The organism is Sulfitobacter sp. M39, from assembly GCF_021735935.1.
Lineage (GTDB): Bacteria > Pseudomonadota > Alphaproteobacteria > Rhodobacterales > Rhodobacteraceae > Sulfitobacter.
Window position 1 is genome coordinate 114,172 of the sequence record NZ_WMDZ01000001.1, and the last position, 229,635, is coordinate 343,806.

A 229,635-nucleotide genomic window follows, 5' to 3' on the forward strand; every position below is an offset into this window, starting at 1 on the left:
ATACCGCCCATCCGGCCCCCGCGTACAATCGCATGGATGATTGAATGGCCGCCCCAAGCCGGGATGCGCGCCGCAGTCCATGCGCCCGACCTCTTGCAGGGCCTCGTCAAACAGCACGACTTTGTGCCCGTCCATATCGGTCGCGATCCGGTCAGTGCCGATCGTCCGTATACCGTGACCGCAGACAAACTGCGGCAGCTCTGCGCTTGCGTCCAGTATGGTGCCGTCAAGCCCCAGCATGACCAGCTCGGGCGCTTGCCGCCGAAGCACGATGATCCTGTCGCCCGAAACTGTTACGTCGGAAATGCCCGACAGCATCGGCCCCGCAATATGGGTCACACGGTAGCGTTGCGGTCCCAAGGCCACATAGACGTCGGGGCGCTTGCCTTGGACGCTCACAAGGTGCCCTGCATCGCTTCTGCCATGCTCAACAGCATCCCGTCACCGCCCGCAGGCGCAGTCAGCATCAAACCGGCGCCTGGGTGGCTGCGGATCGGTACGCTGACTGAACAACCGTCGATCACATTGGCAAAGCTGGTGTTTCGCAGGGCCAACAGGTTCACACGATCATAGGTCGCGTCATCGTCTAGATCGTCGAGCTTTGGCGGCATGATCGCAACGCTTGGCAACGCGACAGGCGTGTCACCGAACAATTGCGCCGCGCGGGCGATCAGCATCTCGCGGGCGGCCAATGTGCTGGCGAAATCGATGCCCGTGACACCATCAGCGCGCGCCATACGCGACGCGACGCGCGGATCAAGCGCCTCGCGCGCGGTGTCATAGTGCGCCCCATGATGGGCGCGGGATTCCACCGCAGAGAATTGCCACACGGGCAAGGCGCGATAGGCGTCAAAGATATCCAGCGTCAGCCGTCGCACGCTGACACCGGCGGCCGCCATCGCCGACAATGCGGTCTCGAATGCGTCGGCCACTTGCGGGTCCAAATCGTCCATACCGAAATTTTCAGGGACAATAACCGTTTGCGGCACAGCGGATGCGGTCAGCGGACGGTCGCGCAATACGTTCAAGGTGGGACGCAGCAGTCCAATATCTCGGGTTAGCACCCCCACGCTGTCAAGCGAATGGGACAAGGCAACAGCCCCCTCGCGCAAAATCGTCTTGGCCGTCGGTTTAAACCCCGCCAGCCCGCAGAAAGCGGCAGGGATCCGTGCTGAACCGCCCGTGTCGGTGCCAAGCGCGATATCAGCCACGCCGCGCGCCACAGCCGATGCCCCGCCAGACGTGGAGCCCCCGGCGATGCATCCTTCGTGCAACGGCGTTAGCGGCGTGCCGTAATGCGGGTTCAGACCAAGCCCGGAATAGGCGAACTCGGTCATATTTGCGTGGCCGATCAACCCTGCCCCCGCATCACGCAGCCGTGCGACGGCGACTGAATCCTGTGTTGCGGGTGCGGTGTCCTTGCGCACCACCGACCCTGCGCGGGTAACCTGCCCCCGCACGTCAAACAGGTCTTTCACCGCTACGTTCAGCCCCGATAGCGGACCCTCTCCCGCGACCGGATCGTCAAAGACCTGCGTGAAATCAGGGGCATCGGCACGCGCACGTGCAGCGTCAAGAAGGGATTGAGGCGTTTGTGTCATAGGCTCTGCTTTCAAAGGGTTTGCTGTACAAGCCACGTGGCGATACCCGGAAATGCCGTTAGCAAGATCACGGCCAGCACCAGAATCATAAAGTAAGGCACAATCATGCGGGTAATTTCAAAGATGGATTTGCCGGTAAGGTTCTGGATAACGAACAAGTTGAACCCCAGCGGCGGCGTGATCTGCGCCATTTCGACGACGATGATCAGGTAGATGCCGAACCACACCGGATCGATCCCCACCGCGGCCACCGCAGGCATAACAACCGACGTGGTCAACACAACGATAGAAATACCGTCAAGGAAGCACCCCAACAGAACAAAGAACACAGTCAGTACCGCGATCAGCCCAGGCGCACCCAACCCGCTGGCCGAGATGATCTCAGCAAGCTGTCTCGGCAATCCGGAAAAGCTCATCGCCGAGGTCAGAAAAGCCGCCCCCAGCAAAATCAGACCAATCATAGCAGAGGTGCGCGTGGCCCCCAGCAGCGACGCGATAAAGGTTTTGGCATTCAGCGAACGGCTTAGCGCGGCAATAATCAACGCCCCTGCAACCCCGATCGCAGCCGCTTCGGTCGCGGTGGCAACACCAGCGTAGATTGATCCGATCACCCCGATGATCAGCCCGACCACTGGCAGTAGCATACGCAGACGACGCAGACGTTCAGCGATCGGCATGCGGGGTTCGGGTGCGGGAACGCCGTCTGGGTTCATCTTGGACCAGATCGCGATATAGCCTGAAAACAGTGCCATCAGCATCAAGCCCGGCACTACACCCGCAATAAACAGACGGTTGACCGACACTTGGGCCGCGACGCCGTAAACAATCATCACGATCGACGGCGGGATCAACAAACCCAGCGTGCCCGACCCAGCAAGAGACCCGATAGCAAGGCGGTCGGCATAGCCACGCGATTTCAGTTCGGGCAGGGAAATACGGCCAACAGTGGCGGTCGTCGCGGCGGATGACCCTGATACAGCCGCAAAGATCCCGCACCCTACGACGTTCACATGCGCCAAGCCGCCGGGCAGCCGCCCGACCCAAGGGGCAAGACCCGAAAACAGGTCTTCGGCCAAACGCGTGCGATAAAGAATTTCACCCATCCAGATAAACAAAGGCAGCGCCGTCAGTGTCCAGCTAGCGGAATGCGCCCACATGGTCGTCCCAAGGATGGCATCGACCGGCGTCGAGGTGAACATCATGAAGATAACAACCCCAGAGGCCAGCAGTGCGACCCCGACCCAAACACCAAGCCCCAAAAGCACAAGCAACGTAACGACCAGAACGGCCGATTGCATTAAAATTTCCATGGTTATTCGCCCCGACCCTGTTCGTTTGTATCATCGCTTTCGACCGGCAGGCCGAGGATCAGACGCAATGTGCGCTCGGCAAAGGCAAGCGCGAACAGCACCGCCCCCAATACCATCGCAGATTGCGGTAGCCAGAGCGGAACAGCCACGACCCCTTGGCTGACTTCATTGTAGGTCCAGCTTTCGTGGACATATCCAAAGATCGCCCACGCAACCCACCCCATCATGGCAGTTGCAAAGGCGGCTGCCAGAATATCAGCCACATGGCCCAGCCCCTCGGGCATCAGCTGGCGCAGCGATGTGACACGAATATGGTCGCCCCGTATCAGCGTCGCAGGCAAAGCAAGAAAGATCGAAGCGCTAAGCCCCCATGCCGCGAAATCATCAGCAGACGGAATTTGGCTTCCCATCAGACGAAGTCCGATTTGCGACAGGATCAGCACCGCAATCCCCAATAGGGACAGCGCGGCCAAAGCTCCGCAAAAGTTAAATAGATGGCGTGTCAGCAACATAGCGGCAGGCTCCGGATCAGTTAGGCAGGCGGGGGCGAAATTCCCTGCCTCTTTGCACAAAGGTCCGGGCGTTTGACAGCCCGGACCTGCATTGATCAATGATCAGTTCAACGCGTCGACGATCTTTTGACCATCTTCGCCGGCCTCCTCCAGCCATTCAGCGCGCATGGTGGCGGCGATGGCTTCAAAGTCAGTCGCCAGCCCATCAGGGGTCGGCAGAACGTTCATGCCATTCTCGGCCATCGTGTCCGTTGCTTCGCCAGTGGCGACTTCGGCCATCTCAAAGCCGCGCGTTTCAGCCAGCTCGGCGGCCTCTTGCAGTGCGGCCTGAACGTCTTCGGACAGGGCGTCATAGGCACGCTTGTTCACGATCACCATGTTCTTGGGCAGGAAGGCCTGCACATCATAGTAGTGCGACACAAAATCCCATGCCTGGCTGTCTACGCCGGTCGAAGGCGACGTGATCATGCCGTTGATGACACCCGTCGAAAACGCCTGACTGATTTCCGAGGTTGCGATGGTGGCGGGAACAGCGCCCAAAAGCTCTGCCAGACGCGCGGTCGAAGGGTTATAGGCGCGGAATTTGACACCATCGAAGGACGCGGCATCGGTCACTTCCTTGTTCATATAAACACCTTGGGGCGGCCAAGGCGCGGCGAACAACAGAACCAGCCCATCTTCTTCAAGCTTTTCCTCATAGATGGGGCGCGACGCCTCCCACAGGGCGCGGGCCTCGTCGAATGTTGTTGCCATCAACGGCACAGCGTCTGCCGAATACACAGCGTTTTCGTTGCCAAGCGCCGAGATCAGCACTTCGCCAATCGGAACGATCCCGCGCTGAACACCGCGCTTCAATTCGGGGCGCTTAAGCAGAACCGAATTCGACACAACGTCGATTTCCAATGCACCGTCCGACAGACGGGCTACATCATCAGCAAAAGAGCGGATGTTCTGCGTCAGATAGTTTCCGTCCGGCGCGTCAGCCGACATTTTCCAAGTTTCCGCATGGGCAAAGCTGGCTGTCAGCGCTGCAATGGCTGTTCCGATGAGAAGGTTTTTCATGTTTCGTATCTCCTTGTTGGGTCGTTTATTATCCCGTTTCGCAATGGCCGCGAAACGGGTTCGTTATCAGTCTTGCACGGCGGGCAGATCGTGTTCATCCAAGGCCCACATCAGACGGAAGGTTTCAGCCTCGCGCACTGCGCCTCCCAGCTTTTCGGTCAGCTGGCGCAAGGTGGCTTCGGCGATCGGCTCTGACGACACATCCACTGCGATGCAAGGGGCCAGAACGCGGCCTTCGGTATTTTCAGACGGCAGCGGCGTCGAAAGAGCGATATCCGGGATCATGTGATGCACGCGCAATACGCCGTCCTTGGCCATTACTTCGGCCAGCACATCAGCAACGGCACCGTCATCTATGGCGTCAGGCACCAGTTCGATCAGGACCAAAGCGCCGCCCCAGCCAAAGCCACCTTCCTGCGCAACATTCATCACGCGGCGCCGTGTGTTCGACATCCTGCCAAAGTTGGTGACCGACCATTGGGTCTGCTTTGTGAATGCTTTGCGATACGCATCCGACGTAAAATCGGACAGGCTGCTAGCACGGTAAAGTGCAAGATAGCGGCGCGCTGATCCTGATACCGCACGATAGCGCCGCGCACCGGTAAAACCTGGAATGCGAACACGCTCTTCCATGTGTTCGCGGTCGTACCACTGATTGAAGTCTGCCTCGTGATCCGGATCGATATCGCTCCAGACGAAAAGCTGTGCCTGATCGGTTGTACGGATAGTGTTCATTCTGCATCCTGGTCCTTAGACAAAGCTTTCCCGGTGCGTGACGGGGCATGGCCCACCTCGGTTAAAGTCCGGTCAAACTTTATCGATTGCTGTTAAGGCACATTTGCCGAAACCGGCCAAACCGACAAACGGGATTATTCAGGGGGGGGTGATCGGGTTTTCCGATCAGGCCTGTTTTACAGGGGTTTGACGCGGTTGCTGATGGCGCTCTGCACACGCACGCGCCAGATCCGCAATGGCTTTATAGGTCGCTACATCAGAGCTACGTCGCCAAATGCAGTACAACGGAAGCGGCGGCAATTGCGCATCCACGTCCAGCTCGCAAATGCCCGGCCCTGCCAGATCGCACGCCAACGGCATCGTCGCGATGCCCAAACCCCGTTCCGTCAGGCGCGCAATCGCAGCCATCGAGGTGATGCAATGCACAATCGACGGCCGCAGACCACGATCGCTAAACAGCGCCAGAACGTTGGCATGGGGGCGCGAGTTGCGCGTAAAGGTGATCAGCGGGCTCGTGACCACATCCGCAAGCGACAGCTTCTCATCGCGCATCCCCTCGGGCCCGAACCACCCCATCGCCAAGGGAGGCAAATCTGCGCATACACAGGTTTCATCGTGCCGATCATCAGTCGTCAGCAACATATCCAACGCGCCCCGTTCAAACGCCGCGGCAATGTTGGGAGTAGGTTCGACCGTCAGTTCAAGCTCTAGCCTCGGATAGCAGCGGGCCACTTCCTCGATCAGATCGCACAACCAAGTGTGTACCACCGACGAGACTAGCCCCAAGCGCACACGGCCCGCCGCGGTGCTGGGGTCGGACAACGTCATACGCAACTTGCGCTCGGTCGCCAGCATATCTTGCGCTTTGTCCAGGATCATGGCTCCAGCCACGGTGATCCGCGTGGCGTGGAATTCACGGTCAAATAAATCGACCTGCAGATCCGTTTCCAGCGACGAGATCCGGCTGGATACCGTCGCTTGGCTTACATTAAGATGCTCGGCCGCCGCACGGAAGCTCCCCAGATTTGCGACCGTGACAAAGGTTTCCAAAAAACGCGTGTTCACCCAGGCTCTCAATTTTATGACTTCGGTCGAGAGTAGAGAGGTTAGATCAGAAGCACCCGAAAGTCACCTATGCGCGCGCACTTGCTGCCACAAATTGCGTTTCAATCCGGCACGACGGGTACAGGGGTGCTGGTTTTCGCGGGCAGATTGCTGGAACTGTTGAGCTTTGCGGACAGCAAAAAAGCCGCGAGTTTTTCGACTGCGGCTTATTCGCTGAAGTTGGTTGCGGGAGTAGGATTTGAACCTACGACCTTCAGGTTATGAGCCTGACGAGCTACCGGGCTGCTCCATCCCGCGCCGGGGGCCAATGATTGTGTATTGGCTTTAGTTTTTATTGTCATCGTTGAGAGATACGTAGAGGTTTTGCTAGGTTTGGCGGTGACCTACTCTCCCACGTCTTAAGACGCAGTACCATTGGCGCAGTAGCACTTAACTGCCGAGTTCGGGATGGGATCGGGTGTTTTGCTTACGCTATGACCACCAAACCGAGTAAAACCTCTATGTCCAAGTCAGTACGACTGATTGTATGTGTATGCTTTTGTCCTAGTAAGAAGTCTTTCTTCTACTGGATCAAATCAAGCCTATCGAGCAATTAGTACCAGTCAACTGAACGTATTACTACGCTTACATCTCTGGCCTATCGACGAGATGGTCTATCTCGGCTCTCAGGGATACCTTGTTTTGAGGGGGCTTCCCGCTTAGATGCCTTCAGCGGTTATCCTGTCCGATCATAGCTACCCAGCACTGCTATTGGCATAACAACTGGTCCACCAGTGGATCGTTCACCCCGGTCCTCTCGTACTAGGGGCAACTCCTCTCAAGTATCCTACACCCACGGAAGATAGGGACCGAACTGTCTCACGACGTTCTAAACCCAGCTCACGTACCTCTTTAAACGGCGAACAGCCGTACCCTTGGGACCTGCTCCAGCCCCAGGATGAGATGAGCCGACATCGAGGTGCCAAACACTGCCGTCGATATGGACTCTTGGGCAGTATCAGCCTGTTATCCCCGGCGTACCTTTTATCCGTTGAGCGATGGCCCTCCCACTTGGGACCACCGGATCACTATGGCCGTCTTTCGACTCTGCTCGACTTGTCAGTCTCGCAGTCAGGCTGGCTTCTGCCATTGCACTCAACGAGCGATTTCCGACCGCTCTGAGCCAACCTTCGCGCGCCTCCGTTACGATTTAGGAGGCGACCGCCCCAGTCAAACTACCCACCACACAGGGTCCCGGATCCGGATAACGGACCGCGGTTAGACATCAAGCAGAACAAGGGTGGTATCTCAAGGGAGGCTCCACGTAAACTGGCGTTCACGCTTCAAAGCCCACCACCTATCCTGCACATGTTCGGCCTAATGCCAGTGTGAAGTTGTAGTAAAGGTGCACGGGGTCTTTCCGTCTAACCGCGGGTAACCGGCATCTTGACCGGTAATTCAATTTCGCTGAGTCTATGTTGGAGACAGCGGGGAAGTCGTTACGCCATTCGTGCAGGTCGGAACTTACCCGACAAGGAATTTCGCTACCTTAGGACCGTTATAGTTACGGCCGCCGTTTACCTGGGCTTCAATTCAGAGCTCTCACTCCTCCTTTTAACCTTCAGGCACCGGGCAGGCGTCAGACCCTATACGTCGTCTTACGACTTCGCAGAGCCCTGTGTTTTTAATAAACAGTCGCCACCCCCTGGTTTGTGCCCCCAGCCTCTAGTTGCCTAGAAACCGGGCCTCCTTCTCGCGAACTTACGGAGGTATTTTGCCGAGTTCCTTCAACATAGTTCTCTCAAGCGCCTTGGTATTCTCTACCTATCCACCTGTGTCGGTTTAGGGTACGATCTAGCGATGGAGCTATTTCCAGGGACCTCTAAGCAGCCCATTCAATCCGATAAGGATGAACTACCCTCGAGATCCGTCACTTCCATCTGGCCCAGGAATATTAACCTGGTTCCCATCGACTACGCCTTTCGGCCTCGCCTTAGGGGTCGGCTTACCCTGCTCAGATTAGCTTTAAGCAGGAACCCTTGGATTTTCGGCGAGAGTGTCTCTCACACTCTTTGTCGCTACTCATGTCATCATTCTCACTAGTGATCTCTCCACCGGATCGCTCACGCGCCGGCTTCACAGAAAGCTCCGCGTCTCCAATACCCCGAAGGGCTAAGGAGACATGGAACTATGTCACACTACGCTCTGCTACCATGCAATTAATGCATCCTAAGCTTCGGCTCATGGCTTGAGCCCCGTTACATCTTCGCCGCAAGACAACTTATTTAGACCAGTGAGCTGTTACGCTATCTTTAAAGGATGGCTGCTTCTAAGCCAACCTCCTGGTTGTTTTGGTCGTCTCACCTGCTTTCCCACTTAGCCATGAATTAGGGGCCTTAGCTGTAGGTCAGGGTTGTTTCCCTCTTCACAACGGACGTTAGCATCCGCTGTGTGTCTGCCATCTAGTACTCCTCGGTATTCGGAGTTTGGTTAGGATCAGTAAGCCTGTGGGGCCCCATTACCCATCCAGTGCTCTACCCCCGAGGGTATTCGGATGACGCTCTACCTAAATAGATTTCGCAGAGAACCAGCTATCTCCGAGTTTGATTGGCCTTTCACCCCTAGGCACAGCTCATCCCGATCCTTTTCAACGGATGTGGGTTCGGTCCTCCAATAAGTGTTACCTTATCTTCAACCTGGCCATGCCTAGATCACTCGGTTTCGGGTCTGATCCCACAAACTCAACGCCCTATTAAGACTCGCTTTCGCTACGCCTACACCTAACGGCTTAAGCTTGCTTGTGAGACCAAGTCGATGACCCATTATACAAAAGGTACGCTGTCAGGACGTAAAGTCCCTCCAACTGATTGTAGGCGTTCGGTTTCAGGTACTGTTTCACTCCCCTCGTCGGGGTGCTTTTCACCTTTCCCTCACGGTACTGGTTCACTATCGGTCAGTAAGGAGTACTTAGCCTTCGAAGGTGGTCCTCCGATCTTCAGACAGAATTTCACGTGTTCCGCCCTACTTAATACGTCCAATCATGCTTCTTATACGGGACTATCACCCACTTTGGTTGCGCATTCCAACGCATTCTAACCACACTCATGGCTCGGCTGGTCCCCGTTCGCTCGCCGCTACTAGGGGAGTATCAATTGATTTCCTTTCCTCCGGGTACTTAGATGTTTCAGTTCCCCGGGTTTGCTTTTATAAACCTATGTATTCAGTCTATAAATACCTGGTTTACCTCATTATTAGCTGCTCCGAAGAGCAGTAATAACAAAGTATCAGGTGGGTTGCCCCATTCAGAAATCCATGGATCAAAGCTTATTCTCAGCTCCCCATGGCTTATCGCAGAGTATCACGTCTTTCATCGCCTCTTACTGCCAAGGCATTCACCAAACGCCCTTTTCGCGCTTGATTTGATCCAGAAAAAGAAAGACCGATTTAATGTCCTACCGCCTATTCGGCTACTTGAGGACAATTTAGACCCTCAAACGGCCGGTAGAGTGCAGGACGTCAGTCCAACGCGGGAGACAGAAGCTGGTAAGAAACTGTCTTCCCTTATTCCAGATCAAAAGCATACTTTTACCCGCCCACTCTCTAAGAGTGGACAGCGAGCAGTGCATCTAGCCTACCTTCCGTGCAGGAAGCAGGCGTCACTACTCTGGTTAGTGTACTTGACTTGGACAACACGTCACTTTCGATCGCGATACGTTCAAAAGACCGAGGAAACAGTCAAGTAAACGCCGGCCCCATAAGGAGCAGCAACCGAGATCACCACCTAACGCGGTGCGATCAGATCGTGTTGTTTGTTACTTCAAGATTACTCTTAAAGTAACTGTATCTCTCTTTACGATGTCAATGTGCTGAACTTCCGAAGAAGCATCAGCGCGTCTGTAGAACAGACGTTCAAACATTCAATGAATGCTTGAAGATGTGTTCTGCATACTGCGTGTGATGGTGGAGCCTAGGAGGATCGAACTCCTGACCTCCTGAATGCAAATCAGGCGCTCTCCCAGCTGAGCTAAGGCCCCATCAAACCCTTGCGGGATACTGGTGGGTCGAGGAGGACTTGAACCTCCGACCTCACGCTTATCAGGCGTGCGCTCTAACCACCTGAGCTACCGACCCAGCGTAGTTCGCTTTGCGAACTGCGCGTCGCCCTGGCAGGCTCTTTTGACTTCAAAAGATGCCGAGAAGGGCCAGCGTCAGGCGTGTTACTTTGGGCGCTTTAGGCAACCCTACCCCTCTCGGGACACCGCTGCGCGGTACCCTGTCGGGGCGACGCTCATCCGCTGCGCGGATAAGCTTGCTGAAGAGATATGAGGACGGCTCGGTCCGAAAGGTCATCTTGCGATGCCTTGAATATGGTCAGTTTTGTTTACTGACCTGCTAAGTGTTTCACGAGATTAGCAAGCTAATCTGACTAGAAACATCCTTAGAAAGGAGGTGATCCAGCCGCAGGTTCCCCCTACGGCTACCTTGTTACGACTTCACCCCAGTCGCTGATCCTACCGTGGCCGCCTGCCCCCCGAAGGTTAGCGCAGCGTCGTCGGGTAGAACCAACTCCCATGGTGTGACGGGCGGTGTGTACAAGGCCCGGGAACGTATTCACCGCGTCATGCTGTTACGCGATTACTAGCGATTCCGACTTCATGGGGTCGAGTTGCAGACCCCAATCCGAACTGAGACAGCTTTTTGGGATTAACCCATTGTCACTGCCATTGTAGCACGTGTGTAGCCCAACCCGTAAGGGCCATGAGGACTTGACGTCATCCACACCTTCCTCCCGCTTATCACGGGCAGTTTCCTTAGAGTGCCCAGCCGAACTGCTGGCAACTAAGGATGTGGGTTGCGCTCGTTGCCGGACTTAACCGAACATCTCACGACACGAGCTGACGACAGCCATGCAGCACCTGTCACTGCGTCACCGAAGTGAACGCTCGATCTCTCGAGTTAGCACAGGATGTCAAGGGTTGGTAAGGTTCTGCGCGTTGCTTCGAATTAAACCACATGCTCCACCGCTTGTGCGGGCCCCCGTCAATTCCTTTGAGTTTTAATCTTGCGACCGTACTCCCCAGGCGGAATGCTTAATCCGTTAGGTGTGTCACCGAACAGTATACTGCCCGACGACTGGCATTCATCGTTTACGGTGTGGACTACCAGGGTATCTAATCCTGTTTGCTCCCCACACTTTCGTACCTCAGCGTCAGTATCGAGCCAGTGAGCCGCCTTCGCCACTGGTGTTCCTCCAAATATCTACGAATTTCACCTCTACACTTGGAATTCCACTCACCTCTCTCGAACTCTAGACTGATAGTTTTGGAGGCAGTTCCAGGGTTGAGCCCTGGGATTTCACCCCCAACTTTCCAATCCGCCTACGTACGCTTTACGCCCAGTAATTCCGAACAACGCTAACCCCCTCCGTATTACCGCGGCTGCTGGCACGGAGTTAGCCGGGGTTTCTTTACCAGGTACTGTCATTATCATCCCTGGCGAAAGTGCTTTACGATCCTAAGACCTTCATCACACACGCGGCATGGCTAGATCAGGCTTGCGCCCATTGTCTAAGATTCCCCACTGCTGCCTCCCGTAGGAGTCTGGGCCGTGTCTCAGTCCCAGTGTTGCTGATCATCCTCTAAAACCAGCTATAGATCGTAGACTTGGTAGGCCATTACCCCACCAACTATCTAATCTAACGCGGGCCAATCCTTTCCCGATAAATCTTTCCCCCCGAAGGGCTTATACGGTATTACTCTCAGTTTCCCGAGGCTATTCCGTAGAAAAGGGTATGTTCCCACGCGTTACTAACCCGTCCGCCGCTCACCCGAAGGTGCGCTCGACTTGCATGTGTTAGGCCTGCCGCCAGCGTTCGTTCTGAGCCAGGATCAAACTCTCAAGTTGAAACGCATTACTGCGTATCCTTGACGTCGAACCTCTGCACATCAAACCTGCATCACTTACTGAATGATACAGGCGTTTTCTCCGTTTGAAGTGCTTAAAGTTACCAAAGTAACGACAAGCCGTCCAAACAGTGAAGCTGACACCGAATAATCGCTAAGCACCTAAGTGCGTCGCTATCGGCGCGATATACAGACGTTGATCCATCGAATGAACCAAACCGCCCACATATCTCTTCAGATATCTATCAATTTCAAAGAGCGTCGAGACAAAAGAAACCAAGATGCGCCGTAAACCTTTCAGCGCGCCCCGCCTCAATTACCTCAGAATTTCTCCGCTACGTAAGACCCGAACCGTAACCCGTCATCCCCGTCTAGCGCCCCGTGTCTGCATGTCTGCGTCTCCGGTAAGGGGCGTTCTAAGGTTTGTTCCAAATACCCGCAACCCCTTTTTTCGGATTATGACAGTTTTTCGCTACTTTCCGAATTTTCCTATAAAAACAACGGTTTGATTTTTGAAAATTCCGCGGAAGCCGTATTTCGCGCAGCTTTATTTCGCACGCTAACATGTCATTGGCCCGCATCACTTACGCCCGCGCAGGTTATCCACAGACTCGCAGCGCGAATGTGGATTGTTTCCCCCTCCCCCGCTCCGAATCCGACAGAATCCCCGGCCCGAGCCACCGCCCGGATTCGGAATCAGCGCCGTTTAGGGAGGCGGAGCACCAGCAACGCCAGAATCGCCGCCATATAGAGGAGAGGTTCGATCTGAAAACCTTTGACCAGCCAGATGAAGTGCACCCCAGCCAGAATTGCAGCCAGATATGTTAACCGGTGCAGTTTGCGCCACGTGGCCCCCAGCTTGCGGATCGAGAAGTTGTTCGATGTTGCCGCCAGGGGGACAAGGCAGGCAAAACCAGCCATGCCGATCGTGATATATGGGCGCTTCAGAATGTCGGCCCAGATCTGCGACAGGATCCCGACGTCCAGCACCAGCCATACCAACAGGTGCAGCGAGACATATATAAAGGCGAGCAATCCCAGGGCGCGGCGAAACTTGATGAGGTTCAGCCGAAGGTAGCGCCGCGCGGGCGTGACCGCCAACCCGGCGATCAACAGTTGCAAGGCCAGCAACCCCAGCTCTTTCTCCAACGCTTTGATCGGCTCCGCCCCCAGCCCGCCGGTCTGCGCCTGAAACAGCAGCCACGGGATTGGCAGAAGCCCTACTATATATACGACCCATGTGGGAACACGTCGCGCGATGGTATTCAGGCGGTCGATCATACCGCCCTGTTCACTTCTATAGAGGACACGGGTTTAGATATCCTTGCTCAGGTCCATACCGGCATAGAGATCGGCGACCTCGGCCTCGTACCCGTTGAACATCAGCGTGGGTATCCGTTTGGAGAAAAGCCCGCCGCCGATGACCCTTTCGCTGGCCTGCGACCAACGGGGATGATCGACCTCGGGGTTCACATTACTATAGAAGCCGTATTCCCCTGCATTCGCCTTATTCCAACTGGTTGGGGGCTGGGTGTCCGTGAGGGTGATCCGCACCACGGACTTGATCGACTTGTAGCCATATTTCCACGGCACGACCAACCGCAGCGGTGCGCCGTTCTGTTTCGGGATGTCCTTGCCATAGATGCCGGTCGCCATAATCGTCAGCGGGTGCATCGCCTCGTCCAGACGCAACCCTTCGACGTAGGGCCAGTCGAGCACGTTATAGGCGACGCCGGGCATTTCATCAGGACGCAGCGCAGTCTCGAAGGAGACGTATTTCGCGCCGGACTGCACACCGGCCATATTCAGCAGGTCCGCCAGCTCGAACCCGTTCCACGGGACCACCATTGACCACGCCTCGACGCAGCGGAAACGATAGATACGCTCTTCGATGGTCATCTGTTGCATGATGTCGTCGAACCCATAGGCACCGGGCTTGTCGACCAGCCCGTCAATCTGCACTGTCCAGGGTTCAATCGTCAGACGGTCCGCGTATCTTGCGGGGTCGTCCTTGCCGGTGCCGAATTCATAGTAGTTATTGTAGCTGGTGATATCTTCATAGCTGTTCGGCTCTAGCCCCTCGGGCGCGGCCGAGGCACGCCCCGCGATACCGGCCAACCCGATCCCCGCCAAAGCGCCCCCCATGATCTGACGCCGGTTCATAAATGCAGCATGCGGGGTGACGTCTTTATCCGTGAGTGTGTTGATCCAGCGATAGGCCATAACAGGCGCTCCTTACCAATATACATGGGTAGCCTACTGCGGGTTGTCGCGCCCACCAAATGCAATCCGCTACATTTCAGGAGACACACCGGAATGTCAGGGCAACACATGCGAACAGGGCCGAGGTTTCCCCCGGCCCTGCCCGATTACATCACCACACTATATACTATGTATCTAGTGGACGGTCGCTTCGTCCGGTTTGGCGCGGTTGCTGGCAGCCACGCGGTCGCCGATGATCAACCCTTCGGCACCCGCCTGCACGGGGATAAGATCCCCATCCAGCACGTCACCGGCTAGGATCATCTCGGCCAGCGGGTCCTGCAATGCACGCTGGATCACCCGCTTCAGCGGGCGCGCCCCGAACACCGGATCATAGCCTTCGTCGGCGAGCCACTTGCGCGCGCCTTCGTCCAGCTCCAGCCCGATCTTGCGACCGGCGAGACGTTTCAGCAGACGGTTCACCTGAATGTCGACGATCCCGGCCATGTCGGCACGTGCCAAGCGGTCAAAGATCACCGTTTCATCCAGTCGGTTCAGGAACTCGGGGCGGAAGTGAGCCCGCACCGCATCCATCACATCCCGTTTCGCCTGCGCCATGTCGCCCCCTTCGGGCAGCTGGCTTAGCGCTTGCGCCCCAAGGTTGCTGGTCAGCACGATCAGCGTCTGCTTGAAGTCGACCTTACGGCCCTGACCATCCGTCAGCACACCATCATCCAAGACCTGCAGCAACACGTTGAACACGTCGGGGTGCGCCTTCTCGACCTCGTCGAACAGCACGACCTGATAGGGTCTGCGCCGCACGGCTTCGGTCAATACGCCACCTTCGTCATAACCAACATACCCGGGAGGCGCGCCGATCAGACGGGCCACGGCATGTTTCTCCATGAACTCCGACATGTCGATCCGCACCATCGCGTTCTCGTCGTCGAACAGGAACTCGGCGACGGCCTTTGTCAGCTCGGTCTTACCGACACCAGTCGGCCCGAGGAACAGGAAGCTGCCCAAGGGGCGGGCCTCGTCGTTCAGGCCAGCACGCGCACGGCGCACCGCGTTCGACACAGCTTTGACGGCGAGGTTCTGACCAATGACACGGTTGTGCAACTGGTCCTCCATGCGCAGCAACTTGTCCCGCTCGCCTTCCAGCATACGACCCGCGGGGATACCCGTCCAACGTTCGACGACGCTGGCGATCTGGTCCGGGCGCACGGCCTCTTCGACCATGACGTCGGCTTCGTTCTCTTCGGCCTCGCCCAGTTTGCGTTCAAGCTGCGGGATCACGCCATAGGAAAGCTCCCCCGCTTTGGCGAGATTGCCTTCGCGCTTGGCGATCTCAAGCTCGGCGCGGGCACGGTCCAGCTGCTCTTTCAGCTCGCGCGCACCCTCAAGCCGATCGCGCTCGCCCTGCCACTGCGCAGTCATGGCGTCGGCCTTCTCCTGCAGATCTCCCAGCTCTTTCTCCAACTTGTCCAAGCGGTCCTTGCTGGCAGCGTCGTCCTCTTTCTTCAACGCCTCGGCTTCGATCTGAAGCTGCATGATCTGACGATCCAGCGCATCCAGCTCTTCTGGCTTGCTGTCGACTTCCATCCGCAGACGGCTCGCGGCCTCGTCCACAAGGTCGATTGCCTTGTCGGGCAGGAAACGATCCGTGATATAGCGATGCGACAGGGTCGCCGCCGCCACAAGGGCAGAGTCGCTGATCCGCACGCCGTGGTGCAGCTCGTACTTCTCTTTGATCCCCCGCAGGATCGACACCGTATCCTCGACCGTAGGTTCGCTGACCATCACAGGCTGGAACCGACGGGCAAGCGCCGCGTCTTTTTCGACATATTTACGGTATTCGTCCAAGGTCGTCGCACCAACGCAGTGCAATTCACCCCGCGCTAACGCCGGTTTGATCAGGTTTGCCGCGTCCATCGCGCCGTCCGCCTTACCGGCACCAACCAGCGTGTGCATCTCGTCAATGAACAGGATCACCTCGCCCGCGGCTTCGGTGACTTCGGTCAGGACGGCTTTCAACCGCTCTTCGAACTCGCCACGATACTTCGCACCGGCAATCAGTGCGCCCATGTCCAGCGCCAGCAAGCGTTTGTTGCGCAGGGATTCGGGCACATCGCCATCCACGATCCGCAGGGCGAGGCCCTCGGCAATCGCGGTTTTACCCACGCCGGGCTCACCAATCAGCACCGGGTTGTTCTTGGTGCGGCGGCTCAACACCTGCATGGCGCGACGAATTTCCTCGTCCCGACCGATGATCGGGTCGATTTTGCCTTCGCGGGCACGTTCCGTCAGATCAAGGCTGTACTTCTTGAGCGCCTCATACCCGTCTTCCGCACTGGCCGTATCAGCCGTGCGCCCTTTCCGGATATCATTGATAGCGGCGTTCAACCCCTGTGCGGTAACCTTGCCCGCATCCAACGCGGTTTTCGCACCGGATTTCACCATCGCAAGCGCCATCAGCACGCGTTCGACCGGCACAAAGCTGTCGCCCGCCTTTTTGGCCAGCGTCTCTGCTTCGGCCAGCACTTTGGCGGTGGCATTATCAAGGTACACCTGCGCGGCATCGCCCGACACCTTGGGCAGCTTGCCCAAAGACAGCGTCAGGGTTTCAGTCACACGTGCAGGATCGCCACCGGCAGCAGCAATCAGATTGCTCGCCAGCCCTTGGTCGTCATCCAGCAGCGCTTTCAATAAATGCTCCGGCGTCAGCCGTTGGTGGCTTTCACGCGTCGCGATTGTTTGCGCAGCCTGAATAAAGCCGCGCGACCGTTCTGTGAACTTGCTCAAGTCCATGAGCTTCTCCTTTTCTTAAAGCGACCACAGAGAAGATGCCCGCTTTGCAGCACATCATGGCGTGATCCTCGGGATAGAATTTGGGGACAGAGGGGAGGGATTCAAGAGAGTTACCTCACAAATACGTCAACAAAAAATATACACGTCTTGAGATTATTTATAAGACTGGTGGGATTTCGCCACATTGCGAACACATTGGAATCCCTCAAGAAAAATGCAGTTTCGCAATTTTTCGCTCATGGCAATACTAAATTACATAAATGTTAATTGACTGATTTTAGGCGAAAATTTATATTTATCCACATGACGGATGCACCCCAGTGGAACCATTTAGTCACACATACGTTGTACTGGCAGATGAACGAAAAACAAATCGAGCCGACTTTAACCAGTACAACAAATTCTTGAGGTACGAACATGCAGACGCGCCAGATCCAGATGAACGACGTTATCTACAACGCGGCAGAGCAATGCTTTGAAGCTTTGGTCACCGTCCACGATGGCGATCGGTCCCGCAAGTATGCCTGCGCTATCAACGCGCCGATGACGATGTCCTTTGATCAAGCCGCCAAAGGTCTGACCAAACAGGCCGAGCGTCGCCATACGAGCCGCGGCGGCATGTATTCCGAAATCCGTAGCCAGAAACCTGCACAGCGCAGCGGCCGTCCTCGGTTCGACCCAAAAGCTTGGTTGCGCCATGTCGCCAACCTTCCCGGCCTCCGCGCCGCCTGATTTAAAGTTTCGGCGGAACTGCCTGCGCGCCCGTCCCGGCGCGTGTCCCGCCCAATCCAGAGACAACTGCCTGCCTGCACGTCTCTGATACTCGCCCGGACAGCGACTGCGCTGCCCGGGCCTTTTTCTTTGCGCGATCCCTGTTTTCATAGACATGTCAGGTCGAACACCGTAAGCCTCCGGCGTTTGCCAAATCTCATCACACCGGAGCCCGCCCCATGTCAGATGACCGCCTGATCGTTGCCCTTGATGTCCCCCACGCTGTTGCCGGCCTTGAACTGACCCAAAAGCTGGGCGACGCGGTGAGTTTTTACAAGATTGGTCTGGGCATGTTGACGGGCGGCGGCCTAGCGCTTGCGAACGAGCTGATCCAGGAACACGGCAAACGCATCTTTCTGGACATGAAGCTGTTCGATATCAGCGCGACTGTCGAAGCAGCGGTGCGCGGGCTTGCGCAGTTCGACCTCGATTTTCTGACCGTGCACGGTGACCCCCATGTTGTCCGCGCCGCGATGGAAGGGGCCGCAGGATCACGCACCAAGATTTTGGCGGTGACCATCCTGACTTCCCTGGACCGTAACGATCTGGACGCGGCGATGATCCAGTCGGGCGATATCCCCGATCTGGTCCGGACCCGCGCCGGGCGCGCGCTGGAGGCTGGCGCTGACGGCGTCATCGCCTCCCCGCAAGAGGCGGCCCTGATCCGCGCCCTACCCGAGGCAAACGGCAAGCTGATCGTCACCCCCGGCGTGCGACCAAGCGGGGCGGCTCTTGGCGACCAGAAACGCGTGGCAACTCCGGGTCAGGCGATCTCGGACGGGGCGGATCACATCGTCGTTGGCCGCCCGATCTGGCAGGCCGAAGACCCCGCCGCCGCGGCCCGCGCGGTGCTGGCAGAGCTGCCCTGAACGCCGCCGAAATGCGCGAAACCCAACAAATAGCGCGTTTTCGCCTATGTGATAAATCGGTAACAAACATGAACTGGCTGCCCGCAACTGGAAGTTCCGTGTATGTTTTATGACATTCATATGGCAACCTTACTTTGGTGATACTCCCCGACGGGCTGGTTCTTCCTGAAGCCCGTCACCTCCCCCCGCTTCAGGCGGGGGTCTTTCTTTGCCCCCTTCCGATTTTCACCCTTCAACCCGACGCCGCACGTATGTGCATGGCGAAGCCGCGCGTGATCGGGTAGACTTGCGTTTACCAGCCCTTAACCCTACCTGACCGCCATGCCCGCACTCTGCCGAGACTGCCTGTCCGAAATCGCGCCCGCGCGCCGGTGCTCTGCCTGCGGCAGCCCGCGCATCTCGTCGCATCCCGAATTATTCGATCTGTCCATCGCCCATATGGATTGCGACGCCTTCTACGCATCCGTAGAGAAACGCGACAACCCGGCGCTGAATGGCAAGCCCGTTATTATCGGGGGCGGACGTCGTGGGGTCGTGTCGACCGCCTGCTATATCGCGCGGATCAAAGGGGTCCGATCCGCCATGCCGATGTTCCAGGCGCTGAAACTCTGCCCTGAAGCGATCATCATCAAGCCACGCATGGATGCATATGTCGAAGCCTCCCGCGCGATCCGCGCCATGATGGAAGAGCTCACCCCCGCCCTGCAGCCGCTGTCGCTGGACGAGGCGTTTCTGGACATGACCGGCACGACCAAGCTTCACGGGGCCCCTCCTGCCGTGATGCTTGCGCGACTGGTGCGTCGCATGAAGGTCGAACTGGGGCTGACCGGCTCTATCGGGCTGTCACACAACAAGTTTCTGGCCAAAGTCGCCTCTGACCTTGATAAGCCGCACGGGTTTTCAGTGATCGGCAAAGAGGAAACACAGAGGTTTCTGAACGACAAACCGGTGAGCATGATCTGGGGCGTGGGCGCGGCAACGCTCGGGTCCCTGAACAAGGCCGGCATCCAGACCTTCGCGGACCTGCTGCGATGGGAGAGGACCGACCTGACCGCGCGTTTCGGCAGTATGGGCGACCGCCTATGGCATCTGGCACGCGGCCAAGACAACCGCCGTGTTTCCGCGCATGAACCGATGAAATCCATCAGCAACGAAACCACCTTCAACGAAGACACCTCCGACCCTGACCTGCTGGACGGGCATCTGTGGCGCATGGCGCAAAAGGTGGCGGACCGCGCCAAGGCCAAAGACCTTGCCGGCCGCGTTGTCGTGCTCAAGCTCAAACGGGCCGATTTTTCGCTGATCACGCGGCGGGTGTCGCTGTATGACCCGACGCAACTGGCCGACCGCATCTACCGCACAGCGCGCGGGCTGTTTGACCAGCTTGGTGAACCGGGGCCTTTCCGGCTGCTCGGGTGTGGCATTTCGGACCTGAGCGCGGCTGACGGTGCCGATACCGCGGGCGACCTGCTGGACCCGGATGCCGCCCGCCGGGGTCAGGCAGAGCGGGCAACAGATGCCATCCGCAACCGGTTCGGGGACAAGGCGATCGTCAAGGGGCGCGCGCTGCGCTGATCACTCCGCCGCGAGGGCGAGGTTTTCGGGACGGATCCGCGCAATCTCTGCCACAACGCCGCGAAGCGCTTTTTGCACATCCTCGAAATCACCGTTGGGGCGCACCAAAGATTCGTTCATATACATCGACCGGTCCAATTCGACCTGCACGGCATGCTGCCCCCGTGCCGGACGACCGTAAGCTTGGGTGATATAGGCCCCCGCAAACGGGGTGTTGCGGGTGACAGTGAACCCTGCCTTGACGAAAGCGCCCTCTATCTGGTCCACAACATCGCCGCTGGCTGCCGCGCCGAACCGGTCCCCCAAGACCACTTCAGGCCGTTTCAGCCCCATACGCGCGACGCCGTCCATCGCCTCATGCGGCATCGAATGGCAATCCACGAGAATCGCCTGCCCGTGATCCGCCCGCGCGTCGTTCAGCAGGCTTTGCAGCATATCGTGGTACGGCACCCAATAGGTCGCGATTCGCGCCCGTGCTTCATCCAGTGTTAATTTGCCCTGATAAATCGACCGCCCGTTCGCCACGACACGCGGAATAACACCCAACCCAGAGGCAACGCGCGGGTTATGCGCCTGCCGCCGCACACCTTCGATCAGGGCCGGGTCAAGCTCGTCTCGGGACCGGTTCAGATCAAGGAACGCACGGGGGGCCCCCGCCATCAAAAACGGAGCCCCGAAATGGGGGGCAGAATTAAACAAAAGGTCAACAAACGCGTCCTCTGACGAGCGTATGCTATGCCCGTCCAACACCGTGGACCGCAGGAAGGAAAAGCTGTAATTCCGCCCTGAATGAGGGGATGCAAACACCGCGCAGGAACGGGCTTGATCGGGGCGAATGACTTCATAGGCGATGTGTGGCATTGTTGCACCTTTCAAAAATGAACATAGCGCATGTTTTTACAAAGCCAAAACCCCTTGATCATGCCTCCGACTCTATTTATAGACCCCGCTACCGGCGCGAATATCTCGCGCCCCGATTTGGTTTGGGGTGCAAATTTCGTGCTACATAGGGGGTGATTAGCTCAGCGGTAGAGCACTTCGTTGACATCGAAGGGGTCACTGGTTCGATCCCAGTATCGCCCACCACCTAATTCATGGTTCAGCATTCGCTGAACTGCCCGCAACCCGGCGCTGGCCCGCGCCACGACACAGGAGAACGACCATGAAGGTTCGCAATTCGCTCCGCTCGCTCAAGAACCGGCACCGTGACTGCCGCGTTGTGCGTCGCAAAGGCCGCGTTTACGTAATCAACAAAACGCAGCGCCGTTTCAAAGCCCGTCAGGGTTAAGCTTCGCGCGCATTTGATTAAAGGCCGCTCCTTCGGGGGCGGCTTTTTTCGTTTGGGCCGCCGTCAGCCGCGCCTCCCCCGGCCCCAGCCAATCTGTACTGACCTCTTGCGATCCCCCCAATACCGCTTAGGTTCTCTTCAGACTTCATCAGACGAACTGAAAGGGATCTCATGACCGATCTGCCCGACTACACCCCGCCCGCCGTATGGGAGTGGGAACCCGGCAATGGCGGCAAATTCGCCAATATCAACCGCCCCATCGCAGGCCCCACCGCAGACAAAGAGCTGCCGGTCGGCAAACATCCCTATCAGCTTTATTCCCTCGCGACGCCCAATGGCGTCAAAGTCACCGTGCTGCTGGAAGAACTGCTGGCCGCCGGGCACAAGGGTGCCGAGTATGATGCGTGGCTGATCAACATCGGCGAAGGGGATCAATTCGGATCGGGCTTTGTCGACATCAACCCGAACTCCAAAATTCCTGCGATGATGGACCGCTCCGGCGACGCGCCGCAGCGTCTGTTTGAATCCGGGTCGATCATGCTGCATCTGGCTGAGAAATTCGGCGAATTCATCCCCAAAGATCCAAGCCAGCGCACCGAATGCATGTCGTGGCTGTTCTGGCAAATGGGCAGCGCGCCCTATCTTGGCGGCGGCTTTGGCCATTTCTACGCCTATGCGCCGGTCAAAATTAAGTACTGCATCGACCGTTTCGCGATGGAGACCAAGCGCCAGCTTGACGTGCTTGATCGTCACCTTGCCGATAACGAATATATGGCGGGCGAATATTCGATCGCGGATATGGCGATCTGGGCATGGTACGGGCAACTGGTTCTGGGCCGTCTCTATGACGCAGCAGAGTTCCTGAATGTCGACTCCTACGAAAACCTGATGAAATGGGCCAAGAAGATCGACGCGCGCCCTGCCGTTACACGTGGTCGCATGGTCAACCGCCCCTTCGGTGAACCCGAAATGCAGCTGCACGAACGGCACGACGCCAGCGACTTTGAAACCAAGACCCAGGACAAAATCGGCGACTGATCCCGCGCGTCTTGCCGCCTCCGCGCGGCAAGACGCTTGTCCTATTATTTCAGTCAACTATTCCTTGATATCAGCCCGCAAATCTGTTTCTTACTCTTTTGATAGGTTTTACACAGATGGAGGTCACCTGATGACTCTGACGAAATCCGCTTTCACGGCCGCCTTGATGGCCACAGTTGCGATGCCAGCATTGGCCGAAGGGCAGCTGAACCTCTACTCCTCGCGTCACTACGACACAGACGAGCGTCTGTATTCCGACTTTACCGAGCAGACCGGCATCACCATCAACCGCATCGAAGGCAAAGCAGACGAGCTGCTGGCGCGTATGGAAGCCGAGGGTGCGAACTCCCCCGCGGACGTTCTGATCACCGTCGACACCAGCCGCCTGAGCCGCGCCAAGGAAATGGGCCTGCTGCAATCCGTTGACAGCGACATCCTCGAAGAGCGTATCCCCAGCAACCTGCAAGACGCCGACAACGACTGGTTCGGCTTTTCGCAGCGCGCGCGGATCATCTTTTACAGCAAAGACGCCGTAGACAACCCGCCGCAAAACTATCTGGACCTTGCTGACCCTACCTATGAAGGTCAGGTCTGCATCCGTTCCTCCACCAACTCCTACAACCAGACCCTGCTGGCGGCGTTGGTCACGCACCACGGCGAAGAGAAAGCCACCGAATGGGCACAGGGCGTTGTGAATAACATGGCACGTGCACCACAGGGCGGTGACACCGACCAGCTGCGTGGTCTGGTATCGGGCGAATGCGAAATCTCCGTCTCGAACTCCTACTACTTTGCCCGTGCCATCCGCACCGAAGTAGACGGGCTGAGCGCCGATCTGGATAAAATCGGTCTGGTATTCCCCGACCAGGAAGGCAACGGCGCGCACATGAACCTGTCGGGTGCTGGTGTTGCAGCCAATGCGCCAAACCGTGACAACGCGGTCAAGTTCCTCGAATATCTGTCCTCCGACAGCGCGCAATCCTACTTCTCTGCGGGCAATGACGAATTCCCCGCCGTGGAAGGTGTAGAGCTTGCGGAATCGGTCGAGAAGCTGGGCGAATTCAAAGCAGACGAGGTGAACCTGTCCGAAGTGGCCAAGAACATCCCCACAGCACAGAAAATCTTTAACGCGGTAGGTTGGGAATAATCCCAGCCTGCCAAGGTAGAGACACGAGATCGAACCGCATCGGCCCTTGGCCGGTGCGGTTTTTTCATGCGCAAATGGAAGTGTTTATTTCTGCCGTCCGACCTGACGGCAGATCAGGATCACGGGGAGCAATCCCATTGCCACGATCACAAGGCTCGGCACCGCCGCGCCGTCCAGCCGTTCGTCGCTTGCCAGCCGGTAGGCCTGTACCGCCAGCGTGTCGTAGTTGAACGGCCGCATGATCAGCGTTGCAGGCAGCTCTTTCATCACATCGACGAAAACGATCAGCAACGCGGTCAGCAGGCTTGGCGACAGGATCGGTAGATGCACACGGCGCAGCGTACCCACGGGGGTTTCCCCCAGCGACCGTGCGGCAGAGTCCATATTGGCATGCACCATCGCCTGCCCGCCCTCATACGCCCCCAGAGCCGCCGCAAGGAAGCGGACCATATAGGCGGCGACGAGCAGCCAGATCGAGCCCGTCACCAGCAGGCCAGTCGATATGTCGAAGGTGCTACGCATCCAAGCATCAAGCTGGTTGTCAAAGGTCGCAAAGGGCACCATCAGCCCCACGGCAATCACCCCGCCCGGCACCGCATAGCCCAAGCGCGCGATATAGCCCGCACCGAACGACAGCTTGCCCGGCCGCAACCGCTGGAAGAACCCCACGCAGACCGCAGCGGCCACGGTAAGCACCGCCGCCACCCCCGCCAGCGTGGCAGAGTTGCGGATGAAGCCCAGATAGCGCGGGCTCAGCAGGTCTTGCTCTGATCCGATGCCCATCCAGATCAGCACGATCACCGGCAGAATCGCCCCAAAGATAACGGGAATACCGCAGGCCAGCATCGCGGCGGCGGCCTGCCACCCTTTGAGCTGCGCGGGCGGCATCGCCACGGCACGACGCGCCGGATCGTGGTATTGCGCCTTGCCGCGCTGGATACGCTCTAGCATCGCAAGCAGCAGCGCAAAGCTGAGCAAGCACAGTGCAAGCTGCGCCGCACCGGCACGGTCGAACAGGGAAAACCAGCTGGTGTAGATCCCTGTCGCAAAGGTCTGCACACTGAAATAGGCGACGGTGCCGAAATCGGCGATCGTCTCCATGACGGTCAGCAGAACACCTGCGGCAATCGCCGGTCGGGCCAGCGGCAGGCTCACCTTGAAGAAGGCGGCCCAGGCACTGCTACCCAAGGCACGTGCTGCCAGAAACGTCGTGGCGGATTGCTGCAAGAACGCGGCGCGCGCCAAGAGGTAGACGTAGGGATAAAGCACCAGCACCAGCATCAAGGCCGCGCCCCCAAGGGACCGGATTTCCGGGAACCAGTAGTCACGCGGGCCCCAGCCCGTAATGTCACGCAGTACCGTTTGCACGATGCCGGGGTGGTCAAGGATATGCGTGTAGGCATAGGCCAGCACATAGGCGGGAAAGGCCAGCGGCAGCACCAGCGCGATTTCAAGCATGCGGGCACCGGGGAAGCGGGTCATGGTCACCAGCCACGCGGTCCCCACGCCCAATGCAAAGGTTCCCGTGGCCACCATTGCGACCAACAGAATGGTTGTGCCCGCGTACCCCAGCAGCACCGTATCGATCAGGTGGCGCACGGTATCGGTGCCCCCGACCAGCGCGGCCAGCAAAACGGCAACCATCGGCAAGGCACAGGTCGCCGCAATCGCGACCGCAACCCCCGCCAGCAAACGCACGCCGTCCCGCGATCTTTTCACGGCGGCGGGGCTTGTATTGATATCCTGTGTCGTCATGCGATCGGTTTCGACTAATTCAGTCGGAAATACCAGCGGGACGACTGAAATTTGTAGCGCTGCGCGCAGGTGCAAAGGCGTGATCCTGCCTTTGCAGCAGAATCTCCGGTGTCAGGATGCGTGCCTTCAGCACCGGTCAGTCATAGCTGCGCTGGTCTTCGATCACCAATCCGTCGTTGGGCAGGCTGCCCGGCGCGGCCAGCACGACCTTGCCCTTCAGCTTGAGAAGCGCGGCGACAGAAGCACCGTAGCTGTCCGCGTCATCACCCGTCGTCTCAAGATGCACGGTCATGACGTCCTGTTCATTCGCACGGCTTGCCACCACGCGGGCCTTCGTGACCTCAGGGTGATGCGCGACAAGCGCCGCGACCTGTTCGGGGCGTACGAACATGCCCTTGATCTTGGTGGTCTGATCCGCACGGCCCATCCAGCCCTTGATGCGCATATTGGTCCGCCCGCAAGGAGACTCCCCCGGCAGTACGGCGCTCAGGTCGCCGGTGGCGAAACGGATCAGCGGATAGTCGGGGTTCAAGGTGGTTACGACGACCTCGCCCACCTCGCCCGGAGCGACGGGGGTGCCGGTGCCGGGGGTCACGATCTCGACGATCACCTGCTCGTCCACGATCATGCCTTCGGCCGCGGGGCTTTCATAGGCGATGTTGCCCAGATCCGCCGTTGCATAGCTTTGCAAACAGGTGATCCCCCGCTCTGCGTAATAGTCACGCAAGGACGGGAACAGCGCCCCCCCGCCCACGGCCGCTTTGGTGATGCCAAGGGTCACCCCCATCTCATCCGCCTTTTCGAGAATGATCTTGAGGTAATCCGGCGTGCCAGCATAGGCGGTCGTGCCGATATCGCGCGCGGCGATGACCTGCAGTTCGGTCTGCCCCGTGCCCGCCGGCAGCACCGCCGCCCCCACAGCCCGCGCACCGGATTCAAAGATCATGCCCGCAGGTGTCAGGTGATAGCCAAAACAGTTCTGGATGATGTCGCCCTCGCCGATCCCCACCGCATGCAGGAACCGCCCCATACGCCACCAGTCCGGCGCGTCGGACGAGGGTTCGTAGATCGGGCCGGGAGACTGGAAGATATGGGTAAACGCATGGGCGGGTTTGGTGGTGAAACCGCCAAAGGGGGCCGACTGCGCCTGCTGCTTCCCGATCTCGGATTTGCGCAGAACCGGCAGCGCGGCCAGCGCCTCGACATTGGTGATCGTGTCTGGCGCGACCCCGTCCAACGAACCGGCATAGCCCGGCAACGCCTGCGCCCGTGCGATCTGCGCGGGCAAGGACCGGGCAAGATCAGCCGCCCGTGTCTCGGGGCTGCGGGTCTCTAGGCTGTCAAAATAGGACGTCTGTGCCATGTCGCTTACTCGCAATTCATCTGGGTTGTCGGGAAATGGAAAACTTGTGGGCCGTGCGCTGGATCAGCTGAGCCAGCGTTTGCGGCGTCTGTAGCTGCGGACATCGCGGAAGGATTTGCGCCCCTCGTCCGACATGCCGAGGTAGAATTCCTTAACGTCCTGGTTCTCGCGCAGGTCGGCGGCAGGGCCATCCATCACGACGCGACCGGATTCCAGAATATAGCCGTAATGCGCAAAGCGCAGGGCGACGTTGGTGTTCTGTTCGGCCAGCAAGAAGGTCACGCCTTCGTTTTCATTCACCGATTTAACGATCTCGAAAATCTGCTCAACCAACTGCGGCGCAAGACCCATCGATGGCTCGTCCAGCAGGATCGTTTCAGGGCGCGACATCAGGGCGCGACCAATGGCGCACATCTGCTGTTCCCCGCCCGAGGTATAGCCCGCCTGTGATTTTCGCCGTTCGCGCAGCCGTGGGAAATAGTCGTACACCATTTCCAGATCACGGGCGATCGACGCCTTGCCGTCGCTGCGGGTATAGGCACCGGTCAAAAGGTTCTCTTCAATGGTCAGGTGTTCAAAGCAATGCCGTCCCTCCATCACCTGCACGACACCACGTTTCACCATCTCTGCGGGGTCGAGCTTGTGCACCGGATCATTGCGGTATTTGATCGACCCTTTGGTGACCTCGCCCCGTTCGGAATGCAGCAGGTTGGAAATCGCCTTGAGCGTCGTGGTCTTGCCCGCGCCATTGCCGCCCAACAGGGCCGTGATACCGCCCTTGGGCACCTTCAGGCTCACGCCCTTCAGCACCAGAATGACCGAGTTATAGATCACCTCGATATTATTGACCTCAAGAAGGGTCTCGACCTGCGCGTCGGGCGTTGGGGTGGCATCCAGCATGGGTGTCTCTTTCACTAGGTGGCGTGGGGGTCGGGCGCGGCAACGATGCCGCCGCGCCCCTGTTCAAGGGCTGCGCTTAGCAGCTGGGTTCGATACCGGATTCCGCGGCAAAGGCCTGCGCATCTTCGGTCACCAGCGGGGCCAGCACGTCTTGGTCCGACTGGATGTAGTCAGTGATCAGGCTCCAGCTGTCGGCAGCAGCATCCCACTGCGCCACGGCACCAAAGCCGTTCCCACCGTGGTTTTCACAAGACACCGTGAACTCTGGACCAAAGTTCGGCAGACCCAGATCCGCCATTTTGGCTTCGGTGATTTCCAGTGCTTCCATGCCGTCACGCATCTGCGCCGGTGTCAGCGCCTTGGTGTCGTGGATGCCCTGCGCCGTTTTGGCAGCTTCGGCAGCCAGCATCGCCGCATAAAGACCGCGGTTATACAAAGCGGTCCCAATCTGGTCGCCCGCACCTGCGGCCTTGCCAGTATCAACAACATGCTTCTGGATGTCGTCGAACACGGGGAAGTCATCGCCCACGTTGTGGAATGTCAGCGCCTTGTAGCCATTGGCTTTGTCACCCGCTGGACGAACGTCGTTTTCGGAACCGGACCACCAGATGCCGATGAACTGATCCATCGGATAGCGGATGTTCGCGGCTTCCTGCACGGCGACCTGGTTCATCACACCCCAACCGTACATGATCACATTGTCCGGCTTTTCACGACGGATCTGCAACCACTGGGATTTCTGTTCCTGACCGGGGTGGTCAACAGGCAGCAAGGACAGTTCGAACCCGTGTTTTTTGCCCAGTTCTTCCAGGGTGCGGATCGGCTCTTTGCCGTAGGCAGAGTTGTGATAGACCAGCGCGATCTTCTTGCCTTCAAGGCTGCCACCGTTCAGATCCAGCAGGTGCTTGATCGCGACCGAAGCGCCGTCCCAGTAGTTGGTGGGGTAGTTGAAGATATTCTTGAACACCGACCCGTCTTTCGCCGATGTCCGGCCATACCCCATAGAGTGGACAGGGATGCCATCTGCCGTCGCTTTGGGGATCAGCTGATAGGTGATGCCGGTTGACAGCGGTTGATAGACCAGCGCGCCTTCGCCCTTGGTGCTTTCATAGCATTCCACACCCTTTTCGGTGTTATAGCCGGTTTCACATTCGATCATCCGGATCGGTTCGCCACCGATACCGCCATCACGTTCGTTCAGCAGCGTAAAGTAATCCGCATAGCCGTCGGCAAAGGGAATCCCGTTTGCCGCATAAGGGCCCGTGCGATAGCTGAGCGACGGGAATACAAGCTCTGCCATTGCGGGGCCCGCAGCCAGAGCAGCGCCAAGCGCCAACGTAGTCATCTTCAGTTTCATCGGTGTTTCCTCCCTTGGATGTATCCGATCTTGCCGGGTTGTCCCGGTCGTCTCTTCTTCGGCCTTGGGTCTCCTCCCCCCGGCCATGCGTCCTTCCCTAGTGCGGGAAGGGCCACAATCTCAGTTTTTCCTTGGCGACGCGCCACAACTGGGCCAACCCATGCGGTTCCGCGATCAGGAAGATGATGATCAACCCGCCCACGATCACAAGCTGCAAATGCGCCACGATATCCGTCGGCCAGCCTAACCAGTCGACGCCCACAATTTTCAACGCGACCGGCAAGAGCACAAGGAACGCGGCCCCGGCAAAGCTGCCAAAGATCGATCCCAGCCCGCCGATGATGATCATAAAGAGCACAAGGAACGATTTCTGGATGCCAAAGGCCTCGCCCACTTCGACCGCCCCCAGATAGACAGCAAAGAACAGCGCCCCCGAGATGCCGATGAAGAAAGAGCTGACCGCAAAGGCCGTCAGTTTCGCGCGCAGCGGGTTCACCCCGATGATCTCGGCGGCGATGTCCATATCCCGGATCGCCATCCATTTGCGCCCCACCGACCCACGGGTCAGGTTGCGTGCCACATAGGCGCTGAAGATCACGAACATCAGGCAGAACAGATAGGTCGCCCAGGCCTGCGTATTCGGTCCGGTGATCTCGATCCCGAAGAATGTCCGCTCCGGCGCGCTGATCTGGCCTGAGGCAGAGTAGTTGTAGAACCACGGCACACGGTTGAACAGCCAGACCAGAAAGAACTGCGCCGCCAGCGTTGCCACGGCCAGATAGAACCCTTTGATCCGCAGCGATGGCAGGCCGAACAACACGCCGACACCGGCGGTCACCAGCCCCGATAGCAACACATGCACCAGCATGCTCACTTCGGGAAAGGCGGTCATGAACTTGTAGCAGGCATAGGCCCCCACGGCCATAAAGCCACCGGTCCCCAAGCTCACCTGCCCGCAATAGCCCACCAGAATGTTCAGCCCGATCGCCGCGATGGCGTAGATCAGGAACGGCAGGAACAGCGAGTTCACCCAATAGTCATTGATCACAAACGGGATCACGGCAATGGCGATGAACAACACCAGATAATAGCGATACCGGTCGAACTTGATCGGAAACGTCTGGCTGTCTTCTTCGTATGAGGCGCTGAAATCCCCGGCTTCACGATAGAACATCAGATGCTCCCCCCGTTCCAAATGGTTTTAAATCCTGGGTTCCGGGGCAAAGCCCCGGTCAGGGAGTTGCCAAAACTACACACGTTCAATGATCTTCTCCCCGAACAAGCCCTGCGGACGGAACACCAGAAAGATCAGCGCCAGCATGTAGGCGAACCAGTTCTCTGTCGCACCGCCAAGGAAAGGCGCACCGATCAGGAATTCGAACAGCTTCTCCCCCACACCGATGATCAAGCCGCCCACGATGGCACCGGGGATAGAGGTGAACCCCCCCAGCATCAGCACCGGCAACGCCTTCAGCGCGATCAGCGAGAGCGAGAATTGAACGCCCGATTTCGTGCCCCACATGATGCCCGCGACAAGCGCGACAAAGCCCGCCAACGACCATACGAGGATCCAGATAAAGTTCAGCGACACGCCGACAGACAAAGCCGCTTGGTGGTCATCCGCCACAGCCCGCATGGCGCGGCCCTGTTTGGTATACTGCGCGAACATCACCAAACCGATCACCAGCAACGCGGCAATGATGCTGGCCACGATATCCAGATTGTCGATAAAGAACCCGTAGCCAAAGGCGTTAAAGGTGGTGTCGTCGATCCAGGTGTTCAGCCCCTGCGGCAGCCCCACATCCATAGACTTGATGTCGGACCCCCACATCAGATCGCCCACCCCTTCCAGGAAATAGGCCAGACCGATAGTCGCCATGAAGAGGATGATCGGCTCTTGCCCGACCAGATGGCGGAAGACCAACCGCTGCACCGCATAGGCCAGCCCGATCATCACCACCATCGTCAGCAAAATCGCGAGAAACGCCGGAACATGCCAGCCGAAATGGTGAATATCCGTGCCCAGGATCGCGTTGATCAGATGGCTAAACGGCACCTGCCCATCAATGATCCCTGCCAGGGTTAGGGCCGCAAACAGCGCCATAACCCCTTGGGCATAGTTAAAAATACCCGAGGCTTTGTAGATCAGAACAAACCCCAAGGCGACCAGTGCATACAGCACCCCCGCCATAAGCCCGTTCAGGAACACCTCGATTGTAAAGGCCAGTTGCTCAGGCATATCAGACCCTCCCCATCGCAAAACCAGTGGCAAAATCAGTCATGGGCAACCCCCAGATATGCGTCGATCACGTCTTGGTTGTTGCGCACCTCGCTCGGGGTGCCGTCGCCGATCTTCTTGCCGTAATCCATCACAACCACACGGTCGCTCAGGTCCATCACAACGCCCATATCGTGTTCGATCAGGGCAATTGTCGTGCCGAATTCATCGTTCACATCCAGAATAAAGCGGCTCATGTCCTCTTTTTCCTCGACGTTCATGCCCGCCATCGGTTCATCCAGCAGCAGGATCGACGGCTCGGCGGCCAGCGCGCGGGCCAGTTCGACCCGTTTCTTCAAGCCGTAGGGCAGACGCGACACGGGCGTCTTGCGGATCGCCTGAATCTCAAGGAAATCGATGATCTTTTCGGCGACTTCGCGGTTCGCGGTCTCTTCGCGCTCCGCTTTGCCCTTCCAGATCGACTGCCAGAACATGCCGGTCTTCATATTGGTCAAACGTCCCGTCATGACGTTGTCCAGCACCGACATCCCTTCGAACAGGGCGATGTTCTGGAAGGTGCGTGCGATCCCCTGCTGCGCCACCTCGTAAGGTTTCATCGACGGACGTGGGGCCCCCTTGTACCAAACCTCGCCTTCCTGCGGCACATAGAACCCGCTGATCACGTTCAGCATGGATGATTTGCCCGCGCCGTTCGGCCCGATGATCGCGCGGATCTCGCCCTGACGGATATCGAAGGAGATGTCCTTGATCGCCTCCACCCCACCGAACCGCAGGGTGATGTTTTTCATTTCCATCACAACGGGGCCAATCTGGCGCCCATCCGCTGTGACATAGCCGTCGGTCATATCTTTCACGCCGCAGCCCCCTTCCAAATGGTCTTAAAATCCACTGCGCAACCGCAGCGCCCGCATGCTCCGCCTGATGTCATGCTCATTGCGCGGCCATCTTGCGGGTGTCTGCGAACACCTTGGCGTCGCGCACCTCCAGCGTGGCCGAGATCGACCCCTTGCGCCCGTCTTCATAGGTCACTTCGGTGACCGTGCTGACAGAGGGCGACCCGTCGTAGAGCGCGGTGATGATATCATCGAACTTGTCGCCGATGACCTTGCGACGGACTTTGCGCGTGCGCGTCAGCTCTCCGTCATCGGCATCAAGTTCCTTGTGCAGCACGACAAAGCGATGCACCTGACAGCCCGACAGCATTTCATCTTCGGCGATAGAGGCGTTGACCTCTTCCACATGGCTCTGGATTGTGTCCATCACCTGCGGATGCCGCGCCAGTTCCTGATAGGACGCATAGCCGATGTTGTTACGCTCGGCCCAGTTTCCGACTGCGGTCAGGTCGATATTGATGAAGGCGGTGCATTCGTCGCGCCCGTTCCCGAAGACCACAGCTTCAAGGATGTTGGGAAAGAACTTCAGCTTGTTTTCCACGTATTTCGGCGCGAACAGGCTGCCATCGGCCATTTTACCAACGTCTTTGGCGCGGTCGATGATGCGCAGGTGGCCCGAGCTTTCCTCGATAAAGCCAGCGTCACCGGTCGCGACCCAACCTTCGGCATCCTTGGTATCTGCGGTGCTCTCGGGGTTTTTGTAATACTCGACGAAAACGCCGGGGCTGCGGTAGTAGACTTCGCCATTCTCAGCGATCTTGAGCTCTACGCCGGGGCAGGTCACACCGACCGTGTCACTACGCACTTCGCCGTCCGGCTGCGCGGTGATAAACACCGTCGCCTCTGTTTGTCCGTAAAGCTGTTTCAAGTTGATCCCGAGCGAGCGATAGAAGTCGAAGATCTCCGGCCCGATCGCCTCGCCCGCGGTATAACCGACGCGCACGCGGCTGAGGCCAAGCGTGTTTTTCAGCGGGCCATAGATCATCAGCTCGCCCAGGGCATATTTCGCGCGGTCCATCGCACCGACGGATTTACCGTCCAGAATGGCGGGGCCCACCTTGCGCGCATGGGCCATGAATTTGTCGAACAGCCACTTTTTGAAACGGCTCGCGTCCTCCATCCGGATCATCACCGATGTCAGCTGGGTTTCGAACACGCGTGGTGGGGCGAAATAATAGGTCGGGCCGATCTCGCGCAGGTCCACGTGCATCGTGTCCGCGCTTTCAGGGCAGTTCGTGCAGAACCCCGTCCATAGTGCCTGTCCGACGGAAAAGATGAAATCCCCCACCCAGGCCATCGGCAGATAGGCCAGAATATCATCGGTCTGACGCAGCTTGTCGAAGTCAGAGGACGATTTGGCTGTCTCGATAATGTTGCGGTTGCTCAGCACCACCCCCTTGGGCTTACCCGTGGTGCCAGAGGTATAAAGCATGACGCCCGTGCTGTCGTAATCCAGCTTGGCCTGACGCGCCTCAAGCTCCTGCATATGCTTGCCGCGCGCCTTGCGGCCCATGTCCTGGACGGCGCTATACTGGTCCAGCGCGGCGTGGTCGTATTTGCGCAAACCGCGTGGATCAAGATAGATCATGCGTTCGAACTGAGTCAGCTGATCCTGAACATCCAGCACCTTGTCGACCTGTTCCTGATCGCCCACGATGGCAAAACGCGCACCGCAATGATCCAGCACATAGGCCATCTCTTCGGCGTTGGCGTCCTGATAAAGCGGCACAGGCACGGCACCGACCATCTCTGCGGCCATCATGGCCCAATAGAGATAGGGACGGTTGCGACCGATGATGGCGATAAAGTCACCCTCGTTCGCGCCAAGCTCCAGCAGGCCAAGCGCAAGCGCCTCGACCTCGTCGCGGGTCTGTGCCCACGTCCAGCTTTGCCAGATGCCATATTCCTTTTCGCGATACGCAGGCGCGTTCGCAAATTGCTTTGCATTACGATGCAGCAGCGCCGGAACCGATTGCGGTCCGTCGGCGCTCACGAGCGTGTGAGCCAAATGTCTTCCTCCCAAACCCTGCTCTTTTTCGGCAGGTCGATCGCTGGTGCGATTCTGATGTCACACCATGATGTTGACCCGATGCTCTGCGTCAACTTTTACCTAATGATTTCTCAATTCTAACGAATTGTAACAGGCGTGATTTCCCAAGGTTGCGCTTGGCGGCGCTGTGGGGATGGTGCAGTCTGCCGCGGGGGGAGGCTGCATGCAGATCGACGATCATCAGACAAAACTCATGACGGCTGCGGGGCTGAACCTGATCGCGCAAGCGCTGACGATCTATGACGCGGATTTGCGGCTGGTGCTGTGTAATGCACCGTTCCAGCAGATGTTTGACCTCCCCAAAGCGCTGGTCACCCCCGGTGCGAGCTTTCAGGAAACGATCACCCTACTGGCACAGTTGGGTGAATACGGTGACGTGGACGACGTGGCGCATTTTGTGGCCGAAAGGGTGGAACAGGCCCGCGCGTTTGAGGCGCATTATATGGAACGTACCCGCGCCAATGGCCGCACCATCTCGGTCGAAGGGTCGCCCCTGCCCCAAGGCGGCTGGGTCACCGTCTACACCGACATCACCCGCACCAAACAGCAAGAGGCACTGCTGCGCGCCCGGTCTGATGCGCTGTCGGGGCAGGTGCTGGCCCACGCCGAAGAACTGTCAGCCACCAACCGCGAACTTGCCGCGATGAACACCGCGCTGGAAGAGGCAAAACGCCAGCTCACCCTGTCCGAAGCCCGCACGCGGCTGACCACAGAAATGATGCCGGCCCATATCGCCCATGTGGATGCAAACGCCTGTTACACCTATTCAAACCGGCGGTTGGCCTCTGTCATGCCGGGGCGGCGCGCGGACCTGATTGGCCGCCATATTACCGAGGTTCTGGGCAAGCAGGCCTACGACTCTATTGCCCCCTCGCTCACCCAGGCCTTTGCCGGAAAGCCGTCGGTGATCGAATTCACAGACGAGATGAGCGCCCGGCGCATCCGCGGAGCCTTTACCCCCGATACAAACGGCGGGGTCTATATCCTGTCGATGGATGTGACCGAGGAAACCCAGAACCGTGTCGCGCTGCAGCAGACCCGCCGGCGCGAGATCGCGGCGCAGGTGATCTCGGGGCTGGCGCATGATTTTTCCAACTTACTGACGATCATCCTTGGCCTGCAATCCCGGCTGGGGCGGCTGGACGGCCAACCGGCAGAGGCCGCCCCCCTCATCGAAGGCACCCTTGCCGCGGCGCGCCGGGGCGGCACGTTGCTGAGCTCTATTGCCGATATGACAGGCGCGCGCACGCTGCGTCCGACCGCGACCCATATCCCGCGGCTGCTTGAAGATCTGACCCTGATCGCGCGCCCCACCCTCCCCAAGGGCATGACGCTAAGCATCGACAACCAGATGGGTGACACCCCCGTACTGCTGGACAGCGGTCTGGTGCAGGACGGGCTGTTGAACCTGATCCTGAACGCCCGCGATGCCTGTGGCGCTGCGGGGGCGATCTCGCTTGAAGTACGACAGGTCCATGACACATGGATCGAATGGGTCTTGCGCGATACCGGCCCCGGATTTTCGCCCTCGGCGCTGGAACACGGGTTTGATCCGTTTTTTACGACCAAAGGGGCCGAAGGATCGGGGCTGGGGTTGCCGATGGTCTATGACATGGTGAAATCGGCGGGGGGCGATCTGCGCCTTGGCAATACGGCTCATGGCGCGCAGGTGACCATGCGGCTGCCCTACCGCCCCGCCGTGGCTGCCACCACCGGACTGGTTCTGCTGGTCGAAGACGCCGATGACCTGCGCGCGCTGGTGCGAGACATGTTGATGGGGGTGGGCCATTCCGTGATCGAAGCAGCCAGCGCGGATGAAGCCACCGCCCTGCTCGCCGATCTGCCCGACATCACGCTGATCCTGTCCGACATCCAGCTTGTGGGCGAGGCGACGGGGCTGGATCTTGCCAAACGCCTACCCGCCGATGCGCCGCCGCTGGTATTGATGACCTCGCTCCCGCCCGATGATGCCCAGTTTCTCGAGGCGCAAACCCTTGCCCCCGTGCTGCGCAAACCCTTCGAGATTGCGGATCTGACCGCGCTGATTGCCCCGAAAGAGAGTGCCGCCCAATGACCCGCCCCCTCGTCACCATTCTGGACGATGAACCCGAAATCCGCACGCTTCTCGCCGACGCTTTAGAGGAAGCGGGCTTTGACACGCTGTCCTTCAGCCGCGCCCGCGCGTTCGAGGCTGCCTTGGCGACCCACACCCCCGATGTCTGCCTGGTGGACCTGTCGCTGCCGGATTCAGACGGGCTGACGCTGGTGCATCGACTGGCGCTGGAACAAGGGGCCATCGTGATCATCATCTCGGGCCGCGCACAGGTGCAGGACCGCGTCACGGGGCTGGAACTTGGCGCGGATGACTACATCATCAAGCCCTTTGATCCGGCAGAGGTCGTCGCACGTATTCGCGCCCGTCTACGCAGCGCCAAACCGACGCCGCAAGCCGGCACCGTCGCCGCGTTCAGCGGATGGAAGGCGCATTTCGACCGCTACGCGCTTGAGGATGAAAGCGGCGTCGAAACCCCCTTTTCCCACGCGGAAGGCGAGGTGCTGCGCCTGTTTCTGGACGCGCCCAAACGTCTGCTCAGCCGCGCGCAGATGCAGTCGAGCCTTGGCGGTGTCGCCTCTGAAAGCTTTGACAGGGCGATGGACGTGCGGATTTCGCGGCTGCGGACCAAACTACGCGAAGACCCCAAAAACCCGCAGTTGATCAAGACCATCTATGGCGCGGGCTACATCTTTCTGGGCGACGTCACATGGAGCTGACCCCCCGTCGCATCAGCGGTGGCAGCCCCCATCTGGGCGACGTGCTGCATCTGATGCGCGACTGCTTTGCCTATATGGAGGGGCGCATTGACCCGCCAAGCTCGCTTGGCCAAGTCACTTTGCCATCGCTGCAAGCCACGGCGGATAAGGATGAAATATGGGTGATCGGCGCGCCGCCCGTGGCGTGTGTGGTGCTGAGTGTGAAACCGGCGGTTCTTTATCTGGGCAAACTCTGCGTCGCCCCCAGCCATCAGCGACTGGGGCTGGCACGCCATCTGATCACCCACGCCGAGAGCCGCGCCCGTGCCCTGCACCTTGGCCAGCTGGAACTGCAAACGCGGGTGGAGCTGTTGGACAACCACGCCACCTTTCGCGCGCTCGGCTTTCACGAATATGCCTGCACAGCGCACGCGGGGTTTGACCGCCCCACCAGCATCACCCTGCGCAAAACCGTCGGCTGAGCCACGCGGTGCCTCCTGCCGCCACAGATGGCATCGCTGTCTTTTCTGCCTCAGGCGCTGCCGTTTTGTATTGCGCGACTGCCCCTTGGCCCGCTAGATTCCACCCATGATCGAATGTTTGCTGTACAGGACCAACCCCGCCCAAAGACTGCTGTTCTATCGCGTCGAAATCGCGATGAACCTGTTCAGCGAAGTCTCTGTCCTGCGCGAATGGGGCGTGGCAGGTGGCCAGCCCAAAGCGGTGGTCCAGTGTTTCGGCAACCTGCGCGAGGCGTCAAAAATGGCGGACCGCTATCGCACACGGGCCGAGCGTCGCGGCTATCTACGTCACTGACCCCAGCCGCGTCACAGCGCGGGCAAGCACCTGAACACCGGCCACCAGATCGGCCTCGCTCGTGTCTTCCTCGAAGGTATGGGACAGCCCTCCGATCGACGGCACAAACAGCATCGCCACCGGCATCCTGCGCGACACATTGGTCGCGTCATGCAGCGCCCCTGACGGCATCTTGCGCCAGTTGCCCGACGCGACTTCTGCCGCGCCAGCTTCCAACGCGGTGCGCAGGGTCTGGTCCATCGCGACGGGTTCCAGCCCCAGCATTGTGCCAAAGCTGACCGTCAGCCCCTGCTGCGCTGCGATCTCGGTGGCGGTGTCGCGGATGATCTGTTCCATCCGGCCCAGACGGTCTGCGTCCGCGTCGCGCCACTGCATCGAAAACACCGCACGCCCCGGCACGATAGAGGATGCATTTGGGTGCAGCGCAACATGGCCGATCGTCCAGACGGTCTGCGGTGTGACGACATTGCGCAGCCGGTCATTCAACGCGGCATTGAAGGCAGAAACCGCCTGAAACGCATCCCGCCGCAGGTGCATCGGTGTGGTGCCCGCATGGTTCTGCTGGCCGTCAAAGGTGATCTTCATGTCGCGGATGCCGACGATATCGGTGACCACGCCAATCTGTTCGCCGCTGGTATCCAGCGTCGGCCCCTGTTCGATATGCAACTCGACAAAGCCGGTGAACAGATCGGGCGACACCTCGCCCGTGACCAGATGCGCCACGGTCTGACGCGCGTCGCCAAGGGTCACACCCGCATGATCGGTCAGCGCATCGGCGGCGGCCTGATCCAGATGCCCGCCCCAAACGGCGCTGCCCGTGGTGACGCCAAACCGCCCCTCTTCATCCTGAAACGACACGACAGAGATCGCGGGGCCGCCGGCCTCGGCTGCGGCGCGGGCGACCTCGAGCGCGGCAATCACGCCAAGCGCGCCGTCGAGCCATCCGCCTTCGGGCTGGCTATCGGAATGCGACCCCATCAACAGCGACGGTCCATCTGCCAAGCCAAAAAGATTGCCCATCTGGTCCATTTCGACCCGCAGTCCGGCATCGCGCATCTGATCGGCCAGCCAATCCCGCGCAGCGACATCGGCGTCGCTATAGGCCGGGCGGATCACCCCTTTGCCCACCCCCGCTGCGCCGAAAGACCGCAGTTTGTAAAGGTCGGCGAGAAAGCGGTCGGGGTTGATCTGCATGGTTACTCCGCGGGTTGGGGGGCTGTTGCGGCCTCTACTTTCACGGCCGAGAATTTAAACTCGGGGATTTTGCCATAAGGGTCAACCGCTGGATTTGTCAGGATATTTGCCGCCGCTTCGACATAGGCAAAGGGCAGGAACACCATATCGGGCGACACGGCGCGGTCTTCGCGGGCCATCAGTTCGATCGACCCGCGCTTGGTCGTGAGCCGGATATAGGCCCCCGGCTCTACCCCCAGCTTGCGTAAGGTAGACGGGTGGAGCGAACAGTTCGCCTCTGGTTCCAACCCATCAAGCACATAGGACCGTCGCGTCATCGACCCCGTGTGCCAGTGTTCAAGCTGCCTGCCCGTGGTCAGGATCATCGGATAGTCTTCATCCGGCGCGTCGTCAGGCGCGATGATGCTGGCGGGGGTAAACCGTGCGCGTCCGTCTTGGCGTGGAAAGCCATCGGCAAAAACAATCGCCTGCCCCGGATCGGTGGGGCTGGTGGACGGGTAGGTCACTGCCCCTTCGCTCTCCAACCGGTTCCAAGTGATGTTATTGAGCGACGACATATTCAGCTTCATCTCGGCGAAGACCTCGCTCGGGTCGGTATAGGTCCAGCCCAGCCCCAGACGTTTGGCCAGTTCGACCTCGATCCACCAATCCTCCTTCGCATCACCGGGCGGCGGCACGGCGGGGCGGCCCATCTGCACCTGTCGGTTGGTATTGGTCACCGTGCCGGATTTCTCGGCAAAGGCGCTGGCGGGCAGGATCACATCGGCGAAATTTGCCGTTTCCGTCAGGAAGATATCCTGCACCACCAGATGATCCAGCTTGGCCAGCGCAGCGCGGGCGTGTTCCACATCGGGGTCAGACATCGCCGGGTTTTCACCCAGCACATAGAGGCTGCGGATATCCCCGTCATGCACCGCATCCATAATCTCGGTCACGGTGAGGCCCTTCTGGTTACTAAAATCACTGCTTTGCCACACCTCGGTAAAGGCAGAGCGGACGCCATCATCAGACACCGGCTGGTAATCGGGCAGGAACATCGGGATCAGCCCCGCGTCGGATGCGCCTTGCACATTGTTCTGCCCCCGCAACGGGTGCAGCCCCGCGCCGGGCCGCCCGATCTGCCCCGTCATCAGCGCAAGCGAGATCAGGCAGCGCGAATTATCGGTGCCGTGGATGTGCTGCGAAATGCCCATGCCCCAGAAAATCATCGCCGCATTGGCCCCCGCAAAGGTCCGCGCCACATCGCGCAACACATCCGCGTCGATGCCGCAGATCTTGGACATCTTTTCAGGAGTGAAGGTTTTCAGATGGGCTTTCTCGATCTCCCAGTTTTCGGTGTAGGCTTCGATATACTGCTGATCGTAAAGCTTTTCCTCGACGATCACATGCATGATCGCGTTCAGCATCGACACATCGGTCCCGGGGCGGAATTGCAGCATGTGCGACGCGTGCCGTTTCAGCGCCTGACCGCGCGGGTCCATTACAATCAGCTTGCCGCCGCGTTTGGCGAACTGCTTGAAGAAGGTCGCCGCGACGGGGTGGTTTTCGGTCGGGTTGGCACCGATCACAATCGCAACATCGGCGTTTTCGATCTGGTTAAAGGTCGCGGTCACGGCACCCGAGCCGACATTCTCCATCAGCGCGGCCACTGACGAGGCATGACACAGCCGCGTGCAGTGATCGACGTTGTTGTGACCAAAGCCCTGCCGGATGATCTTTTGAAACAGGTAGGCTTCCTCGTTCGTGCACTTAGCCGAGCCAAAGCCCGCCACACCCGCGCCGCCGATCTTTTTCATGCCGCCCGCAGCAAAATCCAGCGCTTCGTCCCAAGTGGCTTCGCGGAAGTGGGTTTGCCAGTTGCCCGGGTCCACGTTCAGCCCCTTGGGCGGGGCGTCCTTGCGACGGATCAGCGGTTTGGTCAGACGATGGAGATGGTGGATATAGTCAAAACCAAAGCGCCCCTTGACGCACAGCCGCCCTTCGTTCGCGGGACCGTTGATGCCCTCGACGTATTTGATTTCGCCGTCCTTGACCTTCAGCGACACCTGACAGCCCACACCGCAGAAGGGGCAGATGCTGTCGACTTCACTATCAAAGTCAGCGCTGTCCCCGACCTGCGCGCCATCGACCACCGTGGCGGGCATCAGCGCCCCCGTCGGGCAGGCCTGCACACATTCACCGCACGCCACACAAGAGGACGCGCCCATCGGGTCGGCCATGTCGAACACCGGATAGCTGTCATGCCCGCGACCGGCCATCCCGATCACATCATTGACCTGCACCTCGCGGCAGGCGCGCACACACAGGTTGCACTGGATACAGGCATCAAGGTTCACACGCATCGCCACATGGCTGTCGTCGAGCAACGGGATGCGCCCCTCTTCCAGCTTGGGGAAGCGGCTTTCCGAGATACCCTCCATTGCGGCCATGTCCCACAGGTGGCTGGATTTATCGTGGGCGATCTCGGGGGCAGGCTGATCGGTGACCAGCAGTTCCATCACCATCTTGCGGGCATTTTCGGCGCGCGCGTTGTTGGTGGTGACGACCATGCCATCGCTGGGTTCGCGCAGGCACGAAGCGGCCAGCACGCGTTCGCCTTCGATCTCGACCATACAGGCACGGCAGTTGCCATCTGGGCGATACCCCGGTTCCGGCGTGAAACACAGGTGCGGGATTTTCAGACCGCGCCCATTGGCGATTTCCCAGATGGTCAGCCCGGTATCGGCCTCGACCTGTTCGCCGTCGAGCGTGAATTTTACCTTATCCGCCATGGGAAACCCTCCTGTACCGCCCCGCAGTATAGGCAGCGCACGAATGCGACGGCAGTCATATTCCCGACACCCTGCCCCGTTTTTGCGCCACCGGCGTTTCCGATACGCGACGCGGGGGGCCGCTTGCAAAAAATCGACATGCGAGGGGCGGGCAGGCTTTCCACCCGCGCATGGCTTGCCTATCAATGGCGCAACAGAAAAAGGCGCGCTATGTCCCATATTACCCTCATCCGTCACGGTCAGGCAAATTCCCAGGCCAAGGACGAAATCAGCTATGACAAGCTAAGCCCGCTTGGCCACGAACAGGCCGCGTGGCTGGGCGACCACCTGCGCCAGTCCGAAACCCACCACACGCGGCTGTATACCGGCACGCTGCGCCGCCATATCGAGACGGCAGAGGGGATGAACACCGGGCTTGAACCGATACGCGACGCGCGGCTGAACGAGCTTGAGTATTTCACCCTCGCCACCATGATGGAGCAGCAGCACGGCATCCCTTTCCCCACGGAACAGGGCGGGTTCACCAACCACCTGCCGCTGGTGTTCGAGACGTGGAAAAGCGACAGGCTCGAAAACCCGCCCGAGAGCTACGCCAATTTCGAAGGGCGCATCAAATCCGTGCTATCAGAGATATCGGACGGGGACGGGCCGGCGCTGGTCGTGACATCTGGGGGGCTGATCTCGATGGTGATGGCGCAGGCGATGGGGCTGGGCATTCCGGCCATGTCTCGCATCGCGCTGGCGATCATGCACACATCGATGCACCGGCTGTTCCCCATTGGCGGCCACTGGTCGCCGGTGCTGTTCAACGCGGTGCCCCATCTTGATACCCCCGCACGCCGTGTCGCGCAGACCCATATCTGAAAGGCAAAACGATGCTTACGCTATATTTTACGCCCGGAACCATCTCTATCGCGGTGGCGATTGCCATCGAAGAAGCCGCCCTGCCCTATCAGCCGGTGCGCGTCGATTTCGCCACGGCAGAGCAGACGAAACCCGAATATCTGGCGATCAACCCCAAGGGACGCGTGCCTGCGCTGCGACTTGAGGATGATACGATCCTGACCGAAACCGGCGCGCTGCTGGACTATGTCGCCGCCATTGCGCCCAAGGCCGGGCTGGTCCCCACGGACCCGACCGCCGCGGCACAGATGCGCAGCGCGATGTACTACCTCGCCTCGACCATGCATGTCGCCCATGCCCATAAGATGCGCGGATCGCGGTGGGCCAGACAACAATCCAGCTTCGACGATATGACGGCTCAGGTGCCCGAAACCATGGCCGCCTGTGCCGATTTTGTCGAAAGCGATATCCTGCGCGGGCCCTATGTGTTGGGTGACGATTTCAGCCTTGCCGATCCCTATCTGTTCGTCGTGTGCAACTGGCTTGAGGGCGACGGCGTGGATACGGCGGCCTATCCCAAGATCACGACATTCATGCAGCAGATGACCGCCCGCGCCAGCGTGGCAGCGGTGAAAGACAAGGGGATGCTATGACCGCGCCACATCTATGGGTTCGCGCCGAACAGCGCGACAATGAAACCCGCGTCGGCATCACGCCAGAAGGGGTTACCGCGTTGATGGCGCAGGGGTTTCGCGTCACCGTTGAAGCCTCGGACAGCCGCGTGATCGCGACCGATGCCTATGCGGCTACGGGCTGCACCATCGCACCACAGAACAGCTGGCCCGACGCGCCTGCCGATGCGATCATCTTTGGGCTGAAGGAACTGCCCGAGGACGGCACACCGCTGGTGCATCGGCACATCATGTTCGGTCACGCCTACAAGGGCCAATCAGCGGGGCGCGTCCTGCTGCAACGATTCAAAGCGGGCGGCGGCACCTTGCTGGACCTTGAGTATCTAACGGACGAGACCGGCCGACGCGTCGCCGCCTTTGGCTATTGGGCGGGGTTCGCGGGGGCGGCGGTGGCCGTCAAATGCTGGGCCGCCCAGACCCGTGAGCAGCCGGTCGCCCCCATCACCCCCTACCCCAATGCCGATGCGCTGACCCGCGACCTCGCGGCAGAGATCGACGGGCTTGGCACGCCCGACGCGCTGGTCATCGGCGCACTTGGTCGAGTGGGCAGCGGTGCCGCCGATCTTTGCGACCGTCTGGGGATCAAGGTCACCGGATGGGATATGAAGGAAACCGCCCACGGCGGCCCCTTCCCCGAGATCTTGCAGCATGTGCTGTTTTTCAACTGCATTCTGGCGGGACCGCAAACACCGGTTTTCGTGCCCAAAAGCGCGCTGGACAGGGATCGCGCGCTGCGGGTGATCGGCGATATCGCCTGCGATCCCGACAGCGATTTCAACCCCGTGCCGGTCTATGACCGCGCGACCGCATGGGAAGAGCCCGCCTTGCGCGTGCATGACACCCCACCTCTGGATGTCACCGCGATTGACAACCTGCCGTCGATGCTGCCGCTGGAAAGCTCTGAAGACTACGCCGCGCAGCTGCTGCCGACGCTCTCGGCACTGGCGGAAGGTGCCTCGCCCGTCTGGGCGCGGGCTCGTGCGCTGTTCGAAGAACACAGCGCTGCCGTGTGACGCGATCAGATCGGGCGGATCACTCGCCCGATCAGGTCACCCGAATAGACGGTAGTAGATCCCGTCGGGCAGGAACTGCGCCAGCCGGAAGAAAAGTGAGAACCCGAAGGGGAAACTTTTCTTAAAGCTGCTGCCGCTCATATGTTCGACCACTTGCTGCGCGGCGGCCTCGGGCTCCATCAAAAAGGGCATCTTGAAGTCGTTCTTGTCGGTCAGCTGCGTGCGGATGAAACCGGGGTTGATCACCTGCACCTTCACGCCGGTCTTGCGCAGGTCGGCGTGCATACATTCCGCCAAGGACAAGGTGCCCGCCTTGGACGCCGTATAGCCGATAGACTTTGGCAGCCCGCGATAGGCCGTCAGGCTAGAGGTGATCACGATGTGGCCCGCGTCGCGCTTGACCATATCCGGCACCACTTCGCCCATCACGCGCACCAGCCCGGTGAGGTTCACATCGATCATTGTGGTCGCATGCTCCGGCTCCCACTCCTTAGCCCCAAAGGGCCAATATGCCCCCGCCAGATAGACAACCCCGTCCACCGGCCCGACGGCTTTGACCGCGGCGCGGATGCTGTCGATATCCTGCACGTCGATGGTCTGGTAGCTTGCCGAAACGGGCAGTTCATCGACCAGCGCCGCCAACTTGTCTTCGGACCGGGCAGAGACGATGACCTCGGCTCCCAGTCGGCCCAGCTTATGTGCCAGCGCTTCGCCCAGTCCGGCGCTCGCCCCGATCAGCCAATAGCGTTTTCCTGTCCATTCGGTCATGCTGCGTCCTTTCTGCGGATGGTGGCGACCAATTCGGCCACCTTCACCCCGAATTTCCGGAACTGACTGCGGTTGATGATCGTGCCATCGCCGGTCAGATACATCCAGTCCACGGTATTCAGCAGGTGCCCGCCCACGTCATCGGGCAGCCTGATGGTGTATTTCGACTGCACCGTCGCACCGACGTTGCGGCCCTTGGCCGTGCCTTTGACGTCCGGGGCGGTAGCGGTGAAATGCCCCGTCTCGCCCAATGTGATCGTCCATGTGCGGTCTTGGGTCGTGTTGTCGTCATAGACGAAATGTTCGTCGATACGTGCGGTGTCGCCGTCCCATGTCACGTTGAAATCTGCCACGAAGCTGCTGGTGACCCGCCCCGCGGGGCCAAAGATTACGCCTTCGCAAACCATCGCCCCGTCCAGATGTTTCTTCATGTCAAATACGGTGTAGTCATCCGCATAATCCGACGGCTTTTGCGCAGGGAAATCGGTGATCCGCCGCCGCGCCAGCCAGATTGCGGCCACCACTGCGGCCCCCAGAACAAACTGCAACATGTCCATCATTCTTCATCATCCTTTTGCATCGGCGTGGCGGCCAGAAAACCGATGGCCAACAGCTTGAGCCCGCAAGGCACGCCCGCATAGAGCCATATGAGCGTCGAGATTGCCACCGGTCCATTGCCCGTCGTACCGCTGTCAAAGCCGGACGCCTGCAGGGTGGGAAGTAGCGTTATCGCCGCGAAGGCAAGGGCGAATTTCGACACCAGCGACCACAGCCCGAACCCCTCGGCGGCCTGCGGGGCGACCACCGCCATCCGCGCGGAGAACATCGCGGGCAGCAGTGTCAGGTCGGCCCCCAGCACCGCGCCAGAGGCGATGCAGACCAGCACGAACCACGCCACATCCCCTGCCCCCAGCAGCAAAGTCCCTGCAAACACAAGGATCGCCAAGCCCATTGCGGACAGCAGGACGGGTTTGGGGCTGAAACGCTCTGCCAGCTTGCCCCATAGCGGGGCGGCAACGGCAGCCGAAAGAAAGAAGAGCAACAGCAGCGCCCCCTCCCACCCCGGGGCACGCAGCACGCTTTCGACGTAGAACAGAAATAACGTAGATGTGACCGCGACAGGGGCCGCATTGAACAGCGCGATCAGCAGCAACCGACGGGCAATCGGATCGCGCAACACCACGGCGATCCCCGTCGGACCCGCGATATCCGCGCCGCGCCATTCGCCCCGCATGGCAAAAACGCTGCCCAGACCAAGCGCGGCAAAACCGATGGCAAACCCTGTAAACGGGGGCCCCATCACCAGCCCCAGCATCACAGGCAGTACCGAGGCCGCGCAGACACCCAACAACGCCCCCGTCTCGCGCCAGCGCGCCAGCACCAGATGCCCGCGCCCGGGCAGATGGGCAGCCTTGGCGACCCCTTGCGCGTAAAAGCAGATCGTCAGAAAGCTGAACGCCGAGAACACTCCTGTCAGTGTCAGCGCGAACCACATCAGCGGCGGCAGCAAGGGCGGCACTGCAAACAGGGCAAACATCGATACAGCCATCAGGGCGACACCGACGGCGACCGCCATGCCGCGCCTGTGACGCAAGGCTTGCGATAGCCGCCCCAGCAGCGGGTCCTGCACCACATCCAACAGGCGCAGCGCAAAAAGCACCGTGCCCAAAGCTCCCAAAGACACCCCGTATTCATCAACAAAGAACTTGGGCGCGTGAATATAAATCGGCAGCCCCGCCGCCGCCAGAAGCGACGCAAACAGCGCGTAGGCAGGCAGTTGATGCGCCGAACGGGTCACGTGCCCGACACGTCTTTCACCGGCGGTTCAGGACGCGGGCGATAGCCGCCACCCTTCCACCACAGCTTTAGCGCCTGCCAGTGGATCAAGGCCAACACCCGCCGCGCCCCGAAGGGACGCCGCAGCAGCGACCACAGGATTGCCCTGTTCGTCAGCGGCCGACGCTTGCCCGTCAGGGTGGCGATCAAGCCCCCTTCGGACTGGGTATAATCGATCCAGACACCAATACGGTCGGCGCGGATATCAAAGCGAAAACTGTATCCCCCTTCGACCGGCTGAAACGGTGAGACGTGAAAAATCTTGGTCGCGTGCAGATGATCTGCTGCCATGATCGGGCGCAGGTCATCGTGGTGACATAGATAGCTATGCCGATCACCGAAGGTGTTCGACACCTCTGATATCACCGCGATCAGCGCCTCGTCCGCGCGGTGGCACAGCCAAAAGCTGACAGGGTTGAACACATGCCCCAGCACGCGCGGTTGTGCCATCAGATCTATCCGCGCGACGCCCGTGACCTCGTGCTGCGCCAGAACCTCGCGCACCCACGCGGCCCCGCGACCCGCGCCTTTGGCGCCGCCGTGGTCTTCGTCCCACAGCGATGTCACGGCCCCGCGGTTGCGCCCGAACAACGCGGGGGTTTTCAACGATGCCTCTGCATCCAGAACCACGTAATCGACCGAATAGCGAAAGCTGTTTTCGACCGCCCCCTTGCGCCCATGATAGGTCACACCACGGATATGATCGACGCCGGCGCTCATTCTGCGGCCAATGCGACCTTTGCCTTGGCCCGCAGCCCCTGCACCACGTCAACAGCACTAGAGAGCCCGTCCTCGTGGAAGCCATGCTTCATCCAAGCGCCGCAGAACCAGGTGTTCTGCGTGCCGTTGAAGGCGCGCACCTGCTCTTGTGCGGCCAACGCAGCCAGATCATAGACCGGATGGCGCAGGGTGACCTGATCATAGATCAGCTCTTCGCGGATCGGGCGCTTGGTATTGAGCGTCACGAAATGCGGGTCGTCCATCGGGATCGGTTGCAGCGAGTTCATCCAGTAGGTCAGGTCGATCCGGTCAGACCTCTGCCCCTTATCCTCGGCATAGATCCACGAGGCCCAGGTCTTGCGCAGCTTGGGCATAACAGAGGCATCGGCATGTAGCACCACGTCGTTGGGCTGGTATTTCACCGCGCCCAAGGCCGCACGCTCTGCCGCGCTTGGGTCGGCCAGAAGGGCAAGCGTATCATCGGAATGGCTCGCAAAGACGACATCGTCAAACGCTTCCCATTCCGTGCCGTGGGTTTTCACCTCTGCGCCCAAGGGCGTGCGGCGGACGGATTGCACCGGCGTGCCAAGGCGAATGTCGACGCCCTTAGCTGTCAGCGATGCCCCCAGACGGTTCACATATTCCTGCGACCCGCCCTCAACCGTATACCACTGGTGCTGGCCTGTGTGGCTCAGCAAGGCGTGGTTCTCGAAGAAGTCGATCATGGAATAGGCGGGGAAATCCATGATCTTGTCTACCGGCGTCGACCAGATCGCGCCCGACAGCGGCGTCAGGTAGTATTTGCGAAAATATTCACCCGCGCCCAGCTTGTCCAGGAACCCGGCGATGGTCAGCGTACGGTCCTGCGCCAGCTTGGTCGCCGTGCTGTTGAACCGCACGATATCGGTCAACATACGCAGGAATTTCGGATTCAGCGCATTGCGCCGCTGCGCGAAGATCGAATCCAGCGTCATCAGCCCGTATTCCAACCGCCCCCCATCGATGGAGGCCCCGAAGCTCATGTTGGATTTGACCACCGGCACGTCGAGCTCTTTGAACAGCGCGGCGAGGTTGGGATAATTGGCGTAGTTGAACACGATAAAGCCCGTATCTACAGGCTGGTCGCCGTTCTTGCCCGCCATCTTCGTGCGCGCGTGGCCACCCAGACGGGGGCAGCTTTCGAACAAGGTCACCTGATGCTCGTCGCCCAGCATATGCGCCGCCCCCATGCCGGAAATACCCGCGCCGATGACGGCAATCTTTCGGTGGCCTGCCAAAGAGTGGTTCTGTGGCGGGTCGATGGCTTCAAATGGCATAAGGCGAGAATTTCCAGTCTGTCAGGTTTGTATCGGCAGTTTCGGGGATACACGGGCTGGACGGTACAGGAGTTGCAGTTAATCAGACACTAACTACGACTTTTTGTGACACCCTTGTCGTGGCTCCTCGCTTAGATAGCCCGTCAGGGCCGTTTGTCAGGGCGCGAAAGCGGTACAACGCGTTTATCCTGCTCTGACAGTTCTTCGAAATCGAAATTATCCAGTTTGGCCGCACGTTTACCCGCGCGTTCAGCAGCCGTGCCCAAGCCTTCAAGATCAGCGCGGGCCTGCCCGAAATGGGTGTTCAGCTTGCCAACACGTTCGACCACGATCTCGACATCGCGGTGCAGCATCTTAAGCGTTTTGCGGATAGCCCCTGCCTGTTCCCGCATCCGCGCATCCTTGAGGATCGCGCGCATCGTATTCAGCGTTGCCATGCAAGTGGTCGGCGATACGATCCAGACCCGCGCATCAAAGCCTTCGCGGACGAGTTCAGGGAAATTCGCATGCAGCTCAGCGTAGACAGCTTCCGAGGGCAGGAACATCAGCGCGCCATCTGCGGTCTCGCCCTCGATGATGTATTTCGTGGTGATCGCCTGAATATGCGACTTGACCGCAACCCGCATAGCGCGGGCGGCATCCTTGACCTCGTAGTCCGTCTTGGCACGGCGCAGGGCTTCGTAGGCTTCAAGCGGGAATTTACTGTCGATCACGATCGGGCCGGGCGGGTTCGGCAGGTGGATCAGACAATCCGCGCGCCTGCCGTTGGAAAGCGTCGCCTGCATCGTATAGCTGTCACTTGGCAGTGCCTTAGAGACGATATCATGCAGCTGGATTTCACCGAATGCGCCACGGGTCTGTTTGTTGCTCAGGATATCTTGCAGCGACAACACGTCGCCTGACAGTTTGGTGATATTGTCCTGCGCCTTGTCAATCGCGGCCAGCCGTTCCTGTAGCTGGGTCAGGCTGGTCGTCGTCTGCTTGCTGGAACCGTGAAGCGTCGCGCTCATGCGTTCCTGCATCTCTGCCAAGGACCGGGCAGAGCGGGCCGCGTTCTCTGCCAGCCGGTCCTGCATTTGTTGCTGCACATGGGCCATGCGGGCCTCGATGCTTTGCACCATCTGGGCTTGTGCATTGGCTTGGGTATCCGACACGGTTTGCAAACCACCGCGCAGTTGTTCCTGTCCCATGCCAAGCTGTTGCACATGGCCCCCCAAGATTTGCATCTGTCGCGCCAACGGCGCGGCAACACGCGCCGACCGGCCCGCGGCCCGCACGGCCATCACCAGCAAGATTAGCACCAGCAAGACCACGCAACCGCCACCGATCAGCAGCAGCATGGCAGGGTCTGTCAGCGCGTAGGTTTCACCGCCAAGCTGGATCATGTGCGCCCGAACAGACGTTCGATATCGCTCAACTTCAGCTCGACATAGGTGGGGCGGCCGTGGTTGCATTGGCCGGAATGGGGCGTCGCCTCCATCTCCCGCAGCAGCGCGTTCATTTCCTCGCCCCGCATCCAGCGTCCCGAGCGGATGGAACCGTGACAGGCCACACGGCTGAGGATCGCTTCGATCCGGGCCTGTAACGTGTTGCTTTCGTTCTGATCCGCGAGCTCATCAAGGATATCCACCACCATCGCCTTGGCGTCCACTGTGCCAAGGATCGCGGGCGTTTCGCGCACGGCAATCGCACTGCCGCCAAAGGGTTCGATCCCCAGTCCAAAGCGCGCCAGTTCATCCGCGACCTCAAGCAGCCGCGCACAGTCAGAGGCCGACAGATCCACGATTTCGGGGATCAACAAGGCCTGCGCTGCGACACCGTTTTCGGCCATCTGGCGTTTCAGCTTTTCATAGACCAATCGTTCATGCGCAGCGTGCTGGTCCACGATGACCATGCCCGTCGCCGTCTGTGCGATGATGTAATTCTCGTGCACCTGTCCCCGCGCGGTCCCTAGGGGGAAGTCCGGCGCGGGTTCGGCGGCGGGAGTGTGTGCATCATGTGCATCGTGGTTCTGAGTGTCGTGGGGCTGGATGTCAGAGCCGCCAGCCTCGTACTGGGGGGGCGTTTCAACACGGCCCCACATGCCGGCGGTTTCGGCAAAGCCGGGTTCGGGCGCTTGCGCCTGATAAGCCGCACTACGCGCCCCGAGCGAGGGGCGGTCCATCTGATACACCCGCGCACCGGGCTGTTCGGGGCGCATCGCCCCCAAAGTCGCATTCGCCACGGTGGTCGAGGCACGGTGCCCCGCATCCGCCAGCGCATGGCGCAGCGCCGATACGATCAACCCGCGCGCCAGTCCGGGATCGCGAAAGCGCACTTCGGATTTGGCGGGGTGGACGTTCACATCCACAAGCTTGGGGTCGCAATCGACAAACAGCGCGGCGGCGGGATGGCGGTCACGGCTCAGCAGGTCGAAATAAGCTCCGCGCAACGCCCCCACCAGCAGCTTGTCACGGACGGGACGCCCGTTCACAAACAGGTATTGCGTCACGGCAGAGCCGCGCGAATAGGTCGGCAGGGCTGCGTAGCCCGTCAGGTGCAGCCCTTCGCGTTCGGCATCAATGGCAAGCGCGTTTTCTGCAAACTCGCGCCCCAGCACTTGCGCCAAACGCCCGTGCAGCGCAGCGAACATATCGCCCTGTTCGGCCTCGGCGCGAAACACCTCGCGCCCCGGACCATCGCCGGACACATCGCGCAGGGTGAAACGCACGAAGGGTTCCGCCATCGCCAGCCGCTTGATGATGTCAGAGATCGCCTGCGCCTCGGCGCGATCGGTGCGCAGGAACTTCAACCGTGCGGGCGTGGCAAAGAACAGGTCGCGCAGCGTGACCACCGTGCCACCATTCAGCGCAGCAGGGCGCACAGGGCCGGTCACGCCGCCGTTGACCGAAATCTCGGCCCCGTCCTGTCCGGCAACACGGCTGCAAATGGTCAGCCGCCCGACCGCCCCAAGCGAGGGCAGCGCTTCGCCGCGAAAACCGAAGGTGTGGATGTTCAGCAGGTCCGTCCCGTCGATCTTTGATGTCGCGTGCCGGGACAGCGCCAGTGTCAGATCGTCCGCGGCGATGCCGCAGCCGTCATCCGTCACGCGGATCAGCGTCTTGCCGCCATCGGCATATTCCACCGTGATTTGCCGCGCGCCCGCATCGATTGCGTTCTCGACCAGTTCCTTGACCGCAGAGGCAGGGCGTTCAACGACCTCTCCGGCGGCGATACGGTTAATCGCCGAGTCGTCGAGCTGCCGGATCACCGGGCGATTTTCGCTTATATTGGGGTTTGGATGCGCCATGCGGCTAAACCTAGCATAGAGGCGCGCGATTCTGAAAGCCGCGAATACGGTTGGTTAACGCGCGTCGGCGAGGTTAATCCTGTGTGGCCGCATTGAACCAAGCGACGATCTCGGCCCGTTCGCTGGCCTGCATATGGCTCAGGTTTGCAGGGGGCATCGCATCGGTCACACCCGCTTGCAAATAGATCTGTTTCGCGGCGCTGGCGATCTGATGTTCGGTCTCGAGCCGGACAGATTTCGGCGGCCAGAGCAGCCCGTCCCACGCGGGTTCTGCGGCGTGGCACATGCTGCACCGGCCACGCACGATGTCATGCACCCGGTCAAACCCTTCGGCCTGGGCAAAGCGCAGCGCGGGGCCGGTGGCCTCTTCCGGCTCGACGCTGCGGAACATCGGCGCGGTCGACAGCCACATGATCGTGACGAACAACAGCGCGGTGACCGCCCATGTCCATGTCGGATTGCCCTGACGCGCGTGCAGGCTGTTGAAGTAATGGCGGATCGTGACCCCCATCAGAAACACCAGTGCCGCAATCAGCCAGTTCATTTCCGACGCGAAGGCCAGCGGGTAGTGGTTGCTGAGCATCAGGAAAATGACCGGCAAGGTCAGATAGTTATTATGCGTGCTGCGCTGTTTGGCGATCTTGCCGTATTTCGCATCCGGCACCCGCCCCGCCTTGAGGTCGGCCACCACGATCCGCTGGTTCGGCATGATGATGAAGAACACGTTCGCCGACATGATCGTCGCGGTGAACGCGCCCAGATGCAGCAATGCCGCGCGCCCCGAAAAGACCGAGGTATAGAAATAGGCCATCCCCACAAGGATCACATAGAGGCCGATCATCAGCCGTGTGTTGTTATCGCCGAATTTGCTTTTGCAGATCTGGTCGTAAACCAGCCAACCAAAGCCAAGCGACAGAAGGGAAATCCCCACGGCCTGCCAGTTCGCCAGTTCTGCGACAGTGGGATCGACAAGATAGAATTCCGCCCCGAGATAGTAGACCAGGATCAGCAAGGCAAAGCCGGAAAGCCACGTCGAATAGCTTTCCCATTTGAACCAGATCAGATCGTCGGGCATCTGCGCAGGGGCCACCAGATATTTCTGCACATGATAGAACCCGCCGCCGTGGACCTGCCATTCTTCCCCGTCCGCGCCGGTTTTGAGGTTGCGGTCACGGTGAAGGCCCAGATCCAGCGCGATGAAATAGAACGACGACCCGATCCACGCGATGGCCGTGATGACATGCACCCAGCGAACGGCAAACTCGATCCAAGCGCCAATGGCGGCCATATCGTACATGGGGTGGCTCCTTAGTGTAGCGTCTTGGGTGTATGCGGCAGTTTACCCTTAGAGCTGCCCGACAACCCGCCCGAGACTTCCTCGGTTGATTCCTCTGCCAGTTCTTCGGGCAGAAGCAGGTTCAGTACAATAGCAATCAGGGCAGCGGGAAGCAGACCGCTGGTCAGCAGGATCTTGGCCGTGTCGGGCAGGTGTTGCACCGCGCCGGGTTCCAGCTGAAGCCCCAGACCGATCGAGATCGAGATAGCAAAGATCACCATATTGCGGCGGTTCCAGTCCACGTCGGACAACATCGACATGCCGGCGGCCACGACCATGCCGAACATCACGATAACCCCGCCGCCCAAAACCTCGATCGGGATGGTGCGGATCACGCCGCCGACCTTTGGGACCAGCCCGCAGAGGATCAGGAACAGCGCACCGACGGTGACGACGTGGCGGCTCATCACGCCTGTCATGGCGATCAGGCCGACGTTCTGGCTGAAGGATGTGTTGGGCAGGCCACCAAAGATGCCCGCAACAGCTGACCCGATCCCGTCGGCATAGGTCGCGCCCTGAATTTCGCTATCCGTCGCTTCGCGGCCCGCGCCGCCTTTGGTGATCCCTGCGACGTCGCCCACGGTTTCAATTGCCGAAATAAACGCCATCAGGCAAAAGCCGATTATCGCGGCTGCCGAAAACTCGAACCCGTATTTCAGCGGGTTGGGCAGTGCAAAGGCGGCGGAGCGTGACCATGATCCGCTGATATCGCCAAAGCTGAGCATACCGACGGCCAACGCATAGATATAGCCCACGATCAACCCGATCAGCACCGCGGAAATGGACAGCATCCCGCGGGTGAAAAACTTGACCCCCAGCGTGACAAAGATCACCACCAGCGCGGCTGACCAGTTCAGCAGGCTGCCATAGGCCGGCGTGCCAATGGCCGGCACCCCACCTGCGGCGTATTGAATGCCCACCTTGACCAAAGCCAGACCGATCATCGTGACCACCAGCCCGGTGACAAGCGGCGGCAATGCAAAGCGGATCTTGCCAATAAACAGCCCCAGAAACGCGTGGAACAAGCCCCCGATCACCACACCGCCAAACAAGGCAGCCAGTCCGTCGACACCTTTGCCCGCCACCAGCGGGATCATGATGGGGATGAACGCAAAGGATGTGCCCTGCACAATCGGCAGCCCTGCCCCGACCGGCCCGAGCGTCAATGTTTGCAACAGCGTCGCGACACCGGCAAACAGCATCGACATCTGGATCAGGTACAGCAGTTCGGGAAAGTCGGGCGAATTCGACCCGAACCCAAAGCCCGCCGCGCCCGCGATGATGATGGCGGGAGTGACATTTGACACGAACATCGCCAGCACATGCTGAACACCCAAAGGAATGGCGCGATGCAGCGGCGGCATGTAATTGGGGTCGCGCAGTTGTTCCGGCGTGCCGATGGCGTGGCGTGTCATATCAAATGTCCCTTGTTGATCACTGGCCGCTATTGGTGCGGTCCGATTATCTGCGGGGTTTACCCCTTGATCACATAAGGCGGGTCAAGCGGGTATTCGTCAAGGTTGGGGCTGGTCCCGATGCGGTCCACCACGGCGAAAAGCCCGGGCTCTGCCAAAGGGGTAAGCACGCCGTGCCATGTGCCGCGGTGAAAGTTCACGCCCTGATGCGGCGCGGTCATGAAAGCCAGCGGTGCGCCGGGGGTATCGCCCTCGTCAGGTGCTACGATCACGAGAAACGGCTCGCCCGTCAGCGGGAGGAAGGCTTGCGACCCTTCGGGGTGCCGTTCAAGCAGGTCCAACTGGTACGGCAGGCTACGGGCCTGCGCGTTAAAGATGCTGATGCCCGCGCGACCGTCGGGCCCGAAATCGAGCTTTGCCAGATCATGGTGCCGCCCACAAAGCCCCGCGTTGATGATCCGGTCCGGCGCACCCGACGCGTCCAGCACTTCACCGAAAGGGGCGAAGGCGACAGCGGTCAGCGGCTGAACGGTGATCTCGCGCAGGCTCACAGCGACAGCGGCATGTGGCGGTTCACATCCTTATACAACAGATAGCGGAAGGGTTCTTGCCCCGTTGCGATACAGGCCTGCGGACAAAAAGCGCGTAGCCACATGAAATCGCCCGCCTCTACCGGCACCCAGTCGCGGTTCAGCAAATAATCTGCCGTGCCCTGAATGACGTAGAGCCCGTGTTCCATCACATGGGTCTCTGCGAAAGGGATGCGCCCGCCGGGCTGGAAGGTCACGATATTGACGTGCATATCGTGGCGCAGATCGCCTGGGTCCGCGAAACGCTGGGTCGCCCAAGCGCCATCAGTATCGGGCATGGCAATCGGCGCGACTTCGTCGTCGTGGGTTACGAATGCCTCAGGCGCATCCATGCCGTCCACGGGCACATAGCGCTTGCGCACCCAGTGCAAGCCGCAAGGCGTATCGCCGGTGTTCCACAGCGTCCATTTGGCCGCAGGGGGAATATAGGCGTAAGACCCTGCCACCAGATCATACCTCTGCCCGTCAAGCGTCAACCGCGCGCGGCCTGTGGCCACAAACAAGACCGCTTGCGCCTGCGTGTCCGGCTCGGGTGTGTCGCTGCCACCCTCGGGGGCAAGCTCTACCGCGTATTGCGCGAAGGTTTCGGCAAATCCGGTCAGCGGCCGCGCCAGCACCCACGCGCGTGTGTTCACCCATTCGGGCAGCAAGCTGGTTACGATGTCCCGCTGCACCGAGGCAGGGATCACCGCGTAGGCGTCCGTGAACACAGCCGTGCTTTCAGGAGAGACCGTCTGGTCCGGCAGACCGCCGGGGGGGAAGGCATAGGTCATAGCATATCCTCCAACCGCAGCCGCGCGATCCGTTCGACCTGCGCGCATGCGCTGGTAAATTCATCTTCGGTTGCGTTGGCGATGCGGGTCTCGAACTGGCGCAGGATGCCGTCCTTGTCGTGATCCTTCACCGCGATGATAAAGGGAAACCCGTGTTTCGCGACATATTGGCTGTTCAACGTCTCAAAGCGCGTACGCTCGGCATCGGTCAAGGCGTCCAGCCCGGCGCTGGCTTGTTCTTGCGTGCTTTCAGCCGTCAGCCGTTTGGCCGCCGCTAGCTTGCCCGCCAGATCGGGGTGCGCGGTTAGCACGCCCAAGCGTTCCGCCCGCGTCGCCGACCGGAACATCCGTGCCAAAGCATTATGTATCCCCGCGACAGAGTTATGCGCGGGGCCTAGTTCAAGCTCGTAGGCGCGTTCGGCGATCCACGGTGAATGTTCGAACACCCCGCCGAATTTCGCGACAAAACTGGCGCGGTCCATCTGGTCCAGACGCAGGCGCGGCTGAGGCGGATGGGTTGCGCGCCAATGGTCGGCAATATCGATGCGGCGCGGCGTCCAGACGCCCTCGAACCCTTTGATATAGTCGATAAAGCGTTTCAGCGCCTGTATCCGTCCGGGCCGCCCGATCAGACGGCAATGCAACCCGACCGACATCATTTTGGCCTGCCCGGCGCTGCCTTCGGCATAAAGCGCATCGAAGGTATCGCGCAGATAGGCATAGAATTGATCGCCCGAGTTAAAACCCTGTGGCGTGGCAAAGCGCATGTCGTTGCAATCAAGCGTATAGGGGATAATCAGCTGGTCGCGCCCTGCCACCTGCATCCAATAGGGCAGATCATCGTCGTATGTATCCGAGATATAGTCGAAGGCCCCCGTCTCTGCCGCCAGCGCAACCGTGTTCACAGAGCTGCGCCCCGTGTACCAGCCACGCGGTGCTGTACCGACCACCTCGCGGTGCAGTCGGATCGCCTCGTCCATATCGGCGCTTTCGACCTCGGCGGTGTGATCCTTGTAGTCGATCCACTTAAGCCCGTGGCTTGCGATCTCCCAGTCGGCTTGGGTCATCGCCTCTACCTGCTGCGGGGACCGCGCCAAGGCGGTGGCGACGCCATAAACGGTAACAGGGATATCCGCACCCGTGAACAGACGGTGCAACCGCCAAAAGCCCGCCCGCGCGCCGTAGTCATAGATGGATTCCATGTTCCAGTGACGTTGCCCCGGCCAAGGGGCGGCCCCGACGATTTCGGACAAGAAGGCCTCTGACGCGGCATCCCCGTGAAGCAGACAGTTCTCGCCGCCTTCTTCATAGTTCAGCACGAATTGCACCGCGATCCGCGCGCCGCCCGGCCATTGTGCATCAGGCGGTGTGGGGCCGTAGCCGTGAAAATCACGAGGGTAGCGTGTCATGGGATCGTCCTTTGGTCAGCGCCTGCGCACGCGGGGAAACCGCGCGCTGCGGGCCGTTGTTTTCGTCAACCAACGGTTTTCTGGCACTGATTTTTCGCAATGTACAGCCAGCCAACCCTTCCCGAAAGGTCGGCTGGCTGCCAGATCGGCTCGAGTGGCCCTGCTCTCTTATAGCGAAAGTTCTAAGGCGCTGGCCGGCCTGAAACTTAAACACATGCGGGGGGCATATCGGGCGGGAAGTGAGTGGAAGGGGCCGCTCTTGATGCGCTATGCAACACGAGTCCTGTCGGCCCCTGCCCAATGATCGTCGCACCACGTGCGACTTGCCCGATCATAAGAATTCTGTCCCCCAGAATACATACTCGGATTGTATGGGTCGCTGGCAGGCAACACCTCCGATTGAATGTTGTGTACCATATAGGCGCAGGATGATTCGCGGCTCAAGCAAAAACGATTCGGTAGGCGCATTATTTTTCGCCAGCGCCCGAATCACCGCCCGTTTCTGCGCTGGCGCGCCAAGAAAGCCGCCCGCCGATCCGCCATTGACCTAGCCCGACACCCGCCTATCGTAAGGGTCCAACGGATCAGGAAAGACACCACTCATGGCAAACGGCTATTTGACGACGCATGTTCTGGACACCGCACGCGGCCGCCCCGCAGGCGGGCTGGAAATCACGCTTTACCGGATCGAAGGGGCCAACCGCATGAAGCTGGTGCAGATGACCACCAATGCTGACGGTCGCACCGACACGCCGATCTTGCCCAAGGGCCAGTTTGCGGCTGGCACGTATGAGCTGGTGTTCGAAGCCGGTGCCTATCTTGATGCCATCGGAGCGGAGCCCGAAGCACCGCGTTTCCTTGACCAGATCCCCCTGCGCTTTGGCATTTCGGATGCGGATGCGCATTATCACGTGCCCCTTTTGCTATCGCCGTTCGGCTATTCAACCTATCGCGGCAGCTGAACGCCGCTGGCGGATGTGACGTGAGGGCGCGATGCTTGCATTGCGCCGTTGCCCCGTGGCACATTGCCTGTCTGATCAGACAGGAAAGCGCCCATGTCCACGCATGTATATGACCCGACCGAACTGGCCCAAAGCCACCTGCCACAGGTGACGGAACCCCGCAATCCGGGGATGCCGCTGGATATGGATTGGGTGCGCGCCGTGCAGGTGAACTCCTCTGCGGTGGAGCGCCGCGCCGCGGGTTTGCCCGCGCGCCGTTCCGTGAAGAAAGATTATCAGGCCGCGTGGCTGCTGCGCGCCGTCAGCTGTATCGACCTGACCACGCTGTCGGGGGATGATACCGCCCGCCGTGTCGAGCGGCTTTGTGCGAAGGCACGTCAACCGATTGCGCCCGCGCTGCTGGACGCGCTTGGCATGTCACAGATCACCGTGGGCGCGGTCTGTGTCTACCACGAGATGATCGCCCCCGCCAAAGCAGCACTGCAGGGCACGGGCATCCCGATTGCCGCCGTTTCTACAGGTTTTCCCGCCGGTCTCTCCCCGTTCGAGCTGCGCCTGCGCGAGATCGAGATGAGCGTCGCCGCCGGTGCCGCCGAGATCGACATCGTTATTTCGCGCCGCCATGTGCTGTCAGGCGACTGGCAGGCGCTTTATGATGAGATGCGTGCCTTCCGAGCCGCTTGTGGCGATGCGCATGTCAAAGCGATCCTCGCGACCGGAGAGTTGGGCAGCCTGCGCAACGTCGCGCGTGCCTCGCTGATCTGCATGATGGCGGGTGCTGACTTCATCAAGACCTCCACCGGTAAGGAAAGCGTGAATGCGACCCTGCCCGTGACCCTCGTGATGATCCGCGCGATTCGCGACTATTTCGACCGCACCGGCTTTCGCGTTGGCTACAAGCCCGCGGGCGGGATATCGAAGGCAAAGGACGCGTTGGTCTATCTGGCCATGATGAAAGAGGAATTGGGCGACCGCTGGTTGCAGCCCGACCTCTTCCGGTTCGGGGCCTCGTCGCTGTTGGGCGACATCGAACGTCAGCTCGACCACCATGTGTCGGGCAGCTATTCCGCAAGCCATCGTCACGCCATCAGCTGAGCCGCGTGAAACCAATGTCGGATTTGAGTATTTTGAAAAGGGTGAACCCATGAGCGTGTCCGAAATCTATGAAACAATGGACTATGGGACGGCACCGGAAAATGCCGCTGACGCACTGGCGTGGCTGGTCGATCAGGGCAGCCGTTTCGGGCATTTCATCGACGGCGCGTTCACCGAGGCGCGGGATGATTTCGAAAGCCGCAACCCTGCCAATGGCAATGTGCTGGCAACGTTGACGCAGGCCAACCAGGCAGAGGTCGACACCGCGGTTGCCGCGGCGCGCAAGGCGCAGCCCAAATGGGCCAAGCTGGGCGGGCACGGGCGGGCGCGGTTCCTTTATGCGTTGGCGCGGTTGCTGCAAAAACACAGCCGGTTGTTCGCCGTGCTGGAAACGCTGGACAACGGCAAACCCATCCGTGAGGCGCGCGATGTGGATGTGCCCCTAGCGCAGCGGCATTTCTATTACCACGCGGGCATGGCCCAGTTGATGGAGTCCGAGCTGCCCGACGCAGAAGCGCTTGGCGTATGTGGGCAGATCATCCCGTGGAACTTCCCGCTGCTGATGCTGGCGTGGAAAGTGGCCCCTGCTTTGGCGATGGGGAATACGGTGGTATTGAAACCGGCGGAGTATACGTCGCTGACCGCGCTGCTGTTTGCGGATATCTGTGTGCAGGCGGGCCTGCCCAAGGGTGTCGTCAATATTGTCACCGGTGACGGTGCCGTGGGCGAGATGATCGTGCAGGCTGAGGTCGACAAGATCGCCTTTACCGGATCGACCCCTGTCGGGCGGCGCATCCGCGAGGCGACTGCTGGAAGCGGCAAGGCGCTGACGCTCGAGCTGGGGGGCAAGTCGCCCTATATCGTGTTTGACGATGCGGATCTGGATTCCGCTGTCGAGGGGCTGGTCGATGCGATCTGGTTCAATCAGGGGCAGGTCTGCTGTGCAGGCTCGCGCCTGCTGGTGCATGAGCCTGTTGCGGATCGGTTCTATGCCAAGCTGCGGGCGCGGATGGCGAAGCTGCGGGTCGGTGATCCGCTGGATAAATCCGTCGATGTGGGCGCGCTGGTGGACCCCGTTCAGGTGCAGCGCGTGACCGAAATGGTCGCCGCCAACACCAGTGGCGAGGTGTTTACCGCAGGTGATATCCCCGCGACCGGATGCTATTATCCACCCACATTGATCACCGGCATGAACCCTGCTGACCCCTTGATGCAGGACGAGATCTTTGGCCCCGTGCTGGTATCTACCACCTTCCGCACCCCTGCCGAGGCGGTCGAGCTGGCCAATAACACCCGCTACGGGCTGGCGGCGACGGTCTGGTCCGAGAATATCAACCTCGCGCTGGATATCGCGCCCAAGCTGGTATCGGGCATCGTCTGGGTGAACGGCACCAATATGATGGATGCGGCCGCGGGCTTTGGTGGTGTGCGCGAAAGCGGCTTTGGTCGCGAAGGTGGCTGGGAAGGGCTGGCGGCCTATACCCGTCCGAAAACCACTCAAAAACCGTTGAAAGAGGTTACGGCCTTTACCGGGAGCGGCACGCCAGCTGACCCGATTGACCGGACGGCCAAGCTGTATATCGGCGGCAAGCAAAGCCGCCCCGACAGCGGCTATTCCGCACCGGTCTGGGGCAAGTCCGGCGATCTGCTGGGCCATGTCTCGCTCGCTTCGCGCAAGGATGTGCGCAATGCCGTGGAAGCGGCTCATGCCGCGAAGGGGTGGAGCAAGACCACCGGCCATCTGCGCGCGCAGATCCTCTATTACATCGCTGAAAATCTGGCGGCACGCGGGGATGTATTCGCGCGGCGTCTGGATGCGATGCAGGGCACTAAATCCGGCAAAACCGAGGTCGATCTTGCGGTCAAACGTCTGTTCACCTACGCGGCCTGGGCCGACAAGTATGATGGGCAGGTGCATGGCGTGCCGATCCGCGGCGTGGCGCTTGCTATGAAGGAACCTGTGGGCGTGATCGGCGCGCTTTGCCCGGCGGAGGCACCCTTGCTGGGGCTGATCTCTTGCATGGCACCGGCGATTGCGATGGGGAACCGGATCGTTTTGTCCGCCAGTGGCCCCTTCCCGCTTGCTGCGACGGATTTTGTGCAGGTGCTTGAAACCTCTGACGTGCCGGCGGGTGTGGTGAATATTCTGACCGGCCCGCAGAAGGACACCGCCGAAACACTGGCGCGGCATATGGATGTGGATGCGGTCTGGAGCTTTGGCGACAAGGCGCAAAGCGAAACCGTGGAGCGGGCCAGCGCGCAGAACCTGAAGCGCACATGGGTCAACAACGGCATGGCCCGCGACTGGGACGGCGCAGAGGGCGAAGGCAAAGCGTTCTTGCACGCCGCGACCGAGGTCAAGAATATCTGGATCCCCTACGGCGAATAACCCGCCGATATCCTGAAACGAAAACGGGCGCTGAGAAGCGCCCGTTTTTTGTGATTGATCTTGTGGCGAAAGCAGAAGTCAGTCGCTTTCCTGCGCCGTGGCCTCGATCCCTTCGGGTTGGCCGACGACAACAAAAGCCAACCCGTCAGGGTCCAGCAGGTCGTCGGCAACACGTTTCACATCGTCCAGCGTCACCGCCTCGACCTTGTCGTTGCGCGTGGCGATATAGTCGATGGGCAGATCGATCATCTGCATCCCCACAAGGATGCTCGCGATGGTCTGGTTGCCATCAAAACGCAGCGGGTAGGAGCCTGTGATATAGGTCTTGGCATCGTCCAACTCTTGCTGGGTGACGCCCTCGGCCGCGGCTTTGGACCATTCGCCCTTGATCACATCCATCGCCTGCCCGATCCGGTCGTTCGCCGAACTGACCGATCCTTGCCAGGTTTCAGCCAGATCCATCGGCACCAGATAGGAATAGACGCCATAGGTCAGCCCGCGTTTCTCGCGCACCTCGGTCATCAAACGGCTTTCAAACGATCCACCGCCAAGCACTTGGTTCAGCACGGTCGCGGTAAAGAAATCATCGTCCTTCTGGGAAATGCCCTTTTGCGCAAAAATAGCGACGGATTGGGGCGTGGGGAAATCGACGACCGTGGTGCCCGACGGGATAGAGACTTCGGCCTGCGGGGGCAGCGGTGCACCGGTTTCGGGCAGATCGCCCAACAGGTCGTCAAGCATCAGGCCCAGCTCTTCGGGCGTGATGTCCCCCACCGCACCGATGAAGATACGGTCGCGCGCCAGCACAGCCTTATGGGCCGCGATAAGGTCATCGCGCGTCAGGGCGGTCACTGTTTCTTCGGTCCCGCTCAGCGGCGCGCCGTAGGGGTGATCGCCATACAGCAGCTCGTCCATCTTCTTGCGCGCGATATCGTTCGGGTCTTTCGCGCTGGAGCGGATACCCGAAAGCACCTGCCCGCGCACCCGTTCAATCGCATCCGGGTCAAACCGAGGCGTCTGCAACGCCTGTTTCAACAGCGCGATCGACGCGTCCTGATTTTCGGTGAGAAACCGCGAGGATACGGAAAGCGCGTCGTCATCCACACTGAACCGGAAACTGCTCGCCAGCCCTTCGGCGGCACGGGCGAAATCGCGCGCGTCCATGTCACCGGCCCCCTCTTCCAGCAGGCCGGTCATCAGGTTGGTTGCGCCGCGTTTTTCAGGCGCATCCAGCGACGCACCGCCGCGAAAGCGCACATCAAGTGCGACGAAGGGGATCGAATGTTCCTCTACCAGCCACGCGGTGATGCCACCGGGGGAGGTGACCTCTTGGATGTCCACCTCGGCCCGGGCGGGCAGAGCGGCTAGAACCGTCAGGACGATTGCGTAAAACAGTCTCATTCCGTCACCTCTTCGCGCATCAGCCACCCTGTGACAGAAGCCTCGCGGTTAAACACATCCTTGGCGGCCTGCATGATGTCTTCGGCCGTCACGGCCTCGAGCACATCCGGCCAATCTTGTACGTCTTGCACGGTCAACTCGATGGCAAGGGCGCTGCCATAGCGGTTGGCGACGCTGTCGGCGTTATCGCGGGCATAGATTTGTTCAGCACGGACCTGTTGCTTGATCCGTTCAAGCTGTTTGGCATCCACACCGTCTTTCATGAAGCCGGCAACAGCCGCGTCCATCGCATCTTCGGCGTCCTGTAGGGACACGCCGGGTTGCGGCACGACGACAAGGTTAAAGGTCGTATCATCCAGCGATTGACCGCTGTAGAACGCTGCAGAATAGGTCGCGACAGGCGTGTCAAACTGCAGTTTTTCGGCGAAATAGGATGTGGTGCCACCGCCCAGGAGTTCGGCCAACATGGTCAGGGCCGCTGCGGTTTTCTGGTCGCCGGGATCCCGTTCCTGCGCCAGATAGGACCGGCTGACGTATTCCTGAGCAACGCGGTCATCGCGAAAAGTCAGACGGCGTTCAGCGGTTTGGGGCGGTTCTTGGGTGCGCAAACGTTCAGGCAGTTCGGGATTGGCGGGGATTTCACCGTAATACTGCTCCGCCAACTGTCGCACATTGTCAGGCTCTACATCGCCCGACACGACGAGGATCGCGTTGTTGGGGGAATAATACAGTTTGTAGAAATCCAGTGCATCCTGCAGGTCCAGCTCGCGCATCTCGTGCATCCAGCCGATGATCGGCGTGCCGTAGCGGTGGTTGAGGTATTGCGCGGCGTTCAGCTGTTCACGGAACAGTGCGCTCGGGTCATTCTCGGTGCGCTGGTTGCGTTCTTCGATGATCACATCCCGTTCGGTCGCGATGTTTTCCGGTGTCAGGCGGATGTTTTTCATCCGGTCGGATTCCATCTGCATCATCAGCTCAAGCCGGTCTGCGGCAACCCGTTGGAAATAGGCGGTATAATCATAGCTGGTGAAGGCGTTATCGCGCCCGCCATTCTTGGCAACCGTGGCTGAAAACTCGCCCGACTCCATCTTGTCGGTGGCTTTGAAAAGCAGGTGTTCAAGAAAATGCGCCACGCCCGACGACCCTTTGGGTTCGTCCGCCGAGCCAGCGCGGTACCACACCATTTGCTGCACAGCGGGGGCGCGGTGGTCTTCGACGACCACGACCTCCATCCCGTTGTCCAAGGTGAAATGCGTGACGTCTTCGTTGTCACGCGCAAGCGCGGCTGTGGTGGGCAGCGCAAGCGCCAATAAGGCCCCGAGGGCCGGTAATCTGATCATGGTCGGTCCTTTAAGCAGGGTCCTGAGACCTCTTACTTACGCCACCTTACGGGGCGATCAAGGGACCTAACAGAATTGTAATTCAGCCAGCGTCACTCTGCCGGAGGGGCGGAGGGCGTGCGTGCACCGGCCCGACGCCAGCGCGCGGCCTCGCGGGGGGCATCCAAGATCTGGCGTTTGTAAGCTTGGTCGTAGCGATCTGTCGGCACGATCTTGATCTGCGTGAACCGCGCCTTGCGCTTGCGGAACGCAGCATCGGTTTCGGCGAGTTCCTGACGGATGTTCGCCGTCACGCCCATGCGGCTGGCCTGCTGCACCAGCGCGGCGTCCGAAGCGGGGATGCCTGCCGCGTTGCTTTGCGGTGTGCCGCCAAATGCCAGAACCCCTTCGGCAATCGCGTTGCGGTCCGTCAGGTTCGCCTGCCCCGGCGTTGGCACGGGCAGCGCGTTATAGCTGTCAGGCTGCTGCAAGGGTTTGGAGGGCTGGACCATGAATTCATCAGGCCCTTTTGCAGTGCTGCGAATGTCCCGCAGGCCAGTGTTGCCGCAGGCCCCAAGGGCAAGCGGTAGCAAGACAAGAGCGGCGACAAAGCGCATGACGGATCTCCTTAAGGACTTGTTAAGGTCTTTGTACCAATATCGCAGTCACGCGGTAATTGTCACTGGCCTTTTTTCGGGGCCTTTTTCGGTGTGGCTTTCACTGGTTTTTTGGTGTCGCCGGTAAAGTAAATCAGCCCCAAAGCGCCCGCAAAAATGAAAACATCGGCGATGTTGAACACGAAAGGATTATTGATCCCGCAGCAAGACATGTTCAAGAAATCAAGCACATAGCCGTAGATCAGGCGGTCAACCACATTGGCCAACGCCCCCCCGATCAGCAGACCTGCGCTGATATTGGCCCAAAGGCTCATGGTTTGGCGGCTTGCCCAGATCAGCACGCCCACACAGATTGCACAGGCCAGCCCGATGAGGATCCAACGACTTGCGTCGGACCCATCACCGAAAAGGCCAAAGTTGATCCCGCGGTTCTCGCCGTAGCGAAAGTTGATCAGCGGCGGCAATACGTCGATGGACCGGATGCGGCTAAGCTCCATCGTGTGCACGACAAGATACTTGCTAAGCTGATCCGCAAGAAACGCCGCAAAACCGGCCCAAAAAATAGTACGCATATCGACCGCTTTCCGTGATTAGTGGCGGAAGTGGCGCATGCCGGTAAAGACCATGGCAAGCCCGGCCTCGTCCGCTGCTGCGATCACTTCGTGGTCCCGCATCGACCCGCCGGGCTGGATAAGCGCTGTCGCCCCTGCTTCTGCGGCAGTGATCAACCCGTCAGCAAAGGGGAAGAACGCATCGGAAGCGACGACAGAGCCCTGCGTCAGCGGTGCGGGCAAGCCCATGGCTTCGGCCATATCCTGCGCTTTGCGTGCGGCGATACGCGTGCTGTCGACACGGCTCATCTGGCCGGCACCAACGCCCACGGTCGCGCCGTCCTTGACGTAGATGATTGCGTTGGATTTTACGTGTTTCGCAACGGTCCAGGCGAACATCAGGTCCGACAGCTCTTGATCGGACGGCTGACGCTTTGTCACGACCTTCAGGTCATCCATCGTGATGCGCCCAACGTCTTTGTCCTGCACCAGATAGCCCCCCGACACCTGACGGAACGACAACGCCGCCTGTGCCGGATCGGCCAGACCGTTGGTGGTCAGCAAGCGCAGGTTCTTCTTCTTGCCAAAAATCTCCATCGCTTCGGGTGTCGCGTTCGGGGCGATCACGACCTCGGTAAAGATCGCGCTGATCGCCTCGGCTGTTTCGGCGTCAAGCGTCTGGTTCAGCGCGATAATCCCGCCAAAGGCGCTGGTGCGGTCGCAGTCGAACGCGCGGGTATAGGCATCCACCATCGACGTGCCTTGCGCCACGCCGCATGGGTTGGCGTGCTTGATGATCGCACAGGCAGGCCCTTTGGCCGGATCAAATTCGCTGACCAGCTCAAAGGCCGCATCGGTGTCGTTGATGTTGTTATACGACAGTTCTTTACCCTGATGCTGGGTCGCCGTGGCAACACCCGGACGGGCCGAGCCATCGGTGTAGAAGGCCGCTTGCTGATGGGGGTTCTCGCCGTAGCGCAGGGTCTGTGCCAGCGTGCCGCCCACGGTACGACGACGCGGGGTGTCCCCGACCTGCGCGGCCATCCATGTGCTGACAGCCGTGTCATAGGCCGCCGTGCGGGCATAGGCCGTCTGCGCCAAACGCTGGCGCAGCGCATAGGTGGTCTGCCCGTTATTCTCGGAAAGTTCGTTGATCACTGTCGCGTAGTCTTCGACATCGACGATCACATTTACAAAACCGTGGTTCTTCGCGGCAGAGCGGATCATCGCAGGGCCACCGATATCGATATTCTCGATCACCTCGGCATATTCCGCCCCTTTGGCGACGGTTTCTTCAAAGGGATACAGGTTCACCACAACCAGATCGATCGCGCCAATGTCATGCTTGTCCATCGCCGCGACGTGTTCGTCATTGTCACGCAGCGCTAGCAACCCACCGTGCACGACGGGGTGCAGCGTCTTGACCCGCCCGTCCATCATCTCGGGGAAGCCGGTGACCTCGGACACATCTTTCACCGTCAGACCTGCGTCGCGCAGCGCCTTGGCGGTGCCGCCGGTGCTCAGCAATTCGACCCCATGCGCCGCGAGCGCCTGCCCCAGCTCGACCAGACCGGTCTTGTCAGATACGGAAAGAAGCGCGCGGGAGACGGGGTGAAGATCAGGCATCGGGGAGGTTCCTTTGGTCAGTCTTGGTCATCATATGGATCGTCGAGCGATAAATCTCGCACGCCAATCGCAGTTTCCTGCGCTTTGGACAAGGACCACCTGACCCTGCTGGCATAGTCGACGACCCGCCCGCTAAGCAGAATTTGCAGCGACGCGCGGGGTTTCAGTCGGTTGCGCTCAAGGTAAACGCTTGGTTCCAAAGACAGTTTATGCGTCCCATCATGACGGAACACCCAGATTTCGCCGCTTTTCTGGGCCATGGAAATTGCCGCCCCGCCCAGATCGACGGTGGCATCCACATCCGGGTGCAGGTGGAAACGAATCTCGAACGGGATACCAGCAAGCTTCACCGCATCCATTTCCCGATCAAAGACACGCTTTTCAGCGGGCTCTATCGCGAGCAGCATGTCCTCCCCCGCGAGGCCGCGACCGTCGTGGGTCAGTTCCAGACTGCGGGCATGGGTCAGGCCAAAGCCCGCGACATAGCCATTATGCGCACCCTGAAACTGGGTGCCATCCCCGACGGAGCCGATTTCGACGGGCACGTAGGTCGGGCATTCGATCAAAGCCTCGGCGCCCGTGTGCCGGTCGGGCTCTGCCAGTCGCGCGCTGGAATAGCCGCCAAGTGACAGACCGGAATGCGACGGTGTCGCACGCCCCGCCCGCCGCCAATCAGCGCCAAATGAATCGCCCGGCCCGCAGTTCACGACCAAAGGGCGCCGCCCGCTGGTCAGTTCGAACGCAAGCGTAGAGGCATGGGCATTGAACGATGCGGCCCCGCCGGGGGGCGGGCTGGCGTCGACGATCACACTGGTGCGCCCTGCGGACAGGCGCGCATAGCCCATCGACAGCCCGTCCGGCTGACGCGTCTTGATCTTCGCCGTGGCCAGCGCGTGATCCAGCCAGCCTTCGGCCCCGCGCCCGCCGCCATGGAACCGCGCCAGCCCGCCGTCGGAATGCCGCAGGGTGCGCAGGGTGGGCGCGATGCGTTCGATCGCCTCCATATGCGCAGTTGGCGTGCCGCGTCCCGCATCGCTTAGCGCGGCGGCGGCCCATGTCAGAAGGGTAAATGCGTGCAGCAGCTCTTCGGGGTTGCGGGTGGGCAGGCCGCCCTGCGCATCGATCTGCGCCTCGCATTCGCGGGCCAGTGCCTTGATCGCCGGATCGGCGCGCGCCTCTTGCCCCTCAAGCGAAAGACCGGCGTATATCAACCCGGTCAGCGCCTCGAACCGCGGCAAACCAGGGGCTGCAGCATGCCAACGGCGCGACAGGAAATCCGTTTGTTCGACCAGCGAGCGATAGAAAACATCGCTTTCGTCTTGCGAGGTGCCGCGCAGCACAAACAGCGCGTGGTTGATCCAACGGATCAGCCGCCGGCCGGTCAGATCAGGGGTCCAGCCGATGCCTCGGCCCTTGCCGTAATGGTCGATCCAGCCCCAAAGCCAACGCTGCGCCGTGCCGCGGGCGCGCACGTCGCCAACCGCAGCCAGATCATCCATCCAGGCGAAACCGTGCAGATCACGCGCAAAATCCTGATCTGGTGTGGCGACCTCCCACAAGCTTGACGCGTCCGGCGCTTCGATCAGACTGCCAGAAAACAGGAGGTTGCCCGCGATCAGCTGCCGCCCCCGCGCAAAAGACCCGATGGTGCGCGGTTCGGGCGAGGAAACGAATCCCCTCGCTTGGGTACGCGTTTTGGTCGCGGCACGGGCGTGCCACCGGTTTAGAAAACGCGTTTTTCGCGCATTGAAGCTGGTACTTGTCATGCGGCTGCCCTTGTACGCTCTGCTGGCGTTTTGCGGATGTTAGCCGCTGTTGCCACCTGAGTCACCGCATTTTGACATAGCTGATCGCGGGCGACGCAAATCCGCCCGCGTCAGGTCAGGCCTTTAGGCGTCCTTGCGCAGGCAGGCGATGTAAAACCCGTCCATGCCCCCCAGTTCAGGCCAGTAATCGGGGCGCAAACGCAGGCCACCCTCTTGGGTTGCCCACGCAGGATCAACACCGGGCACGGCCAAAGCGTCGCGGTCCACGCGCATATCCGCATGACGTTCCAATGCCTCGTCGACTTGCACTTCACCTTCGTCAGGCAACAGGGAGCAGGTGCAGAAAATGAGACGCCCCCCGGGGTTGAGAAGGGACCACGCATGGTCGATCATTTCCGACTGCAGCTCGATCAGATCACCGAATTCAGACCCATCCTTGGCGTGGGGCAGATCGGGGTGACGACGGATCGTGCCCGTGGCAGAGCAAGGCGCATCCAGCAGAATCGCGTCAAACGTCCCTTCGAACCGGCGCGCATCGACGACAACGACTTTGGCCGGCAGATGCACCCGTGCAAGGTTTTCCCGAACCCGTTGCATCCGCTGCTTGGAGTTATCGACCGCCGTCACCTGCGCACCTGCGGCGGCAAGCTGCATGGTTTTGCCCCCGGGCGCGGCACAAAGGTCCAGCACGGCCTCGCCTTTTTGTGGCGCAAGGATTTTGACGGGCAGCGCGGCGGCGGCGTCCTGCACCCACCAATCGCCTTCGGCAAAACCAGGCATGGTGGTGACCTGCCCCGCATCGGCGACGCGCACCGAACCGGTCGGCAAGACGGTGCCGCCCACGGCCGCGGCCAAACCTTCAGGATCTCGTTTTGCGGTCAAATCCAGTGGCGCGCCTGCGAAATGCGCGGCTTCGATCCCTGTCATCGCCTCAGGCCCCCAGGCTTCGGTCAGCGGACCTCGCAGCCATTTTGGCAATCGCGGCGCGCGCAAGGCCGCCCATGCCTCTGGCCCTTCGGCGGCGATTTTGCGCAAAACGGCATTGGTAAGCCCCTTGAGGTGTCCCAGTTTTTTATGCGTTGCGACCAGTTCGACCATCGCATTCACAACGCCGTGGGCCGCGCCGCCCTGACACAGTTCGACCGTGCCGACGCGCAGCGCGTTGCGCACGGTCAGCGGCGGGTATTTCGACAGGTGTTTTTGCAACAGACGGTCGGCGCGTTCCATCCCGCGCAGGGTATCCATTGCCAGACGCTGCGCCCGTGCGCGGTCATCGGGGGGCAGCTTGTCCAACGCCCCCGCCGACGAGAGCTCTGACATCAGTCGTTCTTCCCCCAGGATCATATCCAAAAGGTACACCGCACTTCTGCGGGCCTGAACGCCGGTGTCTGACATGCGATACGCTTTCTTCTTTGGGGTGCCCGGGTTGTCTGGGCTTGGTTCCGGCGTATATCAAGGGGACAGTGGCCTCAAGAGGATGAGAGTATGACCGAAGCCGGCAAACGCCCCATGCCAAGCCCACCCCATGATCCGACACCCATGCCAGAGCCCGGGCCGGATATCCCGCCAGAACCCACGCCCGATCCGATGCCGATGGTACAAGAGCTTCCCGCCGCCGCGCAGCGCGCGCTGGCGGAGGCCGCCGAACGCCGCAAGGCCGAGCAGGCGCTGGACCTGCCGACAGAGTTAGGTGGTCGCGACGGCCCCGAGCCCGTCCGCTACGGCGATTGGGAGAAAAAGGGCATCGCTGTCGATTTTTAAGGCACGTGTCCCCCATGCGCTGACGATGCGTCGCGCAGATCACGATTACGGCCAAGCGCCCTGTGGCGCTTGCACATAGGCGAGGCTACTTCAACGAGAAGACCGCCGACTGCCCTGCCCCCTTATCCGAGGTAAAGCGGATTTTCCCACCGTTTACAGCGACTTCCTGACAATTGTAGCCAAGGTCGTCATCGCCCCAGATCAGGCTGCGGCAGAAATATCCGCCCTTCCAGACCCATTGGCCCGACACGTCCCACACGGCACCGGTACCCGATATGCCGCCGCTTTCCGTGACGCGCAATTCGACCAGCGGGCGGGTCAGTGTTTTACCCTCCACCACCGAAACGAAATCGCGCTGGCTGTCCAGTTTCTGGAATTCTGCCCAAGCGGTCCCGGTCAGCGCAAAGAACGCCGCGCAGGTCAGTAACGTCAGTTTTTTCATCACACCCTCCAACCAGATTGTTCCCATGAACATACGGGCCAGAGGTTAAGATAGTTTCACCACGGTTAAGCGACAGGGCGGCGGGTGGCGTCAGTCGTTCAGGCCCAAAACGTCCAGCATATCATAGGCTCCGGCAGGTTTGCCCTGCCCCCAGATGGCAGCTTTGATGGCACCGCGGGCAAAAACCGCACGATCCGACGCGATATGGCGCAGTATGATTCGCTCGCCCGTGGCAGCGAACATCACGTCGTGTTCGCCCACAATGTCGCCCCCGCGGATCGCTGTGAACCCGATGTCACCCCGCTTGCGCGCGCCGGTGATCCCGTCACGCCCGCGGTCAGAGACATCCGCCAGCGCGACCCCGCGCCCTTCGGCGGCGGCCTCGCCCAGCATCAGCGCAGTGCCCGACGGCGCGTCAACCTTCTGGTTGTGATGCGCCTCTATCACCTCGATATCGAAGTCTTCATCCAGCGCGGCGGCGACACGTTTGGTCAACTGGGTCAAAAGGTTAACGCCCAGGCTCATGTTGCCCGCCCGCACGATCACCGTCTGCTTTGAAGGTCCGTCCAGCTCGCCGATCTGCGCGTCGGTCATACCGGTGGTGCCGATAACATGAACCACCCCCGCATCGGCCGCGATCTTGGCGAAGGCGAGTGTCGCTTCCGGAGCGGTGAAATCGATGACCGCCTGCGCGCCTTGCATCGCCTCTGCCGCGTTATCGGTCACGATCACGCCAACGGCAGCGCCGCCCATAGCAACACCGATATCCTGACCGACCCACGCATGCCCCGCACGTTCAACCGCACCCGCCAGATGCACCCTGTCGCTGGCAGAAACCTGCCCAATCAACATCTGGCCCATGCGGCCCGAAGCCCCTGTAATCACTATGCCGGGTGTATCGCTCATGTTATGCTCCTTATTCGGCTTTGGTTTAGCGCGTGGTGATCTGCTTGGCAAAACCTCAACGAACCCTTAGATGAAGCGCATGGCAAAGAACAAGTTTCATGAGGGCTCAGGCCCGTCGCAACGGCAGCTTCGCGTAGGCGAAACCATTCGTCGCGCCTTATCGGATGTTTTGGCGCGTGGCGATGTCCACGACCCTGAACTGAACCGTATGTCGATCACCGTGGGCGAAGTGCGCGCCTCCCCCGACCTGAAGATCGCGACGGCCTATGTGCTGCCTTTGGGCGGAGACGGTCAGGAAGACGTGCTTAAGCTGCTGGCGCGCAACAAGGGCGAGCTCCGCCGGTTGATGGCAAAGAAGCTGGTCCTGAAATACGCACCGGACCTGCGGTTCCAACTGGACGAGACCTTCGACCGTATGGACGAAACGCGCCGGATGCTGGCGCAGGACGTGGTGCGGCGCGATGCTGACGCCCCCGACCGCGGATCGGAAGACGTGTGAAACGGTTCTGGGCCGCGCTTGGCTTCATGGGCTGGGCCGCCGCGCCCGTCCAAGCCGAAACCTGCGAAACCCTGACCTATAACGCCACCGGCTATACCCTGTGCCACGTCGACCTGACGCAGGACCGCCTTGAGCTGTTCCTCTACGATGCGGACGGCAAACCGCATGGGTATTTCAACACGTTGAATACGGCGTTGAAAAAGCGCGGCGCACAGCTGGGCTTTGCGATGAACGCGGGCATGTATCATGACAACCGCGCGCCCGTGGGCTACTACCTTGAGAACGGCAAAGAATATCAGCAGGTGATCAGCAGCGACGGCCCCGGTAACTTTGGCCTGCTGCCCAATGGCGTGCTTTGCCTGCGCGACGGGCGTGCCGATGTGATCGAAACCAAAGCCTTTCTGCGCGACGCCCCCGACTGCCGCAGCGCCACGCAATCGGGACCGATGTTGGTCATCGATGGTAAAGTGCACCCGCGCTTTCTGAAAGATGGCACCTCGCGCTATATTCGCAACGGCGTCGGCACCAGCGCCGATGGCAAACGCGCGGTTTTTGCCATCTCGAACGAGACGGTGAATTTCTATGATTTCGCACTGCTGTTCCGGGATCACCTAAAACTGCCAAATGCGCTTTATTTTGATGGCAATATCTCGAGGATGCGCGCACCCGATCTGGGCCGCAATGACTTGGGCTTTAGCGCGCTTGGCCCTATCATTGGCGTCGTGAAGCCCGACGCGCCGTAGCGCAACAAGAGTTTTCTTGCCTTCGGCGAGGATTTTTCACCATTTGGAAGCCAGAGTCTCTGGGCAATCTTGCCGGACCTTTGATAGGAGGCGGGCAAATCAATTAAGGGCATTTGATATGGGACGCAGGCGCAAGGGACGTGATATTTCGGGGTGGTTGGTGGTGGACAAGCCCGCTGGCCCGACCTCTACGACCGTGGTGAACAAGGTCCGTTGGGCGCTGAACGCGAATAAGGCGGGCCATGCGGGCACCCTTGACCCCGAGGCCACCGGTGTTCTGGCGATCGCGCTTGGCGAGGCGACCAAGACGGTTCCCTTTATCACGGACGCGATGAAAGCCTATGAGTTTACCGTCCGCCTTGGGATCGCGACAAATACCGATGATGCCGAGGGCGAGGTCATCGCAACCTCGGAGCTGCGGCCCGATGACGACGCGATCAAGGATGCTTTGGGCAAGTTTATCGGTGACATCCAACAGGTGCCCCCGCAGTTTTCCGCCGTGAAAATCGACGGCCAGCGCGCCTATAAACTGGCGCGCGACGGTGAAACGATGGAATTGGCAGCCCGCCCGCTTTTTGTCGAACAACTGCTGCTGGTGGACCGCCCCGATGCCGACCACGTGACGCTGGAGATGGTGTGCGGCAAGGGTGGCTATGTCCGGTCGATTGCGCGCGATCTGGGGCAAGCCTTGGGATGTCTGGGCCATGTGCGCGAATTGCGCCGCATCTGGTCTGGCCCGTTCGAGGCCTCTGAAGGGCTGACGCTGGCGCAGATCGAAGAGATGGCCCGCACAGACGCTTTGGACGCGCATTTACTGCCGTTAGAGCAAGGGTTGCAGGACCTGCCAGAGGTGAAAGCCACGCCGGAGGGGGCCACCCGTCTGCGCAACGGCAACCCCGGCATGGTGATCGCCCATGACGTTGAATATGGCGACGAGGTCTGGGCGTCGTTTGAGGGCCGCGCCGTTGCTGTTGGACGTTTCAAAGCGGGCGAATTGCATCCGTCGCGTGTGTTCAACCAGCCCGGCTCTGCGTGATTACGCGCAGCCACACCAAGGGCGATGCGCCGTCGACGGCTGTCTATTCGGACTGCGAAAACTACCGCTATAGTCTGACCCGCGTCTGGAACCCCGAGGCGGAGCGGGTGCTGTTCGTCATGCTAAATCCGTCAAAAGCGACGGAAATTGAAAACGACCCAACGGTCGAGCGGTGCGAGCGCCGTGCGCGTGCCTTGGGCTTCGGGGGTTTTCAGGTCACCAATATCTTTGCCTGGCGCGAAACCAGCCCCAAGCTGATGCGCCAAGCCAAAGACCCCGTCGGCCCTGATAACGATATGATTTTGAACGAAGGTATCTTGTGGGCCGATCAGGTGATCGCGGCTTGGGGCACCCATGGCGCACATCTTGGACGGGGTGCGCAGGTGCAAGAGCTGCTGTCGCGCAGCCAAACGCCCGTGTACCATTTGGGCCTGTCTAAGGACGGGCATCCCAAGCATCCTTTGTATATCCGATATACTCAGGAACCGATTTTCTGGGGCCTTTAGGGCAAGCTTAACTTTCGTGATTCTATTGTGCTGATGCGGCCTTGGGTTTTGGGGCTGTTTTATCTGTATCCCCGCGTGATGCGGGCAATAGGGTCGGGTTTGCACATGCTGTTTCTTGCCGGGTTAATGGGGTTGATCACCGTCGGGGCCGCCGCCTTTATCGACATCGGGGTCGAGGAGGAGGAATCTGCCACCGATGAAGATTCACCAGCCGGCGATGTGATCTCCGGTACCCCCCGGGATGACCTGATTATCGGCTCGGGCGGCAGCGATCAGATCGCGGGATATGGCGGTGATGACCTTGTCGAGGCGCGGAATGGCGATGACACCGTTTTTGGTGACGACGGCGATGATACGTTGACGGGCGGTGCGGGGAACGATGACCTGCATGGCAATGATGGCGATGACCTATTGACGGGGGCCGAGGATGCGGATGGGCTTACCGGCCATAATGACGATGACACCCTACAGGGCGGCGCGGGTCACGATACGCTAAACGGCTCTGCCGGGGGTGATACGCTATTTGGGGATAGCGGGGATGACGCCGTGATGGGCGGTTTGGGCGATGACCTGCTGATTGGGGGGCGCGGGCAAGACGCGCTCTTTGGCGGATGGGGGAACGATACGCTTGACGGCACCGTCGATCCGGACCGTCAGGATGCGCGCGTCACCGATGTCGACGAAGGGGATTACCTGAATGGCGGCGGCGGCGATGATATGATCCTTGCGGGATCAAACGATACGGTGACCCCGGGTGACGGGCGCGATGACGTGATCCTCGGTGATTGGGTCAGCCCCGATGGCATCGTCGATATCCGCAGCTTCGACAGAGAAGATGACAGCCTGCTGCTGGTCTGGGACGACAGCGATGCAGCCGCGACAGCGCCGAGTGTGGCGGTCGAACCGGACCCGGAGGATCTGCACTCTCATCTGATTTCAATGGACGGGGCGATTGTGGCGATGGTGCAGTCGGACCAGTTGCTGATGCCGGGCGACCTATCGCTTATCCCCCTCAGCTCGGCCTTGGCTGCGGGGCTAACGCGCGGCTGAACCGAGGGTGCTCTCTCACTTGCCAAAGAAGCCAACGCGCCTGCGACGCATTAATCCTTTGCCAAGGGGGCGAAACTTTCCTATACGCCCCCATCGCCCGATGATTCCTGTCAGCGGGTGATACTCCATGGGCCTGTGCTGGACGACATCCCGGCCTGTGCCATCACTTTAACCTTTCGAAAAGGAGACCCCGATGTCGATTACGCAAGAAGAAAAAGCACGCGTCATGAAAGAATTCGGCACCACAGAAGGCGACACCGGTTCGCCCGAAGTACAGGTTGCCATTCTGTCCTCGCGCATCGCAACGCTGACCGAGCACTTCAAAACCCACAAAAAAGACAACCACGGTCGCCGTGGCCTTTTGAAAATGGTTGCGACACGCCGGAAGCTTCTGGACTATGTCAAAGGTAAAGATGACGCGCGTTATCAGGACCTGATCAAGCGTTTGGGCCTGCGCCGCTAACCAGCGCTGCACCGCCACAACGATGAAAACCGCGCCCTGGCAACAGGGGGCGGTTTTTTTCGTTTCCCCCTGTGCTTTAGTGATGTTCCCCAAAAGGAAAGCCCATGCCAATCAACCTGCGCGACCTCACCCCGCAAGATACCGAGGCAGCCGCGTTGCTTTACTTTGCTGCGGTGCATCAGGGCACGGCGGATGTGTATTCGGCCGAACAACGCATCGCTTGGGCCGGAAAAGCGCCCGCACCCGCCACATGGCGAGGGCGGTTTGATAACGTCTCGGGTATCGTGGCCGAGATAGACCACCGTATGGCGGGCTTCATGACCCTTGACCGCGAAGGGCTGATCGATCTGGCCTTTGTCCATCCCGATCATATGGGCACGGGCGTGGGGCGCACTGTGTATTTTGCCATCGAAGAACGTGCCCGCACATTCGGCGTGCGACGTCTTCGGACCTTTGCCAGCGAAAAGGCAAAACCGTTTTTCACGCGCATAGGCTGGACCGTCGAGGCACCCAATATCGTCACCAAAGGCGGGGTCACCTTGCAAAACTACAAGATGTTCAAGACCTTGCTAGGCTGACACCCTTGCCGCTCTGCTGCGGCTTGCAAACTGTGGCGTGCAGGGTCACTCGCAGGGGTCAACGCTTCCCTTCCCATCGCAGGCAAACTGCTGTATGGCCGCACAATCTGAAAGCCGGCGCCCGGACTCCAGCGCCCGACAAAGAAGATACCGGAGTCAGGGGGAATATGCCCTCTACGCAAATGGCCCGATACGGGCCGAAACAGGAAACGTAGATGTTTAATGTAACGAAAAAATCCATGCAGTGGGGCGAAGAGACGCTGACACTGGAAACTGGCAAAGTGGCCCGTCAGGCAGACGGTTCGGTGATTGCGACACTGGGCGAAACCAGCGTCATGGCGAACGTCACCTTTGCACGCCAGCAAAAACCCGGTCAGGACTTCTTTCCGCTGACCGTCCACTACCAAGAGAAATACTATGCCGCCGGTAAAGTACCGGGTGGCTTCTTCAAGCGTGAGGCCCGCCCCACCGAGAAGGAAACCCTGACAGCCCGTCTGATCGACCGTCCGATCCGTCCGCTGTTCGTTCCCGGCTTCAAAAACGAAGTTCTGGTGATGTGTACCGTTCTCAGCCACGATCTGGTCAATGACCCCGATATGGTTGCCATGATCGCGGCATCCGCAGCGCTGACCATTTCCGGCGCGCCGTTCCGTGGCCCGATCGGTGCCTGCCGCGTTGGTTTCGAGGATGGCGATTACGTTCTGAACCCGACCGTCGACGACATGCAGGACCTACGCCTAAACCCTGATCAACGTCTTGATCTGGTGGTTGCCGGTACCAAAGAAGCCGTGATGATGGTTGAATCCGAAGCCTATGAGCTGTCGGAAGAAGAAATGCTGGGTGCGGTGAAATTCGCACACGAGCAGATCCAGCCTGTTATCGACCTGATCATCGATCTGGCCGAAGACGCCGCGAAAGAGCCGTTTGACTTCCAGCCGGTTGACTATTCGGACCTGTCCGCTGCTGTCAAAGCCGCGGGCGAAGACGCCATGCGCGCCGCCTTTGCAATCGCCGACAAGCAAGAGCGCACCGCCGCTGTTGCCGCTGCCCGCGAAACAATCAAAGCCGCGCTGACCGAAGAGCAACTCGAAGACGCGAACCTCGGGTCCGCTCTGAAAGGCCTCGAAGCGTCCATCCTGCGTGGTGACGTGGTTAAAACCGGTAAGCGTATCGACGGCCGTAAGACCGACGAAATCCGCGACATCGTGGCCGAAACCGGCATCCTGCCCCGTACCCACGGGTCGTCGCTGTTCACACGTGGCGAAACACAGGGTCTGGTTGTGACCACTTTGGGCACCGGCGACGACGAACAGTTCATCGATGCGCTGCACGGCAACTTCAAATCCAACTTCATGCTGCACTATAACTTCCCGCCCTATTCGGTTGGTGAAGTTGGCCGTGTCGGTGGCCCCGGCCGTCGCGAAATCGGTCACGGCAAGTTGGCTTGGCGTGCGTTGCAGGCGGTTCTGCCTGCCTCCACCGACTTCCCCTACACCATCCGCGTTGTGTCCGAGATCACTGAATCGAACGGCTCCAGCTCGATGGCGTCGGTTTGCGGTGGCTCCTTGTCCATGATGGACGCAGGCGTTCCATTGAAAGCGCCCGTCGCGGGTGTTGCCATGGGTCTGATCCTCGAAGATGACGGCTCCTACGCGATCCTGTCCGACATCTTGGGTGACGAAGACCACCTGGGCGACATGGACTTTAAAGTGGCAGGTACCGAAGCAGGTATCACGTCGCTGCAGATGGACATCAAGATCGCCGGCATCACGCCAGAGATCATGGAGAAAGCTCTGGCACAAGCCAAAGCGGGCCGTGTGCACATTCTGGGCGAGATGAACAAAGCCATCTCCGGCGCGGGTGAATTCTCTGTCCACGCACCACGCATCGAAACGATGCAGATCCCAACCGACAAGATCCGTGAAGTCATCGGGTCCGGCGGTAAAGTGATCCGCGAGATCGTTGAAGTGTCCGGCGCGAAAGTCGACATCAACGACGAAGGCATCATCAAGATCGCATCGCCAAACGGCGACTCGATCAAGAAAGCCTATGACATGATCTGGTCCATCGTGGCCGAGCCTGAAGAAGGTGCGGTTTACACCGGTACCGTCGTCAAGATCGTTGATTTCGGTGCGTTCGTGAACTTCTTTGGCAAGCGCGACGGTCTGGTACACGTATCCCAGATCGAAAACCGCCGCCTGAACCACCCTTCGGATGTTCTGAAGGAAGGTCAGGAAGTGAAAGTGAAGCTGCTTGGCTTTGACGATCGCGGCAAGGTGCGCCTGTCGATGAAGGTTGTCGATCAGGAAACCGGCGAAGAGATCAAGAAAGAAGAAGGCGAAGCGTAAGCTTCGTTCTTTCAGAAACACGAAAGCTTTGGCGGTATCGCCAAGGCATTCGGTTCTTTCAGATCTCAAATCGCTGACTTCGCAGTAAACGAAGATGCTAAAAATATGGCCGCCTCCTTTTCGGACGCGGCCATATTTGTGTCGAAAACCGGCGGCTTTGCGCTGCCCGCAGCAAGCCTAGGACACCGCGGCGATACCCAGCTCAGCCCGCGATATGATAGCGCCTTTATGCGCAATCACACGACCCGCGCACCGTTGGGCAGCGCCTATCGCGTCATCTGTTGGCATCCCGCGCAGAAGGCACGCAATATAGGCCCCGTTAAAGGAATCTCCCGCAGCGGTGGTGTCGAGGATATTCCCGACAGGTGCGACGGGGAAAGCCGTCATCTGTCCACCCTCTAGGTGGATCGTATCTGCAGGCCCGTTCTTGACCACCACATGCCCGGCCCCCAGATCGGCATAGCGTTTCGCGCTGTCCTGCGGGGTCCGGTCGCCAAAGGCCGTGGTTTCATCATCGAAACTGGGCAGTACAAGATCGCTCAGCCCCGCGGCCCGCGATATGACATCAAGCATCCGGTCTTTATCCGCCCAGAGGTGAGGCCGGATATTCGGATCAAACGCCAAAAACCCGCCTTGCTTTTTATGCTGCACCAAACCGGCCAGCAGTGTCTCTAGGTCGTCAGGCGGCAGGATGGCCAGAGTAATGCCCGAGAGATAGACCACATCCGCCCCTGCCACATCGCGCCAAAGCGAGCCGGGGTGGCGCACCATCATCTGCGCCGCCGATGTGTCGCGCCAATAGGTAAAGCTGCGCTCGGCCCCGTTCAGCTGGATCGTATACAGACCGGGGCGCCGGTCGGCGATGCGTGGCGTCTCCGCGCAGCGGATCCCGCCCGACCGGATAAAGGCCAGCATCTGGTCCGACATAGGGTCCGTGCCAACAGCGGTGTGAAAGGCGACATCCGCATCATCGGCGGAATGCGCCCGCGCGTACCACAGCGCATTGAACACATCGCCGGAAAACCGCTGCCGCCACAGATCATCGCCCGCCGACGACAGTTCGATCATACATTCGCCGATGCCAAGAAGTGATGCCATTATGTCTATCCCGCCTGTTCCGTTGCAACTCTTGTATAGGACAGCGCGGCTAGTGCACCCCTAAGCTCTGCCAGACCTTTAAGGCGACCCAGATAGGAATAGCCCGGATTACTCTTTTGGGACTGTTCGAATGCCAGCAGGTGACCGTGATCGGGACGCATGGGAATGACGCGCGCGGGCGTTGCTGTCTCGGCATCTTGTAACGCGTGCAAAACCGCGACCATATCTGTACTACCCCCAAGCGCTGCCGCCTCATAAAAGCTGCCATCTTCTTCGCGCTGCACATTGCGCAGATGGGCAAAGTGGATATGCGCGCCAAAGCGACGGGCCATTTGCGGCAGATTATTATCGGCGCGGGCACCCAACGACCCCGTGCAAAACGTCAGCCCGTTTGCAGGGCTCGGCACCGCATGGAGGATAAAAGCCAGATCCTGCGCGGTTGATACACATCGCGGCAAACCGAAAAGCGAAAAGGGCGGATCATCTGGATGGATCGCAAGGCGGACCCCCAAGGCATCTGCCTCTGGCACGACGACCTCAAGGAACGCGGCCAGATTGGCCTGAAGGTCGCGGTGCGTCAGGGTTGCAAAACTTTCGATGCCCGCCAGCAGATCCGCGCGCGTAAACCCTTTGGCGCTACCGGGGAGCCCTGCGATGATATTCGCCTGTAACGCGGCAATCTCGGGCTTTGTCATATGCCCCCACCGCATCTGGGCCGCTGCTAGCAGATCGGAGGCGTGGTCGGCCTGGGCGTTCGGGCGCGCAAGGATATGCACGTCGAACACCACGAAATCCACCATGTCAAAACGCAAGGCCTGCCCCTGCCCTTCGATCTCGAAACTCAGATCGGTGCGGGTCCAGTCCAGCAGCGGCATGAAGTTGTAGCAGATCGTCTTGACGCCTGCGCGCGCCAGATTACGCATCGTCTCGACCCATGCCGCGATCTCTGCCGTGGCACCGACTCCCTTCAGCTTGATCGCATCCGGCATCCAGATCGACTCGCACACATCCCAGCTTAGGCCGGCGTCTTCAATCAGCGCCTGAAGGGCCTTGATATCCCTCAGCGGCCAGACCTCGCCGGGGGCGTAGTCGTGCAAGGCGGTCACAATGCCGGTCGCCCCAGCCTGCTTGATATGGGGAAGCGTGACCGGATCAGACGGGCCAAACCAGCGCCATGTTTCTTTCATGGGGTATCCTTTTCAGTCAGAAGCCTGTGCCGTCAGGGTCATTGGAACGACATCGGCATCAGCGTGCGTGGCAACCACAAAGCGATCTGCGGGAAAAGAATGACCAGCAACAAGATCACCAGCATCGGGGCCAGAATGATGCAGACATCCCGCAGCACCTTGACCACATTCATCCCCCCGATCGACGCAGAGATCAGCAGACACAAGCCATAAGGCGGCGTGACCAGACCAAAGGCCAGCGAGATGATCCCGATGATCGCAAAGGCCACCGGATCAATCCCCGCCGCCCGCGCCACGGGCAAAAGCACCGTACCCAGAATGATAATGGTCGGGATGGCATCGATGAACAGACCGAAAAACAAGAACAGCGCCGCGATGATCAGCGATGTGCCGATGACGCCAAGCTCTTGCGCGGTCAGCACGTCTACGATCAAACGCGGCACGTTGTAGAACGCCAGCATCCAGCCAAAGGCCGACGCCGTCCCGATCGCGAAAAGCGAGATCGACGCAAAACGGCCCGTGTCATAAAAGATGCCGCCAAGATCGCGTACCGACACGGTGCGATAGACGAAAACCCCCAGGATCAGCGCATAGCCCGCCGCGATGATCGCGCTTTCGGTGGGGGTCACAATGCCGCCCACGATGCCGCCGATCACCAGAACCGGGGTCAGCATCGCCAGCGCCGCGCCTTTGAACGCAGACCAGAACTGCGCGAATGTGGGCCGCAGGGTGACGGGGTAGTCGTATTTCTTGGCATAACCATAGACCGTCGCCATCAGGGCAAAGCCGATCAGCAAGCCGGGAATGGCCCCCGCCAAAAACAGCGCGCCGACTGAAATCTGCATGACCCCGCCCCACACCACCATGAGGATACTGGGCGGAATGATCACCCCCATCACGGACGAACAGGCCGTGATCGCAATGGCAAAACGGGTGTCATAGCCTTCTTTGACCATCGCGGGGATCAGGATCTTGCCGCAGCCCGCCGCATCCGCTGTGGACGACCCCGAGATGCCGGCAAACAGCATCGACACGGCGACATTCACATGCCCCAACCCACCGGGCATCCAGCCGGTCAGCACGCGGGCAAAATCAATCAGCTTTTGGGTGATCAACCCCGAATTCATCAGGTTTGCCGCCAACAAAAAGAACGGCACGGCAAGCAGGATGAAGGAATTATACGACTGGAACATACGGTCGATGACGATGAAGGGCGTCAGCCGGATATCCAGCATCACAATCGGGATAGTCGCGATCCCCAAGGCAAAGGCGACCGGCACCCGCAACGCCACCAGCAGGATGAAACCGCCCACAAGAATAAGACAGGCAAGACCCGTTGAAACGATCATGATACGGCCCGCCCCTCTGTGCGGTAGACCGCAAATGCTTCGTACAAACGGTAAAGGGCAAAGACCGCCCAAAGCACACCGGCGATCGGGACAGAGATATGCGTGAACATCAGATTTGCACGCATCATGACCGACGTCTGGTTGCCCCCGAATTTGGCGTAATCAATGCCGTACCATGCGAACAACAGCGCAAACCCCGCGACCAACCCAAGCACTAGTGCTTGCTGCAAGAACGCCAGCAGCGGATGCTTGGCACCGGGGATGACCTGAACGTCGAAATGCGTCCCCTCCCACACCGCCAGGGCAGACCCGAGCATCACAACCCATACAAAGATGAACGTGGCCAGTTCTTCGGTCCATAGATAGACGGGGATCACCCCGGTGTAGCGCGCAATGACCTGCAGGCCGACGGGGATCGCCAGTGAAAACATCAGCACCCCCACGACGAAGCGGAGCAAGGATGCGAGCAGTTCCAGACCACGCAGGATCATGTGCTTACCGATCAACTTGAGTGAAAATAAAATCCCCCTCGGGTCGCAAGAACCCAAGGGGGCATCCGCAGGGATTACTTGGCGCGGACCGCTTCAAGCAGGTCCGATGCGCCGATCTCGGCGGCATAGGCATCCTGCACGGGCTCGACCATTTCCAGCATCTTGTCGCGGTTTTCGAATTCGGACACGGTCAGCTGACCGGCATCGACCATCTCTTGCAGCTTTACGCCGTCCTCGCGCGATTCCAGCTCGCGGCCATAGGCCCCTGCCTCTTCGCCCGCTTCAAGTACGACGGCCTGTAGGTCTGCGGGCAGGCTGTTGAAGGTCTTGCCGCTCATCACGATGGGGCGCACGGTGATCGAATGGCGCGTCAGCGTCAGGTTCGGGGCAACCTCGTAGAACTTGAGGTTCTGAATGCTCGCGGCCTCGTTTTCAAACCCTGCGATGACGCCGGTCTGGATGGCGTTGTAAACCTCGTTATAGGCAATCGCCGAAGGGGCCGCCGTCAACGCCGAGAAGATCTGCGCCTGGATCGGCGCGCCCATGACCCGCATCTTGTGGCCCTTCAGATCATCAAAGGTTACGACAGGCTTCTTGGACAGCAGATTGCGCGTGCCCCCGCCGGTGTAGCCCACGATCTTGATATCGGCTTTCTCCAGCAGCTCGTCCTCCAGCGGCGCAAGCACATCGCTGGACAAGACCGCATTCCAGTGGTCCAGATCGCGGAACAGGAACGGCATGTCCATCAGCGGGATGGACGGGGCGAACTTGGCCATGTTGGACGGCGCAAGAATGGTATAATCGATCGCCACACCCTGGTTCAGGAAGGTGACGTAATCGCTTTCAACGCCAAGCTCGCCGTTCAGACGCAAGTCAAACGTCACATCGCCGTCGTATTTCTCGCCGACCAGTTCCTCGAATTTGCGCAAGGTTTTGGTAAAGGCATGTTCCTCATCGAACATGCTCGCGCCCCGCAGAACCGTCTCGGCCTGCGCGGTAGCGGTAAAGAGCGTCGCAGCAACGGCGGCACCCGAAACAAGCTGTGCTGTCTTGGTAAAAAATGACATGGTAGTCCTCCCTGATTGTTGCCTGACCAGATGCGTGCCCGATCAGATTCTCCCTGACGTGAAATATGGTGTTAGTATTTGTAATGCGTCAAGTTTATTTGTAATTATTTGTATACTCCAAGGTTATCAGCGGCTTATCCCCCACGCGCCGCTGCCCCTTGCCGGGTCAAACGACCGGCAGCAGCTCTGCCGGCAGGTCTTGGTAGCAGACGGGGCGCAGGAAACGGCGGATCGCCAGCGTCCCGACCGACGTCGCGCCAAAGTTGGTCGACGCGGGATAGGGCCCGCCGTGGACCATCGCGCCGCTGACCTCCACGCCCGTGGGAAAGCCGTTGGCCAATATCCGCCCCGCCTTGCGCTCTAACACCGGCATCAAGGCCTTGGCGGCAGCGGTATCGCCCGTGTCCATTTGCAACGTGCAGGTCAGCTGCCCGTCCAGCCCTTTGGCAACCGCGGCCATCTCATCCTCATCGGCCACACGCACGACAATACCAAGTGGTCCAAACACCTCATGCGCCAGCGCGTCGCTGTTCAGCCAATCGGTGCCAGAGACCTCGAAGACAGCAGGGGTGACACGACGCGCCTCGCCCCGATCCGAGGAAACGAGGGCGCGTGTACACCCCGCGCGCGCGATACGATCACGCCCGTCAAAATAGGCGTCGGCGATCCCCGCCGTCAGCGTTGTTTGGACAGGGCTGTCGTGCAAGGCGGCGACCGCGGCATCGCGGAAGGCATCGGCACCGGGGCCGTCAGTGACCACCACCACACCCGGGTTCGTGCAGAACTGCCCTGCCCCCATCGTCAACGACGCGGCCCACCCCGCCCCGATCTCTGCGCCACGGGCGGAGGCTGCGGCGGGCAGTACAAAGACCGGGTTAATCGACCCCAGCTCGCCGAAAAACGGAATGGGTTCGGGCCGCTGTGCACATAGATCAAACAGCGCGCGTCCGCCGCGCAGCGATCCGGTAAAACCGACGGCCTTGATCAGCGGATGCTGCACCAGGGCCTGCCCGACCTCTAGCCCGCCTCCCTGGATCAACGAGAATACACCCGCGGGCATGTCGCAAGCTGTAATGGCGGCGGCAATCGCTGCGGCCACGACCTCTGCCGTGCCGGGGTGCGCGTGGTGTCCCCTGACAACCACCGGACAGCCCGCCGCCAAGGCCGCCGCCGTATCCCCGCCCGCCGTCGAAAACGCGAGCGGGAAGTTCGACGCCCCAAAGACCGCAACAGGGCCAATCGGGCGCTGGATCATCCGCAAATCGGATCGTGGCAAAGGCGCGCGATCTGGCAGGGCCGCATCATGGCGCGCGTCCAGAAAGCTGCCTTCAAGGATATGCGTCGCGAACATGCGCAGCTGACCGGATGTGCGCCCCGTTTCACCGCGCAAACGCGCGTCGGGCAGTCCGGTTTCTTGGGTGCCGATCAGGGCCAATGTGTCGATACGGGCGTCAACCTCGTCCGCGATCGCATTCAGGAAGGCCGCGCGATCCTGCGCTGTGGTGGCGCTGTAGGCGTCAAACGCATCCTCGGCAGCCTGCGCGGCGCGGTCTACCAGATCAACGGTGCCGGCGGCGAAAATCCGTGGCTCCCCGTCGGCGGGGTCGGATGAAAATTGCTCTGCCGCGCCGGTCCATTCGCCTGCGATCAGGTGTTTGCCCATCAGTTCCATGCTGCGCTTCCTTTAGGTTTTGTCAAAAAAGCCGGCGGCCGCGTGTATCCGCAGCCGCCGGTCGTGTCGTTGCTAGGAAAACAGCATGCCGCCGTTGATATCGACGTTGGCACCGGTGATGAACGCCGCATCATCCGAGGCAAGGAACACCGCCAGCTTTGCCACATCTTCCGAAGTCCCCTCGCGTTTCACGGGCGAGACATTGGCCACATGGGTCCGCACTTCGGGTTTGGTAAAGATGTTGTGGAAATCGGTATCAATCATCCCCGGACAAAGCGAATTCACACGGATTTTCGGACCCAGTTCTTTCGCCAGACCCCGCGTCAGGGTCATCAGCGCCCCCTTGGATGCGCCGTAGGCCGAGGCACCGGGCCCGCCGCCATCGCGACCGGCCTGCGACGCGAGCCCGACAATCGACGACCCTTCGGTCATGTGGGGCAGACATTCACGCACCATCAGCACAAAGGATGTCAGGTTCACGTCCATGACCGACTGCCAGTGATCCAGCGTCATGTCCGCCATGGTGACCCGCGCGATCAGCCCGCCAGTGACGTGGACCAGCGTATCGACCTGCCCGAATTCCTTGACGGTCTTGTCTACCAGCGCGGCAACATCGGCCTCTTTGGTCATATCGCCCTGCAGCGCGAAGGCATTGCCGCCCGCCGCCTTGATCTCTGCGACGGCGCTGTCGGCCCCTTCAGAGCTTGCCATATAGTTAATCGCCACATTCGCGCCCCGCGCCGCGAGCTCAAGCACGCAGGCGCGGCCGATATCGCGGCCACCGCCGGTTACAATTGCGGTTTTCCCTTTGAGGTCCATGATCGTCTCCTGAATATAAAATTCTGCGGAGGAACCTGACCGAGCAGTGCTCTCCGCGTCTCCCTTCGATGCACAATGGGGTTCAAGGGCGGCGATGCACGCCCAACAACTGCATTATCCGTCCCCTTGCTTAGGGCAAACCTCGGGGCACGACAATACAAATTATTACAACTATGGAGATTGGTAATTCGAGAAGGTCTTTGGCCTCGGCGGAAAAGACCTACAAAACAGTCGATTATGGTCGCAATTAGGCATAAAACCCGACGAAAGTCGCTACAGCCTACGGCACGCCTCTCACCCAAATCTGTTGACAACATCCAAAAATAGTTACAAATTATTACATCTGATTAAAGCCGGGGGGAGGCATACCAATGGACACCACAGAAGACGCATCACAGGGTTGGATGACCTCGGGCCCCGGCGCGCAGCGGCGCATCTTGTGTCAGGACAAAGCGCTGATGATGGTAGAGTTCATGTTCGAAAAGGACGGCGTCGGCGTGCCCCATTCGCATCCCCATGTCCAGACGACCTTCGTGTCCTCTGGCCAGTTCGAATTCACCGTTGGGGGCGACACGCAGATCCTGAACCCCGGCGATGCGTTGATCATCCCGTCGAACGTCGAACACTCCTGCCTGTGCTTGCAGGCGGGGAAACTGCTCGACAGTTTTGCACCGCGGCGGGATGATTTCATGGCGGCCCACGGGCTACCGCTAGAGTAAGCGGTTAGCCTTCGAACACACGGTTCTTTGCATTCTCGACATGGGCGCGCATGGCGGCGCGGGCTTCGGCCTGATCCCGTGCGATGATCGCGGCGAGGATGCGGCGGTGTTCTTGCTGGACAAGCTCCATCCGCTCGCGCGGTTTGCTGAGCGACAGGTTCCGCGTCAGGTTAAGGCCGGTGAGAATGTTCGACTTCATAGAGGTGCGCGCAGTTGCGAAATACTGGTTGCCCGATGCCTCGCAGATCGCCTGATGAAAGGCCTCGTCCGCTTCGACGCCCAACTCCCCTTCGCGAATACAGCGGTCCAGCTCCTTGAAATGGGCGCGCAGCTTGGCCAGATCCGCGTCTGTATGGCGGACGGCGGCAAGGAACGCCGCCTCCCCTTCAATCGCGGCGCGGAATTCGAAGGTGCGCTGGATATCGGCGATGGACCCCACGGGCGCAAAGGTCAGCACCGCCGTATCGGGGCGGCGCTGCACAAAAGACCCGGACCCCTGCCGCGACACGACCACCCCGTCTTCGCGCAGCTGCTTGAGCGCCTGACGCAGCACCGGCCGAGACACCTCCAGCATCTCGCTCATGGCGTGTTCCGTCGGCAGCTTATCCCCGACCGCGGTCTCCCCGCTGGAGATCATCGCGAGGATTTTCTCGTAGGCGTGATCCGCGAGCGTGCGTTCCTTGGCGGGCTTGCCCATGGCGGAACGGCTCGCGTCTGCGCCTGCTACCGGTTGTTTTGTTCCCGCCATGCTTTGAATTCGTCCTTCGTTGCCGGATCTGTCGGTGGGTAAAGCCCAAAAATCGAAGCACCATTTTGCACCATTTCCAGAACGAAGTCTTCGAAAACGGTCATCTCTTCGGTTTCTGACGCTATTTCTGCCACCAGATGCTTGGGGATGCAAACGACGCCTTCATTGTCGCCCACGATAATATCTCCCGGAAAGACGGAAACACCGCCACATGCGATAGGATCATTGATCGCGACGGCGTGGTGTTTGGTCAGGTTTGTCGGCGCACTGGGACGGGTGTGATAGGCGGGCATCTCGAGCGCCGAAATCTCGGGCGTGTCGCGGAAACCCCCGTCGGTGACGATCCCCTTACAGCCGCGCTTCATCAATCGGGTGGCCAGAATACAGCCCGCCGACGCCGCCGTTGAATCGCGCCGCGAGTCGATCATAAAAACGGACCCGGGCGGGCATTCCTCTACGCCCTTGCGCTGCGGGTTGGCCCGATCCGCGAAAGACTCTAGCCCGTCCAGATCCTCGCGCGCGGGAATATAGCGCAGGGTGTAGGCCGGCCCGACCATATTCGGCCCGGGGTTCATACGGTAAGGCCCCTGAATAAAGACGTTACGAAAGCCGCGCTTGAACAATGCGGTGGTCAGCGTTGCCGTGCTGACATGCATAAGCTTTTCAAGGAGTTCTGGCGTCGGTTCAGTCATGGTGAATACTTTCTACTATGGTATTTCGGGCGTTTGGAAAGGCGTGGAAAAGCTCGGCTCATTCAAGCAATGAGGGTAGGAACAGCGACACCGCAGGGACATATGTGACCAGCAAGAGCGCCATCAGAATGGCCAGGTAGAAGGGCCATATGGTCCTGAGCGTTTCCTCGATCTTGACCCTGCCAACGGCGCAGCCGACGAACAGGCAGGTGCCAACGGGGGGCGTGCACAGACCAAGACCAAGGTTGACCAGCAGCATGATCCCGAACTGGGTGGGGTCCATGCCAAGATCGCGCACAATGGGCAGGAAGATCGGGGTGCAGATCAGGATCAGCGCGGCCATATCCATGATCATCCCCAGCACCAGCAGCATGATGTTGATCATCAGCAGAACGGCGATCTTTTCTTCCGAGATGCCAAGCATGAAGCTGCTCAGCTTTTCGGGCACCTGATACAGCGCCAGAAGATAGGCAAATGAACTGGCAAAGCCGATCAGCACCATGACCATCGCGGTTGTGCGCACGGCAGAGACGACGGCGGTTTTGAACCCGTTCCAGTCAAGGCTGCGATAGACGAAATAGGTCAGCAGCAGCGCGTAGATCGCACCGAAGGCACCGGATTCCGTCACGGTGAAAATACCCGACAGCACCCCGCCGACGATGATCACCGCCGTCACCAGACCTGGCAGCGCATGCAGCGACGCAACGCCAACCGCGCGCCAGCCTGGGAAGGGTTCTGCCGGATAGTTGCGTTTGATCGCAATGACATAGGCCGCTACCGCAAGGCACAGACACATCAGCATGCCCGGAACGACGCCAGCGAGGAACAGCTTCGAGATCGAGATCCCCCCGCCTGCGGCCACCGCAAAGATAATCATGTTATGGCTGGGCGGGATAACGATGCCCGCAATCGATGATGTAACGGTCACGTTCACCGCGTAATCGGAATGATAGCCACGTTCCTTCATGACGGGGATCAGAATAGACCCGAGCGCCGAGATATCAGCCACAGCCGACCCCGAAATCCCGCCGAACAACATGCTGGAAAAGATGTTCACCGACGCCAGACCGCCGCGAACGTGCCCCACAAGGGCCGAGGCGAACTTGACCAGACGCATGGCGATACCGCCGTGCAGCATCAGCTCGCCTGCGAAAACAAAGAACGGGATCGCCAGCAGCGAGAAGACAGAGATGCCAGAAACCGACCGTTGAAAGGTGATCAGCAGCGGGAAACCTTCGTACCAAAAGGCAGTCAGCGCAGCGATGCCCATTGCGAATGCGACGGGTATGCCGATCACAACGGACACCCCAAATATTCCAAGAAGGATTGTCAGACCCATGATTAAAACAAACCTTTTTCATGATAGGGGATACCGCGCAGAAGGCAGGCGATCCGAAACACCGCGCGCAGGCCGGCAAAAAGAAAGACAAGCCCGCCGCACATCGCAGCCGACAAGGACCGGAAGCTTTCAGGGACGTTGAGCATGGGGAGCATTGTGCTCCACCCGAATTTCACCAGTTCAATGCTTGCGATCAGCATGATCAGGCCAAAACCGGCGAGGACGATATCGATGACGAGCTTCAGGAAATTACTGACCCGCCAGCCCATCATGTCGCGAAACAGCGTCACCCCGAGATGCGTGTTTTCATGGATCCCGACAGCCGCGCCCAGATAGGTCACATAGCAGATCAGCAAAAGTGCCAGCTGTTCGACCCATGTCGGCGTGACGTTCAAAACATAGCGCCCGAACACCAGCCAGCCAAAGGTCGCGATCAGCACGACGATGGCGATAGAGGCCGCGAGCATGCAAAGAAAACTCAGCCCGTCGAGCGCACGCTCGGTATGCTTCATCCAGAGGGGTGCGTGTTCCACGGCCCTATTCCTTTGTGAGAGAAGGGGTGCGCCCCGTTACAACAGGGCGCACGATTGTCCAGCCGCGCTGATCAGTCAGCGTTGCGGAACAGATTGACGAGATCCGTCATCTCTGGATTGGCCGCCAGATACTTTTCGTAGACGGGCACCATTGCTTCCTGGAACGCCGATTTATCGGCGATCTCGTTCACTTCGACGCCACCGTCCATGATGATCTTCATCGACGCTGCCTCGCGTTCGCCCCAGAGTTTGCGCTGCAGATCGGTGGAGTTCTTACCGGCGGTTTTCACGATCTCCTGCTGTTCTGCTGTCAGACCGTCAAAGGTCTTTTTGCTCATGCACAGACATTCGGGAATGATCAGGTGCTGGGTCAGCGAGTAGTATTGCGCAACCTCGAAGTGGCTGGTGGATTCATAGGAGGGCGGGTTATTCTCTGCCCCGTCCACAACGCCGGTCTTGATCGACTGGTACACTTCGGCAAATGCCATCGGTGTGGCGTTGCCGCCCATGGATTCGATCATGCCTACGAACAAGTCGTTGTTCATCACGCGCACTTTCATGCCTTGCACGTCTTCGGGCGTATTGATCGGCTTGACTGAATTATAGAAAGACCGCGCGCCTGCGTCATAGTAGCCAAGGGGGACGATCCCCTTTTCCTCCAACGCTTCCCCAAGTGCGGCACCTGGTTCGCCGTCCATCAGTTCATACATCTGTGGCACGCTTTTGAAGACAAAGGGCAAGGACACGACGTTGGTCGCAGGCACGGCCTGACCCATCGGCCCAAGGCTGAATACACCAAAGTCCATGATCCCAAGACGAAGCTGTTCAATCGCGTCAGGCTGCGAGCCCAGAACACCGGCGTGGAACACCTTGCCTTCAATCTCGCCACCCGTTTTCTCGGTGACCTCTTCCATGAAGGCTTCCATGCCGTGCGATACGGGGTAGTCTTCAACGTGGATGTTCCAGCCGCGCCAGTCCTTTGCCTGTGCCGTGACTGGCATGACCGCCAGCGTCGATGCGGCTGCAATCGCGAACGCACCACGGGTAATGATTTTGTTTAGTTTCATATTTGTTTCCTCCCAAAGACAAATTATTGCAAAAGTGATCACATGGGTTACAAATATTTACAAGTAGTTTTTTTAGAGATTTAATGGCTCAGCGCCCGCGCCTTTGCATCCAAGGATATGATGTCGACGAAAACTTGCATAATGATAACGGGTTAGCCGAGACAAAGAGATGCGGCTATCAATCACGGGATAGATGATGCTCCCCCATGCTTACCTGACGGGACAGCTCTAAAGTTGTTCACCACAGTTAGGCAGACAGCGAAACCGCATCGCCTGTCTTTCACCCTTCGGGCGCGGACCGGCCAACACATCGAAAAGGATAAATCACATGACGAACGCGACTTCCGACCAGACAACCAAACTGCAAGCAGGTGCCTTCTTTCCGATGATCGAGGTCCCCAAGTTCGGCGGCGGCACCATGACGATTGGCGGCGCGACCGATGGCTGGACATTATTCATCGTTTACCGCGGCAAGCACTGTGGCCGCTGCAAAAACTACCTCAACAAGCTGGAACAGACCTATGCCAAATGGGAAGAGGCGGGTTTCTCGGTGAAATGCGTATCGGCCGATCCGCTAGAGAAAGTCAGCGATGATGTGGATCGTTTTGGTTGGACCTTTGACATCGGGTATGATCTGCAAGAAGCCGACATGCGCGCCATGGGGCTTTACGTCAGCGATCCGCTGTCCACGCAGGAAACCGACCGCCGCTTTGCAGAGCCCGGTATTTTCTGTCTGCGCCCGGATGGCACGACGCAGATTATCGCCATCTCAAACGGTCCGGCGGCCCGCCCTGATTTGGACGAATTGCTGGATGGAATGATATTCACGATCAACAACGCCAAACCCGTTCGGGGCAACGCCTAAACCTGAAACAACCCCGCGGTACTTCCCGCACTGGAGCTGACATTGACCAAGATAAACCCGAAGGATCTCCGCTCTCGCCAGTGGTTTGCCAATCCTGATGATCCAGAAATGACCGCTTTGTACCTTGAACGGTATTTGAACTACGGTCTGACGCGTGAAGAGCTCCAGTCGAGCAAGCCCATCATCGCGATTGCCCAAACTGGCAGCGATTTAAGCCCCTGCAACCGTCACCACCTAGAACTGACCAAGCGGGTCCGCGATGGGATTTTGGCGGCGGGTGGCACACCGATTGTTGTGCCGGTGCATCCCATACAAGAGACCGGCAAGCGGCCTACCGCGATGCTTGACCGGAACCTCGCCTATCTGTCCTTGGTGGAAACGCTTTTCGGATATCCGCTGGATGGTGTGGTGTTGAACATCGGGTGTGACAAAACCACGCCGGCGCTGCTTATGGCTGCCGCAACGGTGGGTATTCCGGCCATCGCGCTGTCGGTCGGCCCGATGCTGAACGGCTGGCACGAGGGCAAGCGCGCAGGATCAGGCACTGTGATCTGGAAAGCGCGCGAAAGGTTGGCCGCGGGCAAGATCAATAACGACGAGTTCATGGAAATCGCCGCCGCCTCTGCGCCCTCGGTCGGGTACTGCAATACGATGGGCACGGCGACGACCATGAATTCTCTCGCAGAAGCGCTTGGCATGCAGCTGTGCGGCGCAGCGGCCATCCCCGCCCCCTACCGCGAACGCGGGCAGATCAGCTATGAGACCGGCAAACGCATCGTCGACATGGTGTGGGAGGACCTGCGTCCCGCCGATATCATGACCCGCGCAGCTTTTGAAAACGCCATCGTCATCAACTCGGCCATCGGTGGATCGACCAATGCACCGATCCACCTGAATGCGATTGCGCGTCATCTTGGGGTGCCACTGGATAATGACGATTGGCAGTCGATCGGCCACGACATCCCCTTGATCGTCAACCTCCAACCCGCCGGAGAATACCTTGGCGAAGACTACCACAGGGCGGGTGGCGTCCCCGCCGTCGTAGGAGAGCTTCTTGCCGCCGGCCTTCTTCCCCATCCGCAAGCGATCTGCGCAAATGGTCGCAGCATGGTAGAGAACTACGGCACCCTAAGGTCCAGCAATACAGATGTGATCCGCACCCTCGACACCCCGCTGCTAGAGAAGGCCGGGTTTATCAACCTCAAGGGCAATCTCTTTGATAGTGCGTTGATGAAAACCAGCGTGATCAGTGCCGACTTCCGTGCACGCTACCTATCCCGCCCCGACGATCCCAATGCGTTTGAAGGGCGCGCGGCCGTGTTTGATGGGCCGGAAGATTACCACCGACGCATAGACGACCCCGCCCAAGGCATTGACGGCGATACGATCCTTGTAATGCGCGGTGTCGGGCCAAAGGGCTATCCGGGCGGGGCCGAGGTCGTGAATATGCGCCCGCCCTCCTATCTGTTGAAACAGGGCATTACCGCCCTGCCCTGCATCGGAGACGGCCGGCAATCCGGGACCTCTGGTTCGCCCTCGATCCTCAATGCCTCGCCCGAGGCAGCAGACGGTGGCGGTCTGGCGATACTGGAAACCGGCGACCGCATTCGCGTTGATCTTAATGCGTGCACCGTCAACGTCATGTTAGATGCCGAGGTATTGGGCAACCGCCGCGCCAAATTTGCAGGTGGCGACGGCTATCCCGCACCGGAAAGCCAATCCCCGTGGCAGCAGTATTTCCGCGAGATGGTACAACCATTTGATCGCGGCATGACACTGCGAGATGCGGAAAAGTACCGGGATATAGCAGGCAAAACCTTACCGCGCGACAACCACTAAGTCGCGTCGAGGGTCGGGCGCGGCAGAGTCGAGGGTCGGGCGCGGCAGAGGTGCGTGCGGTAAAAGCCGGCACGCACGATCAGGCGGCAGAAATCAATCAAAGCCCTTGTTGCCGAAACGTAAATATCCCCGAAACGAAATACTGCCGCCCGATATACTCGGGCGGCAGTGCTATGGTCCTGTCTGTCCTTAGCTTTCCATAAAGCTGTCCAGACGGTCCCAGAGCGAGTTGTCCAGCAGCAGCTTGAAGCGGAGGTAGAAACCTTCCTGATACAGATCGCTGCGCAGGGCCGACTTGTTCATCGCGCGGTTATAGCCCAGTGCAACCAGCGCACCTTTGGTGGGGGCAAACCCGATCTCTGCGCCGATGCCGTTGGTGGCATTGCCTTGGTTGTCCCACAGATGCGCGGCGTTCATGCCGATCTGGAACCGGTTGTCGCCGAACTCGTAGTTAAAGCCAGCCTGCACCAGTTGGGTGGTGGCGCGGGCAGAGAACCCGCCAAGGGTGGTCAGCTTTTGCGACTGGCCCGCGTATTTCGCGTTCAGGCGCAGGTCAGCGTCTACTTCATAGGCCGCGTCTACGGACCACATATGGGTCACCGACTTGGTCTCGCGCTGTTCGATGCGGTGCTCGTACCATGCCAGCACTTCGAGACGTGGATCGTGAACCGGACGGTAGGCGATACCCGCACGCGACCGGATCCGGCGGTGGTCACGACCGTCGCGCTTGTCCAGTGCAACACGGGTACGGCCCAGCACGGTGAAGTCAGGTGTGATCTTACCCGCGATACCAAAGCTGGCGTAATGGGTGTTGCCGTTGTCTTCAAAAGTGGTATCCGCATCGGCATCGCCCACCCAGCTTTCCGCGCTGGACCCCCACTTCGCGCCAAGGGCAACGCTGGTCAGACGGTGATCGTCGCTTTCCATGCTGCGGGAATGTTCGATCCCGAAGCTAAAGCTGGTGTTCCCGTTCATCGCCCATTTGCCCATCATCGCTTGGGTAAACATAGTGTCCGAAGATCCCAGACCTTTGACGAAATCGGTGCTTCCGCGCAGCCAGTCATTCAGGTCGTAAGAGAAACCCAGCTTGGAGTGTGTGGCTACGGTGTCGTCGCCAAAGGTCATTTCGACCTCGCTATAGGCGCGCCAGCCGGGCACGGGCTCGCGGTACATGCCCAGGGTCAGCTCTGTCGGACGGTCCGAGCCGCCAAAGGGGTGACGTAGCTCTGCGGTGATGACGGTGCCGGGGCGGTTCGCAGGGGTCCAGTGGCCGCCAAGGATCAGACCGGGGTGGGCCTTGTTCGAGGTTGCGGTGTGGTCCAGACGATACTCCAGCCCGATGTAGCCTTTGAAGTTCGTGCTGAACTCTTTGGCATAGACGGCATCCACGGTCAGACGCTCGATGTCAGAGGTGCGGTCACGTACATAGTCCACACCAAGAACAAAGTCGCTGGTCCCGTCGATCTCAAACCCGTAGTTCAGACGCGCACGGGTGGTGCCGGGCAGTGCCAGACCGCCGCGCGAGGCAAATTTCTCGCCGGTGTGAACCATCTCGAAGTTGAAGTGGCCGGTTTCCTTGCGGATGTCATAGGACAGACGGTAGGCGGTATCCGATACACCATTTGCATCTTCGGAGCGCGCAGCCTCAGCTTCCCACACGCCACCCTGCGTCCCCTCGTGACGGATATAGGCAGAGTGCAGACGCTCGCGGGCGGTGTTGCCACGGTCGGCATCGGCATGCACGATACGTGCGCCAACGGTGGTGCGGTCGGTCAGCGCGAGGTTCACCTCACCGCCATAGAGCCAGTAGCGGTCGGCCCCTTCCACATCGACTTCATAGGTGACGCGCACCGACACAGGGTTGCCCTGACCGTCGAACTGGCGCACCGCATCGTCAAAAGTGATCGAGTTGCCAAAGAAGTCCAGCAGGTAGTCGCTGCCGCGGCGCAGCGGCGTGGTCGAGATGACATCCCCGCCCTCTTCATCGCGCACCAGCAGTTCAACCCGCTCGGAGCCTTGTACATAGCCGTCCAGATCCAGGTCATAGGGGCCGGACACACCACGCCCAAGGAATTCCTGCACGCGCTGCTCTTGGGCGGTACGGGCACCGAACAGGGTCACGCCGACCTTGTCGTTTTCCCAATGGGCCTTGGCACCGGTCACCACGCGACGCATGCCGTCAAGCTTCAGCGCGCTGGCTTCGGGTTCGATCGCGATGTCACCGTAAAGGATGTACGAACGACCCTTCTCGACCTTAACGTACAGGTTTTCGGAGGATTGCGCGTCGAAGCCACGTTCGGAGTTGTCACCATACACAGGGTAGAACTCGTCGCCACGGATGTCGCGGAACAGGCGGTCTTCGGTGTCACGGTCCGAGCTATAGCGCAGTGTCAGCAGCGCATCACCCGAGATCACGCCCTTGAGGTAAACTTCACCCCGCAGACCGGTGGTTGTGTCTTCGAAAGAGCTGAAACGATCCGCGTCCAGCAGTTCACCCTTCGCACCGCCCAAGGCCACGGCCCCTTCGATCACACCAACCATGATGCGCTGGTCCAGATCAGGTGTGAACGTGATGGTTTCTTCGGCGCGGCCAAAGGCACCGCTGATGGTGATACGGTCTGTGCCTGCAACCTGTGGCGGGATCAGCCCAAAGGTGGCCTCTCCGTTGTCCAGATAGACCTGCACGCCGGGGGTGCCTTCGCGGATGTCGGCCACGTCCCACAGGGCCAGCTTGGCGCTGAGTGTCACGGTACCGGAGGCAGGGACAGGCATGCCACGGGCATCCAGCACACGCACCACAACCGGGATCACATCAGTCGGCGAAGCGGGCGCAGTGTCGGGCATGATCACCTCGAATTTGGCGGGCTTGCCGGGGGCAACCACGGTGATTTCCTCGCGGACACGTTCGATGCCGAAACCGTCACGACCGACCAGCGTCAGGGTGTTCCGCCCGGCGTCCAGTTTCACCGCGACAAAATCCAGCGCCTGCGTATTGTTCTTCTCGAAGCTTGTACGTTCGCCCACGCGGTCGCTGCTCAGCTCGCGGCCGTTCACCAGCAGGCCCAGCGACAGGTCGCCCTTGCCCTTGACGCGCACGCTTTGGGTGCGGCGATCCAGTGTCTGACCGTCGGTCAGGTCCACGAAACCGGGCGCATCGTCCAGCGTCTTGATCAGCATCTCGAGCGACTGGCGCTGTGCCTTGCCAGACGCTTTTTCAGAGACGGAGTTCGCCGCGCGGTTTTCATCCAGACGCTGCATCAGACGCGAGGTCAGCTGCGTGGTGGTCGCTACCCCGGCTTCGCTGCGCACCGAACGTACTGGCGCACGCTGGCCTTCAATCGGCAGGTCGGCAGCGGTCAGCGCGTTGGATTGGGGCTGCTCGGCAAAGTACTTCTGACGTTGATCAACCTCGGCCATCGCTTCGGGGGTGCAGTCCAGCACGGCGAAGTGTTCGGCGCGCAGCTCTCCCTTGCGCAGCGGGATCAGGCGCGACCCACCGCGCAGCAGATCGTTGGTGCGGGTTACGGTCACTTCGGTCCCAACGGGCAGGGTTTCGTCCTGCACAAGGAAGGCATGGGTCACCGGACGCAGACCGAAGAGGGAGTATTTACCATCCAAATCGGTCACAACCGACAGGCCCTCTTGGGTCACGATACGGACGCCGGGGATGCCTGGTTCAGTGTGGTCGCCACGGATTCCGTCTTTGTCACAGTCCATAAAGACCGACCCGATGACAGTGGCTTCACGGGCGAAGACGCCACCGCTGTTGTTCAGCTTGACCATCGCACGGGCAGTCTGGGACTGCATCACGGTGCCGGTGCCTGCCTGACGGCCCGTCAGAACCGCGGTGTTCTCGTTGCGGCCTTCGCGGGCGGCTGCGGTGAACTGCATAACATAGGTCAGCTCGTGGCTCGACAGGGGGGCCAGCATGCCTAGGTCATAGGTCATGTCACCCGACGCATCGACGGCAGGGTCTTCCATCGTCTCGCCGTTGAAGGTCACCGACCCTGCAACCAGCTGGCTGCCATAGGCGGGGCGATCCATGATCTCGGCACCGATTAGCGCCTGGTTCATGTTGTTGGTGAAGTTCAGGGTGTAGACCACGAACTCGCCCGCGCCGACCATGTCCTTGTCGGCCTGCTTGTCCAATGCCAGCGGCACGCCATAGTGTGGATCCGCAGGGATGTCCGAGATGTCGAGCATCCCACCAGCGTGGCGGAAGCTTGCCATATAACCGGCACCCGCAACGCGACGGTTAAAGCCGGGGAAGTCGGCGCGCACGGAAGGCACATCCCATGCGGGGGCGTTCATCACGGCGTACTGGTATTCACCGGCGGGCATGTCACCGAAGCTAAAGAAGCCGCGGGCATCGGTCATACGGCGTGCCATTTCGGCACCGCTGTTCATGTCCATCAGCGCGATGGCCACATCACCGATCGGCTCGTTGGTCAGCGAGTTGAACAGGAAGTTACCGGGGGTGATCAACAGTTCGTCTTGCAGTGCGGCACCGGCACAATCGGCGGTGGCGATCAGACGGTCACCGTCGGTGGTCGCGATCACATTGTCACCGGACACGGGCACATCCATCCGCGCCATAGGAACGGCGGCGGTGAGGAAAACACCGTTGTTAGGGTCTGTTTCTGTGGCGGTCACACGCTCTACATCGCCGGTCAGGAAGCTGCGCAGCGTGATGATCGCACGATCTGCGGACATCGTTTCGTTGCACGCACCGGCGGTCAGACGCAGGCGGGTATCGCTGTTTGGCACGGCGTGTGGCTGGTCTGCTGCGGTTTCAGGATGCTCAAAGCGCAGGGCACCGGTCCCGGCAGCATCGCGGCTATAAACCGTTGTGTTAGAGTCTACATCAACAGTGCGATCTTCCATTTTCACGAAGGTGCGGGCGGTGTTGGCAACCTCTACGTCGCCCAGGTTCATCGGCACGGTCACGGTGAACGCGGGGTCGCGGGCAAAACCGATTTCGTAGTCACCCTCGTGAAAGAAAGCCACGGCGTCGACTTCGCCTGCAGGGCGCGCAGTCTGGTAATCATGACGCGCGTCGCCTGCCGCGTGGTACAGCGCAACCATGCCGCTTGGGTCGGTGATGCTGTGGAAACGGGCGTTCAGGGGCACCTCGTCGCGCAGCAGAACACCGGTGGCGGCGGCCCCGTCGATGCGGATCTGGGCACCGTTAACGTCACCATAGGCCAGCACATCACCGTCCGAGTCGTTGCGCAGACGCAGCGTGTAGGTCAGCTGTGTTTCGTCTTCCATCTCGCGGACGGATTGTTCCTTTTGCAGTTCAAGCGAGCTGCCCATGATGGTGGTCTTGCCAGCTGCGGCACCCGTCAGGATGCGACGTGCCGCGAAGCCTGTCGTGCTGGTGGCGGATACCGACAGCACCGACTGCATCAGCGTGGCGGGAGTGGCATAGAAGGAGGTACGGAATTCGTAGATGAGCTGAGCGCTATCGCCCACATCCATGAACATCGGCGCGCCCGAGCTAATCGTGGCTTCGCCATTGTCGATGCGGCCATTGGCATTCGCGTCATAGACAAGGCGGGCGTCGTTCATCATGGCGGCACCCTCTTGGTGCTGCATGGTCATGGCGGCGTTCAGCGGGACGTTCCCGATGTTGGCGACCTCGAAGTAGTATTGCGCCATCGCGCCACGGGTCAGCATCAGTTCGGAGTATCCGTTGACATCCAGCGCAGGCACTGCGGCTACTTTGGCGTCTACGGCGTTCGAGTATACAGTCTCGATGATGCCCAGCGCTTCGTTAAAGTAGGTGGTCTGCGCGACGTTCCGGATGAAGGTTCCTGCGGGTACCTGCTTGGCAGCGGTGCCGTGCGGCAGGAGGGAGATCACCAGCGCGACGATCCAGAAACACGACATCATGCGGAGGGCGGTTTTGTGAAAGGTGCGGTCCATTTGATCAATCCCTGTTCTATCTTTTCTAAGAGGAGAGGAAGTGCGGTTCCCCCGGAGCGAGGGGGGGAAGGGTGCTCCGGGGAAACCTGGGGTTCGTTTACTCGTCCACCTGAACGGTGAATTCTAGTGTTGCGAACCCACCCGGAAGGACCGTGCCGTGGTCGCTCGAGATGTTGCTCGAGGTGACTGTGGCGGTGCTACCTGCCGGGAAGAGCGTCTCGCTGCATGTGCCACCACAGTCGGTTACCGATGTGTAGGCAGGGGCGGCATCAGAGATGATGACGTTTGCAGCGGGAGAGGAGCCGGTGTTTTCAGCTTCCACTTTGTAGCGGATGCACTGACCGGGAGAGACGTCCTGACGGGTCTTGGTAAAGGTCCCGACGGTGCCGTCGCAGTCGGCGTCGATGTACTGGTACTTGCTCAGCGTGACGTCGCCAGAGATGATCACGATCCGGTCTTCTACTGCGTTGTCGGCAGTATCCGCGTCGGTCGCTGTGCCACCGTTCAGCGAGGGATCAAGGCTGATGGTACCGATTTCGGTCACACCGCTTGTCGCTGTCGATGGTGTTTGCACACGGTAGATGACCGAGATGCTTTCACCGGGGGCAAGCCCGTTCACACCAGCCGATACACCGTCCGTCAGATCATCAAAGTTGTCGATCACCAGTTCGGAGGGGTCGATCACACCGTTGCCGTTGGCATCCCAGAACAAAGCGCCCGAGAAGTTGTCCAGCCCAGTGTCGTTGATCGCACCTTCGGTGATCGCAACGTTACCGGTGTTGGTGATGGTGTGCACCATGTCGACGATACCACCGGGCGAGGCCTGGGCGTTCTGGTCATCGATGATCTCTACGTTGTAGATCTCGTTCACGGTCACTTCGTTGACGATCCGGTCGCCTTGGCCCGAGACAGAGGACACCAGCGCGATGTCGACCAATGTGTCACCCGGTGCCTGATCTGCCGGCGGGGTTACCACAACGGTGAAGGTATCGCTTGCACCAGCAGGGATGGTCCCGGTGTTGCTGATCGCGGACCCGTCAGCGGAGCGGAATTCGACAGTCCAACCGGCGGGCAGCGCTTGTGCCAGCGAGAGGTTGTAGCTGTCGGATACCGGACCGTTGTTTTCAACGACCATGTCGTAGGTGACCGGTGCACCGGGATCGGTGGCATAGTTCACCCAAGGCGCGCCGCCGTTGGTGGGGTCAAGGCCGTCACCTTCGGAGCCTGCGACTGCGTTCTCAAGATCAACGGCAGAAGCGAGGATCGCACCGGTGAAGGTCGCTGTCGATGTATCGGAAACACCCGAGGCATCGGAGGTGGTGGATACGGTGGCGTTGAAGTTGGCAGCAGCCGTTGGGGTCACATCTGTTGGCAGTGTTGCGATCAAGGTGACCTTGGCGCTGTCACCCGCAGCAAGCGGACCGACGGAACCGATGATCGGCGTCACACCATCTGCACCCACAAAGCGGAAGGTTGTGCCCGCGGGGTAGTCGATGTTGCTGACATCAAGCGTCAGGCTGTCGGTCTGGTTCGACCGGTTGGTCAGCACGAACTCATGCTTCACTGTGCCACCCTGGGCCGCGTCGCCAGTTTCGGTCACGACATCGTTGTTTGCCGCGTCATCATCTGTTGCCGAAGCAGTCGTTGGATCGGCTGCACCAGCACCGTCGATGGCTGTATCAGCGATAGAGACCGCGAATTGGTCATCCACGATGATCGAAGCTGTGTTCGAGGGTGGAAAGGCAACGTTGTCGATTTCCTGTGTGGCGACGTTTTCAATGATACCCGCATCAGCATTGTCGAGGATCACAGCTTGGAACGTCACGCTACCGGAGCGGCCGGAACCGACGTTCGAGATGTTGAAGTTGACGCTCTGGCCGTTGGTATCAAAGGCGATTGTCTCGCCCGAGCCATTGGTCGCATCGACCGAAGAAGACCCGTTGGCGTCATCCAGAATACCCGCAGCGTCAGACCACCGTGCCGAACCGGGCACATAGGCCAGGCGACCGTCTAGAATGTCGTCGACGGTATAGTTGTTCGCAGCAGCCAGACCGGTGCTGGAATATGTCAGCTCGATGCTTACGGTATCGCCGGCGTCGACGATGTTGGGGTTACCGCCAGACGCTGCATCAGCGACCATGGACTTGACCAGTTCGACAATCGCGTCGTTAGAGATGGTCAGCGTATCGGTGTTGACGGCTGTCTCTGTACCATCAAGATCAGACCTTGCGGTCACTGTGATGCTGTCCGACCCTGTTGCGTTCGAGGGGACAGAGACTTCGATGACGACGCCGAACTGCTCGCCCGGTGCCAATGTTGGCGTTTCGGTCAGCGGTGTGGCACTATCGGCGACACCATCCATGTTCGCATCCGGATAGAAGACGATGGCAGAGGTATCGAGCGTGCCTGTGTCTGTCTCTACTGCGGTCAGTGCGAAGAAGTCTGCGCCGTTCCCTTCGTTGGTAATGATGTGCGGCAGGAAGGCTTTACCACCGGGTGCGATGGTTTCGTTGTTGTCCGAGGTCAATGTCACGCCAGCAACCTGCTGGACGATCGTTTCAACCGTGTTCGACGTGACCGTGATGGTATCGCCGGCTTGGTTCGTATAGGTCGCAACCGCTTGGTTGCCGATCACGGACCCGGCTTCTGGTGCGGCGGCCAAAGCTGCTGCGCCAAATGCGGCAGTTACTGCCATTGCGCTTGCAGAGCGCATGAAGAAAGATTGATGTTTCACGTTAGTCATTCCTTAGATTTATCTAGATTAGGTAAATTGGATCAGGTTCCCCCCGATCAGTTGACGCGCACCCGATAGCTGTTGAGTGCGATTTCGCCTGACTCCAAAGGTTCGCTGAGCGTCCAACGGACGGCAGCAATCTGATCCTCAGGAAGTGGTTCTGGTTGAAGTGTGCCATCTGCACCGGCGACCATGCGGGTGGCGGGAAGTGTGGACCATTCAAGGCCTTCGTTTTCAGGGTCGAGATCAGCCTGGACTTCGAACACGGCCTTGATCGATGTGCTCTGTGCGCCAAGCGTCAGGGTGACCCCTTCGGGTACGGGGGCCGCGATAACGATCCCCGCAAGTGCGTCTGCAGTCGTGTTCTCGTGCTGCAGTTGGTATTGGATGACCTCGCCAGGGCGGACGGTGCCCCGCTCGATCAACGCCTCTTCGCCACCGTCATTGGTTTCGACGATGCGGAAAGAAAATGTGCTGGAAAGTGCGTCAGCAAAAGCCGGCACGCCGGCGACAGAAATCGCGACACCTGCAAGCAATGCACGGGCGATTTGTTGAGTTTTGAAAGTCATAATTTTTTCCCCTAGTTGCCGACCACCGCCGGCGGTTTTGATGAACCGGCCCAGTGTTTGGGCTGTCCTGAACTCATCATCAGGGGAAATGTCTCGGGGTGCATTCTCGCTTAGGGCTAGGTTTTTGATCTGCTGGGCAGCCCCCTACCCGTCCGTATATGCGGCGCTATCAATTCGATGGCGAAACACGCAATTCGCGCGGTGATTGCAGACGCAAACCCGCATCTCGCCGCGCAAAGCAGCCGAGTCACCCTCATGCAAAAGGGCGTTGATTCTATTTATTTTGGGGAATGTTTGGCCCGTTCCGGGCCTTGATCACCGAAAACCCCGACCGGATAGCCGGACAGGGCGTTTCGTATAGTTAACTGTCAGTGAGAATGGCCGTGCCCGCCATGATCGTCATCGTCTAACGATCCGTGTACCGCAAACTGGTCAATTCCCGCATCCTGCGGTTCAATGAAACGATAGCTTTCACGCACACCGCTGTCGGAAAGCTCGCGTGCGACGGTCAACAAGGTGTTTGGCGCGTGGTCGGCACAAAGCTCCATCATCTGGGCGACTTCCTCTTCCGCGACGGGGCGGGCCGCTTCGGGCGACGGCGCGCCATAGATCTCGACGAAATGCTTCATCAGCTGCAAGGTGATCGCTTCAACCTCGAAGGGTTCGGCCTTGGTCACGGCGACAAAGGTGACGCGGCCAAAAGTCTCTACGCCCATCCAGCCATTCGCGAAGGCCTGCCGCGCCTTGCCGGTCAGATCAGCTTCGGACCAGTTCGAAAATTCGAACCCGCCAGAGACACACCATTCGCCTGTGCGCGCGGGCGCGTGGAACACATTGCGGTCGCTTTCATCAAAGTGGATGGCGCGGGCGAGGAAAAGATCGCTCATGGGGCTGGCTCCAGCAGGTCGGTCAGGGGGATAAGATGCGTGGTCGCGCCGGTTTTCAGCAGCAGGCCAAAGTTTTCGTCGATACCGGTGAAGTCGCCCGTCAGATCGCCATAGGTGATCTGATCGCCCATGGCCCAGGCCAATCCGGTCCATTCCTTGTGCAAGGGGCCCGCGCCCTCGTCATCCCAGCGGTTCAGCGCCACCAGCATATGCCGCGCCCAGGCCTCTAGCAGCTCGACCGGGCTCACCTCAGCACAACCCTCGCCATAAAGCGTGGTGACATCCGGCGTTTCCCCCGGCGTGTCGGATTGCGGCAATAGCTTCACGTGAAACGAAACGACCAGCCAGTCGGGCACGTGATGAGGGTCTGTATCAGACGCCGCCGCCCGCATCTGGCCGCAGATCGCACCGTTCAAACGCAGATCGCCGTTCCAGGCAAGATGCACCCCCACCTCTGGCGGGGCGAGCGCGCCAAGCGCGTTCTGGAAGCCCACGGCACAAAGCGGGAGCATCGCCATCGCCCGGGCCAACGGCACCTCGGGCGCAAAGACGATGGCGGCCTGCAATACGCTTGGCCCAAGATTATACAGCACCAGCCCCGCATCACACCCCTGCCGCGCCTCTGCGCAGGCCTGAGCGAACGGGTCCTCCGCCTGTACGCCGGTCAACAAAGGGGGGAAGACGGGGCTGTCGCTCATGCGTGCCCGCCCGCGATCAGGGCCTTGGCCACCTTGCGGAAGCCTTCGGCCTGTGTGCTGTCGGGTTTGGACACCACAATCGGCGCGCCCCCGTCAGCCGCGACACGAATATCCAGATGCAACGGAATCTCGGCCAACAAAGGCACGCCCAGCTTTTCAGCCTCGGCGGCGACGCCACCATGCCCAAAGACATGTTCCTCGTGCCCGCAGCTAGAGCAGATATGCGTACTCATGTTCTCGATCATGCCGAGGATCGGGGTCTTCAGCTGGTTGAACATGTCGATCCCCTTACGGGCATCCAGCAGCGCCACATCCTGTGGTGTGCTGACGATGATCGCGCCGTCCACATGGGCCTTTTGCGCCAGCGTCATCTGCACATCGCCGGTGCCGGGCGGCAGATCAACGATCAACACATCCAGCGCGCCCCATTGAACCTGCATCATCATTTGCTGCAACGCGCCCATTAGCATCGGGCCGCGCCAGACAACCGCCTGATCGTCATTGGTCATCAACCCGATCGACATCATCGTCACGCCAAAGTTGCGCATCGGCAGGATCGTCTTGCCATCGGGGGACGCAGGCCGCCCGGAAACGCCCAGCATCCGCGGCTGCGAGGGGCCGTAGACATCGGCATCCAGCATGCCCACGCGACGCCCTTCGGCGGCCAGCGCACAGGCAAGGTTCGCGGCTACGGTAGATTTACCCACCCCGCCCTTGCCCGACGCAATGGCGATGATCCGGTCCACGCCGGGGATCTTCTCGGGCCCCGCGGGTTCGGACTTGCGCCCCAGCTTCAAGTCAGGCGGCGGTGCCTGCTTGGAATGAGCCGTCAGCACGGCCGAGACAGAGGCAACGCCCTCAAGCGCCTTTACAGCCGCGTCGGCCTCGTCGCGCAGCTTGGCGTAGGCGTCGGCGTGGCTCGGGTTGACCTCAAGCACAAAGCGCACCGCGCCGTCGTCGACAGTCAGCGCTTTCACGAGGCCAAGCTCTACAATATCCTTACCGGAGACGGGATCGTTCAGGGTTTTCAGGCAGGCCAGTACGGCATCACGGGTGACGCTCACGCTTCGGACTGCCCTTGGATCTTGCCGGTCACGACATGTTCAAGGTCCAGCCCGTCAATGGTAAGCACCACCTTGGCCTCGAATGTCTTGCCGCCGGTGTCGCCGTTTTCGCGCATCGCTTCTTCGATTGCCTGCTGCGAGGTCACACCGACCTGCTTGAGGAACTTGCGCATCGACATGTTGAAATCATCGCTCATGATTTTCTCCTGTTCTTTGGGTGGGTCGGCACAGCGCTTAGTGATCTTTGCGCTTGCTGAAATAGTCTTCGGATGTGCGCACACGCGGGCGTTCTTTGCCAGCCAACGGATTGTTCTGCGCGTGGTACTGCGCGTTGATCCGGCAGTTGTCGCACATCTGGATCATCTTCGCCGCTTCGGAGGACGCGAACATCGCGTGTTTTCCTGCCAGTTTTTCGGTGATCTTCTCAACCGTGGACTTCACGCCGAAAAGCGACCCGCATTCGATGCAGGCAAAGGGCTCTTCCTCGTGCAGCACCACTTGAGTGAAGGCCTGCGCAGTCAGGTTCAACTGCGGCTTTAGTGTAATCGCATCCTCGGGGCAGACGTTCGCACATAGCCCGCATTGCAGGCAGGCATCTTCCTGAAAGCGCAGCTGGGGCAGATCGGGGTTATCGCCAAGCGCCCCGGACGGGCACAGCGACACACAGGACAGGCAGAGCGTGCAGGCATCGGTATCCACCAGCACCGCGCCATAGGGGGCGGCGTCGGGCAGGTCGATCACCTTGGCCTCGGGCTGAAGGGTCTTGCCCGCGAGCCGCGCGACCTGACGGCGGGTACCCAAGGGCAGCAGCGTGTCATGCGCGGGCTGCGCCGTTTCGGTAACCAGCGCGGTTTCCAGTGCATCGGGGTCGGCCACATCAATGAGGCGGATCGTATCGGTGCCGCTGATCGCGCGGGCGATCTCGGCCTGCACCTCGATCACGTCACGTTCTGTACGTGGTGACAGCAATACATCCACATGCGCAAAGCCGCAGCCAAGTGCTGCAAGCATCTCTGCATGGCCGAAGCCCGCCAGCGCATCCACGGCCAGCGGGATGACATCAACCGGCAAGCCAGCGCCAAAACGCGCGTAAAGGCGGATCATCTCGGCCCCGTGGTCGTCGTCATGCACCAGCAAGCGCGGCGCGGTGCCACCCGCCTTGCGATAGGTCGATGCCAGCGTCGACAGCCGGCGGAACAGGGTATCCACGGGCGGCGCATCATAGGTGATCGCCCCCGAGGGGCAAACCGCAGAACAGCTACCGCAACCCGCGCAGATCATCGGGTCAATCGCCACATGTTCCCCGGCCGAGGTGATCGCCCCCGTCGGGCAGAGGTCCAGACAGTTGGAACAGGCGGCCTGCCCGGCCCGCGAATGGGCGCAAAGACTTTCAGTCAGCCGCACGTAAAGCGGCTTTTCAAAGGTGCCGACCATCTGCATGGCCTCGCGCACGGCCTCTGCCACGGCGGGCTTGCTGCCCGGATCGGCCCGCAGATAGCCGTCACGTTTGTGCGGCGCGGGAAACAGCGATGTATTCCCCGTCAAATCCAGAATGATATCGCATTGCGACTTGGCCCCGTCCCGTGGCGCGGTGAACGAAGGCGCGCCGCGTCCGCCGGGGATCAGCATCTGCAACTGGTCAAAGGTCAGGCTGAAATCGCCCAATGCGCCCGACGCCTTGCGCAGGTCGCCTTTGACCACGTCAAAACGCGGATCAACCGCCCCGTCATAATCGCCCTGCCACAGCACCGTCACCGCAAGCGTATCGGCCACCATCTCTGCCACCTCAAGCGCGAGGGCGGGCGGGGCCATGATCAGACACGTGCCTTCTGATACCACATCCATCACCCGTGGTGCCGGTGCGGCAAGCTGCTGCTCCGCCATCAGGGCGGCCATCTTGGGCGTCGCGTCCCCCCGATCGTCGTGCCAGCCGGCGCGGTCGCGAATATCGACAAACTGGGGCACCTCTGCGTTGATCTCGGCGGCCAGCTCCTCGAAGCGGGGGCGTTCCTGCTGGCACGCGATCACGGTATTGCCCGCGGCTATCGCCTCTGCCGCGGTGCCGATCTGGTCTGTGCACAGACAGCTATAGACCTTAGAGCACGGCAGACCCGTCGCCTTTGACAAGGCAGGCGCGTCAATATCCTGACTGCCCAGACAGTCGCACAGCAGAAAAGTCTTTTCCATAATCTCCTCGGGGACAGCACCGGATGGGATGGGTCAAGCGGCAAGGCGCTGTCAGCGCTCGCACGCCAAGCTAGTGGTGTTCGCGACCCGCCGCAAACCCCTAATTGCCCCTGCGTCCCGCAAAAGGGCTGCTCGCACCTACGGCATGAATTACCCAACAAAAACAGTCGGAAAGACCGAAACCCCAGTCAAATATGGCAAATGCTGACGTATGGGAAATGCCGCATTGCAGCAATCACAAAACTGTGTGATTCAACCCTAGAATCCTCTTTGATACGCGTTATGATTACGTCAATATGAGGCCGGAAACGCCTGAAACATCATCGGAAACCAAGTTGAACGCACCGCTTAAATCAGCGCAAACGATGCCCGTCGGGGTAGTCCTTCGCAAGTCACCCGGCGTGACGAAATGGGCGAAGTTCGTTTGGCGTGCGGTCTGTGTCCTGCCCGGTGCCGATCCGGCTGACTGGAAGCTGCTGCGCACCGAAGGCGAGGTGTCCGACTATCACGTGACCACTGTGCCGCTAACGCTGTACCGCTCCGATACCGAAGCCTATGTGCACGGGCTCGCCGCGAATGTGCCCTGTCTCTATGTCATCTGCCGCGAAACCCGCGACCCTGCCCGCCCGCTTGAGGTGGTGATGGTCACCGCCTCGCCCTATGAGGCGCAGGATTACAGCGACAATGGCGAGGATATCGTTGAAAAGGTCATGATGACCCCGCAGGTGCATGCCTGGATCAGCGCCTATGTCGACACGCACCACGAAGAAGAAGCCTTTGTGAAACGTCGTCGCGACAAGTACCAAGAGCCGAAGCAAGACGGGATCGGGGACGCGCGCATCTCGCAGACGACCGATGTCTACCGCGCACCGCGCACGTCGCGTTCGGGGTCCTCGCAATGACCCGTCACACATCTTTCTGGGATCGCCGCCGCGCTGCCGTCAAGGCAGAGGAAGCTGCCGCGCAGCAAGCCGCCGCAGAGCAGGCAGAGGCGCAGCATCAAGCCGCGCTGGCGGAAAAATCCGATGCCGAACTGCTGGCAGAGTTCGATCTGCCCGACCCTGACACGCTTAAAGCGGGCGATGATTTCTCGGCGTTTATGGCGCGGGCCATCCCCGAACACCTGCGCCGCCGTGCGCTGCGCAAACTGTGGGTATCCGATCCGGCGCTGGCCTGTCTGGATGATCTGGTCGACTACGCTGACGACTATACCCAAGCCTCTGCCGTGACGAATTTCACCACCAGCTATGAGGTTGGCAAAGGGCTGCGCCGTCATATCGAAGATGTCGCGCGCAAGGCTGCGGCCTCGCTCGACACCGCCACCGACGCGGCAGAAACACCTGTTGAAACAGAGCCCACACCGCTCGTCGCACCGGCAGAGGTCGACGCACCCGCCGTCGCCGTGGCCCAACCCGATACCCCCGCAGAGCCCCCCGTCGCCGAAACAGCGATGGAAGAGCCCGCAACCCTGCCCCCGCGCCGCATGGCCTTTCGTTTTGAGGAGCAAAGCGCATGACCGCTGCCGCCCAAGCCACCCAAGTCTCTGCCGAAGATCGCCTGCGCGCTGATCTGTACAATTACCTTGGCGTGATGCTGGCCCGCCCTGCGGATCAGATGCTGCTGGACCAGACCGCTGGCCTGTCCGGCGATGACAGCCCGTTGGGCGAAGCGATCAACGGGCTTGCGCGCGTGGCCAAGGCCATGACCCCCAAGAAAGTGCAGACCGAATTCAACGCGCTGTTCATTGGTCTCGGTCGGGGCGAGCTGCTGCCCTATGCCAGCTATTACCTGACCGGCTTTCTAAATGAAAAGCCCCTCGCCGCCCTGCGCAGCGACATGGCAGCACAGCGCATCAGCCGCGCCGAAAACGTCTTTGAACCCGAAGACAACATCGCATCCCTGATGGAGATGATGGGCGGTATGATTGTCGGGCGTTTTGGCGCTCAGGCCAGCGACGCCACGCAGCGGGCGTTTTTCAACAAACACATCGCGCCTTGGGCGGGTCACTTCTTTACCGACCTGCAAGGGGCCAAGAACTCCGTCCTATATGCCGGGGTTGCCGCAGTCGGCAGCGCCTTCATGGACATTGAACGCGAAGCATTTCGTATGACGGCGGGATAACCGCACCACATCAGGCGGGGCTTCCCCCCGCATAACCAAGGAAAGGGGTACAACCCATGACCCAGGATACCAAAGGCACCAACCGCCGCAATTTCCTGAAACTGGCAGGGACAGCCGCACCGGCAGCCGCCGTTGCCGTGGCCAGCAGCGGCACCGCCGCCGAGGCGCAGCCAGTCGATCTGCAATCGGACAAGATGCAAGATACCGCGCACACCCGCGCCTATCTGGAAAGCACACGCTTCTAATTCAGTGATCAAAGACCCGCGCGCCTAACCACCGCGGGAGGAAAACTCAGCCCCGGTCCGACCCACACGGTCAGAGCACGCGGGCATCAAGGGAGACTATTATGCTTCGGAAAAAGACCAACGGGATGGCACGGCGGCCCCAGCGGGCGGGCATGCTATCCGACATCGCGGAAAAATCCGTTGACCGTCGCGCATTCCTGCGCGGGTCAGGTCTGGCCATCGGCGGCCTTGCGGCGATCGCATCGACCGCGGGCTCTGTCACACAAGCGTCAGCTGCCACCGCCGTCAGCGGCGCGGTAGAGACGATCAAATCTGTCTGCACCCACTGTTCGGTTGGCTGTACCGTCATCGCCGAAGTGTCGAACGGCGTCTGGACGGGTCAGGAACCCGGCTGGGACAGCCCGTTCAACCTTGGCTCGCATTGCGCCAAAGGGGCGTCGGTACGCGAACATGCCCACGGTGAACGCCGCCTGAAATACCCGATGAAAAAAGAGGGTGGCCAGTGGGTTCGGATCAGCTGGGAACAGGCGATCAACGAGATCGGCGACAAGATGAACGTGATCCGCGAAGAAAGCGGTCCCGATTCTGTCTACTGGCTCGGCTCGGCCAAGCATAACAACGAACAGGCGTATCTGTTCCGCAAGTTCGCGGCCTATTGGGGCACCAACAACGTCGACCACCAGGCGCGTATCTGTCACTCCACCACCGTTGCGGGCGTTGCGAACACATGGGGCTACGGCGCCATGACCAACAGCTACAACGACATCCACAACAGCCAGGCGATCTTTGTCATCGGCGGCAACCCTGCCGAGGCGCACCCCGTATCGCTGCTGCACCTGCTGAAAGCGAAAGAGCAGAACAACGCGCCGATGATCGTGTGCGATCCACGCTTTACCCGTACAGCGGCCCACGCGGATGAATATGTCCGCTTCCGTCCTGGTTCGGACGTGGCGCTGGTCTGGGGTATCCTTTGGCACATCTTCGAGAACGGATGGGAAGACAAGGAATTCATCCGCACCCGCGTTTGGGGCATGGACCAGATCCGTGACGAAGTCGCGAAGTGGACACCCGAAGAGGTCGAACGCGTTACCGGCGCACCCGCTTCGCAGCTAGAACGCGTTGCACGCACGCTGGCCAACAACCGTCCCGGCACCGTGATCTGGTGCATGGGCGGCACGCAGCACAGCAACGGCAACAACAACACCCGTGCGTACTGCATCCTGCAGCTGGCTCTTGGCAACATGGGCACCGCAGGCGGCGGCACCAACATCTTCCGCGGCCACGACAACGTGCAGGGTGCAACCGATCTGGGCGTTCTGGCCGATACGCTGCCGGGCTACTATGGTCTGTCCGCAGGGGCTTGGGCTCACTGGGCGCGGGTTTGGGAAGAAGACCTTGAATGGTTGCAATCCCGCTTCTCCAAGGCGTCGTTCAACGACACCTCGATGATGAACCTGACCGGTATCCCCGTGAGCCGCTGGATTGACGGCGTGCTGGAAGACAAGGAAAACATCGACCAGCCGGACAACACCCGCGCGATGGTTCTGTGGGGCCACGCGCCCAACTCGCAGACCCGCCAAAAGGAAATGGTCACCGCGATGGAGAAACTCGACCTGATGGTCGTTGTCGATCCATATCCAACGGTGTCCGCCGTGATGCAGGACCGCCAAGACGGGCTGTATCTGTTGCCCGCAACGACCCAGTTCGAAACCCGCGGCTCTGTCACCGCGTCCAACCGGTCGCTGCAGTGGCGTGATCAGGTCGTCGAGCCCCTGTTCGAATCCAAGCCCGACCACACGATCATCAAGCTCTTCGCGGACAAGTTCGGTTTCAGCGATCGTCTGTTCAAGAACATCGCGCTGGACGGGGACGAACCCAACATCGAGGACCTGACCCGCGAATTCAACCGCGGCATGTGGACCATTGGTTACACCGCACAAAGCCCCGAGCGCATGAAGATGCACATGGCCAACCAGCACACCTTTGACCGCACCACGTTGCGCGCCAAAGGTGGACCGGCCGACGGGGACTTCTATGGTTTGCCTTGGCCCGCATGGGGCACACCCGAAATGAACCACCCCGGCACGGCGAACCTGTACGATATGTCGCTGCCCGTTGCCGAAGGCGGTCTGACCTTCCGCGCCCGTTTCGGTGTGGAACGTGACGGTGACAACCTGCTGGCCGAAGGCGTCTATAGCGCCGGTTCCGAGATCAAGGACGGCTACCCCGAGTTCACGATGTCCATGCTGCGTGAACTGGGCTGGGATAGCGATCTGACCGACGAAGAGATGGCCGTGATCAACTATGTTGCGGGCTATCCCGAAGGCGAACCGGCGAACGCAAAGCCGGACGAGGAAGTCGGTGAAACATCCCAGACCGGCGAGACCCCGTCGGACTACGTTGCCGACACCGGTGGCGTGAACTGGAAAACCGACCTGTCGGGCGGCATCCAGCGTGTCGCGATCAAGCATGGCTGCGCCCCCTTCGGCAACGCCAAGGCCCGCGCCGTGGTCTGGACCTTCCCCGATCCGGTGCCAATCCACCGCGAACCGCTGTACACCAACCGTCGTGATCTGGTCGCGGACTACCCGACCTATGACGACAAGAAGTTCTGGCGCCTGCCCACCATGTATAAGTCCATCCAGGAGAACGACTTCTCCAAGGACTATCCAATCGTGCTGACCTCTGGTCGTCTCGTCGAATACGAAGGGGGCGGCGACGAAACACGGTCCAACCCCTGGTTGGCCGAGCTTCAGCAGGACATGTTCATCGAGATCAACCCGCGTGACGCCAACAATCTGGGCGTGCGTGATGGGGCCGATGTCTGGGTCGAAGGCCCCGAAGGCGGCAAGATCAAGGTGATGGCAATGGTGACGGAACGTGTCGAAAGCGGCGTGGCGTTCATGCCGTTCCACTTTGGCGGCCACATGGAAGGCGTTGACTTGCGGGACAGATACCCAGAAGGGTCCGACCCTTACGTCTTGGGTGAATCCACCAACACCGCGCAAACATATGGCTATGACTCAGTAACTCAGATGCAAGAGACGAAATCGACGCTCTGCAAAATCTGGACAGCGTAAGGAGACTATCAAGATGGCAAGAGCAAAGTTTCTCTGCGACGCCGAACGCTGCATCGAATGCAACGCCTGCGTCACGGCATGTAAGAACGAACACGAAGTACCGTGGGGCATCAACCGCCGTAAGGTCGTCACCATTCAGGACGGCCAACCCGGCGAGCGGTCGATCTCGGTTGCGTGTATGCATTGTTCCGATGCGCCCTGTATGGCGGTCTGCCCTGTAGACTGCTTCTACCAGACCGACGACGGTATCGTTCTGCACTCCAAGGACCTGTGCATCGGCTGCGGTTACTGCTTCTACGCCTGCCCCTTCGGCGCGCCGCAGTATCCACAGGCGGGCAACTTCGGGTCGCGCGGCAAGATGGACAAATGTACTTTCTGCGCCGGTGGCCCCGAGGAAAACCACTCCGAAGCGGAATTCCAGAAGTACGGCCGCAACCGGATCGCCGAAGGCAAGCTGCCGATCTGCGCCGAGATGTGTTCGACCAAAGCGCTGCTGGCCGGTGATGGCGATGTCGTCTCGGGCATCTACCGCGAACGCGTTGTCGCGCGCGGCTTTGGCTCGGGCGCTTGGGGCTGGGGCACGGCATACGAGCAAAAGGGCGGCTAATCCCCCTTTCGCATATTCATGCTTTCCTTGGCCCGCTGGCACCTGCTGCTGGCGGGCCAACTATCTTTATCCTGTCGGAGGTCCCGATGACATTGCTGCGCGTTCTGCTGCCTCTCATATTTCTTGTGTCCTTTGCCGGTCTTTCCGCCGCGCAGGACACCTCGGGCGATGCCTCGGTCCTGCAACCGGGCCAACAGTCGCTTGAAGACATCATGGCCCGCCAACGCGGCGAGGACGTGCCCTTTGGGGCCGAGCTTCCCTTACCGCTTGAGGGCAACCCGCCCCCGGCCGAATCTCACCTTGGACCGCTTGGTGGTGCATCCGATGCGGACCTGTGGCGCGAGATCCGGGCGGACGCCCTGCCCGACGCGCGTGCCAGCAACCGCGGACCTGCCGCCAAGGTCCTGATGCAGGACGGTGGCATGTGGTGGCTGAGCTTCCGTCACGGCCCGCTGCTGACCTATGGCAGCCTGCTGTTGGGTGTCACCGTCGTGCTGATGGCAATTTTCTATCTGATCCGCGGGCGTATCCGTATCGAACACGGCCGCGCGGGTATCACCATCGAACGGTTCAAATTCATCGAACGCTTTGGCCACTGGCTGATCGCAAGCTCGTTCATCCTGCTGGCCATCACCGGTCTGGTATCGCTTGCGGGGCGCAAACTGCTGATCCCGCTGTTCGGGCACGAGGCGTTTTCGACCTTTGCCATCGCGGGCAAGTGGATCCACAACAACGTCTCATGGGCCTTTATGCTGGGGCTGGTGATGGTGTTCGTCATGTGGATCGTTCACAACCTGCCGGACCGCACAGACATCAACTGGATCCTCAAGGGCGGCGGCATCTTCGGCAAGGGTCACCCCCCCGCCAAGAAGTTCAACGCCGGTCAAAAGCTGATCTTCTGGGCCGTCATCATTCTGGGCACCTCGATCTCTGTCTCGGGTATTTCGCTGCTCTTCCCGTTCGAATTGACGATGTTCGAACCTACGCTGGCGCTGTTGAATGACATGGGCGTGCCGCAACTGTTGGGGCTTGGCACAATAGACGCCACGCTGACCCCGCAAGAGGAAATGCAATACGCCCAGCTGTGGCACGCCGTTATCAGCTTTGTCCTGATGGCGGTGATCATCGCGCATATCTATATCGGGACACTCGGCATGGAAGGCGCGTTCGAGGCGATGGGGTCCGGCGATGTCGATCTTGAATGGGCCCGCGAGCACCACAGCATCTGGGCCGACGAAGTTGTCGCGAAGCAGGGTAAACCTGCCTCTGGCACGCAGCCGGCAGAGTGATATGATGCACCCAACGCCCCCCACCCAACGTGCCAATGCGCATCAACGAGGTACGGAATGAAAGCTTTTATCACTGCCATCGTCGCCTTGGTCGTTCTTGCTGCGGGCATGAACTTTGCGTTGGACAACGCCGGGTTCTCCGCGGCCGAGCAGACCTCCTCTGATCGCAATGTCCGGCTGGGCGACTAAGACCGCATCCTATGCATAGCAAACTCCGACGGCCCGCCCGATGAATGATATCTGGGCGGGCCTTTCTTCTGCGTTCTGGCTGGTTGTCACCGGCGATCCCGACCTGATCGAGATTACGCTCAGGTCGTTGCAGGTCAGCCTGACGGCGCTGGTCATTGCCTCGACCATCGCGCTGCCCTTCGGCACATGGCTCGCCATCCGCCGTTTCCGCTTCCGCCGAACCGCGATTGCGGTGCTGAACTCCCTCATGGGATTGCCGCCCGTCGTGGTGGGGTTGATCGTCTATCTGCTGCTGTCGCGCGCCGGGCCCTTCGGGGTGCTGGGGCTGCTGTTCACGCCCACGGCGATGATCATTGCGCAGGTCATCATTATCACGCCGCTCATCGCCTCTATCACCCATCAGGCAATGCGTGATCTTTGGGCCGAATACCACGATCTTCTAATCTCGCTGAACACCACCCCGACGCGGCGCATCCTGACGCTGATCTCGGACGGGCGGCGGGCCTTGTTGACGGCGGCGCTGGCAGGCTTTGGTCGCGCCATCGGCGAGGTCGGCGCGATCATGATCGTTGGCGGCAATATCGACCACGCCACCCGCGTGCTGACCACCGCCATCGCGCTGGAAACCGGCAAGGGTGATTTCGCACTCGCGCTTGGTCTGGGCTTTGTGCTGATCGCGCTGGCGCTGAGTGTGAACCTGATCATCCACGCCTTGTCGCGCACGGAAAGAGAGGGCAGATGGTGACCCCCCTGCTGCCCGCCCATATGCGCGACGTCAGTGTGACCCGCCGCGGCAAGCGATTGCTGGGCCCCGTGGACCTGACGCTTGGTAAAACCGGCTTCACAATCCTGCTGGGGCCCAATGGCGCGGGCAAGACGACATTCCTCAAGGCGCTGCATGGGCTTGAACGGCTGTCGACAGGCGCGGTTACATGGGCCGTGCCGGATGACCTCGCGCGGATGCGGCAGGCCTATGTCTTCCAAAGCCCCGTGATGCTGCGCCGGTCGGTGCGCGCCAATCTGGGCTATCCGCTGGCGATACTCGGCCAGCCCAAGGCGCAGGTGAACAAAGCCGTAGAGGCATGGGCGGCTCGCATCGGCCTGACGCCCGCGCTGGATCGCCCCGCGACGGGCTTGTCCGGTGGCGAGAAACAAAAGCTCGCCCTCGCCCGCGCCTTGATCCGCACCCCCGAAATGCTGCTGCTGGACGAACCCTGCGCCAATCTGGATGGCCGGTCCGTCAAGGATATAGAGGCGCTGCTGCAGTCTGCCCATCAGTCAGGGACGCGCATCGTGATGGCGACCCATGATCTGGGTCAGGCACGGCGCCTTGCAACTGAAATATTGTTTCTGTTTAAAGGTCGTATTCACGAGGCTGGCCCGGCGCCCGATGCGTTTGACGCCCCGCAGACCCCGGAATTCAAATCGTTCCTGAATGGAGATATTTTGATATGAAATCCTTGATTACCGCTCTTGTTCTCGCACTTGGCACCACGGCTGCCCAGGCGGACACCATGAAAATGGCTGTCACCACGTCCTTCAACAACTCTGGTCTGTCCGACGTTCTGCTGCCCGCCATCAAAGAAGATCTGGACCTTGACGTACAACTGCTGATCGTCGGCACCGGTCAAGCCTTGCGGTTGGGTGAAGCGGGCGACGTCGATGCCATTCTGGTGCACTCCAAGAAAGCCGAAGAGGCCTTTGTCGCCGACGGCTATGGCACTCACCGCCGCGAGATCATGTATAATGATTTCGTCCTGATCGGCCCAAATGACGACCCCGCCGCGATCGCAGAGGCAGAGGCTGCTAAGGGCGCACTGGTCAAGATCGAAGCGGCCGAGGCACCTTTCGTAAGCCGTGGCGACGACAGCGGCACCCACAAGAAAGAGCTGTCGCTTTGGGCCGGTGCCGATCTAGACCCCGCGACATTCGGTGAATGGTACAAAGCTGTCGGCGCGGGCATGGGCGCGAGCCTCAACACCGCTGCAGGGATGGGTGCCTATATCATGTCCGACCGCGCAAGCTGGCTGAACTTTGACAACAAGGCCGATCTGGCAATCCTCTTTGCGGGCGATCCGGTGCTGTTCAACCAATATGCCTATATTCCGGTGAACCCCGAGAAACACGCGCATGTGAACAAAGACGCCGCGGCCCAGTTGGAAGACTGGCTGGTCGGCGACCGCGCCAAAGACCTGATCGACAGCTATACGATCAACGGCGAAAAGCTGTTCACCTTTAACGCCGAGCAGTGATTTAAACGGTTTGAGAACCTCGCCAAGCGCGGTATCAAACCGTATGAAATCATTGATTATCCATATGTCCACCAGCACCGCGCGGCACGCCAATGTCGCGCGGTTGCTGCAGGATCTGCCCGATGCGCAGGTCGTCGAAGCGGTGAATGGCCGCGACCCTGCGCAGGTCGCAGATGTGCGCACCCACTCTGGCAACCTGCACAGCCCGTCCTATCCCTTCGCCCTGACACCGGCCGAGATCGGCGTCTTTCAAAGCCATCGCAAATGCTGGCAGATGATCGTCGATCAGGGCTGGGATTACGCGATGATTGTCGAGGATGACCTCGCCGTGTCGCGGCCAGAGCTGGAGCGCGCGTTGCAGCTTATCCACCAGAATATGACGCCCGATATGTACCTGCGCCTGCCGCTCAAGATGCGAGAGCTGCCCGCAGATGTCGTGGCGCGTGACGGGGATATGGCATTGATCCTGCCCAAGCGGATCGGCTTGCAGTGTTGCTGTCAGGTGGTGGGGCGTGACGCCGCGCAGCGCTTGCTTGACGGATCGACCCAGATTGACCGCCCTGTCGATACATGGCTGCAGATGCATTGGGTGACGGGGCAAAAGCTCCATGCCCTGCTTCCCAACGGGCTAAGCGAAATCGCCAATCAGATCGGCGGGTCAACCATCCAGCAAAAAACCCGCACCAGCGGCAAGCTGATGCGGGGATTCAAGCGAGCGTGGTATCGCACGCAGATTAAATTGCGACCTCAGAGAGCCTGAGATCCGCGCTTAGCTGGGCGCTTTGGTGGTGCGCAGGTAGGGCAGGATCTTGTTGAAGTCGCCGAATTTCACCTTGGCGTCATCGTCTGACAGGGTCGCGGGTATGATCACGTCGTCGCCGACATTCCAGTTCGCCGGTGTCGCCACGCCCTTGCCAGTCGAGGTTTGCAGGCCGTCCAGCGCGCGCAGAACCTCGGCAAAGTTGCGGCCCACGGTCATCGGGTAGGTCATCGACAGCTTCAGCTGCTTGTCCGGCCCGATGATGAACACGGCGCGAACAGTGGCGCTGTCGTTGGGGGTGCGGCCATCGGGCATATAGGCGTCGGCAGGCAGCATGTCGAAGGCTTTGGCAACGGTCAGGTCGTTATCCGCGATGATCGGAAAGCCCGCTTTGGCACCGGCGAAGGTCTCGATATCGCTTTTCCATTTCTTGTGCTCTTCAACACCGTCCACGGAAATGCCCATCACCTTGGTGCCGCGCTTTTCCCATTCGTCGGCAAGCTGTGCGACCGCCCCGAATTCGGTGGTGCAGACCGGCGTGAAATCCTTGGGGTGCGAAAACAGGATCGCCCAGCTGTCGCCCACCCAGTCGTGCAGGCTGATCGTGCCCTGATCGGTTTCGACAGTCAGATCGGGGATGGTATCGTTGATGCGCAAGGACATAATATTCTCCGGCTTCATGGTTTCGGTTTGTCGTTCTCCACTTATGTAAGACGTTGCGCTGCCGGTTTCACCCCCTCACTTGCGGGTCCCCAAATGTGGTGACATGGTACGCGCAAGAGGCTGGGGGAAACGTCCCCGGCACCGCATGACAAAAGGAGTTTTCCCATGCTGGAGAAGCGCGAGTTTTACATCAACGGTGAATGGGTATCCCCCGCCAAGCCGAATGACTATCACGTGATCGACCCCACCACAGAGGAGCCCTGCGCGGTCATCTCGCTTGGGGATCAGGCAGATACCGATGCCGCGGTTGCTGCCGCCAAGGCCGCCCTGCCGGGCTGGATGGCGACGCCTCCGGCGGAACGCATCGCCCTGCTGGAAAAGCTGCTAGAGGTCTATCAGGCCCGCGCCGAAGATCTGGCCAAAGCAATGAGCACGGCCATGGGTGCGCCGATGGATCTGGCCCGCACATCGCAGGTTGGTGCTGGCTCTTACCATCTGAGCAACTTCATCAAGGCCGCGAAAGAGTTCAAATTTGAACAGCCGCTTGGCGATCACGCCCCGAATGACCGGATCATCCGCGAAGCCGTGGGCGTTGCCGGTCTGATCACGCCGTGGAACTGGCCGATGAACCAGATCACGCTCAAGGTCGGCGCGGCGATTGTATCGGGCTGCACGATGGTGCTGAAACCTTCCGAGGAAAGCCCGCTGGACGCGATGATCTTTGCCGAACTGATTGACGAGGCAGGCTTCTCCAAAGGGGTATTCAACCTTGTGAACGGCGATGGCGTCGGTGTCGGCAGCCAGATGTCGTCGCATAAAGACATCGACATGATCAGCTTCACCGGATCGACCCGCGCGGGCACGCTGATCTCGAAGGCGGCGGCGGATACGCTGAAAAAGGTCCACCTTGAACTGGGTGGCAAAGGCGCGAACATCGTCTTTAACGATGCGGATGACAAGGCGGTCAAACGCGGCGTACTGCATATGATGAACAACACCGGCCAGTCGTGTAACGCCCCCAGCCGTATGCTGGTGCAGTCGGATGTCTATGACAAAGCCGTCGAAGAAGCAGGCGCTGTTGCGTCGCAGGTTACCGTTGGTCCTGCCTCCGAAGATGGGCGTCATATCGGCCCCGTTGTGAATGAATCGCAGTTCAACAAGATTCAGGATCTGATCCAGAAGGGCATCGACGAAGGCGCGCGTTTGGTCGCAGGTGGCACCGGACGGCCCGATGGCCTGAACCGTGGCTTCTTTGTCAAACCCACGGTCTTTGCTGACGTGACCCCCGACATGACCATCGCGCGCGAGGAAATCTTTGGGCCGGTTCTGTCGATCATGAAGTTCGACAGCGAGGAGCAAGCGGTCCAGATCGCCAATGACACGGTTTACGGCCTGACGAACTATGTCCAGTCGCAAGATGGCGAGCGTCGCAACCGTCTGGCGCGTCAACTGCGGTCGGGCATGGTCGAGATGAACGGCCAAAGCCGCGCCGCAGGGTCGCCCTTTGGCGGCATGAAGCAATCGGGCAATGGCCGCGAGGGTGGCATGTACGGGATCGAGGACTTTACCGAGATCAAGGCCGTCTCTGGCTGGGCCGCTGAATAGCTGTCCTTTGGCATCGCCCACAAACACCAAGGCCACCCTTCGGGGTGGCCTTTTTCGTCTGCGCCCTATGGCCTTTAGAACGGTGCCTTGGCGCGGATCTTGGTCGAATGCCCGCCCTGAGGATGGTTGAACCGCAGCTCCTCTGAATGGAGCATCAGGCGCGGATACGCCAACGCGGGCCCCGTGGCGTAAAACGGATCGCCCAGAATCGGATGGCCGAGGCTCAGCATATGCACCCGCAGCTGATGGCTGCGCCCTGTCTTGGGGCTAAGGCGCACCCGCGCGGTGTCGCCTTCGTCTTTCAGCACACGCCAGTCGGTTTGTGCGGGTTTACCCGTTTCATGGCAGACCATCTGGCGCGGGCGGTTCGGCCAATCCACGATCAGCGGCAGATCGATGGTCCCGGTCTTTTCCTGCGGCACCCCCCAGACACGCGCGACATAGGTCTTGCGCGTCATCCGCTTTTCAAACTGCAATCCCAGATGGCGCTGCGCATGGGGCGTCAGCGCAAAGATCATCACGCCCGAGGTGTCCCGATCCAGACGATGCACCAGCAGCGCATCCGGAAATGCATCCTGCACCCGCGCGATCAGACAATCGGCCAGATGCGGCCCTTTGCCTGGCACCGACAGCAAGCCCGCGGGCTTGTCGACCAGCAACACTTCGGCGTCTTCATGCAGGACAACCAGCGGATCTTGGGGCGGATTATATTCTGTTTCCATAAGTGTCCGTCTCAGATGTAGGGTAGGTTTTCAAGCCAATCTGTACCAAAGGACCCGGAATGCATCCTACTATTACCAAGATGATTGATGTTGTCGCCAAGGGAGATTCGGAAAAGATCGCCCCGTTGCTGGCGGAAGACGTCACCTTCATGCCGCCGACATATTACAAGACCTGGACCGGCCGCGCCCCTGTGGCAGCGGTCCTGGGGCACGTCGGCAATGTCTTTAGCGATTTCAAGTACCGCCGAATCATGGGGGAAGGCACAGATTGGGCGCTGGAGTTCCAGTGCAAGATCGGGGATCTGGATGCCGTTGGCGTCGACCTGATCACCTTGGGTGACGACGGTCTGATCGCCAAATTCGAGGTGGTGATGCGCCCCTATAAATCCATCGGAGCCCTACGCGAGGCGATGAACGCACGGGTGATGAAAGACCCCAGCTTCCTCGCCTTCAAGGACGCGCTGTCCTGAGCGAATGATATAAGGATCGAGGGGCGCAACATGTCTGCGCCCCTCCTAGCCCCTGATCAAGCCGGTTTGTGCCGCATCTGCCGGAACAGCGAGATCGAATAGATCACCAGCGCACCCCAGATCAGCGGAAAGGCAATCATGCGCGCCCGCCCAAAGGGTTCGTCAAAGACCAGCACCGCGCAAAGGAAGATCATCGTCGGCGCGATATACTGCAAGATACCGATGGTCGACAGCCGCAGCCGCTTGGCTCCGTTGGCGTAAAAGATCAGCGGCACCGCCGTGACCACGCCGCAGCCCACCAGCATCCACGTATTAAACGGCACGCCCTGACCAAAGTGGTTTTGCCCCGTCATGATCAGGTAAACCAGATAGGCCAGCGCGGGGGCGAGCAGGATCAAGACCTCAAGCAGGAAACCCTGGTTTGGCCCGATCGGCAGCCGCTTTTTCGCCAGCGCGTAAAGCCCGAAGGTGAGCGTCAGGCTCAGCGCGACCCAAGGAAAGCGACCGGAATCAAGCGTCAGGATCGCGACGGCGACGGCCGCCAGCCCGATTGCCGCAAGCTGAAGTCTCGACAGACGCTCCCCAAGCAGCAGCCCGCCCAGCAAGATGCTGAACAACGGGTTGATGTAATACCCCAAGGCCGCGTCCAGCGCATGACCCGAGTTCACCGCCCAGATGTAGATACCCCAGTTGACCGAGATCAGCGTCGCCGTGACACAGCCCATTGCCAGCGTGCGCGGCGACCGGAACGCCTCGCGCAGGGTGGCGGTGCGCCCCAGAAGGATCAGCACCAATGCGCCCACGGGCACTGACCAGATGACCCGATGCACGACAATCTCTGCTGCGGGAATATGGGCGATGGCCTTCATGTACAGCGGCAGAAACCCCCAAAGACCGTAGGCCCCGATCGCAAAGGCAAGCCCTTGGGGCGTGTCCTCGGGCGGGGCGGGCTGGGTGTTGGAAAGGGTATCTGGGTTGCGCATATCGTGTCTCCTTGGGGTCTGCTTACGCCCGCAGGACCGCAGGGGCCAGAGGGAAAGACTGACCCAAGGGCACTTGCCCCAGAGGCGCGCGGGATCAGCCCTTGATCACCCCTTAGGCATCGGCGTATGCGCGCTGCCCAACAGCACCCCGTAGATGATAAAGCTGACCGCCATCACGCGGCGGAACCAGACGTTGAACACCGCCCCCAAGGCCGCCCGCCCCAGCCCCGCCCCAAGCGCGGTAAACCCGGTATAGCTGGCCGCGGTCAGGGTCAGCGCCGTCGGCACGATCACGATCATCTGGTCCCAGATCGGGACATCCGGCTGCACGAATTGGCTGAAGGCCGCAAGATATCCGGCGACCGATTTCGGGTTGATCGTCGCAATCGCAAAGGCACGCCAATAGACCGACGCGGCGGGGCGATCCTCCATCACCACAGGCTTGCCCGCCAGGACCAGCCCGCGCACGCCCAGATAGATCAGAAACCCTGCCCCGATCATCTTGGCCACAAAGAACCCCGTGGCCGAGGCCGTCAGCAGCGCCGTCACGCCAATCGCCGACAGCGCAAGAAACAGCGAGGCCTGCGTCAGGATCGCCAGCACCCCGACCATCGCCCGCGCAAAGCCCAGGTTCATCCCGTTGCTGATACAGTTCACCGCGTTCGGCCCCGGCGTGGTGACAAACACCACCCAGAAAAGGGCAAACACGAGCCAAGCGTCAAAGCTCATGACATTTCCTTTAATCTACGGGCAGGATCACCGGCCTAGACGTTTGCGAAAACAGATTTCAAAATCGCGGCGAGTGCATCGGCGTCGGTCTGGTCAAACGCGGCGGGCTGGTTGCTGTCGATATCAAAGACACCCAGCAGCTCTCCGGCGCCGTTCCAGACGGGCAAAACCAGTTCAGACCGCGTGGAGGACGCGCAGGCGATATGGCCCGGAAAGGCATCCACATCCGCAACCAATTGCGTTTCGCCCGTGCGCGCGGCGGCTCCGCACACCCCACGCGCGAAGGGTATCACCAGACAGCCATGCCCGCCCTGATAGGGCCCGATCTTAAGCAGCTCTGGCGCGGTCACACGGTAGAACCCCGTCCAGTCAAAGCGGTCGTCGGCGTGGTGCACCTCGCAGGCGACGGTGGCCATCAGCGCCACGCTGTCGGTTTCGCCATCAGTCAAGGCGTGGAGGGATTTGGAGAGGGTAGGATAGTCAACGCGCATAAAATTGCCTTTTGTTACTGCCGGACCGGGGGGCTGTCTGCCCCCCGACCCCCGAGGATTTAGTCCATTTGGAAAATCAGGGGCGTTCGATCGCAATCGCGGTGCCTTCACCGCCGCCAATGCAGATCGCCGCAATGCCCCGTTTCAGCCCGCGTTTTTCCAGTGCGTTTAGCAGGGTCACGATAATGCGCGCGCCAGAGGCCCCGATGGGGTGGCCAAGCGCACAGGCACCGCCGTTCACGTTCACGATGTCATGGGACAGCCCCATTTCATGCATGAAGGCCAGTGGCACGACGGCAAAGGCCTCGTTCACTTCCCACAGATCAACGTCGTCTTTCTGCCAGCCCAACCGGTCCAGCAGTTTCTGCGCCGCCGGTACGGGCGCGGTGGTGAAAAGCCCCGGTGCCTGCGCGTGACTGGCGTGGCCGAGGATATGCGCGCGGACATTCAACCCTTGGGATTTGGCTGCTGTTTCAGATGCCAGCACCAATGCCGCCGCCCCGTCCGAGATGGAAGACGCATTCGCTGCCGTTACTGTGCCGCCCTCGCGGAAGGCTGGTTTGAGTTCGGGGATCTTCTCGGGTCGTGCGTTGCCGGGCTGTTCATCCACCGAGACGGTGAACGACCCTTTACGCGTTTTCAGGTCAACCGCTGCGATCTCCCCATCGAACGCGCCGCTACTTTGCGCGTCAAGCGCGCGGGACAGAGAGGCCAGCGCATAGTCATCCTGCACGGCGCGGGTGAATTGGAATGTCTCGGCGCAGTCTTCGGCGAAGGTGCCCATCAGGCGGCCCTTGTCATAGGCGTCTTCCAACCCGTCGAGGAACATGTGATCGATCACCTGACCGTGCCCCAACCGTGCGCCGCCGCGCATTTTCGGCAGCACATAGGGCGCGTTTGTCATGCTCTCCATCCCGCCGGCGATCATGGTGTCGGTCTGACCCAAGGCGATCTGGTCGAAGGCGATCATCGCCGCCTTCATCCCGGAACCGCACATCTTGTTCAGCGTTGTGGCCGGCACCTCTTCGCCCAGACCTGCCTTGAAGCCGGCCTGACGCGCGGGGGCCTGGCCCTGCCCTGCGGGCAACACGCAGCCCATCAGCACCTCGTCCACGGAATTGGTGCCGGCACCGTCCAGCGCCGCCTTGATCGCATGCCCCCCCAGATCGGCCGCGGTCAGATCGGCAAAGGCCCCTTGAAACCCGCCCATCGGCGTCCGCGCAGCCCCTGCTATCACGACTTTTTCCATTTCGTCCCCTCCCCGGGAAATGATCATCTTTTGGTAAGGTATCGGCGCTATGCCTTCTGGCGTCCGGGACACCTTGGAGATGACCATATGAAACTCTCGACCAGAACAGAAGGGCAGCTGCACATCATATCCGTGATGGAAGACCGTATTGATGCCGCCGTTGCCCGCGCCTTTAAAGAAGCCATGCGGGATATGATCGAAGATGGGCCACCTGTGGTTATTCTGGATCTGGGGCAGGTGAATTTTATTGATTCCAGCGGGCTTGGCGCGGTGGTGGCGACGCTGAAACTTCTGTTGCCGGACCGCAGCCTGACGCTGGCCGGGCTGACGCCCTCGGTTGATCGGGTGTTCCGATTAACGCGGATGGACAGCGTGTTTCCCCTTTTCCCTACCTTGGACGCCGCATTGGCCGCGCAGGTGCCCGCATGAGCGCCCCGAACCGGAACGAAGGCACAGTCGGTCAGGCGGATACCCCCTATGGCTTCGAGGTGACGTCGGAAGCCTCTGCCGATGCGGTACGCGCGGCCCTTGGTCATATCCGCGATGAGCTGGCCGATCGGGGGCTATCGCAAGAGAACCTCGAGATTGTGGAACTGGTGCTGGCCGAGACGTTGAATAACGTGGTCGAACACGCCTATGCCGGATTGCCCCAAGCAGGGCTGATCGGGGTGCGCGGGGCCTATGCGCCGGATGACTTGCGGTTTCGCATCACCGATCTGGGCAAACCGATGCCGGGGTTCACGCTGCCTATGGGGGAACCGTTTAACGTCTTGGACATCACAGACGATCTTCCAGAAGGGGGATTTGGGTGGGGGTTGATACGACTGCTTAGCTGCGAGCTGGAGTATTCGCGCATGGGCGATATGAACCTGCTGGCGCTGCGCGTGCCTCTGGCCGCAGGGTGACGCCGGCGCTGTGGTTAGCGTTGGCGGTGTCAGGGATAAAGGCGTTAAGTTTTTGGTCACCCCTGCGGCAGCCGCAATCAAAGTTCCGCAATAGCGCCTCAAAGGTTTCATAATTCCGCCCAGCTTTGCGGGCAACATCGGTTCTGTAGCTGCATATGGCTTCCCTCGGCGTTGCGTTTTAATAGCCCCCACCCAGTACGCAACGCCGAGGCACATTTACTGTGCCCGTTCCTCTTATAATTGATTGCCCGCGCGACGTGCGGCGCGCTACGTTCAGCCCAATGACAGCAATCAAGGGCGAATAACCATGCGCGACTTCCACCTTCCCGGACGATCCCCTGTTCTGGCAAGCAATGGCATGTGTGCCACCTCTCATCCTTTGGCTGCGAAGACCGCTGTCGATATTCTTGAGCGGGGCGGCAACGCGATGGATGCCGCGATTGCCGGTGCCGTGCTGCTGGGGATTTGCGAGCCGCAGATGACCGGGATCGGCGGGGATTGCTTTGTGCTGTATTCGCCGGCGGGCAGCGAAGAGGTGCACGCGCTGAACGGATCAGGCCGCGCCCCTGCTGCGTTGGATGCCGCCCATTTGCGGGACGCTGGCGAAAAGACAGTGCCGCTGCGCAGCGCCCATGCCGTGACGATTCCGGGCGCGATTGACGCGTTTTGCCACCTGTCCGGCACCATCGGCACCATGGGTCTGGACACGATACTGGCCCCCGCGATCCGCTATGCCGAAGAAGGCGTGCCCGTGGCGGCACGCGTCGCCTTTGATTGGAGCAATGATGCGGGCACCTTGCAGGGGGCCGCACGCGATTTCTATCTGACCGGCGGCAAGGCCCCAAAGACCGGCGACATCTTCCGCGCCCCCGGTCAGGCCGAAGTGCTGCGCCGCATCGCCAAGTACGGGCGCGATGCCTTCTATACCGGTGAGGTGGCCGAAGATATCGTCGCCTCTCTTAATGCGATGGGGGGCAAGCACACGGCAGAGGATTTCGCCGCCACCGCTTGCACCCCCGGTGAACCGCTCGCATCTACCTATCAGGGCGTCGAGGTACTGGAACATGCGCCGAACGGTCAGGGGGCGACTGCACTGTTGATGATGAACATGCTGTCGCATTTCGACATTGCATCAATGGATCCTTGGGGCGCGGAGCGTGTCCATATCGAGGCGGAAACCGCCAAACTGGCATACGATGCACGAAATCGTTTTCTGGCGGACCCGGACCATACCGCACGTCTGGCGCATATGCTTGCGCCTGAAACGGCGCGGGAGCTGGCGGCGTTGATCGACCCGAAGAAAGCCATGCCCGACCCTGTTGCCCTGTCAGAGGCGGTGCATAAGGATACGATCTATATCACCGTGGTGGACAAGGATGGGATGTCCGTGTCGTTGATCTATTCGATCTTCCACGGTTTCGGGTCGGGCATCGCGTCGGATAAATTCGGTATCCTGCTGCAAAACCGCGGTGCTGGCTTCACCCTTGACCAAGGGCACGCGAACGAGCTGAAGGGCGGCAAGCGGCCGATGCACACGATCATTCCGGGGATGATCAAACGCGATGGTAAGATGATCATGCCCTTTGGCGTGATGGGCGGGGCCTACCAGCCCAATGGCCACGCGCGGTTTGTCTCTAACCTGACGGATTTCGGGCTAGACCCTCAGGCCGCCATCGACGCTCCCCGCGCGTTTTCGGATAAAGGCATCCTGAACGTAGAGCGGGGGTATAGCGACGCAGTTCGCGCCAAGCTTGCCGAGATGGGGCATAAGGTCGAAATTCCAACCACAGCCATCGGCGGCGCGCAGGCGATCCAGCTGCACGACAACGGTTTGCTAGAGGGGGCGAGCGACGCGCGCAAGGATGGGTGTGCCCTGGGCTATTGAACAAGGGCGGCGGGGCGCGGGTCACCCGCGCTTTGCCTCAGTTCAGCTGGAAGTGCAGCGGATAGGCGCCATCGGTGAACGGCCCGAAGAGATCGGGGATATCGGGATGGTCCACAGGTTCGCCCGAGTAATCGGCCACGAGGTTCTGCTCGGACACATAGGCCACGTAATAGCTTTGTTCGTTTTCGGCCAGCAGGTGATAATACGGCTGGTCTTTCTCGGGGCGGCTGTCTTCCGGAATAGCCTCGTACCATTCTTCGGTATTGGCAAATTCGGGGTCCACGTCAAAAATCACCCCTCGGAAGGGATGTTTTTTGTGCCGGACGATCTGGCCCAAGTGGTATTTCGCGCGCGTTCTTATCATAACATCGGTGCACCTACCGTTCGTTCGTAGTCCCTTCAAGGGGCTTTTGTCCAATCCTGCTACGCGTAACCAAGGAAACACTTTGTGAACTTAGCCCTGACAGTGCTTGAAATTGTGGCCCCTGTGTTCTTGCTCGCGGGGATCGGCTTTGCGTGGGTGAAGCTGGGGTTCGAATATCGCATCCAGTTTGTGACCCAGCTGGCGATGACCCTATCGGTGCCCTGTCTGATTTTCGTGTCGCTGATGACAACGCAGATCGACCCCGCCGCGCTGAGCGCTTTGTCACTGGCAACAGTGGCGGCCTATGGCGGGGTAACGCTGCTGGCCGCCGTGATCGTGCGCGTGTTCGGGTTGAACCGGCGGACCTATCTGGCCCCGATGATTTTCGGAAATACCGGCAATCTGGGCCTGCCGCTCGCACTTTTTGCCTTTGGCGACACGGGGTTGGGTTACGCCGTTGTGGTCTTTGCCATTATGGCCATCTGGTCGTTCACTTTTGGAATCTGGCTGGTCGCGGGGTCGGGATCCTTTGGGAAGGTCATCCGTGAACCGCTGGTCTGGGGCACGGCATTGGGCGCACTGTTTCTGGTTCAAGGCTGGGAAACGCCGGTGTTTCTGACCAACACGCTGTCCCTGCTGGGCCAGATGGCGATCCCGATCATGCTGATTACCTTGGGCGTGGCCGTGGCACGACTGTCCCCCGGCGGGATCGGGCGCGCGGTGGTTTTGTCACTGATCAAGCTTGCGATCTGCATCGGCATCGCCGCTTTGGCGGGTTGGTTCTTTGACCTTGATAAAATCGCTTTTGGCGTGCTGGTCTTGCAGGTTGCCACACCGGTGGCGGTGACATCCTACCTACTGGCAGAGAAATACGGTGCGGATGCGGAGTCTGTCGCGGGGCTGGTTGTCGTCTCTACCGTGCTATCGGTTGCCGCTTTACCGCTTATGCTGGGGTTTCTGCTGTAATTTCTGGTGGGCGTCGGCAGGGCAATCTGATAAACTAAATGTAATAAAAACACGATAAAAGCGAGAGGCCGATGAGCAGAACCTTTTGCGCCCTGATAATTGCTGTGCTTTTGGCATCATGTAGTGGCGGCCCGACAAGTGCACCACGAGACCTTGATAATGCATGTGCGATTCTCAAAGAGCGCCCAGAATATTACCGCGCATTCCGTGCAGCTGAACGCCGTTGGGGCGTGCCTGTCCATGTGCAGATGGCGACGATCCATCAGGAAAGCAAATTCATCGCGGACGCCCGTACGCCGTTCCGCTATGTTATCGGTGTGATCCCCATGGGCCGCCAGTCCAGCGCCTTTGGCTACAGCCAAGCGCTTGATGCGACATGGGATGAATATCTGGCCGAAGCTGGCGGTTTCCGTGCCAAGCGCGACCGGATCAACGACGCGTCGGATTTCATGGGGTGGTACATGAATAAGAGCCGCGACAAGAACGGCATCCCCTTGCATGACGCGGAAAACCAGTATCTGGCCTATCATGAAGGCAACACGGGCTATGCGCGCCAAAGCTATAATTCGAAACCCTGGCTGGTCGCCGTGGCGCGCAAGGTGCGTGCGCGCTCCGATATGTACCAGCAGCAGATTGCAGGGTGTCGCCTGTCACGTTGGTAAGCTGACCAACACCGGATAAAGAAAGGGCCCCGAACGTATGTTCGGGGCCCTTTTTCCTTAGCGGTTCACCTGACCGGGGCTGCCCACGTCAAACAGTTTGTTGGGCAGGCTGCCGCCCTTCTGCAGATCGCCCAGAACCACGGTGGTTTTGGTGCCGTTGCCGTCGTTGATGATCCACTGGCGCAGTTCGACTGGGTTGCCGGTGAACTTCAGTTCGATATTGCCATATTCAGGATGCGCGGGGTCTTGGGCGCGCACGGTGGTCGCGGTGCCGTCATAGTTATGACCCGTCACCATCTTGGCCTGACCAAGGTTCACATTCGCGGCCAGAATGATCGACAGCGGCGTCTTGGACAGCGGGTATGTCTCTGCCGGTTGGTTGGATTTCTTGTCGTAGATCACAACCGTATTGCTGCCCGCCACAACAACCCCCGAATCCGGTGCGTTGTATTCAAAGCGCACTTTGCCCGGACGTTTGATGTAAATCGTGCCGGTGCTGATCGAGCCGTCATCGTTGATCTGGGTGAATTCGCCCTTGGCGGTTTTCAGATCGTTAAGATAGCCGGAAATCGCGTTCAGCGGCAGTTTGTCGGCGGCGGCGGGCATCACAGCTGCCAACCCCAGACCAATGGCCAGAACGGTGGTGGTAACAAAACGCATTATAGTCTTCCTATTCTTATTCCAGTGCCTTGCCTTCGACATAGGGCTTCGCGTCATGATATACGATATCACGCAGCAGGATATCGCCTAACACGCCCGAAATGCAAAAGGGGCTGGCCTGTTCCCAAGCCAACCCCCGGCGTCGCAATGACGTTCCGATTATTTTTGCGCGCTACCCCTGTTCAGGTATCAGGATCTCGCGCTTGCCTACGTGGTTGGCTGGCGAAACAAGGCCCGCATCCTCCATCTGTTCGACCAGACGCGCGGCTTTGTTATAGCCGATGCCCAGTTTGCGTTGGATGTAGGATGTCGAACACTTGCGGTCTTTTGCCACGATCGCCACGGCCGTATCATATTGCGCGTCTTCGCTGTCGGTATTGCCGCCCAGACCTAGAACCGCGTCGATGCTGCCCTCTTGGTCATCGGATGGCCCTTCAACGACGCCCGACACATAATCAGGTTCACCATAGGCCTTGAGGTGGTTCACGATCTCTTCGACTTCTTCGTCGCTGACGAAGGGGCCGTGGCAGCGCACGATCTTGGACCCGCCCGCCATATAGAGCATGTCACCCATGCCGAGCAGCTGTTCGGCCCCCATCTCGCCCAGAATCGTGCGGCTGTCGATCTTGGAGGTCACCTGGAAGGAAATCCGCGTCGGGAAGTTCGCCTTGATCGTGCCGGTGATGACATCGACGGAAGGACGCTGTGTCGCCATGATCAGGTGAATACCCGAGGCCCGCGCCATCTGTGCCAGACGCTGGATGCAGGCTTCGATCTCTTTGCCCGCGACCATCATCAGGTCGGCCATCTCGTCCACGATCACGACGATATAGGGCAGCGCTTCGGGCTTGAATTCATCCGTCTCGAAAATCGGCTCGCCCGTATCTTCGTCAAAGCCGGTCTGGACGGTGCGGCTGAACATCTCTCCCTTGGCCAGGGCCTCGCGGACGCGACCGTTATAGCCTTCGATGTTACGCACGCCCATCTTGGACATCTTGCGATAGCGCTCTTCCATCTCGCCCACGGTCCACTTCAGCGCGACAACGGCCTTTTTCGGGTCGGTCACAACGGGGGACAGCAGGTGTGGGATACCGTCATAGACCGACAGTTCCAGCATCTTGGGGTCGATCATGATCATCCGGCATTCTTCCGGCGTCAGCTTGTACAGCAGCGACAGGATCATTGTGTTGATCGCAACGGATTTACCCGAACCGGTGGTCCCCGCGATCAGCAGGTGAGGCATCTTGGCAAGGTTCGCGACCACAGGGTCACCGCCAATGTCTTTGCCCAAGGCCAGCGGCAGACGCATGGTGCTGTCGCCGAAATCACGCGCGGCGAGGATTTCGCGCAGCACAACTTTCTCGCGGTTCTCGTTAGGTAGTTCGATGCCAATCACGCTGCGGCCCGGCACGGTGGACACACGCGCCGACAATGCCGCCATAGAGCGCGCGATATCGTCCGCCAGACCGATCACACGGCTCGCCTTGAGGCCCGGAGCCGGTTCCAGTTCGTACATGGTGACAACGGGGCCCGGACGAACAGCGACGATTTCACCCTTCACGCCATAGTCATCCAGCACGTTTTCCAGCATGCGCGCGTTTTCTTCCAGCGCGTCGTCGCTCAGGTGCAGACGTTCGACATTATCCGGGCTTTCCAGCAGGTTCAGCGGCGGCAGTTCAAATCCGGGATGCGTGTCTTCAAAGGTCAGCGCAGGCTGTGCCTCGGCCTGAGCCTGTTTGCTGGGATGTACCGGTTTGCGCATCTGCGGCTGCACCACCTTGCGCGGCTGAGCCACGGGGATCTGCATGGCCGGTTCCCGCTCTGCCTCTTGCAGTGGCAGGTGGCTATCGGTCATCGGTTCATCATCCAGAACCGCCATATCTGCATCATGATCCGGTTCGGAGGGGGTAAGCTCGAGCACGGGGCGTTCCGCGACCAAAGGTGCACGGCTCGCGGTTAAAGGCGGCTCCGCCCGAGTAGGGGAGGGGGCCGGCGCACCGGTCAAGGGCGGCTCTTCGCGGCGGGCACCACGGGCGGTGGTATCCAGCAGCAGCGGATCAGGGCCACGGCCGCGACCACGGGTCAAGGGGGCGGTGGTCGCCGTATGCACAGCCCCACCGGTACGCACGCGGCTTTTAATCACATCGGCAATCTTGGATTTGATACGGTCGCTGCTGGGGGCTTCGTCCAGTTCGGGTTCAGCCCATGTTTCGACCAGTTCAGGTTCCGGCAGCGGGTCGGCGCGTTTGACCAGCGTCGGCATTTTCGACAGGAGGCCGGTTTTTGGCGCAGGTGCAGGCGCATCACTATAGGCCAGTTCGTCGTCATAGTACCCTTGGCTGGCGGCGAATTCCGCGTTCTCCTCGGCCTCGACCCGGTTGCGTTCGCGGCGTTCAAGCTGGCGGGCCTGAATGCCCTGCGCGGCGGCAACCGCCCCCGACGCACCACGCCCCAGAAGGGTCATCAATCCGGCATAAGCCATGATCAGCCCGACCAGCATGAAGCGGAACAGACGTTGCAGTTCAAGCCGGGTGAAGCCAACAACAAAGGCACCAAAAGCAAGGATCGCCACGCCCATCAACAGCGACATCAGCTTGATCGTAAAGGTCGACCCGATCGGCAGGACGGTCAGGATCACGCCCATAACCGTGTCGCCAAACAGCCCGCCTAGCCCAAAACTATGGGTTTGCAGCCAAGCCGCATCTGGCGTCAGCGTCGCCCCGTAGATCGAACACAAGGCGACGGCAATCGGGGCAAAGATCAAACGGCCCACGGCGCGCTCCTCGCCGCGGTGCAGGGCAAATCGTGCGCCCCAGGCCAGCAGGATTGCCGCGACAGACCACGCGCCCCAACCCACGATCATGAACAAAGGCGCGGCCAGCGACGCGCCCATGCGCCCCAGCCAGTTCTGCACCGGCGCATCGGTAGAGACCATAAAGTTGGGATCGTCAGGGGTGTAGCTGCCGATCATCATGGCGGCCATAAGGCCCAGGGCGATCAGCCCGAGGCCCAGCAGCTCCTTGCCGCGTTTTTCGATCGCTTCGGCCATGTTGGTGTCTAGCAAAGGGTCGCGCCCACGTGTCTGATATGCCATTGCTCTGATCCCTCGTCTTATTCTGGATAGAGACAGCGGCGGATCGCTTCGATCCCGCGCGTTGTCTCTTCTTTTGCGGCGACCATCGCCACCCGAATATATTGTTTCCCGGGGTTTTCGCCGTTCACGCTTTGCGCCAGATAGCCGCCCGGCAGCACCCGCACGCCGGTCTCACGCCAAAGTTTCAGCGCCGCAGCTTCGTCGTCTTCCACCGGCAGCCACAAAAAGAACCCTGCCTCGGGGCTTTGGTACCCGGGGACGTTGCCGAGAATACGGTCGGCGACCTCGTACTTTTCGATGTAAAGCGCGCGGTTCTCGGCCACATGGGCTTCGTCGTCCCAGACCGCAGCCGACGCCGCTTGCAGTGGCAACGGCAGCGGTGCACCAGCATAGTTCCGCAGCTGCTTGATCTCGCGCATGGTATTGGCACCCGAGGCGACAAAGCCGGACCGCAGCCCGGGCAGGTTCGACCGTTTCGACAGCGAATGGAAAATAACCACTCGATCCGGATCAGCGCCGACCTCTTGCGCGACCTGCAACGCACCGACGGGCGGCGTGTCGCGGTAGATTTCGGAATAGCATTCATCCGCGAAAATTTTGAAATCGTATTTTTCCGCCAGCGCGATCAGATCGGCCCAATACGCACGGGTGGCCACGGCCCCCTGCGGGTTGGCGGGCGAGCAGATATAGGCCGCGGTGGTCCGGTTCAGTACATCTTCGGGCAGGCTGGCAAAATCGGGCAGATGCCCTGTTTCGCGCGTAGCAGGCACCATCACCGGATCAGCGGCACCGGAAATCGCGGCGATCATATAGACCTGATAGAACGGGTTCGGCATCAGAATGGCGGGCTTCTGGCCATTCTTTGTCTCGGGACAAGTCGCCATGACGGCGTTGTACAGTCCTTCGCGGGTGCCGTTCAGCGGCATCACCTGCGTGTCCGCATCCACATCCACACCGTAGCGCCGTTTCATCCATCCGGCAATCGCGCCGCGCAACTGGGGCGTGCCGTCATTGGCGGGGTAGCTGTTAAATCCGGCGGCATTTTCGGAGATCACATCGGTGACCCATGCCGGAAAAGCATGTTTCGGCTCGCCAATCGTCATGTGGATCGGCGTGCCACCGCCTTCATGCGCATCAAGCAATGCGCGCAGGCGCGGCCACGCGTGGGCCGGAAGGTTCGAAAACCGCTCGGGGTACATCATTTCACTGCCTCGGGTTCGGGATCATTCACGCCCCGTTTGTTCCAGAGTACCCAAGGGCTTGCCCCGCGTCCAGACATTGCAGGACGCAGGGCAAGGTTTGTGTCATTTAGGCCAATGCCTCTTCGGCGGCTGCGGCAATGCGCAGCAGGTGCTCTTCGCCAAAGGGCTGGCCCATCAGCATGATCCCGCAGGATGGGGTGCCCGTGGGCAGGGTCACCGCCGCCAGCCCCATAAGATTCCCGATACGCGTGTTGCGCAGGGTCATGAGGTTGGCCGAGACGTAATAGTCATGCTCGGCTTCCAGCCGGTCCAGCTTGGGGGGTAACAGCGGTGCGGTGGGGATCAGCACCGCGTCATAGCCCGCCACAGCTTTCACATAGGCCGCGCGGATCTGGTCGATCTTGGCCCAGGCTGCCACATAATCGGGGCCGGAGTGGGATTTACCCAGACGGAACCTTTCAAGGATTTCGCCGTACATCGCATCCGGGTTCGCCTCGATCACGTCGCGCCACAGGCCGTAGGCTTCGGCGGTGTAAAGGCACCCGCTCAGCGGCATCGCCTCTTTGATCGGGTCGAAATCGATGTCCTCGATCACCGCCCCCGCTTCCTTCAGCCGCGCGACGGCATCGTCGAAAGCCGCTGCGGGGGCGTCTTCGATATCGTCGAACGCCACAGTTCGCAGGATCGCAAAGCGACGCCCTTCGATGTCGGTGCTGCCCATGTCCATCGGCTTGGCCCCTTCGGTGAGCGCCAGCAGCAGGCTCGCATCCTCGACCGAGCGGCAAAGCGGGCCGACCGTGTCGAACTTGGCAGCCAGCGGCACGGTCCCCTCAAGCGACACACGGCCCGAGGTGGTTTTCAGCCCCACAAGATCGTTCCACGCGGCAGGCACCCGCACCGATCCGCCGGTATCCGACCCGATCGCCGCCGCCGCCAGACCGAAAGCGACAGAAGCCGCAGCCCCGGACGACGACCCGCCCGACACGGCAGCTTCATCGTTCACGCAAGGGGGGGTGGCGGTGCTGGGGTTATATCCGAGCCCCGAAAACGCCAGCTCGCTCATATGGGTCTTGCCCAGACAGACCAACCCCATCGCGGTGGCATTTGCCAACACGCGCGCGTCGCGGTCCGGCACGCGATCTTTCAGCAGGGCGCTGCCCGCCTCTGTCGCGATCCCGGCGGTGTCGAACAGGTCTTTCCAGCTGATCGGCACCCCGTCCAGTGGCGACAAGCGCTGCCCCGCACGCGCGCGTTCCCGCGCGGCACCGGCCTCGGCCAGGGCCCGTTCGGCGGTCACGCGGGCATAGATACGATCCCGCAGGGGGTGGGTGTCGATCGCGTCAAGATAGGTCTGACACAGCACAACAGGGTCGATCTGGCCGTCCCCGATGCCCCGTCCCAAATCTGCGGCTGTCATGGTTAACCACTCTTGCATGTTGCTTCCTCGAATAATGCTTTGGAAAAGGGACGGTAGCGACGCCAGCGCGCATGGACAATCCCTGCTGCACGCCCATATCTAAAGCTATGGATTTTGATACAGATATCGCAATCGTCGGTGGTGGGCTGAATGGCCCGACACTTGCCTTGGCTTTGGCGCAGATCGGGCTGCGGGTCACGTTGATAGACAGGCTGCCCGCTGCCACGCGGGAAGATGCGGCGTTTGACGGGCGATCCTATGCGCTGGCGTTGACCTCGACACGGATGCTGGGGGCGCTCGGGATCTGGGAGGGCGTGAAACCCCACGCGCAACCGATGCTCGAGATCAAAGTGACGGACGGGCGCGCGGGCGAAGGCCCCTCCCCTTTCTTCATGCATTTCGATCACGCAGAGATCGAAGAAGGGCCAATGGGCCATATGGTCGAGGACCGCCACCTGCGCCGCGCATTGGCAGAGGCGGTGAGCGCTGACGCCCGGATCACGCGGCTGGACGGCGAAACGGTCATCGCGCAAGACGCCGCCCCGGCGGGCGCCACCCTGACGTTTGAAGGCGGTAAGACCCTGCGCACGCGTCTGGTGGTCGGCGCGGATGGTCGCGCCTCGGGCACCGCTACGCGGGCGGGAATCAAACGCATCGGCTGGGATTATGCGCAAACCGCGCTGGTCTGCGCCATCGCCCATGAAAAACCGCATCACGGGGTCGCGCATCAGTTCTTTATGCCCCCCGGTCCGCTGGCGATCCTGCCGCTGACCGAAAACCGGTCCTCCATCGTCTGGAGCGAGACCGCCGCCAACGCAGCGCATATCCACGCGCTGCCGGACGAGGGATACCTCGACGTGCTTCGCCCGCGCTTTGGCGATTTTCTGGGCGAGATTTCCCTTGCCGGTGCGCGGTACACTTACCCGCTGAGCCTATCGCTGGCGCATTCGATGGTGGCCACGCGCGTAGCGCTGCTGGGGGATGCCGCCCACGGGGTGCACCCGATTGCCGGTCAGGGGTTGAACGCCGGCATGCGCGATGTCGCCGCGCTGGCAGAGGTGATCGCTGATGCGCAACGGCGCGGGCAGGATGTCGGCAGCATCACAGTGCTCGAGCAATATCAGCTGTGGCGTCGCTTTGATAACACCGCGCTGGCATTGGCGACGGACAGCTTCAACCGGCTGTTTTCCAACGACAACCCGCTGCTGCGTCTTGCACGTGATGTGGGGATGGCGGCGATTAACGCCCTGCCCGATGCCCGTCGCGGTTTCATGCGCGAGGCGGCGGGGCTGACGGGCACCCTGCCCCGTCTGATGCAGGGTAAGGCGCTTTAGGAGGCCGCCTACCCCCGCCGTGTCAGTCGATAACCCGCGCTTCGTCCACCAGCATCACGGGGATACCGTTGCGGATCGGATAGGCAAGACCGGCCGCGTCCGAGATCAGCTCTTGCTTGTCGGCGTCATAGGTCAGGCGCATCTGCGTGCGGGGGCAAATCAGCGCCTCTAGCATGCGGCGGTCGAATGGTATCTCTTCGGCGTTCAATTCATCATCTCCCCTTCTTGACCACCCCGCAGGGTGTATTCGATCAACGTCAGCAACGTCTCGCGTCGGGTAGAGAGGGATGGTGCCTCAAGCAAGGCCTGTTTGTCTTCGCAGTCAAGATCCAGCATCATCGACAGTGAATTGATCAACAGTTCATCGTCGGCCTCTTGCAACGTATCCCAATCTGCCGACAGGTTACGCGCGTCGAAGTAACGGCCAAGCGTGTTCAGAAAATTATCGCGGTCGAAACTGCTGTCCTGTTCATCCTTGCCCAGATCGCGTTCAAACCCGTCCCAGTTGACATCGCAACGGCGGTAGGGCGCGAAGCCTTCGACCTCTTTCACCACCCGAAAACGCGAGATCCCCGCGAGGGTGATCATATAGCGCCCGTCCTCTGTCTCGGAGAACTGGGTGATCCGCCCTGCGCAGCCGATGGTTTGCAGCCCCGGACCGTCGCGCCCCGGCACCACATTGGGCTGCACCATGCCGATCAACCTCCCCGGCGTTTTCAGACTGTCTTCGATCATCTGCAGATAGCGCGGTTCAAAGATGTGCAGCGGCAACCGCGAGCGCGGTAGCAGCAATGCGCCCGACAACGGGAAGATCGCGATTGTGTCTGGCAGGTCCGATTGCTGTATCATGATAGCATACCTAGGGCGCGCACAGCCTTATGCAAATATCATAGAGCTAAGTTTACGACGACCATTCAGCGCAATCGGATCATTGGGTTTCAACGCCTCGAAAATGGTGAACAATTGCGTCTTGGCGGCCCCGTCATTCCATTCACGATCCTTGCCGAAAAGCGTCAGCAGTTGATCCACAGCGGCTTGCGTGTCGCCATGCGCATAAAGCGCCTGCGCCAGATCGAAACGCGCCTGTATGTCATCAGGATTGGCATCCACCGCCGCCTGAAGCTCTGCCACGGGGCCCGCATCGGCTGCCTGTCGTGCCAGTTGAAGCTGCGCATGCGCGGCCTCAAGCTCGGGCGTTTTCGAGATTTCGATGGGTGCGCCGTTCAGATGCGCCTCGGCCTGATCAAGCTGATCCAGCGCGATATAGGCACGCACCATCCCACCATAAGCACCGGCGTGGTTCGGGTCTTCGCCCAGGATCGCGGCAAAGGTATCAAGCGCGTCTTGCGCCGCCCCTTCAGCCAGCATGTCATCCGCCGCGGCCACGGCCTCGGACAGTTCTTCCCCAGGGGCTTCGCCGCCGCCCGCTTTGATCACGCGGTCGATGAACGCCTTGATCTCGGACTGTGGCAGGGCCCCTTGAAACCCGTCAACCGGCTGGCCCTTGAAGAAAGCATAAACGGTCGGGATCGACTGGATCTGCAACTGGCCTGCGATCTGTTGGGCCTCGTCAACGTTGATCTTGACCATCTTGACCGCGCCTTTGGCAGCGCGCACCGCGTCTTCAAGCATCGGGCCAAGGGTCTTACACGGGCCGCACCACGGGGCCCAGAAATCGACAATCACCGGCACCGTTTGCGATGCCTCGACAACATCAGCCATGAAGGTCGCTTCGCTCGTGTCTTTGATCAGATCGGCATCACCGGCACCGGCGGGGGAAAGGTTCAAATCCATCATATCAAAATCCTCGCTTGGGGTTGCCCTTTATATGAGGGCGCGTCTGTCTATTTCAAAGGTCGAATGTTGCAAAGACAGGCGCGTGGTCGCTGGGCTTTTCCCAACCACGGGCGTCGCGCAACACGCGGCTGGAATGTGCCGCGCCCGAGATATCGGGCGTTGCCCAGACGTGATCCAGTCGGCGGCCCTTGTCTGCCGCATCCCAATCCTTGGCGCGGTAGGACCACCAGCTGTACAGGTTGCCCTGCGGGATATCCTGCCGTGTTACGTCAACAAAACCACCGGCGTCCTGCGTTTCGGCCAGCTTTTCGACCTCTATCGGGGTGTGGCTCACGACCTTGAGCAGCTTCTTGTGATCCCAGACGTCATCCTCGCGCGGTGCGATGTTCAGGTCGCCTACCAGAATGGATTTCTCGGGTTTGTTGCCGTGGAACCAGTCGCGCATGTCCGCCAGATAATCGAGCTTCTGGCCGAATTTCTCGTTCACCTCGCGGTCGGGCACGTCGCCGCCAGCGGGCACATAGAAGTTATGCACCGTCACCCCGTTTTCGAGCTTTGCCGCAACATGGCGCGCGTGGCCCAGCGTTGCAAAGTCTTGATCACCGGCATCCACCAAGGGCAAGCGCGACAGGATTGCCACACCATTGTATCCTTTTTGCCCGCGCGCCACCATGTGGGTGTAGCCCGCTTCGATGAAGGCCGCGGTGGGGATTTTGTCGACCGGGCTTTTACATTCCTGCAAGCACAGCACATCCGGCCCGTGTTCGGCCAGCAGCTTGAGCACAATCGGTTCGCGCAACCGGACAGAGTTGATATTCCATGTGGCCAGCGTGAAAGGCATGAGGCAGCTCCCTTGGGTCAGATCGCGCGCACCCTACCGCGAAATGCGCGGCGTCCACCATGCCGAAATCCGGGGACTTCCGGGCTGCGGACAAAAAAAGACCGGGCACAAGGGCCCGGCCTAGTCCAACAGGGAGGTATGTATCATTTCCCGGATACAAACTTCGGGTTCAAACCGATCGACGGGTCATGAAAACCCCGTCTCTCGCAGGAATAACCAGCGGTACCTTATTCGGTTCCACAATTATGAAATAATTCTGTAACCACCTGATTCAGTTAACAGAATTCTTGCGTTCGAGGGATCAGGCTCGATCTTCTGGCGCAGGCGGTAGATGTGCGTTTCCAGCGTGTGAGTCGTAACACCAGCGTTGTAGCCCCAGACCTCGTGCAAAAGCGTATCGCGCGGGACGACGCCCGCGGCAGCACGGTATAGGAACTTGAGGATATTCGTCTCTTTCTCGGTCAGCCTGATTTTCTTGTCGTCTTCGGTGATCAGCAGCTTGGCCGACGGCTTGAACGTATATGGTCCAAGCTGGAAAATCGCCTCTTCGGATTGTTCATGCTGGCGCAGCTGTGCCCGGATGCGCGCCAAGAGAACAGGGAATTTGAACGGTTTGGTGACGTAATCATTCGCGCCCGCATCAAGACCCATGATCGTATCCGCGTCACTGTCATGCCCTGTCAGCATCAGAATCGGGCTTTTCACGCCTTGGGTACGCAGGTCGCGGCACAGGTCACGCCCGTCGATGTCCGGCAATCCAACGTCCAGAATGACCAGATCATACAATGCTTCGGCGGCGCGGGTTTTGGCGTCTGCGCCATTGCCTGCTTCGAATACATCAAAGTCTTCGGTCAGCAATAATTGCTCGCTCAGCGCGTCGCGCAGGTCGTCGTCATCATCTACGAGCAAGATTTTCTTTAGCTGGGCCATATCAACTCATCCTCTACAACTTTACTTTAGATGTGTTCACAAAGCCGTGCGTGCAAGAGTAGCAGGTGTTTGATCACACGACCGTGCGAAATTGTCGCGCAATGTTTCAATCCGCCGATTTCTGCAGTAAGAAATGTGACAACATAACATGAAAGATTTCAAATCATGGTTTTTGGGCCCGATATAACAGAGCAACTGGCACGCGCCCGTGCGGACCTGCGTTTGGGCGTTCCCATTGTACTGGCGGGATCGCGGCCGGTTCTGGTTATGGCGGCCGAAACGCTGACACCCGCGCGGCTGACCGGCCTGCTGGCCATGGGCGGCGAACCGGTGTTGGTGATCAGCGCCCGGCGCGCCGAAACCCTGAAAGCGCGCGCCTACGATGGCAGCTTTGCGCGTGTCCTACTGCCACGGGACGCCACGTTGCGTTGGGTAAAATCCATCGCGGATCCGGCGGACGATCTGCGCAGCCCCCTGAAAGGCCCCCTGGCCTGCGCACGTGGGGCCGATGCGACGCCGCACGGCTTGGCGATTGATCTGATCAAGTCAGCGCGTCTACTGCCCGCTGCTGTGATACTCGACCTTGCGGATGCAGGTCAGTTCGCCCAGCAAAACGGCCTGACGATGATCAACCTGAGCGCGGCACAACCGATCCTTGCCGCGCGCAGCCCCTTGCATCCGGTGGTCAATGCGCGTCTCCCGATGGAGGTGTCAGAGGCCGGACGCCTGCATATCTTCCGCCCCGACGACGGCGGGGAGGAACATTACGCCATCGAAATCGGCCGCCCCGATCGCAGCAAACCCGTGCTCGCGCGGCTGCATTCGGCCTGCTTTACCGGCGATATCATGAGCAGTCTGAAATGCGATTGCGGGCCACAGCTACATGCCGCGCTGACCCAGATGGGGACCGAAGGGCACGGCGTGTTGCTGTACCTCAACCAAGAGGGGCGCGGCATCGGACTGACCAACAAGATGCGCGCCTATTCCCTTCAGGATCAAGGCTTTGACACGGTCGAGGCGAACCACCGTCTGGGCTTTGAAGACGATGAACGGGATTTTCGATTGGGATCGGACATCCTGACATCAATGGGGTTTTCGTCGGTGCGTCTGCTGACCAACAACCCCCGCAAGGTCGAGATGATGGAGGCAAGCGGCGTCAAAGTCGCAGAGCGCGTCCCTCTCAAGGTCGGTGAGAATAGCCACAACCACGCTTACCTTGCCACAAAAGCCGCCAAATCCGGGCACCTTCTGTGACACCCGACGATCTGGTCCTCACGCCGCGGGGCGTCCGGTTTCAGGGGCAACTTTACCCCTGCACCATCGGCAAAACCGGCATCACCCACAATAAGCGCGAGGGCGATAAAGCGACGCCCGCGGGCATTCACCGGATCGTCGGTATGCTCTACCGTCCCGACCGCATTCCCGCCCCTGTTCCGTGGGCGATGCCGATTGGCCCGCGTGATCTTTGGTCTGATGACGGGACGCAAGACGACTACAATAGCCTTGTGCAGGCTCCCTACCCGCACAGCCACGAGGTTCTGCGCCGTGCCGATCCCCTATACGATCTGGTGATCTTGACCAATTGGAACTGGCCCGATGCCGTTGCAGGGCGCGGGTCGGCGATCTTTATCCACCAGCAGCGCCGACCGGGCTATCCCACTGAAGGCTGCATCGCCTTTTCACGCGCGCATCTGCATCAGATCGCCGCGCGGCTGACCCGGCACAGCAGGTTGATCGTCTAGCTTGCGCTACGTTCCCCGAAGATGGCGGAGCCGACGCGCACATGGGTCGCCCCAAGCGCGATAGCCTTTTCAAAATCGCTGCTCATCCCCATTGACAGATCCCGCACCCCGTTGCGCGCCGCAATCTTGGCCAGCAGCGCGAAATGCAGCGCGGCTTCTTCATCGACCGGCGGGATACACATCAGCCCGCGCACGGGCAGATCCAGCGCCAAACATTCCTTGATAAAATCGTCGGCATCCGCTGGAAGAACACCGGCCTTCTGATCCTCTTCGCCGGTATTAACCTGGACGAACATATCAGGACAGCGCCCCATTTCCTGCGCTAGTCGCGCAAAGGTTTGCGCCAGTTTGGGGCGGTCAAGTGTGTGAATGACGTCGAATAATTCAAACGCGCTGCGCGCCTTATTGCTTTGCAGCGGGCCGATCAGATGCAGCTTTACGCCGTCAAACTCCTGCCGGAAACCGGGCCATTTGCCTTCGGCCTCCTGCACGCGGTTCTCGCCGAAACAGCGGTGACCTTCCGACAGCACCGCCGCTACCCGCGCGTCCGGCTGCACCTTGCTCACGGCGATCAGCTCAACGCTACCCGGCGCGCGGCCTGCGTCGGTTTCGGCTTTGGCAATACGAGATGTGATGTCGTGCAAGCTCATGTCAGTCGGCCCTTATTGTTGAGGGCGCACAGAACAACAGCTTGGCGCAAAAGAAAAGGGGCAGACCAACGGCCTGCCCCTCTTTTAGACTGTATCGTTCAACTTAGAAAGTGAAACGAACACCCATGTCGGCACGGATCGAGTCGTCGCCGCGGCTGATGACACCGCCACGCAGGGACACGCCGCCACCCAGATCATGGTGAGCGCCGATACCGTAGGAAGTTTCTTCGAAGTAGTCAGCGTCTGCAACGTAAACGTCGAGGTTAGTCGCTGCGCCGATGTCGAAGGACGCGGTCAGGGCGTAGTGGTCGCCATTGCCGCCTGTACCGGTGATGTCGTTGTCATCGCCGTTGTCGGCATATGCCAAGGAAACTGTGGCGGGGCCAACGTTACCAACGACAGACAGAGCGTAGTCAGTGTCGGACTCGGAGTCGGAGTCCTGAGCAGCGGCAGCAAATGTGATGCCGTTGTATGTGTACGCAACGTAACCAGCAACACGGTCGTTTGTGTCGGAAGCAGAGACGTGTACTTTCAGGTCGCCCATGGAGTACAGAACTTCTACACCGTTGGAGCCGGCTGCGCCGTCACCACCGGAGGAGTACGCGTCGCCGCGGAAGTTGTATGCTGTGTACTCATACGACAGACCGGTCAGACCCAGGTCGATTTCGTACATGCCAGGCATGGATTCCAGCGCGCCGTAGATGTTACCTACGCCAACTTCGAAACCACCGGTGCGCGCGAAGAAGCGTACGCCGTTGATACCTGTGCCGGCAGGACCGTTTGCAACAGCGAAGTCATCCGCGTTGCCCAGAATGCCGTCGTCGCCGTCGTCAATGGACTGCTGTGTGTCGGAGTTGTTCTGCTGGATACGTGCACGTGCACCGAATGTAACGCCCATGTCGGACTCAGCTGTCGCGTCGATCTGCAGACGGAAACGGCTTGTTACGTTTGTTTCATCGTTGCCGGAGTCGTTTTCTTGGTAAAGAACACCAAAACGGCCGTAGCCGCCGAATGTAACGTCTGCAGCTGCAACGCCAGCGGTCGCAACCAGAGCTGTTGTAGCGAAGAGAACTTTTTTCATGAGTTATCCCTCGGTTTGAATTCATATGCCCATACCGGGGAATCCGGTAAAGGTATGAGAGGTGTTTTCAGCGTTTGCCCTAGTTTTGGCAAGGATCGCGGAAGCCTTGGCATCATTGGAAAAAACTGTGATGCAGCTATGTCACAGTTGCGCAACCCCGCAGAATGCACGGGCGGGCCAAGAACGCAGATGCACAGGCACCCTGTACTCTAGTATATACTGACATTGCGCTTGCCCACCGAACCCCGCTTGGATAGACCTGTGCGCAAACAGGCAAAGGACGGTCGAGATGGTGCGCAGTTCGGTATTCAAATCTACACTAGCCCTCGTGGTGGTCTCAGCGCTTGGCGCATGCGGTGGCCTGAACTTCGGCCCGCCCAACGACAACGACCCGAACCTCGGGCTGTCTCCGACGAACCCTAACTATGTCGAGACGAACCCAGACAACACCATTTGGGCGATCTTCAATCGCAACGACAACGACACCAGCGTGTCGGTCAACAAATACCTGTGGTCCGCGTCGCTCGAAGTTCTCAACTTCCTGCCAGTCCAATCGATCGACCCCTATACCGGCGTGATCGTCACCGGCTATGGCACCCCTCCGGGGGGCAGCCAATCCTACCGCGCGACGGTCTTGATTGATGATCCCGCGCTTGATGCACGGTCGCTGAACATCGCGCTGCAAACCCGTGGCGGTCGCACGGTTAGCAAAGCAACCTCTCGCGCGGTCGAAGACGCGATCCTGAGCCGTGCGCGTGAAATGCGCATTGCCGACGCCAAATTCTAAGCCCGCACCCGTCTATCCCCCATTATCACGCCGGGCCACGCGCTAGTCGCTCGCCCGGCGTTTTTCGTTGATAAGGTCTGCCAAGATGCCCTCCTACTCTCCCGCCGAAATCGAAGCCCGCTGGCAAGCCGCCTGGGAAAAAAACGATGTGTTCCAAGCGGTACGCAACGCCGACAAGCCAAAGTATTACGTGCTTGAGATGTTTCCCTATCCGTCGGGGCGCATCCACATGGGGCACGTACGGAACTATACGATGGGCGACGTGATCGCGCGCTATAAGATCGCGACGGGGCATAACGTGCTGCACCCGATGGGCTGGGATGCCTTCGGGATGCCCGCTGAAAATGCCGCAATGGCCATTGGCGGTCACCCCAAAGACTGGACCTATGGTAACATCGCCGACATGCGCGACCAGATGAAACCGCTGGGATTGTCGATCGATTGGTCCCGCGAATTCGCTACCTGCGACCCTGAATATTACGGCCAGCAGCAGGCGCTGTTCCTCGATTTCCTGTCGGAAGGGCTGGTCTATCGCAAGAACGCCATCGTGAACTGGGATCCGGTCGACATGACCGTTCTGGCTAACGAACAGGTCGAGGCAGGGCGCGGCTGGCGTTCCGGCGCGCTGGTGGAACGGCGCGAGCTGACGCAATGGTTCTTTAAAATCTCCGACCACTCGGAAGAGCTGCTTGATGCGTTGGACACGCTTGATAACTGGCCCGCGAAGGTCAAGCTGATGCAGGCGAACTGGATCGGCAAATCGCGCGGGCTGCAATTCGCATTCTCGACCATCGACGCGCCGGAAGGGTTCGACCGGATCGAAGTCTACACCACGCGCCCCGACACCCTGCTTGGCGCAAGCTTTGTCGGCATTTCGCCCGATCACCCGCTGGCCAAACTGCTCGAGAAAGACAGCCCCGAACTCGCGGCCTTCTGTGCCGAATGTCGCAAGGGCGGCACGACCGAAGAAGCGATCGAGACTGCCGAAAAGCTGGGGATGGATACCGGCCTGCGTGTGCGCCACCCCTTCGATACCGCGTGGGAGCTGCCCATCTATATCGCGAACTTTATTCTGATGGACTACGGCACAGGCGCGATCTTTGGCTGCCCCGCCCACGATGCGCGGGACTTTGAATTCGCCACCAAATACGGGCTACCGATCACATCGACCTTCTTGCCGTCCGAGGACGCAGACCCAAAGCTCGCCGCGCCCTTCGTGCCGGCGAAATCCGAAAAAGTGTATTACAACGGCGGCTTTGCCGGCGAGAAATGGCAAACCGGCGAAGAGGCGATCATTGCGGCCATCGACGCCTGCGAAGCGCAGGGCGTGGGCCAAGGCGTGACCAAATACCGCCTGCGCGATTGGGGCCTGTCCCGGCAACGCTACTGGGGCTGCCCGATCCCGGTCGTGCATTGCGACACCTGCGGCGTGGTGCCCGAAAAGAAAGAGAACCTGCCGATCGAGCTGCCCTATGACGTCAGCTTTGACACGCCCGGCAACCCGTTGGACCGACACCCCACATGGCGCGACTGCGCCTGCCCGTCTTGCGGTGCGTCCGCGAAACGCGAAACCGATACGATGGACACATTCGTCGATTCCTCTTGGTATTTCGCCCGCTTCACCGCGCCACGTGCTGACACGCCGACCAATATGGCGGATGCAGAATACTGGATGAATGTGGACCAATATATCGGTGGCATCGAACACGCGATTCTGCACCTGCTATATTCGCGCTTCTTCGCCCGCGCGATGCAGATCACCGGCCACCTGCCTGAAAAAGCGATTGAGCCGTTTAACGCGCTGTTCACGCAAGGCATGGTAACACATGAGATTTACCAGACCCGCGACGCAAATGACCGCCCCGTCTATCACCTGCCCGAAGATGTGACCGACGGTAGACTCGCCGATGGGACAGAGGTTGAAATCATCCCCTCGGCCAAGATGTCGAAGTCGAAGAAAAACGTGGTCGACCCGCTGGGGATCATCGCGAATTACGGGGCGGATACCGCCCGCTGGTTCGTTCTGTCCGATTCGCCCCCCGAACGCGATGTCGAATGGACCGCATCCGGGGCAGAGGCGGCGTATAAGCACCTAAACCGCGTGTGGAACATCAGCAGCCGCATCGCCGAGATGGACGACAGCGCCGCAGGCACAGGCGACGACGATCTGCTGCGCGCGATGCACAAGACCATCCACGATGTCACGATGGGTGTGGAATCCTTTGGCTTCAACGCCGCGATCGCCAAGCTTTATGCCTTTACCGCGACGTTGCAGAAATCCAAGGCGGGCAAAGCCGCACAGCGCGAAGCGATCATGACGCTGGCCCAGTTGATGGCCCCGATGACGCCCCATCTGGCAGAGGAAATCTGGACCGCGCAAGGCGGCGACGGGCTGATCACCACCTCGTCCTGGCCGCACGCGGACGACGCAATGCTGGTCGACGATACGGTGACCCTGCCGATCCAGATCAACGGCAAACGCCGCGCGGAAATTCAGGTACCTGCCGATATGCCAAAGGAAGAGGTTGAAAAGATCGCGCTGAGCCACGAAGCTGTCATTCGTACCCTTGATGGGGTCACGCCTAAAAAGGTCATCGTTGTGCCCGGACGGATCGTAAATGTCGTTGCTTAACCGCCGTTTTCTTATCGCATTGCCACTGCTGGTCCTGGCGGCCTGCGGGTTTCAACCCGTTTACGGCCCCGGCGGCACTGGCACGGCGCTGCAAAACGCGGTGCAGGTCGACGCGCCGAATGATGCCTATTCCTACACGCTCGTTCGCGAGATCGAGACGCGGTTGGGCCGCGCCGCCAGTCCGCGTTATGCTTTGGCCCTGACCGTCGACACCTCGGAAGAGGGGTTGGCGATCGACAGCGAAGACAACACCACACGGTATAATCTGGTCGGCAAGGTCGATTTCGCCCTGCGCAACCTCGGCAGTGGTCAGATCGAGGCATCAGGAAACGTCGAAAACTTTACCGGCTACTCCGCGACCGGTTCGACTGTTGCAACGCTCGCGGCAGAACGTGATGCCCAAAAGCGCTTGATGATCATGTTGGCCGACCAGCTGGTTACCCGCCTTTACGCGGCCGATCTGACCCCATGAAGCTGCCCCCGCGCGACGCGAATGCCTATTTCGCCAAGCCCGATCCGACTAAGACCGGGCTGCTGATTTATGGCGGCGATGCAATGCGCGTCGCGTTGAAACGGCAGACTTTCCTGAAGAACCTGCTGGGCCCCAATGCCGAAGAAGAAATGCGCCTGACCCGTATTCAGGCCGCCGACCTGCGACGGGATGCGCCGATGTTGCTGGACGCGATCAAGGCCGTAGGTTTCTTTCCGGGGCCGCGTGCGGCTTTTTGTGGAAGACGCCAACGACAATATCGCCAAAATCCTGACCGATGCCCTGGCCGACTGGCAGCCGGGCGACGCGCAGATCGTCGTGTCGGCGGGGGATCTGAAAAAAACCTCCAAGGTGCTCAAGGCGTTCGAGGCGCATAAGAACGCTTTCGCCACCCCGATCTACGACAACCCACCCGACCGGGCAGAGATTGAACGCGTGTTTGCCGAAGCAAAGCTCAGCCCCGAGGCGGATGCGATGGGGGCGCTTAGTGAATTGGCGCGGGTGCTCGATCCGGGCGATTTTCGACAAATGGTCGATAAAATCACGCTTTATAAGATCGGCGACGCAGGCCCCCTCACGGCAGAGGATGTGGCCAACTGCGCCCCCACCTCGACAGAGGCAGAGGTCGACGACATCCTCCACGTCGTGGCAGAGGCGCGCGCGGGCGACATCGGCCCCGTGATGGCCAAGCTGCAGGCCCAAGGGGTGAACGCCGTGACGCTGATCATCATGGCGACACGGCATTTTCGCACGCTATACCGCATCGCGAGCAATCCGGGCGGCCAGATCTGGGGCGTCCGCGACCGCGATCGCGCCATGCGTCAGGCCAAAAACTGGGGCGCGGCCAAACTGGAAACCGCATTAACCGTGCTGACCGACACCGACCTGACGCTTCGGTCAGCGGGGCAACACGCGCCGACGATGGCGTTGGTCGAACGCGCCTTTATCCGCCTCGCCATGCTGGGGGCACAACGCTAAATTCAGGTTAATTCTTGGGAGGGAATGTTGATGTATAAGGTAATCGGGGCAACCAAATCGCGGGCAATGCGGGTCATGTGGATGCTTGAGGAGTTGGGCCAACCCTATGACCACGTCCCCTGTGGGCCGCGTTCGGACGAGGCAAAACAATACAACCCATCCGGCAAAATTCCAGCACTTGTGGACGGCGATGACGTGCTGACCGATTCTGTCGCGATTATGCAGTATCTGGCGGACAAGCACGGCGCTTTGACCGCCCCCGCTGGCACCGCGGCCCGTGCGCATCAGGATGCGCTGACCTTCTGGTTGATCGACGAAATGGATGCGATCCTTTGGGCTGCGGCGAAACACAGCTTTGTCTTCCCGCAAGAACAGCGCGTCCCCGAGATCAAGGATAGTCTGAAAGCCGAATTCGCCCGCTCCGCCGCGATCCTGTCAGACAGGTTGGACGGGCCGTTCCTGATGGGCGATGAGGTCACCATACCGGATTTGTTGGCGACCCATTGCATCAACTGGTCCATCGGCGCGGGATTTGCGCGGGTGGATGACAAGCTGGGAAATTGGGCCAAGTCCATGCGTGACCGCCCCGCCTTCAAGGCCGCAGCCACACGCGAAGGTTAATCCCGCTGCGCCCAAGCGGCAGCGTGCTGTCCGGCCCATCGGCCTGTCGCAAGGCAGGCCGAGATCAGATACCCGCCCGTCGGGGCCTCCCAATCCAGCATTTCGCCTGCGACGAAAACGCCGGGGCGGGCGTGTAGCATCAACCCGTCATCCAGCGCATCGAACTTAACCCCGCCCGACGTTGAAATCGCCTCCTCCAGCGGGCGCAGGCCTGCATGTTTCACCGGCAGCGCTTTCAGCAACCTCGCCAATTCAGTCGCGTTCCCCGGCAAGGGGCGCGCCATTTCCTGAAGCAGCGCAATCTTGGCCACATCCAGTTTGAGCGTTTTGCGCAGATAGTTTGCCACGCTCATCTTTCCACGTGGCTTAGCCAGCTTTTCGACCAACGCCTCTCGAGATTGATCTGGTAGCAGGTCCAGCATCAGCGGGTGCCCTTCACGCAGCCCGCGCGACACGGTGTAGATCCCGCCGCCTTCCAAGCCGCGGGCGGAAATTACCGCCTCCCCCCGCGATCGGTAGGTGCCAGATTTCAAGCCGATCCCTTTAAGCGCCGCGCCGAAATGCGCTGCCATATGCGCCGACCAGTTCATCGCGATTCCTGCATTGGCAGGCGCAAAAGACGCGATATCGACGCCCCGCGTCGCGCAGCGGCAAGGCCCAAGCGCCGGTGGAACCCAAGCGCGACCAGCTTGCCCCGCCCATGGCCAGCACGGTTACATCAGCGGGCAAGTTTTTCATGCCTTCTGGCGTATCGAACACAGGCGCGCCGTCTTCCCATCCGGTCCAACGCCAACGGGTGTTCACCGCAACACCTGCATCGGCCAGCCGCGCCAGCCAAGCACGCAGCAGCGGCGACGCCTTCATCACGGTCGGAAAAACTCGCCCGGTAGAGCCGGTGAACAGGTTTTGCCCCAATTCCTTGGCCCATTCCTGCACCGCCGTAGCATCAAAACTGTTAAGAATGGGTTCAAGCGGCCCTTTTGCCGTCGAAAATGCGTTTAAGAATTTGGCGTGTTCTTCGGCCTTGGTAATATTGAGACCCGATTTACCCGCCATCAACAGCTTGCGCCCGACGGATGGTTTGTGATCGCAGACCGTCACAGCCAAGCCTGCCGCGGCCATCACTTCAGCCGCCATCAGCCCTGCAGGCCCCGCACCGATGACAATCCCGCGGCGGGCGGGCAAGTTTTCTGATGTCATGACGTGCTCTTCCATTCGGGTTAAGGATATAGCTGTGTGTTACAGCGGCACCATTAACTTGACCTTAAACCAAATGCACGACGATCGTGCTTATTCCAATAAAAGGGCAGAATATGCGCATCATTTTAATCATCTCGGGCCTCACACTGCTGGCAAGCTGCGGTGTGCCGTTTGTCCCGTTCATCTAACCGCTTGGCCTAGGGCATCTCGGCAGGGGTTTCGGGCGGGGCGCACATCGCTTTGATCCCGGTGGCAATTTCGGGCGTGGCGGCGACGGTATCGGCGACGATATCGCGTGCGCTTTGCATAAGCTCCTCGGCGGGCACAATGCGGTCGACCAAGCCGAACGTCAGCGCCTCTTCGGCGGTGACCTTCTGCCCGCCCATCAGAATAAGCTTGCTGCGCGCAGGGCCGATCAAGGCTGCCATACGTGCGGGGTCGCTGGGTTGCGGCAAAAACCCCAGCTTCATCACCGGATAGAAAAATTTGGCCCCCACCACGCAGATCCGCAGATCGCAGGCCAGCGCCATCCCCATAGCGCCCCCCGCCAGCGTCCCGTTCAGCGCGCAGATGCTCAGCCCCGGCAGCGCGGCAATCGCGCCCGACAGCCGCTCCCATATGTCAGAGACAGCGAGCCCCGCGCGCGCCTCGTCCAGATCGGCACCGGCGCTGAACACTTTGCCAGTGCCGGTCAGGATCACCGCGCGGGCGGCCTGGGCGTCTTCCATGAACTCGGCCAGGGCGACCAGCATCTCGTGGGTGAGGGAATTCGCCTTGTCCGGCCGGTTGATCGTCGCGACCCAGACAGGGCCTTCGCGGTCGAAATTGATCATACCAGACCAATCGCTTTGCGGATGCCCTCGTCGCGCAGCGAGATTTCCTCGCCACAGTATGTGTCAGCCTCGGCGCTGCACATCCACAACAGGGCCCGCGCGGGCCAATCGGCGGGAATGTGATCTTCCCATGCCAGTTCGCTGACGGGGTTGATGCCGCTTGCCTTGATCTCGCGCTGCATCTGGGTTGCGACCGTGCCCGGCGACAGGCCGATGGCGCGGATCCCGTTCGCGGCTTCCTCCAGGTGGATCGACCGGCCCATCATGTTCACCGCCGCTTTGGACGCGCAATAGTGGCTCCAGGCTTCGATGGCGTGATGCGCGGCACCCGAGCTGATGGTCAGGATCGACCCGCCGCCTGCGTCTTTCATCACGGGCAAGACAGCGCGCATGCCGTTGTAGACGCCCTTGAGGTTGATATCGATGACCTGCGACCATTCGTCTGGGTCCGACGCGGAAAGATGCGAGATCGGTTCGATCACACCGGCGTTGTTGATGAGCACATCGACGCCGCCAAAGGCCCCCAGCACCGTTTCCACCGCCGAGGACATCTCACCGAAACGCGCCACGTTGCAGGGGATCGCGATGGCTTGCTTGCCGATTTCGCCCGCCAGATCGGCAATCGCGTCCTGAGACCGCGCCATCAGCACGACATTCGCCCCTGCGTCTGCAAAAACCCGTGCCGCTTCGGCCCCGATCCCGCGGCTGGCACCGGTGATCATCACGGTTTTACCTGTCATATCCATCGTATAATTCCCTTCGTCATCAATAAGCCCCGCACGGGGCCTGCCGTGCACGGCGTTTGGTGACATCGTTAGCAACAACATCGGCCAGCGCCAATCAAAAGCGCCCCCGCGGGCGGAACATCGCAGATTGGCGCGGGTCGCTTTGCCTTGTAAGGTGGCGTCGGGCGCTTACCTTTAGCGCAACCGCGCTGTCACCGGATAGCCGCCCGCGATTTGCGACAAAGGAATTTTTCATGATCCGCCCTCTCTTCGGCAGTGCCGCCCTTTCAGTTCTTTTCACCTCGTCCAGCGCTTTGGCGGATGTGACGCCGCAGGATGTGTGGCGTGACTGGCAGGACCACATGCAAAGCATGGGCTATACGCTGACGGCCACCGAAAAGGCATCCGGTGATACGCTCGCCGTGAGCAATCTCCGCTTTGATCTGACGAGCGAGCCTGATCTAGGCCAAATCTCGATGTCGCTTGAACAATTGAGCCTTGTGCAAAACGACGATGGCACCGTGTCGGTGGTCATGCCCGACGCAATGCCCTTGGTGTTCGAAATCACCCCGACCGACCCGGATGAAGACCGCGTGCGCGCAGCGCTTATCGTGAACCAGACTGGCCAGGACATGCGCGTGAGCGGGACCCCGACCGACCTGAGCAGCGCCTATGCTGCCGGTCTTCTAGGCTTGACGCTGGATCAGATGACGGTGGGCGACGAGACCTTCGGCCCCGACAACGCGGCGCTGAATGTGGTGCTGAACAACGTCGAATACGCCTCTAAATCGGTGCTGGACGATATGCGCGCCTATGCGCAGGACGGGTCCATTGCGTCGATGACGTTTGACATGCGGTTCAAAGACCCCGAAGAGCCCGCCATCGCGACGATCAACGGCACCTCGACGGATATGACGTTCAACGGCGACGGGCAGTTGCCGCTGGGTATTGCGCAGGCCAGTGATATGGCCGCAATGCTGCGGGCAGGCATGACCGGCGCGGGCACGTTTACCAGCGGCAACAGCACCATGACGGTCGACATCGAAGACCCCGAGAATGGCAATATGTCTGCCGCTGTCGCCTCTGAAGGGGGGCGTTTGACGGTTGAAACCAGCGCCAACGGGATGAGCTATGCCGGTTCGCGTCAGGGCATGGCGCTGTCAGTGCAACCGCAGCAGTTTCCTTTCCTTCTGTCCTTCGGCCTCGATAATGCGGCGTTCAACCTGAGCGCGCCGGTGCTCAAGACCGACGATGCGCAGGACGTGGCCCTTGGGCTGAACCTCGAAGGGTTCACCATGTCGGATATGGTCTGGGGCATGATCAACCCGCAAGGCACCCTGCCCCGCGATCCGGCCAACCTGTCGTTGGATGTGACTGGCAAGGCGCGGCTGTTGATGGATTACTTTGACCCCGAGGCCGCGACCAGAATGGCCGAGACCGGACAGGTGCCAGCACAGCTCGATAGCGTGAACCTGAATGCGCTGATCGTCGATGCACTGGGGGCCAAACTGACCGGCAATGGCGCGGTCACGTTCGAGCATGACGAGAACGACCCCACGGCGCTCAAGCCGTCGGGCGCTGTTGACCTCAAGCTGGTGGGCGGGAACACCTTGATCGATACGCTGGTGTCCTCGGGCTTGCTGCCTGCGCAGATGGCGATGGGGGCGCGTATGATGATGGGCATGTTCGCCGTCCCGGCCGAGGGTGAGGAGGATACGCTGAAATCCAAGCTCGAATTTACCCGCGACGGGCAAATCCTCGCCAATGGGCAGCGGATCAAGTAACCCTTCGCGGCCATGGCCCTCCAGCGACTGGCGTCCCTTGCACAGCTGCGGCAGGGGCGCTAGCAGTCTTTCACCCATTCAAGGAGTATCCCCCCATGTCGCAATCCATTGAGGCGCTGACCAAGTCGTTGCTGCATGCCGCCCGTCAAGCGGGTGCGGATAGTGCTGATGCGATGGCCGTGCGCGGGACGTCGGTGAACGTCGATGTGCGTGGCGGGGTGCTGGAACAGGCCGAACGCGCCGAGGGCGTCGATATCGGGCTGCGGGTTTTTGTCGGGCAACGCTCTGCCAATGTCTCTGCTTCCGACACATCGGACCGCACGATCGAGGAAATGGCGATCCGCGCGGTGGCAATGGCGAAAGAGGCCCCCGAAGATCCCTACATCGGCCTTGCCGATCCCGACCAGTTGGCGACGGATTGGGATGTCGAGGCGCTTGAGCTTTACGACCCCGCGCCCGAGCCTTCGCCCGAAGCGTTGCAAGAGGATGCCGCCCGCGCCGAGGCCGCAGGGCTGGCCGTCAAAGGTGTCAGTCAGGTGCAGTCCGCGGGTGCGGGCTATGGCGCGCAACAGGTATTTATGGCGGCCAGCAACGGGTTCGAAGGTGGATACCGCCGTACCGACCGTGGGCTGTCCTGCGTTGCAATCGCCGGCAGCGGCACAGGGATGGAGCGCGACTATGACGGCGACAGCCGCATCTTCCAGACCGACCTGCGCAGCCCCGAAGACATCGGGACCAAAGCCGGTGAGCGCGTTCTTGAACGCATGGGTGCACGCAAACCGCCCACGGGGGCCTATCCGGTATTGTTTGACGAACGCATTTCCTCGGCTCTGATCGGGCATCTTCTGTCGGCGATCAGCGGCACGGCGATTGCACGCGGTGCCTCGTGGCTGCGCGACGCTATGGGCGAACAGGTGCTGCCAAAGGGCATGTCCCTGATCGAAGACCCGTTTCGCCCCCGCGTCGCAGGGTCGCGCCCGTTCGATGGCGAAGGGCTGCCAACGTCGCGCCGCACCATTGTGGACGACGGGATGTTGCAGGGGTGGACCCTTGATCTGGCAACCGCGCGCAAGCTGGGGCTGACCCCGACCGGCAATGCCGCACGCGGCACCGGATCAAACCCCGGTCCGGCCACATGGAATATCGCGCTGTCCCAGGGCAGCGCCACCCGCGCAGACCTGATCCGCGATATGGGCACAGGTCTTTTGGTGACATCGATGATCGGGTCGACCATCAACCCCAATACCGGGGACTACTCTCGTGGGGCCTCCGGTCTTTGGATCGAAAACGGCGAGATCACCCACGCGATCAACGAATGTACCATCGCGGGCAATCTGCGTGATATGCTGCAATCGATCGTACCGGCCAATGACGCGCGCGCGCATCTGAGCCGCGTTGTGCCGTCGCTTCTTGTCTCGGGAATGACCCTTGCCGGCGCTTGATGACCTCTCCCTTTTGATCGAGGCCGCACGCCGCTCGGGCCAGATTGCGACCTCTTTCACCGGCAAGACCGCGCAGCGTTGGGACAAGCCCGATGATGCCGGTCCGGTGACCGAGGCTGACCTTGCGGTGAACGCGATGCTGCACCAGACGCTGACGGCGGCACGCCCGGATTATGGCTGGCTGTCCGAGGAAAGCGACGACGGCACACGGCGACTGGGGCAGCGTGATCTGTTCATCGTCGACCCGATTGACGGCACACGCAGCTTTATCGAAGGGTCCGACACCTGGTCCCATTCCCTTGCCATTGCGCGCGACGGGAGGATCACAGCGGCGGTGGTGTTCCTGCCTATGCTCGACCGGCTCTATGCCGCGGCGGCGGGGGCCGGTGCCACCCTGAACGGACAAAGCATCTCCGTCTCCGACATAGCCACATTGCCCGAGGCGACCGTGCTGGCCACGAAACCGGTGATGGATATGCAGCATTGGGCCAAGGGCGACCCCGGCTTCAAACGCGCGCACCGCCCGTCACTGGCCTATCGGCTGGGGCTGGTGGGTCAGGGCCGTTTTGACGGCATGGTCACGTTGCGCAAAAGCTGGGAATGGGACATCGCCGCAGGGGCGCTGATTGTCACCGAAGCCGGCGGGCAATGCACCGACCGCACAGGGCAACCCCTACGGTTCAACAACCCCGACCCACGCCTGAACGGTGTCGTTGCGGGGGGCGGTGCCGTCCATGCGGCGCTGCTAAGCGGCCTTGCCCAGACCCAAGCCACCCCTTAGATTGGCCCCAAGGCCATCTGTTTGAAAACAAAGGACCGCGATATGACCCAACGCCTGCACCTCGTCTTTGGGGGCGAACTGATTTCGCCCACCGGTACCGCGTTTAAAAACGTCGATGACATCCATGTCGTCGGGATTTTTCCAAACTACGCCAGCGCCTATGACGCCTGGAAAAACGAGGCACAGCGCACGGTCGATAATGCGCATATGCGGTATTTTATCGCGCATCTGCACCGTCTGCGCGACGAAGAGGCTGCGGCCTCCTCTACCGAAGAGCTGGGGTAAACTCTTATGGCGCGGTCGCTTGGGCTGTCGGCCTATCGCGCCTTTACCGGTCGCGGGGGCGTGCCGCCATTCACCCCCGTGGCCAAGCACCCCACCGGAGAGCTGGTCTGGTGCCACGCCCCCGAACCCGGCAGCTTGTTCGCGATACAGGATCTGGCCATTCGCCTGTGCCGGAGCCGTCCGGGGCTCAGCGTTCTGATCACCGTTCCCCAAGCCTTGGTGCCGGTCGACCTGCCACCGTGTAGCGAAGCCGACGTGCTGATCGATACCCTGCCCGAGGACCACCCGACGCTTGCCAAAAACTTTATCGATTATTGGCAGCCCGACGCCTGTGTCTGGGCATGGGGGCGTCTGCACCCGAATATGATTGCAGAGATGACCACACAGGCCTGCCCGATGTTCCTGATCGATGCCGACAGCGACGGCTTTGACGGGCGGCGCGACCGGTGGCTGCGCGATCTGACCCGCGATCTGCTGATGCATTTCTCGGCGATCATGACGCGGTCAGAGGCGGGGATGCAACGGCTTGTCCGGCTTGGGCTTGCCCGCAAGGACATAGAGCTGACCCCCGCCCTTCAGGCCGGTGGCCGCGTGTTGCCTTGTATGGATTCCGATCTGGCCGATCTGTCAGCTGCGGTCGTGGGGCGCCCGATCTGGTTTGCCAATCAGGTACTCGAGGGTGAGCTGAACACCGTGCTCACCGCGCACCGCCAAGGGCTGCGCCTGTCTCACCGGCTGCTGCTGATCCTCGCGCCCGCCGACCCGAAGCAGGCCGATGTTTTCGCGCAGCGGATGGAGGATCAGAACTTTCGGGTGCTGCGATGGGGCGACGCGGGCTATCCCGATGCCTCGACCCAGGTGATGATCGCCGATGATCCGGCAGAGATCGGCTTGTTCTACCGGCTGGCCCCTGTCTCCTTTCTGGGCAATTCCCTGATCAACGGCAGCGGCGGCTGTGATCCGTTCGAGGCCGCGGCCCTAGGCTCGGCTGTGCTCTATGGGCCGAAAGTCCGGCGGTATCTGCCGCTTTATACCCGACTGGCTGCCGAAGGGGCGGCGCGGATCGTGAATGACGCCACCGCGCTTGGCACCGCCGTGAACCGGCTGATCGCGCCAGATCAGGCAGCGACGATGGCGCATGCGGGGTGGGATGTGATCAGCCGCGGTGCGGCCGTCACCGACAAGGTGATTGACCTTGTACAGGAAACGCTTGACCAGCGAGAGGCCATATCATGAAACGCGCCCCCGCCTTTTGGCACCGCCCCACGCCCGATTGGCGCGCGCGCCTGTTGCAACCTCTGGGCGCGCTTTATGCCAAGGCCACTGCCCGCAGGCTGGCGGCCGGCACGCCGCTGCGTCTGGATATTCCGGTGGTCTGCGTCGGCAACATCAACGCCGGGGGCACGGGCAAGACGCCAACGGTCATGGCTGTCGTCGAACACCTGCGCGACAGGTATCACACGCCCCATGTGGTGTCGCGCGGTTACGGCGGCACGCTGAAGGGGCCGGTGCAGGTTGATCCGTCGCGCCACACCGCCGCGCAGGTGGGGGATGAACCGCTGCTGCTGGCCGCCTTTGCCGATGTCTGGGTTGCGCAGGATCGCGCAGCGGGGGCGCAGGCGGCGGCGGATGCAGGGGCATCGGTGATTGTGATGGACGACGGCTTCCAGAACCCGGCTCTGCATCAGGACCTGTCAATCGTGGTGGTGGATGCGGCCAAGGGGTTCGGCAACGGGCTGTGCCTGCCTGCGGGCCCCTTGCGCGAACCGGTCGCCACGGGTCTGGCGCGGGCGGATATCGTGCTGTCCATCGGTGGTGCGCAAGATCAGGCGCAATTCAATACCACAGGGCTGCCCCAAGAATTACCGCATGTGCGTGCCGAGCTCGCCCCTCTGCAAACGGGGATGGATTGGTCTGATACTCGCGCGCTGGCCTTCGCAGGCATCGGCCATCCCGAGAAGTTTTTTGCCACCCTGCGCGATCTGGGGGCAGAGATTGTCCACGCCGAAGCGCTGGAGGATCACCAGCCGCTGAACCCTGCGCTGATGGGACGCCTAGAGGCGGATGCCGCCCTGCGCGGCGCACAGTTGGTCACAACAGAAAAAGACGCGGTGCGTCTGCCCGCGTCTTTCAGAATGAAGGTGATAACCCTGCCTGTGCGACTGAAGTTCGATCCTGAAAACGCGCTGTTTGCCGCGCTGGATCAACTGCCGAAACCGGCATAACCGCCAGAGCTTCCAACGAAGCTCCGGCAGCGTGTCGGGGCGACCCTAGTCGTCCTGCCCAAGCTTTGGCGCGGCGCGATGCAAAGCCAGTTCAGCCCCCGAGAATTTGAACGGCGACCGGATGCCCGGCACACCGTCCAGCTCGACCTTCATGCCGCGCGCGATGACTTGGGGGTCTTCGAACATATCGGCCATGTCGTTGATCGGCCCTGCTGGCACGCCCTCTGCCTCGCAGGCGGCGAGCAGATCGTCGCGGGTGCGTAGGCTGGTAGCCCCGTTCAAACGGCGGATCATCTCGGGTCGGTTGGCGACGCGGTCGGCGTTCTTGGCATAGTCTGCCGAGGTTGCCATATCGTCCAGCCCCAGCATCCGGCACAGCCGTTGGAACTGCCCGTCATTGCCCGTGGCGATGATCAGGTGCCCGTCAGAGGATGCGAACACCTCGTAGGGGGTCAGGTTCGGGTGTGCATTGCCCATCCGCGTCGGCGCATTGCCCGTGGTCAGATAGTTCATCGCCTGATTGCCCGTCACCGCAACAGCGCAATCCAGCAGTGCCATGTCAATATGCTGGCCCACGCCGGTCTGGCTGCGCTGGTGTACCGCTGCCAGAATGGCCGTGGTGGCATAGACGCCGGTAAAGATATCGGTGATCGCCATGCCGTGTTTCTGCGGCTGACGGTCGGGTTCACCCGTGATCGACATCAGGCCGGACATGCCCTGGATGATGAAATCATAGCCCGCGCGATGCGCATAGGGCCCGTCCTGCCCGAAACCGGTGATCGAACAATAGATCAGCTTGGGGAACTGCTTGGACAGGCTGGCGTAATCCATCCCGTATTTGGCAAGCCCGCCGGTTTTGAAATTCTCGATCAGGATGTCGGCATCGGCCAAAAGCTCTTTCATCTTGGCCTGACCGTCATCGGTGGTCAGATCGACAACAACCGAGGCTTTGCCCCGGTTGGCCGAGTGGAAATACGAGGCGGATTTATCTTCCCCGCGCTCGATGAACGGAGGCCCCCACTGGCGGGTGTCGTCGCCCGCTGGGCTTTCGACCTTGATCACCTCGCAGCCGAGATCCGAAAGCGTCTGACCGGCCCAAGGGCCTGCCAGAATACGTGCCAGCTCAATAACCTTGAGCCCTGCCAGCGGGGCCGCCATTATTCTTCCAGCGCTGCGTCGATGATCTCTTTCATCTCGGCATAGGGCATGTTGGAGTATTTCTCGCCGTTGATGATGAAGCTTGGCGTGCTGCTGATGTCATCCGCTTTCTGGTTTTCTTCCCACCATGCGACCAGCGACTGTGCTTTTTCACCGTCTTGCAGACAGGCGTCCAGTTCAGCATTGTCGAGCCCGGCCAAACGACCGATTTTGCGCAGCTCTTCGACGATCGCGGCAGGCTCTCCGGCGCGGACCCATTCGGACTGACCGGCATAGATCATGTCGGTGATACCAAAGAACTTGTCCTCGCCACCGCAGCGCGACACCATCGACGCCCAAAGGCCGTAGCGGTCAAAATAGACCTCGCGGTAGGTGAAGCCGATTTTGTCGTTGTCGATGTAATCCGCCTTGAGCTGCTGGAACGGGCCTTGGTCGAAGGCGGCGCAGTGCGGGCAGGTGTAGGATGCGTATTCGATGATCTGGACCGCTGAATCGGGGTTGCCCAATGTCATGTCCTGAATTGCAGTTTCGGCTGTCGCCTCTGCGGTTTCTTGCGCTGCGTCCATGCTGTCGGCGCTTGTTGTCTGCGCGTTGGCCGCGCTGACCAGTGGGTTGATCGGCGTGCTGTTCACGGCATTTGTACCGCTGAAAGCGTACCAGCCACCTGCGGCAGCTACGGCAACGGCCGCTAGGATGGGGAATGTCGGTTTCATGTGATTTCCTTTTTCAGCGTTTGGTCTTGTTCAATATGTTCTCGCCCAGACGTGCAAGTGCATCGCGCAGGGCCTCGTTCGCGACAGGGCTGACGGTTTCGGCAGCGCGCTGATGCAAAACGGGGTCGTTCGGTGGTTCGGGATGGGTCTTGGGTTGTGGCGCAAAAGCGACCTGGCCTTCGGCAAAGCCGGTGGCCGCCGTCTGGGTCACCCGCACCCGTGCAATCGCGTTGAACCCGTAGATGGCGTTCACTTTGGCGCGCAGCTGTTCCTTCTGCATCTCCAGCATCGGCGCATTTGCCCCTGTCGTCAGCAAGGTCAGCGTCGCCCCCATACCGCCCCGGCCATAGCTGACCTCAACAGGGCGCGAGATGGCCGCGACGTCCTGACCGACGATTTCGGCCCATTGGGTCAACAGACGGGATTGGGCAAAGCCGCGAGTCTCGCTCGCCTGACGGATCTTGGCCGAAAGCAGGCTATCCGTCCTTTTGAACCCTTTTGTACTGGTACGCCGTGGCGCCATGACTATCTTTCCCGAATGACTAGCCACAACATAGCGATCCCGCCTCGTATCACCAGCCATACCCAACCGAAAAGGTTATAAACATTGCGTGACACCGACCCCTCCGGCGACCTCCCGCTGATCCTTCTGGAATGGTACGATGTCCATGCGCGCGCGATGCCGTGGCGCGTGCCGCCAGCGGCGCGGGCTAAGGGCGTGCGCCCCGATCCCTATCGCATCTGGCTAAGCGAGGTGATGTTGCAACAAACTACCGTCGCAACCGTCCGCGACTATTTCCAACGGTTCACCGCGCGCTGGCCGACGGTCGCTGATCTGGCAGCGGCTGCGGATGCGGATGTGATGGGCGAATGGGCCGGATTGGGCTATTACGCCCGTGCCCGCAATCTGCTGAAATGCGCCCGCGCTGTGGTGGCCGATCATGACGGTCACTTCCCCGCCGACCACGCGGCCTTGCTGAAGCTGCCGGGGATTGGCCCTTATACCGCTGCGGCCGTATCTTCTATCGCGTTTGACCTGCCGTTCACGGTGCTGGATGGCAATGTTGAGCGGGTGATGGCGCGGCTCTATGACATCCACACCCCACTGCCCGCCGCCAAGCCCGAACTCATGGCACGTGCAGAGGCGCTGACCCCAACCGCCCGCCCCGGAGATTACGCCCAAGCTGTGATGGATCTAGGGGCCACGATTTGCACCCCCAAGTCCCCCGCCTGCGGCATTTGTCCGTGGCGCGATCCCTGCCTTGCCCGCCGCAATGGCACGGCGGCCGAACTGCCCAAGAAGACCCCGAAAAAGCCGAAGCCGATCCGGCATGGCACGGTCTATCTGGGGCAGCGCGCGGATGGCGCATGGCTGCTTGAGACGCGCCCCGACAAAGGGTTGCTCGGCGGTATGCTCGGGTGGCCCGGCACCGACTGGATTGAGGCCGACGGCCCGCGCCCCGCAGGCACCCCGCCTGCGCCCGCCGACTGGCAACCCCTTGCGGGGGAGGTGCGGCACACGTTCACGCATTTTCACCTGATGCTCACCGTCATGCACGCGCCCCTGCCGGATGACACGGAGCCAGCACGCGGGCATTTTGTCGCGCGGGATGATTTCCGCCCCTCGGACCTGCCCACGGTGATGCGCAAAGCCTATGACTTGCTACGTTAGCGGCGGCGCGGCATAGTTTATCGCAGCCAAAGCTGTGCCCGACCCCTTGGGCCAGATAACCCGAAAAGGCCGTGCAGCATGACCTCGCCCACCACAAACATAAGCACCGACCAGCTGTCGCAGTTCCGGCGTGCGCTGCCTTTTGCCCTGTCCTTTGCGCTGATCCCGCTGGTCTGGATATCCGCCACCGTCGGCGGCTGGACCGTGATCCTGATGCCGCTGGTCACATGGTATCTGTTTTCGATCATCGACGCGATTGCGGGGCTGAACCTTAACAACGCCGATCCGGACGCGTCAGACGGTGACCTGTTCTGGTATCGCATGATCACGACCGCGTGGATGCCGGTGCAGTTTCTCACGCTGTTCGGGTTGCTTTGGTACGTGCCGCAAGCCGCGCATCTGTCCGGCTGGGAGAAAGCCGCCGTCTTCTTCGGCGTCGGCGTCATGACGGGCACCATCGGGATCAACTACGCCCACGAGCTGATGCATCAACGCAATAGACGCGAACGCTTCTGGGCCGATGCGCTGCTGGCGATGGTGCTGTATTCGCACTTCCGGTCTGAGCATCTGCTGGTGCACCACCGCTATGTCGCCACCCCGCGCGATCCGGTGACCGCACGCTATAGCGAAGGGTTCCACCGCTTTTACCCGCGCGTGCTGCGGCAGTCGCTGGTGTCCAGCTTTCACGCCGAAAAAGCGATGCTGGCACGCAAGGGCAAATCCTGGACCGACCCGAGCAACCCGTTTTTCAAATATGGGGCGCTGCAAGCAGGCTGCCTGATCCTCGCCGTGGTCCTTGGCGGCTGGGTCGGGCTGGGCCTGTTCCTGCTGCAAGCGGGCGTGGCGATCTGGCAGCTTGAGCTGGTGAATTACATCGAACACTACGGTCTGACCCGCAAACATCTGGGTGACGGCAAATACGAACACGTCCAGCCGCGTCATTCGTGGAACGCGGCGCATATGGCGTCAAACTGGCTGCTGATCAATCTGCAACGCCATTCCGACCACCACTACAAACCCGACCGGCGGTTTCCCGTGCTGCAAACCTATGGCGACGCAGAAGCACCGCAACTGCCCTATGGCTACCCCGTCATGACAATGGCCGCGATGATGCCCTGGGTCTGGCGGCGCGTGATGAACCCCCGTGTGCGGGAATGGCGCCGGACCTACTACCCCGAGATCACAGACTGGGCCGAGTATAACGCGGGCAAGACCCCCTACCCCCGCTGAACATCGCTGAACCTTCGTGACCGCCTGAAACGAAAAAGACCCCGCCAATGAAGGGCGGGGCCAAGGTGAGTGTCCTTATGGGCACGCCTTCTCATGAGGCGGCAAGGACACCGGCGGTGTTCGTAAATAGGGTGTGAAAATGGGGAGAGGCCTAGTTGGCCATCTCTGCCCGGATCTGCTGGCGCAAGATATCGATCGGCACGCGTTTGCCGTCTTTCTTGTAGCACCAATATGTCCAACCATTGCAGCTTGGCGCTTTCTCGTAAGCCGCACCGACTTGGTGGATCGATCCTTTGACCTCGTTCCCGACAAGCGTGCCATCGGCACGGACCTTGGCGGAATACCGGCCGTTAAGGGAATAAAGCTCTTCGCCCGGGCGCAGCATGCCACGTTCAACCAGCTGGCCAAACGGCACGCGCGGCTCGGCACGCTTCGAGGTGGTGGTCTGCAACGCTTCCTTGTCGAACTTGCGTACGGATTTGATCCGTTTTTCGGCAACCTTGCGATACGCCTCTTCCCGTTCGATCCCGATAAAGTCGCGGCCCAGCATCTTGGCAACGGCACCTGTGGTGCCAGTGCCAAAGAACGGATCAAGCACGACGTCACCGGGGTTGGTCGACCCCACGAGGATACGGTGCAACAGGCTTTCGGGCTTTTGCGTCGGATGCGCTTTATCGCCCATCTCGTCCTTCAGACGTTCGTGACCGGTGCAGATCGGCAGCACCCAATCACTGCGCATCTGGATACCTTCGTTCAACGCTTTCAACGCTTCGTAGTTGAAGGTGTATTTGGAATTCTCGTCCTTGCCGGCCCAGATCATGGTTTCATGCGCATTGGTAAAGCGCTTGCCGCGAAAGTTCGGCATCGGGTTCGACTTGCGCCACACCACGTCGTTCAAAATCCAGAAACCCGCATCCTGCAATGCGGCGCCAACGCGGAAAATATTGTGATAGCTGCCAATAACCCAGATCGCGCCATTGGGTTTCAGCAGGCGCCGCGCGGCTTTGAGCCATTCGCGGGTAAACTTGTCATAGACGGCAAAGCTGGAAAACTGGTCCCACGCATCATCCACCGCATCCACCTTTGAATTGTCGGGGCGATGCAAGTCGCCACGCAACTGCAGGTTATAGGGGGGATCTGCAAAGATAAGGTCCACCGACTCTGCCGGAAGCGCATTCATCGCTTCGATACAGTCGCCAGAAATGATCGTGTTTAAAGGGAGTGCTGCCGCACCCTTGGTCATCGTCTTCATAATAGCTGCCTCTTGCCCGGCACATTGTGTGCTCTTGGTTATCCACAAGATGCCCCGACAGACGATTCCTGGTCAATTTCTTTTTTGAATCAAGTGGTTAGTTATTTATCTTGATACAACATGTTGTGTACGGGTTTGAACAAACGTCTATGGTGTGGGGTCACACCAATTTTCTGCAACGCCTCCATGTGCTTTTTCGACCCGTATCCCATGTTGGTTTCCCAGCCATATCCGGGGTGCTGTTGCGCCAAGGACAACATGACACAATCTCGACATATTTTAGCCGCAATTGAGGCCGCGGAAATCGACTGCGACCGGGTGTCTCCCTTGATCACGGTTTCGGCAGGCAACGTCAGATCGCGCGGGATCATATTGCCGTCGATCAACGCATAATCGGCAGGGGTCTTCAGCCCCTCCAGCGCGCGCACCATGGCAAGGTGGCTCGCCCTCAGGATGTTGAGCTCTTCAATCTCTTCGACCGAGGCATGGGCAACGCTGACATCCGCAACCTGCAAAAGCTCTTCATACAGGCGTTCTCGCGCAGGTTTGGTCAGCTTTTTTGAATCGTTCAGCCCCTCGGGAATGCGATCCGGGTCCAGCACTACGGCAGCGGCAGTGACCGGCCCCGCCAAGGGCCCGCGCCCCACCTCGTCCACGCCGGCGACCCGCAGAAAGCCGCGCGCATGGGCGGCCCGTTCAAATTCAAAATCTGGTTTCATGGCCCGTGAAAACCCCAACCCGCGCCAAAGCTCAAGCCCCGCCCACGCGAATTGTGACCTTGCGAAGACAGCGATGTCACAATCCCAAAAGATATCCACAGCACATAAGAAAGGGAGGGATGCCCGAACATCCCTCCCTTCCCCGCCCGAGAGCATCGAAATGCCCCCGGTATTGGCACGCTGAGATTAACCGCGCGCCAAACTGTATCCCGCGCCACGCAGGCAGCGGGCGTCGTAGCCATAGCGGGTGCCCCGATGGGTCCGGATCTGCTGCGCGCATTGCTGCGGCAGACGGTTGGCATGACGGAAATTATTCTCAAGACAGCGGCGGCCGAACATCAGCACCTGACCGCGACGCGTGTCGAAGCTCTGGAAACACTGTTTGGGCAGCAGCTTGGCGTTGGCTTGGGTGCGGTGCTGCTTGCGCTTGTAGCCTTTGGGCAGCGGGCGTGGCTCTACTCGGTGGCGCGATTGCGGCGCGCGGTAGACGGGCACGCGCTCGGCCCGCGGGGCGCGGTACACAGTGTTTGGCGCATGGCGGTGCTTTGATACTTCCTGCCGTGCACGTTCGTCGTCGCGCTTGTTCTTGTCGTGAATGATCTTGCCGACAATGGCCACGCCCAGAACACCGACTGCGATTTTCGCCAGATCCCTGTTGCGGTCCCCCGCCGCGGCGGGGGCAGCGGTAAAGGCGGTGATAGCGACGGCTGCGGCTGCAATCGAGGCGATGAATTTATGGTGCAATGTAAAGCGCATTCTCTGATCCTTTCGGTTGGGGCAACATGGGAAGCACCCCATGCAAAGCCAGCAAGAGCGAGGCCGTGGGATCAAACTGGCCGCACCCCCTCAGACAGGCAATAACACCCCCCTGTTATCGAATAACAAAGCGGTACAGACCCAATGGATATTGAATATCCGCCCGGATAGGCGCAGTCTGATCGTCATGAAACACATCCTCCTTTCCCTGGCTGCTGCGGGGCTTCTGGCCCTCTCCGCCCCCTCTGCCCAAGCGGCGGAATGTTTTGCCGATTACAAGGCAAAGCAGGAAAACCCCTTGCGCCTGCATTATGGTGTGGCGCAGGTATCCGGTGACTGCAGCCGTGCCTCGGCGCAGGCCCAATTGACGGACCGGCTGGCTGCAAATGGCTGGACGTTGCTGACGATCGTCTCTGTCTTTGGCAAGGATGGCCTAAACCAAAGGAAAGCGAGTGCCGGACCAAATTTCCTCCGCTTCTGAGATGCGCCGCACGGGCGGGCGTTTTGTCGGCGGTGGTATCGCGGCCGTTGTGGCGATCATTCTGATCGGCGCGGGGCTGTTGCTATGGGCCCTGCCCGACGCCAATGCCTTTAACGCGCAGGTCGAACGCATCTTTGTCGAGAACGACGACCTGACTACTCAGGCCGAAATCAAACTGCTTGAAATTCTCGCACAATCGGGCACCGCGTTTTCAGAAACCCTGTCGAGCTACCGGATCGTGATCATCGTGCTGCTGGTCTTTGCGACGGCCATGCTGGTCGCGGCGCTGGTGTTCCTGATCATGCTTGTGGGCTTCAACCGCCGCATGGCGCAGATCGAACGGGTGGGGATACAAGTAAACTCGCTCCTGATCAGCCGAGAGGAAAACACCGTCTATCTCAACAACCTCGGATTCAAACTGACCGCCGCCGCGATGGAAACGATGTCGGTCCTTGCCGAAGCGCGCATGGATGACGACGTACTCTCAGGCTCCGAGATCGAGGGCATGATCTCGGGCCGGACCGCCGCTGACTGCGACGAAGCAGCAGGGGCCACGCGCATCAAACGGCTGCGCGATACATTGGGCAACCAGATCGTATCGGAATTGCTGGTCAAGAATATCGCGCGGCGCGGCTATATGCTGGCTATCGACAAAGACGTGATCAAGGTCATCTGACCCCTTCATTTTGCCCTGAAAACTCCGGGGGAGTCGCGCCTGCGCGACGGGGGCAGCGCCCCCTCTGGACACTCCGTGATGCTTGACCCTAGGGTACGCTGAAACAGCACCAAGGATCATGCCCATGCCAGCCCCCTTCAACGCGTTCAAACAAGCTTTGAAACAAGGCGATACCGTCTTTGGCTGCTGGCTGGGTCTTGCGGACACCTATAGCGCCGAACTGATGGGCACCGCTGGTTTTGACTGGTTGGTGATCGACGGGGAACACGCGCCGAACGACCTGCGCTCTATCATGGCGCAACTTCAGGTGCTTGAAGCCTCTGACAGCCATCCCGTCGTGCGCGTCCCCGTGGGAGAGACCTATCTGATCAAACAGATGCTGGATGCCGGGGCGCAGACCCTGCTGGTGCCTATGGTGGATAATGTTGATCAGGCCCGCCAGCTGGTGCGCGATGTCACCTATCCGCCCCACGGCGACCGCGGCGTCGGCTATGCCCTGACCCGTGCCGCGCGTTTCTCGCAGATCGCGGATTACGGCACTACTGCGGATGATGAGATTTGTCTGCTGGTGCAGGTCGAAAGCGTGAAGGGCCTTGAGAACCTAGATGCGATCCTTGCGGTCGACGGGATCGACGGCGTGTTCATCGGCCCTGCGGATCTGGCGGCTGATATGGGGTACATGGGCAATGCGCTCCACCCCGATGTGCAAGACGCGATCATGACCGCGCTGCACAAGATACACGCGGCGGGCAAGGCGCCGGGCATCTTGTCCACCCACGACGACATGACCCGCGACGCGCTTGAGGCAGGGGCGCAGTTTGTTGCGGTCGGGGCGGATGTTCTGCTGCTCAGCCATGCGGCGCAAGCGCTTGCGGGCAAATGGCGTGACACCCTGAAATGACGCGCGGGGTAGCTTTGTTGGGGCTGGGTTATGTGCTCAGCCAGTTTTTCCGCGCCTTTCTGGCCGTGCTCAGCCCGTCGCTGCGCGTTGATCTGGGTGCCACGCCCGAAGACCTCGCCTTGGCGTCGGGGCTGTGGTTCTTCTCCTTTGCGGCGATGCAACTGCCTGTGGGATGGGCGCTGGATACAGTCGGGCCGCGGCGCACGGCGGCCAGCTTGCTGCTGATCGGCGGAGGCGGCGGGGCGGCTTTGTTCGCGGTGGCGACGCAGCCGCTGCACATCAATCTGGCGATGGTCCTGATCGGGATCGGCTGCGCGCCGGTGTTGATGGGAGCCTACTATATCTTTGCGCGTGAATTCGCACCAAGCCGCTTTGTCGTGCTCGCCTCTGTCATGGTGGGCATCGGCACGCTTGGCAATCTCGTCGCATCCTATCCGATGGCGATTGCGGCGGAAACGATCGGCTGGCGCGCGTCGCTTTGGGGGCTTTGCGCCATCACCACGCTGACGGCGATTGGCATCTGGGGCGTCGTGCGCGACCCCGCCACCCCCGAAGGCGAACAACGTGGCAGCCTTCTTGGCGTGTTCAAGATCAAGGCGCTGTGGTTCATCTTTCCCATCATGAGCGTCAGCTACGCCCAAGTCGGCGCGTTGCGCGGGCTTTGGATCGGTCCCTATTTCGAGGATGTCTTTGCCGCGAACGCTCACCAGATCGGCTGGGCGACCCTGTTGATGGGAATCGCGATGGTGGCAGGCAGCCTCGCCTATGGCCCGCTGGACCGCGTGATCGGCAGCACGAAATGGGTGATTGTCGGAGGCACGGCGCTGAACCTTGCGGCCTTGGTGGCGCTTGTACTCTTCCCCGACAGTGGCATCATTCTTGCCACCGCGCTGATGGCCGCTGTCGGTTTCTTTGGCGCGACCTATGCGGTGATCATCGCCCACGGCCGTAGCTTTATGCCGCCGCAGCTGGTCGGGCGGGGCATGACCCTGTTGAACCTGTGCAGCATTGGTGGCGTTGGCGTGGCACAGTTCCTGTCGGGCCGCGTCTATGCGGCCAGCCAGCCCGCCGTCACCGCGCAGGCCCCCTATGTGATGATTTTCACCCTGTTTGCCGCACTCATGGCAGCGGGTCTGTTCGTCTACCTGTTTTCCCGCGATGCAGGCGAATAGGCCACGCCCCCTTCCCCCGCGGGCCCAAGCGGTATAAGAGGCCCGCACCATCACATTTTAGTATTGGAGTTTTAAGATGGGTTATCGCGTCGTCATCGCGGGTGCCACAGGCAATGTGGGCCGTGAAATGCTGAACATTCTGGCCGAGCGCCACTTCCCTGTAGACGAGATCGTGGCACTTGCCTCGCGCAAGTCTATGGGATCCGAAGTCAGCTTTGGCGACAAGACACTCAAGACGAAAGACTTGGATACGTTCGACTTCACGGGCTGGGATATGGCGCTGTTTGCCGTCGGTTCGGAAGCGACCAAAAAATACGCGCCCAAGGCCGCCAAGGCCGGCTGCGTGGTCATCGATAACTCGTCGCTGTACCGCTACGATCCCGATATCCCGCTGATCGTGCCAGAGGTGAACGCCGACGCGATCCACGATTATTCCAAGAAAAACATCATCGCGAACCCGAATTGCTCGACCGCGCAGATGGTTGTCGCGCTCAAGCCGCTGCACGACCGCGCCACGATCAAACGTGTTGTCGTGTCGACCTACCAGTCGGTGTCCGGTTCGGGCAAAGACGGCATGGACGAACTGTGGGACCAGACCAAATCGATCTACAACCCCACCGACGACAAGCCCGCGAAGAAATTCACCAAACAGATCGCCTTTAACGTGATCCCGCATATCGACGTGTTCATGGATAGCGGTGACACGAAAGAAGAGTGGAAGATGATGGTAGAGACGAAGAAGATCGTCGATCCCAAAATCAAGGTCACAGCGACCTGTGTCCGCGTTCCGGTCTTTGTCGGCCACGCCGAATCGATCAACATCGAGTTCGAAGAGCATCTGGACGAGAACGAGGCCCGCGACATCCTGCGCGAAGCCCCCGGCATCATGGTGATCGATAAGCGCGAAGACGGTGGCTATGTCACCCCCGTTGAATGTGCGGGCGATTTCGCGACGTTCATCAGCCGCATCCGTCAGGACAGCACGATCGACAACGGTCTGAACCTGTGGTGTGTCAGCGACAACCTGCGCAAGGGTGCCGCATTGAACGCCGTGCAGATCGCAGAACTGCTGGGCCGCGAAGTGTTGAAAAAAGGCTAAGCGCCCCCTGATCTTTATGTCGGGAAAGGCCAGTGCGATGCGCTGGCCTTTTTCACGTCCGGCGTGCTCAGATCAACGCTGCCGCGGGCGCTCCGGTGTTCAGGCGGCGCTCTGTTTGTCTGACAGCGTGGCAAAGTCGAACCACAGCTCTTGTTGCCGGTATCCGCCCTTGATCAGATGTCCGCGTCGCAGCACCTCGGGAAAGTCATCGGCCCATTCACGGTAGCGGTCATTGCTCACGACAACCGCCCCCATCTCGCGCGCGGCGGTCAGGATGAAGGGATCGGCCGGCGATCCGCTTGGCACGACCATCACCTGATCCACCGGCAGCTTCAGCATCGCCGCCAGCGCCGCATCATCTTTGTAAGCGTTCGTCAGCAGATGCCCTGCGTTGGCATCAAAGACCACGCCTGTCTTGAAGCCAAGGTCTTTCAGGGTCCGTACCACGTCCTGCACGGGCGTGATCAGCGGCGTGCCGCCCCACCAATACATGACGTTTGACCCGTCAATCACCACCGCCCCACGGGCACTGCGCCGGGATTGCCCCGCCAACCAAACCCGCGCCTCGCGCAGTAGCAAGATGGCGCTGGCGATGGCACAAGGCCCCGCCAGCAAAACCAGATCCCCCCAAACCGGTTGGGAGGTCGCGATGACCGTACCAATGATCGACACGGTCAGCAAAAGCGCAGGAACGATCACGCGCAGCTGCCGCCGGAACCGTCCCTGTCAGACCAGCCCATTATACGGGCCGGAACATCTCTTTATCGGCGCTATAGCACTCAAGCCCGCCCTCGCCGATGTTGTGCCACAGGCCGTGCAACGTCAGCTCGCCCGATTTGACCTGCTGCGCCACAAAGGGGAACGTCATCAGGTTCTCAAGAGAGGTCATAACAGCGTGTTTCTCAAGCTGGCGCGCCTGCTCTTTCGGGTCTTCGATGTCCGCGACAACGTCGTATTTTGGGCGCAGGATATCCATCCACCGACCAACAAAACTGTCCTTGGCATCCAGCGCTGGCGCGTTGCCTTTGCACATGTCCAGACAGCCCTGCACACCGCCACAGCTGGAGTGGCCGAGCACGATAACATGCGCGACTTTCAACGACTGGACCGCATATTCAACCGCCGCCGACGTCCCGTGCTGCTGCCCGTCAGGCTGATAAGGTGGCACCAAGTTGGCGATATTACGGTGAATAAAGAATTCACCCTGATCCGCCCCAAAGATCGATGTTACATGCACGCGGCTGTCGCAGCACGAAATGATCATCGCACGCGGATGCTGCCCGTCGGTGGCCAAACGGCGGTACCACGACTCGTTTTCAGCGTAACTGGTTGCTTTCCACCCGTGATACCGTTGAACCAGATAATTCGGGAGCGGTTTCGCGTTATCCATCTCTGTCTCGCCTTTACTAAATTTTAGCCAAAATACTCTGAATTCGCTTCGTATTCGAGCGAAAACGCACGCGGCCGTAAACGAATTGGACATCAATTGGCCGACATAGTGCAGATGCGCTGTGGGGGCGTAATGATGAGGTGACTCTAATGTATGTATTGCAAATGCGGCCAGTCGAACAAGTCCGCGTAGATCAGGAACGTCTGGGTATTCTGTATGACCAACTGGGTGAATCAGGGGCCGAAGATGTCGTCTGTCGCGCGATGGAGGAATTGGCCCTGCGCATGTCGCACTGCGACCGTCTGTATCAGGCATCCAACTGGCTTGAGCTGCGTAAAAATTGCCGGTCGCTGATTGCGATTGCCGAACAGGTGGGGCTGCAAAAGCTCGCAAACGTCGCGGGGGATGTGATCTGCGCGATTGACCAGAACAGTCACGTCGCGATCGGGGCGACGCTGACGCGGCTGATCCGCATCGGCGAACGGTCGCTGACCGCGATCTGGGACACGCAGGATGTAACCCTTTGACGGGCTTGCAGCGCCACAGGATACGTCTAGGCTGCGCGCGACTATCACGCACGAAAGGCCCAGCCCTATGTCCGCTCTCTTCGCCGACCCCTCCGCCGCTGCGATCCCGCTGCATCTGATTACCTCCGATGCCCTGCCTGACTGGCTCGACGGGCAATCCGATGCCACACGCACTTGGGTCGCGGCACAGGGGTTTACCGGCGCGTTGGGGCAGGCGTTGACGCTGCCGGGCGAAGATGGCGCACTGCGCATGGCGCTGGCAGGCTACGGCACGGCCAGCGCCCGCAAACGGGGGCGCTTCCATCTGGCAGGTGCCGCGGCAAAGCTGCCCAAGGGCGACTATGAACTGCACGCCGACCTGCCCGCGGCAGAGCTCGCGGTGGAGGCTCTGGGATGGCTGCTCGCGTCCTATCGGTTTGACCGCTACGCGACGCAATCGCCGATGGCCGCCCGCCTTGTTGCGCCCGATGGGATCGACGCCGATCACATCCGCGCCCTCGCCGAAGGGGAAATGCTGACGCGCGACCTGATCAACACGCCCGCCTCGGATATGGGCCCACCCGATCTGGAAGCCGCAGCACGTAAACTGGCAGATCAACACGGGGCGCAGATCTCTGTCATCACGGGCGACGATCTGTTGGCACAGAACCTGCCGCTGATCCATACCGTCGGCCGCGCCGCCGACCGCGCGCCCCGGCTGATCGACCTGAACTGGGGCAAAACCGGGAAAAAGCTAACGCTGGTGGGCAAAGGCGTGTGTTTTGACACCGGTGGGCTGAACTTGAAACCCGGCGCGTCGATGGGTCTGATGAAAAAGGACATGGGTGGCGCGGCGGCGGTGCTGGGTCTGGCGCATATGATTATGGCCACGGGGCTGGACCTGCAACTGCGCGTGCTGATCCCCGCGGTTGAAAACTCGGTCTCCGGCAATGCTTTCCGCCCCCAAGACATCTTAACGTCGCGCAAGGGCCTCACGGTCGAGATCAACAATACCGATGCCGAAGGCCGGTTGGTGCTGGCCGATGCGCTGGCACTGGCGGACGAGGACAAGCCCGATCAGATCATCTCTATGGCGACGCTGACCGGTGCCGCACGGGTCGCCGTGGGCCCCGATCTCGCGCCCTATTTCAGCGACGATCCCGATTTCGTCGCCGCGTTGGAATTCGCTGCCGCCACCCACGCCGACCCCGTCTGGCGTATGCCTTTCCACACGCCCTACGAGCCGCTGATCGAACCCGGTATCGCCGATCTGGATAACGCCCCCTCTGGCGGGTTCGCGGGCTGTATCACCGCCGCGCTGTTTCTGCGCCGTTTCGTCACCGACAGCCCCTATGCGCATTTCGACATCTACGGCTGGCAACCAAGCGCCGCCCCTGCCCGCGCCAAAGGCGGCGTGGGTCAGGCCACACGCGCGCTGCATGCCAGCCTCGGGGCGATCTTGTCAAAATGACCGACCGACGCCTGCATCCCGACCCCGAGCGGATCACCGAAAAGACGGCGGCGCAGATCACCCTGTCGATCGTTGATCTGAACCGCAGTCCCGACGGCCCCCGCGACCGGCAAGCGCTCTACGGTGAGGCGCTGACCGTGCTGGATCGCACCGACGGCACCGCCTATGTGCAACTGACCAAGGACAACTACTGCGGCTACATATCCGAAACCGCCCTCGGTCCTGCGGCCGTCCCGACCCACGTCGTCACCGCACCCGCCACCCACGCCTATGCGCGTGCCGATCTGAAATCACCGGATGTCAGCAACCTCAGCTTTGGCAGCCGCATTGTGGTGACCGGAACGGAAGGCCGATTTGCCCAGACCTCGCTTGGCCACATCCCAACGCAACACCTCGCCCCGCTGCCGCACGCTTTCCCGGACCCCGCCGCCGTGGCAGAGCTGTTTCTCGGGACGCCCTACCTCTGGGGCGGGAACAGCCGCTGGGGGATCGATTGCTCGGGGCTCGTTCAGGCCGCCTTCCTCGCCTGTGGCATTCCCTGCCCCGGTGACAGCGACCAGCAGCAGATCAGCTTTGCCGACCCCGTAGCAGGTGCACGCCCGGTCCCGCGCGACATCCAACGCAATGACCTCCTGTTCTGGAAAGGTCATGTGGCGCTGGTGCTCGACCCCGCCACCATGATCCACGCCAATGCGTACAATATGGCCGTCACCCGCGAATCCATCCAGGACGCGCTGACCCGTATCGCCAAAACTGACGGCCCGCTGACGGGGCACAAACGGCTCAGCCCTTCCAAATGGCCTTAAATCCATCCGCCCCCTCGACCAGCGCGGCGGTCTAGGTGTCGACGGCGCGGATCATCTTACGCTCTAGCACGCGCAGCACGGCAGCGAGATCCTGACCGCGGCGCAGCACCTGCCCATTGGCCCCGATCACCGCGTACATCCCCTGCTTTAACCGCAGCTTGGGGCGTTTCTCGATCCGGTAAAGCGGCATCTCTGCAGTGCGTCTGAAGATCGAAAACACCGCGACCTCGCGCAGCGAAGAGATTCCATAGTCGCGCCATTCCCCCGCCGCGACCATGCGCCCATAGAGCGACAGGATCGGGCCAAGCTCCGTCCGGTGAAAGGAAACCTGTTCGGGCGCGCGTTCATTCTGCGGGTGTGAGGGATGAATATGCACTGTCATGTTTTGACAGTTGCGCCCTTCGCCGCTCAAATCAAGAGAGCCACCGATCAATTCTCTTGAAAGCGTTACATTATCTGTGCAAGCATCGAAATTGTGAAACATAAAGGCCCACCATGACCCCGCAACTCCGCGCCGAAAAATCCGCCGCTGCCATGTGGTCCACTGATACGGCCAGCCAATCTTTGGGAATGCGCATCGACCATATCGCCCCCGGCGTGGCGGATCTGTCGATGGTGGTCACCCCGGCCATGTTGAACGGCCACGGCATCGCCCACGGCGGGTATATCTTCACCCTCGCCGACAGCGCCTTCGCCTTCGCCTGCAACAGCTATAACCAGCTTGCCGTCGCCCAGCAGAACCAGATTTCCTACCTCGCACCGGGGAAGGCTGGCGAACGGTTGCACGCGGCGGCGCGCGAACAATCCAGAACCGGACGCTCAGGCGTCTATGACGTGACAGTCACGGGGGAGGACGGGCGCACCATCGCCTTGTTCCGTGGCCTGTCACGCACCATCAAAGGCCACCATTTCGAGGAGGAAATGACCCCATGAAAGACCTCACGCCTGCCCGATCGTCGCTTGACCCGATCGAGCTTGCCAGCCGCGATGAAATCAGCGCCCTGCAATTGGAGCGGCTGAAAAAATCCCTGCACCACGCCTATGCGAATGTGCCTTTCTACCGTCAAAGCTTTGATGCCGCGGGCGTCCACCCCGACGATCTGAACGACCTGAGCGATCTGGCGAAATTCCCCTTCACTGTCAAAACCGACCTGCGCGACAATTACCCCTTCGGCATGTTCGCCGTGCCCCGCGACCAGCTGGCGCGCATTCATGCGTCCTCGGGCACCACCGGCCAGCCGACGGTTGTGGGCTACACCAAGAATGACCTCGCCAATTGGGGCAGTGTCATGGGGCGGTCCTTGCGCGCGGCAGGGCTGAAACCCGGCGACATGCTGCATAACGCTTATGGATACGGGCTGTTTACCGGAGGGTTGGGGGTGCATCTGGGGGCAGATAGCCTTGGGCTAAGCACCGTACCGATCTCGGGCGGGATGACCCCGCGACAGGTCCGCCTGATCGAGGATTTCAAACCCGACGGCATCACGGTCACGCCCTCTTATGCGCTGTCGATCCTGGATGAATACGCGCGTCAGGGCATCGATCCGCGCCAGTCTTCGCTGCAAGTGGGTATCTTCGGGGCCGAGCCCTGGACCAATGCCATGCGGCTCGAGATTGAACAGGCGTTTGATATGCACGCCGTCGATATCTATGGCCTGTCCGAGATTATGGGCCCCGGCGTGTCCTGCGAATGTGTCGAAACCAAAGACGGTTTGCACATCTGGGAGGATCATTTCTACCCCGAGGTCATCAACCCCGAAACCGGCCAGCCCGTGGCCGATGGCGAACAGGGGGAGCTGGTTTTTACCTCGCTCACCAAAGAGGCGTTTCCCATCATCCGCTACCGCACCCGCGATCTGACCCGCCTGCTGGCCGGCACCGCCCGCAGCATGCGCCGGATGGAGAAGGTCACCGGCCGCAGCGACGACATGATCATCCTGCGCGGAGTCAACGTCTTCCCCACCCAGATCGAAGAGGCGCTGATGGCCACCCCCGGTCTCGCCCCGCATTTCCAGATCGAGCTCAGCAAGCCCGACCGCATGGATCAGATGCGGGTGCTGTGCGAATGTGTCGACGCCACCGTCGACGATGCCGCCCGGCAAACAGCGGCACAGCAGCTGGCCGCGCAGATCAAGGAAACCGTGGGCATCAGCGTGATGATCGACGTGGGCGATGTGAACACCATTACCCGTTCCGAAGGCAAAGCGGTGCGGATTATCGACAACCGGCCCAAGGGCTAAGCCGCGTAGCGCGCCAGAAACATATCGACCGCGCTGTCTACCACGCGGTCGATCTCTGCCTGAGAAATCCTGTCGATGATACCGAAGGTCAGTCGCAGCCAGACATCCCCCTTGCAGAGCTCTCCGAATTGGTCGGCCGCCAGTAGCGGGTCCTTCATACACAACTGCCCACGGGCGACAGCGGTCTCGAAATACCCCGCCATCTCACGCCGGACCACAGCTGGGCCGGAGTTATAAAAGCGCTGGCCAAGCTCGGGGAACCGATCACATTCGGCCACACACAGGCGAAACATCTGCTGACCAAAGGTCGATGTGATGAACCCCAACAGATGTCGACCGGCCAGCCCCAGCACCACACGCGGCGGCGCATCGGTGTCGATACTTTCGAAAGCCTGCCGTGACTGGCGGGCGCATTCGGTATCGGCGACCTCCATGAACAACAGACGTTTGTCGGGGAAATAGCTGTACAGCGTCGCCTTGGACACGCCGGCGGCACGGGCAATCGCATCAACGCTCGCGCCCTCAAACCCGTCCGCCATAAAGACATCACGCGCCCCCGCAAGAACCTGATCGAATTTACGGCCCTTGCGAACCCTGGTCTGGTCACTGGTCATGAAGGCTCCGGCAGTTTGAAGGGCAGAGTATAAACTGAACCGTTCAGTTCCAAGTCCCAAATGCAACAGCCCACCCCAAAGCCTGTGCAATTGCGTCACAGCACTGTTGCCCCGTTGCACGAAGCACAGCCAGCCGCTACCAATTTCACATGCTGGCGATCTTTCTCAAGACACTTCCCTTTTTCGCGCTGATCGGCTTGGGCTATTGGGCCGGGCGCACGCGGTTCTTCACGGCAGAGGCCACGGCCTATCTGACCAAATTCGTCTTCTACTTCGCCCTCTCTGCCATGCTGTTCCGTTTCTCCGCCAACCTGTCCTTGGCCGAGGTCTGGGACAGCCGCCTTGTCGCGGCCTATCTATGGGGCACGGGTTTTGTCTATGGCATCGCAACGCTGACAGGCTTTCTGCGCCGCCTCGATGTCCCCGCCACCGCGATGGAGGCGCAATGTGCCGTGATCGGCAACACCGGCTTCCTCGGCGTGCCCATGCTGACGCTGCTGCTCGGGGCAGAGGCAATCGGCCCCGTCGTGCTGGCTCTGGCGGTGGATCTGATCGTGTTTTCCAGCCTCATCGTGATCCTGATCACCGGGGCGCGCGATGGTCAGCTGAGCCTGCGCGCCCTGCGCACGATTTCCGTGGGGCTGGTGAAAAACCCGATGATCGTCGCCATGACCCTTGGCTTTATCTGGTCCGGCCTGCAGATCCCGATCCCTGACCCGATGAACGAATTTCTGGCCATCCTCGGCGGGGCCGCGACCCCCGGCGCGCTTTTTGCCATCGGGGCGTCGCTGGCGACGAAATCGGCGGAAAAGCTGCATGTCGCGGGCTGGCTGTCGTTTTGCAAACTGGTGCTGCACCCGGCCTTTGTGGCCTTTGCCGCGCTGTGGCTGTTCAACGTCGATCCGTATAAGGCGGGCGTAATCATCGCCACCGCCGCGCTGCCGGTCGCGGGCAATGTCTATATGCTGGCCCAACATTATAACGTCGGGCCGCAACGGGTGTCTGCCGCGATCCTTGTCTCGACGCTGCTCAGCATCCTCAGCGTCAGCCTTGTCATCGCGTGGGTCACCGCGCTTTAGCCTTCACCCTTTTGCAAATACTCAGCCAGCGCAGCGTCCTGCCCTTGCCGCGCAGACCGAGGGCCGATAGCCATAGACCAACCACACACAGGAGACGCCCGATGAAAACGATTTCCGAAAACGCCAGCTTCCGAGGCACCCAAGGCGTCTATTCCCACCGTTCCACCGCCTGCAACTGCGACATGACCTTTGCGCTGTTCCTGCCCGAAGAAGCGCAGCAGGGCCCGGTGCCCTTGATGTGGTTCCTGTCGGGGCTGACCTGCACCCATGAAAACGCGATGACCAAAGCCGGAGCGCAGGCATGGGCCGCGGAACACGGGATCGCGGTGGTCTTTCCCGACACCTCCCCCCGCGGTGAGGATGTGGCTGATGACGACGCCTATGATCTGGGCAAGGGCGCGGGCTTCTATGTGAACGCCACCCAAGACCCATGGGCACCGCATTTCCAGATGTGGGACTATATCGCCGACGAACTGCCGGCGCTGCTGGGTGAAAACTTCGCGCTGGACATGGACCGGCAGGCGATCTGCGGCCACTCCATGGGCGGGCACGGGGCGCTGACGTTGGCGATGAACCTGCCGGGGCGCTTTACCTCGGTCTCGGCCTTCGCGCCGATTGCGCATCCAACCAGCAGTGACTGGGGACGCAAACAGCTGGCAGCCTATTTGGGCAGTGACGAGACGACCTGGGCCAAACATGATGCGACGCTTTTGATGGCGGAACGCGGCTTTGACGGGCCGATCCTCATTGATCAGGGCACCGATGACCAATTCCTTGATCTGCTGAAACCCGAAGCATTGGCCGAGGCGATGGCGAAAGCCCGCCAGAACGCCACATTGCGGATGCAGCCGGGCTATGATCACAGCTATTTCTTTATCTCGACCTTCATGGAAGACCACATCGCCTTCCACGCCGATGCGCTTTATGCGCGATAGGGCGCGGCGATGACGGTACTTTATATCGACGCGGACGCCTGCCCCGTGAAGGCAGAGGCGGAACGCGTCGCCACCCGCCACAAGGTGCGGATGTTTGTGGTGTCCAACGGCGGGCTGCGTCCCTCGCAGAACCCGCTGGTCGAAACCGTGATTGTCCCCGATGGCCCCGACATCGCCGACATCTGGATCGCCGAACGCTGCGGCCCCGGTGACGTCGTGGTGACCGGCGACATTCCTCTTGCCGCCCGCTGCGTCGAAGCCGGCGCGCGGGTGCTGAAACACAACGGCGAGGCACTGACCGCAGCCAATATCGGCAATGTGCTGGCGACACGTGATTTGATGGCCGACCTGCGCGCCGCGGACCCGTTTCGCCAGGGCGGCGGCAAAGGGTTTACAAAGGCCGACCGCTCCCGTTTTCTGGACGCGCTAGAACGCGAGCTTCGCGCGGCACAACGATAGGGCAAGGGCGGCGCAGGTGCACCCATCGACCCGGCAAAAGGAAGAGCACATGAAACCAGCGGCAGTCGTCTTTGACATCGGAAATGTGCTGATCGAATGGCAGCCCGAACGGTTCTATGACTCCGTGATCGGAGAGGACCGCCGCCGCGCCATGTTCGCCGAAGTGGACCTGCACGGCATGAACGATCTTGTCGATAGCGGCCAGCATTTCACCGACACGATCTATGCCGCCGCCGAAGCCAACCCCGCCTGGCGCGATGAGATCCGCATGTGGCATGATCGCTGGATCGAAATGGCCGCCCCCGAGATCCCCCGCTCTCTCAGGCTGAAAGAGGCGCTGCAGGCCAAGGGCGTGCCGGTGTTTTCGTTGACCAATTTCGGCATCCAATCCTATGATCATGCGGCAGAACACTACCCCTTCCTGCGCGCCTTTGATCGCGATTTCATCTCGGGTCATATGGGTATGATCAAACCCGCCCCCGCGATCTATGCCGCGTTGGAAGACAGCGCTGGCCTGTCCGGCGACGCGCTTTTGTTCACCGACGACCGTATCGATAATATCAACGCCGCCAACGCCCGCGGCTGGCAGACCCATCATTTTACCGGGCCGGACGGCTGGGCTGACAGGCTCGTAGCTGCGGGGCTGTTGACCGAAGCAGAGGCCGCATGACCCAGTTCGACATCATCCCCTTCGACGCCGGCGACGCCCTGTTGGACTGGATCGGTCTGACCGACGCGCTGGCCGAGGGGCACAACCTGCCGCGCGCCGAAATCGCGGATACGTTTTTGTATCGCGGCAAGGATACCTTGCTGAACCGCGCCGCGTGGATCGACGGGCTGGGTTTGGCGGTGAAATCCGCCACCATCTTTCCCGACAACCCCGCCAAAGGGGCACCGATGGTGAACGGCGGCGTGTCGCTTTACGCAGATGATCACGGCGGGCTCGAGGCTTTGGTAGATTTCCACCTCGTGACCAAATGGAAAACCGCCGGTGACAGCCTGCTCGCCGCGCGCAGGCTTTCCCGCCCCGGCAGCCGCAAAATCCTGATCGTCGGCGCGGGTACCCAAGGGCGCGGGCTTCACGCTGCCTACAGGGCGGTCTTCCCCGATGCCCAGTTCACGGTATGGAACCGATCCGCCCCCAATGCGCAGGCGATGGCACGTGATATTGACGGGCTGCGCATCGCCGATGATCTTGAGACCGCCGTGCGCGGCGCGGACATCATCACCAGCGCCACCATGTCGACCGAACCGCTGATCAAGGGCGCGTGGCTGCAACCCGGCCAGCACCTTGACCTGATCGGTGCCTACCGCCCCGACATGCGCGAGGTGGATGATACGGCGCTGACCCGTGCCCGGGTCTTTGTCGACAGCCTCGACACCACGGTTGATCATATCGGCGAGCTGAAGATTCCGATCGCCCAAGGTGTGCTGAGCGCAAGTGACATCGTCGCGGATTACTATGATCTCGGCGCGTTCACCCGCGAGTCAGAGGATGAGATCACCCTGTTCAAAAACGGCGGCGGCGCACATCTGGACCTGATGACCAGCCGCTATATCCTTGACCGGTGGCGCGCTCACAGATGATCTGGTTTCTTCTCATTGCGGCTCTGATCATCGCAATCCCGCTTGTGATCGAACGCAACCGTGCCGAAATGGAGGACGCGGACCGCGGCAGCGCCCTTGGCCAATTCGCAGAGCTGCCCGACGGCGTGACCCATTACGCCTGGACCGGACCCGCCCAAGGCCCTGTCGTCGTTTGTATCCACGGGCTGACCACCCCCAGCATCGTCTGGCGCGCGGTGGCACGCGGGTTGGCGTCGATGGGCTACCGGACGCTGACCTACGACCTTTACGGGCGCGGGTATTCCGACCGCCCCTCCGGCCCGCAAGACCGCCAGTTCTTTATCAAACAGCTGCAAGAGCTGCTGGAAGATCAGGACGTTACCGGCAGCTTTACCCTGTTGGGTTATTCCATGGGCGGCTCTATCGCGACGTGTTTTGCCGCCGCTTTCCCCGAACGTGTCGAACGGCTGATCCTGCTGGCGCCCGCAGGGATGGGGCTGGCGCCGAACAAGCTGGTCGACTTCATGGCCAAAACCCCGCTGGTCGGCGATTGGCTGATGCTGGCGCTGTTCCCGCCGACCTTCCGGCGCGGCATCAGGGCTGAACGTGACATCCCCGTGCAGGTCCGCCACATCCACGACCATCAGGCCGAACAGCTGGACTACAAGCACTATGTTCCTGCGGTGCTGGCCAGCCGTCGCGGTATTCTGGCGGATGTGCTGCGGGATGAACACCGCGCGATCCGGACGCATGATATCCCTGTGCTGGCGCTTTGGGGGCAGGATGATCAGGTGATCCCCGCGTCAGCCATCGGCAGCCTTGCCGAATGGAACCGCGCCGCCGAACACGAGGTGATCAAAGGCGCGGGCCACGGCTTGCCCTATACCCATGCGCCCCAGATCATTGCAGCGATCAAGGCACATATCGACACGGCGGATAAAGCGACGGATTAGCTCGTCACCAGCCCGGGCAACCGCTTCTCGCGGATGGGCAAATGGATCAGCGCGCTGAACGCGCCCACGGCCACACCGATCCACCACACGGCGGTGTAATCGCCGTACGCGTCATACATCCGCCCGCCCAGCCAGACTCCCATAAAACTGCCCAACTGATGGCTGAAAAACACGATCCCATAGAGCGTGCCCATATAGCGCAGCCCATAAATATGCGCGACCAGCCCGCTGGTCAGCGGCACCGTCGCCAACCACAATGCGCCCATCCCGATAGAGAACAGGATGACCGACACCGGCGTGATCGGCAGTAGGATAAACAACGCCGCAATCACGGTACGTCCGGTATAGATCGCAGCCAGCAGGTACTTTTTGGAATAGCGTTTGCCCGCCCACCCCGCCAGCAATGTTCCGGCGATATTGGCCAAACCGATCAGGGAAATCGCCACCGCCCCAAGGGCAGAGGTTGTCGTGATCCCGATGTTATGCAGCACGCCACCCGCAAGGATCGGGCCGCAAAGTTCGGTTACGAAGGCGGGAAAATGCGCGGTGATAAAGGCCAGCTGATAGCCGCAGGAAAAGAATCCGATAAAGATGAAGGTAAATGTCGGGTCACGCAGCGCCTTGCCCAGGATTTGCGACAGGCTTTCCTCCAGCTCGGCCTTGCTGGCCATCGCGGGGGCGCGCATCAACGGCAGCGTCAACAACATCGCCATGATCGCGCCCGCAAAGACAAGGAAGGTCGCCTGCCAGCTGAGGAACCCCAGCAACCATTCCGCCACTGGCGCACCAAAGACCTGACCCGCGCTGCCCGCCGCAGTGGCAATGGCCAGCGACATGGACCGGTTCTCGGCCGTTGAGGCGCGGCCAACCACGGCCAAAATCACGCCAAAGCCCGTTCCCGCGATCCCGAAACCCACCAACCACGCATAGGTTTGGTGTTCAATCGGTGACACCGAATTGGCCGACAGCACCAGACCCACGGCATAGACCACGGACCCGATGATAATGGCGCGGCGGTCTCCGATCTTCTCGGCCATCGCGCCAAAAATCGGCTGGCCGATGCCCCAGGCGAGGTTCTGGATCGCGATCGCCAGCGAGAATTCGGAGCGGAGCCAGCCGAACTCTTCCGCGATGGGGATCTGAAAAACGCCAAAAGAGGCACGCACGGCAAAGCTCACCATGATGATCAGACAGCCGACGATCAGCACCGGTGTGAAGATTGACGTATTTTTTTCCATGATGTCCCTCGAAGCACGTGCCGCCACCGTAGCTTTGAAACCGGGGCCGTCAATTTCAAACATGCGCGCATATCGGCCTGCGGGGGTTCTTTCCAAAGCCTGTGGCACATTGTAAGCCAAAGGCATGACCGATTTACGCACCATTTACGATAACCGCGTTGCCGACGGCAGCCTGTCGCCGGACCCCGCGCAAGAGGCCGTGCTGCCAGAGCTTGACCGCATTCGCAGCGCCCTGATGGCCCCGCAGAAAAAGGGCTTTTTCAAGCGCGCCCCCGAGCCACCGCAGGGTCTGTATCTTTGGGGTGGTGTGGGGCGCGGCAAGTCGATGCTGATGGATATGTTCGCGGCAAATATGGGCGATGTGCCAACGCGGCGGGTGCATTTCCACGCGTTCATGCAGGAAATTCACAGCGCGATGCATGAGGCGCGGAAAACAGGAGTCGACGATGCGATTGCGCCAGTCGCAGCCGAGGTCGCGAATAGCGTGAAGCTGCTGGCTTTTGACGAGATGCAGATCACCGACATCACCGACGCCATGATCGTTGGCCGGCTGTTTGAAGCGCTTTTTGCAGCTGGTGTGGTGGTGGTTACAACGTCGAACCGGATACCGGATGACCTCTATAAAGACGGTCTGAACCGCCAGATATTCCTGCCCTTCATCGAATTGATCAAAGAGAAGATGAAGGTGATGGAGCTCGCCAGCCCGCGCGACTACCGACAGGACCGGTTGGCGGGTACGAAATCCTATTTCACCCCCGTCAACCCAGAGAGCCGTGCCGCGATGAATGCCGTCTGGGATGATCTGGCTGGCGGCCCGGGGGAGGAGCTGATCCTGCGGGTGAAGGGGCGCGATGTCGTCGTGCCGGAGTTTCGCAACGGTGTCGCCCGCGCCAAGTTCCACGCGCTTTGTGGTCGCCCCTTGGGTGCGGCGGATTATCTGACATTGGCAGAGGCCGTGCGCGTGTTGATGCTGGATGACATCCCCAGCCTTGGCCGGTCAAACTTTAATGAAGCGAGGCGCTTTGTGACCCTGATCGACGCGCTGTACGAGGCTAAGGTGAGGCTGATCTGCTCAGCCGCGGCCGAACCCGAAATGCTGTATCTGGAGGGTGAAGGCACCTTCGAGTTCGAGCGTACGGCATCGCGTCTGCGCGAAATGCAGGGGGAAGGCTGGGGCGCTTAATTGCGCCGCCGCCCCGGGGCGTACCCATCCCTCTGCAGATCGACTGCAGCCAGATAGAGTGGCGCGGCCTGATCGTGGTAAAATGCGACGGACTGGCGGATCTGCTGCCCGTCGCGAGCATGAGCTTGATCGCCGTCAGTCGGGCGGGCGGCCGATGCCTTGCGTTCAGCGACAACAACCGCCGTCAGCAAACCTGCCGTATCCAGCGTACCAGAGACTGTCGTAAGCACTGGAGGTACTTTGAAATCGCCCTTGGCCGCAGCGCTGTTCAGCAAAGTATCAATATAGCTGTCCGACCGTTCCGTGCTGATCGCCCAGATCAGGTAGGATTCAAGCACTTGGCCCCGTTTGCTATCGTCGAACGATTGGACGATCGCGCTGACTGCATTGCCCACGTCAAAAGAGGCGTCTTTGTGCATCTTGTTCAGCAGGGTCGCTGGTGACAGCGGCACAAAGGGGTGGCCAAATGCGCGACGCGCCCATTGGCATAGCCCTGCGCGGCGTCGTGGCCCCCGGAAGATCGCCAGTGATCGACGATAAAGGTCACACCGACAAAGATTGCGAGCAGACGGAGATGGCCGAACACCATCCTGCGCAGCGCAAGGAAATTCTGATACGTATTGGTCATTGCATTGGTCCCCCCAAAGGCAAAAATGTTACCCTCGGACCTTAGGACGCAAATTCCCTACAAATCGTAAATATAGCCAATTCTAATTGTTAAAAGGCTATCCGTTTTCCCGCAAAATTGCTCCTGCCAGATAGAGCGAACCGCAGATCAACACCCGCGCATGCGGCACCTTCGCGACAATGGTTGCAAGCGCTTCGGCGACGCTAGATGCCTCTTGCGCGGTCAAGCCGACGTCGATCGCTGCGCGCGCGGTTTCGGTGGCCGGCAACGTCGCTGCTTCACCGGGGATAGAGACGGCGAACAATTGCTCTGCATGGCCTGCGATAGGGCGCAGGTAGCCGCCGATATCCTTGGTATTCAACATGCCACAGATCAGGAATGTGGGGCGGGCGGGCATGTCCGCTAGCACCGCCGCGATGGCGTCGCCCGCAGCGGGGTTGTGCCCGCCATCCAGCCACAATTCTGCCTGCGGCGCTGCGTCGATCAGCGGCCCGTGACGCAGACGTTGCATTCGGGCGGGCCATTCGGCGCGGGTCACAGCGGCCTCGCACGCTTGGGCGGAAGCACCCAATTGCCGCAATGCCGCCAAAGCCGCACCGGCGTTGGAAATCTGGTGCGCGCCCAACAAGTTAGGCTTGGGCAGATCCAGTAGACCCGTGTCATCCTGATAGACCATGCGTCCGGCTTCGGGGGCCACATGCCACTGCTGGCCATAGGCAAAAACGGGGGCGTGGTGGCGTGCCGCCTGTGTCTCTATCACCTCGAGCGCGGCATCTTGTTGCGGGCCGACGATGCAGGGCACGCGACGTTTGATGATGCCAGCTTTTTCACCCGCAATCTCCGGCAGGGTCGTGCCCAGAAACTGTTGGTGATCAATCGACACCGGCGTGATGACGGTCAGTGCAGGCTGGTCGATCACATTGGTCGCGTCCAAACGCCCGCCAAGGCCGACCTCAAGCAGGGTATAATCCGCCGGCGTACGGGCAAAGGCCAGCAGCGCGGCGCAGGTTGTGATCTCGAAATACGTGATGCTCTCGCCGTTATTCGCAGCGTAACATTCATCCAGCATCTCGGTCAGCGCGGCTTCGGAGATCAGCTCTCCGGCAAGGCGGATGCGTTCGTGAAAGCGCGCCAGATGGGGCGAGGTATAGGCGTGGACGCGATGGCCATCCGCCTCAAGTCCCGCACGGATCATCGCCTGTGTCGAGCCTTTGCCGTTGGTGCCGGCAATATGGATCACGGGTGGCAGGTCGTTCTGGGGGTTGCCCAAAGCGTCCAGCAGCCGCCACATGCGATCCAGCGTCAGGTCGATAATCTTGGGATGCAGCGCCATCATACGCGCCAGCACTGCATCCGATGTGTTCTGCGTCATTTCGCCTTGGGTTCCGCCGCTTCGGCTTTGGGGGCCGCATCGGGTTCTGGCGTCAGCGCATGGGCAATATCGCCGCCTTCGGTTGGCGCAGGCAGATCGCCGCGCACCGCGGGCGGCAGCTTCATCAGCATCCGCGTGATGTCGATCAACTCGTCCCGCATCTGGGTGCGCGGTGTCACGCGGTCCAGCATGCCGTGGTCCAGCAGATATTCGGCGCGCTGGAAGCCTTCGGGCAGCTTTTCGCGAATGGTCTGTTCAATCACGCGAGGGCCGGCAAAGCAGATCAGCGCATTGGGTTCCGCAATCTGCACGTCCCCCAGCATCGCATAGCTCGCCGTGACACCACCGGTCGTGGGGTGGGTCAGAACGACGATATAGGGCAGCCCCGCTTCTTTCAGCATCTGCACGGCGATGGTGGTGCGCGGCATTTGCATCAGGCTCAGGATGCCTTCCTGCATACGCGCGCCACCGGCGGCGGAGAAGAGCACCAGCGGGCATTTCAGCTTAACCGCTTTTTCAGCTGCGGCGATGATAGCGTTGCCGACATACATACCCATGGACCCGGCCATAAACGAGAAATCCTGCCCCGCCGCGACGATCGGCGTGCGGCCGATTTCACCGGTGGCGACCAGCATCGCTTCGGCTTCGCCTGTTTGCCTTTGGGCGGCTTTCAAGCGGTCGGGGTATTTCTTTTGATCGCGAAAATGCAAAGGATCCGGCGTCGGCGCGGGGACTTTGACCTCGGTAAAGATGCCGCCGTCGAACAGCGCCTTGAAGCGTTCACGCGGGGTAATCGCCATGTGGTGACCACAGCTGGTGCAGACGTTCAGGTTGTCCGACACCTCGCGGTGGAACAGCATGGTGCCGCATTCTTCGCATTTCGTCCACAGATTGTCCGGCGTCTCGCGACGCGAGAAGATGGAGTTAATCCGAGGACGGACGTAGTTGTTGATCCAGTTCATGGTGAACCTTTGCTTCCAGTTTCGCCTTCCAAATAAGCTGACGCGCAGTAAATTGCAATCAACGGCGGATCGCCAGCCGCGCGGCAAGCCAGCTGACCAGCATCAGCGCGAAATCGACGGGCAACCACGCGCGCAACGCGTCAACATCATCCATCCCGAAGGGGGTCAGATACAGCGCCAAACCCGATAGGTCATCGGGCAGAGAGGTGATGACGATCGCCGCGACATTATTGCAAAAATGCACTGCAATGGCTGGCCCCAGCGACCCTGCCCGCGCGGTCAGATCGGCCATCAACATCCCGAAGACACCGGCCCAAAGTGCTATGACCAGCGCATTTTCGCCGGCCTGATCGGGAAGATAGTGCCCAAGTGCGAAAATCACGGCCGGCAGCACCATCCACACCAGCGGAGAGTTGAACCGTGCCGCCAGTTGCTGCTGGACATAACCGCGAAAGACGATCTCTTCGGCGCTGACCTGTACCAACACCCCGAGCAGCGAAAACGGCAGCAACATCAGCCATGTGCCAAGCGCGAGGTTGGGCACATAGGGCGCGCCAAGGTTCCACGGTGGCAGCAAATAGGTCACCGCACCAAGCAGCACCAGCATCTTGAGCACGGCCCAGAACTGCGGCACCACCAGCCCCGACGGGCCGATCAGACCACGCACGGGACGTTTGTGGATCACCCGTGTCACCACGGCCACGCCGACGATCATCAACCCGAAGCTGCCAAGCAGCAGGAACATCGCCATCGGCGTCTTGCCTGACAGCAAGCTGTCATAAAACCCGTCCGCACGCGGCCCCATTAGCTTGAACAGGGTGGTGAACATCAGGTTGTTGAGCAGCAGGTAGATCGCGGTTGCCGCAAGGAACCCGAGGATCAGCCGCCACGGTGCCGCCGAGGGGATCGCAGGGGCGAAAAAGGCTTTGTGAGCAGCGTATCGGGTCACGCGGGGTCGTCTCCTACGGGTGGGGGCAAGGCTTCGTCTTCGCGCGGGATATCCACCCGCGCAGCACGAAGCAAGTCGGCGGCGTTGGTCAGATGGCTTGATACCGTGCGTAGGAGGCTCAGCAGGATCACACGGTCGTTTTCAACCACCGACTTGAATTGATCCGCGCCGATCCGAAGGAAACGGCTGTCTTCGAGGGCGACAAAATCCATCTGCCGCGGCTCGTTCACGATGACCGCAAGGTCACCGATCAACCGCCCCTTTTCGACGGTCGAGACGTGATGCGCCAACCCTTCGGGGTCGCGCCAGCTCAGCTCTCCCTTGCCCGACAGACAGAGGTAGACCGCATCTGGCCGTTGGTCTTGAGCAAAGACCATCTCTCCCTGTGCGACGGTGTACCACTGCGCCGCAAACGCCAGCAGACGCTGGTTGCGCGGGTCGAGGTTGCCGAACAAGTCGTTGCGCGCGATGATCCGCAGCTTGCGTCGCAAATCGTCCGAGATGCTGTCGTCCTGGCTTGGGGTATCAACTTGCGCCAGACCGTCCACGCGGCCACCGCGGATCTTGATATACATGTCGAAATCGTCAGGGTTTGCAAAATTGCTGTCGATAAAGATTTGCGTTGTTTCGGGCAGCAATTCACTGATCTTGTCACGCAAACGCGACAAACCTTCGGCGTCATGTCCTGCCAGCGACTGGTTCATGATCAGGATATCAGGCCGCTTCATCGCGGCACGGCTAAACCCTGCGCGTTCCTGAAACGTCGTGGCGATGTTCGAACCACCGATATTGACCGGCAAATCAAAGACGTTGATCGCCACGTCCTGTTGCAGCCCGTGCTTCTTGAACACTTCGGCGACCACATCAAGGATCAGGTCCGCCTGAAGCCCCGCCACCGCAGAGATCCGACCATACAGCACGTTTTCGAGTATCGTCAGACGCGGCAAATACTGGTCAGGCGCAATCGGCACGAACAGATCCCGCGCCCGCTCGCGCATCGCGGCCCCCTGATGCTTGCGGATCTTCAGGATCTCGTCCTTGAATGTCGCCGGGAAAGCTGGCCCGATCTGTTCGGCGGTAAAGGCAAAGGGTACGGTCAGCAGCAGCGAGAATTCGTCCTCGCTTAGGGCTTCGTCCCCACTGGCGCGGCGGCGTAGGGCAATATCGACCAGCTGTTCGTACAGGTCTTCCTCGATGCCGAGGGCTGTGAACAGCGGGTGGTCGGTGCCATCCCGCCCAAAGGTCTGGTGCAGCGTCTCGACCAGTGTCTGCGAGATCGCGATGCCCTGCTCGGCGAGCCCCTGTTCGATGATCATCGCAAGAAAGCTGCGTTCAAGCGCCAGACCTGCTTGGGAAATGCTGCGAATTGGCGCGGCGAACATCAGGTTCCCCCCAAGCGCCAACGCAGGGTTAAAGCGGTCCGGGTCGAACCGGTGAACCACTTTATCAAGCTCCTGCTCTTTCAGCCGTTCGTGCACCTCGTCGCGCAAAGCGACAACGCGGGCAGCCAGTTCGGGGTGTTTTTCGGGATCCATCCGGTCCGCAGCCATGCGGCGGAACATCAGGTCCTGCGTGCCGACGGCGCTGACCAGCTGATACCACCAATCGTTGATGTCCGCGCGCGTGTTCAGATCGGCCAGTCCAGGATCGAGCCAATCCGCTTTGGTACTGTCCAGACTATTGCCCGAACGCTGCGTTTCAATCGCCGCGCGGTCCGTTTTTTGCGGATCCCACAGCACCGTTTTGGGGCTGGAGCGTAGCGACATCAGCAGGTTGTCCCCGATGGTGCCCTGAAACAGATAGGGGTGTGAATGCGCATAGCCTATCCGCGCGGCCAGCACCGCCTGATGCAGCTCTGCCAGATTATGCCCCGCCATGGTGATCCGGCCCCGGCTTGGCACGGCCTCTCGGGTCAAAATCTCTGCCAAGGCCGTGCGTTCCGTCTGGTTTGGCATCTCGATCGCAACGCGCGCGCCTTTGGGGATTTCAAGGTTCAGATCGTCCAGAACGGTATTGCCGTCCGGCGTCCGCAAAGACACATGTTCCAGCACGATCGGCCCGCGCAGATGGGGAATATCGGCCGGTTCCCCCTCGAACAAGCTGGCGTCGATCTCTCCTCGGGGGGCGAAACGTTCGACGACCACATCCCACCGCAACGACATGTCCTGCGTCTGGTTGTAATAGGTCAGCAGTTCCTTCCAAGGGCTCGACAAATCCTTGTAGGCGGCCAAGGCCGCGACCAGCGCGCCCACCGTGATCTGCCCCTTGATCGCAAGATACCCCCCCACGGCATAGAAAAAGAACGGTGTCAGCTGGGTGATGAAGTTGTTGAGAAACTTCATGAAGAATTTCTTCTGATAGATCTGGAAGCGGACCTCGAACAGTTGGCCCAGCCGGTCGGTGAACAGCGCCAGTCGGTAGCGCCAGCCGCCGTTGGTGCGCAGATCGGTGATACCGGCGGCGGTCTCGCCGATTTCAGACGACAGGTGCCGCACTTCCTTGATCCGCTGTTTGTTCAGCAGGTTGATCTGCCGCTGCAGCATCGGGATGAGATACGCCTGCAACGGGATCAATGCGACGCCCGCCAACCCGAACCACGGGGATTGCAGGAACAGGAACAGCAGGATGATCAGCATCTGCCCCGCCTGGAACACAGGCTGGGCGACCGCATCGCCCATCAACCCGCCCATCGGCTCTGCCTCCGAGGTGACCATCGACACCAGCTCGCCCTGACTGGTGTTTTCGAAATAGCTGCGCGGAAAACGCATCATCCGCGCGATCAACTGATAGCGGAAGCGACGCAGTAGCCGCTCTGCCAGCACCCCCTTCATCGTGTTCAAACGCATCTTCATCAGGCCGTGGATCAGCACCGAGAAAAGATAGGCAAAACACAGCACCATCAGGAACTGCACCTGACTGAACGACATTCCGAAAACGTCGATCACATCGGTCTCTGCCCCGATGGCATCGTTGATGATGCGCTTGGGCAGTTCGAGGGTGATGTAGAGGATCGGGAAGGTAATCAGCGTGAGGACAAGCAAAACCAGTTGGTCACGTCGGGAGTATTTCCAAATAAAGGAAAAAATCGAATGCTCCATGCAGGGTCGCTTTCGCTAGGGGCGGCACAGAGCCAAGGATTATTTAACACCTAAGCCCACAGCCCGCGCTGTTCAACTGGTGGCTTGAGCCTTGCAGCGACAGGGCTGGGTGGCTATTCCGGTGTAAACGTCCACTCAGGGAGGCCTGCCACATGTCCACCAACACCCGCTTTGATAAATCCAGACTGCCAAGCCGGCACGTGACCGAAGGGCCAGAGCGCGCACCGCACCGGTCCTATTACTACGCAATGGGCATGACCGAAGAAGAGATTCACCAGCCTCTGGTGGGCGTGGCAACCTGCTGGAACGAAGCGGCCCCCTGTAACATCGCGCTGAACCGTCAGGCCCAAGCGGTCAAGGTCGGCGTCAAGGCGCAGCAAGGCACGCCGCGTGAATTCACCACCATCACCGTCACCGACGGGATCGCCATGGGCCACGAGGGCATGCGCTCTTCTCTGGCGTCGCGCGAAGCGATTGCCGACACGGTAGAGCTGACAATGCGCGGGCACTGCTACGATGCGATTGTCGGCCTTGCGGGCTGTGACAAATCGCTGCCGGGCATGATGATGGCGATGCTGCGGCTGAACGTGCCGTCGGTATTCCTTTACGGTGGGTCGATCCTGCCGGGCAAAGTCCCGGAAGGGGCCGATGTGCCTGCCGATTTCGCCAGCCGCGACCTGACCGTGCAAGACGTGTTCGAGGCCGTGGGCAACTACCAGAACGGCAGCATGTCGCAAGCCGCGCTTGAGGTTCTGGAGCGCGTCGCTTGCCCGACAGCCGGTGCCTGCGGGGGCCAGTTCACCGCCAACACCATGGCCTGCGTGTCCGAGGCAATCGGTCTGGCGCTATTGAACTCCTCTGGCATGCCTGCGCCCTATGAATCCCGCGACGCCTATGCCGCGGCCTCGGGTGAAGCCGTCATGAACCTGATCGAAAAGAACATCCGCGCGCGCGACATCTGCACCCGCGAAGCATTCGAGAACGCGGCGCGTATCGTGGCCTGCACCGGCGGATCGACCAATGCCGGTCTGCACCTGCCCGCTATGGCCGCCGAGGCGGGTATCGACTTTAACCTCAGCGATGTGTGCGACATCTTCCGCGAAACCCCCTATTTCGTCGACATGAAACCCGGTGGGTCGCATGTAGCAAAAGACCTGTATGACGCGGGCGGCGTGCCTGTTGTGATGAAGGAACTGCGCAAGGCTGGCCTGCTGCATGATGACTGTCTGACCGCCTCGGGCCTGTCCATCGGCGAAGAGCTCGACAAGATCGAACGCGAGGCCGACGGCAAGGTGATCCACGCGATCGAAACACCGATCAGCAAGACCGGCGGCGTCGTTGGTCTGAAGGGCAACTTGGCCCCCGAAGGGGCCATCGTGAAAATCGCTGGCATGTCCGAAGAAGACATCGTCTTTACCGGTCCGGCGCTGATCTTTGAATGTGAACAGGACGCATTCGAGGCCGTGCAAAACCGCGCCTACAGCGAAGGCGACGTGTTTGTGATCCGCAACGAAGGCCCCGCTGGTGGCCCCGGCATGCGTGAAATGCTGGCGACCACGGCGGCCCTGTCCGGTCAGGGCATGGGCAAAAAGGTGGCACTGATCACCGACGGCCGTTTCTCCGGCGCGACACGGGGTTTCTGCGTTGGTCACGTCGGCCCCGAAGCCGCACATGGCGGACCGATTGCCTTGCTCAAACAGGGCGACATGATCACGCTGAACGCGATCACCGGTTCGATCTCGGTCGATATCTCGGACGAGGAAATGGCAGAGCGCAAAGCGGCTTGGCCCGGTGCCCGCAAAACCAACTATCAAAGCGGCGCACTGTGGAAATACGCGCAGCTTGTGGGCCCAACCTATCTTGGTGCGGTGACGCATCCCGGCGCGAAGGCGGAGACACATGACTACATGGACCTGTAAAGGTCCGCTTGCCGCCTTTGGCGTGATGCTTCTGACCGCCTGCGAGGGCGGGCAGGGGCTTGGCGCGTCCTCGGGTGCCGCCAAGCCGCCGTTGTCACGCGCGAAAATGGCCGGAGGGGTCGAACTGGTCGCCCCCGATGGTTTCTGCATCGACCAAACCAGCCTCGAAGCGCGCTTTGCCGTGATGGCACGCTGTGACGGATTAGGGGCCCCTGCCTCTGCGGGGGCAGCACCGCGCGGGTTGATCACGGTCAGCCTGACCCAGTCTAAACCCGGCCCCCTGCCAAGCGCCCAGCAGATCGCGGCTGAAACCTCGCTCCAGAACGTGAGCGCTGTGGAGAAAGGCGACCAAAGCGTAACCTTCCGCGCGCAGGGGCGTATTCCTGTCGGTGGGCTTTCCCCCAACCAATGGCGCGGCGTCGCACGGATGGGCACGCAAACCGCCGGTATCGCCGTCTACGGCCCCGAACGCGGCGAGATCGTCAGCGCCTCTGGCCGAAGGGTTCTGACACAGTTGATCACCCGCAGCATCGACGCCAGTGCGCCTGCGAAAACCACCGTCGCGCAACGCAACTAGCGCGCCGGCCCCTTGGCCCATTTCATTTGTGCCCCCACGCTACAGACGGTAGGGTACGACCAACAACCCATTCGTAATCGGGGCAACAGGCACATGCGCAAACTCGGGAAAAAGCTGATCGACAGCGCCTTGATCGCGCGGTTTACCCGCCGCTGGTCCGCCAAAGCCGACCGTGCCCCCCAGACAGAACTGTCCGTGCTGCGCAAACAAGCAGGTCAAGCACGCGCCTTGTGTCGACATCTGGACAAGCTGATCTACACCGCCGAAGACCGGCTTGCCCTGCCCCGCATCGGTTCTAACAAATTCTCTCGGCCCCATAACACCGATTGGTCCTGGCGCCCGCAACTTTGGCGCGCGCCCTTGACCAGATCGGGGCTGTCGTCGGTGCAATCCAAGGCGACCATGGGCGATGAGGTCACGATTTTCCACGACTGCACCCTGTCCGAACTCGGCATCCGGCAAATCCGCAACCTCGAAGAAAACCATCTGGCCCCCTATGGGCTTCGGCTTGAGGTCTACCGTTTCGACGGATCTTTCCTGTCGCTGGTGCTGGACCTGCAGGATGATTGCGTTGACGGGATGAAGCGCAGCCATGTCCTGCGCGTGGACGCCGTGATCGAGATGGAGAAACCGATCGAGATTTTCGCCCGCCTGAACATCCGCCACGGGCCTAACACTGAACAAATGGTGCAGGAACTGCCACTGAACAAATCCGAGGTCACGGCAGAATTCGACCTCGCCTATTCCAACCTGAACGAAAAACGCGTCGAGAAAGCCTGGATCGACCTGATTTTTGAAGGGCCCGAAATGAACCAGATCATGCTGCGTGACCTGACCTTTTCGCGCCGCCCCCGCGCCCAGTTGTAGGAGCCCCGCATGAGCAACCTGACCCTCACCAAAACCCAGATGCGCGACGGCACCTGGCAAGGGATCGTGACCGGCGCGGACGATACCAAACCCGATCTTGTGGTCACCCACGCCGATGCCGATGTCGCGGGGGTGCAGTTGGAGCATGACGCGTCATCGGATCACTGGGTGCTCAGCATCCCTGTGCCCGCAGCCGCAATCGCCGATGGTCTGCATACATTGCTGGTGGTCGACCGCGCGTCTGGCACGACGTTGGCCAACATCACCCTGATCGGGGACGAGGTCACCGGCCCCGATTTGCGCGCCGAGGTGGATTTGCTGCGCGCCGAGCTTGATATGCTGAAACGTGCGTTCCGGCGGCACTGCGTCGAAACGACCTGACGGCCCTTGCTTGCTTGCCCCTGTGACGCGATGTATCCCTTGGCAAGACTGAGCCCTTCAGAGGACCCTCGTGATGGCAGTGAAAAGACGGACTATCGGCGTGATCGGCCTTGGCAACTTTGGCTCTACGGTCGCAACCGAGTTGCAGCGTTTTGGCAACTACGTGATCGGCGTGGACCTGAACGATCAGCGCGTCAGTAACCATGTCGAAAAGCTGAGCCAAGCCGTCATCGTGGACGCCCGCGATGATGCCGCCCTGCGCGAGGCCGGGTTGGGCGACTGTTCGATGGCGCTGGTCGCCATGGGCAGCGATCTTGAATCAAGCATCCTGTCGGCCATCAACCTGAAACTGCTGGGCGTCGAGACGATCTGGGCCAAGGCCAAGACAAAAACGCATCACCGCATCCTGTCGAAACTGGGTGTCGACCGCGTGATCCACCCCGAAGTCGAAGTCGGCCAGCATATCGCGCAGGTAATCCACAACCCCTTGGTGCGCGACTATGTGAGCCTCGGGAACGGGTACCACGTGGTCAACTTCCGCATCCCCGAAGCGCTTGAGGGCAAATCGCTCGAGACGTTGTCCCACGGCAAGAAGTTCGATCTGCGCTGTCTGGGGGTGATGCGAGGCAGCGAATATATCGGGCGCGACGGGTTGGACTGCACATTGCAACGGGACGATCTGTTGATCCTGCTCGGGCAGCGCACCGACCTGCGTAGCTTTGCGGCAAGCCTTTGAAGCTCTTTTCAAGGTCACATAAAAGCGCGTGGCGGCTTCTGCCCCCGCCCGCGGTGCTTGTGTTGATCTATCTCACGATGGTGGTTCTGGGTGGATTGATCCTGTGGACTCCGCTGGCGAATACTGCGGGGATCAGCCTGTCGGACGCGCTGTTCACCTCTACCTCTGCTGTTACGGTGACGGGGCTGGCGGTGGTCGATACCGGCACCGCCTTTACCGGCTTCGGGCAGGCGGTTATCGCAACTCTGATCCAGATGGGCGGCTTGGGGTTGATGACCTTTGCCGTTCTGGTGCTGTCTGCGCTTGGTATCCCTTTGGGGATGCCGCAACGGATTATCCTGCGCGAAGACCTGAACCAGTCGAGCATCTACAATCTGACCTCGCTGGTGATGGCGATCCTGAAGATCGCCATTCTGGCAGAGCTGATCGGTGCTGCCTTGATGGCCTTTGTCTTCGTGCCCGAATTCGGTCTGGCGCAGGGGCTTTGGCATTCGGTGTTCCTCAGCATTTCTGCCTTCAACAATGCGGGGTTCGCGCTGTTTCCCGATAGCCTCAGCAACTGGGTCAGCGATCCGATTATCAACGTCGTGATCCCCGCCCTGTTCATCATCGGCGGCATCGGGTTCATCGTGCTGGCCGATATCTGGGAAAAACGCAGCTGGCGACGGCTCAGCCTGCACAGCAAGCTGATGCTCACCGGCACGGTGGTGCTGATCCTGCTGGCTTGGGCGCTGTTTGCAGCGCTTGAATGGCGCAACCCCGCGACCTTGGGCCAGTTCGGCAGCTTTGGCAGCAAGCTTTGGGCCAGTTGGTTTCAGGCCGTCACGCCACGGACAGCGGGCTTTAATACGCTTGATTACGCCGAGGTCCACGAGAGTACTGCGTTGATGACCATGACGCTGATGCTGGTCGGCGGCGGCAGCACGTCGACGGCGGGCGGCATCAAGGTGACCACGCTCATCGTGCTGATCCTCGCCACCGTGGCCTTCTTCCGTCGCAGTACCAGCCTGCATGCCTTTGGTCGGTCGATGGGGCCGGATGAAGTGTTCAAAGTCATGGCGCTGACCACGATCAGCATCCTTCTGGTCCTGACGGGCATCTTCATCATGTCGATCAAACACGACGGAGAGTTCATCGACCTCGCGTTCGAGGCAACATCGGCCTTTGGCACCGTCGGCCTGTCGCGCGGCGCCACGGCAGAGCTTGATAGCACCGGCCGCGCGATGATCATGCTGATGATGTTTCTGGGCCGCGTCGGCCCCCTGACCATCGGGTTCTTTCTGGCGACGCAATCGGTGCCCCGCGTGCGCTACCCCGAAGGCAAGGTCTATCTGGGCTGAACACCCGCCCCTTGACCACGCAACAAAAAAACCGGCCCGCCTATCTGCGGACCGGTCCTTAATGCTAACGCGTGATCGTTGCGCTTACTTCTTCGGGCCCAAGGCGGACAGGCCTTTGAGGATATCGATGGCATAGGCCAGCTGGTAATCCTCTTCCCGCAAGGAAGCGGCTTTTTCGGCCTTGGCGCGGTCTTCCATGATCTGATCGACCTGATCGTCGGTCAGGCTGTCGTTGTTCAGGCTGCCGCGCAGGTCTGCTTCGGACCGCAGGGGGCGTGCTGTTGCATCCTCTTCCTCGGTGTCTGCAGGCTGTGCCGGTGGCTGGGCGACGATGATGTCGGGGGACACGCCAAGCGCCTGAATGGAGCGGCCCGACGGCGTGTAGTACCGCGCTGTGGTCAGGCGCATCGCCCCTTCACCGCGCAGCGGCATGATCGTCTGCACCGACCCTTTGCCAAAGCTTTTGGTCCCGACGACAATCGCGCGACGGTGGTCTTGCAGGGCACCGGCAACGATCTCGGAAGCCGAGGCAGAGCCACCGTTGATCAGCACCACAATAGGCTTGCCTTCGGCCAGATCGCCGGGGGTGGCGTTGGTGCGATCGCCATCAGCGGCATCGCGGCCACGGGTGCTGACGATCTCGCCTTCTTCAAGGAAAGCATCCGACACGGCGATGGCCTGATTCAGCAGACCACCGGGGTTGTTGCGCAGATCAACGACAAAGCCGCTGACATTCTCGATGCCGCCGGCGGCCTCGACCTGCTCTTCCAGACCCTCTTTCAGCTTGGGGTAGGTCTGTTCGTTAAAGGTGGTGACCCGCAGCACAACCGCGTCGCCTTCGGTACGGGCGCGCACCGCGGTCAGCTGGATGGTATCGCGCACCAGCGACACGTCGAAGGGTTCGGTCTCGCCTTCGCGCACCACGGTGATCGCGATTTCGGACCCGACAGGCCCGCGCATCAGCTCAACCGCGTCATCCAACGTCAGCCCCAGCAGGCTTTCGCCGTCCACATGGGTGATGAAATCGCCCGCTTCGATCCCCGCTTCAGAAGCAGGCGTGCCATCAATAGGGGAAACGACTTTGACGAACCCCTCTTCCTGCGTCACCTCGATACCAAGACCGCCGAATTCACCGCGGGTCTGGTCGCGCATCTTCAACGCGTCTTTCGGCGACAGGTAGCTGGAGTGTGGATCAAGCGAGGTGAGCATGCCGTTGATCGCGGCCTCTACCAGCTCTTCGGTGTCGACCTCTTCGACGTATTGCGCACGGATGCGTTCAAAGATGTCGCCGAACAGATCAAGCTGTTCATAAACGTTGCTGTTCTTTTCAGTTTCCTGTGCCAGCAAGGGGCCCGCAATCTGCGTCGTGGCAATTACCCCTGCCAGCGTACCGCCCACGGCAGCCATCACGAACTTCTTCATCGTTTATCCATCCTTATCAGTTCGGAACCAGTCTGACGGGTCCTGCGGAACATTGTTCTCTCTTACTTCTATATAGAGCGTTTCTGAACGCTCCACGCCAGCCCCATCACCATTTGGTGACAGCGCCTGTTGATTTACGCCGGCCGGGCCGCCCATAAGGCCAATCGGCGTTTCCGCCCCGATCACCTGCCCTGCCTCGCCATAAACCACATCCAGCCCTGCCAATACAAACAACGCCCCGGCCCGAGGTTCAAGAATGACCACGTTTCCAAGGTCCAGCAGCGGGCCGGTGTAGCGGATTGTCGCCGCCGTGGGCGATGTCACGATGGCACGCGGGCGGGTCGCGAGGATAATCCCGGGGCGCGTCACCCCCGCCGCATCGGTTTCATTGGCACGGCGCAGGATCAGCCCCTGCACGGGCAAGGTCAATTCGCCCTTCTGCCCTTCGAAATCGGCGGGTGCCTCCGTGATCGTGTCGGCCGTCATTTCGGACAGGCCGCTGGCAAACCCCGATAGCGTCTCGGAGGTCGAGATCAGGATCGCGGTGCGCACCGGGTCTTCGTTAAAGCGTTTGGGCAGATCGGTCCGGTTGGCCATTGCCTGATTAAGCTCTGTCCGGGCGCGCTGGATTTCCGTCAGCCCCTCCTGCAAGCGCTGTGCCGCATCGGTCTGAAGCGCCCGCAGGGTCTGCACGTCTTCAAGATCCTGCCGCAAGACATCGGCGCGGGTGTTCAGGGCCGGTGTTAGCTCTGCCAGCAACATACCCGCGCGTGCCGTGCCAACGGGCCCTTCAGGATGCAGGAACAAGGTGGGCGACGGGTTACCGCCGATGCTTTGCAACACGCCCAGCAACTGCGCGACCTCGCCATCGCGGGCCTGTAGCTTTTTGCTCAGCTGCGCCTCGTTGATGGCCGCCTGACGCAGCCCCTCGCGCATGGCCCCAAGGCCGGTTTCAAACGCCTGAATCGTCTGGGTCAGCGCCTGCACGCGGTCCCGCGCCCCATCTGCGGCGTCCAACTGGGCAGAGGCCGCTTCAAGGTCGGCCATCGCGCGACGCGCCTGTTCTGCCGCCTCGGTCTGCGCAAAAACGCCGACGGGCCAGAACATCAGGGCAAGGGCGCAAAGGCGGATCATTCGAGCAGCGACTTTCCCGTCATCTCGGCAGGTTGATCCAGCCCCATCAACTGCAACACTGTCGGCGCCAAATCGGCCAACCGACCTGTGCGCAGGCTGGCCCCATCAGGCCCGCCGACAACCGCCACGGGCACGGGGTTGAGCGTATGCGCCGTATGCGCCCCGCCGGTTTCAGGGTCGATCATCGTTTCGCAATTACCGTGGTCCGCGGTGACGATCATCGCGCCGCCGACATCCTCAAGCGCCTCAAGCACGCGCCCAAGGCCGGTATCCACCGCCTCGCAGGCCGCGATGGCGGCATCAAGGTCACCGGTATGCCCCACCATATCGGGGTTCGCGTAATTCACCACAATCAGGTCGTAGCGGTCCTTGATCGCTTGCACGAAACGGTCGGTGACTTCCGCGCAAGACATCTCTGGCTGCAAATCATAGGTCGCCACATTCGGCGACTTGGGCATATAGCGGTCCTCGCCCGTTGTGGGTGTTTCCTCGCCCCCGTTCAGAAAGAACGTCACATGCGGGTATTTCTCTGTCTCGGCCAAGCGGAACTGCCGCAGGCCGTGCTGTGCGACCCATGCGCCAAGCGTGTTCACGATCTCGGGCTTGGGGTACATGGTGGTCATGAACGCCCCATGCGCCTCGGAGTATTCCGCCATGCCCATGACCGCAGACCACGCAGGCCGCGCACCTGTGTCGAAGGCGTCAAAGTCAGGAGCTGCAAGCGCCGACATGATTTCACGCGCGCGATCGGCGCGGAAATTCAGGCAGAAGATCCCATCCCCGCCCTGTACGCCGGTGTAGCCATCTAGCACCGTGGGCGTGATAAACTCATCGTTTTCGTCCAAACCATAGGCATCATTCACCGCATCGCGGGCGGTTGGGGCGGCACTGCCCTTGCCCAGCACGATCGCCTCATAGGCTTTGGCCACGCGGTCCCAGCGGTTGTCACGGTCCATCGCGAAATAGCGCCCCGAGACCGTCGCGATGCTCGCCCCGTCGGGCAAGGCGGCTTGCAGCGTCTCGAAATAGCCCAAGGCCGAGCGCGGCGCGACATCGCGCCCGTCGGTCAGCGCATGGATCACCACCGGAATGCCCTGCGCCCGCAGCGCACGTACCGCGGCAATCATATGCGTCAGATGCCCATGCACCCCGCCATCAGAGACAAGCCCCATCAAATGCGCCGTGCCGCCGGTCTGTTTCAGCGTCTCGACGAAGTCCAGTAACGGTTGATGGGTGGCAAACGCGCCTTCCTCGATCGCCAGATCGATCTGCCCTAGATCCATCGCAACAACACGACCCGCCCCGATATTGGTATGCCCCACCTCGGAGTTACCCATCTGCCCCTGTGGCAGACCCACATCAGGCCCGAAGGTGGTCAGCGTCGCCGAAGGGCAGCTTTGCATGATCCGGTCGACATGCGGGGTCTTTGCCAGAAGGGGCGCATTGCCTTGCGGGTCATCGCGCAGGCCCCACCCATCCAGAATGCACAATACGACAGGTTTTGGGGTGTTCATCCTGAGACCGCTCCGCAGGTTTACAGTGGTTTTCCGTCTTTTAGCGGCTCTGTGGCCGATGGTGAACCTAATTCATCGCAGTTTACAAACTTGTAAGCAGAGGGCGGCCAAATCACACGGCGCACCCTTGCCCTGCCTGCGCGGTTTGGTCATAAGATGGGCGCATCAAAGCCAAGGACGACAGCATGACATCCCAAGCACCGGAAACCCGCATTGTGAACACCTGGCGCGTCGCCTGTGACGGCAGCGAAGGCGCCTTGGGGCACCCGCGCGTCTGGCTGCAAATCCCGCAAGACAAGGGCTGGGTCGAATGCGGGTACTGCGACTGCAAGTTCATCCACGCCGAGTTTGAGGGCAAGGTCTGACCAAAGCGTTACAATGGCTGGGCGCGCTTGCGCTTTTGCCAGCGTGCTTTGTGCTTGCCGCAGTGATCGGTGCCATTTGGGCCGCTCCTGCCTCTGATGAACATCTCGCGGTGCCAACGCGCGAGGTGCTGCTGGTCCACGGACCCATCCACTATGATCTGCTGATCCCGATTGATGATATCTCGGGCCCGCGGTTTTCTGCGCTCGAGACGCGGGGCCTGCCGCTATCGCACCCCGATGCGCGGTGGTTTGTCATCGGATGGGGGGCGCGCAAGTTTTATACGGAAACTCCTACTTATCGCGAGCTGAAGCTCGGCAATGTCTGGCGCGGGATTATCGGCGATGATGCGGTGCTGCGGATTGATGTCATTGGCCCCGTCGCCCCAACCGCCAAACGCCGGACCGTGACGATGACCGAAGGCGAGTACCGCAGGCTGGTCGCGAATGTCTGGTCGGCGCTCGCCCCCGGCCCTGACGGGTTGCCCCAACGTGTGGATGTGGACGGATATACCGCCACCGATGGATTCTTTGCCGCCAAGGGGCGCTTTAGCATCCTGCGCACCTGCAACGTCTGGATCGGCGACCAACTCCGCGCGGCGGGGCTGCGGTTTGGACGCTGGACGCCGCTGCCCTTGTCGGTGAGCTTGTCCTGGCGCCTTTACCAAAGCGAGCCCCGCTAGGCAGGGACGCTCCGCGGGGAGTTTATTTGGCAAAATGAAGCCGGTCGCGGGCAATTGGCCGCTGGAGAGTTTGCCGGCTTCGTGGCAAAAGAAAGCTTGTCTGAAAGAGGAGCACCGACATGTCCGGCACATTTGGCAAAGGTCACCATCTGCATCTGATCGACGGGTCGGCGTTTATTTTCCGCGCCTATCACGCACTGCCACCGCTGACGCGCAAGTCGGACGGGCTGCCGATCGGTGCAGTGGCGGGTTTTTGCAACATGTTGCAGCGCTATGTCGAAGGCAACACAGGGCCGGACGCGCCGACCCATGTGGCCGTGATCTTTGACAAAGGCAGCCATACCTTCCGCAACGACATGTACGACAAGTACAAGGCCAACCGCGAGGCCGTGCCCGAAGACCTGCGTCCGCAGATCCCCCTCACCCGCACCGCCACCGAAGCCTTCAACATCGCGTGCAAGGAAAAGCAAGGCTACGAGGCGGATGATATCATCGCGACGCTCGCCGTGCAGGCCCGTGCCGCGGGTGGGCGCTGCACCATCATTAGTTCGGACAAGGATTTGATGCAGTTGGTCGGCGGCGGCGTCGAAATGCTGGATGCGATGAAGAACAAAAGCATCGACCGTGATGGCGTGTTCGAGAAATTCGGCGTGTTCCCCGACCGTGTGGTTGATGTGCAAGCCCTGGCCGGGGATTCCGTCGATAACGTGCCTGGCGCACCCGGAATCGGGATCAAGACCGCCGCGCTGCTGATCAACGAATATGGCGATCTTGATACGTTGCTTGAACGCGCGGGCGAGATCAAACAGCCCAAACGCCGGCAGACCTTGATCGACCACGCAGATCAAATCCGCCTGTCCCGCGATCTGGTTCAGCTGGACGAGAATACGCCGCTGGACTTTACGCTGGACGACCTCGAGGTACGCGACCCCGACGCCGAGCAGCTGCTCGGTTTCCTTGCCGAAATGGAGTTTCGCACGCTGTCAAAGCGCGTGGCAGAGGTGTTGGGCAAAGAGGCCCCCACCATCGCGGACGCACCGGTTGCTGCCGATGCCCCCGCCGCGGCGAACGTGCCCTTTGATCCGGATCAGTATGAACATGTCAGCGACACCGATGCGCTGCAGGCCTGGATCGACCGGATTTACGAATTCGGCTATGTCGCCGTCGATACAGAGACCACCGGGCTGGACGATATGGTCGCGCAGCTGGTCGGCGTTTCGCTTTGCGTCCAACCCGGCAAAGCCTGCTACATCCCGCTCATCCATAAGGCGCGTGGCAGCGATGATCTGTTTGGCTCTGACGATCTGGCCGAGGGGCAGATCCCGCTTGAAGAGGCGCTGCGCCTGTTGACCCCGATGTTGCAGGACCCCACGATCCTGAAAATCGGGCAAAACATGAAATACGACAGCAAGATATTTGGGCAACTCGGCATCAATGTCGCCCCGATCGACGATACGATGCTGCTGTCTTATGCGATGCACGCCGGGCTGCACGGGCACGGCATGGACACGCTGTCAGAACGGTACCTGTCGCACACACCGATCCCGATCAAACCTTTGTTGGGCTCAGGTAAATCCGCGATCACCTTTGATAAGGTACCGCTGGCCGATGCCGTGAAATATGCCGCAGAGGATGCCGACATTACCCTGCGTTTGTGGCAGCTGTTCAAGCCGCAGCTGCACCGCGGCGAGGTGACGAAGGTGTATGAAACGCTTGAACGTCCCTTGGTGCCTGTGTTGGCCGCGATGGAACGGTCTGGCGTCAAGGTGGATCGCGATACGCTGAGCCGGATGTCGAATGCCTTTGCGCAGAAGATGGCAGGGCTTGAGGACGAGATCTATGAGCTCGCCGGGCGTAAATTCAACGTCGGCTCGCCCAAGCAACTGGGGGAAATCCTGTTCGACGAGATGGGGCTGGAAGGCGGCAAGAAAGGCAAGACGGGGGCCTATGCCACCGGTGCCGATGTGCTTGAGGACCTCGCGACAGAACATGATCTGCCCGCGCGGGTGCTGGACTGGCGGCAGCTGTCCAAGCTGAAATCGACCTATACCGACGCGCTGCAGGATCACATCAACCCCGACACGGGCCGTGTGCATACGTCCTATTCCATCGCTGGGGCGTCGACCGGGCGGCTGGCCTCGACCGATCCGAACCTGCAAAACATCCCGATCCGGTCCGAAGAAGGGCGCCGCATCCGCGAGGCCTTTGTTGCAGAGCCGGGCAAGGCGCTGGTCGCGCTTGACTATTCCCAGATCGAGCTGCGCATTCTGGCGCATATCGCCAATATCCCCGAGCTTAAGCAGGCGTTTCAGGACGGCATCGACATTCACGCGCTGACCGCTTCGGAAATGTTCGGCGTGCCGCTGGATGAGATGACGTCGGACGTGCGTCGTCAGGCCAAGGCGATCAACTTTGGCGTCATCTACGGCATCTCGGGGTTCGGTCTGGCGCGCAACCTGCGTATTCCGCGCGCGGAAGCACAGGGGTTCATCGACCGATATTTCGAACGTTTCCCCGGCATCCGTACCTATATGAATGACACCAAGGCTTTCGCCAAAGAGCATGGCTTTGTGCAGACGCTGTTCGGGCGCAAAATCCACACGCCAGAGATCAGCGCCAAAGGCCCCCGCGCCGGTTTTGCCCAACGGGCCGCTATCAACGCGCCCATCCAAGGGACAGCCGCAGACGTGATCCGCCGCGCGATGATCCGCATGCCCGACGCGATCAAGGATCTGCCCGCCACCATGTTGTTGCAGGTCCACGATGAATTGCTGTTCGAGGTGGAAAAAGGCTCCGAAGACGATCTGATCGCCGCCGCGCGCCACGTGATGGAGAATGCAGCCGATCCGGTGGTCAAACTGGATGTAAAGCTCGACGTGGATGCGGGGATCGGGGCGAGTTGGGCAGAGGCGCATTAATCGCCTCTGAAGTGCCCCCCGGCGGCTAGCTGAGTGTCATCCAGCCTAGGCTGTCCTCGGTCCGTGGGCCGGGGATATATTCGCCACTGACCCAGCCGCGATACCCCGCGCGGCGCATGGCGGCGAAGAGCGCGGGAAAATCAACCGTCCCTGTCCCCGGCGCGCTGCGATCGGGCGCGTCGCCAAGCTGCGCATTTACGATCAGGTCTTTGTATTGATCGAACACCGCCACCGCGTCGCCGTGGATCATCTGCGCGTGGTAGCTGTCATATTGCAGCCCGACGTTCGGCCGGTTCACGGCGCGCAGCACATCAGCGGCAAGCGCGTAGTCGTTCATGAAATACCCCGGCATCGCGACAGGGTTCAGCGGTTCGACCGTCAGGGTGAGCCCTTTGGGCGCGATATCAGCCGCCCAGATCAGATTGTCGATGAAGGTTTGCCGCGCCAGCACGCCTTGCCCATTGCCCGCGATGACATGCAAATAGCGGACCTTAAGCGCGGTGGCATATCGAAACGACCGCTGGATATCGACGCGGAAACGCGCCGCCTGTTCAGGTACCGCGGCAAAGCCCTGTGCGCCGCCGGTGTAATTGGGCGGCGGGGCGTTAATCAGGATCAGCTGCAAGCCGTTGGCGACACAGGCGCACAGCGTCTCTTTGGCGGCCAGATCATAGGGGAAAAGCACCTCTACCGCGGTAAATCCTGCCTTCGCGGCGGCGGCAAAACGGTCAAGATAGGGCAGCTCCGGCCACAGCAGAGTAAGGTTTGCGGCTGGCTTCATAAAGCATCATCCGGTTCGGGCCGCTTTGGTCGTGCTGTGGCAGGGATCAATCGGGCAGTTCGTCCGAGGGGATGATACCAAAGAAGCTGCCGCCCGACCAGACGCCGAACCAGCCGTCGTGATGCACCCCAAGCTCGACCAGCCGGTAGAAGCTTTTGCGGTCAATGAGCGCCTCTAGGTTGCGGCGGATACGGACGTAGGGCGCGGGTTCGCCATCTTCGGGGTCGCGCTCAACTCGGATCGGCAGGTCGGGGCCGGCGACGGCGATGTCTTCAAGGTTGGTCTGGAAGGTCAGCGTCTGATCGGTGCCGCTGCCTTCGGCCTCGAAATCGATGGCGATAAAGGGGGCGTCTTCGACCTTGATGCCGACCTTTTCAACCGGCGTCACAAGGAAATAATCGTCGTCTTCACGGATCAGAATCGATGCGAACAGCTTTACCAGCCCCATGCGGCCAATCGGGGTGCCTTGGTAGAACCAGGTGCCGTCGCGTTTGATCTCCATGTCCAGATCACCACAAAACGGGGGGCTCCACTTTTCAACCGGCGGCAATCCGCGTGTTTTGGCGGCGGAAACAGAGGCGGCAAGGCTTTCTGCTGTCGGGGTCACGGTTTTTTGTCCACTCATTGCTTTTGCCATTTCCTGTTCACACGATACACTTACATCTAACTGATATAACCCCGAGGACGCAAAAGTCATGACCCAAGCCCGCGATATGGTAGCAGAAATCGAGACGCTTGGCGAAAAGCTGGCCGAGGCGAAGGCGTCGATCAACCGGCGCTTCATCGGGCAACAACGTGTCGTTGATCTGACGCTGACGGCCCTGCTCTGCGGTGGCCACGGGCTGCTGATCGGTTTGCCGGGTCTGGGCAAGACGCGGCTGGTCGAAACGCTGAGCACAGTAATGGGGCTGGACGGCAATCGGGTCCAGTTCACGCCCGATTTGATGCCTGCCGATATTCTCGGGTCAGAGGTGCTGGACACCGCCGCCGATGGCACCCGCGCCTTCCGCTTTGTCGAGGGGCCGATCTTTTGCCAGTTGCTGATGGCGGATGAGATCAACCGCGCCTCGCCGCGTACCCAGTCGGCTTTGCTGCAGGCGATGCAGGAAAAGACCGTGACCGTCGCCGGACAGGACCGCGCTTTGGGGCATCCGTTTCACGTGCTCGCCACCCAGAACCCTATTGAGCAAGAAGGCACCTACCCCCTGCCCGAGGCCCAGCTTGACCGCTTTTTGGTGCAGATCGACGTGGCCTACCCCGACCGGGAGACAGAGCGGGATATTCTGCTGGCCACCACGGGGGATACCGATGCGCAGGCCGCGCCCGTCTTTACCACGACAGAGCTGCTGGCCGCGCAAACGCTGCTGCGGCAGATGCCCGTGGGTGAATCGGTGGTCGAGCTGATCCTTGATCTGGTCCGCGCCTTCCGCCCTGACGGGCCTGATGCCAGCCCGCAAGTCCGCGATACCGTGGCGTGGGGCCCCGGTCCCCGCGCCGCGCAGGCATTGATGCTAACCGTGCGGGCACGTGCTTTGTTGCAGGGGCGTCTGGCACCGTCGGCGGAGGATGTCATCGATATGGCCCGTCCTGTGTTGCTGCACCGTATGGCGCTGAACTTCGCGGCGCGCGCCCGAGGCGACAGCCTACCCGCGCTGATTGACACAACCGCTGCCAGCCTGATCGGGAAAAAGGCCGCGGCGTGAACAACCCCGACACCCTTCGCATCCGATCAGAGGAGCAAGCCGCCCGTTTGCCCGCGCTGCTGGCCCGTGCAGAGCATCTGGCCGGTGCAGTGCTGCTGGGGGCCCATGGGCGTCGTCGCGCAGGGGTGGGGGATGATTTCTGGCAATACCGTCCGGCACAGGCCGGGGATAGCCGTCGCAGCATCGACCACCGGCGTTCGGCCATGGGGGACCATGAGTTCGTACGCGAACGCGAATGGCAGATCGCGCAGTCGGTCATGCTTTGGGTCGATCAGGGGGCGTCCATGCGCTTTGCCTCGACGCCTGCGTTAGAACAGAAGGGCGACCGCGCGCGGCTGATCGGGTTGGCGCTGGCGATCCTGCTGCAACGGGGCGGTGAACGGGTCGGGCTGACCGGTAGCGCCCTGCCCCCGCGATCAGGCAGGCCGCAGATCCTGCGCCTTGCCGAAGCCCTGTGTCAGGACGACGCCGCCGACTACGCCCCGCCGGAACATCGCGCCATGATCCCCCATGCACGGGCTGTGTTCATCTCTGACTTTATGGGGGATCTTGCGGGGGTGACCACCGCGCTGACCAAAGCGGCGGACCGCGGGGTGCGCGGCGTGTTATATCATGTGCTGGACCCCTCGGAAGAGGCCTTCCCCTTCACCGGTCGCACCATCTTTGAAAGCGTCGGCGGCACGCTGCGCCACGAGACCTTGAAAGCGAACGACCTGAAAGACCGCTATCTGGAACGGCTCGCCGCGCGCAAGGCAGAGCTGCGGCAGCTTTGTGCCCTGACTGGCTGGCAGTACGGGCTGCACCACACCGACAGCACCGCACAATCGGCGCTTTTGTGGCTCTATGCGGCGCTGGATACGCGCAGCGGGGGGGCAGCATGACCGTTCTGGGGGGCATCGGCTTTACCGCGCCGTGGATGCTGCTGGCGCTTCTGGCGCTGCCGATCCTGTGGCTGATCCTGCGCGCGGTGCCGCCTGCACCGATCCGCCGCCGCTTTCCCGGCGTGGCACTGCTGCTTGGGCTAAGCGATGATGAAAGCGTGTCGGACCGCACGCCGTGGTGGTTGCTGCTGCTGCGCATGCTGGCAGTGGCCGCATTGATCATCGGGCTGGCCGGACCGATCCTGAACCCGCAAGAGGAACAGACCCAAGGCACCGGCCCGCTGCTGATCGTGCTCGACGGGTCCTGGGCGGGTGCCACGCGTTGGCCGCAGCAAACCGAAGCGCTAGAGGCGCAGTTGACCCGTGCGGCACGCGCTGGACGCACTGTCGGTTTTCTGACCCTTACCCGACCAGAAGCACCTGCCTTTCAATCCGCTGACGCATGGCGCAGCCGTCTGGCCGGGTTTGATCCCGCCCCCTGGCAGCCTGCCCCCGCCGACATTGACCGCGCGATAGAGATCGCGGACACGCTTGGCGGTTTCGATACCCTGTGGTTCAGCGACGGGCTTGCCTATGCGGGGCGCGACGCGATGCTTGATGCGCTTCAGGGCAAGGGCAGCGTCGAGGTCTATCAGACTGGTGCAGACGTACTGGCACTGGCCCCCGCGACCTATGAGGACGGGGCGATTACCCTGACCGCCAAGCGCGCCCTCGCTGGTGCTGAGCGGTCGGTGACCATCACTGCACAGGGCCGTGATCCGGCAGGGAATATGCGCGTCCTCGCCAGCGTTCCGGCCACATTCGACGCAGGATCAACGCAGGCCAGCGCGGCCCTGTCCCTGCCCGCAGAGCTGCGCGCGCGGATCACGCGTTTCGACATCGCGGGCCAACGCTCCGCCGGGGCGACGACGCTGGTGGACGATGCACTGCGGCGGCGCGAGGTTGGGCTGATCGCCGGACGCGAAAACCGCGAGGGGCTGGAGCTGCTGTCCCCGCTGCACTACATCGAACAGGCTCTGGCCCCCACCGCCGATCTGATCGATGGCGGGATTGGTGATGTGCTGCCCGCAAACCCCGATGTGATCGTGCTGGCCGACATCGCGACCCTGTCGGAGGCAGAGCAAGACCCCTTGATCGACTGGATCGAAGCCGGTGGAATGTTGGTCCGTTTCGCCGGACCGCGCATCGCCGCCAGCGACGTCAGCCGAGACACCGAAGACCCGCTGATGCCTGTGCGCCTGCGGGCCGGTGGCCGCAGTGTCGGCGGCGCAATGAGCTGGGGTGCCCCTAAAACGCTGGACAGCTTCCGCGTGTCCTCTCCTTTCTATGGGCTGGAGATACCGCAGGATGTGACCGTCTCGGCCCAGGTCGTCGCGCAGCCCGACCCGACACTGGCAGAGCGTGTGATCGCGTCGTTGAGCGATGGCACCCCGCTGGTCACCCGCAAGCAGGTAGGTCAGGGGCAGATCGTATTGTTTCACGTGACAGCCACGGCCGAGTGGTCGACGTTGCCGCTGTCGGGGCTGTTTGTGCAGATGATGGAACGGTTAGCGATTTCTTCATCCTCCGCCGGTATCGAGGCTTCGGACCTGCAGGGCACGACGTGGACGCCCCTGCGCGTGATGGACGGGTTTGGCACACTGTCTGACGCGGGGACGCTGCCCGGTGTGGACGGGGCTGATCTGATGGCCGCGCCTGCGGGCCCTGACCTGCAACCGGGGGTCTATGCCTCTGGCGATCGGCGAATCGCGCGCAATGTGGTGGTTGCAGATACCACACTGACCCCAGCAGCATGGCCAGCGGATGTGCCAGTACGTGGGCTTGATGTGGCCGATGAACAGCCGCTTGCCGGTTGGCTGTTGTCGCTGTCGATCCTGCTGCTGCTCGCTGATGTCATCGCGTCGCTGTCCTTGTCGGGGCGGCTGCTAAAGCACAGCAATGCCGCAGGGCTGTTTCTTGCCGCGCTGATCTATGCGCCGACGCAGGCCGATGCGCAGGCGGACGACAGCTTTGCCCTGAACGCCACGGCAGAAATGACGCTGGCCTATGTGGTCACCGGCGATGCGTCGGTCGACGAGATCTCGGATGCCGGATTGCGCGGGTTGTCGGATACGCTTTATTTCCGCACCTCGGTCGAACCTGCTAACCCCATCGGGGTGGATCTTGAGCAGGACGAGCTTGCCTTCTTCCCCATGCTATACTGGCCCATCACCCCCGATCAGCCCCACCCTTCGGATGCAGCCTATCGCAAGCTGAACGACTATCTGCGCTCGGGCGGGATGATCCTGTTCGATACACGTGATGCGAATATCGCGGGCTTCGGGGCCGCCAGCCCCAATGGGCGCAAGCTACAAGAACTCGCCGCGCCGCTGGATATTCCCCCGCTGGAACCCCTGCCTGCGGATCACGTGCTGACCCGCACCTTCTATCTGCTGCAGGACTTCCCCGGACGGCACAGCGGACGCGATCTGTGGGTAGAGGCATCGCCCCCCGATGCAGAGCAGGTAGAGGGGATGCCGTTTCGCAATCTAAATGACGGGGTGAGCCCGGTTGTCATCGGTGGCAATGACTGGGCTGCGGCCTGGGCCGTGTCCTCGAACGGCGCGCCGATGGTGCCCATCGGGCGCGGTTTCGCGGGGGAACGTCAGCGCGAACTGGCCTACCGCTTCGGCGTCAATCTGGTCATGCATGTGCTGACCGGCAACTATAAATCCGATCAGGTGCATGTGCCTGCGCTGCTGGACAGGTTGGGCCAATGACATCGACCATCATCTTCGACCCGCTGATCCCGCTACCGATGTTATGGAGCGTTGCCGCACTGGCGCTGGCGGCCGTTGCCTTGGCGGTGCTGCGCGGCTTGCAAGGCTGGGCGCTGCGGGGGGCGGCGATGCTCGTCGTTCTGGCGGCGCTTTCTGGCCCCTCTGTTCAACAGGAAGACCGCGCGCCGCTGACCGATATCGTCGTGATGCTGGAAGACGAAAGCGCCAGCCAATCCCTTGCAGACCGGCCCGCACAAACCGACACCGCCGCAGAGACGCTGGCGGCACAGATCACCGCGCGCGAGAACACGGAACTGCGCCGCGTGACCGTGCCCGATGGGGAGGGCGATAGCGGCACGCAGCTGATGACCGCCCTGTCAGAGGTGCTTGCCGAAGAGCCGCGCGCCCGTATCGCAGGCATCCTTGCGCTCAGCGACGGGCGCATTCACGACGCCGACCTGCCGGTCAATCTACCCGCACCCATGCATCTGTTGATGACCGGAAAGCAAAGCGATTGGGATCGCCGCCTGTCCGTCCGCAACGCGCCTGCCTTTGCCATCATCGGCGAACCCGTGACCCTGACCCTGCGCATCGACGACCTTGGGGCCGCTCCGCAAAAAGACGCGCTGGCCCCGCTTGAAATTTCGGTCGATGGGGAGCCGGCGCAGACCTTCCGCGTGCCCGTGGGGCAAGATCTGGAACTTCCCGTCACGCTGCCCCACGGCGGGCGCAATGTGATCCGGTTCTCGCTGCCCGAGGCCGAAGGAGAGCTGACTGACCGCAACAATGCCGCGCTGATCCAGATCAACGGGGTGCGCGACCGCCTGCGGGTGCTTCTCGTCAGCGGGGAGCCGCATCAGGGCGGGCGTACGTGGCGCAATTTGCTGAAATCCGACAGCTCTGTTGATCTGGTGCATTTCACGATCCTGCGCCCGCCGGAAAAACAGGATGGCGTGCCGGTGGACGAACTTTCGCTGATCGCCTTTCCCACCCGCGAGTTGTTCATGGAAAAGATCGAGGATTTCGATCTGATCATCTTTGACCGCTACAAACGCCGCGGCATCCTGCCGTCGCTTTATCTTGAGAACGTCGCGAATTATGTGCGCGGCGGAGGGGCCGTGCTGGTCGCTGCCGGGGCGGATTTTGCGAGCGCCGACAGCATCTACCGTTCCCCCCTCGGAGAGGTCTTGCCCGCCACGCCGACCGCGCGGGTGATCGAACAACCCTACCGCCCGCTGGTGTCTGAGCTGGGGCACCGCCATCCGGTGACCAGCGGCCTGCCCGAACAGGAAACATGGGGACGTTGGCTGCGGCAGATCGACGTGGCCGATCCCTTGGGCCATGTGGTGATGACCGGCGAAGATGACCGGCCGCTGCTGATCCTGAACCGTGTCGAAGAAGGGCGCGTTGCGCTCATGGCGTCTGATCATGCGTGGCTGTGGAACCGCGGCTATGAAGGGGGCGGCCCGCAGCTAGAGCTGTTGCGGCGGCTGGCCCACTGGATGATGAAAGAACCCGAGCTTGAGGAAGAGGCCCTGACCGCCACAGCCGAAGGCCAGACCATGCGCATCACCCGTCGCACGCTGGGGGACGACATCCCGCCTGTCACCCTGACCAACCCCGATGGCAGCACGGCAGAGATCACGCTTTCGCCGGCCATGCCGGGTGTCTTCGAGGGGGTTTACGAAGGCCCCGAGATTGGTCTTTACCGGCTGGAAAATGGCGACCAAAGCGCGGTGATCGGCTTGGGCCCCGCCGCCCCGCGGGAGTTTGTGGAAACCATTGCCAGCGACGACGCCCTCGCCCCCGTACTTGCGCCCCTGCGCGGTGGTGTCGCGCGGATCGAAGACGGCCTGCCCCGCATCCGCGACATACGTGTCGGGCGCCCCGCGGCCGGACGGGGGTGGATCGGTCTGACCCCTCGTAACGCTTATGAAACACGGGACGTGCGACAGATGCCGATCCTGCCCGCGTGGCTCGTCCTGTTGCTGGGCAGCGCCCTGATCCTTGCCGCATGGCTGCGCGAAGGACGGCGTTAACCTTAAAAACAACTCCACCGCCCGATAAATCACGCAACGCTTAAGCAGTTGTTCACCCCAAGCCCCCCATGATCCCCCCGATAGGAGGGATTCGGAGCTTTGGATGAAACCGGCTGACCAGCTTGCCCATGAACAACGCCGCCGCGCAGAGGTGGAAGCGCTGCTTGAACAAACCCAGGCAGAGCTTTGTGCCGCTTACCGTAAGCTGGATGACCACGCGCAAAATGTCTCTGTCGAGATTTCTGAAACACGGGCGGAGGTTGAAAACATCCGCGGCGAAAACAAACGGGTGATGTCCGATCTATGTGCCGCGCGCGAACAGATCGAACTGACCCAACGCCGGCTGTGGCATTCGGTCGAAACCATCCACGACGGCTTTGCCTTTTTCAACAAAGACAATGAAATGATCATGGCCAATCGGTCTTATCTGGCCGTGTTCGACGGTATTGATGCCATCCGTCCGGGTGTCAGCTATTCCACCATCGTTCGCGTGCTCACCGATGAAGGGATCGTAAACATCGGGCGCCGCACGCCAGAGGAATGGCGCGCCAAGATGCTTCTGCGATCGCAGCAAAAGGCCCCGGCACCCATCATCATAAAGCTCTGGAATGGCGCATATATCAAGATTGTCGATCAAAGGGGAAAAGGCGGTGATATCGTATCACTCGCTCGCGACATTACCGAAACCGTGGAATATCAACGCAAGCTCGTCGATGCCCGCGCCACGGCCGAGGCAGCCAACAGCGCGAAATCCCTTTTCCTTGCCAAGATGAGCCACGAAATCCGCACACCGATGAACGGGATCGTAGGCATGACGGAGGTGCTTGGCGATACCGCACTGACCCAAGACCAACGCCTATATGTTGACACCATAAAGACCTCTGGCGAAGCGTTGCTGGTCATCATCAACGACGTGCTGGATTTCTCGCGCATCGAGGCAAACCGGCTAAGCATCCACCCCGCCCCGTTTGATCTGGAACGAGTCTTCCAAGAGGTACTGCTGCTCTTGCAGCCCCTTGCCGTGCAAAAGGGGCTGGACCTCGCGCTGGATTACGACCTGTTTCTGCCGCGCAAACTGGTCGGGGATGCAGGGCGCATCAGGCAAGTGCTCACCAATCTGGTGGGAAATGCCGTTAAGTTTACGCAAAGCGGGCATATTCTGATCCGCGCCACGGGGCTTCCCGACGCGGGCTCTGGCAACGTGCTGATCAAAATTTCTATCGAGGATACGGGCATCGGCATCGCGTCGGACATGATTGAACATATCATGGGGGAATTTACCCAAGCCAGCAGTGACCCCAGCCCCGATGCAGAAGGGACGGGGCTGGGGCTCGCCATCTGCCAACGTCTGGTACAACTGATGGGGGGCGAGATTTGGGTCACGTCAGAGCATGGGGTTGGGTCGTGTTTCGGCTTCGAACTGCCCCTGAAGACGCAGGAAGACAGTGCCGCGCCGCCGCTTAAGCCACCCCCATTCCTGCGCCATGTCCTTATTGTCGAAAGGGAAACGATCTGCCGATCGATCTTGCAGCGCAATCTGGAACATATCGGTGTGCGCGTGACTTCCTGTGGCACCGGTGCAGCCGGGCTGGCCGCGCTGGACGGCAGTATTGATCTGCTGCTTGTCGACGACACGCTGCCCGATATGGACGGGATCGAATTTGCCCGCGCGGTGTATGGGTCGCACCCCGCGATCGAAGCGATCCTGTACAGCCTGACGCCCGACAAAATTCGCGATAGTATGGAAGATACGAGCGTGCGCCGGATCATGAAGAACCCGATTAGTGTCACCGAGCTGCTGGCCGAGGTGTCAACGATGCAGCCGGTGCCTGTTGCGACCCGCCCGATGCGGGTCTTGGCGGCCGAGGACAATAAGACCAATCGTCTGGTGCTGCAAAAGATGCTGCAACCGCTGAACATCGACCTGCAACTTGCCACCAACGGGCAAGAGGCAGTTGCGCTGTTTGTAACCTTCCGGCCCGATCTGGTGTTCATGGACATTTCTATGCCCAAGATGAACGGCAAAGACGCCGCCGCCGCCATTCGTGCGCTGGAAGGCGAGGCAAGCAGCTGCCCGATTGTCGCGCTGACAGCGCATGCCATTCAGGACGAAAAGGAAAGAATACTCGCAGCCGGGCTGGATCATTTCCTCACCAAACCCTTGCGCAAGGCGGAGCTTGTGGCGCTCCTTAACCGCTACTGCCCCAACGCGGCTTTCCCGCTGGAGGGTCAGCTGGTGGGATAGGGCCGCACAAATACAGGTTTTTCCGGCGTCGACAGCTCTTTCTGCCATGCGTACCCGCCGATATCGAAATCCTTGATCGCCTCGGCGTCGGTAAGGCGGTTCTGCACCACGAAACGCGCCATCGCGCCGCGGGCTTTCTTGGCGTAAAAGCTTACAATCTTGGGCCCTTTGCCGTCCGATTTATCTTCCATGAACTGTGGTGTCACAACCGTCGGCACCAACGCCTTAAGGTCAACCGCGCCGAAATATTCCTGACTGGCACAATTCACCAACACCTTGCTGTTGGTCTGTTCCGCCTGTTCGTTCAACGCTTCGGACAGACACGCGCCCCAATAGTCGTACAGCGATTTGCCCCGCGGCGTTTTCAATCGGCTGCCCATCTCAAGCCGGTAGGCCTGAATGGCATCCAAGGGTCGCAGCACACCATAAAGCCCCGACAGAATGCGCAGGTGATCTTGGGCATAGTCCAGTTCATCAGGGTCCAGGCTGGTCGCTTCCAACCCCTGATAGGTATCGCCAGCAAAGGCAAAGGCAGCGGGGCGCACAACATCGGGGGACGGATTTTCCTCGAACGCGGCGAAACGGTCGCGGTTCAGCTTGGCCAGTTTCTCGCTCAGGTGCATCAATGATTGCAGATCACCAATGCTGAGCTCGCGGGCCACCTTGACCAAGGCGACCGCATCTTCCTGCAGGTCGGGCGTCGTCATATCGACGTCGCGCGGGGTCCAGTCCATTTTCTTAGCGGGAGAGATAACGGTCAGCATGGATTTTCCTTTTTTTTGGTCGCAGCAAGAGCTAGCCCGCTTGTTGCAAAACGTCCAGAAATGCGGGGCCAAACCTTTCGGTGCGTTTCTCGCCCAAAATGCGTTCGATGGCATCAAGGTTCGGCGCGTGCAGCTGCGCCACTTTTGCCAGCAGCGAGGTCGAGCAGCTCAACGGCTTTTCGCCGCCATCCGCCCCACGAGACAAAGTGGTTTGCACTTCGCGCAATTGATCGAACACCGATCCTGCCGCGCGCCCCGCCAGCTTGCGCCGCGTCGGGTGCATCTCGGCGGCGGCCCCGTTGATCACCTCTAGAAACGCATCGCCAAAGTTCTCGAGCTTTTTGGCCCCCACCCCGCCGATACGGGCCATGGCGTCCAGTGTATCCGGGCGTTTCTCGGCCATCTCGATCAGGGTGCGGTCGTTAAAGATGATATAGGCGGGCACTTTGGCGGCTTCTGCCAGCCCGCGTCGCTTCGCCTTGAGCGCAGAGAGCAGCGGCGCATCCTCGTCGCTGACCATCGCCTTGACCGCAGGACGGCGCTGCGATGCGGCGGCGCGGATACTGTCCCGGCGCAGAGAGATCGACGCCTCACCGCGCAGGATTGGCAATGCGGCATCGGTCATGCGCAGCGCACCGTGACGCGCGGCATCGGGGCGCACCAGATCGTGCCCCATCATTTGCCGGAACACCGCCTGCCATTCGCGTTTGTCATATTCCTTGCCCACGCCATAGGTCGGTAAATCGCTGTGCCCGCGTTCACGGATTTTATCGGTTTCATTGCCCAGTAGGATGTCGATCAGATGGCCTGCGCCAAACCATTCCTCGGTGCGCAGCATCGCCGACAGCGCCTTGCGCACGGCGGTGGTCCCGTCAAACACATCGACAGGCGTATCACAAAGGTCGCAATTGCCACAGGTGACATCGGTTTCGTCAAAGTATTTCAACAGGTTCGCACGGCGACACGCCAACGCTTCGGCCAGCCCCAGCAGCGCGTTCAGCCGTGCATGATCAGCGGCGCGCCGTTCGGGCGGGGCGAGCCCTTCGTCGATCTGGCTGCGGCGCAAACGGATATCATCAGGGCCGAACAAAGTCAGCGTCTCGGCCGGAGCACCATCGCGACCCGCCCGCCCGATTTCCTGGTAGTAGGCCTCGATGGATTTGGGCAAATCGGCGTGGGCCACCCAGCGGATATCCGGCTTGTCGATGCCCATCCCAAAAGCCACTGTGGCCACCACAATCAGCCCGTCTTCCTGCTGAAAACGGCGTTCGGCGGTGCGGCGGTCGTCCGCCTCCATCCCACCATGATAATGCAATGCCAGGTGTCCGTCGTCGCGCAACGCTTTGGCCAGCCCTTCGGTCTTGGCCCGCGTTCCGCAATAGACGATGCCCGACTGCCCCCTACGCCCTGACGCAAAGTTCAGTATCTGCGCGCGCGGCCCGTTTTTGGCCGCAAAGGCCAGATGGATGTTGGGCCGGTCGAACCCGCGCAGGAAGGCGCGCGGGGGGACACCGTCGAATAGTTTCTGAACGATCTCAGCTTGGGTTTCCGTGTCCGCCGTTGCGGTGAACGCGGCCAGCGGAACGTCAAGCGTGCGGCGCAATTCGCCGATGCGCAGGTAATCCGGGCGGAAATCATGGCCCCACTGGCTGACGCAATGCGCCTCGTCCACGGCGATCAGCGATACGCCAACCCGTTTGAGCATGCCCGTAACGGACCCGGCAGCGAGCCGTTCAGGAGCCATATAGAGCAGCTTGAGCGTCCCAGCCTCAAGCCCTTCCCACACGGCATCGGTTTCCTCGGGCGTATTGCCAGAGGTCAGCGCCCCCGCCCCGACGCCAAGCTCTTGCAGCGCGCGGACCTGATCGCGCATCAGGGCAATCAGCGGCGATATCACCACCGTCACCCCATCACGCAAAAGCGCAGGCATCTGGAAACAAAGAGATTTACCACCACCCGTGGGCATGATGGCCAATGTGTTTTCGCCGGCGGTAACGGCCTCTACGATCTCTTGCTGGCCGGGGCGGAACCCGTCAAATCCAAAGACATCACGAAGTAGCGTGGCAGCGCCTGACATGGAAAAACCCAACTGTATCTAACCTGCAGTTTGCAGAATCTCATAGTCGCGTGCGGGGAACAATCCCTGCCCGTGCGTCCGGCGGGGTCTTTGCCCCCAGCAGCCGCCCGATCAGTAGAACAGCGCGGCGTTGTTGATCAGCAGGATACGCAGAACGGCAACGGCGATCAGAACGACCAGCGGTGCCAGATCAAGCCCGCCCATTTGCGGCAGAAAGCTGCGGACCCGCCCGTAAACAGGCTCCAACAGGCGATTCAGCCCATCCCAAACTTGCGCCACCAAAGGTTGACGAAGATTTAAAACCTGAAAATTGATCAGCCAGCTCATGATGACATGCGCGATGATGATGAACCAAACGATGTTCAGCAGAAGCATCAGGATCTGAAACAGGGATGTCATAAGCGGGCCTTTCGTTGCACAGCGCGAAAGTAGGTGCGCTGGCATCAAAGAACAAGAGCGGCAGCGCCTTGGCACCGCCGCTCTGGACAAAATCGCATCACATTACGCTTGCATTGCGTTGATCACGACAGAAAAATCCAGACTATCGACCTGAAGCATGGACCAATCGGCGAAATGCCGTGTGTCGATCGGCTTTTCGTCGAGGATTTTGAAACCGCTGTGACGACTGTCTTTCTGGATGTTTTCGATCAACTTGCGGATGGTGGCTTCTTCGCCCTCAAGCACCTGACAGAAGTTGCGCCCGTTGTAGGCCAAGGCACCGGTGACGCTGTGTTTTTCATTCTCGCGCACAGCGACGGTAAATATGTCGGCAACATCCGTCTTAGAGACCGAAGGAACTGCGGTGCTGAAGTACAAAAGCCGGATCATCGACATACGGAGCCTCGTAAAATTATCCAAAACATTCTTAACGTTGGCACCCTGTGTAGGCAAAGAGGATTTGAAAAGCGACCCTTTTGAGACGTCATATGACATACTGATGGGCAATTCACGCTGGCGTTGCGAATAACACCGCTCTTGCGCCGCGTATGGCTGCTGCACTACCGTCCATCAAAACAGGAGAAAGCAGTCATGCCAGCCACGTCAGCGCGCAAGAAAATCTGGGGCTGGTATTTCTTTGACTGGGCCAGCCAACCCTATAACACGCTTCTTCTGACGTTTATTTTCGGCCCCTATTTCGCGCAAACAGCAACGGCAAATCTGGTAGATAGCGGCATGGCGCTGGATGCGGCCAAGGCGCAGGCACAGGCCTATTGGGGCTACGGGCTAACGGTTGCGGGGATCATGATCGCGATACTGGCCCCGACCCTCGGGGCGGTGGCCGATTCATCGGGCAAGCGAATGCCGTGGATCTGGCTGTTTTCGGGGCTTTATGTGGTGGGATCAGCCGCGCTTTGGTGGACCGCCCCGCAAGATTTCTCGGTCCTGTGGGCGCTCTTCTTCTTTGGCATTGGCCTGATCGGGATGGAATTCGCGACAATTTTCACCAACTCCTACCTACCCGAGCTGCATCCCGACCCGGGAGAGCGCGGGCGGCTGTCGGGGTCAGGCTGGGCTTTTGGCTATGTCGGCGGTGTTGTGGCGCTGATCGTGATGAACGCGCTGTTTCAGGCGGGTAGCAACGGGCGCACGATGGCGGGGCTGAGCCCGCTCTTCGGGCTGGACCCCGCGACCAAAGCCGATACGCGCATCGTCGGGCCGCTGACCGCAATCTGGTACGCGGTCTTTATGATCCCCTTCTTTCTTTATGTGCGCGATACGCCGGTGACCGGCGCGGCGCGCTACCGTGTGGGGCAAGGGCTTTCTGATCTGTGGGTCACGCTCAAGAACCTGCCGCGCCACCCGTCGCTGCTGGCCTACTTGGGGTCATCCATGTTTTACCGCGATGCGCTTAACGGAATGTACACATTCGGCGGGATATACGCGCTTGGCGTATTGAACTGGAGCATTATTGATATTGGCGTGTTCGGGATACTTGCCGCGATTTCAGGCGCGGTGTTCTGCTGGGTGGGCGGGCGTGTGGATCGTGCGATTGGGCCGATGCCTGTGATCGTCACATGCTGTCTGATCCTGATTGCAACGGCTGTGCTGATCATCTCGCTGACGCCCAATTCGATCATGGGTATCACGCTGGCCGAAGGATCCTCCGCGCCCGACATCGCCTTTTACATCGCTGGCGCGTTGATCGGTGCGGCGGGCGGGGCGCTGCAGGCATCGTCGCGCAATATGCTGACCCGTCAGGGCAACCCCGACCGCATGACAGAAGCGTTTGGCCTTTACGCGCTGTCGGGCAAAGCGACCTCGTTTCTGGCCCCTGCGCTGATCGCCATCGCAAGCGACGTATCCGGCAGCCAACGGATCGGGATCGCCCCTGTAGTAGGGCTGTTCATCATCGGCCTGGTTCTGTTAGTCTGGGTGAAACCGAACGGAGATTTCGCGAAATGATCCTGACACGAATCCTCACTTGTACCGCGCTGGCCCTTACGCTGGCGGCCTGCGGCGGGTCACCGTCCAAGCCGAATGCGGAAGCGTCCAAAATCCTGCCGACCATCGGGTCGTCGGGGGGCGCGCGAAGCAACATTCAGGCCAAGAAGCTTTTCGGCGCGAAAGCCGATGGGTCCCGGCAGTCTTCCGCCGCTTACGGCAGCTATTCAAAAGGCTGCGTCGCGGGGGCGCAACAACTGGCGGAAACGGGGCCGACCTGGCAAGCGATGCGCCTGTCGCGCAACCGCAACTGGGGCCACCCAGAGATGATCGATTACATCAAAACGCTCAGCGCGAAGGCCGCGCAGCAACCCGGATGGGAAGGGCTGTATGTCGGCGATATCAGCCAGCCCCGTGGCGGCCCGATGCTGACAGGGCACGCCAGCCACCAGATGGGTCTGGACGCCGATTTCTGGATGCTTCCGCCCAAGTCGCTGTCGCTCAGCCGGGCAGAGCGTGAAAGTATTTCGTCTATTTCCATGCGGCGCACACGTGGTGCCTATGTGAACAACAGCTGGACCCCGCAGCACCATCAGGTGCTCAAGGCCGCGGCATCTGATCCCCGCGTGGCGCGCATCTTTGTTTTCCCCGGGGCCAAGGTGCAGATGTGTGCCGACGAAAAGGGCGACCGCAGCTGGCTGCGCAAAATCCGCCCTTGGTACGGACACCACTATCATTTCCACGTCCGGCTGAGCTGCCCCAAAGGGGCGACCGGCTGCGTTAATCAGGATCCGCCACCTGCGGGCGATGGCTGCGCCGATGCGCGTCAGTGGCAGGCGAATATCCTGAACCCGCCCCCCCCGAACCCCAATGCGCCCAAGCGTAAGCCAAAGCGCGAACTGCTGCTTGCTGACCTGCCAGCGCAATGCCAATCCGTGCTGGATTCGAACTAAGCTTGCTACAGATCCTTTTTGCCCTCGGCTTTGCCTCCGCTGCTTTTGCAGCGGGTGCAAATGGCCCTATCGCGCAGCATCAACAGTTGACGTGGGAGCATGACGCCCCCTGGTTCGGTGGCCTGTCCGGTGTTGAAATGCGCGCGAATGGCAAACAGCTTACCGCGATCAGTGACCGCGGGCGGATCATCGTGGCCGACCTGTCGCGCGACGCGCTTGGCACGCTGACGGGGATGGAGATCATCCATTCCGTCGCGCTGCGCGATAAGAACGGCGCGGTGATGGACAAACCCGAGGCCGACGCCGAAGGTCTGGCGATTGCGCCGGATGGCAGCATCTATATCAGCTACGAAGGCGATCATCGCATCGCGCGTACCAACCTGGCCGATGGCACCCCTTTGCAATTCATCGCCCCGCCCGAGGGCGCATTGCTGCGCGACAACGCCGGGTTCGAGGCTTTGGCCGTTGATGCAGCAGGCGCGCTTTATGCCCTGCCCGAAGATAACCGCGGCGATCAGATCCCGCTGTACAAATACCAAGACGGCACGTGGCGCATCGCCGCCTACCTCGAGAATGACAGCCCCTTTGTCCCTGTGGGTGCGGATTTCGACGACGAAGGTCGGTTGTATCTGCTGGAGCGTACGGTCACCCCGCTGGGGTTTCGCACACGCTTGCGGCGGATCGAACTCTCTGGGGATCAGTCCAGCGCGGTGACGCTGCTGCAAACCCTGCCCGCGCGATATGACAACCTAGAGGCCCTGACCGTTTGGCGCGACGCCATCGGGCGTACGCGGGTGATGATGATATCAGACGATAATTTCCTCTCCGTGCAGGAAACCCAAGTGATCGAGCTGACGATAACGCAATAGCTTGCGCGGATGCCCCGCCTTCCCTACAACGCATGACGTCTGCGATCCCCGCAGGCCAAGTCGCCGCACCCTTGCAAAAAACGGTTTCAAATATGACACGCACCTACCTTCCCGGCATTCTTGCCATGGCCGCCATCGTTGTGGCCTCCAATATTCTTGTTCAGTTCCTCTTTGGCCAATGGCTGACCTGGGGCGCGTTCACCTATCCGCTGGCGTTTCTGGTCACCGACGTGATGAACCGCGTTTACGGCAAGGATGCCGCGCGCCGTGTCGTGCTGGTGGGCTTTGTCGTCGGGCTGGTCTGTTCGTTGATCGGGACACAGATCATGGGCGAATTCGGGCCGTTGGTGACCCTGCGCATCGCGATCGGGTCCGGTGTGGCATTCCTCGTGGCGCAATTGGTCGATGTCGCGATCTTCTCTGCGCTGCGCGATGGCACGTGGTGGCGTGCGCCTTTGGCCAGCACGCTGGTCAGCAGCACGCTTGATACGTTGCTGTTTTTCTCGATCTCATTTTCTGGTGCCCTGTCGTTCCTACATCCTGCAACCGATGTGTCCTGGGCGGCCGAAATGTTGCCATTGCTCGGCAGCGGCCCGCTCGCGCCGCTTTGGGTATCGCTGGCCGCTGCAGACTGGTCTGTGAAACTCGGGATTGCGCTGATTGCCCTGATCCCCTTCCGCATCATCACTGCACAACTTTTGACCCGCAGTTGATGGGCACCCTTTTGTGAACAGTGACGGGTGCAGAAAACGTTTTGCGTTTTCAGATTACTGTGCCAGTCTTCAAGTGAGTTCAACAAATGTAAAGGAGGTGATCCAGTGTCAAGAACGGTATTGGAGCGAGGTGTCGGAACAGCTTGGGAGGTATCCCGTTAGGGCAGCCCCTGACGGTTGAAACAACCCGGGTGGATCGCCGATCTAACCGATCCCACCTCCTTAAACCATTCGATTGGGCCGCTCCGCACCGGGGCGGCCCTTTTCGTATCTGGGCGTTCCCCTTTCCCTTGGGTCTGCGCGATGCGATAGTCGCCATGAAGGAGAGTTTGATGCTGCGGATCACGGACGAGATTGCCATTCAGGACTGGGAGCTGACGGAAAGCTTCATGCGTGCCTCCGGGCCCGGCGGTCAGAATGTGAACAAGGTCTCAAGCGCCGTGGAACTGCGGTTCGAGGCCGCGACCTCCCCTTCTATTCCTACGCCGGTCAAAAACCGTCTGCGCAGACTCGCGGGCCGTCGCTGGACGACCGAGGGCGCGTTGGTGCTGCAATGTGACGAAACCCGAAGTCAGGTCCGCAACCGCGAGATTATCCGCGAGCGCCTGAAGGAACTGATCACCGCGGCGTTGAAACCGCCCAAAAAGCGTATCCCGACACGCCCCACGCTCGGCTCGAAGAAACGCCGGCTGAAGGCGAAAAAGACGCGGGGCGAGGTGAAGGCGCTGCGCGGGCGGGTTGATCCGCCGGAATAGCCGGCCGCGGGGGCCTGCCCTGCGCCGCCGTTCCATCATTTCTATAGCATCACCCCTATCTCGCCGTTTTTTGCCGGTATCCGCCCCCTATCGGCAAATCGCCGCCAGAGGGCTGAAACCGCGTCGGAACGGATCGCCGTGGCCCCGTGTTCCCCTCGCAGACATACAAGCGATGTCTGGTAGTAAATCTAAGGAGAACTCAGATGAAACTTACGACCACAACACTGATCGCGACCCTGATGGCCACCGGCGTTTCCACCGCAGCGATGGCACAAACCTCTGTTGATGGTGCCGTTGGCGGCGCAGCAGACGTAGGGTCGGGCATCAGCGCTGACGTTGGCGCATCCGGTTCACTATCCACCGATTCCACCAAAAACCAGGCCAAAGACGCCGTGACAGATACAGGAAAAACCGCGCAGGCAAACTATGGTCAGTTGATCCAGGAACTGCGCGCCGGTGCCGAAACGGACACGCAGACCCAAGCTGAAATTGACGCTTTTGATACCGACGCCAAGCTGGATGTTGTGACCGTGTCAGAGTTGAAGGCGTCCAAACAGGGCACCACAACCGCGCTGGACGACGCGCTGGACGCACAGGCCGAGGCCGTTGACGACATGCGCGCATCTGTTGATGCCAATGCTGATCTGAGCGCAGAGCTGGAAGCCGAAGGCTTTACCTCGGAAGAGGTCGTGGCCGTGCGCGGTAACGGTATGGGCGGGCTGACGCTGATTGTTGACGACCGCGGCTAATCTATCCGCAGATATGCCCCGCCCCCACGCAGGCGGCATAAAGCAGAGGGGCCGGTGAGAAACCACTGGCCCCCTTTTGCCGTCGGATCAGACGATAACTTTTTGAGCCGCCTGATCGCCGACGCCAAAGACACGTTTGTACCGGTCGATCTCTGACTGCGGGCCCATTGCTTTGTTAGGGTTATCCGACAGCTTCACCGTCGGGCTGCCGTTCGCCTTTACCGCTTTGCACACCAACGAAAACGGGGCGAGCGCATCGTCAGGCACCAGCCCGCGGAAATCATTTGTCAGCAAGGTGCCCCACCCAAAGGAGGCTTTGACCTTGCCCGCAAACTGGCGATGCAGTTCCTTGATCTTTGCGACATCCAGACCGTCGCTGAAAATAACCCGCTTTTCGCTGGGGTCTTCGCCGCGGGACTTCCACCAGTCGATCGCGGTCTGTGCCGCCACCGCCGGATCCCCGCTGTCGACGCGGATGCCGGTCCAGCCCGCCAGCCAGTCGGGCGCGTTATCCAGAAAGCCTTTCGTGCCGTAAGTATCCGGCAGAATGATACGCAGGTTGCCTTCGTGTTCATCGTGCCAGTCTTGCAGAACGTCATAGGGCGCTTGCGCAAGTGCGGCGTCGTCCTTAGCCAATGCGGCGTAGACCATCGGCAGTTCATGCGCGTTGGTGCCGATCGCCTCTACCTCTCGGCTCATGGCGATTTTGCAGTTTGACGTACCGGTAAAGGCGTCGCCCAAGCCTTCCTGCATGGCCTGCACGCACCAATCCTGCCACAGGAACGAATGGCGGCGACGGGTGCCGAAATCGGCGATGGACAGATCGGGAATTTCCCGCAGGGCTTCGATCTTTTCCCAGACACGGGTCATGCCGCGCGCATAGAGCACCTGCAGCTCGAACCGGCCCATACGGTCCAGCACGGCGCGGCTGCGTAGTTCCATCAGGACGGCAAGCGCGGGGATTTCCCACAGCATCACCTCGGGCCACGACCCTTCAAATGTTAGCTCGTATTGGTCGCCCTTACGCTCAAGATGATAGGGCGGCAGGCGCAGGTTCTCGAACCATTCCATGAAATCGGGGCGGAACATCTGGCGCTTGCCGTAAAAGGTATTGCCGCGCAGCCAAGTGCTTTCCCCACGGCTGAGTGACAGTGACCGGATGTGATCAAGCTGTTCGCGCAGCTCGCCTTCGTCAATGAGATCGGCCAGCGGGATATGCTTGGAACGGTTGATCAGGCTGAATGTGACTTGTGTTTCCGGCTTGTTGCGAAAAACCGACTGGCACATCAACAGCTTATAGAAGTCCGTATCGATCAGGGACCGCACGATAGGGTCGATCTTCCACTTGTGGTTCCAGACGCGGCTTGCAATGTCGACCATGTTCAAAGCTCCCTTAGGCGGTGTGTTTGTGGCCCATCCATCTTGTACGGGCAAGGGAATTGCCGCTGACACAGTGCAAAACCTGTGGTAATCCACCGACTTAACCCCTTTAGGAGCGC

208 protein-coding genes, 4 tRNA genes, 3 rRNA genes and 2 pseudogenes (1 of these 217 only partly in view) are annotated in these 229,635 nt (G+C 60.6%); 101 read left to right on the forward strand and 116 right to left on the reverse strand.

From position 1 onward, the window contains the following. From GLP43_RS16360 to clpB, 16 genes are all read right to left on the reverse strand, one after another. Window positions 1-399, reverse strand: the beginning of a protein-coding gene (locus GLP43_RS16360; protein WP_237277787.1) for a hypothetical protein. 435 nt of this gene lie to the left of the window's left edge; 399 of the gene's 834 nt are visible here — the first part of the coding sequence; it begins with the start codon at window positions 397-399; its stop codon lies beyond the left edge, outside the window. Continuing rightward, entirely contained in the window at window positions 396-1,601 is a 1,206-nt protein-coding gene (locus tag GLP43_RS00570; RefSeq protein WP_237277788.1) for an amidase family protein, read from the reverse strand. Before GLP43_RS00570 ends, GLP43_RS16360 begins: the two co-directional genes overlap by 4 nt. An 11-nt stretch (window positions 1,602-1,612) precedes the next feature. Further along, a complete protein-coding gene (locus GLP43_RS00575) occupies window positions 1,613-2,911 on the reverse strand; it encodes a TRAP transporter large permease (RefSeq protein WP_237277789.1) in 1,299 nt (432 codons plus the stop codon). Between the two features lie 2 nt (window positions 2,912-2,913). Further along, window positions 2,914-3,423: a TRAP transporter small permease gene (locus tag GLP43_RS00580; protein ID WP_237277790.1), complete on the reverse strand. Its 510-nt coding sequence runs from the start codon at window positions 3,421-3,423 to the stop codon at window positions 2,914-2,916. Window positions 3,424-3,525: 102 nt separating this feature from the next. Beyond that, window positions 3,526-4,485 carry a TRAP transporter substrate-binding protein gene (locus GLP43_RS00585; protein WP_237277791.1) on the reverse strand — a complete coding sequence of 320 codons (960 nt, stop codon included), beginning with the start codon at window positions 4,483-4,485 and terminating at the stop codon, window positions 3,526-3,528. Window positions 4,486-4,551: 66 nt separating this feature from the next. Beyond that, window positions 4,552-5,220 (reverse strand): DUF4286 family protein, encoded by a 669-nt coding sequence (locus GLP43_RS00590; RefSeq protein WP_237277792.1) that lies wholly within the window; start codon window positions 5,218-5,220, stop codon window positions 4,552-4,554. Window positions 5,221-5,385: 165 nt separating this feature from the next. Continuing rightward, window positions 5,386-6,285 (reverse strand): LysR family transcriptional regulator, encoded by a 900-nt coding sequence (locus tag GLP43_RS00595; RefSeq protein ID WP_237277793.1) that lies wholly within the window; start codon window positions 6,283-6,285, stop codon window positions 5,386-5,388. A 220-nt stretch (window positions 6,286-6,505) separates the two neighbouring features. Further along, window positions 6,506-6,582: transfer RNA gene (locus GLP43_RS00600), tRNA-Met, on the reverse strand. A 73-nt stretch (window positions 6,583-6,655) separates the two neighbouring features. After that, a 5S ribosomal RNA gene (gene rrf / locus GLP43_RS00605) occupies window positions 6,656-6,770 on the reverse strand. Between the two features lie 86 nt (window positions 6,771-6,856). Continuing rightward, a 23S ribosomal RNA gene (locus tag GLP43_RS00610) occupies window positions 6,857-9,684 on the reverse strand. Window positions 9,685-10,222: 538 nt separating this feature from the next. Continuing rightward, window positions 10,223-10,298: transfer RNA gene (locus tag GLP43_RS00615), tRNA-Ala, on the reverse strand. A gap of 20 nt (window positions 10,299-10,318) precedes the next feature. Continuing rightward, window positions 10,319-10,395, reverse strand: a tRNA-Ile gene (locus tag GLP43_RS00620). Between the two features lie 311 nt (window positions 10,396-10,706). Beyond that, a 16S ribosomal RNA gene (locus tag GLP43_RS00625) occupies window positions 10,707-12,168 on the reverse strand. The 16S, 23S and 5S rRNA genes sit together here with 3 tRNA genes alongside, the layout of an rRNA operon. A 695-nt stretch (window positions 12,169-12,863) precedes the next feature. Continuing rightward, a complete protein-coding gene (gene msrQ / locus GLP43_RS00630) occupies window positions 12,864-13,448 on the reverse strand; it encodes a protein-methionine-sulfoxide reductase heme-binding subunit MsrQ (RefSeq protein ID WP_009825428.1) in 585 nt (194 codons plus the stop codon). 33 nt (window positions 13,449-13,481) lie between these two features. Then, complete coding sequence (gene msrP / locus GLP43_RS00635; protein WP_237277794.1) at window positions 13,482-14,390, reverse strand: protein-methionine-sulfoxide reductase catalytic subunit MsrP; 909 nt, start codon at window positions 14,388-14,390, stop codon at window positions 13,482-13,484. Between the two features lie 174 nt (window positions 14,391-14,564). After that, a complete protein-coding gene (gene clpB / locus GLP43_RS00640) occupies window positions 14,565-17,180 on the reverse strand; it encodes an ATP-dependent chaperone ClpB (RefSeq protein WP_237277795.1) in 2,616 nt (871 codons plus the stop codon). A gap of 417 nt (window positions 17,181-17,597) precedes the next feature. Between clpB and GLP43_RS00645 the strand changes: the two genes are divergently transcribed. The 3 genes from GLP43_RS00645 to GLP43_RS00655 all read left to right on the forward strand — a co-directional run bounded on the left by GLP43_RS00645 (window position 17,598) and on the right by GLP43_RS00655 (window position 20,395). Then, the gene (locus tag GLP43_RS00645) at window positions 17,598-17,912 is read left to right on the forward strand and encodes an orotidine 5-phosphate decarboxylase (protein WP_237277796.1); all 315 of its coding nucleotides are present in this window, start codon (window positions 17,598-17,600) and stop codon (window positions 17,910-17,912) included. Window positions 17,913-18,130: 218 nt separating this feature from the next. After that, entirely contained in the window at window positions 18,131-18,820 is a 690-nt protein-coding gene (pyrF, locus tag GLP43_RS00650) for an orotidine-5'-phosphate decarboxylase (protein ID WP_237277797.1), read from the forward strand. A 321-nt stretch (window positions 18,821-19,141) separates the two neighbouring features. Next, complete coding sequence (locus GLP43_RS00655; RefSeq protein WP_237277798.1) at window positions 19,142-20,395, forward strand: DNA polymerase IV; 1,254 nt, start codon at window positions 19,142-19,144, stop codon at window positions 20,393-20,395. Here the strand turns inward: GLP43_RS00655 and GLP43_RS00660 are convergent, their stop codons facing one another. Continuing rightward, window positions 20,396-21,256 carry an N-formylglutamate amidohydrolase gene (locus tag GLP43_RS00660; RefSeq protein WP_237277799.1) on the reverse strand — a complete coding sequence of 287 codons (861 nt, stop codon included), beginning with the start codon at window positions 21,254-21,256 and terminating at the stop codon, window positions 20,396-20,398. Between the two features lie 150 nt (window positions 21,257-21,406). On the opposite strand from GLP43_RS00660, the gene GLP43_RS00665 reads away from it, so the two are divergent. From GLP43_RS00665 to GLP43_RS00680, 4 genes are all read left to right on the forward strand, one after another. Next, window positions 21,407-21,481 (forward strand) — tRNA-Val (locus GLP43_RS00665). A gap of 76 nt (window positions 21,482-21,557) precedes the next feature. Then, complete coding sequence (gene ykgO / locus GLP43_RS00670) at window positions 21,558-21,683, forward strand: type B 50S ribosomal protein L36 (RefSeq protein ID WP_005850168.1); 126 nt, start codon at window positions 21,558-21,560, stop codon at window positions 21,681-21,683. A 171-nt stretch (window positions 21,684-21,854) separates the two neighbouring features. After that, a complete protein-coding gene (gene yghU / locus GLP43_RS00675; RefSeq protein WP_237277800.1) occupies window positions 21,855-22,721 on the forward strand; it encodes a glutathione-dependent disulfide-bond oxidoreductase in 867 nt (288 codons plus the stop codon). A gap of 130 nt (window positions 22,722-22,851) precedes the next feature. Beyond that, window positions 22,852-23,868: a Fe(3+) ABC transporter substrate-binding protein gene (locus GLP43_RS00680; RefSeq protein WP_237277801.1), complete on the forward strand. Its 1,017-nt coding sequence runs from the start codon at window positions 22,852-22,854 to the stop codon at window positions 23,866-23,868. A gap of 84 nt (window positions 23,869-23,952) precedes the next feature. Here the strand turns inward: GLP43_RS00680 and GLP43_RS00685 are convergent, their stop codons facing one another. From GLP43_RS00685 to GLP43_RS00720, 8 genes are all read right to left on the reverse strand, one after another. Beyond that, window positions 23,953-25,623 carry an ABC transporter permease gene (locus GLP43_RS00685; RefSeq protein ID WP_237277802.1) on the reverse strand — a complete coding sequence of 557 codons (1,671 nt, stop codon included), beginning with the start codon at window positions 25,621-25,623 and terminating at the stop codon, window positions 23,953-23,955. Between the two features lie 136 nt (window positions 25,624-25,759). Continuing rightward, window positions 25,760-26,986 carry a phenylacetate--CoA ligase family protein gene (locus GLP43_RS00690; RefSeq protein ID WP_237277803.1) on the reverse strand — a complete coding sequence of 409 codons (1,227 nt, stop codon included), beginning with the start codon at window positions 26,984-26,986 and terminating at the stop codon, window positions 25,760-25,762. A gap of 63 nt (window positions 26,987-27,049) precedes the next feature. Beyond that, complete coding sequence (locus GLP43_RS00695; RefSeq protein ID WP_237277804.1) at window positions 27,050-27,886, reverse strand: ABC transporter ATP-binding protein; 837 nt, start codon at window positions 27,884-27,886, stop codon at window positions 27,050-27,052. Window positions 27,887-27,962: 76 nt separating this feature from the next. After that, window positions 27,963-29,243, reverse strand: a complete 1,281-nt coding sequence (locus GLP43_RS00700; RefSeq protein WP_237277805.1) for an ABC transporter substrate-binding protein — start codon at window positions 29,241-29,243, stop codon at window positions 27,963-27,965. 97 nt (window positions 29,244-29,340) lie between these two features. Beyond that, complete coding sequence (locus GLP43_RS00705) at window positions 29,341-30,417, reverse strand: branched-chain amino acid ABC transporter permease (protein ID WP_237277806.1); 1,077 nt, start codon at window positions 30,415-30,417, stop codon at window positions 29,341-29,343. Between the two features lie 75 nt (window positions 30,418-30,492). Next, window positions 30,493-31,482 (reverse strand): branched-chain amino acid ABC transporter permease, encoded by a 990-nt coding sequence (locus tag GLP43_RS00710; protein WP_005850184.1) that lies wholly within the window; start codon window positions 31,480-31,482, stop codon window positions 30,493-30,495. 35 nt (window positions 31,483-31,517) lie between these two features. After that, the gene (locus GLP43_RS00715; RefSeq protein WP_237279897.1) at window positions 31,518-32,327 is read right to left on the reverse strand and encodes an ABC transporter ATP-binding protein; all 810 of its coding nucleotides are present in this window, start codon (window positions 32,325-32,327) and stop codon (window positions 31,518-31,520) included. Between the two features lie 85 nt (window positions 32,328-32,412). Further along, window positions 32,413-34,383, reverse strand: a complete 1,971-nt coding sequence (locus GLP43_RS00720) for an AMP-binding protein (protein WP_237277807.1) — start codon at window positions 34,381-34,383, stop codon at window positions 32,413-32,415. Window positions 34,384-34,588: 205 nt separating this feature from the next. Here GLP43_RS00720 and GLP43_RS00725 point away from each other — a divergent pair, with 205 nt between their 5' ends. The 4 genes from GLP43_RS00725 to GLP43_RS00740 all read left to right on the forward strand — a co-directional run bounded on the left by GLP43_RS00725 (window position 34,589) and on the right by GLP43_RS00740 (window position 37,992). Continuing rightward, window positions 34,589-36,499, forward strand: coding sequence for a PAS-domain containing protein (locus tag GLP43_RS00725; protein ID WP_237277808.1), 1,911 nt, complete (start codon window positions 34,589-34,591; stop codon window positions 36,497-36,499). Then, window positions 36,496-37,197 carry a response regulator transcription factor gene (locus GLP43_RS00730; protein WP_005850190.1) on the forward strand — a complete coding sequence of 234 codons (702 nt, stop codon included), beginning with the start codon at window positions 36,496-36,498 and terminating at the stop codon, window positions 37,195-37,197. The genes GLP43_RS00725 and GLP43_RS00730 overlap by 4 nt, the downstream gene beginning before the upstream one ends. Then, on the forward strand, window positions 37,188-37,658 hold the full coding sequence (locus GLP43_RS00735; RefSeq protein WP_237277809.1) for a GNAT family N-acetyltransferase: 471 nt from the start codon (window positions 37,188-37,190) through the stop codon (window positions 37,656-37,658). Before GLP43_RS00730 ends, GLP43_RS00735 begins: the two co-directional genes overlap by 10 nt. Window positions 37,659-37,764: 106 nt before the next feature. Further along, window positions 37,765-37,992, forward strand: coding sequence for a WGR domain-containing protein (locus tag GLP43_RS00740; protein WP_237277810.1), 228 nt, complete (start codon window positions 37,765-37,767; stop codon window positions 37,990-37,992). Here GLP43_RS00740 and GLP43_RS00745 read toward each other — a convergent pair. Both GLP43_RS00745 and fdhF read right to left on the reverse strand, forming a co-directional pair. Beyond that, a complete protein-coding gene (locus GLP43_RS00745; protein ID WP_237277811.1) occupies window positions 37,981-39,186 on the reverse strand; it encodes a Zn-dependent hydrolase in 1,206 nt (401 codons plus the stop codon). The genes GLP43_RS00740 and GLP43_RS00745 overlap by 12 nt on opposite strands. Before the next feature lie 2 nt (window positions 39,187-39,188). Next, on the reverse strand, window positions 39,189-41,957 hold the full coding sequence (gene fdhF, locus GLP43_RS00750) for a formate dehydrogenase subunit alpha (protein WP_237277812.1): 2,769 nt from the start codon (window positions 41,955-41,957) through the stop codon (window positions 39,189-39,191). 210 nt (window positions 41,958-42,167) lie between these two features. On the opposite strand from fdhF, the gene GLP43_RS00755 reads away from it, so the two are divergent. Genes GLP43_RS00755 through GLP43_RS00765 form a run of 3 tightly spaced genes read left to right on the forward strand, consistent with a single transcriptional unit; the run spans window position 42,168 to window position 44,505 of the window. Further along, window positions 42,168-42,821 (forward strand): histidine phosphatase family protein, encoded by a 654-nt coding sequence (locus tag GLP43_RS00755; protein WP_005850200.1) that lies wholly within the window; start codon window positions 42,168-42,170, stop codon window positions 42,819-42,821. Window positions 42,822-42,832: 11 nt separating this feature from the next. Beyond that, entirely contained in the window at window positions 42,833-43,453 is a 621-nt protein-coding gene (locus tag GLP43_RS00760; RefSeq protein ID WP_237277813.1) for a glutathione S-transferase family protein, read from the forward strand. Continuing rightward, entirely contained in the window at window positions 43,450-44,505 is a 1,056-nt protein-coding gene (locus GLP43_RS00765) for a saccharopine dehydrogenase (RefSeq protein WP_237277814.1), read from the forward strand. The genes GLP43_RS00760 and GLP43_RS00765 overlap by 4 nt, the downstream gene beginning before the upstream one ends. A 36-nt stretch (window positions 44,506-44,541) precedes the next feature. Here the strand turns inward: GLP43_RS00765 and GLP43_RS00770 are convergent, their stop codons facing one another. From GLP43_RS00770 to puuE, 12 genes are all read right to left on the reverse strand, one after another. Further along, complete coding sequence (locus GLP43_RS00770) at window positions 44,542-45,273, reverse strand: SDR family NAD(P)-dependent oxidoreductase (protein WP_237277815.1); 732 nt, start codon at window positions 45,271-45,273, stop codon at window positions 44,542-44,544. Then, window positions 45,270-45,833, reverse strand: a complete 564-nt coding sequence (locus GLP43_RS00775; RefSeq protein WP_237277816.1) for a DUF3833 family protein — start codon at window positions 45,831-45,833, stop codon at window positions 45,270-45,272. The genes GLP43_RS00770 and GLP43_RS00775 overlap by 4 nt, the downstream gene beginning before the upstream one ends. Further along, a complete protein-coding gene (locus GLP43_RS00780) occupies window positions 45,830-47,071 on the reverse strand; it encodes an MFS transporter (protein WP_237277817.1) in 1,242 nt (413 codons plus the stop codon). The genes GLP43_RS00775 and GLP43_RS00780 overlap by 4 nt, the downstream gene beginning before the upstream one ends. Further along, window positions 47,068-47,829 carry a DUF1365 domain-containing protein gene (locus GLP43_RS00785; RefSeq protein WP_237277818.1) on the reverse strand — a complete coding sequence of 254 codons (762 nt, stop codon included), beginning with the start codon at window positions 47,827-47,829 and terminating at the stop codon, window positions 47,068-47,070. The genes GLP43_RS00780 and GLP43_RS00785 overlap by 4 nt, the downstream gene beginning before the upstream one ends. Then, complete coding sequence (locus GLP43_RS00790) at window positions 47,826-49,145, reverse strand: NAD(P)/FAD-dependent oxidoreductase (protein WP_237277819.1); 1,320 nt, start codon at window positions 49,143-49,145, stop codon at window positions 47,826-47,828. The genes GLP43_RS00785 and GLP43_RS00790 overlap by 4 nt, the downstream gene beginning before the upstream one ends. 143 nt (window positions 49,146-49,288) lie before the next feature. Next, a complete protein-coding gene (locus tag GLP43_RS00795; RefSeq protein WP_237277820.1) occupies window positions 49,289-50,530 on the reverse strand; it encodes a DNA recombination protein RmuC in 1,242 nt (413 codons plus the stop codon). Continuing rightward, window positions 50,527-52,434 carry a DNA mismatch repair endonuclease MutL gene (gene mutL, locus GLP43_RS00800; RefSeq protein WP_237277821.1) on the reverse strand — a complete coding sequence of 636 codons (1,908 nt, stop codon included), beginning with the start codon at window positions 52,432-52,434 and terminating at the stop codon, window positions 50,527-50,529. Before mutL ends, GLP43_RS00795 begins: the two co-directional genes overlap by 4 nt. 73 nt (window positions 52,435-52,507) lie before the next feature. After that, the gene (locus GLP43_RS00805; RefSeq protein WP_237277822.1) at window positions 52,508-53,731 is read right to left on the reverse strand and encodes a urate hydroxylase PuuD; all 1,224 of its coding nucleotides are present in this window, start codon (window positions 53,729-53,731) and stop codon (window positions 52,508-52,510) included. Between the two features lie 11 nt (window positions 53,732-53,742). Continuing rightward, window positions 53,743-55,185, reverse strand: coding sequence for a uracil-xanthine permease family protein (locus GLP43_RS00810; RefSeq protein ID WP_237277823.1), 1,443 nt, complete (start codon window positions 55,183-55,185; stop codon window positions 53,743-53,745). 59 nt (window positions 55,186-55,244) lie between these two features. Continuing rightward, window positions 55,245-55,736 carry an ureidoglycolate lyase gene (locus GLP43_RS00815; protein ID WP_237277824.1) on the reverse strand — a complete coding sequence of 164 codons (492 nt, stop codon included), beginning with the start codon at window positions 55,734-55,736 and terminating at the stop codon, window positions 55,245-55,247. Then, window positions 55,733-56,548 carry a bifunctional allantoicase/(S)-ureidoglycine aminohydrolase gene (locus GLP43_RS00820; protein ID WP_237277825.1) on the reverse strand — a complete coding sequence of 272 codons (816 nt, stop codon included), beginning with the start codon at window positions 56,546-56,548 and terminating at the stop codon, window positions 55,733-55,735. Before GLP43_RS00820 ends, GLP43_RS00815 begins: the two co-directional genes overlap by 4 nt. Further along, the gene (gene puuE / locus GLP43_RS00825; RefSeq protein ID WP_237277826.1) at window positions 56,545-57,957 is read right to left on the reverse strand and encodes an allantoinase PuuE; all 1,413 of its coding nucleotides are present in this window, start codon (window positions 57,955-57,957) and stop codon (window positions 56,545-56,547) included. Before puuE ends, GLP43_RS00820 begins: the two co-directional genes overlap by 4 nt. 602 nt (window positions 57,958-58,559) lie before the next feature. On the opposite strand from puuE, the gene uraH reads away from it, so the two are divergent. From uraH to GLP43_RS00840, 3 genes are all read left to right on the forward strand, one after another. Continuing rightward, entirely contained in the window at window positions 58,560-58,919 is a 360-nt protein-coding gene (gene uraH / locus GLP43_RS00830; RefSeq protein ID WP_005850231.1) for a hydroxyisourate hydrolase, read from the forward strand. A 93-nt stretch (window positions 58,920-59,012) separates the two neighbouring features. Continuing rightward, on the forward strand, window positions 59,013-60,014 hold the full coding sequence (deoC, locus tag GLP43_RS00835; RefSeq protein ID WP_037965258.1) for a deoxyribose-phosphate aldolase: 1,002 nt from the start codon (window positions 59,013-59,015) through the stop codon (window positions 60,012-60,014). 49 nt (window positions 60,015-60,063) lie between these two features. Then, window positions 60,064-62,403 carry an aldehyde dehydrogenase family protein gene (locus GLP43_RS00840; RefSeq protein ID WP_237277827.1) on the forward strand — a complete coding sequence of 780 codons (2,340 nt, stop codon included), beginning with the start codon at window positions 60,064-60,066 and terminating at the stop codon, window positions 62,401-62,403. Window positions 62,404-62,481: 78 nt separating this feature from the next. Here GLP43_RS00840 and GLP43_RS00845 read toward each other — a convergent pair whose 3' ends face one another. The 7 genes from GLP43_RS00845 to GLP43_RS00875 all read right to left on the reverse strand — a co-directional run bounded on the left by GLP43_RS00845 (window position 62,482) and on the right by GLP43_RS00875 (window position 71,078). Beyond that, complete coding sequence (locus GLP43_RS00845) at window positions 62,482-63,804, reverse strand: M16 family metallopeptidase (RefSeq protein WP_237277828.1); 1,323 nt, start codon at window positions 63,802-63,804, stop codon at window positions 62,482-62,484. After that, entirely contained in the window at window positions 63,801-65,144 is a 1,344-nt protein-coding gene (locus GLP43_RS00850) for a M16 family metallopeptidase (RefSeq protein ID WP_237277829.1), read from the reverse strand. The genes GLP43_RS00845 and GLP43_RS00850 overlap by 4 nt, the downstream gene beginning before the upstream one ends. A 92-nt stretch (window positions 65,145-65,236) precedes the next feature. Then, window positions 65,237-65,740, reverse strand: a complete 504-nt coding sequence (locus tag GLP43_RS00855; protein WP_237277830.1) for a DUF3035 domain-containing protein — start codon at window positions 65,738-65,740, stop codon at window positions 65,237-65,239. A 62-nt stretch (window positions 65,741-65,802) separates the two neighbouring features. Beyond that, window positions 65,803-66,312, reverse strand: coding sequence for a signal peptidase II (gene lspA / locus GLP43_RS00860; RefSeq protein ID WP_237277831.1), 510 nt, complete (start codon window positions 66,310-66,312; stop codon window positions 65,803-65,805). Between the two features lie 18 nt (window positions 66,313-66,330). Further along, a complete protein-coding gene (purH, locus tag GLP43_RS00865) occupies window positions 66,331-67,917 on the reverse strand; it encodes a bifunctional phosphoribosylaminoimidazolecarboxamide formyltransferase/IMP cyclohydrolase (RefSeq protein WP_237277832.1) in 1,587 nt (528 codons plus the stop codon). A 17-nt stretch (window positions 67,918-67,934) separates the two neighbouring features. Further along, complete coding sequence (locus GLP43_RS00870) at window positions 67,935-69,683, reverse strand: heparinase II/III family protein (RefSeq protein ID WP_237277833.1); 1,749 nt, start codon at window positions 69,681-69,683, stop codon at window positions 67,935-67,937. A gap of 123 nt (window positions 69,684-69,806) precedes the next feature. After that, window positions 69,807-71,078, reverse strand: coding sequence for an RsmB/NOP family class I SAM-dependent RNA methyltransferase (locus GLP43_RS00875; RefSeq protein WP_237277834.1), 1,272 nt, complete (start codon window positions 71,076-71,078; stop codon window positions 69,807-69,809). 192 nt (window positions 71,079-71,270) lie between these two features. Between GLP43_RS00875 and GLP43_RS00880 the strand changes: the two genes are divergently transcribed. After that, a complete protein-coding gene (locus GLP43_RS00880; RefSeq protein ID WP_237279898.1) occupies window positions 71,271-71,444 on the forward strand; it encodes a DUF1674 domain-containing protein in 174 nt (57 codons plus the stop codon). An 85-nt stretch (window positions 71,445-71,529) separates the two neighbouring features. Here the strand turns inward: GLP43_RS00880 and GLP43_RS00885 are convergent, their stop codons facing one another. Next, entirely contained in the window at window positions 71,530-71,886 is a 357-nt protein-coding gene (locus GLP43_RS00885) for a dihydrodipicolinate reductase (protein ID WP_237277835.1), read from the reverse strand. Between the two features lie 90 nt (window positions 71,887-71,976). Then, on the reverse strand, window positions 71,977-72,792 hold the full coding sequence (gene dapB, locus GLP43_RS00890; RefSeq protein ID WP_237277836.1) for a 4-hydroxy-tetrahydrodipicolinate reductase: 816 nt from the start codon (window positions 72,790-72,792) through the stop codon (window positions 71,977-71,979). A gap of 79 nt (window positions 72,793-72,871) precedes the next feature. Here dapB and rbfA point away from each other — a divergent pair, with 79 nt between their 5' ends. The 8 genes from rbfA to pnp all read left to right on the forward strand — a co-directional run bounded on the left by rbfA (window position 72,872) and on the right by pnp (window position 80,015). Further along, window positions 72,872-73,291 (forward strand): 30S ribosome-binding factor RbfA, encoded by a 420-nt coding sequence (gene rbfA, locus GLP43_RS00895; RefSeq protein WP_074636359.1) that lies wholly within the window; start codon window positions 72,872-72,874, stop codon window positions 73,289-73,291. After that, complete coding sequence (locus GLP43_RS00900) at window positions 73,288-74,034, forward strand: phosphodiester glycosidase family protein (RefSeq protein ID WP_237277837.1); 747 nt, start codon at window positions 73,288-73,290, stop codon at window positions 74,032-74,034. Before rbfA ends, GLP43_RS00900 begins: the two co-directional genes overlap by 4 nt. Before the next feature lie 118 nt (window positions 74,035-74,152). Then, complete coding sequence (gene truB / locus GLP43_RS00905) at window positions 74,153-75,070, forward strand: tRNA pseudouridine(55) synthase TruB (RefSeq protein WP_005850261.1); 918 nt, start codon at window positions 74,153-74,155, stop codon at window positions 75,068-75,070. After that, window positions 75,067-75,576, forward strand: coding sequence for a DUF1643 domain-containing protein (locus tag GLP43_RS00910; RefSeq protein ID WP_237277838.1), 510 nt, complete (start codon window positions 75,067-75,069; stop codon window positions 75,574-75,576). The genes truB and GLP43_RS00910 overlap by 4 nt, the downstream gene beginning before the upstream one ends. Before the next feature lie 105 nt (window positions 75,577-75,681). Then, window positions 75,682-76,626, forward strand: coding sequence for a calcium-binding protein (locus GLP43_RS00915; RefSeq protein ID WP_237277839.1), 945 nt, complete (start codon window positions 75,682-75,684; stop codon window positions 76,624-76,626). Between the two features lie 193 nt (window positions 76,627-76,819). Then, window positions 76,820-77,089 carry a 30S ribosomal protein S15 gene (gene rpsO, locus GLP43_RS00920; RefSeq protein WP_237277840.1) on the forward strand — a complete coding sequence of 90 codons (270 nt, stop codon included), beginning with the start codon at window positions 76,820-76,822 and terminating at the stop codon, window positions 77,087-77,089. A gap of 104 nt (window positions 77,090-77,193) precedes the next feature. Further along, a complete protein-coding gene (locus GLP43_RS00925) occupies window positions 77,194-77,667 on the forward strand; it encodes a GNAT family N-acetyltransferase (RefSeq protein ID WP_237277841.1) in 474 nt (157 codons plus the stop codon). 215 nt (window positions 77,668-77,882) lie between these two features. Beyond that, a complete protein-coding gene (gene pnp, locus GLP43_RS00930) occupies window positions 77,883-80,015 on the forward strand; it encodes a polyribonucleotide nucleotidyltransferase (RefSeq protein ID WP_237277842.1) in 2,133 nt (710 codons plus the stop codon). A gap of 177 nt (window positions 80,016-80,192) precedes the next feature. Here pnp and GLP43_RS00935 read toward each other — a convergent pair whose 3' ends face one another. From GLP43_RS00935 to GLP43_RS00965, 7 genes are all read right to left on the reverse strand, one after another. Next, on the reverse strand, window positions 80,193-81,113 hold the full coding sequence (locus GLP43_RS00935) for a sugar kinase (RefSeq protein ID WP_237277843.1): 921 nt from the start codon (window positions 81,111-81,113) through the stop codon (window positions 80,193-80,195). A 5-nt stretch (window positions 81,114-81,118) separates the two neighbouring features. Next, complete coding sequence (gene uxuA, locus GLP43_RS00940) at window positions 81,119-82,300, reverse strand: mannonate dehydratase (protein ID WP_237277844.1); 1,182 nt, start codon at window positions 82,298-82,300, stop codon at window positions 81,119-81,121. Window positions 82,301-82,338: 38 nt separating this feature from the next. Further along, on the reverse strand, window positions 82,339-83,649 hold the full coding sequence (locus GLP43_RS00945; RefSeq protein ID WP_237277845.1) for a TRAP transporter large permease: 1,311 nt from the start codon (window positions 83,647-83,649) through the stop codon (window positions 82,339-82,341). Next, the gene (locus GLP43_RS00950; protein ID WP_237277846.1) at window positions 83,646-84,140 is read right to left on the reverse strand and encodes a TRAP transporter small permease; all 495 of its coding nucleotides are present in this window, start codon (window positions 84,138-84,140) and stop codon (window positions 83,646-83,648) included. Before GLP43_RS00950 ends, GLP43_RS00945 begins: the two co-directional genes overlap by 4 nt. Before the next feature lie 74 nt (window positions 84,141-84,214). Beyond that, entirely contained in the window at window positions 84,215-85,207 is a 993-nt protein-coding gene (locus GLP43_RS00955; protein WP_237277847.1) for a TRAP transporter substrate-binding protein, read from the reverse strand. Between the two features lie 166 nt (window positions 85,208-85,373). Then, a complete protein-coding gene (locus GLP43_RS00960) occupies window positions 85,374-86,879 on the reverse strand; it encodes an aldehyde dehydrogenase (NADP(+)) (protein ID WP_237277848.1) in 1,506 nt (501 codons plus the stop codon). Window positions 86,880-86,951: 72 nt separating this feature from the next. Further along, window positions 86,952-87,698, reverse strand: coding sequence for an SDR family NAD(P)-dependent oxidoreductase (locus tag GLP43_RS00965; protein ID WP_237277849.1), 747 nt, complete (start codon window positions 87,696-87,698; stop codon window positions 86,952-86,954). Between the two features lie 371 nt (window positions 87,699-88,069). Here GLP43_RS00965 and GLP43_RS00970 point away from each other — a divergent pair, with 371 nt between their 5' ends. Next, entirely contained in the window at window positions 88,070-88,417 is a 348-nt protein-coding gene (locus GLP43_RS00970) for a cupin domain-containing protein (RefSeq protein WP_184583892.1), read from the forward strand. 4 nt (window positions 88,418-88,421) lie between these two features. Here GLP43_RS00970 and GLP43_RS00975 read toward each other — a convergent pair whose 3' ends face one another. The 5 genes from GLP43_RS00975 to GLP43_RS00995 form a co-directional block, all read right to left on the reverse strand. Next, on the reverse strand, window positions 88,422-89,165 hold the full coding sequence (locus GLP43_RS00975; RefSeq protein ID WP_237277850.1) for a FadR/GntR family transcriptional regulator: 744 nt from the start codon (window positions 89,163-89,165) through the stop codon (window positions 88,422-88,424). Further along, window positions 89,141-89,857: a ribonuclease activity regulator RraA gene (locus GLP43_RS00980; protein ID WP_005848951.1), complete on the reverse strand. Its 717-nt coding sequence runs from the start codon at window positions 89,855-89,857 to the stop codon at window positions 89,141-89,143. Before GLP43_RS00980 ends, GLP43_RS00975 begins: the two co-directional genes overlap by 25 nt. A 58-nt stretch (window positions 89,858-89,915) precedes the next feature. Then, on the reverse strand, window positions 89,916-91,196 hold the full coding sequence (locus tag GLP43_RS00985) for a TRAP transporter large permease (protein WP_005848953.1): 1,281 nt from the start codon (window positions 91,194-91,196) through the stop codon (window positions 89,916-89,918). Window positions 91,197-91,198: 2 nt separating this feature from the next. Continuing rightward, the gene (locus tag GLP43_RS00990) at window positions 91,199-91,729 is read right to left on the reverse strand and encodes a TRAP transporter small permease (RefSeq protein ID WP_237277851.1); all 531 of its coding nucleotides are present in this window, start codon (window positions 91,727-91,729) and stop codon (window positions 91,199-91,201) included. 71 nt (window positions 91,730-91,800) lie between these two features. Then, window positions 91,801-92,796 (reverse strand): TRAP transporter substrate-binding protein, encoded by a 996-nt coding sequence (locus GLP43_RS00995; protein ID WP_237277852.1) that lies wholly within the window; start codon window positions 92,794-92,796, stop codon window positions 91,801-91,803. Between the two features lie 328 nt (window positions 92,797-93,124). On the opposite strand from GLP43_RS00995, the gene GLP43_RS01000 reads away from it, so the two are divergent. Both GLP43_RS01000 and GLP43_RS01005 read left to right on the forward strand, forming a co-directional pair. Further along, a complete protein-coding gene (locus GLP43_RS01000; RefSeq protein WP_237277853.1) occupies window positions 93,125-93,661 on the forward strand; it encodes a redoxin domain-containing protein in 537 nt (178 codons plus the stop codon). Between the two features lie 108 nt (window positions 93,662-93,769). Continuing rightward, window positions 93,770-95,500 carry an IlvD/Edd family dehydratase gene (locus GLP43_RS01005; protein ID WP_237277854.1) on the forward strand — a complete coding sequence of 577 codons (1,731 nt, stop codon included), beginning with the start codon at window positions 93,770-93,772 and terminating at the stop codon, window positions 95,498-95,500. 189 nt (window positions 95,501-95,689) lie between these two features. Here the strand turns inward: GLP43_RS01005 and GLP43_RS01010 are convergent, their stop codons facing one another. From GLP43_RS01010 to GLP43_RS01045, 8 genes are all read right to left on the reverse strand, one after another. Next, entirely contained in the window at window positions 95,690-101,428 is a 5,739-nt protein-coding gene (locus GLP43_RS01010) for a hypothetical protein (RefSeq protein ID WP_237277855.1), read from the reverse strand. Window positions 101,429-101,525: 97 nt separating this feature from the next. Beyond that, complete coding sequence (locus GLP43_RS01015) at window positions 101,526-104,171, reverse strand: NEW3 domain-containing protein (RefSeq protein ID WP_237277856.1); 2,646 nt, start codon at window positions 104,169-104,171, stop codon at window positions 101,526-101,528. 47 nt (window positions 104,172-104,218) lie between these two features. After that, the gene (locus tag GLP43_RS01020; protein ID WP_237277857.1) at window positions 104,219-104,731 is read right to left on the reverse strand and encodes a hypothetical protein; all 513 of its coding nucleotides are present in this window, start codon (window positions 104,729-104,731) and stop codon (window positions 104,219-104,221) included. 368 nt (window positions 104,732-105,099) lie between these two features. After that, window positions 105,100-105,618, reverse strand: coding sequence for a DUF6505 family protein (locus GLP43_RS01025; protein WP_237277858.1), 519 nt, complete (start codon window positions 105,616-105,618; stop codon window positions 105,100-105,102). Next, on the reverse strand, window positions 105,615-106,316 hold the full coding sequence (locus GLP43_RS01030) for a biotin/lipoate--protein ligase family protein (RefSeq protein ID WP_237277859.1): 702 nt from the start codon (window positions 106,314-106,316) through the stop codon (window positions 105,615-105,617). The genes GLP43_RS01025 and GLP43_RS01030 overlap by 4 nt, the downstream gene beginning before the upstream one ends. After that, window positions 106,313-107,380, reverse strand: a complete 1,068-nt coding sequence (gene apbC / locus GLP43_RS01035) for an iron-sulfur cluster carrier protein ApbC (RefSeq protein ID WP_237277860.1) — start codon at window positions 107,378-107,380, stop codon at window positions 106,313-106,315. The genes GLP43_RS01030 and apbC overlap by 4 nt, the downstream gene beginning before the upstream one ends. Further along, window positions 107,377-107,577, reverse strand: a complete 201-nt coding sequence (locus GLP43_RS01040) for a DUF6494 family protein (protein ID WP_009825478.1) — start codon at window positions 107,575-107,577, stop codon at window positions 107,377-107,379. Before GLP43_RS01040 ends, apbC begins: the two co-directional genes overlap by 4 nt. Before the next feature lie 37 nt (window positions 107,578-107,614). Continuing rightward, window positions 107,615-109,567, reverse strand: coding sequence for a 4Fe-4S binding protein (locus GLP43_RS01045; RefSeq protein WP_237277861.1), 1,953 nt, complete (start codon window positions 109,565-109,567; stop codon window positions 107,615-107,617). 365 nt (window positions 109,568-109,932) lie between these two features. Here GLP43_RS01045 and GLP43_RS01050 point away from each other — a divergent pair, with 365 nt between their 5' ends. The 12 genes from GLP43_RS01050 to GLP43_RS01100 all read left to right on the forward strand — a co-directional run bounded on the left by GLP43_RS01050 (window position 109,933) and on the right by GLP43_RS01100 (window position 120,110). Continuing rightward, window positions 109,933-110,469 carry a DUF3305 domain-containing protein gene (locus tag GLP43_RS01050; RefSeq protein WP_037942768.1) on the forward strand — a complete coding sequence of 179 codons (537 nt, stop codon included), beginning with the start codon at window positions 109,933-109,935 and terminating at the stop codon, window positions 110,467-110,469. Then, window positions 110,466-111,083, forward strand: a complete 618-nt coding sequence (locus GLP43_RS01055; RefSeq protein WP_237277862.1) for a DUF3306 domain-containing protein — start codon at window positions 110,466-110,468, stop codon at window positions 111,081-111,083. The genes GLP43_RS01050 and GLP43_RS01055 overlap by 4 nt, the downstream gene beginning before the upstream one ends. Further along, window positions 111,080-111,688, forward strand: a complete 609-nt coding sequence (locus tag GLP43_RS01060) for a TorD/DmsD family molecular chaperone (protein WP_237277863.1) — start codon at window positions 111,080-111,082, stop codon at window positions 111,686-111,688. The genes GLP43_RS01055 and GLP43_RS01060 overlap by 4 nt, the downstream gene beginning before the upstream one ends. Before the next feature lie 56 nt (window positions 111,689-111,744). Continuing rightward, entirely contained in the window at window positions 111,745-111,933 is a 189-nt protein-coding gene (locus tag GLP43_RS01065; protein ID WP_005850294.1) for a twin-arginine translocation signal domain-containing protein, read from the forward strand. A gap of 101 nt (window positions 111,934-112,034) precedes the next feature. After that, a complete protein-coding gene (locus GLP43_RS01070) occupies window positions 112,035-115,013 on the forward strand; it encodes a formate dehydrogenase subunit alpha (RefSeq protein ID WP_237277864.1) in 2,979 nt (992 codons plus the stop codon). 13 nt (window positions 115,014-115,026) lie between these two features. Beyond that, on the forward strand, window positions 115,027-115,620 hold the full coding sequence (gene fdh3B / locus GLP43_RS01075) for a formate dehydrogenase FDH3 subunit beta (RefSeq protein WP_005850298.1): 594 nt from the start codon (window positions 115,027-115,029) through the stop codon (window positions 115,618-115,620). Window positions 115,621-115,706: 86 nt separating this feature from the next. Continuing rightward, complete coding sequence (locus GLP43_RS01080) at window positions 115,707-116,909, forward strand: formate dehydrogenase subunit gamma (protein WP_237277865.1); 1,203 nt, start codon at window positions 115,707-115,709, stop codon at window positions 116,907-116,909. Window positions 116,910-116,966: 57 nt separating this feature from the next. Next, window positions 116,967-117,098: a hypothetical protein gene (locus GLP43_RS16305; protein WP_272903163.1), complete on the forward strand. Its 132-nt coding sequence runs from the start codon at window positions 116,967-116,969 to the stop codon at window positions 117,096-117,098. Between the two features lie 40 nt (window positions 117,099-117,138). After that, the gene (locus tag GLP43_RS01085) at window positions 117,139-117,843 is read left to right on the forward strand and encodes an ABC transporter permease (protein WP_037942756.1); all 705 of its coding nucleotides are present in this window, start codon (window positions 117,139-117,141) and stop codon (window positions 117,841-117,843) included. Further along, window positions 117,837-118,553 carry an energy-coupling factor ABC transporter ATP-binding protein gene (locus tag GLP43_RS01090; RefSeq protein WP_237277866.1) on the forward strand — a complete coding sequence of 239 codons (717 nt, stop codon included), beginning with the start codon at window positions 117,837-117,839 and terminating at the stop codon, window positions 118,551-118,553. The genes GLP43_RS01085 and GLP43_RS01090 overlap by 7 nt, the downstream gene beginning before the upstream one ends. Then, entirely contained in the window at window positions 118,550-119,350 is an 801-nt protein-coding gene (locus GLP43_RS01095) for a substrate-binding domain-containing protein (protein WP_237277867.1), read from the forward strand. The genes GLP43_RS01090 and GLP43_RS01095 overlap by 4 nt, the downstream gene beginning before the upstream one ends. Before the next feature lie 43 nt (window positions 119,351-119,393). Next, entirely contained in the window at window positions 119,394-120,110 is a 717-nt protein-coding gene (locus GLP43_RS01100) for a glycosyltransferase family 25 protein (RefSeq protein WP_237277868.1), read from the forward strand. 9 nt (window positions 120,111-120,119) lie between these two features. On the opposite strand, the gene GLP43_RS01105 is transcribed toward GLP43_RS01100, so the two are convergent. Then, on the reverse strand, window positions 120,120-120,773 hold the full coding sequence (locus tag GLP43_RS01105; RefSeq protein WP_237277869.1) for a peroxiredoxin: 654 nt from the start codon (window positions 120,771-120,773) through the stop codon (window positions 120,120-120,122). Between the two features lie 165 nt (window positions 120,774-120,938). On the opposite strand from GLP43_RS01105, the gene GLP43_RS01110 reads away from it, so the two are divergent. Further along, window positions 120,939-122,378 (forward strand): aldehyde dehydrogenase family protein, encoded by a 1,440-nt coding sequence (locus GLP43_RS01110; protein WP_237277870.1) that lies wholly within the window; start codon window positions 120,939-120,941, stop codon window positions 122,376-122,378. Between the two features lie 74 nt (window positions 122,379-122,452). On the opposite strand, the gene GLP43_RS01115 is transcribed toward GLP43_RS01110, so the two are convergent. Further along, the gene (locus GLP43_RS01115; RefSeq protein WP_005850315.1) at window positions 122,453-123,100 is read right to left on the reverse strand and encodes an RluA family pseudouridine synthase; all 648 of its coding nucleotides are present in this window, start codon (window positions 123,098-123,100) and stop codon (window positions 122,453-122,455) included. Between the two features lie 59 nt (window positions 123,101-123,159). Here GLP43_RS01115 and GLP43_RS01120 point away from each other — a divergent pair, with 59 nt between their 5' ends. Further along, complete coding sequence (locus GLP43_RS01120) at window positions 123,160-123,570, forward strand: nuclear transport factor 2 family protein (RefSeq protein ID WP_037942746.1); 411 nt, start codon at window positions 123,160-123,162, stop codon at window positions 123,568-123,570. Window positions 123,571-123,626: 56 nt separating this feature from the next. On the opposite strand, the gene rarD is transcribed toward GLP43_RS01120, so the two are convergent. The 4 genes from rarD to GLP43_RS01140 all read right to left on the reverse strand — a co-directional run bounded on the left by rarD (window position 123,627) and on the right by GLP43_RS01140 (window position 127,022). Next, window positions 123,627-124,553 (reverse strand): EamA family transporter RarD, encoded by a 927-nt coding sequence (gene rarD / locus GLP43_RS01125; RefSeq protein WP_237277871.1) that lies wholly within the window; start codon window positions 124,551-124,553, stop codon window positions 123,627-123,629. 105 nt (window positions 124,554-124,658) lie between these two features. Beyond that, window positions 124,659-125,282, reverse strand: coding sequence for a LysE family translocator (locus GLP43_RS01130; RefSeq protein WP_005850320.1), 624 nt, complete (start codon window positions 125,280-125,282; stop codon window positions 124,659-124,661). 35 nt (window positions 125,283-125,317) lie between these two features. Further along, window positions 125,318-125,773: a GAF domain-containing protein gene (locus GLP43_RS01135; RefSeq protein WP_237277872.1), complete on the reverse strand. Its 456-nt coding sequence runs from the start codon at window positions 125,771-125,773 to the stop codon at window positions 125,318-125,320. 76 nt (window positions 125,774-125,849) lie between these two features. Beyond that, entirely contained in the window at window positions 125,850-127,022 is a 1,173-nt protein-coding gene (locus tag GLP43_RS01140; RefSeq protein WP_237277873.1) for a thiolase family protein, read from the reverse strand. A gap of 87 nt (window positions 127,023-127,109) precedes the next feature. Here GLP43_RS01140 and GLP43_RS01145 point away from each other — a divergent pair, with 87 nt between their 5' ends. The 3 genes from GLP43_RS01145 (at window position 127,110) to GLP43_RS01155 (ending at window position 129,812) form a co-directional block, all read left to right on the forward strand. After that, a complete protein-coding gene (locus GLP43_RS01145) occupies window positions 127,110-127,451 on the forward strand; it encodes an STAS domain-containing protein (RefSeq protein ID WP_037942734.1) in 342 nt (113 codons plus the stop codon). Further along, the gene (locus GLP43_RS01150) at window positions 127,448-127,927 is read left to right on the forward strand and encodes an ATP-binding protein (protein ID WP_237277874.1); all 480 of its coding nucleotides are present in this window, start codon (window positions 127,448-127,450) and stop codon (window positions 127,925-127,927) included. The genes GLP43_RS01145 and GLP43_RS01150 overlap by 4 nt, the downstream gene beginning before the upstream one ends. Before the next feature lie 307 nt (window positions 127,928-128,234). After that, the gene (locus GLP43_RS01155) at window positions 128,235-129,812 is read left to right on the forward strand and encodes a gamma-glutamyltransferase family protein (RefSeq protein WP_237277875.1); all 1,578 of its coding nucleotides are present in this window, start codon (window positions 128,235-128,237) and stop codon (window positions 129,810-129,812) included. 37 nt (window positions 129,813-129,849) lie between these two features. On the opposite strand, the gene hspQ is transcribed toward GLP43_RS01155, so the two are convergent. After that, window positions 129,850-130,176: a heat shock protein HspQ gene (hspQ, locus tag GLP43_RS01160; protein WP_005850331.1), complete on the reverse strand. Its 327-nt coding sequence runs from the start codon at window positions 130,174-130,176 to the stop codon at window positions 129,850-129,852. 84 nt (window positions 130,177-130,260) lie between these two features. Here hspQ and GLP43_RS01165 point away from each other — a divergent pair, with 84 nt between their 5' ends. Together GLP43_RS01165 and GLP43_RS01170 are read left to right on the forward strand one after the other, a co-directional pair. Next, the gene (locus tag GLP43_RS01165; RefSeq protein ID WP_237277876.1) at window positions 130,261-131,142 is read left to right on the forward strand and encodes an AEC family transporter; all 882 of its coding nucleotides are present in this window, start codon (window positions 130,261-130,263) and stop codon (window positions 131,140-131,142) included. A 71-nt stretch (window positions 131,143-131,213) separates the two neighbouring features. After that, complete coding sequence (locus tag GLP43_RS01170; protein ID WP_174226590.1) at window positions 131,214-131,804, forward strand: transglycosylase SLT domain-containing protein; 591 nt, start codon at window positions 131,214-131,216, stop codon at window positions 131,802-131,804. A gap of 57 nt (window positions 131,805-131,861) precedes the next feature. Here GLP43_RS01170 and GLP43_RS01175 read toward each other — a convergent pair whose 3' ends face one another. The 4 genes from GLP43_RS01175 to GLP43_RS01190 form a co-directional block, all read right to left on the reverse strand. Beyond that, window positions 131,862-132,464, reverse strand: coding sequence for a LolA family protein (locus tag GLP43_RS01175; protein WP_237277877.1), 603 nt, complete (start codon window positions 132,462-132,464; stop codon window positions 131,862-131,864). 172 nt (window positions 132,465-132,636) lie between these two features. Next, on the reverse strand, window positions 132,637-135,558 hold the full coding sequence (locus tag GLP43_RS01180; protein WP_237277878.1) for a DNA translocase FtsK: 2,922 nt from the start codon (window positions 135,556-135,558) through the stop codon (window positions 132,637-132,639). A 17-nt stretch (window positions 135,559-135,575) separates the two neighbouring features. Then, window positions 135,576-136,757 carry an aminotransferase class I/II-fold pyridoxal phosphate-dependent enzyme gene (locus tag GLP43_RS01185; protein ID WP_237279899.1) on the reverse strand — a complete coding sequence of 394 codons (1,182 nt, stop codon included), beginning with the start codon at window positions 136,755-136,757 and terminating at the stop codon, window positions 135,576-135,578. A 109-nt stretch (window positions 136,758-136,866) separates the two neighbouring features. After that, window positions 136,867-138,195, reverse strand: a complete 1,329-nt coding sequence (locus GLP43_RS01190; RefSeq protein WP_237277879.1) for an amidase — start codon at window positions 138,193-138,195, stop codon at window positions 136,867-136,869. Window positions 138,196-138,284: 89 nt separating this feature from the next. Between GLP43_RS01190 and GLP43_RS01195 the strand changes: the two genes are divergently transcribed. Then, window positions 138,285-139,511: an FAD-dependent monooxygenase gene (locus GLP43_RS01195; protein ID WP_237277880.1), complete on the forward strand. Its 1,227-nt coding sequence runs from the start codon at window positions 138,285-138,287 to the stop codon at window positions 139,509-139,511. Window positions 139,512-139,533: 22 nt separating this feature from the next. Here the strand turns inward: GLP43_RS01195 and GLP43_RS01200 are convergent, their stop codons facing one another. The 5 genes from GLP43_RS01200 to GLP43_RS01220 all read right to left on the reverse strand — a co-directional run bounded on the left by GLP43_RS01200 (window position 139,534) and on the right by GLP43_RS01220 (window position 143,079). Next, the gene (locus tag GLP43_RS01200; protein WP_180829218.1) at window positions 139,534-139,686 is read right to left on the reverse strand and encodes a Trm112 family protein; all 153 of its coding nucleotides are present in this window, start codon (window positions 139,684-139,686) and stop codon (window positions 139,534-139,536) included. A 29-nt stretch (window positions 139,687-139,715) separates the two neighbouring features. After that, a complete protein-coding gene (locus GLP43_RS01205; RefSeq protein WP_005850355.1) occupies window positions 139,716-140,360 on the reverse strand; it encodes an LON peptidase substrate-binding domain-containing protein in 645 nt (214 codons plus the stop codon). Between the two features lie 27 nt (window positions 140,361-140,387). Then, a complete protein-coding gene (trxA, locus tag GLP43_RS01210) occupies window positions 140,388-141,308 on the reverse strand; it encodes a thioredoxin (RefSeq protein ID WP_237277881.1) in 921 nt (306 codons plus the stop codon). A gap of 52 nt (window positions 141,309-141,360) precedes the next feature. Next, window positions 141,361-142,149, reverse strand: coding sequence for an exodeoxyribonuclease III (locus tag GLP43_RS01215; RefSeq protein WP_237277882.1), 789 nt, complete (start codon window positions 142,147-142,149; stop codon window positions 141,361-141,363). A 243-nt stretch (window positions 142,150-142,392) separates the two neighbouring features. Continuing rightward, window positions 142,393-143,079 (reverse strand): response regulator transcription factor, encoded by a 687-nt coding sequence (locus tag GLP43_RS01220; RefSeq protein WP_005850360.1) that lies wholly within the window; start codon window positions 143,077-143,079, stop codon window positions 142,393-142,395. Window positions 143,080-143,244: 165 nt separating this feature from the next. On the opposite strand from GLP43_RS01220, the gene ribA reads away from it, so the two are divergent. Continuing rightward, window positions 143,245-144,333 carry a GTP cyclohydrolase II gene (gene ribA / locus GLP43_RS01225; protein ID WP_237277883.1) on the forward strand — a complete coding sequence of 363 codons (1,089 nt, stop codon included), beginning with the start codon at window positions 143,245-143,247 and terminating at the stop codon, window positions 144,331-144,333. Beyond that, window positions 144,330-144,821 (forward strand): L,D-transpeptidase family protein, encoded by a 492-nt coding sequence (locus tag GLP43_RS01230; protein ID WP_237277884.1) that lies wholly within the window; start codon window positions 144,330-144,332, stop codon window positions 144,819-144,821. Before ribA ends, GLP43_RS01230 begins: the two co-directional genes overlap by 4 nt. On the opposite strand, the gene GLP43_RS01235 is transcribed toward GLP43_RS01230, so the two are convergent. Together GLP43_RS01235 and GLP43_RS01240 are read right to left on the reverse strand one after the other, a co-directional pair. Then, the gene (locus GLP43_RS01235) at window positions 144,818-145,471 is read right to left on the reverse strand and encodes a YggS family pyridoxal phosphate-dependent enzyme (protein ID WP_237277885.1); all 654 of its coding nucleotides are present in this window, start codon (window positions 145,469-145,471) and stop codon (window positions 144,818-144,820) included. The genes GLP43_RS01230 and GLP43_RS01235 overlap by 4 nt on opposite strands. A gap of 103 nt (window positions 145,472-145,574) precedes the next feature. Beyond that, window positions 145,575-146,552, reverse strand: a complete 978-nt coding sequence (locus GLP43_RS01240; protein WP_237277886.1) for a porin — start codon at window positions 146,550-146,552, stop codon at window positions 145,575-145,577. Window positions 146,553-146,841: 289 nt separating this feature from the next. On the opposite strand from GLP43_RS01240, the gene GLP43_RS01245 reads away from it, so the two are divergent. The 5 genes and pseudogenes from GLP43_RS01245 to GLP43_RS01265 all read left to right on the forward strand — a co-directional run bounded on the left by GLP43_RS01245 (window position 146,842) and on the right by GLP43_RS01265 (window position 152,060). Then, entirely contained in the window at window positions 146,842-147,339 is a 498-nt protein-coding gene (locus GLP43_RS01245; RefSeq protein ID WP_237277887.1) for a DUF3576 domain-containing protein, read from the forward strand. An 85-nt stretch (window positions 147,340-147,424) separates the two neighbouring features. After that, the gene (gene leuS / locus GLP43_RS01250; RefSeq protein WP_237277888.1) at window positions 147,425-149,971 is read left to right on the forward strand and encodes a leucine--tRNA ligase; all 2,547 of its coding nucleotides are present in this window, start codon (window positions 147,425-147,427) and stop codon (window positions 149,969-149,971) included. Next, on the forward strand, window positions 149,958-150,443 hold the full coding sequence (gene lptE, locus GLP43_RS01255) for an LPS assembly lipoprotein LptE (protein ID WP_237277889.1): 486 nt from the start codon (window positions 149,958-149,960) through the stop codon (window positions 150,441-150,443). The genes leuS and lptE overlap by 14 nt, the downstream gene beginning before the upstream one ends. Further along, window positions 150,440-151,439: pseudogene (gene holA / locus GLP43_RS01260) on the forward strand (DNA polymerase III subunit delta). Before lptE ends, holA begins: the two are co-directional and overlap by 4 nt. A 30-nt stretch (window positions 151,440-151,469) precedes the next feature. Beyond that, window positions 151,470-152,060: a glutathione S-transferase family protein gene (locus GLP43_RS01265; RefSeq protein ID WP_237277890.1), complete on the forward strand. Its 591-nt coding sequence runs from the start codon at window positions 151,470-151,472 to the stop codon at window positions 152,058-152,060. On the opposite strand, the pseudogene GLP43_RS01270 reads toward GLP43_RS01265, so the two are convergent. From GLP43_RS01270 to GLP43_RS01280, 3 genes and pseudogenes are all read right to left on the reverse strand, one after another. Beyond that, window positions 152,057-153,260 (reverse strand): annotated as a pseudogene (locus tag GLP43_RS01270) (TIGR03862 family flavoprotein). The gene GLP43_RS01265 and the pseudogene GLP43_RS01270 sit on opposite strands and share 4 nt — an antisense overlap. 197 nt (window positions 153,261-153,457) lie before the next feature. After that, window positions 153,458-154,093 (reverse strand): enoyl-CoA hydratase/isomerase family protein, encoded by a 636-nt coding sequence (locus GLP43_RS01275; RefSeq protein WP_237277891.1) that lies wholly within the window; start codon window positions 154,091-154,093, stop codon window positions 153,458-153,460. Beyond that, entirely contained in the window at window positions 154,090-154,839 is a 750-nt protein-coding gene (locus tag GLP43_RS01280; protein WP_005850387.1) for an SDR family oxidoreductase, read from the reverse strand. The genes GLP43_RS01275 and GLP43_RS01280 overlap by 4 nt, the downstream gene beginning before the upstream one ends. A gap of 233 nt (window positions 154,840-155,072) precedes the next feature. Between GLP43_RS01280 and GLP43_RS01285 the strand changes: the two genes are divergently transcribed. The 6 genes from GLP43_RS01285 (at window position 155,073) to lpxK (ending at window position 161,335) form a co-directional block, all read left to right on the forward strand. Then, window positions 155,073-156,602: a DUF2125 domain-containing protein gene (locus tag GLP43_RS01285; protein ID WP_237277892.1), complete on the forward strand. Its 1,530-nt coding sequence runs from the start codon at window positions 155,073-155,075 to the stop codon at window positions 156,600-156,602. A 95-nt stretch (window positions 156,603-156,697) separates the two neighbouring features. Next, the gene (locus tag GLP43_RS01290) at window positions 156,698-158,044 is read left to right on the forward strand and encodes a TldD/PmbA family protein (protein WP_237277893.1); all 1,347 of its coding nucleotides are present in this window, start codon (window positions 156,698-156,700) and stop codon (window positions 158,042-158,044) included. Then, window positions 158,031-158,825: a 3'(2'),5'-bisphosphate nucleotidase CysQ gene (locus tag GLP43_RS01295; protein WP_237277894.1), complete on the forward strand. Its 795-nt coding sequence runs from the start codon at window positions 158,031-158,033 to the stop codon at window positions 158,823-158,825. Before GLP43_RS01290 ends, GLP43_RS01295 begins: the two co-directional genes overlap by 14 nt. Window positions 158,826-158,867: 42 nt before the next feature. Beyond that, entirely contained in the window at window positions 158,868-159,110 is a 243-nt protein-coding gene (locus tag GLP43_RS01300; protein ID WP_005850395.1) for a DUF4170 domain-containing protein, read from the forward strand. A 6-nt stretch (window positions 159,111-159,116) separates the two neighbouring features. Further along, window positions 159,117-160,346, forward strand: a complete 1,230-nt coding sequence (locus tag GLP43_RS01305; RefSeq protein ID WP_237277895.1) for a 3-deoxy-D-manno-octulosonic acid transferase — start codon at window positions 159,117-159,119, stop codon at window positions 160,344-160,346. Next, on the forward strand, window positions 160,343-161,335 hold the full coding sequence (lpxK, locus tag GLP43_RS01310) for a tetraacyldisaccharide 4'-kinase (protein ID WP_237277896.1): 993 nt from the start codon (window positions 160,343-160,345) through the stop codon (window positions 161,333-161,335). Before GLP43_RS01305 ends, lpxK begins: the two co-directional genes overlap by 4 nt. 45 nt (window positions 161,336-161,380) lie before the next feature. Here lpxK and GLP43_RS01315 read toward each other — a convergent pair whose 3' ends face one another. From GLP43_RS01315 to GLP43_RS01325, 3 genes are read right to left on the reverse strand one after another with little or no spacing between them, the layout of a single operon-like run. Beyond that, the gene (locus GLP43_RS01315; RefSeq protein ID WP_237277897.1) at window positions 161,381-162,493 is read right to left on the reverse strand and encodes a CaiB/BaiF CoA transferase family protein; all 1,113 of its coding nucleotides are present in this window, start codon (window positions 162,491-162,493) and stop codon (window positions 161,381-161,383) included. Beyond that, window positions 162,493-163,206 (reverse strand): DsbA family protein, encoded by a 714-nt coding sequence (locus tag GLP43_RS01320; RefSeq protein ID WP_237277898.1) that lies wholly within the window; start codon window positions 163,204-163,206, stop codon window positions 162,493-162,495. Before GLP43_RS01320 ends, GLP43_RS01315 begins: the two co-directional genes overlap by 1 nt. Before the next feature lie 13 nt (window positions 163,207-163,219). Continuing rightward, complete coding sequence (locus GLP43_RS01325) at window positions 163,220-163,729, reverse strand: DUF721 domain-containing protein (protein WP_237277899.1); 510 nt, start codon at window positions 163,727-163,729, stop codon at window positions 163,220-163,222. Window positions 163,730-163,813: 84 nt separating this feature from the next. Between GLP43_RS01325 and GLP43_RS01330 the strand changes: the two genes are divergently transcribed. Further along, window positions 163,814-164,878, forward strand: a complete 1,065-nt coding sequence (locus tag GLP43_RS01330) for an A/G-specific adenine glycosylase (protein ID WP_237277900.1) — start codon at window positions 163,814-163,816, stop codon at window positions 164,876-164,878. A 78-nt stretch (window positions 164,879-164,956) separates the two neighbouring features. Next, a complete protein-coding gene (locus GLP43_RS01335) occupies window positions 164,957-166,108 on the forward strand; it encodes an alkane 1-monooxygenase (RefSeq protein WP_237277901.1) in 1,152 nt (383 codons plus the stop codon). Between the two features lie 151 nt (window positions 166,109-166,259). Here the strand turns inward: GLP43_RS01335 and GLP43_RS01340 are convergent, their stop codons facing one another. From GLP43_RS01340 to GLP43_RS01350, 3 genes are all read right to left on the reverse strand, one after another. Then, window positions 166,260-167,360: a site-specific DNA-methyltransferase gene (locus GLP43_RS01340; RefSeq protein WP_005850409.1), complete on the reverse strand. Its 1,101-nt coding sequence runs from the start codon at window positions 167,358-167,360 to the stop codon at window positions 166,260-166,262. Between the two features lie 101 nt (window positions 167,361-167,461). Continuing rightward, window positions 167,462-168,079 carry a ribonuclease HII gene (locus GLP43_RS01345; RefSeq protein ID WP_237277902.1) on the reverse strand — a complete coding sequence of 206 codons (618 nt, stop codon included), beginning with the start codon at window positions 168,077-168,079 and terminating at the stop codon, window positions 167,462-167,464. 186 nt (window positions 168,080-168,265) lie between these two features. Then, on the reverse strand, window positions 168,266-168,835 hold the full coding sequence (locus GLP43_RS01350) for a hypothetical protein (protein ID WP_237277903.1): 570 nt from the start codon (window positions 168,833-168,835) through the stop codon (window positions 168,266-168,268). Between the two features lie 187 nt (window positions 168,836-169,022). On the opposite strand from GLP43_RS01350, the gene GLP43_RS01355 reads away from it, so the two are divergent. From GLP43_RS01355 to GLP43_RS01375, 5 genes are all read left to right on the forward strand, one after another. Further along, entirely contained in the window at window positions 169,023-169,316 is a 294-nt protein-coding gene (locus GLP43_RS01355) for a hypothetical protein (protein ID WP_009825534.1), read from the forward strand. 1 nt (window position 169,317) lies between these two features. Then, window positions 169,318-169,992 carry a winged helix-turn-helix domain-containing protein gene (locus GLP43_RS01360; protein ID WP_037942669.1) on the forward strand — a complete coding sequence of 225 codons (675 nt, stop codon included), beginning with the start codon at window positions 169,318-169,320 and terminating at the stop codon, window positions 169,990-169,992. 124 nt (window positions 169,993-170,116) lie between these two features. Further along, window positions 170,117-170,893, forward strand: coding sequence for an aldolase/citrate lyase family protein (locus tag GLP43_RS01365; protein ID WP_237277904.1), 777 nt, complete (start codon window positions 170,117-170,119; stop codon window positions 170,891-170,893). Beyond that, complete coding sequence (locus GLP43_RS01370) at window positions 170,890-172,065, forward strand: MFS transporter (RefSeq protein WP_237277905.1); 1,176 nt, start codon at window positions 170,890-170,892, stop codon at window positions 172,063-172,065. Before GLP43_RS01365 ends, GLP43_RS01370 begins: the two co-directional genes overlap by 4 nt. Window positions 172,066-172,141: 76 nt before the next feature. Further along, window positions 172,142-173,164: an aspartate-semialdehyde dehydrogenase gene (locus GLP43_RS01375; protein WP_005850430.1), complete on the forward strand. Its 1,023-nt coding sequence runs from the start codon at window positions 172,142-172,144 to the stop codon at window positions 173,162-173,164. Between the two features lie 99 nt (window positions 173,165-173,263). Here the strand turns inward: GLP43_RS01375 and GLP43_RS01380 are convergent, their stop codons facing one another. Then, the gene (locus tag GLP43_RS01380; protein ID WP_237277906.1) at window positions 173,264-173,863 is read right to left on the reverse strand and encodes an NYN domain-containing protein; all 600 of its coding nucleotides are present in this window, start codon (window positions 173,861-173,863) and stop codon (window positions 173,264-173,266) included. A 40-nt stretch (window positions 173,864-173,903) separates the two neighbouring features. Then, window positions 173,904-174,554, reverse strand: a complete 651-nt coding sequence (locus GLP43_RS01385; RefSeq protein WP_237277907.1) for a carbonic anhydrase — start codon at window positions 174,552-174,554, stop codon at window positions 173,904-173,906. A 149-nt stretch (window positions 174,555-174,703) separates the two neighbouring features. Between GLP43_RS01385 and GLP43_RS01390 the strand changes: the two genes are divergently transcribed. The 3 genes from GLP43_RS01390 (at window position 174,704) to GLP43_RS01400 (ending at window position 177,337) form a co-directional block, all read left to right on the forward strand. Then, the gene (locus GLP43_RS01390) at window positions 174,704-175,081 is read left to right on the forward strand and encodes a hypothetical protein (RefSeq protein WP_005850435.1); all 378 of its coding nucleotides are present in this window, start codon (window positions 174,704-174,706) and stop codon (window positions 175,079-175,081) included. 67 nt (window positions 175,082-175,148) lie between these two features. Beyond that, a complete protein-coding gene (locus tag GLP43_RS01395) occupies window positions 175,149-176,531 on the forward strand; it encodes a leucyl aminopeptidase family protein (protein WP_237277908.1) in 1,383 nt (460 codons plus the stop codon). Then, window positions 176,528-177,337 carry a C40 family peptidase gene (locus GLP43_RS01400; RefSeq protein WP_237277909.1) on the forward strand — a complete coding sequence of 270 codons (810 nt, stop codon included), beginning with the start codon at window positions 176,528-176,530 and terminating at the stop codon, window positions 177,335-177,337. The genes GLP43_RS01395 and GLP43_RS01400 overlap by 4 nt, the downstream gene beginning before the upstream one ends. 31 nt (window positions 177,338-177,368) lie before the next feature. On the opposite strand, the gene GLP43_RS01405 is transcribed toward GLP43_RS01400, so the two are convergent. Beyond that, window positions 177,369-177,719: a DUF2794 domain-containing protein gene (locus GLP43_RS01405; RefSeq protein ID WP_037953992.1), complete on the reverse strand. Its 351-nt coding sequence runs from the start codon at window positions 177,717-177,719 to the stop codon at window positions 177,369-177,371. 113 nt (window positions 177,720-177,832) lie between these two features. Between GLP43_RS01405 and paaI the strand changes: the two genes are divergently transcribed. Next, window positions 177,833-178,270 (forward strand): hydroxyphenylacetyl-CoA thioesterase PaaI, encoded by a 438-nt coding sequence (paaI, locus tag GLP43_RS01410; RefSeq protein WP_237277910.1) that lies wholly within the window; start codon window positions 177,833-177,835, stop codon window positions 178,268-178,270. Further along, entirely contained in the window at window positions 178,267-179,577 is a 1,311-nt protein-coding gene (gene paaK, locus GLP43_RS01415) for a phenylacetate--CoA ligase PaaK (RefSeq protein WP_037942643.1), read from the forward strand. The genes paaI and paaK overlap by 4 nt, the downstream gene beginning before the upstream one ends. Here the strand turns inward: paaK and GLP43_RS01420 are convergent. Further along, a complete protein-coding gene (locus GLP43_RS01420; RefSeq protein ID WP_237277911.1) occupies window positions 179,574-180,191 on the reverse strand; it encodes a TetR/AcrR family transcriptional regulator in 618 nt (205 codons plus the stop codon). The two genes, paaK and GLP43_RS01420, sit on opposite strands and share 4 nt — an antisense overlap. 149 nt (window positions 180,192-180,340) lie before the next feature. Between GLP43_RS01420 and GLP43_RS01425 the strand changes: the two genes are divergently transcribed. The 6 genes from GLP43_RS01425 (at window position 180,341) to GLP43_RS01450 (ending at window position 185,183) form a co-directional block, all read left to right on the forward strand. Continuing rightward, window positions 180,341-181,270, forward strand: a complete 930-nt coding sequence (locus GLP43_RS01425) for an AEC family transporter (protein WP_237277912.1) — start codon at window positions 180,341-180,343, stop codon at window positions 181,268-181,270. Between the two features lie 101 nt (window positions 181,271-181,371). Next, entirely contained in the window at window positions 181,372-182,205 is an 834-nt protein-coding gene (fghA, locus tag GLP43_RS01430) for an S-formylglutathione hydrolase (protein WP_168592319.1), read from the forward strand. Between the two features lie 9 nt (window positions 182,206-182,214). Continuing rightward, window positions 182,215-182,664, forward strand: a complete 450-nt coding sequence (locus GLP43_RS01435) for a YaiI/YqxD family protein (protein ID WP_005850449.1) — start codon at window positions 182,215-182,217, stop codon at window positions 182,662-182,664. A 49-nt stretch (window positions 182,665-182,713) separates the two neighbouring features. After that, window positions 182,714-183,334, forward strand: coding sequence for an HAD family hydrolase (locus GLP43_RS01440; RefSeq protein WP_237277913.1), 621 nt, complete (start codon window positions 182,714-182,716; stop codon window positions 183,332-183,334). Beyond that, window positions 183,331-184,251, forward strand: coding sequence for an ornithine cyclodeaminase family protein (locus GLP43_RS01445; protein ID WP_237277914.1), 921 nt, complete (start codon window positions 183,331-183,333; stop codon window positions 184,249-184,251). The genes GLP43_RS01440 and GLP43_RS01445 overlap by 4 nt, the downstream gene beginning before the upstream one ends. Beyond that, window positions 184,248-185,183 carry an alpha/beta fold hydrolase gene (locus tag GLP43_RS01450; protein WP_237277915.1) on the forward strand — a complete coding sequence of 312 codons (936 nt, stop codon included), beginning with the start codon at window positions 184,248-184,250 and terminating at the stop codon, window positions 185,181-185,183. The genes GLP43_RS01445 and GLP43_RS01450 overlap by 4 nt, the downstream gene beginning before the upstream one ends. Here GLP43_RS01450 and GLP43_RS01455 read toward each other — a convergent pair. Then, a complete protein-coding gene (locus GLP43_RS01455) occupies window positions 185,180-186,421 on the reverse strand; it encodes an MFS transporter (RefSeq protein WP_009825556.1) in 1,242 nt (413 codons plus the stop codon). The genes GLP43_RS01450 and GLP43_RS01455 overlap by 4 nt on opposite strands. A 124-nt stretch (window positions 186,422-186,545) precedes the next feature. Between GLP43_RS01455 and zapE the strand changes: the two genes are divergently transcribed. Beyond that, window positions 186,546-187,604, forward strand: a complete 1,059-nt coding sequence (gene zapE / locus GLP43_RS01460) for a cell division protein ZapE (protein ID WP_237277916.1) — start codon at window positions 186,546-186,548, stop codon at window positions 187,602-187,604. On the opposite strand, the gene GLP43_RS01465 is transcribed toward zapE, so the two are convergent. The 6 genes from GLP43_RS01465 to GLP43_RS01490 all read right to left on the reverse strand — a co-directional run bounded on the left by GLP43_RS01465 (window position 187,601) and on the right by GLP43_RS01490 (window position 194,613). Continuing rightward, entirely contained in the window at window positions 187,601-188,056 is a 456-nt protein-coding gene (locus GLP43_RS01465) for a hypothetical protein (protein ID WP_237277917.1), read from the reverse strand. The genes zapE and GLP43_RS01465 overlap by 4 nt on opposite strands. Then, on the reverse strand, window positions 188,029-188,232 hold the full coding sequence (locus GLP43_RS01470; RefSeq protein ID WP_237277918.1) for a hypothetical protein: 204 nt from the start codon (window positions 188,230-188,232) through the stop codon (window positions 188,029-188,031). The genes GLP43_RS01465 and GLP43_RS01470 overlap by 28 nt, the downstream gene beginning before the upstream one ends. A gap of 97 nt (window positions 188,233-188,329) precedes the next feature. Then, on the reverse strand, window positions 188,330-189,604 hold the full coding sequence (locus GLP43_RS01475; protein ID WP_237277919.1) for a bifunctional folylpolyglutamate synthase/dihydrofolate synthase: 1,275 nt from the start codon (window positions 189,602-189,604) through the stop codon (window positions 188,330-188,332). Further along, window positions 189,601-190,566 (reverse strand): acetyl-CoA carboxylase, carboxyltransferase subunit beta, encoded by a 966-nt coding sequence (gene accD / locus GLP43_RS01480; protein ID WP_237277920.1) that lies wholly within the window; start codon window positions 190,564-190,566, stop codon window positions 189,601-189,603. The genes GLP43_RS01475 and accD overlap by 4 nt, the downstream gene beginning before the upstream one ends. Window positions 190,567-190,624: 58 nt before the next feature. Further along, complete coding sequence (locus GLP43_RS01485; protein WP_237277921.1) at window positions 190,625-191,515, reverse strand: CPBP family intramembrane glutamic endopeptidase; 891 nt, start codon at window positions 191,513-191,515, stop codon at window positions 190,625-190,627. Continuing rightward, window positions 191,512-194,613, reverse strand: a complete 3,102-nt coding sequence (locus GLP43_RS01490; RefSeq protein ID WP_237277922.1) for an ABC transporter transmembrane domain-containing protein — start codon at window positions 194,611-194,613, stop codon at window positions 191,512-191,514. The genes GLP43_RS01485 and GLP43_RS01490 overlap by 4 nt, the downstream gene beginning before the upstream one ends. Before the next feature lie 152 nt (window positions 194,614-194,765). On the opposite strand from GLP43_RS01490, the gene ilvD reads away from it, so the two are divergent. The 6 genes from ilvD (at window position 194,766) to GLP43_RS01520 (ending at window position 200,433) form a co-directional block, all read left to right on the forward strand. Continuing rightward, a complete protein-coding gene (ilvD, locus tag GLP43_RS01495; RefSeq protein WP_237277923.1) occupies window positions 194,766-196,532 on the forward strand; it encodes a dihydroxy-acid dehydratase in 1,767 nt (588 codons plus the stop codon). After that, entirely contained in the window at window positions 196,513-197,109 is a 597-nt protein-coding gene (locus tag GLP43_RS01500) for a hypothetical protein (RefSeq protein WP_237277924.1), read from the forward strand. The genes ilvD and GLP43_RS01500 overlap by 20 nt, the downstream gene beginning before the upstream one ends. A 93-nt stretch (window positions 197,110-197,202) precedes the next feature. Beyond that, window positions 197,203-197,976 carry a DUF6478 family protein gene (locus tag GLP43_RS01505; protein WP_237277925.1) on the forward strand — a complete coding sequence of 258 codons (774 nt, stop codon included), beginning with the start codon at window positions 197,203-197,205 and terminating at the stop codon, window positions 197,974-197,976. Window positions 197,977-197,985: 9 nt separating this feature from the next. Beyond that, window positions 197,986-198,357: a hypothetical protein gene (locus tag GLP43_RS01510; RefSeq protein WP_237277926.1), complete on the forward strand. Its 372-nt coding sequence runs from the start codon at window positions 197,986-197,988 to the stop codon at window positions 198,355-198,357. 73 nt (window positions 198,358-198,430) lie between these two features. Beyond that, on the forward strand, window positions 198,431-199,093 hold the full coding sequence (locus tag GLP43_RS01515) for a potassium channel family protein (RefSeq protein WP_237277927.1): 663 nt from the start codon (window positions 198,431-198,433) through the stop codon (window positions 199,091-199,093). A 77-nt stretch (window positions 199,094-199,170) separates the two neighbouring features. Continuing rightward, window positions 199,171-200,433 (forward strand): TrkH family potassium uptake protein, encoded by a 1,263-nt coding sequence (locus GLP43_RS01520; protein WP_237279900.1) that lies wholly within the window; start codon window positions 199,171-199,173, stop codon window positions 200,431-200,433. An 84-nt stretch (window positions 200,434-200,517) separates the two neighbouring features. Here GLP43_RS01520 and GLP43_RS01525 read toward each other — a convergent pair whose 3' ends face one another. From GLP43_RS01525 to gpmI, 3 genes are read right to left on the reverse strand one after another with little or no spacing between them, the layout of a single operon-like run. Then, the gene (locus GLP43_RS01525; protein ID WP_237277928.1) at window positions 200,518-201,855 is read right to left on the reverse strand and encodes a S41 family peptidase; all 1,338 of its coding nucleotides are present in this window, start codon (window positions 201,853-201,855) and stop codon (window positions 200,518-200,520) included. Window positions 201,856-201,858: 3 nt separating this feature from the next. Continuing rightward, window positions 201,859-202,989: a murein hydrolase activator EnvC family protein gene (locus tag GLP43_RS01530; protein ID WP_237277929.1), complete on the reverse strand. Its 1,131-nt coding sequence runs from the start codon at window positions 202,987-202,989 to the stop codon at window positions 201,859-201,861. Next, window positions 202,986-204,503 (reverse strand): 2,3-bisphosphoglycerate-independent phosphoglycerate mutase, encoded by a 1,518-nt coding sequence (gene gpmI, locus GLP43_RS01535; RefSeq protein ID WP_237277930.1) that lies wholly within the window; start codon window positions 204,501-204,503, stop codon window positions 202,986-202,988. Before gpmI ends, GLP43_RS01530 begins: the two co-directional genes overlap by 4 nt. Window positions 204,504-204,688: 185 nt before the next feature. Here gpmI and GLP43_RS01540 point away from each other — a divergent pair, with 185 nt between their 5' ends. From GLP43_RS01540 to polA, 3 genes are all read left to right on the forward strand, one after another. Beyond that, entirely contained in the window at window positions 204,689-204,868 is a 180-nt protein-coding gene (locus GLP43_RS01540) for a zinc-finger domain-containing protein (protein ID WP_005850479.1), read from the forward strand. Window positions 204,869-204,918: 50 nt separating this feature from the next. Then, window positions 204,919-205,548: a TIGR02117 family protein gene (locus GLP43_RS01545; protein ID WP_237277931.1), complete on the forward strand. Its 630-nt coding sequence runs from the start codon at window positions 204,919-204,921 to the stop codon at window positions 205,546-205,548. Between the two features lie 119 nt (window positions 205,549-205,667). After that, the gene (gene polA, locus GLP43_RS01550; protein WP_237277932.1) at window positions 205,668-208,466 is read left to right on the forward strand and encodes a DNA polymerase I; all 2,799 of its coding nucleotides are present in this window, start codon (window positions 205,668-205,670) and stop codon (window positions 208,464-208,466) included. Window positions 208,467-208,491: 25 nt separating this feature from the next. Here polA and GLP43_RS01555 read toward each other — a convergent pair whose 3' ends face one another. Next, complete coding sequence (locus tag GLP43_RS01555; RefSeq protein ID WP_237277933.1) at window positions 208,492-209,247, reverse strand: hydroxypyruvate isomerase family protein; 756 nt, start codon at window positions 209,245-209,247, stop codon at window positions 208,492-208,494. A 46-nt stretch (window positions 209,248-209,293) separates the two neighbouring features. Then, window positions 209,294-209,872 carry a DUF1285 domain-containing protein gene (locus tag GLP43_RS01560; RefSeq protein WP_237277934.1) on the reverse strand — a complete coding sequence of 193 codons (579 nt, stop codon included), beginning with the start codon at window positions 209,870-209,872 and terminating at the stop codon, window positions 209,294-209,296. 70 nt (window positions 209,873-209,942) lie between these two features. Between GLP43_RS01560 and GLP43_RS01565 the strand changes: the two genes are divergently transcribed. The 5 genes from GLP43_RS01565 to GLP43_RS01585 all read left to right on the forward strand — a co-directional run bounded on the left by GLP43_RS01565 (window position 209,943) and on the right by GLP43_RS01585 (window position 218,874). After that, window positions 209,943-210,950 (forward strand): AAA family ATPase, encoded by a 1,008-nt coding sequence (locus GLP43_RS01565; protein WP_237277935.1) that lies wholly within the window; start codon window positions 209,943-209,945, stop codon window positions 210,948-210,950. After that, window positions 210,947-211,831, forward strand: a complete 885-nt coding sequence (locus GLP43_RS01570; RefSeq protein ID WP_237277936.1) for a DUF58 domain-containing protein — start codon at window positions 210,947-210,949, stop codon at window positions 211,829-211,831. Before GLP43_RS01565 ends, GLP43_RS01570 begins: the two co-directional genes overlap by 4 nt. Continuing rightward, a complete protein-coding gene (locus tag GLP43_RS01575; RefSeq protein ID WP_237277937.1) occupies window positions 211,828-214,590 on the forward strand; it encodes a DUF4159 domain-containing protein in 2,763 nt (920 codons plus the stop codon). The genes GLP43_RS01570 and GLP43_RS01575 overlap by 4 nt, the downstream gene beginning before the upstream one ends. Then, window positions 214,587-216,629 (forward strand): hypothetical protein, encoded by a 2,043-nt coding sequence (locus GLP43_RS01580; protein WP_237277938.1) that lies wholly within the window; start codon window positions 214,587-214,589, stop codon window positions 216,627-216,629. Before GLP43_RS01575 ends, GLP43_RS01580 begins: the two co-directional genes overlap by 4 nt. 103 nt (window positions 216,630-216,732) lie before the next feature. Next, complete coding sequence (locus GLP43_RS01585; protein ID WP_237277939.1) at window positions 216,733-218,874, forward strand: response regulator; 2,142 nt, start codon at window positions 216,733-216,735, stop codon at window positions 218,872-218,874. Here GLP43_RS01585 and yaaA read toward each other — a convergent pair. The 4 genes from yaaA to GLP43_RS01605 form a co-directional block, all read right to left on the reverse strand. Then, the gene (gene yaaA, locus GLP43_RS01590) at window positions 218,859-219,638 is read right to left on the reverse strand and encodes a peroxide stress protein YaaA (protein ID WP_237277940.1); all 780 of its coding nucleotides are present in this window, start codon (window positions 219,636-219,638) and stop codon (window positions 218,859-218,861) included. The genes GLP43_RS01585 and yaaA overlap by 16 nt on opposite strands. Window positions 219,639-219,669: 31 nt before the next feature. Continuing rightward, complete coding sequence (recQ, locus tag GLP43_RS01595; RefSeq protein ID WP_132997580.1) at window positions 219,670-221,715, reverse strand: DNA helicase RecQ; 2,046 nt, start codon at window positions 221,713-221,715, stop codon at window positions 219,670-219,672. Between the two features lie 111 nt (window positions 221,716-221,826). Further along, on the reverse strand, window positions 221,827-222,114 hold the full coding sequence (locus GLP43_RS01600; RefSeq protein ID WP_005850500.1) for a YggT family protein: 288 nt from the start codon (window positions 222,112-222,114) through the stop codon (window positions 221,827-221,829). A 102-nt stretch (window positions 222,115-222,216) separates the two neighbouring features. Further along, window positions 222,217-222,543, reverse strand: a complete 327-nt coding sequence (locus GLP43_RS01605) for a BLUF domain-containing protein (RefSeq protein WP_237277941.1) — start codon at window positions 222,541-222,543, stop codon at window positions 222,217-222,219. A gap of 201 nt (window positions 222,544-222,744) precedes the next feature. Between GLP43_RS01605 and GLP43_RS01610 the strand changes: the two genes are divergently transcribed. From GLP43_RS01610 to GLP43_RS01635, 6 genes are all read left to right on the forward strand, one after another. After that, entirely contained in the window at window positions 222,745-224,118 is a 1,374-nt protein-coding gene (locus GLP43_RS01610) for an MFS transporter (RefSeq protein ID WP_237277942.1), read from the forward strand. Beyond that, window positions 224,115-225,050, forward strand: a complete 936-nt coding sequence (gene mepA, locus GLP43_RS01615) for a penicillin-insensitive murein endopeptidase (protein WP_237277943.1) — start codon at window positions 224,115-224,117, stop codon at window positions 225,048-225,050. Before GLP43_RS01610 ends, mepA begins: the two co-directional genes overlap by 4 nt. 2 nt (window positions 225,051-225,052) lie before the next feature. After that, complete coding sequence (locus GLP43_RS01620; protein ID WP_237277944.1) at window positions 225,053-225,919, forward strand: esterase-like activity of phytase family protein; 867 nt, start codon at window positions 225,053-225,055, stop codon at window positions 225,917-225,919. 92 nt (window positions 225,920-226,011) lie between these two features. Continuing rightward, on the forward strand, window positions 226,012-226,632 hold the full coding sequence (locus GLP43_RS01625; RefSeq protein WP_237277945.1) for a queuosine precursor transporter: 621 nt from the start codon (window positions 226,012-226,014) through the stop codon (window positions 226,630-226,632). A 332-nt stretch (window positions 226,633-226,964) separates the two neighbouring features. Then, window positions 226,965-227,387: an alternative ribosome rescue aminoacyl-tRNA hydrolase ArfB gene (arfB, locus tag GLP43_RS01630; protein WP_005850506.1), complete on the forward strand. Its 423-nt coding sequence runs from the start codon at window positions 226,965-226,967 to the stop codon at window positions 227,385-227,387. A 203-nt stretch (window positions 227,388-227,590) separates the two neighbouring features. After that, window positions 227,591-228,136 (forward strand): nicotinate phosphoribosyltransferase, encoded by a 546-nt coding sequence (locus tag GLP43_RS01635; protein WP_237277946.1) that lies wholly within the window; start codon window positions 227,591-227,593, stop codon window positions 228,134-228,136. Between the two features lie 87 nt (window positions 228,137-228,223). Here GLP43_RS01635 and pncB read toward each other — a convergent pair whose 3' ends face one another. Further along, window positions 228,224-229,516: a nicotinate phosphoribosyltransferase gene (pncB, locus tag GLP43_RS01640; RefSeq protein ID WP_237277947.1), complete on the reverse strand. Its 1,293-nt coding sequence runs from the start codon at window positions 229,514-229,516 to the stop codon at window positions 228,224-228,226. Window positions 229,517-229,635 lie beyond the last annotated feature (119 nt).

Excerpts from the sequence above, each read along its gene's own strand:
- GLP43_RS01320 (WP_237277898.1), bottom strand. The coding sequence starts at position 163,206 with ATGAAACCGACATTCCCCATCCTAGCGGCCGTTGCCGTAGCTGCCGCA.
- GLP43_RS01610 (WP_237277942.1), top strand. The coding sequence starts at position 222,745 with ATGCCAGCCACGTCAGCGCGCAAGAAAATCTGGGGCTGGTATTTCTTT.
- GLP43_RS01200 (WP_180829218.1), bottom strand. The coding sequence starts at position 139,686 with ATGCTAGAGGCGCTGATTTGCCCCCGCACGCAGATGCGCCTGACCTAT.
- GLP43_RS01490 (WP_237277922.1), bottom strand. The coding sequence starts at position 194,613 with ATGGAGCATTCGATTTTTTCCTTTATTTGGAAATACTCCCGACGTGAC.
- GLP43_RS00690 (WP_237277803.1), bottom strand. The coding sequence starts at position 26,986 with ATGGCACAGACGTCCTATTTTGACAGCCTAGAGACCCGCAGCCCCGAG.
- GLP43_RS01515 (WP_237277927.1), top strand. The coding sequence starts at position 198,431 with ATGGCAGTGAAAAGACGGACTATCGGCGTGATCGGCCTTGGCAACTTT.
- GLP43_RS01080 (WP_237277865.1), top strand. The coding sequence starts at position 115,707 with ATGACATTGCTGCGCGTTCTGCTGCCTCTCATATTTCTTGTGTCCTTT.
- GLP43_RS01040 (WP_009825478.1), bottom strand. The coding sequence starts at position 107,577 with ATGAGCGATGATTTCAACATGTCGATGCGCAAGTTCCTCAAGCAGGTC.
- GLP43_RS00705 (WP_237277806.1), bottom strand. The coding sequence starts at position 30,417 with ATGTTCTATCGTGAAGCCGGGGATTTCAGCGCCTCATACGAAGAAGAC.
- rarD (WP_237277871.1), bottom strand. The coding sequence starts at position 124,553 with ATGCGCAACCCAGATACCCTTTCCAACACCCAGCCCGCCCCGCCCGAG.
- GLP43_RS00925 (WP_237277841.1), top strand. The coding sequence starts at position 77,194 with ATGCCAATCAACCTGCGCGACCTCACCCCGCAAGATACCGAGGCAGCC.
- GLP43_RS01105 (WP_237277869.1), bottom strand. The coding sequence starts at position 120,773 with ATGTCCTTGCGCATCAACGATACCATCCCCGATCTGACTGTCGAAACC.
- GLP43_RS01195 (WP_237277880.1), top strand. The coding sequence starts at position 138,285 with ATGGATTTTGATACAGATATCGCAATCGTCGGTGGTGGGCTGAATGGC.
- GLP43_RS01285 (WP_237277892.1), top strand. The coding sequence starts at position 155,073 with ATGATCCGCCCTCTCTTCGGCAGTGCCGCCCTTTCAGTTCTTTTCACC.
- paaK (WP_037942643.1), top strand. The coding sequence starts at position 178,267 with ATGAAAGACCTCACGCCTGCCCGATCGTCGCTTGACCCGATCGAGCTT.
- lpxK (WP_237277896.1), top strand. The coding sequence starts at position 160,343 with ATGAAACGCGCCCCCGCCTTTTGGCACCGCCCCACGCCCGATTGGCGC.
- accD (WP_237277920.1), bottom strand. The coding sequence starts at position 190,566 with ATGAACTGGATCAACAACTACGTCCGTCCTCGGATTAACTCCATCTTC.
- GLP43_RS00695 (WP_237277804.1), bottom strand. The coding sequence starts at position 27,886 with ATGCTGGATGCCACCCCAACGCCCGACGCGCAGGTCGAGACCCTTCTT.
- GLP43_RS00715 (WP_237279897.1), bottom strand. The coding sequence starts at position 32,327 with ATGACCGACGGCTATGTCACAGCGGATGGGCGCCAGATTGGCCCCGTT.
- GLP43_RS01190 (WP_237277879.1), bottom strand. The coding sequence starts at position 138,195 with ATGCAAGAGTGGTTAACCATGACAGCCGCAGATTTGGGACGGGGCATC.
- GLP43_RS00995 (WP_237277852.1), bottom strand. The coding sequence starts at position 92,796 with ATGAAACTAAACAAAATCATTACCCGTGGTGCGTTCGCGATTGCAGCC.
- GLP43_RS00805 (WP_237277822.1), bottom strand. The coding sequence starts at position 53,731 with ATGTACGATATGGCCGCCATTGGCGCTTGGATCGAGTTTGCCGTTCGC.
- GLP43_RS01585 (WP_237277939.1), top strand. The coding sequence starts at position 216,733 with ATGAAACCGGCTGACCAGCTTGCCCATGAACAACGCCGCCGCGCAGAG.
- GLP43_RS01520 (WP_237279900.1), top strand. The coding sequence starts at position 199,171 with ATGGTGGTTCTGGGTGGATTGATCCTGTGGACTCCGCTGGCGAATACT.
- GLP43_RS01500 (WP_237277924.1), top strand. The coding sequence starts at position 196,513 with ATGACTACATGGACCTGTAAAGGTCCGCTTGCCGCCTTTGGCGTGATG.
- GLP43_RS01010 (WP_237277855.1), bottom strand. The coding sequence starts at position 101,428 with ATGGACCGCACCTTTCACAAAACCGCCCTCCGCATGATGTCGTGTTTC.
- GLP43_RS01350 (WP_237277903.1), bottom strand. The coding sequence starts at position 168,835 with ATGCGCTTTACATTGCACCATAAATTCATCGCCTCGATTGCAGCCGCA.
- GLP43_RS01145 (WP_037942734.1), top strand. The coding sequence starts at position 127,110 with ATGAAACTCTCGACCAGAACAGAAGGGCAGCTGCACATCATATCCGTG.
- GLP43_RS01135 (WP_237277872.1), bottom strand. The coding sequence starts at position 125,773 with ATGCGCGTTGACTATCCTACCCTCTCCAAATCCCTCCACGCCTTGACT.
- msrP (WP_237277794.1), bottom strand. The coding sequence starts at position 14,390 with ATGGCCTATCGCTGGATCAACACACTCACGGATAAAGACGTCACCCCG.
- GLP43_RS01625 (WP_237277945.1), top strand. The coding sequence starts at position 226,012 with ATGACACGCACCTACCTTCCCGGCATTCTTGCCATGGCCGCCATCGTT.
- GLP43_RS01525 (WP_237277928.1), bottom strand. The coding sequence starts at position 201,855 with ATGAAGAAGTTCGTGATGGCTGCCGTGGGCGGTACGCTGGCAGGGGTA.
- leuS (WP_237277888.1), top strand. The coding sequence starts at position 147,425 with ATGCCCTCCTACTCTCCCGCCGAAATCGAAGCCCGCTGGCAAGCCGCC.
- GLP43_RS01510 (WP_237277926.1), top strand. The coding sequence starts at position 197,986 with ATGAGCAACCTGACCCTCACCAAAACCCAGATGCGCGACGGCACCTGG.
- GLP43_RS00970 (WP_184583892.1), top strand. The coding sequence starts at position 88,070 with ATGGACACCACAGAAGACGCATCACAGGGTTGGATGACCTCGGGCCCC.
- GLP43_RS01120 (WP_037942746.1), top strand. The coding sequence starts at position 123,160 with ATGCATCCTACTATTACCAAGATGATTGATGTTGTCGCCAAGGGAGAT.
- uxuA (WP_237277844.1), bottom strand. The coding sequence starts at position 82,300 with ATGAAAGAAACATGGCGCTGGTTTGGCCCGTCTGATCCGGTCACGCTT.
- GLP43_RS01245 (WP_237277887.1), top strand. The coding sequence starts at position 146,842 with ATGGTGCGCAGTTCGGTATTCAAATCTACACTAGCCCTCGTGGTGGTC.
- GLP43_RS00975 (WP_237277850.1), bottom strand. The coding sequence starts at position 89,165 with ATGGCGGGAACAAAACAACCGGTAGCAGGCGCAGACGCGAGCCGTTCC.
- GLP43_RS01205 (WP_005850355.1), bottom strand. The coding sequence starts at position 140,360 with ATGATACAGCAATCGGACCTGCCAGACACAATCGCGATCTTCCCGTTG.
- pnp (WP_237277842.1), top strand. The coding sequence starts at position 77,883 with ATGTTTAATGTAACGAAAAAATCCATGCAGTGGGGCGAAGAGACGCTG.
- GLP43_RS01115 (WP_005850315.1), bottom strand. The coding sequence starts at position 123,100 with ATGGAAACAGAATATAATCCGCCCCAAGATCCGCTGGTTGTCCTGCAT.
- msrQ (WP_009825428.1), bottom strand. The coding sequence starts at position 13,448 with ATGATCGACCGCCTGAATACCATCGCGCGACGTGTTCCCACATGGGTC.
- GLP43_RS01475 (WP_237277919.1), bottom strand. The coding sequence starts at position 189,604 with ATGACGCAGAACACATCGGATGCAGTGCTGGCGCGTATGATGGCGCTG.
- GLP43_RS01455 (WP_009825556.1), bottom strand. The coding sequence starts at position 186,421 with ATGGAAAAAAATACGTCAATCTTCACACCGGTGCTGATCGTCGGCTGT.
- GLP43_RS01085 (WP_037942756.1), top strand. The coding sequence starts at position 117,139 with ATGAATGATATCTGGGCGGGCCTTTCTTCTGCGTTCTGGCTGGTTGTC.
- GLP43_RS01180 (WP_237277878.1), bottom strand. The coding sequence starts at position 135,558 with ATGGCATATCAGACACGTGGGCGCGACCCTTTGCTAGACACCAACATG.
- GLP43_RS00985 (WP_005848953.1), bottom strand. The coding sequence starts at position 91,196 with ATGGGTCTGACAATCCTTCTTGGAATATTTGGGGTGTCCGTTGTGATC.
- hspQ (WP_005850331.1), bottom strand. The coding sequence starts at position 130,176 with ATGATAAGAACGCGCGCGAAATACCACTTGGGCCAGATCGTCCGGCAC.
- rpsO (WP_237277840.1), top strand. The coding sequence starts at position 76,820 with ATGTCGATTACGCAAGAAGAAAAAGCACGCGTCATGAAAGAATTCGGC.
- GLP43_RS01340 (WP_005850409.1), bottom strand. The coding sequence starts at position 167,360 with ATGAAGACGATGACCAAGGGTGCGGCAGCACTCCCTTTAAACACGATC.
- GLP43_RS01070 (WP_237277864.1), top strand. The coding sequence starts at position 112,035 with ATGCTTCGGAAAAAGACCAACGGGATGGCACGGCGGCCCCAGCGGGCG.
- GLP43_RS00950 (WP_237277846.1), bottom strand. The coding sequence starts at position 84,140 with ATGATCCTGCGTGGTCTGGAACTGCTCGCATCCTTGCTCCGCTTCGTC.
- purH (WP_237277832.1), bottom strand. The coding sequence starts at position 67,917 with ATGCCTGATCTTCACCCCGTCTCCCGCGCGCTTCTTTCCGTATCTGAC.
- GLP43_RS01185 (WP_237279899.1), bottom strand. The coding sequence starts at position 136,757 with ATGTACCCCGAGCGGTTTTCGAACCTTCCGGCCCACGCGTGGCCGCGC.
- GLP43_RS01030 (WP_237277859.1), bottom strand. The coding sequence starts at position 106,316 with ATGAGCGACAGCCCCGTCTTCCCCCCTTTGTTGACCGGCGTACAGGCG.
- GLP43_RS00915 (WP_237277839.1), top strand. The coding sequence starts at position 75,682 with ATGCTGTTTCTTGCCGGGTTAATGGGGTTGATCACCGTCGGGGCCGCC.
- GLP43_RS01140 (WP_237277873.1), bottom strand. The coding sequence starts at position 127,022 with ATGGAAAAAGTCGTGATAGCAGGGGCTGCGCGGACGCCGATGGGCGGG.
- zapE (WP_237277916.1), top strand. The coding sequence starts at position 186,546 with ATGACCGATTTACGCACCATTTACGATAACCGCGTTGCCGACGGCAGC.
- truB (WP_005850261.1), top strand. The coding sequence starts at position 74,153 with ATGGGACGCAGGCGCAAGGGACGTGATATTTCGGGGTGGTTGGTGGTG.
- GLP43_RS01170 (WP_174226590.1), top strand. The coding sequence starts at position 131,214 with ATGAGCAGAACCTTTTGCGCCCTGATAATTGCTGTGCTTTTGGCATCA.
- GLP43_RS00875 (WP_237277834.1), bottom strand. The coding sequence starts at position 71,078 with ATGTCAGACACCGGCGTTCAGGCCCGCAGAAGTGCGGTGTACCTTTTG.
- GLP43_RS01635 (WP_237277946.1), top strand. The coding sequence starts at position 227,591 with ATGAAACTTACGACCACAACACTGATCGCGACCCTGATGGCCACCGGC.
- GLP43_RS01600 (WP_005850500.1), bottom strand. The coding sequence starts at position 222,114 with ATGACATCCCTGTTTCAGATCCTGATGCTTCTGCTGAACATCGTTTGG.
- GLP43_RS00655 (WP_237277798.1), top strand. The coding sequence starts at position 19,142 with ATGCCCGCACTCTGCCGAGACTGCCTGTCCGAAATCGCGCCCGCGCGC.
- fghA (WP_168592319.1), top strand. The coding sequence starts at position 181,372 with ATGAAAACGATTTCCGAAAACGCCAGCTTCCGAGGCACCCAAGGCGTC.
- GLP43_RS01450 (WP_237277915.1), top strand. The coding sequence starts at position 184,248 with ATGATCTGGTTTCTTCTCATTGCGGCTCTGATCATCGCAATCCCGCTT.
- GLP43_RS00680 (WP_237277801.1), top strand. The coding sequence starts at position 22,852 with ATGACTCTGACGAAATCCGCTTTCACGGCCGCCTTGATGGCCACAGTT.
- GLP43_RS01420 (WP_237277911.1), bottom strand. The coding sequence starts at position 180,191 with ATGACCAGTGACCAGACCAGGGTTCGCAAGGGCCGTAAATTCGATCAG.
- GLP43_RS01435 (WP_005850449.1), top strand. The coding sequence starts at position 182,215 with ATGACGGTACTTTATATCGACGCGGACGCCTGCCCCGTGAAGGCAGAG.
- GLP43_RS01280 (WP_005850387.1), bottom strand. The coding sequence starts at position 154,839 with ATGGATATGACAGGTAAAACCGTGATGATCACCGGTGCCAGCCGCGGG.
- GLP43_RS00590 (WP_237277792.1), bottom strand. The coding sequence starts at position 5,220 with ATGAACACTATCCGTACAACCGATCAGGCACAGCTTTTCGTCTGGAGC.
- GLP43_RS00760 (WP_237277813.1), top strand. The coding sequence starts at position 42,833 with ATGCTTACGCTATATTTTACGCCCGGAACCATCTCTATCGCGGTGGCG.
- GLP43_RS01440 (WP_237277913.1), top strand. The coding sequence starts at position 182,714 with ATGAAACCAGCGGCAGTCGTCTTTGACATCGGAAATGTGCTGATCGAA.
- GLP43_RS01305 (WP_237277895.1), top strand. The coding sequence starts at position 159,117 with ATGGCGCGGTCGCTTGGGCTGTCGGCCTATCGCGCCTTTACCGGTCGC.
- arfB (WP_005850506.1), top strand. The coding sequence starts at position 226,965 with ATGCTGCGGATCACGGACGAGATTGCCATTCAGGACTGGGAGCTGACG.
- GLP43_RS01020 (WP_237277857.1), bottom strand. The coding sequence starts at position 104,731 with ATGACTTTCAAAACTCAACAAATCGCCCGTGCATTGCTTGCAGGTGTC.
- trxA (WP_237277881.1), bottom strand. The coding sequence starts at position 141,308 with ATGATGGATTTGAACCTTTCCCCCGCCGGTGCCGGTGATGCCGATCTG.
- GLP43_RS01055 (WP_237277862.1), top strand. The coding sequence starts at position 110,466 with ATGACCCGTCACACATCTTTCTGGGATCGCCGCCGCGCTGCCGTCAAG.
- GLP43_RS01605 (WP_237277941.1), bottom strand. The coding sequence starts at position 222,543 with ATGATCCGGCTTTTGTACTTCAGCACCGCAGTTCCTTCGGTCTCTAAG.
- GLP43_RS00785 (WP_237277818.1), bottom strand. The coding sequence starts at position 47,829 with ATGAGCGCCGGCGTCGATCATATCCGTGGTGTGACCTATCATGGGCGC.
- GLP43_RS01370 (WP_237277905.1), top strand. The coding sequence starts at position 170,890 with ATGACGCGCGGGGTAGCTTTGTTGGGGCTGGGTTATGTGCTCAGCCAG.
- GLP43_RS00820 (WP_237277825.1), bottom strand. The coding sequence starts at position 56,548 with ATGACCTATGCCTTCCCCCCCGGCGGTCTGCCGGACCAGACGGTCTCT.
- GLP43_RS01045 (WP_237277861.1), bottom strand. The coding sequence starts at position 109,567 with ATGGAAAAGACTTTTCTGCTGTGCGACTGTCTGGGCAGTCAGGATATT.
- GLP43_RS00790 (WP_237277819.1), bottom strand. The coding sequence starts at position 49,145 with ATGCCATTTGAAGCCATCGACCCGCCACAGAACCACTCTTTGGCAGGC.
- GLP43_RS00980 (WP_005848951.1), bottom strand. The coding sequence starts at position 89,857 with ATGACTGAACCGACGCCAGAACTCCTTGAAAAGCTTATGCATGTCAGC.
- GLP43_RS01050 (WP_037942768.1), top strand. The coding sequence starts at position 109,933 with ATGCCCGTCGGGGTAGTCCTTCGCAAGTCACCCGGCGTGACGAAATGG.
- GLP43_RS01000 (WP_237277853.1), top strand. The coding sequence starts at position 93,125 with ATGACGAACGCGACTTCCGACCAGACAACCAAACTGCAAGCAGGTGCC.
- GLP43_RS00575 (WP_237277789.1), bottom strand. The coding sequence starts at position 2,911 with ATGGAAATTTTAATGCAATCGGCCGTTCTGGTCGTTACGTTGCTTGTG.
- lspA (WP_237277831.1), bottom strand. The coding sequence starts at position 66,312 with ATGCGTACTATTTTTTGGGCCGGTTTTGCGGCGTTTCTTGCGGATCAG.
- GLP43_RS00700 (WP_237277805.1), bottom strand. The coding sequence starts at position 29,243 with ATGAAACTGAAGATGACTACGTTGGCGCTTGGCGCTGCTCTGGCTGCG.
- GLP43_RS01090 (WP_237277866.1), top strand. The coding sequence starts at position 117,837 with ATGGTGACCCCCCTGCTGCCCGCCCATATGCGCGACGTCAGTGTGACC.
- GLP43_RS00850 (WP_237277829.1), bottom strand. The coding sequence starts at position 65,144 with ATGATCAGATTACCGGCCCTCGGGGCCTTATTGGCGCTTGCGCTGCCC.
- rbfA (WP_074636359.1), top strand. The coding sequence starts at position 72,872 with ATGGCAAAGAACAAGTTTCATGAGGGCTCAGGCCCGTCGCAACGGCAG.
- GLP43_RS00795 (WP_237277820.1), bottom strand. The coding sequence starts at position 50,530 with ATGATCCAGCTTGGCGGTGAAACCTACGCGCTGACAGACCCTGCCATG.
- GLP43_RS01360 (WP_037942669.1), top strand. The coding sequence starts at position 169,318 with ATGCGCCGCACGGGCGGGCGTTTTGTCGGCGGTGGTATCGCGGCCGTT.
- GLP43_RS01150 (WP_237277874.1), top strand. The coding sequence starts at position 127,448 with ATGAGCGCCCCGAACCGGAACGAAGGCACAGTCGGTCAGGCGGATACC.
- GLP43_RS00740 (WP_237277810.1), top strand. The coding sequence starts at position 37,765 with ATGATCGAATGTTTGCTGTACAGGACCAACCCCGCCCAAAGACTGCTG.
- GLP43_RS00955 (WP_237277847.1), bottom strand. The coding sequence starts at position 85,207 with ATGTCATTTTTTACCAAGACAGCACAGCTTGTTTCGGGTGCCGCCGTT.
- GLP43_RS01290 (WP_237277893.1), top strand. The coding sequence starts at position 156,698 with ATGTCGCAATCCATTGAGGCGCTGACCAAGTCGTTGCTGCATGCCGCC.
- GLP43_RS01405 (WP_037953992.1), bottom strand. The coding sequence starts at position 177,719 with ATGACAGTGCATATTCATCCCTCACACCCGCAGAATGAACGCGCGCCC.
- GLP43_RS00810 (WP_237277823.1), bottom strand. The coding sequence starts at position 55,185 with ATGACACGCCACGCCATCGGCACGCCGGAACAACTGCGCGACCCCAAT.
- GLP43_RS00765 (WP_237277814.1), top strand. The coding sequence starts at position 43,450 with ATGACCGCGCCACATCTATGGGTTCGCGCCGAACAGCGCGACAATGAA.
- GLP43_RS00775 (WP_237277816.1), bottom strand. The coding sequence starts at position 45,833 with ATGATGGACATGTTGCAGTTTGTTCTGGGGGCCGCAGTGGTGGCCGCA.
- GLP43_RS01575 (WP_237277937.1), top strand. The coding sequence starts at position 211,828 with ATGACCGTTCTGGGGGGCATCGGCTTTACCGCGCCGTGGATGCTGCTG.
- ykgO (WP_005850168.1), top strand. The coding sequence starts at position 21,558 with ATGAAGGTTCGCAATTCGCTCCGCTCGCTCAAGAACCGGCACCGTGAC.
- fdh3B (WP_005850298.1), top strand. The coding sequence starts at position 115,027 with ATGGCAAGAGCAAAGTTTCTCTGCGACGCCGAACGCTGCATCGAATGC.
- gpmI (WP_237277930.1), bottom strand. The coding sequence starts at position 204,503 with ATGAACACCCCAAAACCTGTCGTATTGTGCATTCTGGATGGGTGGGGC.
- GLP43_RS00660 (WP_237277799.1), bottom strand. The coding sequence starts at position 21,256 with ATGCCACACATCGCCTATGAAGTCATTCGCCCCGATCAAGCCCGTTCC.
- GLP43_RS01540 (WP_005850479.1), top strand. The coding sequence starts at position 204,689 with ATGACATCCCAAGCACCGGAAACCCGCATTGTGAACACCTGGCGCGTC.
- GLP43_RS01015 (WP_237277856.1), bottom strand. The coding sequence starts at position 104,171 with ATGACTAACGTGAAACATCAATCTTTCTTCATGCGCTCTGCAAGCGCA.
- fdhF (WP_237277812.1), bottom strand. The coding sequence starts at position 41,957 with ATGGCGGATAAGGTAAAATTCACGCTCGACGGCGAACAGGTCGAGGCC.
- GLP43_RS01100 (WP_237277868.1), top strand. The coding sequence starts at position 119,394 with ATGAAATCATTGATTATCCATATGTCCACCAGCACCGCGCGGCACGCC.
- GLP43_RS01065 (WP_005850294.1), top strand. The coding sequence starts at position 111,745 with ATGACCCAGGATACCAAAGGCACCAACCGCCGCAATTTCCTGAAACTG.
- GLP43_RS01025 (WP_237277858.1), bottom strand. The coding sequence starts at position 105,618 with ATGAGCGATCTTTTCCTCGCCCGCGCCATCCACTTTGATGAAAGCGAC.
- GLP43_RS01265 (WP_237277890.1), top strand. The coding sequence starts at position 151,470 with ATGTATAAGGTAATCGGGGCAACCAAATCGCGGGCAATGCGGGTCATG.
- yaaA (WP_237277940.1), bottom strand. The coding sequence starts at position 219,638 with ATGCTGACCGTTATCTCTCCCGCTAAGAAAATGGACTGGACCCCGCGC.
- GLP43_RS01315 (WP_237277897.1), bottom strand. The coding sequence starts at position 162,493 with ATGGCGGCCCCGCTGGCAGGGCTCAAGGTTATTGAGCTGGCACGTATT.
- GLP43_RS00935 (WP_237277843.1), bottom strand. The coding sequence starts at position 81,113 with ATGGCATCACTTCTTGGCATCGGCGAATGTATGATCGAACTGTCGTCG.
- paaI (WP_237277910.1), top strand. The coding sequence starts at position 177,833 with ATGACCCCGCAACTCCGCGCCGAAAAATCCGCCGCTGCCATGTGGTCC.
- GLP43_RS00960 (WP_237277848.1), bottom strand. The coding sequence starts at position 86,879 with ATGGAACTGATGGGCAAACACCTGATCGCAGGCGAATGGACCGGCGCG.
- GLP43_RS01130 (WP_005850320.1), bottom strand. The coding sequence starts at position 125,282 with ATGAGCTTTGACGCTTGGCTCGTGTTTGCCCTTTTCTGGGTGGTGTTT.
- GLP43_RS00770 (WP_237277815.1), bottom strand. The coding sequence starts at position 45,273 with ATGACCGAATGGACAGGAAAACGCTATTGGCTGATCGGGGCGAGCGCC.
- GLP43_RS00855 (WP_237277830.1), bottom strand. The coding sequence starts at position 65,740 with ATGCGCTTTGTCGCCGCTCTTGTCTTGCTACCGCTTGCCCTTGGGGCC.
- GLP43_RS00725 (WP_237277808.1), top strand. The coding sequence starts at position 34,589 with ATGCAGATCGACGATCATCAGACAAAACTCATGACGGCTGCGGGGCTG.
- mepA (WP_237277943.1), top strand. The coding sequence starts at position 224,115 with ATGATCCTGACACGAATCCTCACTTGTACCGCGCTGGCCCTTACGCTG.
- GLP43_RS00710 (WP_005850184.1), bottom strand. The coding sequence starts at position 31,482 with ATGCCTGAGCAACTGGCCTTTACAATCGAGGTGTTCCTGAACGGGCTT.
- GLP43_RS16305 (WP_272903163.1), top strand. The coding sequence starts at position 116,967 with ATGAAAGCTTTTATCACTGCCATCGTCGCCTTGGTCGTTCTTGCTGCG.
- GLP43_RS01240 (WP_237277886.1), bottom strand. The coding sequence starts at position 146,552 with ATGAAAAAAGTTCTCTTCGCTACAACAGCTCTGGTTGCGACCGCTGGC.
- GLP43_RS00755 (WP_005850200.1), top strand. The coding sequence starts at position 42,168 with ATGTCCCATATTACCCTCATCCGTCACGGTCAGGCAAATTCCCAGGCC.
- GLP43_RS01385 (WP_237277907.1), bottom strand. The coding sequence starts at position 174,554 with ATGGATAACGCGAAACCGCTCCCGAATTATCTGGTTCAACGGTATCAC.
- GLP43_RS01215 (WP_237277882.1), bottom strand. The coding sequence starts at position 142,149 with ATGCCTTTCACGCTGGCCACATGGAATATCAACTCTGTCCGGTTGCGC.
- GLP43_RS00845 (WP_237277828.1), bottom strand. The coding sequence starts at position 63,804 with ATGAGACTGTTTTACGCAATCGTCCTGACGGTTCTAGCCGCTCTGCCC.
- GLP43_RS01110 (WP_237277870.1), top strand. The coding sequence starts at position 120,939 with ATGCTGGAGAAGCGCGAGTTTTACATCAACGGTGAATGGGTATCCCCC.
- GLP43_RS01375 (WP_005850430.1), top strand. The coding sequence starts at position 172,142 with ATGGGTTATCGCGTCGTCATCGCGGGTGCCACAGGCAATGTGGGCCGT.
- GLP43_RS01555 (WP_237277933.1), bottom strand. The coding sequence starts at position 209,247 with ATGAAGCCAGCCGCAAACCTTACTCTGCTGTGGCCGGAGCTGCCCTAT.
- GLP43_RS01175 (WP_237277877.1), bottom strand. The coding sequence starts at position 132,464 with ATGCGTTTTGTTACCACCACCGTTCTGGCCATTGGTCTGGGGTTGGCA.
- GLP43_RS00880 (WP_237279898.1), top strand. The coding sequence starts at position 71,271 with ATGCCGATGGTACAAGAGCTTCCCGCCGCCGCGCAGCGCGCGCTGGCG.
- GLP43_RS00735 (WP_237277809.1), top strand. The coding sequence starts at position 37,188 with ATGGAGCTGACCCCCCGTCGCATCAGCGGTGGCAGCCCCCATCTGGGC.
- GLP43_RS00645 (WP_237277796.1), top strand. The coding sequence starts at position 17,598 with ATGCAGACGCGCCAGATCCAGATGAACGACGTTATCTACAACGCGGCA.
- GLP43_RS01355 (WP_009825534.1), top strand. The coding sequence starts at position 169,023 with ATGAAACACATCCTCCTTTCCCTGGCTGCTGCGGGGCTTCTGGCCCTC.
- ribA (WP_237277883.1), top strand. The coding sequence starts at position 143,245 with ATGGTTTTTGGGCCCGATATAACAGAGCAACTGGCACGCGCCCGTGCG.
- pyrF (WP_237277797.1), top strand. The coding sequence starts at position 18,131 with ATGTCAGATGACCGCCTGATCGTTGCCCTTGATGTCCCCCACGCTGTT.
- uraH (WP_005850231.1), top strand. The coding sequence starts at position 58,560 with ATGGCAAACGGCTATTTGACGACGCATGTTCTGGACACCGCACGCGGC.
- GLP43_RS00870 (WP_237277833.1), bottom strand. The coding sequence starts at position 69,683 with ATGACAAGTACCAGCTTCAATGCGCGAAAAACGCGTTTTCTAAACCGG.
- puuE (WP_237277826.1), bottom strand. The coding sequence starts at position 57,957 with ATGACACGCTACCCTCGTGATTTTCACGGCTACGGCCCCACACCGCCT.
- ilvD (WP_237277923.1), top strand. The coding sequence starts at position 194,766 with ATGTCCACCAACACCCGCTTTGATAAATCCAGACTGCCAAGCCGGCAC.
- GLP43_RS01325 (WP_237277899.1), bottom strand. The coding sequence starts at position 163,729 with ATGGCGCCACGGCGTACCAGTACAAAAGGGTTCAAAAGGACGGATAGC.
- GLP43_RS00965 (WP_237277849.1), bottom strand. The coding sequence starts at position 87,698 with ATGGACCTCAAAGGGAAAACCGCAATTGTAACCGGCGGTGGCCGCGAT.
- GLP43_RS01580 (WP_237277938.1), top strand. The coding sequence starts at position 214,587 with ATGACATCGACCATCATCTTCGACCCGCTGATCCCGCTACCGATGTTA.
- GLP43_RS01400 (WP_237277909.1), top strand. The coding sequence starts at position 176,528 with ATGACCGACCGACGCCTGCATCCCGACCCCGAGCGGATCACCGAAAAG.
- GLP43_RS01300 (WP_005850395.1), top strand. The coding sequence starts at position 158,868 with ATGACCCAACGCCTGCACCTCGTCTTTGGGGGCGAACTGATTTCGCCC.
- pncB (WP_237277947.1), bottom strand. The coding sequence starts at position 229,516 with ATGGTCGACATTGCAAGCCGCGTCTGGAACCACAAGTGGAAGATCGAC.
- GLP43_RS00745 (WP_237277811.1), bottom strand. The coding sequence starts at position 39,186 with ATGCAGATCAACCCCGACCGCTTTCTCGCCGACCTTTACAAACTGCGG.
- GLP43_RS01095 (WP_237277867.1), top strand. The coding sequence starts at position 118,550 with ATGAAATCCTTGATTACCGCTCTTGTTCTCGCACTTGGCACCACGGCT.
- GLP43_RS00685 (WP_237277802.1), bottom strand. The coding sequence starts at position 25,623 with ATGACGACACAGGATATCAATACAAGCCCCGCCGCCGTGAAAAGATCG.
- GLP43_RS01470 (WP_237277918.1), bottom strand. The coding sequence starts at position 188,232 with ATGACCAATACGTATCAGAATTTCCTTGCGCTGCGCAGGATGGTGTTC.
- GLP43_RS00570 (WP_237277788.1), bottom strand. The coding sequence starts at position 1,601 with ATGACACAAACGCCTCAATCCCTTCTTGACGCTGCACGTGCGCGTGCC.
- clpB (WP_237277795.1), bottom strand. The coding sequence starts at position 17,180 with ATGGACTTGAGCAAGTTCACAGAACGGTCGCGCGGCTTTATTCAGGCT.
- GLP43_RS01560 (WP_237277934.1), bottom strand. The coding sequence starts at position 209,872 with ATGAGTGGACAAAAAACCGTGACCCCGACAGCAGAAAGCCTTGCCGCC.
- GLP43_RS01275 (WP_237277891.1), bottom strand. The coding sequence starts at position 154,093 with ATGATCAATTTCGACCGCGAAGGCCCTGTCTGGGTCGCGACGATCAAC.
- GLP43_RS01395 (WP_237277908.1), top strand. The coding sequence starts at position 175,149 with ATGTCCGCTCTCTTCGCCGACCCCTCCGCCGCTGCGATCCCGCTGCAT.
- GLP43_RS01530 (WP_237277929.1), bottom strand. The coding sequence starts at position 202,989 with ATGATCCGCCTTTGCGCCCTTGCCCTGATGTTCTGGCCCGTCGGCGTT.
- dapB (WP_237277836.1), bottom strand. The coding sequence starts at position 72,792 with ATGAGCGATACACCCGGCATAGTGATTACAGGGGCTTCGGGCCGCATG.
- lptE (WP_237277889.1), top strand. The coding sequence starts at position 149,958 with ATGTCGTTGCTTAACCGCCGTTTTCTTATCGCATTGCCACTGCTGGTC.
- GLP43_RS01155 (WP_237277875.1), top strand. The coding sequence starts at position 128,235 with ATGCGCGACTTCCACCTTCCCGGACGATCCCCTGTTCTGGCAAGCAAT.
- GLP43_RS00580 (WP_237277790.1), bottom strand. The coding sequence starts at position 3,423 with ATGTTGCTGACACGCCATCTATTTAACTTTTGCGGAGCTTTGGCCGCG.
- polA (WP_237277932.1), top strand. The coding sequence starts at position 205,668 with ATGTCCGGCACATTTGGCAAAGGTCACCATCTGCATCTGATCGACGGG.
- GLP43_RS01060 (WP_237277863.1), top strand. The coding sequence starts at position 111,080 with ATGACCGCTGCCGCCCAAGCCACCCAAGTCTCTGCCGAAGATCGCCTG.
- GLP43_RS00945 (WP_237277845.1), bottom strand. The coding sequence starts at position 83,649 with ATGATCGTTTCAACGGGTCTTGCCTGTCTTATTCTTGTGGGCGGTTTC.
- recQ (WP_132997580.1), bottom strand. The coding sequence starts at position 221,715 with ATGTCAGGCGCTGCCACGCTACTTCGTGATGTCTTTGGATTTGACGGG.
- GLP43_RS01335 (WP_237277901.1), top strand. The coding sequence starts at position 164,957 with ATGACCTCGCCCACCACAAACATAAGCACCGACCAGCTGTCGCAGTTC.
- GLP43_RS01365 (WP_237277904.1), top strand. The coding sequence starts at position 170,117 with ATGCCAGCCCCCTTCAACGCGTTCAAACAAGCTTTGAAACAAGGCGAT.
- GLP43_RS01445 (WP_237277914.1), top strand. The coding sequence starts at position 183,331 with ATGACCCAGTTCGACATCATCCCCTTCGACGCCGGCGACGCCCTGTTG.
- GLP43_RS00840 (WP_237277827.1), top strand. The coding sequence starts at position 60,064 with ATGAGCGTGTCCGAAATCTATGAAACAATGGACTATGGGACGGCACCG.
- GLP43_RS00730 (WP_005850190.1), top strand. The coding sequence starts at position 36,496 with ATGACCCGCCCCCTCGTCACCATTCTGGACGATGAACCCGAAATCCGC.
- GLP43_RS00585 (WP_237277791.1), bottom strand. The coding sequence starts at position 4,485 with ATGAAAAACCTTCTCATCGGAACAGCCATTGCAGCGCTGACAGCCAGC.
- deoC (WP_037965258.1), top strand. The coding sequence starts at position 59,013 with ATGTCCACGCATGTATATGACCCGACCGAACTGGCCCAAAGCCACCTG.
- GLP43_RS01235 (WP_237277885.1), bottom strand. The coding sequence starts at position 145,471 with ATGAGCTTGCACGACATCACATCTCGTATTGCCAAAGCCGAAACCGAC.
- GLP43_RS01565 (WP_237277935.1), top strand. The coding sequence starts at position 209,943 with ATGACCCAAGCCCGCGATATGGTAGCAGAAATCGAGACGCTTGGCGAA.
- GLP43_RS01425 (WP_237277912.1), top strand. The coding sequence starts at position 180,341 with ATGCTGGCGATCTTTCTCAAGACACTTCCCTTTTTCGCGCTGATCGGC.
- yghU (WP_237277800.1), top strand. The coding sequence starts at position 21,855 with ATGACCGATCTGCCCGACTACACCCCGCCCGCCGTATGGGAGTGGGAA.
- GLP43_RS01390 (WP_005850435.1), top strand. The coding sequence starts at position 174,704 with ATGTATGTATTGCAAATGCGGCCAGTCGAACAAGTCCGCGTAGATCAG.
- GLP43_RS00885 (WP_237277835.1), bottom strand. The coding sequence starts at position 71,886 with ATGAAAAAACTGACGTTACTGACCTGCGCGGCGTTCTTTGCGCTGACC.
- GLP43_RS01005 (WP_237277854.1), top strand. The coding sequence starts at position 93,770 with ATGACCGCTTTGTACCTTGAACGGTATTTGAACTACGGTCTGACGCGT.
- mutL (WP_237277821.1), bottom strand. The coding sequence starts at position 52,434 with ATGGCGCATCCAAACCCCAATATAAGCGAAAATCGCCCGGTGATCCGG.
- GLP43_RS01345 (WP_237277902.1), bottom strand. The coding sequence starts at position 168,079 with ATGAAACCAGATTTTGAATTTGAACGGGCCGCCCATGCGCGCGGCTTT.
- GLP43_RS01220 (WP_005850360.1), bottom strand. The coding sequence starts at position 143,079 with ATGGCCCAGCTAAAGAAAATCTTGCTCGTAGATGATGACGACGACCTG.
- GLP43_RS01505 (WP_237277925.1), top strand. The coding sequence starts at position 197,203 with ATGCGCAAACTCGGGAAAAAGCTGATCGACAGCGCCTTGATCGCGCGG.